This is a genomic window from Paraburkholderia fungorum (genome assembly GCF_046027215.1).
GTDB classification, from domain to species: Bacteria; Pseudomonadota; Gammaproteobacteria; order Burkholderiales; family Burkholderiaceae; genus Paraburkholderia; species Paraburkholderia fungorum_D.
Genome location: NZ_JAQQEN010000001.1, coordinates 2,009,801 through 2,240,486, shown reverse-complemented (window position 1 = coordinate 2,240,486; position 230,686 = coordinate 2,009,801). Strand labels below are relative to the sequence as shown.

Below are 230,686 nucleotides of genomic sequence, written 5' to 3'. Positions count from 1 at the left end.
ACGCCGTGACGGATCGCCGCCGGCAGCACCGCGTTTATCCGCGCTGCGAGCAACGGGTCGTAGCCCAGTTGCGGATCCTTGCGTCGCGCCTGCTGCGCGATGGCAATCGTCCGTTCAGCGAGGCATTCGAAGACGAGAAAGTCGAGCGCGCCATGTTCCGCGAGTTCGACAGCGGGTTCGATGCGATCGCCGGAATAACCGGCGCCCGCGCCGATCCGCACACGGCGATTGTCTTGAGTGGCAGTCATGCTGACCTCATCCGTTCAGTGAATCTCACAAGGAGAAAATGCCGAGCGCGACGCACGCGATCGTCATGACGATCGACGCGCCGAACAGCAGTGGAAACGTGAATTTCTGATGATCGGCCAGATCGATGCCGCACAGGCCGACCACCAGGAACGTAGCGGGCGTGAGCGGGCTGACGGGAAAGCCGGTCGTCATCTGGCCAAGCAACGCTGCCTGCCCCACGTGCACCGCAGGCACGCCGAGTTGCCCGGCCACTTCGGCGATCACCGGCAACACGCCAAAGTAGAACGAGTCCGGATCGAACAGCATGCTGAGCGGCATCGACAACAGGCCGAGTGCGACCGGAATGTGACCGGCCATCGCCGGCGGCACAAAGCCGACGGCCGCCTGCGCCATCGCCTTCAGCATGCCGCTGCCTTGCAGCACGCCGGTGAACACGCCCGCAGCGAGCAGAATGCCGGCCATCATCAATGCCGCACGTGCATGCGCGTCGATACGCTTGCGCTGCATGTCGACGTTCGGATAGTTGACCATTAGCGCAATGCACAGGCCGACCATGAACATGATGGCCGGCGGCACCTTCTCGCCCATCACGACCATCGTTCCGAGCACGACTACGGTCAGCACGATGTTGAACCAGAAATTCTTCGGCCGCCGCAACGCCTGCTCGTCGGGCGTCAGTTCGCGTTTGGGCATCGGCACATGGCCGTCCATACCCGTGAGGCCGAGGCGCTTTTCCTCGCGCCGGCCAAGCCAGTACGCGACGCTGAAGACAAACACGAAACCGATTGCCTGCACCGGAATCAGCGGATTGAAGAGCGCTGAGATCGGCAGATGAAGCGACGCAGACGCGCGGATCATCGGCCCGGTCCAGGGTAGAAAATTAATGCCGGCGGCCATCGACACAGCAGCCGCCAGCACGCGTCGATCCATTTTCAGGCGGTCGTACAGCGGCAGCATCGCCGGAATCGTGACAAGAAAGCACACGGCGCCCGAGCCGTCCAGGTGAATCAGCAACGCAAGCAGTGTCGTGCCCATCACGATTCGCGTGGGCCGCGTGCCGACCGCGCGCAGGATGCGGTCGATGATCGGGTCGAGCGTGCCGGCATCCGTAATCGTGCCGAAGTAGAGAATCGCAAACACGAACATGCCGACGACTGGCGCCAGGCTTTTGAGTCCGTCGATCACGAACTTGCTCGTCTGAAAGCCGAATCCGCCGATCAGCGACGCTGCAATCGGCACGATGATGAGCGCCACCAGCGGCGACATCCGTTTTGACAGGATCGCGCCCAGCAGCACGGCGATGGTCGCCAGCCCCAGTAATGGCAGCATGTGCTTGTCTCCAATGTTGTCTTTTGATGGAGTCCAGCGTAAGTTCGAAGCTGCGATAAAACAATTGAAATGATTTGATTGCAGCAATTACAAAACATCATGGATCTGAATCTAAGGGATATCCGTGCTTTCATCGCCGTCGCGCAGACAGGCAGTTTCACGCGGGCGGCAACGCGGCTGCATCTGTCGCAACCGGCGTTGACCGTACAGATCCGGCGGCTGGAAGAGACGGTCGGCGTACGGCTCTTCGATCGCAACAGCCGCAACGTTGCGCTGACGCCAACCGGGCGTGAGTTGCTGCCGCTGTTGCAGAAGTCGCTGCATGACATGGAGCATGTGCTGATCGATGCACGTGCGCTCGGCGACGGGTCGAGCGGCGTGGTGCGCATCGCCTGTCTGCCTACGTTCGCGGCGAGCGTGTTGCCGGAACTGATACAGCAGGTCAGGAAAGCGGTGCCGCGCGCCGGCTTTCATGTGCGCGACGTCGTCGCCAGCATGGTGGACACGCTGGTGCGCAATGAGGAAGTTGACATCGGTCTTACCGGCGGCGAATTCACGGATACGGCGTTTGAGGTTCTGCACACCGGCGTTGATCGCCTTGTCGCCGTTTTCCCGGAGCGTCACGCGCTCGCGCGGCGCAAGCGCATCGCGCTCGCGGACCTCGCCAGCGTGCCGCTTGTCCTGACCGCTCCGGGTACGAGCGTGCGAGCAGTTGTCGATGATGCGTTCGCCAACGCTGGTTGCACGCCCGAGATCGCCTGCGAGCCGACCTACATGATGACGGCCGTCGCGATGGTGCGTGCAGGACTGGGTGTGACGATCTTGCCGGCTTCGGCTCGCGAGGTCCGGGCGGAGCCGGAGTTGAAGGTCCGTCCTGTCGACGATCCTGCGTTTTTGCGCCCGATCGCGCTGATCAAAAAGCGTGGCAGGACGTTGCCGCCTGTCACCGAAACGTTCGTTGCGATGCTGGTCGACAGGCTCGCGGCGCGTTCACCGTCTTGATCAATCTCCCTCTGTTCTTCATTTACGTCGGTATAGGCGCGGCAATTCAATTGTTCCCTTCACTCAACCATGCGTCAGTCCCAAGCTGATTCGTGCAGGCCTGATTGGCAAGGTCGTCTATCGCCGAACGCACTACTCCATGCCTTGCACACGCGCACTGTCAGGGCACTCCGTGCTCGCTGTCCAACTTGAAAACGCCACAGTTTGGCGCTAGTGTGAGCCCTTCAGCCAGACAGTGGTCCCACACGGCCCCGATCGCGAATTCGCCACCGCCGAAGTGCGCCGGGAGTACAAAATGTGACGGGTTGACGTCGGGCGAACGTGTAGTTGGCCCCGGAGGCGAAACATGGCTCGACTGCTATCGGTGAACGTCGGACTTCCGCGCGACATAGCGTGGAAGGGCCGCACTGTGCACACCGGGATCTGGAAGACGCCCGTGCAAGGCCGTTGTCAGGCGAGGCGACTGAATCTGGAAGGCGACGGGCAAGGCGATCTGACCGGACACGGAGGCGAGCATCGAGCTGTCTTCGTCTACCAGATAGAATCGTATCGCTATTGGCAGGAGCGGTTGAGCAGGACCGACTTCGCCTACGGACAGTTCGGCGAGAACTTCACGATCGAGGGCATGCCTGACCTGGAGGTCTGCATAGGCGACCGCTATCGGATCGGAAGCGCAGTGTTCGAGGTCACTCAACCTCGTGTCACCTGCTATCGTGTCGGCATCCGGATGAATGAGCCCCGTATGCCGGCATTCCTGACGGGCAGCGGCCGGCCAGGGTTCTACTTTCGCGTCTTGCAGGAAGGCGAAGTGGGCGCTGGCGACGAGATCGTGAAGGTAGCAGAGGTCGAAGAGCCAATGACTATCGCCGAAATCAACGCCCTGTTGTATTCACCCGATCATTCGCGCTACCGGCTGGAGCGCGCGTTGCGAATAGACGCGCTTTCCCCCGGATGGCGCGGGTCGTTCGAAGCCTTGCTGCAGAGCTCCGTGAAAGGTGCGACGACGGGAAATGCCGGGCTTGCACCTGCAGCGGCTTCGCATCCTGTTACACCAGGCTTTCGACCGCTTAAGGTGACGGCGATCGAGCAGGAAGCCGTAGACGTCCTCTCACTGACATTCAGGAGCACAGACGCACAACCGCTGCAGAAGGCCCTACCCGGCCAATTCGTAGTGTTACGCCTCCAACCGGTCGATGGAGGGCCATCGCTTTTCCGCAGCTACTCGCTTTCGGGTTCGCTCTCGACTGAAAGCTATCGGATCAGCGTGAAGATCGAGCCGCATGGTGCGGCGGGAACCTACCTGCGGCAGCATGTCCGGCCAGGCGACGTGCTCGACGTCAGCGCTCCGCGCGGAAGTTTCGTTCTCAAGCCGGGAGACGGGCCCGTGGTGCTCCTTAGCGCGGGAATCGGCGCGACGCCCGTTCTGGCAATGCTGCACTCGCTGTCCGCGGCTCGGTCAACACGACAGGTCTTGTGGATGCATACGGCGCGCGACGGGCAACATCACCCGTTTGCCGCCGAAGCTCACCGTCTCATGCTCGCGCTGTGCCATGGCCGCAGCTATATCTGCTATAGCGCGCCAGACGCGCATGACCAGGTGGGTGAGAATTTCGACGCGACCGGTCATCTGTCGCACGCGGTGCTCAATGAGGCGGGCGTCTCCCGGGAGGCCGACATCTATCTCTGCGGACCGCCAAGCTTCATGGCGGATATGAAAGATGCGCTTGCGAACCTGGGTGTGGCACCGCAACAGGTTCACGCCGAAATCTTCAACGGGGGCGAGTCCTTGAATCCCGGCATCGTCAGCAGATCGACACGCGCTCCGCATCCGCCCAAAGACGAGGCGAATAGTGGGCCGCTGATATCTTTTTCCCGCAGTGGCATCGCCGCACGCTGGAATGCGTCAGCCTACGGGAGCATCCTGGAGTTGGCCGAGGCATGTGACGTTCCGGTCCGCTGGGCCTGCCGCACCGGTGTGTGTCACACATGCGAGAGCGGACTGATTTGCGGGCCCGTCGCGTACCAGCCTGATCCACTCGACCCACCTCTTAAGGGAAATGTCCTGATCTGCTGCGCCTCGCCGCGGGGTGACGTGGTAATCGACCTCTGAGCGGCGTCGCGAGTACGGGCAGAGGAGGCGCGGTCAGGATGCGGTCCATGCTCTCTTTGGACGCGCGTACTAAACTTGATCGTACTATCGACAAGCTCGTCGCGGTATTTCGCGGCCCAGGCAAGGAATGAGGCTCAATCGATGAGCCAAACGAAAATGTCCTTTTCCTCGCATCAGGCGACGTCACCGTTATTGCCATTTACACTAACTAGCGTTGTTCCCGACGGGGCCCGGTGCGCAATGGCGATCTGACAATGCACGTCTGCCTGCACTGCGATGGTTTTTTCGATGCGCTGTAGCGCTTTTGAGGAGAATCCGCATGCCCAAGGCACAGACCACCGAGGCCCTTAAAGCGTTCCTCGACACTTCGCGTTCCGGTTATGAATTGCTGGCCGATCCGTTGCTGAACAAGGGAACCGCGTTCACGGAAACCGAGCGCGACAGCTTCGATCTGCATGGACTCCTGCCTCCCAGCATCGGTACCCTTGAAGAGCAGGTGTCGCGGCGCCTGCAGGCTTTGCGCAGCTTCACGACCGATCTCGAGCGTTACGCCTTTCTGCGGGATCTGCAGGATACCAATGAGACGCTATTTTTCGCCCTGCTCGTACAGAACGTCGAAGAGTTGCTGCCCATTGTCTACACGCCCACGGTCGGGGCCGGCTGCCAGCAGTTCAGCCGCCTGTTCCGCAAGCCGCGCGGCCTGTTCCTGAGCTTGCCGCACAAGAAGCGGCTCCAGTCGATCCTCGCGCATCCCCGTTTCGACAAGGTCGAGGCCATCGTGGTGACGGATGGCGAACGGATTCTTGGCCTCGGAGACCAGGGCGCGGGCGGCATGGGCATTCCGATCGGCAAGCTAGCGCTCTACACGGGCTGCGGCGGACTCCACCCTGCAACGACCCTGCCGGTCATGCTCGATGTCGGAACCGACAACCCGGATTGCCTGAGCGATCCGCTATACATCGGTTGGCGTCACGAGCGTGTGCGTGGCGAGGAATACGATGACTTTATCGAGGCGTTCGTTAAAGCCGTCGTGAAGCGCTGGCCGCACGTTTTGCTGCAGTGGGAAGATTTCGCCAAGAACAACGCCACGCGCATGCTCGAACGCTATCGCGACCAGCTATGTACATTCAATGACGACGTGCAGGGCACCGCCGCGGTTGCGACCGGCACGCTGTTGTCGGCCATCAACGTCACCGGCGTGCCGCTCACCGAACAGCGCGTTGCCGTGATGGGCGCGGGCTCGGCCGGCTGCGGCATTGCGAGTCTCATCCGCAAGGCGATGACCGACGCCGGACTGCCGGACAGCGAAGCCGCCAGACGCTTTTTTATGGTCGATCGCGACGGGCTGCTGCTTGAAGGAATGGAGGGTATCGCGACGTTCCAGCAACCCTTCCTGCAGGAGAAGTCGCTCATCGGCAACTGGACGCTCGATCATCCGGACAGGGTCGCGCTGCTGGATGTCGTGCGCAATGCAAAGCCTACGATTCTGATCGGCGTTTCCGGACAGGCAGGCGCGTTCTCCGAGCCGGTGGTTCGTGCCATGACGCAGTACAACCCACGTCCCGTGATTTTCCCGCTGTCCAATCCCACCTCGCGCGCCGAGGCGACGCCTGCGGATCTGGAAACATGGAGCGAAGGCCGCGCCGTCATCGGCACAGGTAGTCCGTTTCCGCCACTTGAACGCAATGGCGCCAGGTTCAAAGTCGACCAGACCAACAACTCCTATATTTTCCCTGGCGTCGGGCTCGGCGCCCTTGCGGTCAAAGCCACGCGCGTGACCGACGCGATGTTCATGGCAGCCGCTCAAGCGCTAGCCTCGGCGTCGCCGGCGCGTGGCAACGCCGGCAAGAATCTGCTGCCGCCCGTGACAGCCCTGCGTGAAGTCGCCGTGTCGGTCGCCCTCGCTGTGGCACTCCAGGCGCACAGGGACGGTTTGACCGCCGGTGTGAGCACCGAACAGATAGAAGGTCTGATTCGCGGCAAAGTCTGGACACCGCATTATGTGCCCTATCAGCGAATCAAAAGTAGCGCGATATAAGCCGGTTAAAAAAAGTGGAGTACTTCCTTGCTCGACACCATTCTCAATGGGCTGTTGCCGGTTGCATTCGTCATCATGCTCGGCTGGCTCTCGGCGCGCATAGGCTTGTTGAAACACGATGATGCCGACGTACTCGCGACCCTGGTGGTCCGGTTTGCGCTCCCTTTTGCACTGTTTGAAGGCGCGGTCAAGACCTCGCCGGACAAGCTGCACAACGTAGGATTTGCGCTGTGCCTGACACTCGGTCTGATGGGCACCTATGTGATTGCGCTGGGCGTCGGGCGCTTTGTGTTCAGGCATGACCTGCGCACCGCCACCATGCAGGCACTCGTGTGCGCTTTCCCCGACATGGCTTATTTCGGCGCCCCGATCCTTGCGGCTGTGTTCGGGCCGGAGGGATTTCTGGCCGTCCTCGTGGGTAACCTCATCACCAGCATCTTTATGCTGCCGCTGACCATCGTCCTGACCGGACCGGGTGAGAAAAATGAGCCGGGAAAGGGTCGGCCGGATGTGTTGCGGGTGTTTGGACAAAGTATTGCGCGGGCGGTCATCCATCCCATTGTCTGGCTGCCGATCGGCGGCATGGTGCTGAGCTTCTGCCACGTCACGCTGCCCGGACCGGTGCTGACCTCCGTCGACCTGATCGCAAAGGCCGCCGGCGGTACATCGCTGTTCGCGCTCGGACTGATACTGTATGGCGAGCACCTTCTGATCAACGCCAACGTCCTGGTGAATCTGGGTCTGAAGAATTTCCTGCAACCGGCTTTGATGGCACTCGGCGCTGTACTGTTCGGCGTAGTGGGCGCACCCGCGCACCAGGCCGTCATCACGGGGGCCGTGCCGACTGCGACCGCCGCCGCCATGTTCGCGCTGAAGAGCAATACGTATACGCGCGATGCCACGGCGACCATTCTGGTCAGTACGATACTCGGCGTTATCACCGAAGGACTGCTGATCGCGTACTTCTTCTGATGATCCTGACGTTGCCGATGTCTCACCCTATTCGTTCGCGACGTCTGGCATGACCTGTCCCATCTCCATCGCCTGACTGGCTGGCACGTCCTGAATGCCGATGACAATCTGGTCATCGGGCGCTCCCGTCGCGGTCTGAAACAGTTTCCAAAGACGCTGTATCAATTCCCGCTTATATTCAGGTGGCCGCCCGGCCCGCATCAAAAGTGTGAGCGCGGCGGTTGCCGCGGGTTCTCCGGCGGTGAACCCGCTGCCCGGCGCATAGTCCTGAAACACGACATGTACCCAATTTTTCGGCACGCCCGCATATTCGGAATGCAGGGTCGTCAGTTCCATCGCGAGCCTGAACTTAGCCTCGCTGCCAAGTACGCCATCCTGAGTGACCAAGGTGTAGAGCGGCATTGAAGCGACTCCTGTACGGACGTTTCGAGGGCATTCGCGTTGACGGTAGCCCACATAAGCTGGCCCCTTGCCAGGTCAAGGGGCGGCCAGGCGATCATCCAACGTAGTTCTTCAGAATGCGCAGATCCGTCACGGAGTACGCCATGCCAAGCCGATAACCGCGGCCGACGCGCACTGGCGCAATCAGGTGCATATCCTCACCGTCGACCTCGGGAATCTTCAGTTCCGCCGATCCGGTCCAGACATCCACGATCGCGAGATTGTCCGTGAGCGACATGGTGAGTTCATCGACCGGCGGCTTCTCCTGAAGGCCTGCCGCGAGTTGAGGAAAGTAACGGCGCATCGTAGTAGGCCGATTGAAAACCGTCGTCGGGTCGACGACAGATTCCTCGAGCTGGATCCGGGCGGTTGCCAGCCGCTCGCCGTGCGCGGACACGCTCGCACCGAAACGGCTTCCTTTGGCAAGCGGCGCAGCGGCCAGACTGGGTGCGGAAAAACTGCGGGTCTGATAGACACTGGCGAGTTTCTTCGGAAATCCCTGCGCCCATCCGCGGGCGATGGCGGCATCGTTGTCGACGAAGATGTATGGGCAGTAGTTGACCGGCATACCCTCGAAGATCGCCTCCACCAGAACGAAGGCCTCGCGATATTGATATCGGGCGGGGTCGGTCAATTCGTCATTGGAACCCGTGAACTGCCAGTCCAGAAACCAGAAGAAGGCGCGCCCTCCTGATTTCTCATCCACCGTGAGGCCTGGCGGGAGGAGCGCCGCGATCGCCTTCTGGTCGGCCCAGTACTCTATGGCGAGACAGTCGCTGGAATAGTGCCACGGCGGAAGCGTCGCCAGTGCGGACTTTCCTTGCGGCGTAACGGGAACTGAAAATGCTTTCGACATTTCGTTTCGTCCTCGATTGAGGCGACCAGAAGTCGCTGTTCATGGGGCCCTGGCGTTTGGGGGAACCGCCACACGCATCATCTGACGCCGACCTCTCAAGGGCACATGTTGGCCGGATGCCCTGCGCCTTCAGTGCGTCGCCATGATCAATTATTGTCGAACGTGTTGTTACGTCCTATCCCCCGATCGGGGGTTGAATGTGTCTGTTCGACTACGCGAAATAACTGATCCCCGAGGCGATCATTAGCAGGTTCACCGCGCGAGCGAAATGACTGTCTGACAGCCGCCTGTAAAGCGTCATGCCAACAGCAGTTCCAAGTAGCGCTGCAGGTATGCAGAGCAAGTCTGCCGGCTCGAACCCAACCTTGCCGGCGGAATGTCGCAACAGACTGATCGTTGCGAGGGCGGCTACCTGCATGATCAGAATGAACGGCCGGAACATGGCGCGCTGGCGCTCCTTGCTCCATCCCTTGAAGCCGCACCAGATGGTGACAAATGCGCCGGGAAACCCGGCGGCACCGCCGGTGATTCCCCCAAGAAGTCCGGCGAGGATATCGAAGGCCACGTGCTTACGACGGGTAACCAACGGCTTACGGACAAGCATGTAACAGCCATAAGCGACAAGAAACACGCCAGGCACATGGGTGTAAACATGGCGATCCAGCTTCAACAATATGGTGATGCCAACCGGCAGGCCGAATGCGCCGCCAATCAGGAACGGAGCAAGTTCTCGCCAGCGGATTTCTCGTCGCAGTGAGCACACCATCTCAGGCGGCTGTTTGCACTCGCAAATCAATCATTGAATTCGCCGCCTACGACCTCGCGACGCTGATGTGAGCGCACGTAGGCGCCACGAGCCGGCTGTTTTTTAAGTCTTGCGAACTGGGGTGTCATCGTCAGGAACGATCTGCATGCGCTCGATCGCGGTGTCGACAAGTTGTTCGGCGTCGCTGACTCCTTCGGCCAACTTGGCCAGCCCACCGAGGCGTCCGTCGATCAGCAACAGCGCAAGCCCATGAACGTATGCCCACGCGGCAGTCATCGCGACTGCCAGCGCCGCGTCCGGCCGCGCTGGCGCCGCCGCGTCTTCTTGCGTTTGCGCCGGATTGTCGTCGAACACGCCGGCCAGCGCGCGCATCGCAACCTGCCGCGCCTCGAGCAGCGACGGCCGTGTCTGATCGAGCAGCTCGTTGCGCGACATCAGCCGGAACAGATCGGAGTGGTCGACCGCGAAGCTCACGTAGCCACGCGCGACCGCCTTGCGCTGCGCCCTGCCCGGTTCGCTGCCAGCTGCATGCCGGGCCATCGTTGCGGCAAGCCGCCGATGGCCGGTCGCGGCCAGTTCGCTCAGCACGCCGGCCATGTCGCCGAAGTGGTGCTGCGGCGCCGTGTGCGACACGCCGGCCTCGCGCGCAATCGCCCTCAACGTCAGACCGCGTAGTCCGTCTCGCCGCAATACCGACTCCGCGGCCTGCAGCAGCGCCTCGGGTAACGCGCCGTGGTGGTACGGCTTGTCCCGTGCCGGAGCATTCGCGTGATCATGCGCCTTTGATGCTGCCGCGCTCCTGCGGCGTGCTGACACTTCGGTCATAACGGTTACTCTGCTCCGATAGATTTTTACAATGAAAAGATATGTTGACCGAATTGGTCAACGAAGTCAAAATCTTTCCATTGGAAACATATCAGGACGACGACGCCATGGACCTGCTTGCCCGGCCACTTTCATACCACTCGAATCATCCCCCGCTCGATTTCGAGGCGGACTACGGGCCGTTGCCCGTGCGAGGCGCGATACCCGCTGGGCTGGAAGGCGCGCTGGTGCGCAATGGCCCCAATCCTCTCCATCCCGATGCTGCGCAGCACTGGTTTGCCGGGCACGGGATGGTGCATCGCTTCGAATTCGCGAATGGCGACGTGACGTACCGCAACCGCTGGGTGCGCACGCAACGATGGCGCGCGGAGCAGGCAGGCGCCGCCGCGCCGGTCCGCGGGCTGGGCGCTAAAGCGCCGGCAGGCCTCGCGTTCGACGACGGTGTCGCCAACACGAATGTGCTGATGCACGGCGGGCGGCTGCTCGCGCTGGAAGAAGCTCATCCTCCAGTCGAGCTCGATGCGGCGACGCTGGATACGCGCGGTCAGGTCGATTTCGGTGGTGTCTCGCAGGGCGCGTTCACCGCGCATCCAAAGCTCGATCCGCGTACCGGGGAGCTGCTGTTTTTCAGCTACGGCGGACCGCATGGACTCGGCACGGAAATCACCGCCGGCAGCATCGACGCGAACGGCCAGATGACGCGCATGTGCCGCTTCGATGCGCCTTACGCAAGCATGATCCACGACTTCGCGTTCACATCGCGTCATCTGCTGTTTCCGGTGACACCGCTGACCGCGAGCGAAGCGCGCGCGCAGGCGGGCGGTCCCGCCTACGCGTGGGAACCGGAGTTCGGCACGTTCGTCGGCCTGATGCGTCGCGACGAAAGCGGCGAGATCGAATGGTGGCAAGGTCCTGTGTGCTTCGTCTTTCACGTGATGAACGCATGGGAGCATGACGATTGCATTCACATGGACGTAATGCAGTTCGATGCGCCGCCGAATTTCCCGTGTGCGGATGGCCGCACAATCGGGAACGTCGGTCATGCGCGTCTATGCCGCTGGACGTTCGATCTGCGCCGGCCGGAGCGCATCGTGACAAGCGAGGTGATCGGCGATGCGACGGGCGAGTTTCCCCGCATCGACGAGCGCTTTGCCGGCGCGCCGTACCGTCATGCCTGGCTTGCCGGCCACGCTGAAGAAGGCGACGGTCTCTTCACGCGGATCGTGCATATCGACCACGATCGCCGCACAGAAAAGGACGTCTACGCGCTCGGCGATCACGACGCGACATCGGAGCCGGTATTCGTGCAGCGAGCGGCCGGGTCGGAAGAAGGTGACGGCTGGATTCTCGCGGTGGTATTTCGCGGTGCGCAGATGCGCAGCGATCTACTGGTTTTCGATGCGCTGCATGTTTCGGCAGGGCCGCTCGCAACGGTCGAGATTCCTCACCGCGTGCCGAACGGTTTTCATGGTAACTGGATCGCGGCGCGTGAACTCGCGCTCGCGCGTGGATGACTGGACACACTGGAGCTCAAGATGAATCTTCTTCTGGCGTTTGCCCCTTTTTTTGCGTTCGTTGTGATCGAACGCCTGGCTGGTGTACCGGCGGGACTGGCAGCCGGCGCGATCGTCGCGGCCGCGCTTCAGGTGCGCGATCTGCTGACGCCCGGGCGCCGCATCAAGCTGCTCGAGACCGGCACTTTCCTGCTGTTCGGCGTGCTGACGGTCTATGCGCTCACGAACGATGTGCAATGGTCAATCGCCGCGGTGCGACTGCGCGTCGATGCGGGGCTGATGCTGATCGTGCTGGCGTCGATCGCTTTGCGCCAGCCGTTCACGCTGCAGTACGCTCGCGAGACCGTCAGCCGCGAGCATTGGGACAGCCCGGACTTCGTGCATATCAACTATGTGATCAGCGCAGCGTGGGCCGTCGCCTTCGGTGTGCTCGTGCTGGCCGATATCGTGATGGCTTATGTGCCGGCCCTGCCGCATTCCACGGGCGTCATCGCGACGGTCGCGGCACTGATCGCGGCGGTGAAGTTTACGTCGTGGTATCCGGAGCAGCGGGTGGCAAAGCGACTTTGACAACGAGCTCGATTTCCACCGCCACACCGGCCGGCAGTTCGGCAACCCCAACTGTCGTTCTGGCATGGCGGCCGCGTTCACCCCATAGGTCACGCAGCAATGTCGATGCCCCGTCGGTCACGCGTGGCAGAAGCGGAAAATATGGGCCGCATTTGACGTAGCCATTCATTTTCACTATGTCGGTCACGCGGTCCAGCGAACCAAGATGATGCCTGAGTGAAGAAAGACAGCCGAGTAGCGCTTCTCTCGCGGCGAGACGCGCCTGTTCGAGATCGTGATCATCACCCACACTGCCCACAAACCGGAACATGCCTTTATCGAAAGGCGCATGTCCGGAAACAAAAGCGATATCGCCCAGCAGCTTAACCGCAACGAATTCGTGGGTGGGCGCCAGATCCGGGAGTGTAAGCCCGTGTTCGCGCAAACGCGCGTCGATGCTGTCCATCGCTACCTCCTTAAGAATGAGCAGAATGCAAGGCCGTGACAAGATCGGCGATAAGATCCGCCGGATGCTCAAGGCCGATCGATAGCCGTAACAGGTCGTCGAAAATCCCTGTGTCCGTTCCGTGGGTCAGCGAGGTGGCCTGGTGTTGAATCAGACTTTCGGTTTCGCCAAAGCTCGTTGCGTTCGTAAAGACCTTCACCGCACCGGCAATCTTCAGTGCGGCGATGCGGCCGCCCTTAGGCCGGATTGATACGATTCCGCCATAGCCCCCGGATAGCTGGCTTGTCGCAAGATCATGCCCGGGGTGACCAGGAAGCCCGGGGTAGTAAACCTTTTCGACGAGCTCGTGTTCGCTGAAGAATTTCGCGATCTGCATCGCGTTACTCGCGTGAGTCTGGACACGGCAACTCAGGGTTTTCAACCCCCTGTGAATCAGCCAGCAATCGAACGGTGCCGGGACCGCGCCCTCTAGCGACTGGATCTGCCGCAACTGTTCGATCAACCCTTCGCTCCGGGCATTTCCTATGACAATGCCTCCCAGAACATCTCCATGTCCGCCGATGTATTTCGTGGACGCGTGCAACACAAGATCCACGCCCTGCGAAAGCGGCTGCTGTAATACCGGCGTGACGAACGTGTTATCGACTACGCAGAGCGCAGCGGCGTCGCGCGCGAGATTGGCAACCGCGTTGATATCGGTCACTTTCAGCAAAGGATTGGACAGTGTCTCCACCCAGATCAATCGGGTGTTGGTCGTGATCGCCTCTGCGACAGATCGGAGATCGGTCATGTCAACCGTGCCGTACGAGATTCCCCACCTGGGCATCAGGTCGCGCAGAATCCGGATGCTTCCCTGGAACGCATCGTCAGGGACAAGAACATGGTCACCGGGTTTCAACAGGCGCAACACCGCCGTGATTGCCGCACAACCCGATGCGAACGCCACGGCTTGCGTGCCTCCTTCCAGACTCGCGAAGCACGCTTCGAGGGTGTCCCGGTTCGGATTGCCCTTGCTCGAATAGTAATTGCCACTGGGATAGCGCCCGTCGGGTTCGCGTTGATACGTGACAGAAAGTGTGATCGGCTTTGCGACCGCACCCGATGCGGCGTCCGGGACGTGTCCGCCGTGCACCGCTAACGTTTCAAATCGCATCTTCTCTCCTGGTTTAAAAGGTAGCGATGTTTTCGATAAGACTGGCTATATCGAGGCAGCGCGCGTCATTCGACCTGGCTGCAATCACCTGAACGTTGACAGGCAACCCATCAACGATCGCGAACGGAAGACTCACGACCGGTACACCAGCCAGACTGAATGGGGCCAGCAATGGCAACAGCGCGTCGCGCAGCAGGACCGTGCCAGCTTCGATCTCGACAGTGGTCGTGCCGCGTTTCGGAGCGGCAACCGGCGAGGCCGGCACGAGCAGAACGTCGAGCCCTGACATGAAGCCCCGGTGAATAGCGCTCGCGCTCGCACGCCGCTCCTCGCGCGCAGCGAGGAATTGATGGGCACGCACGTCTCGTCCATATTCGAGCGCCGTTCGCACCTTTGCGGAAAAATTCTGAGGTTCGCGAGCTAAAGCTTCTTCATGAATACGGTAAGCCTCGGGCCAACAAGCGTTGGCCTGCATACCCGCGATATTTTCCGGCATGCGCAAGCTCACACGGCGGACCTCTGCCCCACGCTCCTCAAGTCGCCTCTGCAGCGACTCAAAGGCCAGTCTCACGTCACGACACAACCGGCCGTCCAGGAAATCGACGGGAATGCCAATTCGAACGTCGGTCAGTGAGCGCAGGCCATCACGCGCGAATTTACTGTCAGCCAGGACTTCGTACAAACGACGCGCGTTGTGGACGTTCCGGGCAATCGGACCGCCATGGTCGCAACTCGGGGACAGCGCAAGCGCGCCATCCAGCGGCACCCATCCGAAGGATGGCTTGAAGCCAACCACACCGCAGAAACTTGCTGGCAGCCGGATCGAACCCGCCGTATCCGTGGCAAGCGAAGCCACTCCTATCCCGGTGGCAACCGCCACCGCCGAACCGCTGGAAGATCCTCCCGCCATACGGGTCGGGTCATGAGGATTGAGTACGTCACCGGTCCACTCGTTTTCCCCGGTGAGGCCGAGCGCTACCTCGTGCATGTTGGTTTTGCCCAGCAGCACTGCGCCGGCTGCACGAAGACGTTTTACGGCCGTGGCTTCCGGTCCGCACTGCAGGCCGATCGTCGCTTTGGTGCCCGCTTTCGTCGGCATACCGGAGACCGCATAGAGGTCTTTGATCGTGACTGGAATGCCATGTAGTGGACCTCGCCGACTTCCTTGACGAGCTTCCCTGTCACATGCCTCTGCCTCCCTGTACGCGCCCTCCAGATCCAGGTACGCCATAGAATTCAGTTCAGCGTACGTCGAGGCATTGGCGATCGCTTCCTCAAGCATCGCTGTAGCCAGGGGCGCAGGTGCGCCATCCCCGGATATCAACAGTTCGTCATGGTCTGTATTGTGCTCATCGACGAGCGTGGATCTGGATATTTTCATAAGTCTCCTGGTCTGAATTCTGCCCTGTCCGACGCGAGACATCGATCCCGCTCCTCCGAACCTCACAATCCGTAAAACCGGACAGGTCTGGCGCTTTGCCACACAAGATATTTACGTCAGATTGTGGCTCGACTCGCCATATTCAGATATGCGCTTGATAGCTGGCGCCCTGTACGTATGGCGCACAGCACGCTCCCCGGCGCTGTGGAGGCGATAACCGCGCTGGAGTCATGGCGCCCGCGAGTACAGGGCCGCATTCGGCCCCATGCCAGCACGTTTCTACTCATTGACGCGCCTCCCAGCATTTGGTTAAGTAGAGCTTACGAGAGCAATATATCGGTGCCCCTGGCATCGAATCGCATTGCTTACCAAAGCGTCTTTTTTGTTGAGTCGAAGAACATCGGCTACGCATGGATGCCGATGTTCTTCGAGGAGAAGTGTGGCATGACAACAGTACTAACTGACGGCGACAAGCCCGTCTGGATCCTGCAGGGAAGTTTCGGCCGGGCAACGGTGAATTTCATTAGCCGTCCGCTTGTGGCTCACGCGCATTCTCAATACCAGTTTCTCTTCAAACTCGGCGGAAGCGATTGCGCGTTCCGGATCGGCGCGCAGGACTGCACGCTGAGTTCCGAACGTGCGATCTGCCTGAACCCATGGGTCGAACACGCGAAAGGCGGCAGCGACGACCAGCCGTCGCTGATACTCTCGCTGGTCATCGAGGCGCCATGGCTGCGCACAAGGTTGCAGCTTGGCGAAAACGGCACGGCGAACATCTTTCCGGAGCCGCTGGTCGTGGTAACACCCGACGTCCATCACCACGTCGAACGCATTGCCGCTGCGATCACCAATCACCTGGTGGCTCAGGACGACGGCTGCATGAGCATTCTCGAAGACCTGGTCACCGCGCTCGGGCGTGACTTCGCGGACCCGGCGCTGACAGCAGCCATCACACCGTCGGGCCGACCTGTGGACTTCCGGATTCACAAAGCACTCAGTTTCATTAAACACACTTCGCTCGCCAATCCAACGGTGGCTCATGTTGCGGCTCAGGTTGGACTCTCCCGTTCGCGCTTCTTCGAGCAGTTCAGGCGCTGCATGGGCGTGTCTCCGCAACACTACATTGACTGGGTTCGCATGTCGCACGCAATCCAGTTGCTGGGCACGAGCGACAAACCGCTGTCTGACATTGCGGCGCAACTCGGCTTTGAAGAGCATAGCCACTTCACACGCTTCTTCTCGCAGCATATGGGCGTTCCGCCCAGTGAGTTCCGTAGACATTCGGTCGTGCTTAACAAGCACGCCGGCTAATCATTCAGATCAACGTGTCGCCACCGCGATTCGACGCGGCATAGCCTGCAACCGCGTCGGTCGTAACATATCGAGGCGTGCGGCGCCCCTCCAGCCACAGCCCGAATAGCGTAACGATCGCCGCGGCGGCGGGCACAATGGCGGTGAGCAGGATCTCGCGAGCCGGCCAACCCAACGACAGCAAAGCGCCGCCGATAGCGGGTCCGATGAACGATCCGATACGCCCGATCGCAAGCCCCCAGCCAACCCCTGTCGCCCGCATTTCGGGTGGATAGAACGTGACCGCCAGCGCCGTCTGACCCATGATGCCGTTGACGAGACCGCCGCCGATCACCCCAATGAACAGCAGTACGAGGCCTTGCGACACGGCGATCTGACTGAGACCGGCCGTGCAGGCAATCACCAGCACGGCGCCCACCGTCAGCGCCGATTTCACGCGAACCTTGCCGGCGAGCGTCATCGCGGTGACGGCCACGGTCATCAGGATATTGCCACTCAGACCGCCGACGCTGAAAGCCGCCATCCCGACCGGTGCGCGGTCCGCTGAAAAGCCGAACGACGGTAGCAGTGTGGGAACCCAGAACAGCAGCGCATACACGTCCATGAAGATCAGGAACGAGAATAGCCAGAGCAGGCATGTGTATCTGGCAATCCCATTTTGGAACAGCGCCTTCAGTGACTGCGCCTGCCGTTTCTCCTCGTTTTCCAGATGGATGGCCGAAGCGCCCGGCAGAACACGGAAAAATAGCGAAACCAGCATGAACGGGAGTGCCCCGCCCACGACGAAAATGGCTTGCCAGCCGAAGTGGCGCATGAGCGGGCCACCGATAGTCCCGCCGATCACTGCGCCCACTGACATGCCGGTTGTGACGAGCAGCGAGGCGGCGACCTTGTGCCTGGCCCCAATCAGGTTCGCCGATGCCGTGATTGCAATGGGCAGTGCCGCTCCGAGTCCGATCGCCGCAACGAGGCGCATGAGCGAAAGGCTTACGATGTCCGGCGCGAACGCTGTCAGCAGCGTGCCGCCGCCGAACAGCACAACGCTCGCCACGCCGATCGCGCGATGCCCAAAGCGGCGGGCGAGCGGCCCGACAATCACGAAACCCACTGCCGCGCCGACATTCGTCGATACGAAAACAGGCGTGAACAACGCCGGCGCCTGCCGCCACTCGAGCGCGAGCCGGGGAACCACAAAAGAAATCGACGTGGTGTTGAAGCCGTCGAGCACGATCACCAGAAAACATATGAGCAGCACAAACAGATGGCTACGCGGGATGACCCCGTGCAGCGCCCTTGCCGAGGACAGCGCGTGGTCATACGTCTTCATCAACTTCTCCTTGCCACTCAGGCACGTGCCAACCGTACGCATACGACGCGTGCGATCCGCACGTGCAATTACGTGACGTCGTAGCTTAGGTCTAACTGCGCGTGAATGTCGCGATACGCTGCTGCATTGCCGTGGTGAAGATGTTCTTGGGCAACATGCAGTGAATGCCCTTCGGCGGGACGGTCGCGTAGACCGTTCCGGTCTGGTTCGCGTATTGCGTGACGCGGAAACTCCCCGCGACGCTGAAGATGCCGTAGCAGTCTTCGGGCGCAATGCCGGTTGCCGCGGAGAGCCACCCGATCATCTGCCGCAGACATGCCACCAGCGAGTTATCGAGCGTGTCGGCAAAGCCGAAGCCAATCCAGTGGTCCGGCGTTTCCGCCATCGGAACATTCAGTGCCGCGCGCTTGTGCAACACATATTGAATGCGCATTTCCTCGAAGGCCGTCTCGATCGAGGTCTGATCGACATTGCCTTCGCCTGACGCACCCATCGAGCCGCCCGTCCAGACGCGCCCACCGGCAACCTGCACCGGCAGGAAGATCGACGTGCCGATCCCGAGCACGGCGCAATCCAGATTGCCGCCGTAATTGCCGGCCAGATTCGCGCTGACCGGCTTGTCGCCCGGCGGCTGCGTGCCGATATACGCCTGAAATGGCTTCAATGGAATGTTGACGCCCGGCACATACGCGGCCGCGGTGCGCTCACTGTCGAACTTCAGATAACGCAGATAGGGCTTGAAATCATGCGGCAACGCGCCGACCCCAGGGGGCGCCGAATTCCAGCCCCAGTCGATCGGGCGCATGCTCAGCATCCGGCATTCGATCAGGTCGCCCGCCTCGGCGCCCTCCACCACGACCGGGCCAATCAGCGAGAACGCGCCATTCGGATACTTCTTGCGGATCGGCTCGCGCTCCTTGAACGTCATGCCGTACTTCGCTTCATTGCCCCAGTTGGTCCACGTACCGTCGTACCACACCGTGTCGCCTGATCTGACGGCAGCGGCGACCGGCGTATCGGGCTCCATCTGACCTACACGCACGGTTTCTTCCGAAGGCACGAGCCGCACGAGCGCGCCGTCCGGCGATGCCAGCCCGCCGGCCTGTCCGCGCGCTGCCGTGCCTTGCGCGCGCACTGCGAGCGGCAAGCCGAGCGTGCCGGCGGCCAGCGCGCCGAAGCCGAGCTTGAGCATCGTGCGACGGCAATGAGCGGTGGCGTCCAGCGTCGCCGCGCCACTTTCCTGCGCGGCGCCCTCCCTGATGATGGATTGCATATTGTGCTGTGTCTCGTGTTTCATCTGTATTCCTGATTTATCGTGGATGCGCCGACCCGGTTCATCGGGTGGTCGATGCGCCAATCGCTTCGATCGCGCCCCTGACCATCTGTTCGTCTATGTCCGAAGGCGCCCCGCTCGCGCCCAGCGCGCCGAGCAGGTGCCCACCGGAAAAGATCGGCAGCACGCCGCGCCCGGGCAGGAACGGCGCGTAATAACCGGCGCCCGACACATTGCTGTACTCCGAAGGGTCGTCCTTGAAGCGCTGCTCCAGCGTCGCCCCTGACTGGCCGCCGAGCGCGACCGATGCGAAGGCCTTGCCGCGGGCGAAGTCGACGCTTGCGAACGGCGCACCGTCCATGCGGGCCGCCGCGATCAGATGACCGCCAGGATCGACTATCGCGAAGCTCAACGCGAGATGGTGCGACTTCGCATTCGTGGTCGCGATGTCGAGCAGTCTCGTCGCCGCAGCGAAACTCAACGAGTAAGTCTCAACCGTCGGAGAAACAGATAGCGTCGACGCTGCTACGTCGGCCACGCTTGCGGCATGCACGGCGTATCCGGCACACAACATCGCGATGGCAAGGCACCTTGCCAATCGATGTGGAAAGAGTGATTTCAGAGCAGTCTCCAAGCTATTTTTGCGCGCCACGCGGCCCGCGCTTGAGCTGCGTTGAGCGCCGCACTTAATTCAGACGGCGGCCACCGTCGACGACAATGGTCACGCCCGTGCTGAACGTCAGATGCGTTGCGCACGCCTCGATTGCCGAAGCCACCTCGTCTGGGGTGCCGATCCGGCGTAGCGGCGTCGTCGTCGCCACTTTGTCATTGAAGTCGGCGCCGCGCCCAGGCACAAAAGTGGTATCGACCACACCCGGAGAAACGTTCAATACCCGAATGTGCGGCGCCAGCGCCCGGCCCAACGAAGCGGCCATCACGTCAAGCCCCGCTTTGGCGGCGCAATAGGCAATATTGCTGCCCTGGCCCGTGCTCCCCGCGATAGACGAGACGTTGATCACCAGTCCGTCGCCGCTCGCGTCGAGCAGCGCACGAAAAGCACGGATCGCCGCAAACTGTGCCCGCCAGTTCACGGCAAATATCTGATCGATCAGCTCGTCTGTCAGTGCATCGAGATTCGCATGCGGCACCGGCTGCGTGATGCCGGCCGTATTCACGAGCACGTCCGCGCGCCCGTATTCGGCCTGTACTTTCAAGGCAAGATTGTTAAGCGCGCCGCTGTCGGTGATCGAAACCGCCGCGGCGAGATGGCCGTCCCCTGGCAGCGAGTCGACAACCCGTTGCGCCTTCTGCAAATCAGCGTGGCTGGTCACGACAATGCGCGCGCCCAGGTCCGCCAGCCGCTTGGCCGTCGCGCTGCCGATACCGCCGGAACCACCAAGGATGACGCAAACCTTCCCTTCCAGAGACTGTGCCATGTCAACGCCTACGCAAGAATGGAATACCGACGGTCGCGCCGTCTGGGCGAAGCCGTAACAGCAGGGGTAGTTGAATCCTCAAGAATGTTATCGTTTCCCTGACAGTACGCCAGACAATCACTTTCGAAATTCGGACAAAATCGGGAAGCATCCGTCTCCAAAGCTTGCGCCACGAGCGTCGCAGAGCTCGCGCCCGCCCGATCGCGGCGCGCGTTTGATTACTGGGCGCCCTCTTCTTCCAGCACGATTCGGTTATCGACCGACTGCACCTGCGGCACCCGCTTCGCGGCATCTCCCGCAAGCTGGATCTGTGAGCTATCCGGCACCGTTCCCACCAACGAAACCACACCGCCTTTAACCAGTACGGCAATATTGCTGGAAGACAAACCCTTTGTCGCGTAAAGCGCGTGGCGAACTGCTTTCGACAATTGCCGGTTCTGCGCGCGGATCGCAGATTTGCTGGTGCTGCCGGTAGGTTCTGGCGTATTGGCGTCGCTGGCGCTCTGAGCGAAAACCAGATTCGTGCTGAGTAATACTACGAGGCCGCATGTCACGGTAAAGGTGGAAAGTCGCATCATATTTCCCCGAAGGCGTTGATCGCTAAACAGTGGTTCGCAGTAAACCTGCGCAAGACAACGGCACAGGCTGCGCATGAAATAGTGATAGAGATTCTGATCTCACACCACTTGAATCTTGTTAAAGAAATGTGATCTTTTTCATTGATCCACCTGGTTCTACAAGGCTCACATCTTCACACTTCGCCTGCTCAAAAGAAGTGAATCATGCCGGTCACGATCGAGCGTTGATTGATGCCTGGGCTGGCTGGCGACGTGCTTGAGATACCGAGCGTACCTAGCGCGTTGTTTCTGGACAGCCCCGCCTCCGTGTACAGATCCGTCGACTTCGACAGCAAGTAGTGAACGCCCAGTTTGAAGAATGCACCGTTGCGCTCGCTGTTCACCCGGTCGGCCAGATACGTATAGTCCGAAACAAGCCGGAACGCTGGAGTGATATCGTACCGGCCACCGACCGAATAGTAGTCCTGGCTGCTGCCGGTGGCAGGATCCTGGAAGTTCTGGAAATTCAGACTCACCTTGAACTGGCTGCCCGTATAGGCGAGGAATAGAGTGTAGGCTCTCGCCACCGTGTGATCGGTCACGCCGGTCGGGTCATTGCCGGAGATATAACCGGCGCTCGCCGATACCGGCCCCAGCGCGTAGTACAGCGCTGCCGACACCTCCCGCTGGTTCTGGAAGTCGCCCGCGGTCCCGCCAAAGCTGTTCAACACGCTAGCGCTCAGGCCGTAGATGGTCGGTGTCTGATACTTGACCGAATTGTTGGCCCACGTATATTGAAAGCCGTTGAAGCCAGTGCGAGTCTGAAAGACCGTGTTTGCCACTGAGCCGAAGTTCTCAAAGCCGCTTGCATCCGTGCGGTAGAGTACTTCGACAAATGGGGTGTAGTGGCGGCCAAACGAGAGCGTTCCGAATTTATCCTGTTTCAATCCCACCCATGCGCCACGGTCGAACAGGAAACTGCCCGCCGTGATTGGCTGGCCCGAGTTGGTACTCTTCCCGGCACCCGGCAGGAAACCCGACTCAAGTCTGAACAGTGTCTGCATCCCGCCGCCCAGATCCTCTGCCCCCGAGAAAATTAACCGGCTGACAACCAGATTCGCCTGGCCGTATGCCCACTGATTTTTGTCACTGGGCCCCGCGCCATTTGTGAAGCTGATGCCGCCGTCGATGATACCGCTCAAGGTAACACTCGATTGCGCATGAGCCTCGCCCATCACGAGAGAAGCGGCTAAAACAGCAATAATTCTCTTGTTCATTCATGGTCTCCATTGTTCTGCCAATCTCACAGTCGCACGACTGCTTCGATTCGCAATGCTAATCATCATGATTCGGATATCGGCCGTTGTGATTTTTTCACCGGGTCGACCGTGGACCTATGACACGCGCTGAATCCCGACCTAAGAACTCGATAGCTGCATCGGAGAACGCCGCTAACGCGCGTAGCGCATCAGGAAATCCCGCAGCGCTGGATTGACCAGCTCGGCGTGTGTCAGGTTGGGGGTATGCCCCGCTTTGTCGACGAGGACGAAGCCCTTGCAGTTTGGCAAACTGGCGGCGATCGATTCTCCGCATTGCGGACTGATGGCGATATCGTCGCTGCCGTGAAAGACGATGCTCGAATGCGTGATTTCGTGAAGTCGGGACGTAATATCATCCCTTGAAATCAGGGCATTCACTGGATGCTCGAAATGCTCGGAACCCAGCCGCATCCATTTTTCGATCCATACGGGCGTCGCCTCATAGCCATCGCCGAGCAGGAACGCTGATAGATCCTGAGCCACATGAGTGGCACCGTTGCGGGCCCACTCCCCTCTAAGATTCTCGAACGATTGCTGAACGGCCTCGGAGTCGATATCGCTTCGCGTCGATATCAGCGCGAGTGCCCGAAAGCGATCGGGGTCGAGCAGCGCGGCCCGCATCGACAGAAAGCCGCCTTGCGACATGCCGACAAGCGATGCCGAGCCGATCTCCAGGTGGTCGAGCAGCGCAATCAGATCCCTTGCCGAGTCCCAATAGCTAAACGCACTGGTAGTCGGACCTGTTGCGCCAAACCCTCGTTGATCCCAGACAATGCACCGGAACGTATTGCTGAGGTCGGCGATGTTCGGCTCAAACATCGCCCCGTCCATCAGAAAGCCATGGCTGAACACCACCACTGGCGCTTCCGCTGGACCCGACTCGTCGTATGCAAAGCGGATGCCTTCGCGCTCAAAATACCGCATGTGTCTCCTCCTGATGTAGCTGACCGGTTGCCGCATGGCCGCCGCCGATTCCGGCGTGACCTCCTACTGCGCGTGCTCTTATCGTGTAACTCACTATACGGACGATGTCGGAAGGAGACCTGACCAAAATGAGCACCGACTTGTCAGATCGTCCGAATATTTATGGCTTAAGCGCTGCCACGTACGCGGAAACGGCAGCAATCTCGTCGTCGCTCAGCAGTGGAACGATCAGACTCATCAGCTTCCCTTTGCCGCCACGCTCTCCGCTCTTCCATGCGTGGAGCTGCGTGTTGACATACTCCTGATGCTGGCCGGTGATGCGCGGGAAGTCAGGCTCGATACCGCCTCCCGTCGCCCGATGACATGAAATGCACGCTGGCGCACCGCTCGCTCCGCCGTGCGTATAGACAAGCTTGCCCGCATCGACGAGCGCCGCGTTTGAAGCCGCACCTTGCGCAGGCTTTTGCGCTGCATAGAAAGCCGCGAGTGCCTTCATCTCGTCCGGCGAGAGGTCTTTCACCATCGCCTGCATGATTTCGTTGTGCCGCAACGGCGGCACACCTGGGCCGCCCTTGAACTGCGTGAGTTGCTTGTACAGGTACTCCGGATACTGGCCTGCCAGGCGCGGATAGGTGCCGACCGTGCTGTTTCCGTCGACGCCGTGACAGGCCGCGCAGCGCTGTGTCGTGAGTTCTCCGACCCGAGCCGTCAGATCGGCGGCGCGGGCGCTCACCAGGGCGCACAGAAGGGCCCCGGCGACCAGCACGGCCCGTGCTGCCGGGCCTGCCACGCCTCGTTCGAATGCGGTTGTAGCCATGGGCGTGTCTCCTCGCACTGGGTGATGTGAAGCCGGTTCGCGTCCTCGCCGCCGCACCGCGTGACTGGGCGAAACCTGAACTGAACGGCAACAGCGTCGTATTGTTAAAGCGCGCCGACGGTGTAGGTCGTGTCGGTAGCCACCGGGTTGCGTAGCACGCCGAGTCCATCGATCTCGACCTCGACACAGTCGCCAGGTCGCATGTGAACGAGGCCGGGCGTCGGAAACGGTCCATATTGACGGCTGAGATCTTGGCCTTCCTTGTCGGCGGGTTGCGGCTTCAGCGCGCCGGGCGTGCCCATTGCGATGAAATCGCCCGGCCGCAAGCGGTAACCCTGGCTCAGATAGCTGACCACTTTCGCCACATCCAGCAGCATGTCGTCCAGCGGTGCACGCTGGCGCACGACACCGTTGACGCGCGTGAGGACCGAGTGCGCCGCGGGGTCGCCAAACTCATCGGTCGTCATCAACCATGGCCCATAGGAGCCGGACGCCTCAAAATTCTTGCCGAGACCGAACTGGCGATTGTGCATCTGATACTCACGCACCGATCCTTCATTAATGCACGTGTAACCCGCCACATGCTCCATCGCCCGCGCCTCAGGGATAAAGCGGCCAGGCTTGCCGATCACGACGCCCAGTTCGCCTTCATAGTCGAACGCACGCGCAATCGCTTCCGGCGGCGCGACGATCGGCTCGTCCGCGCCCACATACGAGGCGGCCGTGCGCATGAACAGGTGGGGATACACCATCGAGGTTTGTAGCCCCGTCTCCGCGATATGGCTCTTGAAGTTCAGCGCAAGTGCCCACATCGCATTCGGCCGGTCGAGGAACGGTTTGAGCGTGACGTCGGCCAACAGACGGTCTCCCTCGCGGCCTCTGACTGCTTGCTGGAGGCGTGCCATGCCATCCTCATGCTCGAGAATCGCAATCAGGCTACCGGGCAGGTCCGGAGCGATGTCGGCGACGGCGAGAAAGTGCGTTGGGCTCGTGACAACGCCCAGCGCGATACGGCCAGCTTCGGCGTAAGCGATGATTTTCATGATCTAGGTCTATCCGTGAAGTAAAAACAAGGCATTGAAGTTTGAGTGGGCGAGCCTGTGTGCAGATGGGCGCATCAGGGCCACGCCTGCAGTGCCCGCCCTGCTCCCGCTGGCAGCAAGCCAACAGGCATCGCACGGCGGCAGATGGCTTAGTGCTCTGCCACCGCGTGACTGCCAAAATCTCGTGTGCGTCTGCGACCGGCCACCGCCAGCGCACCGAGCACAAGAAGCGCGGCCGCTGCGGGCAGCACCGCGATGAGGACGATCTCGCGCGCGGGCCACCCGATCGACAGCAGCGCACCGCCAATCGCCGGCCCCACGAAAGATCCAACGCGTCCGACCGCATGCCCCCAGCCCACACCAGTCGCGCGTATTTCAGTGGGATAGAAGGTAACCGCCAGTGCCGTCTGGCCCATGATGCCGTTGACGAGCCCCGCCCCGATCACGGCGATGAGCAGCAGCGCAACGCCAGGCGCCACGGCAATCTGGCTCAGCACGCCGATGCTCAGGATCATGAGCACACCCCCAAACGTCAGCGCCGATTTCAGTCGAAGCTTGCCGGCCATCGTCATCATCGCCACTGCTACCGTCATCAGGATGTTGCCGCCCAGTCCACCGATGCTGAATGCGGCCATGCCAACCGACGCATGATCCGGCGCAAAGCCGAAGGTGGGCAGAAGCGTCGGCAGCCAGAACAGCAGCGCGTAGACATCCGTAAAGATCAGGAATGAAAATGTCCATAGCAGACAGGTATGGAGGCCGAGCCCGTCCTTGAACAGCACCTTGAACGGGTTGGCTGTCCGCACGGCCGTGCCGCCGGCGGCCGCGTCGGTCCCAGCCGGCAGAGCCCTGAAAAACGCCGGCACCAGGGCAAACGGCAGCACGCCGCCCACGACGAAGATGGACTGCCAGCCGAACCCGCTCATGAGCGAGCCGCCCGTGACTCCACCAATCACCGCGCCCACCGACATGCCGGTCGTCACCAACAGGGACGCCGCCACTTTGTGCTTCGAACCGATGATGCTGGCCGATGCGGTAATCGCGATCGGCAGCGCACCGCCCAGGCCAATCGCGGCGATCAGGCGCAGCGCGGACAGGCTGGCGATGTCAGCCGCGAACATCGTCGCCAGGGTGCTCCCGCCGAACAGGACGACGCTCGCGAGCCCGATGAGGCGGTTGCCGAACCGCTGCGCAAGCGGCCCACTGATCATGAAGCCGATTGCCGCACCGATATTCGTCGCCACGAACACCGGTGTGAAGCGGGCGGGCGCGAGGCCCCAATCACCCGCGAGCTTCGGCACGACAAACGAAATCGACGTAGTGTTGAAGCCGTCAAGCACAATCACCAGAAAACACACCAGCAGGGCCCACAACCAGCGGGAACCTTGCTGCGGCCCGGGGTCGCCAGCGGTCACGGCTTGCCTGTCTTTCGCATCCATCAAATCATCTCCTTGCAACACGCTTGCGCAGCACACGTCCCGCGCTGCGCTATCGGCAGCGCGCCAGAATCTACCGCTCTGAGGTTGGAATGAACCGGTCTAACTGCGGGTGAATGTCGCGATACGCTGCTGCATTGCCGTGGTGAAGATGTTCTTAGGCAACATGCAGTGAATGCCCTTCGGCGGGACGGTCGCGTAGACCGTTCCGGTCTGGTTCGCGTATTGCGTGACGCGGAAACTCCCCGCGACGCTGAAGATGCCGTAGCAGTCTTCGGGCGCAATGCCGGTTGCCGCGGAGAGCCACCCGATCATCTGCCGCAGACATGCCACCAGCGAGTTATCGAGCGTGTCGGCAAAGCCGAAGCCGATCCAGTGGTCCGGTGTCTCCGCCATCGGAACATTCAGTGCCGCGCGCTTGTGCAACACATATTGAATGCGCATTTCCTCGAAGGCCGTCTCGATCGAGGTCTGATCGACATTGCCTTCGCCTGACGCACCCATCGAGCCGCCCGTCCAGACGCGCCCACCGGCAACCTGCACCGGCAGGAAGATCGACGTGCCGATCCCGAGCACGGCGCAATCCAGATTGCCGCCGTAATTGCCGGCCAGATTCGCGCTGACCGGCTTGTCGCCCGGCGGCTGCGTGCCGATATACGCCTGAAATGGCTTCAATGGAATGTTGACGCCCGGCACATACGCGGCCGCGGTGCGCTCACTGTCGAACTTCAGATAACGCAGATAGGGCTTGAAATCATGCGGCAGCGCGCCGACCCCAGGCGGCGCCGAATTCCAGCCCCAGTCGATCGGGCGCATGCTCAGCATCCGGCATTCGATCAGGTCGCCCGCCTCGGCGCCCTCCACCACGACCGGACCAATCAGCGAGAACGCGCCATTCGGATACTTCTTGCGGATCGGCTCGCGCTCCTTGAACGTCATGCCGTACTTCGCTTCATTGCCCCAGTTGGTCCACGTGCCGTCGTACCACACCGTGTCGCCTGATCTGACGGCAGCGGCGACCGGCGTATCGGGCTCCATCTGACCTACACGCACGGTTTCTTCCGAAGGTACGAGCCGCACGAGCGCGCCGTCCGGCGATGCCAGCCCGCCGGCCTGTCCGCGCGCTGCCGTGCCTTGCGCGCGCACTGCGAGCGGCAAGCCGAGCGTGCCGGCGGCCAGCGCGCCGAAGCCGAGCTTGAGCATCGTGCGACGGCAATGAGCGGTGGCGTCCAGCGTCGTCGCGCCACTTTCCTGCGCGGCGCCCTCCCTGATGACGGATTGCATATTGTGCTGTGTCTCGTGTTTCATCTGTATTCCTGATTTATCGTGGATGCGCCGACCCGGTTCATCGGGTGGTCGATGCGCCAATCGCTTCGATCGCGCCCCTGACCATCTGTTCGTCTATGTCCGAAGGCGCCCCGCTTGCGCCCAGCGCGCCGAGCAGGTGCCCACCGGAAAAGATCGGCAGCACGCCGCGCCCGGGCAGGAACGGCGCGTAATAACCGGCGCCCGACACATTGCTGTACTCCGAAGGGTCGTCCTTGAAGCGCTGCTCCAGCGTCACCCCTGACTGGCCGCCGAGCGCGACCGATGCGAAGGCCTTGCCGCGGGCGAAGTCGACGCTTGCGAACGGCGCACCGTCCATGCGGGCCGCCGCGATCAGATGACCGCCAGGATCGACCACGGAGAAGCTCAACGCGAGATGGTGAGCACGGGCTTCAGCGGTGCCCGTTTCGATAAGCTTCATCGCCTGCGCCAGGCTCACCGAATACGTCACGACTGGCGCGAGCGACTCCGGTGCGGATGCGAGGTCGGCTGCGCCGGCGCTCCGTGCGCCGACTACGCACAGCGAGCAAAGCGACGCGATCGCTGCTCCCCTCATCAACCGAAATGGAATATTCAGCTTCACTCCTGTCTCCTCTCTATTACTTCGCGGCACTACTGTGCGACTCGTCTCAAACTGAAGCGTACGTCTGTATCGTTCGAACGCTATAGTCGGAAAGCCCGCGCATTTACCACTGAGTCCGATTAATTCCACCATGTTTGAACGCGGGTCATCGGCGCGCCGATCGTCAATCGATCAGCCTACCCGGCGGTGAAAGCGATGAATTCTGACTTCGTGCCAGACCCCGGCTGCGAAGAGCGGGTCATTGCGATTGAACGCCTCGACCTCGCCGCGTGTTTGCGCTTCCACGAGAAAGAAGCTGCCGATCTTGTTCTCGCCAGCATCGTCCACCAACGGACCGGATGTGACGAGTGTGATCGGCCCGCTCTCCAGATAGGCGCGGTGGTGCGGGGTGTTGGTTTCACGAAGGGACACGGCACCCGGCTTATCGGTGCAGAAGACGATCCAATGCATGATTTTCAGTTCCTATCAAAGTCAGGCAGGGCAAACGTAAGGCAGAGGGCTGCGACGACCTTCCGGGACGCAAAGCGGAGCTGAACCAGCGGCGATTCTTCCGAATAATGTGGACACAGAAGTGAGCTCTACGGCGGAAAATCCTGACGCAGTATCAGTCCCTCGCGTTGCAAGCGGATGCGCCGCACGTCCTGTGACTTACCGAATGATCCGATTTTTTTGAGGTCGCGAACGTGCGCGGACTGCGGACGTTACGCAGATAGAGCGGGGGCTAAGGGCGGGATACCGGGGAGATACCCGATATGAAGATGGCAATCGCGGGCGATTCGATGTCGGGCCTTGCAACAGCCCTCACGCTAATTGCACGGGACACGACGTCCATCACACGCGCGCCGTGCAAACCTCGCCGGCAGCATAGACGCGCACGAGCGCGTGTGAAAACACCTACGCTTTCTGGAACCGTGTCGACAACGCCGTCGCCAGCAGATGTTGCGCAAAGCCGCTGACTGCCGTGTCCGGCATCTGCGGTGCGAGTTGCAGGAATTGCTTGACCGCGCGCAGCGTCACGGCACTGTTCTTCAGCAGCATCTCGCTGAGCAGATCCGCCTGCGCGTCGAGTTGATCCGCGCTCACCACCACACTCACGAGCCCCGCCTGCATCGCCTCTTGCGCGCCGATGCAACAGCGGCTCAGCACCATATACGCCAGCGTCTTGTGCGGTATGCGCCCAAGCAGCGCCGACATCACCAGTGCCGGAGGAATATCGCGGTCCATCTCCGGGATCTGGAACACTGCGTCAGCGGCGGCCAGCGTCACATCGCACACACCCGCGAGCGCACACCCGACCCCGATCGCACGACCCCGCACCACACCTAAAACCGGCACGCGCACGGCCTTGATGGCGTCGTATAGCGCGAGCGGCGGCGCGGCGACCACCCGGCGCAGCATTTCAGCCGACGGTTGGCTGTCAGCGCCCGGCATCGGCGACTCCCGGCCTGTGCAAAAATCGGCGCCGTGGCTGCGCAGACGCACCAGTTTCGTCGTGTCGTCGAGCTTATCGAGCGCATCGATCATCGCATCGCTCATCGCCGCGCTGAGCACGTTGCCGTGCTCGGGCCGGTTCAGCACGATATCGAGCACGTCGCCCGTGCGTTCGATCAGCACCGCGTCAGTTCGCGTCATCGCCATGTTCTCCTCTGTGCAGGTATTCCCATATGACGCGCGGCGTCGCCGGCATCTCCAGTTCCGCATCGTGCTGGCCCGGCGCGCGCAACGCGTCGGCGAGAGCATTGAATATCGTCGCCGTTGCGGGCGTGATGCCACTCTCGCCACCGCCTTTCACACGCAGCGGATTGCCGGCGGTCGGGTCTTCGGTGAATTCGAGCTGCAGCGGCGGCATGTTCGCCGCGCGTGGCACGCCGTAATCCATATACGAGCCGGTCATCAGCTGGCCGGTGACGCGATCGACGTAGCAGGTCTCCGACAACGCCTGACCGAGCCCCTGCGCGAGACCACCGTGCACCTGTCCTTCGACGATCAGCGGATTGATCGGTTGGCCGACATCGTCGATCGATGTGTAGTTGACGACCGTCGCCACACCGGTATCCGGATCGACTTCGATTTCGCAGACCGCCGAGCCGGTGGGGTGCGCCGGAATGCGCCCGGTAAACTCGGCACGCGCGAACAGGCGCCGGGGCTCATCGTCCAGCAGCGCCGGCAATGGCGCGCCGTGCGGCATGCACGCCGCGGTGCGCTCTTCGCACAGATTCCGCGCGATGTCGAACAGCGTCGCGCGACGCACGCCATCCGCGGTAAAAGCCGCATCGGCAAACTGCAAGGCCGCAGCGTCACAATCGAACATTCGCGCTGCGACGTCGCGCGCCTGCGCGACGATCTGTGTACACGCGTCGACGAGCAGCATGCCGCCGAGCCGCATGGTCCGATCCGAATGCGTGCCACCGCCAACCGCCACGAAGTCCGTGTCGCCCGTGCGCAAACGTATCGCCCCAGGCGGCACGCCCAGATACGTCGCGACGACCTGTGCAAACGTCGTTTCATGGCCTTGTCCGGTCGACTGCGTGCCCGACACGATGTCGATCACGCCTTCCGGCAATACCGCCATGTCGATCCGCTCGCGCGGCGCGCCAACCGGCGACTCGACATAGTTCGCGAGGCCGATGCCACGCAGCCGGCCACGCGAGCGCGCTTCGTCGCGGCGTGCTTCAAAACCGGCCCAGCCGGACAGCTCGGCCGCACGCATCATGTTCTCGAGAAACCTGCCGCTGTCATAGGTGAGACCCATGGCCGTGCGATACGGCAGCGCCTCGTGGGCGATCAGGTTGCGGCGGCGGATCTCGAGGCGATCGAGCCCGAGTTCATGTGCCGCAATGTCCAGCATGCGTTCCATCACGTGAGTCGCTTCCGGTCTGCCCGCGCCGCGATACGGCACGGTCGGCACCGTGTTGGTCAGCACCGCGCTCACCTGCACCGCCGCAACCGGCACGTGATAGACGCTCGTCATCACGCGCGTGCCGTTGGACATTGGCACGTATGACACGGTGTGCGAGCCGACATTGCCGAACCATTCGTTGTCGATTGCGAGAATGCGGCCGTCTCCGTCGAAACCGATGGCCGCGCGAATAATCGCATCGCGGCCCTGGTAGTCGGCGAGAAACGCTTCACTGCGATCGCCGGTCCATTTGACCGGGCGTCCGACTTCTCGCGCGGCCCATACCACCGCGAGCTGCTCCACATAGAGGAACGTGCGCGGGCCAAAGCCGCCGCCCGTGTCCGGACACACCACGCGGACCTGTTCCGGTGGCACCTGCAGCGCGTGAGCCAGCGCGACCTTCAGACGCACGGCCCCCTGGCTGCCGGAGATCAGCGTATAGACACCGCTCGCCGCATCGTAAGTGCCCAGCGCGGCGCGTGGCTCCATCTGGCAGTTGACCACACGGCTGTGACGAAACTCACGGCGCACCACCAGTCGCGCCGTCGTGAGAATTTGCCGCGCCGCGTCGCGCTCGCCGATCTGAGTCTGAAAGCACAGGTTGCCCGGCGCGTCGTCCCACAGACCCGGCGCGTCTGGCTGCATCGCATCGAGCGCGTCGACCACCGCGTCGTGCACGTCGTAGTCGATCTCGATCAACTCGGCCGCGTTGCGCGCTTCGAGCAAGGTCCGCGCGATCACCATCGCGATCGCTTCGCCGACATAGCGGACCTTGTCGACGGGGAGCGGCAGGTGTCCGATATTGAGCACGCCACCGGTGCTCGACTGCGTGAATGCGGGACGTGCATGCTCGATCGCATCGGCCGGGTTCGGAACATGATTGATCGCGCGATACCCCGCCTTCAGATAATCCTGTCCGGTCAGGATGGCGACCACGCCAGGCGCCGCGGAGGCCGCTTCTGTAGCGATCGAGACGAGCGTCGCATGCGCGTGTGGCGAGCGCAGGAACGCCGCATACAGTTGTCCATCGAGCCGGATGTCGTCGGTATAGCGGCCACGGCCCGTCACGAAGCGCTGGTCTTCCAGGCGCGGCAACGGCTGTCCAATCAGCGGCGCCCGGCTCACGGGTGTTCTTCCCTGGCTGCCGCGTCGTCCGGATACAGCGCCCGGGATGCATGACGCACCGCTTCGATAATGTTGATATAGCCGGTGCAGCGGCAGATGTTGCCTTCGAGCGCATGACAGATGCTGTCGTGATCGAGCGCGGCCGGTTCGCGCAGATAGAAGTCGATCGCCATGATCATGCCCGGCGTGCAGAAGCCGCACTGAAGTCCGTGGCACTGGACGAACGCCTGCTGCACCGGATGCAGTGTGTCGCCGTTCGCGAGCCCTTCGACTGTCGTCACCTCGCCACCACTCGCCTGCGCCGCGAGTATCGTGCACGACTTGACCGCCAATCCATCGAGACGGACCGTGCATGCGCCACACTGGCTCGTATCACAACCGACATGCGTGCCGGTCAGGCCGAGCGTCTGGCGCAGGAATTCGACCAGCAACGTCTGGTCGGCAACGGTTTCGCACACGTCGCGGCCGTTCACCCGAAGTTCGACATCGATCATCTGCGTCCCTGTTTCATTCTGCGAGCGTCCCGGTGACCGCGACCGTGAAACGCGTGAAGAACTCGGCAGCCATCCTGTTCGCCACGCCACTCACGAGTCGCGCGCCAATCTGGGCGAGTTTGCCGCCCACCTGTGCCTGCGCGGTGTAGCGCAGCAGCGTGCCACCGTCGTCGTCCGAGAGCGTGACGGCAGCACTCATCTTGCCGAAGCCCGCCACGCCACCTTCCCCTTGGCCGGTAATGCGATAGCCGTTCGGTTCGTCGCGATCCGACAATACGAGGTTGCCTTTGAAGCGCGCCTTGACCGGGCCAACCGCGGCGACGACCACCGCGTCGAAGCGTTCGCCGCCATCGCCCGCGAACGATTCGCAGCCGGGAATACACGCTTGCAGAATCGCCGCGTCGTTCAGGCATTGCCAGACCTGTTCACGCGGTGCGGCGATCGTGTGCGTTCCGCTGAAATCCATGTGTGTCTCCAGATCGCGCTGCTGGGCGGCGCGCAACAGGTAAATGACGAGGGTGATGTGCGTTCACGCGGCGTACCCATGCAGCGCACGCCGAGTGAACGTCGCAATCAGATGCGCGCGATAGCGGGCCGACGCGTGGGCATCGTCGGGCAAACTGTGCGGGTCGGGCGTCATGCCGTCGAGCGCGTGCAACGAGAAATCGCTTTCGAGCGCCCGCTCCGCATCGCGCCAGCGGAACACCGAAGCACCCGCGCCGGTCACGGCCACCCGCACATGTGACGCATAACGCGCCACGAACACGCCGACCACAGCGTAGCCCGACGCGGGATGCCGGAATTTCTCGTAGTTTGCCCAGCGTGGCGTCTGGAATTCGATCGCGGTAATCAGTTCGCCTGGGTCGAGCGCAGTCTGAAAGGTGTCGATAAAGAAATCGTCGGCGGCAATGCGGCGCGACGATGTCACGACGATCGCATCGAGCGCCAGCACAGCAGCCGGGTAGTCCGCAGCGGGATCGTCGTTCGCGACCGAACCGCCCAGCGTGCCACGATTACGCACCTGGGGATCGGCAATCGTCCCGGCCAACTTTGCGAGCGCCGGAATCGCGCCCGCTACGACCGGCGACGCGGCAACCTGCGCATGCGTCGTCACCCCGCCGACCCGCAGCATCGACGGCTCGCTGATCATGCCGCGCAGTGCGTCGAGACGCGTCAGATCGATCAGATGCGTCGGCGCGGCGAGTCGCTGTTTAAGTGTCGGAATCAAGGTCATGCCGCCAGACAGCGGGCGTGCCTCTTCGTGTTGCGCGAGCCAACGCAACGCGTCATCGAGCGAGGCGGGCCGGATATAGCGAGTCGCGTACATCGCATCCTCCGGTTATTCGACCGCGACGCTGTCGGCGTCGTACTCGAATAGCCAGTCGTAGCGTTCGTGGATTTTCGCTTCGGTCCACTCGCGCTCGACATAGGCAGCCGCACCGGCCGCGTGCGCGAGCTCGGGATTGTGAAAGCGCTTCGCATTGGCGGCCGAGCCGCGCACCACGCGTTCGGTGCGCTCCGTGCGCAGCGATTGATACCGCGCAAGCGCCGTGCTGAGGTTGGAGGCGTGATGCGCAAGGCAGCGGGCCAGCACATAGCCGTCTTCGATCGCCATGCATGCGCCTTGAGCGAGAAAAGGCAAAGTTGGATGGCAGGCGTCGCCAAGCAGCGCGACGCGACCGTCGACCCAGCGGGGCATCGGCTCGCGTACCATCAGCGCCCACTTGTACGGAGTCTCAATGGCGCGAATCAACATCTGCACGTCGTTATGCCAGCCGTCGAAGTCGCGCAGGCAATCGTCCAGCCGGCCGCGCTCGGACCAGGACTCGACCGTCCATCCGTCACGCTCCACCACGCCGACGAAGTTCACCAGACGTCCCGCGCGCAGCGGATAGTGAATCACGTGCGCCCCGGGTCCGACCCAGTTGACGCCATAAGGTGTTCGCAGATGTTCCGGCAACCGCGCGGCGTCGATCACGCCGCGCCACGCCATGATCCCGGAGTATTGCGGCTCGTCCGGTCCGAAGAACGCACTGCGCACGACAGAATGCACGCCGTCGGCTCCGATCACGAGATCAGCCTCGTACTCCACGCCGCGTGCAGTGCGCACCCTCACGCCGTTGTCATGCTGCTCGATCCCGACGACTTTTTCGCCAAGATGGATTGCGTTGGCATCGATCGCGCGCACACCCTCGACCAGCACCTGATGCAGATCCGCACGATGCAACGTGAAATAGGGGAAACCAAAGTGTTCGCGCGAATGCGCACCGAGATCGAAGAGCGGCCACGTCTGCCCGGTGCTCCATAACCGTACGCGTTTGCCGAGCGGTTCGCACGCAAGCGGCTCGATGCGCTCGCCGACGCCGACGTTATACAACACGCGTGTCGCGTTCGAACTCAGTTGCACGCCCGCGCCGATCTCGCCCAGCATTACCGCCTGTTCGAGGACCGTCACGTCGAAGCCGTGCTTGTACAGCGCCAGCGCAGCGGTCAGACCGCCGAGTCCGGCACCCACGATAACTATTTTCATTGTCCTGTTTGACCGGTTCGGCCGGCGATCGACGTCTCCCAAACAATCGCCCGATGGATTTCACTCTACTGGAATGTTTCGCAGTCCAGAAACGAAAAGTTTCAATGTGACGATGAAGTTATGTTGATGATCGAACGCGTTTAGCACATCGATCTGTTTCTTCTCACGAAGTGCATTGGCACGTCGTAATCGATTGACTATACTTTTCCGACAGTTCGAACACCGCCCTTCAATCGACAACAAAAAGCTGACAACGGAAGGCGCAAAACGTATCCATGCAAGCCGTGCCTCATACACGCACGACACTGCACTGCACTACACCGCACTACACCACACCGCTCTGTTCACGCAGGAGACCTCTTTTGACTACGCAGGACAACAACAGCTCCACGCCCGATCTGCAGCGTTTCGATTTGCGCCGCTTCATCGAGTCGCTCGACAACACGCAATTCGAACGGCACACCGCAGACGTGCCGCTATCGCGGATCGCGCACGCACTCGAAGGCAATCCGAAAGCCGTACTATTCGAGCGGCCCGGTGGCGAAGCGATCGCGCTGTGCGGTAACGTCGCGGGGAGCCGCGAACGGCTTGCGCACGCATTCGGCACCACCCACGACCAATTGCTGGGCGAGATCGTGGCGCGGCTGCGCAAGCCGGGAGTACTCGTCGACGTGCCACGCGACGCGGCGCCCGTGCAGGAAGTGGTACTCGAAGGCGACGCGTGCGATCTGACTGCATTACCCGTGCATCTTCAGCACGGGCTGGACGGGGCGCCGTACATTTCGGCATCGATCGACTATGCATTCGATGCGCAAAGCGGCTGGACCAACGTCGGCATGCGCCGGCTGATGCTGCGCGGGCGGCGCCGTGCCGGTGTCGACCTGGTGGCGCCCTCCGATCTGCGCGCGATCTATCTGGCCAATGCGAAACGTGGCGAGCGTACGCCGGTTGCATTCGCCGTCGGCTCGCATCCGATCGACCAGCTGGCCGCCACGCTGCGTCTGCCGAACGACGAACTCGCACTTGCCGCCGCGTTGCGCGGCGAGCCGATGGGTGTGGTCAAGTGCGTCACCAGCGACTTGCGCGTGCCGGCCGACGCCCAGTTCATCCTCGAGGGCTATCTCGACGAGCGCGGCCATGTCGAGCCGGAAGGGCCGTATGGCGAATTCCTCGGCTATTACGGCGGCGTCAAGCGTAATCCGATGTTCCATCTCACGGCGATCACGCATCGCCGCAACCCGCTATTCCAGACCGCGACTATTAGCGGCCCTTCGATGGCGCAGACCGATACGGCCCAATTGTGCGCATTACGCACTGAGGTTATGGTGTGGCGCGGGCTCGAAACCGCCGTGCGCGAAGTACGCGGCGTTTATGTCACGCCGAGTTGCGGCGGCACTTTCAATGTCCGCATCGCGATCCAGCAGCGCGTGCCGGGCGAGGCGCGCAATGCGATCGCGGCCGTGTTCGCCTCACAGGCGAATCTGAAGCACGTGTTCGTAGTCGATCCGGACATCGACATCTTTTCCGACGCGCAGATGGACTGGGCGCTCGCCACGCGCTTCCAGGCCGACCGGGATCTGGTGATCCAGGCCGGCATGCGCGCGATGCCACTCGATCCCTCGCTGCATGGCGCGGCCACCACCGCGAAAGCCGGCTTCGACCTGACTTTGCCACTGCTCGCACCGGGCGCGACGCGCTCGTTCGAGCATCGCGTCCCTGCCCCGCCCACGTTTGACGCACCGCGTTTCGATTCGCTCGACGCCGCATTGCAGGCCGGGCCGAAACTGTTTGCCGATCTGATGGCCGCAAGCGATTCGAGCGACGGTCGCGAGATCGTGCGCTGGCTCGAAGACAACGAGGCCGCGCAAGGCATTACGCGCGATGACGAGGGGCGCTACCGGCTCGCCTAAGCCACCGGTTCCACCCGTTCCAGCTGTTGCGCGCGCAACCGTATCAAGGCGGCGAGCGCGCGCAGCATCGGCACCGGCACCCCCGCCCGCTCGCCGATCTGCACGACCACCGCGCACAGCGCTTCGTATTCGAGCGGTCTGCCGTGCCTGACGTCCTGCAACATCGACACTTCCACCGCGCCCAGCGAGCGGCCCATCTCCAGCCGTTCGCGTGACGACTGCCGGATCTGCAGGCCAAGCGCGGCGCCGACCGCAATCACTTCGTCCATCGCGGTGAGCAGCAGGGTCCGCACACCGGGGTCGTCGAGGATACGGTCGAGCGTCGCGTGGGTCAGCGCCGCGACGGGGTTCAGACCGGCGTTGCCGATCAGCTTGTTCCAGATCGCGCTACGGATATCGGCGCTCGTGCGGCACGCAAAACCGGCGGAGCCAAGGCACGCGCGCAGTCGCTCGGCGCGAGCCGATAGCGTGCCATCCGGCTCGCCCAGCTCGATATCCTCGCGCCCCATGTGTTCGACGACACCAGGCTCCGGTACCCGCGCGCTCAGATAGATCACGCAACCCACCACCCGCGCGATATCGATCCGCGCACCAAGGCGTGCCTGCGGATCGACGTCATCGAGCTGCATTCCGGCAAGCGTGCCGCCGAAGCCGTTGAAGAACCACCATGGCACGCCGTTCATCGCCGGCACCAGGACCGTGTGCTCGCCCAGCAGCGGTTCCAGCGCTGGCAGTGCGCCGGGCAGCGCGTTGCTCTTCAGCGCGACGATCACATAGTCTTGCGGACCGAACGCCTGCCCATCGGCACTCGCTTCGACCTGGACGACCCGTTCGTGGCCGCGCTCGCGCCACATCAGTCCGCGCTGCTGGATCGCCTGCAGATGCGCGCCGCGTGCGATCACCGAGACCGGCGTGCCGCTCGCCGCGAGCCGCGCCGCAATCAGGCCGCCGATCGCACCGGCACCGAACACGCAGATCTTCATCGCGCCCCGCCAGTCATGGCCGCCGCCGTCACGTCATTCGACATTCGCACCGTCATGCTCAGTCGTACAGATCGGCTTGTTCGGCGAGCACCTTGTCGAGCAGCGGCTGCAAACCGAACCAGCCGGCGCGCGGTGAGCCGATCTGCTTGACCGTATAGGCGGCCATTTCCGGATCGATCTGCTTCGGCGTACCGGCGGCGCGTGCGAGCAAGACCTGTTCGCAGGCACGCTCGGCGCGCAGATACCAGAAGACTGCTTCCTCCAGCGTCGCACCGACCGTGAAGACACCATGATGCCGGCAGATGACGGCCTTGTTCGGCCCAAGCGCCTGGGCGATCAGGTCCCCTTCGGAGACACTGGCCGCGATGCCGTTGTAGCCGTCGAACAGCGAATGGGAGTTGTAAAAACCGACCGCTTCCTGCGTGATCGGCGGAATCAGCTCACCGAATGACGCATACGTCGTGCAGTAACGCGAGTGCGAATGCGCGGCCGCCACGACATCGGGCCGGGCCTGATGAATGCGCGAATGGATCGCGTAGGCCGCCGCGTTGATCGGATGTTTGCCTTCGACAATCCGTCCCGTGTGATCGACCAGCACGAGATCGGAGACGCAGATGCGGCTGAAATGCACACCAAGCGGATTGACCCAGAAGTGATCGGTAAGGATGGGATCGCGGCATGAGATGTGTCCGGCGATGCCGGCGTCGAAGCCGTGCATCGAGAAAATCCGGTAACACGCGGCGAGCCGCACCTTGCGGTCGCGGCGCTCGTCCTCCTTGCTCCCGAACACCGGCGGTTCTGGCCATTTGAGGCCGTTCTCCGCGATAGTGAGTTGCTGCTCCACCTTGCGTGACGAGGTTGTCGACATGTGTGTGCTCCGCAACGGCCACGCGCGGCAAGCCCGTGGCGCGGTTCAGTTAGAGGCTATAGAAATCGATCCTGGCCGGCAGATAGTCGTTCAGCAGCACGATCCGCTTGCGCGCGATACGCCACGTAGCGCCGTCGCGCACCAGGGTCTGGCGGTAACGGCCAAAAAAAATCTCGACCGAATGGTCTTTCGGCTGATATTGGTGCGTGGTCCATTCGCATGCCACGTGTAGCGTCTGCACGCCGGGGTCGCCCGTTTCACCCTCAACCGTGCCATCCGCTTCGACAATGCGCGGATTCGCGATCAGGTGCTGCGTGCGCGGCAGTACTGCGCTCGCGACCGAGCGGCCCGATTTCACGCGCCACACCCGGTCTTCGAGCCCCGCGCGATGCGCGTAATAGATCAGCGACAACTCGCGCCGCGGGTTGCTGGTCTGCTCGTCTTCCGACTTCCACGCGGGCACCCAGTACTCGCAGTCTTCGCGGTACAGCGCGAGCCAGTCGTCCCAGCGACGCTCGTCGAGCGCGAGTGCTTCGGCATAGAGGAATTGTGTGATCTCCGGCAACAGGTGCTGGCTCACGACGCCTCCTTGCGAAAGACCACCGGCTGCACTGACGGATGCGCCGAATGGGTGGCACGTTCGGCACGCTCGGCACGTTCGGCACGTTCGTGGGCAAAACCAGCTTTCATCATCTCCGCCCATGCCCGATAGCCGGCATGAAACAGGGTCTCGTCCTGCACTTTGACTTCGCCCATCTGGCTCGTGCGCGCCTGAATGCCGATGCGCTCGCCGATCTCATTGGTGCCGGCCTGTACCGACGTCATCCCGCGTGAGTAGCCCTGTTGCCATTGCACGATCTGCGCGCGATAGCCGGCCTGGCAATCTTCGTAGCAGGTTGTATCGTCGGGTGTCGCCATGCCGGTGCTGTTGAAGAAATCCTCGAACTGGCGTAGACGGAAATTACGCGCCGCGTCCGCTTCGCCAACTGGAGCGAGACAGTAGATGGTCATCTCAGTCAGATCGGGCGCGAGCGGACGGATCACACGCAATTGCAGCGATGCATTCTCCGCCACCTGCACGTTCGGAAACAGAACGAGGTTGCGGGTGGTCAGCATCCACGCGGCGCGGTCTTTGCCGACCCGCTGCTGCAATTCGTCGATCGAGGCATAGAGCGGCCGGATCTGCGGATTCGGGTTCGGTGTGAAGAGCGCCGCGTGGCCGTTCTCGAACGTGAAACCGCCGCGTTCGGTGAAACTCGCGAAATCGACGGACTTCAACTGATAGCGCGATTCGCTCGAATTGCGCCGCTCAACCAGCTTCATGAAGCTGGGATGGGTCGACGTCAGATGATAGGCGTCGAGTCCGTTTTCCATCTGCAACTTCCAGTTGCCGCGAAACGTATACGTCGAGCTTCCCGGCACCGCTTCAATACCGTCGGGACTCTGGTCCACAACGAGATCGAGGAAAAAGCGTGCATCGTTGAGATGGTCGTCGAGTGACTGAACGTTCGCATCGAGGCAGCCGAACAGGAAGCCGCGATATTGCTCGAAACGCGGCACCGGCACGAGATCGTGATTCTCGGCATGAAACGCTTCGCTGTAGCAGCCTGACTGCACATCCTTGATCGTCTTCGACTTGCCGCTGCTGTCGTAGGACCAGCCGTGATACGGGCACACGTGATAGCGCGCGTTGCCCTGGCGTTTCTGGCAGATCTGCGCACCGCGATGCCGGCAGGTGTTCATGAATGCGCCGAGTTCACCCTCCGCGCTGCGCATCACGATCACCGGCTGGCGTCCGAGCCAGGTCGTGAAGTAGTCGTTCGGTTGCGGCGCCTGCGATGCGAGACCGAGGAACACCCAGCCCCGTTCGAAAATAAAGCGCATCTCGAGTTCGAAGATCTCAGGATCGCGAAAGATATCGCGGTTGACCGTGAAGATGCCTTCGTCCGTCCTGTCGACCACGAGCCGCGCGATGTCATCGGCGTTCATGTCGGTTTCTCCGTCTTGTCCGGCGTTGTATGCATGTCGTGACAACTGTGGCGCCCCCTCACACGGACGGCCGCGACGACAACGGATGCGGCCCCGCGTCCGGCACCTTGACGCCCGGCATCGGCTGCAGACGCATCAGATGCCATGGGCTCGGCATCTCACCCACTGGCGCCTCGATCAGTACCGGACCATTCTCGCCAAGCGACTGGGTGATTGCCGCCTGCAACGCGGCGGGCGATGTCGCGCGCACGCCAGGTACGCCGAACGCCTCTGCAAGCGCAACGAAATCGGGGTTCTGCAACGCGACGGCAACCTGATTGTCCGGGCCGAATACGCGTTTCTGGATCGCGCGCACATTGCCGAAATGACCGTCGTTGAAGACCACCAGCGTAACGGGCAGGTTGTACTTGCGCGCCGTGGCGAGTTCCTGCAGATTCCAGCCGAAGCCGCCGTCACCGGTGATCGACAGCACGCGCCGCCCCCCTGCGCCGACAGCCGCACCCAGCGCTGTCGGGAAGCCGTAGCCGAGCGTGCCCTGATAGCCGGGGCCGATATAGGTACGCGGCGTGTAGATCGGAAATGCGATCCGCGACAGATAGCCGACCTGCGTCAGCTCGTTCACAAAGATGCCATCCTCCGGCAACGCCGCCCGCATCGCGCGAATGTAGTCGACCTGCGGCGTCACCTGATCGATCTGCGCCTGAGCCCACTCTTTCAGTCCACGTGCTTCCGCCTGCGTCAGCACTTCACGCGGCTTGACGGCATCGGCCAGCGCCTCGAGCGCGTCGCGGGCGTCGGCCTGCAAGGCGATGGCCGCGCGGCGCGGCGCACGCAGATCGTCTGCATCGATGTTGATATGGATAAAGCGTGTCCCTGCGGCGCTCCATGACGGCGACGGATGCAGCGCGTTCATGAAACGGCTGCCGATCACGACCACCAGATCCGCGTGCTCGAACACGGCGCGGCCGGCGAGCGTATTCATCGACAACGGATCGCGGTCGGACAGTGCACCGAGCCCGTTGTCGCTCAGCACGACCGGCATGCCGACCTTGTGTGCGAGCCGGGCCAGCGCTTCGCTCGCGTTCGCCGCGAGCACGCCGCCGCCGACGTACAGCACCGGCAGCCGCGCTTCGTCGATGGCTCGCGCAATGCGGCCGACCACGTCCATATCGAGTGGCGCGGCAGCGGCCGGCGCAGCCTCACGCCAGCGCGCGGTATCGGCGGGCGTGGTGCCGGCGCGCGCCTCGAGCACGTCGTGCGGCACCTCGATGCCAACCGGACGCGGCCGGCCCGAATTCATCTGCGCAAACGCGGCATTCATCGCCGCGCCGATCTGCGCGGGATCGTCGACGTTCGCGTTCCATTTCGTCAGCCCGGCGATCAGCCCGGTCTGGTCCTTGATCTCGTGCAGCAGCCCATATCCGGCGGCGATACCGTGCGAATGCACGTTACCGGCGATCAGCATCACCTTCGAATTGGCCGCATAAGCCGTGGCCAGTCCCGCCCCCGCATTCAGCACGCCCGGACCCGGCACGACCATCGCCACCCCGGGTCTGCCGCTCACGCGGTAGTAGCCGTCGGCCATATAGGTTGTGGTCTGTTCGTGGCGCGGCACCACCAGCCTGATCTGATCCTGCCGTTCGCGTAGCGCATCGACGGCCCAGTCGAGCTGCACGCCCGGGATCATGAACAGCGTATCGACGTTTTGCTCGATCAGCGACGCCGCGAGCATTTGACCACCGGTATAAGGCATGTTCGAACCCTTCAGGTTGAGGTTATTGGTATCGTGCGGCGCCGCGCACCCGATCGATCAGCGCGAGCGGATCTGCCGGCAGCGCATCGCCGCGCCAGCCGACGTGCTGGTCGGGCCGCGCCAGCAGCAATGCATGGCGATATGGTGCGCGCTGTTCATGCGGTGCGATATCGAGTACGCGCAGCGGCACGCCGCGCAGCCGTGCGGCGTCGATCAGCGGCGCGATATCGATGGAGGCGTCAAAGCGCAGCAACGCGTAATCCGCACCCATGTCGTCGTACAGCGACGTGCCGTCCGCGCGCACGATATGCGGCACGCGACAGCCCGGCGCGGTCGATTCGGTGAACTCGCCCATGCTGTACACGGGTGCCGCTTCACCGTCGTACGCGATCAGCGGCGACTGGTCGTAAAAGTAGCCAAAGTTCAGGCCGGCTGCACTGTACTGCTGCACGTTCAGTTCGTACGCACGGCGTCCAAGCTCAGCGCGCAACGCATCGCCCTCGGCGCCGGGCGCCTCGATATTCAGGGGTACGCTGCCACGTTGCTTCGCCATCGCATGCGCGTGATTCATCGCGAAGTGCGAGACCTGTTCGGTGATCGGCATGCGTTCGGCTTCGTACGCATCGAGGATGTGCTCGCCGCCCCAGCCGTTCAGCTGCGCGGCCAGCAGCCACGCAAGATTTGCTGCATCGGCAATGCCGGCGTTCATCCCATAGCCCGCGTACGGCACCCATAGATGCGCGGCATCGCCGCACAGAAACACGCGTCGATCGCGGAACCGGTCGGCCACGAGCCGTCGGCCAAACCAGTCTTCCTTGCTGATAACCTCGTATTCGAAGGCTTCGTCGACCCCGAGAATGTCGCGAATCGACCGGTCGCGATCGACCGATTCGAAGTCGGCCTCGCTATCGCGCAGGTAGTTGTGCACCAGCCAGCGTTCGCGACCGTCGATCGCGTAGACGTTGCCGCTGCGGCGCGGATTCAGCGAGAAAGTGCTCCATGCCGGCGCGTATCTGAACAGCTCGATCAGACGCGGTGCGCGGATATAGGTGGACTGCACGCGCTGCACCACGGCGTCGCCAACCAGCTGCGCGCCGATGCCCTTGCGCACCAGCGAGCGGCCGCCGTCGCAACCGATCAGATAGCGTGCGTCGAAGGTCAGCGTTGCACCATCGTCGAGACGGCGCGCGGTGACCTGCACGCCTTCGGCATGCTGGCTGAAATCGGTCACTTCGATCCGGTTGATGATCGTCACGCGCGGCATCGCCGCAGCGTGTTCGAACAGGATCGGTTCGAGATAGATCTGGTTGATGCGATGCGGCGGCTCGGCGGTCGGCCAGCGCGTATCCGGGCCCGGATCGCCACGCAAGCGTCCGGCGCGGCTCGGAATGGGGATACGGGTGAGTTCGATACCGGTGGCCGTGGTGCGATAGGCGACGTCGTGCGCATAGTCGTCGGGCAGTCCCGCCGCGCGCACTGCTGCCGCGACGCCCAGGCGCCGGAAAATTTCCATTGAACGCGCCGCAACGTGATTGCATTTGACGCTAGGCGGCTCCCCGGGTCGACGCATTTCGAGCACCGTCACGTCGATGCCGCGCGCGGCCAGGTCGAGTGCCATCGTCAGTCCGATCGGACCGGCGCCGACGATCAGCACTTGTGCGTTTCTTATGGTCATGAGGGGCGCACCCGTTGTCTCCTTGTGAGAGTTGAATTTACGGTGCATCATTCATAAAGACCAACGAAATATAAACATGCCCGCATAAAGTGGACTCATGAATCCGACCCTACGCCAACTGCAGGCATTCGTTCTCGCCTACCGACTCGGCGTCCTGACGCGCGCCGCCGACCAGATGTTCATCACGCAATCTGCGGCCAGCGTGCTGATCAAGCAACTCGAGGACGGACTCGGCATCAAGCTGTTCGACCGCACGTCGCGCACGTTGCGCCCCACGGCCGCCGCGCACGAAATCCTGCCGACCGCGGAGCGCATGCTGCGCGATCTCGATGCATTGAAAGCGGGCGCGCGCGGCGTCACCGAACGCAGCCGCGGCCGGCTCAGTTTCGCGTCAACGCCGTCAGTGGCGGCCGCCGTGCTACCCACCTTGCTCGCCGACTACAGAATCCGCTATCCCGAGGTCGAGATCGCGATGCAGGACGTCGCGCCCGACAGGCTCATCGCGCCGGTGCTCAGTGAGGAAGTCGAGTTCAGCATCGGCACGCTCGGCAGCAAACCGGAAGGCATCGAACTGCAATGTCTGACGCGCGACCATATCAGCGCGATCTGTCTCACCGATTCGCCGCTCGCGCGGCAACATCGCGTCACATGGGACGACGTGCTGGGTTTGCCCTGCATCACCGTCAAACAGGGCAACGGCATTCGCGACCTGATCGATGCGGCGCTGCGCGAACGCGGCGAGAAGCTGACGCCGGCTTACGAAGTGTCCTATCTGTCGACGGCGCTCTCGTTCGCGTCGGCCAATCTCGGCGTGGCCGTCCTGCCCGCTGTGCTGCTCGATTCGCTCGCCTATCACAAGCTGATTGCGCGGCGCATCGAACAACCCGAGGTACCGCGCGATATCCAGTTGATCACGCACGCCGAGCACTCGCTGTCGCCGGCCGCGATCGGTTTTGTCGAACTGTGGTACGAACGCATGGGCAAGCCGGGTGACCTGACGGTGCGCACGGTGCCGCGGGCGACGTCCGCGCAGCTGGAACACTAGCTACTCCGCCTGCCGCCGCGGCCTCGTGCCTTTCATCGCCCTTGCGGTTAGCGGACCGGCACGTCGAACGTGTGACACAGCGCTTCGAGCGCGCTTGCGTCGCGGCATGCCTTCATTGCGGTTTGCACGAGATCGCGCCCCCGTCGACCGCCAATCACTCGCGTCGCCTTGTCGATCAATGCTACGACATCGAATGGCAATGCCGGGTCGCCAGGACTGTCCACAACCAGAATCTGTTCGCGACGCTGCCCGGCGATCACCGTGACACGCGCGGGCCATTGCCGCGGATACAGCGCATCGAGCGCCGGCTCCGCGCATACGGTGATGTTCGCGGCGAAAGCGCCGAGCGGTCCACGCCAGTCGAGCGCGTCGCGCGATACGTCGTCTAGCGACTCGGGCTGCAGCGCGGCCAGCGCCAACTGTCCCGGCGCACTGACGATACTCGCGAGGCGGCTCACCCCCGGCGCTTCACGCGCAATCATGCCGGCGTAAGCGCCCGGCACCTGAACCTCGATCGCGTCGATACTCGCCGCAGCAAGTCCCTGTGCCAGCAGTTCGCGCAAGCCGTGTAGCGCGGCGAGGGTCTGTTTCGCGCTGCAATGCGGCTTGATGCTGGTCTCTGCAATCAGCGGCGAAGCGAAATCGAGCCCGCGCAGCGGCGTCGTGTCGGCCGCAGCGCCACCGATGCCAGCGAGCCACGCATCGTTCAGCAAACCCGTGTCGCCATCGATGCCGTCCGCCGCGGCCAGCGCGGCAAAGCAGCCCGCGCGCACCGCATTGCCGAACAACGCCCAGCGTGCAGGGCACGGCGTGCGCGGTGTGCGGCCCGGCGCGCGCGGCGTCTGTGCGAGCGCCATCGCGAGGGCTTCGGCGGTGCGTGCCGCGTTCAGTCCGAGCAATCGGGCGGTCGTAGCCGCCGCGCCGAACGGTGCGACGAGATAGGTCGGCCACAGCCCCTGCGCGAGCAACGCTGCACCGCCCATCGCGAGTGCAAGCCGCACTGCCATTTCCTGTCCGACGAAAATCGCCTCGATGAAACGCGCGGGACTGGCGTCGGTTGCGAGCGCACGCATCGCGAGCGCGCACGGCACCGCGATGGCGCTGGCGGTGACGGCGCTTTGCCGGTGGATGTCGTCGATCTCGGACAGTCGCATGACCGCGGCGAGGCGCGAACTATGCGCAAGCGGCGAGACTTCGGTGCGATGAATCAGCGCCGCGATTGCATGTCCTTCCGTGCTACGCATGCCGGCCATCAGTGCGATCGATGCGTCGGCCAGATGCAGCGCAAGCCGCTCGAGGCCGGCGCCGGCGCCGATCGATGCGCCAGCCGTGAATTCGGCAAGCTCGTCAATCAGGTGTGAGGTTTTCATCACGCGCGGTTAAAGGTGGAGGACTCAGCGTCGAGCAACCGGCTCGGCGCACCCTCGTGCCCCAGCACCAGCGGCACGCTCGCACGCCAAGGTCCATCGTCGAGCTGCAACTCGGCCGACAGCATCGCGAGCGCACCGGGCGGCAGTGCGTGCAGGCGGCCGGTCTGTCGCGACGCAACCCGTTCGAGCGAATGCGGTCCGATACTGGCCTCGAGTGTCCAGTCGAGCACCTCGCCAGGCGCGTCGCCGAGATTCGGGCCTTCACTATCAGCGTGCAGCGCAGCGGCCGTTGCCGCGAACCAGCGCTGTGCGCGTTGCCATGACACTGGTAACGATAACGGCAACGACAGCGGCTCGCGCGCAACGCAGCGCGCGGCACGCACCCACACGCCCTTGTAAGCAAGCGACAGATCGATTGCATAGCGCGTGCCGAGCGGCACATGACCCTCGATGCGTCGCGGCGTCGGATCCGCCGCGAGATCCGGCGCGATTCGTTGCAGCACCTCTTCGGCGCCCGCGAGCCGCGCTGCGGCTTCGATCGCGGCAAGCACGGCAGAGGTGCATTGTGCGTCGGCGGGAACGGCGCGAAACGCGCCGCGTGCAATCGAAGCCGCCTGCACCGCGAGGTCGATTTCGGCCTGATCCGCCGGCTGTCGCACCGTCGCGTACAGTTCGCTCGCGTCGACGAGCGACTCGCCGCGTCCTGCGTCGCTCAGTTGCTTCGCGATGGGCCACGGCAGCCTGTCGAGCGCGATCACGCCGATATGCCGGCCGAGCGGCACGCGCTCGTCGAGCAGCGCCTGAATATTGGCCGCGAGGCGCGGCGCGGTCATCACGCCGCCTGTATGGGACACCGCGTGAATCCATGGATGCACACGGCGTGTGAGCGCCGTAAGCAGGATCGGCCGACCTTCTGGAAACACGGCCAGCATCGCATCGCCCCAATAGGGCAGGAAATTCGACAACCACTGTACGGCGGCCGGCTGCGCGAACGACCCATAGACCAGCACGGCGGCCAGCTGCTGCGCGCGCATGGCCTGCTGAAGCCGGCCCACGCGGGCGTCCAGGGCCGCTTCCGAAAGCTCCTCGCGCGACCAGCTGACGAGTCCACGACGCATGATTTCACTCCTCGATAGCGATGCGCGCCTGACTGTCCGCGCGGTCGACAAGATCAACGTTGTTCAGATGGGGACGGAAAACAGTTCGCGAGGAGTCGCCGTCAGCACTTCGCAGCCGGTCTCGGTGACGCGCACCGTGTCGCCGAGCACGATATAGCCGGCGTCCGGATGGTAAGTATTCGGATGCACGATCAGTGTCATGTTCGGCGCGAGCATCTGGTCGACGCCTTCGAGCACATGCGGACCGTCGACATAGAGGCCGATGCCATGGCCGCGCACGCGCGTGTATTCGGCGCTCACGTAGTCGCCGAGTCCGTGGCGGCGGAACACGTTGTTCTGCGCGACCGCAATCTCGCCGTGCGTCACGCCGGGACGCACGAGTGCAATGCCCGCCTCCAGCGCCTCGATGTAGACCGCAAATGCGCGCCGCTGGATCTCGGTGGGTTCGCCGATCGTCAACGTGCGGCAGATCTGCGAGTAGTACCCGTCGACACACGGCGTGAGTTCGGTCGTCACCAGATCGCCGGGAGCGAGGCGCCGCTCGCCGGGCGGATGCATGCTGCGCACTTCCTGCTGGCCCGAGCCCATGATGATGAAGTTCTCGGGACAACCCTGGGCGCGAAGCCACGCCTCGACGTCGGCGATGACCTCGTACTCGCGGCGCCCCACTCGCGCCGCGCGCTGAAACACCTTGTAGCCTTCGTCGGCAAGCGCTGCGGCGCGCGCGACCGCGGCAGCCTCGGCGGCGGACTTCGCGACCATCAGCTGGTCGAGCAGCGCGGTCGCCGCAGTGATGCCCGCAGTGATGCCCGCAGTGATGCCCGCAGTGATGCCGGCAGTGATACCCGAAGCGAACGCCCCGCGCGCGAGACACCAGGGTGTCGCATGCGCGGGAACCACCGCCGTGCGCGACGGATCCGCCGTGCCCAGTAGCGACGCTGCGTAAGCAGCCGCATTCGGCGCGCACAGCACGTCGTAGGACGGTTGCTCGGCGGCGATCCGCGCCGCCTCGAACGGATGCTCGACCACCAGCCGCGTACGCGCATCGCGGGCGAACAGTGCGACCGCCTCGCCCTCCATCGGCGTGACATCGAGGGCAAAGCGCAGATAGTCGCTGCGCCAGGCGTTGCCGGAAATGACCAGCAGATCGAGTCCGGCATCGCTCATCGACGCACGCAAACGCGCGCGCCGCTCGTCCTGCAACGCCGTGCTCACGAAATGTTCTCCCGTGGTTCTGGCTCTGTTTCGTAGCCGTAATCGCGCGCGGCACCTTCGACGCTCACGTAGCCGAGCCGCACGTCCTCCGCCAACACCTCTTTTGGGCGTTCGAACGGATCCCCGTAGCCGCCGCCACCGGCGGTCCAGAAGGTGACCGTGTCGCCCTTGGCGAGCACCACGTTGCTCTCCTTCGTGACCGAGCGCTCGCTGCCGTCGCCGCGCCGGATCAACGACGCATTGCTGCGCCCCGGCTGGCCGCCGTCGACGCCCCACGGCGGATCGATGATCCGTTCGAGGTTGATGTTGACCGTGCTGTTCTGCAGACAGCGGTAGCGCAGTTCGACGCCGAGTCCGCCGCGCTGCCGGCCCGGTCCGCCACTATCCGCGCGCAGCTGATGGCATTCGATGAGGAACGGATAGCGGATCTCCTGCAACTCGACCGGCGTATTGCGTACATCACCCTGGCAAATCGACACCGAGGCGGATTCCCCGTCCGCCGTGTCGCGGCCGCCCCACCCTCCGCCGAAGATGTTCATCAGCACGTAACGCTCACCGTTTTCTTCGCGCTGGCCGTAGAACGAACAGCCGCCCATGTCGCCTTTGTGCGCGGCCGGGATGAACTCGGGCAACGCCGGCGTCAGCGCGCGTAAGAGCGTATCGATCACCGTCGGCAGCGCGACGCTCCACAACCCGAGTGCCGCCGGCGGCCGTGCGTTGAGCATGGTGCCGAGCGGCGAGATCAGCGTAAGCGGCCGGAAGCAGCCTTCGTTGACAGGCGCATGGGGCGCCGTGAGGCACTTGAACGCGACCCGCGCCGCCGACAGGCCGCCTGAATAACCAGAGTTAAGGGGCCCAGGCACCTGCTCGTTCATCTCCGAGTAATCGATCGTCAGGTTCGAGCCTTCTACCTTGACCGTCACCTTCACGCGCAACGGCACGTTCAGGCGGCGGCCGTCGCTGTCCAGATGCGATTCGGCGGTGTACACGCCGTCCGGAATGCGCTCGACCACCGCGCGCGCCTCCGCCTCGGCCTGATCCCACGAGGCGGCGATGCAGTCGCGCACCGTCGCCATCGAATAGCGCCGGAACAGTTCCGCGAGCCGGCGTCCGCCGAGCTGGCAAGCCGCGATCTGCGCGCGCAGATCGCCGAGCGACGCCTCCGGAAAGCGGATGTTGTCGGAGATCATCTGCCAGACGCCTTCGTTGCGCTTGCCGGCGTCGTACAGTTTGATCGAGCGCATCTGGATGCCCTCGTGAAAGATCTCGTAGGTCTGCACGTTGCCAAAACCGGTGCGCAATCCGCCGACGTCGACCCAGTGCGCGCGGTTGGCCGCGAACGCCACGACCTTGCCTTCGTAGAAGCACGGCGTGTAGACCACGACGTTATTCAGATGCTGTCCGCACACACCGGCGTGATTCATGATCACGACGTCGCCCGGTGCGAAACCGTCAAGGCCGTAGCGCTCGATACCATCGCGCACGGCGATGTCCAGATCGGCCAGAAAGATAGGCAAACCGCCGGAATTCTGGCAGATCATCCGGCCGTCCGTGTCGATCAGCCCGCAACAGAAGTCGCGCACCTCGTAGATCATCATGTTGTAAGCGGACTTGCAGAGCGCGAGCGCCATTTCTTCCGCGTAGGCGATCAGCGAATTCGTCACGACTTCGAGCGTGATCGGATTCACCTTGCGAGGGATCGACGGCTCCTGCGTCGAGTCGTGCGTGAGCGGTACGGCAAGGGTGGAGTCGGCTGTCATGGCGTTTGCTCTTCCGGAAGTTTGATGGCGACCACGATGTGGCCGTGTTCGGTGACGCGCGCGACGTCGCCCGGAAACAGCACCGTGGTCGAATGCGGTTCCTCAATGATCGCCGGGCCCTCGACCGTGAAGCCGGGTGCGAGACTCGGGCGCCACAGGATGCGGGTGGGAAGCGGCCGAGCCGGATCGTCGAAGACCACGTCTCGCGTCTGCTCCGCACGTGGCGCTTCGACTTCGGGTGCGGCCCCGAGCAGGTTGTCGACCGAGCCGCCCGCGCGCTCGACGGTGACCGTCAGACGCAGATTGACGACCTCGATGATTTCGCCCACCGCCGAATGGCCATACCGCTTGTCGTGCAGTTCGTCGAAGCGGCGGCGCATGTCGGTGTTGGTGTGCGATAGCGCGTCGGGCGCGGCGAGCGGCACGGTGATGCTGTGCTCCTGGCCCCGGTAGCGCAGATCGACGCCGAACTCGAATTGCGCGGCCGCCTCGTCGAGCTCGTCGTCGGCGAGCTGCTGGCGCGCGGCCGTGCGCAGGTCCTCGAACGCCCCGGCGACGCCTTGCGAATCGAGCAGTCCAAGCGTGCCGACCAGCGTGCGCACGAGGTCATGACGCCACGGTGCGAGCAGCATGCCGAGCGCCGAGAAGTTACCTGGCAGCTTCGGAATCACCAGCGTGGGAATGTAGATCTCCTTGCATAGCGACGCCGCGTGCACCGGCCCCGCACCGCCGAACGCGATCATCGCGGCTTCGCGGGGATCCACGCCCTTGCGTACCGACACGGCGCGTACCGCAAGCGCCATCGCGGAATCGGCAATCCGGACGATGCCGATCGCGGCTTCGGCCGTCGTGAGCCCCATCGGTTCGCCGACCCGCGACGCGATCGCACGGTCGGCGCCGGGCGCATCGAGCGCCATGCCGCCGTCAAGGAAGCGGCCTGCGTTCAGGCGGCCGAGCACCAGGTTGGCGTCGGTAATGGTCGGCTCCTCGCCGCCACGCCCGTAGCACACCGGCCCCGGTGCGGAGCCGGCGCTTTGCGGACCGACGTGCAGACCGCCCGCACCGTCACGCCATGCAATGCTGCCGCCGCCGGTCCCCACCTCGACGATCGCGACGACCGGCAACTGCATCGGCTGGCCCGTCGCGTAGCCGCCAATGTAATAGCCCTCCTCGATCGACATCTCGCCATCCGTGATCAGCGTCGCCTTCGCGGTGGTGCCGCCCATGTCGAAGCCGATCGCCTGACGCAGGCCGAGCAGCCTCGCAATATGGCCGGCGCCAATCATGCCGGCGACTGGTCCGGATTCCATCATCGATACCGGCTCGACGCACGCATGCGCGAGCGACATGCTGCCGCCGCTCGAACGCATCATATGGATCGCACCGCTGAAGTCGCGTTCGCGCAGATGCGCTTCGAGCGTGCGCAGATAGCGCTGCACGCGTGGCCCGACGTAGGCGTTGAGCACGGTCGTCGAGGTGCGTTCGTACTCACGGCATTCGCGCAGGATTTCATGCGACAGCGTGACGAACAGCTTCGGAAACGCTTCACGCAGCACGCGCCCGGCCGCCCGTTCATGCACCGGGTTCGAGTATGAATGCAGGAAACAGACCGCAACCGATTCGACGCCGGCGGCAACGAGCCGCTCGCCAAGCGCGAGCACTTCGGCTTCGTTAAGCGGCGTCAGCACCTCGCCGCGCGCGTTGAGCCGCTCGCGCACTTCGAAGCGCAACTCGCGCGATACCAGGGGCCGCGGCCGCCTGAAGTGGATATCGAACGCGTCGGGCCGGTTGCCGCGGCCGATTTCGTAGACGTCGCGAAAGCCTTCTGTCGTGATCAGTGCGGTAGCCACGCCACTGCGCTCGAGTACCGTATTGATCGCGATGGTCGAGCCATGCAGGAACTCGTCGATTTCACCTAGCCGGGTGCCTGCCAGTTCGAGTGCGTGCGCTACGCCCTCGGTGGGGTTCGCGGGTGTCGTGAGGGTTTTGGAGAGCACGAGTTCGCCCCGTCGATAGCCAACGAGGTCAGTGAAGGTACCGCCGATGTCTACGCCTGTCAGGTTCATGTCCAGTTCCACGTTAATGTTTGCCGGGTTTGCCGCTGACCGCCTGTCCGCTGTTCGCATGACAGACGACCTGCTGCCGGTCTGACGTCCTCTGCTGTTTGTCAAACAAGACTAAATGAGGGGTGCCAGGCCGGGCAATCCGCTATCGGGCTATGAGTTCATAGTAAGATGGCTATGAGCTAACGAGCTTCACAACGGGCTTCATAAAGGGGGACGCAGATGCGACCGGTCACGATGCGGGGCCTCGAAGTTTTCGTCGCGGTCGTCGACACGGGCGGCTTCGGTTCAGCCGCGAGCGCCCTCGATATCACGCAGCCTTCGGTGAGCGTTCATATGCGCGAGCTGGAGAGCAAGGTGGGCGGTCCGCTGTTCGAACGTCATCCTGGTGTTTCCCCGCAGCTCACCCCGGTCGGGCGTAACTTCTATGCCTATGCGGTAGACACGCTGGCGCGCACGCGGGCGATCTCATCCGACGCCGGACATGCCAAACGCAAACTTCATTTCGCTGCGCAACGTTTCGTCGCGAATGCGCTGCTGCGCCGGCCACTCGAAGAATTCACGTCGTTGCGCACCCAGGTCGAACTGATCGTGCGCACCGGCACGTTCGAGGAAGTCCACGCACTGTTCCTGAAAGGCGCGGTCGACCTCGTGTTCATGCTCAGCAACGGCGAAGTGCCGGGATTGCAAACCGAGCAGATGGGCCGCTACCGGCTCGCGTTCGTCGCGCCGCCAACTCATCCACTTGCCAAGGCGCAGAACATTTCGATCGATATGCTGGCGGCCCATCCGTTCGTCGCTGCCTATGAGCAGTCGTATTTCGGCCGGATGATTACGGACAAGCTGCGCGCGGTGGGACTGACTGATCCGATCATTGCGTCGCAGGCTCAGGAAATGGGCACCGTGCGCGACATGGTGGTGGCCGGCATGGGCATCGCCTGTGCCTTGCGGCGTGCGTTGCAGGCGGACATCGCGGCGGGCTCGCTGGTCGAGCTGGATGTCGACGTCGAGCCGATGTACCTCACGCTCAACTATGCGCGGCGCGTGCGCCCCGAGTTGCCGGAAATCGACAACCTGATCGACATGATGCGGCGTTCTGAGGGATTGCACGCGTAACGCGTCATGCCGGCGCCGGTATCCTGGTGCCGGAATGACACATTACGTCGACGAAATATTACGGCGCGTTACGCCCGCGTTTTACACCCGCGTTTTACACATTAGCCGGCTCACGCAGGTTCAGAATGCGCCGCGCGTTTTCACCCAGCACCTTGTTCTGATCCGCTTCCGACAGCCCCGCTTCGCGCAGCACCTTCAGCGCGGCGTCCGGGTCCCAGCACGGATAATCGCTGCCGTACATCACATGATCGGCGCCATAGAACTCGACCGCAAAGCGCACCCCCATCTCATGCGGCGACACCGTGTCCGTGTACATGCGCTTGATATAGATGCTCGGCAGCTGCGGCAGCTTCGCCTTCTTCGAGTTCTTGTCCATGCGGCCGGCCTGATACGGTAACGCGCCGCCGGTGTGCGACATGACGATCTTCAGCCCCGGATGGCGCTCCATCAGCCCCGACAGGATCAGCCGGCAAGCGGACACGCTGACGTCGATCACGCGCCCGAGACTCAGATAGAGCGCGCCATCGTAGCCGTCGAGAATATCGTTGAAAACGGCGTCGGTTGGGTGCAGAAATAATGGAATGCCGAGTTCTTCGACACGCGCATAAAACGGTTCGAGCCGCTCGGCGTCGATACGCGGGTCGGCGCCAATGCTGCCCGGCAGATTCACCCCCATTAGCCCGAGGCGGTTGATCGCGTGGTCGAGCACCTCCAGGGCGACCTGCGTGTCGACCAATGGCACCGCTGCGCTCGCCCACACGCGACCCGGATAGCTGCGCTGTGCGCCGGCCATTTCTTCATTCCACTGCATGGCAGCCGCCCTGCCTTCTTCAACAGGCAGATCGGAGAAGTGGACCGAGAACGGGCCGATCGAACAGACCACGTCGATCTCATAGCCGGTTGCATCCATACGCGCCAGTTGCTTTTCGATGTCGAACCAGTCGGCGCCGAGATCAAATCCCGGCACGCCATTGTCGGCGCGCCAGTACTTATAGCCGCCACGACCGTTAGGCTCGGCGCGCGGAAAACCTTCCCGCTTGCACAGTGCCTCGAAAATGGATCGTGGCCACCAATGAAAGTGCGAATCGACAATGCGCATCGACATTCTCCTGAATGCAAGGAACCCGGCCGCGAAGCCATTTTGTAAGCCTCACGCCGACGCTTCAATTCTACGATCCCGCGTTCGCCGGCAGCCACTCGTTAATAGCTATGAGTGGGTAGAAGGAAGGTTATGGGTGCCGTCGCCATCCGGGACAACACGGAAAACAGATAAGAAATCTTTATGCAAGCATTAACCCATAGCCTTCTTTCTATCCACTCATAGCCCAAGTGTAGATTGCCTGAACAATATGGCCTAGTTAGCTTACGTCACAATCCGCCGTGCAGGACAAGGGCGCGGATCTGAGATTAGGACTCCCTTCCACTAAGCATATCAATCGGGATGTCAGTGCTACGAGAGCTGTCTTTTCAACCCGCTCGCCATGCCTTGCATCGGACGCGGGCGCATCGATGCCGATCTGTTCAAACGAAAAAAATTGGGGAAATCGCGATGAAGAAGCAAGTAAGGGAATACACGCGGCAGCTCGCAGGCGCGTTTGCAGCACTATGCCTCGCCGGAACGGTCCATGCGCAGTCGAGTGTCACCCTGTACGGCGTAGCCGATGCCAGCCTGCGATACCTGACAGGTGCCAACAAAGCCGACGATTCCCAATTCTCGCTGGCCAACGGCGCGATCTCCCAAAGCCGTTGGGGGATGCGCGGCCGCGAGGATCTCGGTGGAAGCACCTATGCAATGTTCGACCTGCAGAGCGGCTTCAACCTGCCGAACGGCTCGATGTCCAGCTCGGGCGTGATCTTCAACCGTAATGCTTATGTCGGCATCGCTAACCCGACCTTCGGTTCTATCAAGCTCGGTATCATGGACAACCCGACCTATCAGTTGCTCACCGACGGTTGGGACCCGCTGACGGTCGGCAACTACCTGCAGAACGAATGGCTGCCGGTTGCATTCTCCGGTGCGCTTCGCGGCGGCAGCAACATGGCGCTGTACACACTCGATCGCGGACCATTGACCATGCGGGGCTCGTTCAGCCTCGGCGGCGTGGCGGGCAATTTCAATTCGGGCACGCTGAAGGTGCTGGCGATTGCGTACGATCCGACTCCCTTCGGCGCCGAAGCCGGCTTCGTGCAGGGCTACAACGCAAACAACTTCTCGCAGCGCGCATTCAACGTCCAGCTCCGCTTCAAGGGTCTGCAGGCGTGGGAGTTCTGGCTCGGTTATTACAACGACGACGATCACACCGGCTCGGTCGACGCGTTCCTGACTGGCAATGCGGCAGTGGGCACGGCGATCGGGCGCAAGGACAATGCTTTCGTCGCGGGCGCCGCGTATTACGTCACACCGACCTTCAGACTGACCGGCGCGGCCTATTACGACAACGCCCAGAATGTCTCGGCAGTGAACGGTGCGGACGGCAAGCGCTATACCTATGTCGCCCTTGCCGAATACTTCCTGTCCAAGCAGGTGACCTTGTACGGCACCGTCGACTATAACCGCGTGACCGGCGCGACCACCAATGAAGAGCCGAACGGCAAGGATCAGTTTGGCGTGGGCACGGGCATCCGCTATCGGTTCTGAGCCACGGGCGCGGCCCGGTGCCGCGCAGTTTGACTCATGCAGTCACTTTATGTCCGCATTTCTTTATTTCGTTTGTCGCTGAGGACAGCCGCCAGTACAGTAAATTGCCGACCGCTCATCACACCGCGCATGCCGGATATGAACCCAATATCTGGGTGCGCAGTTGTCGGTCCCGCGTCAGGAGACGATGCGACGCAGCAAATCAACATTCAAAACAAAGGATGAGGTAGGCATGTCAGAGTTTTTAACGCAGTGCGCGCCGCACATTCTCGACATTCCGCCGTATGTGGCGGGGCGGCCGGTTTCCGATGTGATGCGCGAGTTCGGGCTCGAGCGCTCGACTATCGTCAAGCTGGCGTCGAATGAAAATCCGTTGGGAATGTCCCCTCACGCGCGCGCCGCCATCGTCGATGCGCTCGCCGATGCGAGCCGCTATCCCGACGCGAACGGTTATGACCTGAAGCAGGCGCTTGCCAAAGCCTATTCGGTCGACGCCGCCTGTATCACGCTCGGCAACGGCAGTCACGATCTGCTCGAAATGGCGGCCCACGCGGTGTTGCATCCGGGACAGTCGGCGGTGTATTCCCAGTATGCGTTCGTGGTCTACGGCAATGCGACCCAGGCATGCGGCGCAGAACATATCGTGGTACCGGTCGATGCCTCGATGGGCCACGATCTCGACGCCATGCTGGCCGCCATCAAGCCGAATACGCGGCTGATATTCATCGCCAATCCGAACAATCCGACCGGTACATTCATCGCCGGCAGCAGGATCGAAGCATTTCTCGAGCGCGTGCCGGCGAATATCGTCGTCGTGCTGGACGAGGCCTACACCGAGTATCTGGACGACGATGACCGCTACGACTCGCTGCACTGGATCGAGCGCTTTCCCAACCTCTGCGTCACCCGCACCTTTTCGAAAGCATTCGGACTGGCCGGACTGCGCGTCGGCTTCGGCGTAGCCGGCCCCGTGCTGACGGGTCTGCTCAACCGGCTGCGGCCCGCGTTCAACGTCAATTCGCTGGCTCAGTGCGCGGCCATCGCCGCGCTCGACGACAGCGTGTTTCTCGAACACTCACGCAAGATCAATCGGCAGGGCCAGCAGCGGCTCACTGCGGCCTTCGACGCGCTCGGCCTCACGTACGTGCCGTCATTCGGCAACTTCGTGATGGTCAAGGTCGGCGCTGAAAAAGACGCCGGTCAACGTGTCAACACCGCGCTCATGCGCCGCGGCGTGATCGTGCGTCCGCTCGCGAGCTACGGGTTGCCGCAGTGGTTGCGCGTGACGATCGGCACGCCTCACGAAAACGAGCGCTTCATCGCTGAGCTGAGCACGATAGCCGGTTCGGCGCGTGCGGCATAAGCGCGTGTCCACGCGATACCGCGCGATACCCATGCGCCGGGGCGCACCGACGTGCCCCGCCGCTCACACGGACATGCCACGTGTTTCGTTTATCGCTCGTCCTTTCCTACCCGCGAGGTCGCGTACATGAATACCTATCGCCACTTCCATGTCGACGGTCAGTTACGGCCGAGCACCGGCACGAACTCGATCACGCTGGTCAGCCCGGTCACTGAACAACCGGTCGGCGAACTGTTGTCGTGCAGCAAGGCCGATGTCGATGCTGCGATCGCCTCGGCGCATCGTTGCTTGCCGCGCTGGGCGTCGAGCAGCATCGAACAGCGCGAGCGCGCGCTCCGCGCGCTGCAGGCAGCCATCGTCAAACGCACCGACCGGATCGTCGAGAGCCTTGTCGTCGAAGTGGGTGTCCCTGTGTGGGTCGGCCGCTCGATGCAGGTGCCGATGCCGCTCGCCAATCTCGACGCCATCATCGAAGGTCTGCACCAGGTGACCTGGGAAGAGCAGATCCGCACCTCGCGCGTGGTGCGCGAACCCGTTGGCGTGGTGGCCGCGATCACACCGTGGAACTACCCGCTGCATCAGATCGTCGCGAAGGTCGCCGGGGCCATCGGCGCCGGCTGCCCCACGGTGCTCAAGGCGAGCGAAATCGCACCGGGCGCCGCCCAGCTCTTCATGGAAGCCGTCGCAGAGGCCGATCTGCCGCCGGGACTCGTCAACATGGTATGGGGTGGCGCGGATGTCGGCGAATGGCTGGTCGCCGATCCACGCATCGACATCGTCAGCTTCACCGGCTCGGGTACGGTCGCGAGACGCATCCTGGCGAGCGCCGCGGGTTCGCTGAAGCGCGTCGCCCTGGAACTCGGCGGCAAATCGGCCGCGCTGATTCTCGACGACGCCGATCTCGACGCCGCCGTGCCCGCGATCGTGCGCCGCTGCATGAACAACTCGGGCCAGGCGTGCGTCGCGCAATCGCGTCTGCTCACGCCGCGCCATCTGCAACAGGAAGTCGCGGATCGCATCACGGCAGCGCTGCAGGAATGGACCTTGGGCGATCCCGCGGACGACAACACCCGGCTGGGACCCGTCGCGAGCCTCCGGCAATTCGACGGCATCAACCACCATATCGGCGCGGCGCTCGACGCCGGTGCAACACTGCTCGCGGGCGGCGTGGGACGCGCTTACGGTTTCGAACGCGGCTATTTCATCGCGCCAACGGTGTTCACCGATGTCGACCGGACGATGGCGCTCGGCTGCGAAGAAGTATTCGGCCCGGTACTGGCCGTGATGCCGTACGACGGCGACGAAGACGGCATCGATCTCGCGAATGCGACGCCGTACGGCCTGTCTGGCGCGGTGTGGTCAGCGAACGGGACGCGTGCGATGAACGCCGCCCGGCGGATGCGCACGGGTCAGGTCATTCTCAACGGTGCACCGCCCAATCCCGCCTCGCCGTTCGGTGGCGTCGGGCAATCCGGATTCGGCCGCGAAAACGGCCGCTTCAGTATCGAAGCGTTTCTGGAGTTCAAATCCATTCAGCAATAACGGCAACGGCACCGCGCGTATTGATTCGGCGCGTATCAGCGAACAACCACATGGGGAGCGGCAATGGAAGCTGCAGGCAAAGCTGGAAACTGGCGGGGCGCAGTCGCTTCGACCATTGGCAACGTACTCGAATGGTACGACTTCGTGCTGTTCGGCTTTCTCACCCTGGTCATCGCCAAGCAGTTCTTCCCATCGAGCAGCCCGTATGGCGGGCTGCTGATGACCACGGCGACGTTTGGTGCGGGCTTCGTGGTGCGGCCCATCGGCGGGGTGCTGCTCGGCATTTATTCGGACCGCCACGGACGTAAGGCCGGTTTGACGATGGTCATCATGATGATGACCATCGCCTCCGCGATTGTCGCGTTCACCCCGGGCTTCCACCAGATCGGCATCGTCGCGCCGCTGCTGGTGGTGTTTGCGCGCTTGCTGCAGGGCGTGTCGGCCGGCGGGGAATTCGGTACCGCCACGGCCATGCTGGTCGAGTACGCGCCGAAGGGCCGCCGCAGCTTCTACGGCAGCTGGCAGATGTTTGCGCAGGCCCTCGGCGCATTGATCGCCATTGCAATGGGCGCGCTATTGACCGGCTTTTTCTCGCCGGCCACGGTCGAGTCGTGGGCATGGCGCCTGCCGTTCGCATTCGGCCTGCTGATCGGTCCGGTCGGTATCTACATTCGAAACCGGATGCCTGAAACCGAGGCGTTCCGGCAACTCACCAAGCCCGCGCGCGCACCGCTAGGCAAGGTACTCACTGACTATCCGAAAGAGGTGTTCATTTCGACCTCGATGAGCGCGGCACTCAACGTGATGTCGTATGTCATCTTCACGTTCCTGCCGATCTTCGCGGTGCAAACGCTCGGCATGCCGATCAAGCTGCCGTTCACCGTGCTGCTCCTGTCGGTGACGCTGCGCATCTCGACCATTCCGCTATTCGGCTGGCTTGGCGATCGCGTCGGTCAGAAACGCGTGATGAGCCTTGCACTCGTCGCGTTCCTGATAACGCTTTATCCGTCCTACTACTGGATGATTCACGCGCCTTCGATGACGTCGATTCTTGCGGTGGAAAGCGTCTTCGCGATCCTCACCAGCGCCGCCACCAGCTCCGTGCCAAGCGCGTCGGCGCAACTGTTCCCGACCTCGGTTCGTTCAACCGGCCTCGCGATCTCCTACAACATCGGCGCATCGCTGTTCGGCGGCTTCTCGCCGTTCATCCTGACGTGGCTGCTGCACGTGACCGGCGACAAGTTCATGCCGGCGCACTATGCCACGCTGTTCTTCGCGCTCGGCCTGATCGGCGTACTGATGCTGCGCAGCGACAAGGACGACAAGCCGGTCGCGGAGCCGGGCCCCGAAGCGGACGATCAATCCCCCGCGCTGAAGCAGGCGCACTGAGGACGATGAATGCGGCGCGCAGGGCGCGCCGCACACAAGCGCAAACGCATACGCAACCGCAACCAACCCAGCCGCAACAAAAAGGCCCCGGCAGCGATGCCGGGGCCTGTGTTCAGGATGAATGGATTGCGGGACCTGATTCTGCAGGACAACTGGGGCGAAGCGCCCCAGTTCGCAACGCGAGGACCTTACAGCTTGAAGATCCGCTCAGCATTGTTGCCGCGCACCTTGTGACGCACCGTGCCGGGCAGTTCGTTCACGCGCGCGAGAATGCCGCCCATGTCGCTGATGTTGTGCGGAAAATCCGAACCGTACAACACATTGTCCTCGCCCACGCAGTTGATCGCCATTTGCAGCGCTTCACGCGAATACACCACCGAGTCGAGGAAGAGACGCCCCATATAGGTGGACGGCCGCTTGCTGATGGTCGCGCGGGCGCTGTCGATTTTCTCGTGGCAACGGTCGAAGCGCGAGATCAGGAACGGCAGTGCGCCGCCACCGTGAGCGCCGATGATCTTGAGCTTCGTATAGCGATCGAAGAAGCCGTCGTAGATCATCCGGCCGAGCGCCAGCGTGGTATCGAACATGAAACCGATGGGCACGATCAGCATGTACTTCTGCATATCGAGGCCGTGCACCGCTGGCGGCGCAGTCGGATGAATCAGGACCGGCAACGCGTGGTCGTCGATCGCTTTCCAGGTTGGCGCGAAGAGTGGATCGGTCAGCGATTTCTCGCCGACGTTGGCAAGCACCAGCACACCGCTCGCACCCAGCTTCAACGCGCGTTCGAGTTCGGGCTTCGCCAGTTCCGGATGCTGCCAGGGCAGCGTCGCGAACCAGCGGATGCGATCGGGGTGCGCGGTCTGTGCAGCGGCAAAGTCGTTGTTCATCGCCTGGGCTGCCTTCAGGCTGATCTCCGGCGTGCCCCAGTACACGCTCGGCGCGGCCAGCGAGACGACACAGATATCGACGCCGTATTCGTTCATCGCCTTGACGCGCGCATCGAAATCGAAGAAGGCCGGGAAGATCGTATTGAATGCCGCGCCGTCGTGATGGATCGCTTCCCGGCCACCTGCCACCTCTTTCACTTCGTAGCGCGGCTTGCCGTGTTCGCGCAACAGGTTAAGCCAGTTCTCGCTGTAGTTATGCGTATGTACGTCGACAACAATACTGTCCATGACGGAGTCTCCAGGATTCAGGTTTTTCAATGCCAGTGCGCGTCCTCGCGGGGCGACTGACGCCTGCCAGTCTAGGGACTGCCTGGAAGCACGGCCAACGAGTAAAAGTTGTTCCCGTATAAGGTGGATTTATGACCACGGAAACGTTTCAGATCGGCAATGTTTCGCTCAAGCAGCTGCGCGCCTTTGTGGTGGTCGCGCAGGAAAAGAGCTTCACGAATGCAGCCGCCCTGCTGCACGTCACGCAGGCCGCTGTCAGCCTGTTGTTGCATGAACTGGAAAAGGAACTGGGCGTGAGGTTGCTCGATCGCACGTCGCGCGCCGCCCAACTGACCGACGCAGGCGCGCAGTTTCTGCCGACCGCGTTGCGCCTGCTGCACGAGTTGAGCTCGGCGATTGCCGACACGAAAGAGTTGTCGAACAAGCGCCGCGGCCGCGTCAGCATCGCGGCGTCGCCCTTGCTGTGTTCGTTGATGCTGCCGTCGGTCATCGCCGCGTACAAACGCGACTATCCGGAGATTTCGGTGGTGTTGCGCGATGTCCCCTCCGGCGACGTCAGGCACCTGGTCGAGGATGGCGCGGTGGAACTCGGTCTGAGCAATCCGGGCAGCGCCGCCGATCTCGTGACCGGCGATACCGTCCTGCTCGACGAAGTGCTGTTGGTCGTGCCGGCGGATCATCCGCTTGCGCAACACGCTCAGGTGTCATGGCAGGAGATCGGGCGCTATCCGCTGATCGCGCTCACCGCACGCAACGTGACGCGGCAACTGATCGACCGCAGCGCCCTCGAGGCAGGCGTGCGGCTGATGCCGCAATACGAGGTGTCACAGGTGTGGACCGTGATCGGCATGGTCGCCGCGGGACTCGGCATCGCGTTTGTGCCCGGCTATGCCTCGGTTGTGCTGGATTCCCGCCAGGTGGTGACGCGAAGGCTATCCTGCCAACCCATCACCCGGCCGATCGCGCTCTTGCATCGACGCGGCCGCAGCCTGAGTCCGGCCGCGCAGACGTTCCGCGATTTTCTGTTCCATCAGGTACGCAATCCGGGCGACAGCGGCTGGGGTGCGCTGCCGTGGAGATTCCAGCCAGGCCACCTGCTATTCGAAACCTAGCCGATGACTGAGAATCGGTGCGCAGAAAAGTGCGATCGCGCATCCCGCCGCCCTGCCCTCGAGCTGCGCCGCACTTTCGCCGTACGTGCCGTAAAACTGCGTGAGCACCTCGAATAGCGGCGGCACGCAATAAAGCGCCGCGGCGGCGATGAAGCATTTGTCCACGAGCGGAATGCGCCAGCCTTTTTTGAGGGCAACCGCGCCGCCAATCACGCGCAGCACGCCGAACACCACGAGGGCGCCCACTGCCTCCTGCTCTCGAATCACATAGTCTGGAACAAATACGCCCATACCGGTCGTCCATTGCAGCGTTGGGGGATCAATATCGACTACGCGCGTGTAGCCAGCACAGGACTATGCCGCAAGTTCGCGCCGGGCGCGAGGATTCGTGATGTCGCCGGCGCGGAAACGGGCTTACCGGTTTGGGGGTTTACGACGCGATGTTCTTCAGCAGTACCGGCGCGTTGAGGTACAGATCGGGAAACACCTTTTTCAGGTTGGCGACTTTCGGCAAGTCGTTAATGGCGATGTACGGGTCGTTCGGATGAAGCGCGAGGTAGTTCTGATGATAGGCCTCGGCCGGATAGAAACCCTTGAACTGTTCCACCCGGGTGACGACCGGCGCCGGGAAAGCATGGGCCTGACCCAGCTGCGCGATATACGCCTCGGCCACATTGCGCTGATCCTGATTGACCGGGAACACGGCCGAGCGATATTGCGTGCCGTGGTCGGGTCCCTGGTAATTCAATTCGGTTGGATCATGCGCGACCGAGAAAAAGATCTGCAGCAGACGTCCATAGGTAATCTGCGTCGGGTCGTAGGTGATCTGCACCGATTCCGCGTGACCGGTATTGCCGTCTTCAACGGAACCGTAGTGCGCCGTGCTGGCCGCCCCGCCCGTATAACCTGACGCCACCTGTTCAACGCCGCGCACGTGCTCGAACACGCCCTGCACGCCCCAGAAACAGCCGCCGGAAAACACGGCGGTTTCGCTATGCGTTGCGACGACTTTTTCGTCCTGGGCGGGCGCGGGAATCCTCGTTGCCGTTTCGGCGGAATGCGCGAAACGCTGCAATGCGAGTGCACCCACGCCGAGCGCGACGATGCCCGCAAGTCTGGCAATGGACGGTCGGCTTCGCCGGGATCCGCTGCCTGTCGATATCTTGTTCACGATTGTCAATCCTTTCAGTGATCAGTGTAGGGTGGCCGGTCCGCGTGTCATCAGCCGAACGTGAATGAATACGCTTCGACACCCGGGTCCAGAAACTCGATCGAGAACGTGTGATCCTTGACCTCGCCGGTCTGCCGCACCAGTTGATAGAGCCGCTGGCTGGTCACGGTCCCGCTACCGTCGGCGGCGACATCCGTGCCGTGCGCGTTGCCGGGCGCGGCGCCGTCGATGGTGACGCGAAACCGGACCGGTTTGCCATCGCTGCCGGGTCCAAGCACCAGATGCAGATCCCGCGCATGGAAGCGATAGACGATGGTCCCGGACGCTGCCGCCAGCGTCGCGTTCTCGGCGCCGACATTCCACCTGCCGGCGAGCCCCCATTCATTCAGGTCTGGCTGCGAGGGCGCGATGTACGTATGCGGCTGGTCCTGCGCTTCGCCGCCGGGTGAAACGAAATTCTCCGCGTGCTCGTAACCGATATAGGTTTCCGGCGACTGCAGATCGACGGAATCGGCCGCGGCTTGCACGCCCTGGGCACTGGCGTCGAGCAGACCCGTCGCCATCTTTGCCGCGCCCGGGTGGCCCGCTTCGGCGAGCAACTGCTGGATGACCTTTTCCGACTGCGCGTAGTCGCCCTCGCCGAAATGGTGGTAGCGGATCTGCCCTTTGGCGTCGACGAAATAGTGCGCCGGCCAGTACTGGTTGTTCAGCGCGCGCCAGATCGCGTAGTTGTTGTCGATCGCGACCGGGTAATCGATGCCGAGGTCGTGGGTCGCCTTCGTCACGTTGCCGATATTGCGTTCAAAGGCGAACTCGGGCGCATGCACACCGATCACGACCAGCCCCTGATCCTTGTACTTCTGCGCCCACGCTTTCACGTACGGCAGCGAGCGCAGGCAGTTGATGCACGAGTAAGTCCAGAAATCGACCAGCACCACCTTGCCGCGCAACGCCTGCGTGGTCAGCGGCGGCGAGTTCAGCCACTGAACCGCGCCGTCCAGCGTGGGCAGCACGCCCTCGACGGGCAGCGGCGCCACGTTTGTCGCGGCAACCTGCATCGCCTCGCCCACGCCAGCCGAGCCCCGATTGACTGCCGGCGTGACGACTGCCGGCGTAACAACCGGCTCGGCCACCGGGGCCGCATCGACGTGAGCCGGGTTATTCGCCGAGACCACACTGGCGGGTGTCGTGCGGGGCGACAGCCGGTTAATCAGCTTCTCTTCAAGGCCGCTAGTGGCAATCGTCGATACGCGTGTCAATACGCCGGTGTCGGCGCCAAGCGCAATGGCCGCCACGCCGCACAGCATCGCCGCGCCGATCCCACGGCGGATCCATTCACCGGCACCCAGCGAGCGTTTCATGGCGGCAAACACCCGGCCGCCGATCAGCAGCGCGACGGCGAGCGAAGTCGCCGCCCCGGCCGCATAGGCGACCAGCAACAAGGTGGTGCCGACGCTGGCGCCGCGCAAGGCCGCCCCGGTCAGCACCAGACCGAGGATCGGCCCGGCGCACGGCGCCCACAGCAGGCCGGTGGCGATGCCCAACAGGAACGAGGACCCGGCGCGAACCTGCTGGCCGTTGCCCTGGGCGAACGTCGACAGACGGTTGCCGGCGCTCACCAGCGGACGCATCAGATAGTCGGCGAAGCGCGGCAGCAGCAGCGTCAGGCCAAATATGGCGAGCAGCGCGATCGCGAGCCAGCGGCCGTACTGGTTGGCCTCGGCGACCCACCCGCCGCCGACGGCCGCGAGCGTCGCCACGAGGGCGAACGTGAGCGCCATGCCGGCGAGCAGCGGCAGGCCGCTACGAACGAAAGGCTGGTCGGCGCGCGCGAAAACGAACGGCAGCACCGGCAGGATGCAAGGGCTTAGGATCGTGAGAGCGCCGCCCAGATAGGCGAGAACGATGAGTAACATGGTTGTTTGAGCCGGTTGTGTTCGTAGGACGGCTGCCGCTTCCAATGCGGCAGCCCGCGCGCGCCAACAGTCTTATTGGCCGAAGTAGACCGGCTTCATGCCGTCATGCGTGGCGAAGCCGGCACCGGCCGCGGCACCTGATGCCGACGAACCCGCGGCAGTGCCGCCCACGCCGCTTGTCGTGGCGTTTACCGTGGCGCTTGCCGCGCCGCTGGCGCCATTTTGCGCGGCCACGCGGGCTTCGGCGGCCAGGATGTTGTTCGGGTAATACGCGTCTGAGCTATTGCCCGGGTTATAGCCGGCCTTTTCGAGCTGGACCAGTTCGGCACGAACCTGCGCGCGGGTCACGGGCTGGCTCGATTGAGCGAAAGAAGCGAACGGCGTGGCGAGGACAGCGGCAACGACAACGGCTTGAATGAGCGATTTCATGATGACCTATCTCCAGAAAGTGAGTCTTGAGTTGCAAGAAAGACGTCCGGAAATCAGGGGCCACGAGGCGCAGTGTAGTGAGGCTCTGCGGGGTGGAGTACATCTGGGTTCCGGCGTTGATGTATTGGAACGCGCGGAGGTATCTGGCTTGTGTCGGAAAAGCCGGTCAACTGCAATGTTGTGTATCACCCTGACCGGTAGATACATTGGGACACAAATATCGCCCTGGCTGGCGATCGTGTCTCAAGACAGGGTCGGATACCGGTGGGCCGGGCACGTTATGGCCGCCGCGCACGGCTCACCGCTCACCGCTCACGCATAGCGCGCGAGAAACATGTCGGCGGCGGTTTCCGCTACACGCTGCTGTTCGGCGTCGGCAAGGCGCGGCTGGCCCATCGTCACTTGCGGCCAGAAAGCGAACGCTTTGACGAGGCCCTGCAGCTGTTGTGAGGCGAACACCGGGTCCGGCGTCCTGAGGCGGCCATCGGCGGCGGCCGCGCGTATCCATACCGTCAGATCCTCTTCGCGCTCCCCCATGCGGGCCACCATGTCGCGTGCGCGCTCCGGCGAATGGATGCCTGCCGCGATCGCCACGCGCGCGAGCGCCAGGAACGACTCGTCGTTCAACAGGGACAGCTTTTTCAGCAGCAACTGGAGCAACTGCTCCCGCAAAGGACGCTGGCTCGAATACGCAGGCGCTTCCCCGGTGTCGCTCGCCTCCCACAACTGCCGCAGGATGGCCGCGAACAGTGCTTCCTTGCTCGGAAAATGGTTATAGACCGTGCGCTTCGAGACGCTGGCGCGCGCGGCAATGCGATCCATGCTGGTGGCGTCATAGCCCGCGGCGAGAAATTCTTCGATGGCCGCGCTGATCACGGCGGCGCGCTTGCGATCGGTCAGGCGTAGGGGGGCATCACTGGTGTTCATGCGGAAATTTTACACCGGGGAGTTTACTTTTCTCAATAATAAACTACACTGGACAGTCTACTTTCTGCCTCGGAACGTCTCACATGACCTCGTTCACCGGTTCTATCCGTCGCGCGTTGGGCCTGAGCGCGGCACAACGCGGCCGCGCATCGTTCGACTCGTCGGCCCAGCATGACGGCGGGCGCTTTCGCAACGTCAAGCCGCGCCCTGCCGAAGGCATCGGCAAGACCTTGAGCATCGCGTGGAATGTGCTGTTCAACAAACCGGAGGGCACGGCGCCGGCCGGCCCCCTGCCCGTCGATACGCTGTCACGCGAACAGCTCGACGCGGCGCCCGACCGGAGCCTGTATCGCCTCGGGCATTCGACCCTGCTGCTCAAGCTGCGCGGCCAGTTCTGGTTGACCGACCCGGTTTTCGCCGAGCGCGCCTCGCCGTTCCGGCGCGTCGGTCCGAAGCGCTTTCATGCGCCGCCCATCGCACTCGCCGATCTGCCGCCGCTGCGCGGCGTGATCCTGTCGCACGATCACTACGACCATCTGGACCGCGAGACCGTGCTTGCACTCGCGCGCACAACCGGCGTTTTTCTGACGCCGCTGGGCGTCGGCGACCGGCTGATCGAATGGGGTATCGAGGCGTCGAAGGTACGCCAGTTCGACTGGTGGCAAGGTACTGAAATCGACGGCGTGTCGTTCACGGCCACTCCCGCGCAGCATTTTTCCGGTCGCAGCCTGTTCGACGGCAACAGCACCTTGTGGGCCTCGTGGGTCATCGTCGACGACGACCTGCGGGTGTTCTTCAGCGGCGACACCGGCTATTTCGACGGCTTTCGGACCATCGGCGAACGGCTCGGATCCTTCGACGCGACGCTGCTGGAAACCGGCGCTTACGACGCCCAATGGCCGTACGTTCACATGCAGCCCGACGAAACCGTGCAGGCCCACCTCGATCTGCGCGGCCGCTGGCTGGTGCCGGTCCACAACGGCACCTTCGATCTGGCGATGCACCGCTGGCAAGAACCGTTCGAGCGCGTCGTCGGGCTCACCGCCGCGCGCGGCATTCCGCTCGCGACGCCACGCGTGGGCGAGCGGCTCGATCTGAAGGCGCCGCACCGTGGCGAAAAATGGTGGCGCGAGGTTTCAGAGGCCGTGCCGGCGCCCGCGACGCGGCGACGCTGGTTCGCCTGCCGCAATGCGGGACAGGCTCATTCGTCGACCTGACGCACGACGCTCAGCGACTCAGCGACTCGCCCGCGCTGTCCTCAAGCGCGAGCGCGGTAAATGCCCGCACCGCCGCCGTCCGATAGGCGCCCTTGCGCAGTAGCAACGCAGCGGTTCGCTGCGGCAGTGCGGGCTCCAGGTTCACCAGACGCAACTCCCTGTGCTCACGTGCGATCGCGGCCGGCAGGATCGTTGCGAGCGTGCTTCGCTGCACCAGTTCGATCACCGCGCTGATCGAATTGACCTCCATGGAGATGCGCGGCGCGACGCCGTGCTGCCGGCAATATCGATCGATATAGTGGCGCGTCGCAAACTCCTCGTTGAGCAATACGAGCGCTTCCTTCTCGAACTCGCGCAGCGTCAACGCGGCGCGCTTCTTTGCGCACGGATGCGCTTTGCCGACCACCATCGCAAGCGCTTCGACGAACAGCACCTGCGTCTCGATGTCAGGGGAATGCGTATCGTCGAACGCGATGCCGAGATCCAGCGCGTCCTCGTTCAATAACGCTTCCATCCGATCCTGCGGCATTTCAAGGATGTTCAGCGCGATATTCGGATACAGGCGGTTGTACTTCTCCAGCAACGGACCGATCAGGTAGGCGGTGAAGGTCGGCGTCATCGCGAGCCGCAACGAGCCACGGCTCAGTTCCTGCACATCGTGAATCGCCCGCTTGCCCGCCTCCAGGTCCTGCAGCGCGCGCTGCGCGTAGCGCACATAGGCCGCGCCGGCGTCGGTCAGCTGGATCGCGCGGCCCGAGCGGTCGAGCAATTGCACGCGCAGCGTGTCCTCGAGCTGTTTGATCTGTTGCGACAGCGTGGGCTGCGACACGTGCAGCGCCTCGGCCGCGCGCGTGAAATTACGGTGTTCCGCAACCGCCAGAAAGTACCGGATATGCCGGAGCAGCATGAGTTCCCCAAAGTATTGGTGTTACCTATAGAGGAAATAATAAACCAGTCTTGGACGCTATAGTTTGATCGGCGCATTCTTCGTCCATCGGTTCTCAACGAACCCCCAAACGGAGCGAAACATGCAAGACATCATCGACGGCTTCCTGAAGTTCCAGCGCGACGCGTTTCCGCAGCGCTCCGAACTTTTCAGGCAACTGGCCACGAGCCAGAACCCGCGCACGTTATTCATTTCCTGCTCGGACAGCCGGCTCGTGCCGGAACTCGTCACGCAGCGCGAGCCCGGTGATCTGTTCGTGATCCGCAACGCCGGCAATATCGTGCCGTCGTACGGCCCGGAACCGGGCGGCGTGACCGCCACGGTCGAATACGCAGTCGCCGCGCTTGGCGTCACCGATGTGGTGATTTGCGGTCACTCCGATTGCGGCGCGATGACGGCCATCGCCACCTGCAAGTGCATGGACCACATGCCGGCCGTGCGCAACTGGTTGCACTACGCGGATTCCGCGAAAGTCGTCAACGAGGCGCGTGAGCACAAGAGCGAACGCGACCGGGTCGATTCGATGGTCCGCGAAAACGTGATCGCCCAGCTCGCGAACATCAAAACCCACCCTTCCGTGCGGCTTGCGCTCGAACAAGGCCATCTGGCCCTGCACGGCTGGGTGTATGACATCGAAACCGGCTCGATTGACGCACTCGACGGCGCGACCAACCGGTTCGTTTCTCTCGCTGAACATCCGCATGCCTGTGCAACGCCGGCTCGACTCAGCCTCGCTGCCTGATCAACTGCTTTTCCATTTCATTCCATCTCAAGGAGCATCATCATGACGCAATCGCAACATAGCCAAGCCCGCCGCGAAGCCCTGACCGACGCGATCATCGACTCGAAGGTTCGCAAGAATCTAACGTTCGAGCAGATCAATGAAGGCACCGGCCTCAGCCTCGCATTCGTCACCGCTGCGCTGCTCGGCCAGCACCCGCTGCCGGCCAACGCCGCGCAGGTCGTGGCCGACAAGCTCGAACTCGGCGAAGACGCGGTTCGCCTGCTGCAAACCATTCCGCTACGCGGCAGTATTCCCGGCGGCGTGCCGACCGACCCGACGATCTATCGTTTCTACGAAATGGTGCAGATCTACGGTTCGACGCTGAAGGCGCTGGTTCACGAGAAGTTTGGCGACGGCATCATCAGCGCCATCAACTTCAAGCTGGACATCAAGAAAGTCGACGATCCGGAAGGCGGCTCGCGTGCAGTGATCACGCTCGACGGAAAGTATCTGCCGACCAAGCCGTTCTGAGTCGACGGGAGAGTCGCTCCGACGTGAGCGGCTCTCCGGTATGGGTTCACATCTTGTGCGTCGATAGAAAGATGCCGTAGTTCAGCCTCGTCGCCGACGCTGCCCGCCTGTCAAAGCGCCACCCGCAAGGCCTCGTCTGCCACGGTCAACCGTGACGCCATGACCTTGACCACAAACCGGTGCATCTGCTGCGCCGTCGCGGGATCATCGCGCTCGAGCGCGCGCAACGACTCGAGCGTCAATCTCCGGACACGCGTGGGTCCCTCGGCCAGCACGTCCGCACTCCGCGCCCGCTGCGTGTACACCGCCATTTCACCGATGATCGTACCGGGCCCGAACGAGCGCAATCTGAGCAATCTTCCGCCCGCCAGCGGCAGCAGGACAGCAACCCGGCCCCGTTCGACAAAGTACATGGCGTCACCCGGCTCGCCGTGACGGAAGACGGCTTGGCCCGCATCAAGCTCGCGCAGGTCCATCAGGGCCAACAGCTTCTCCAGCGCGAGTGATGTGAAATGCGGCGCGAGCATCGCCTCGAAGTCCTCTGCGGCGCAAAACGGTGCGCGTGGATCCGACGCGAGAAGCGTATCTTCGACCCATTCCAGCCCGGCATCGAGTGTGGCGAACTCGTGAATCCGCAGGTTCAGCGTGCCGGTCTTCATGAGCAGCGCGCGCGAGCTTGCAGGCAGGCCTGTCAACACCAGATCCGCATCGATCGTCGCGCACAATTGCCTGAGTTTGACGAAGCTGATCGATACCGACGCGTCCATGCCGTTGGTCGAAGCGAAATCGAGCACGACAAAACGGACCGGTAGCGGCCCACGCATGGCCAGCCGTTCGCGCACGCGTTGCAGGATCGAATTGGCCGTACCAAAGAACAGGAACCCCTGCAGACAGGTTCCGCATACCTGTGCGCCGAGTTCGCGCAGCCGTTGAGTTGCCTCGATATTGCGTTCGACATTCGATGTGCGGGTGCTGCCATCGAACTCCATCCGAATGCAGCTGACGCGGCCGTACAGCAGCGCGAACATCACACAGGCGGCAACCACTCCGGCCACCACGCCCGGAACGACGCCGTAGAACGCGATAGCGCCGAGAATAAACGGTACGAGTAGATACTCATGCCAGTTGAGCTTGCTATACGCGCCGACCAGCCACTGAATCAACAGACGCAGCCCCATGAAGAGCTGCAGCCCAACCAGCACCGGCACCGGAAATAACGCCACCAGGTCCGGCGAGACAGCCAGCGCGACCAGGCATGCAAGGGCGGCGAATACGCCCGCCAAACGACTCGTGGCACCGGCGCGGGCGTTGAGCATCGACCGATTGAACGACTGGTAGCCGACCATCCCACCTAACATCCCGCTCGCGATATTGGCGATGCCCGCGGCCCGCATCTCGCGGTTCAGATCGATGTCTTCGCCCGTGGCTGCGCCCAGTGCAGTCGAATTCATCAGGATCGTGATGGCTGAAATCGACGTGACGACGAGCGTCTCCGGCAAATGCGCAGCGATGGCCGACCAGTCGACGCTCCCGTGCGCCAGCGGCGCCGGCAAATGCAGCGCGGGAATCCGCATCGGATGCAGCGCGACATGCGGAAGCAGGAGTCCTGTACTGCGAGCGTCGTCGATGGAGAGGCCTGTCGCCATGAGCAGCAGGTAGAACAGCACGACACCGAGTGCGAGAGTGGCCGGCAGTGCCGCTGCGTGTTTCCACGTGCGTGACAGGAGCGTGGCGAACGCGCACACCAGCACAGCGGGTGTCCACATCAGCCAGTTCAGGTGCGTCATCAGCGCCACCGTGTGGCCATTCAAGGGCGCGCCGGTCACGACGCGTAGCGCACCCACCAGCAGCAGATAGCCCGTGCCAGCAAGGAAGCCTCCTACCACTGGATAAGGCAGGAATTGCAGCGAACGGCTGCGCTTTGACGACCCCACCGCATAGAGAATGACGCCCGTCACCACCGAACACAGCGCGATGGCGATCAGGACCGTCAGCAGGATGGTCTGCGGCGTACCGCCGTCGGCCCGCACACTGCTCGCGACGCCGGCTGCCACACCGGCAAGAAACGCCGTCGCGTTGCCGTCCGGTCCGGCGATATTCATCCGCATCGAACTCGTCAAGGCGATCACGAGTGCCGTCACGACGCAACTGATGAAGGCGGTGGGCACGCCCAGCGCGGCGTAACGGGCGAGATCCGCGCTGAAGATCATGGTGCCCAGGCTCATTGCGTAGCAGAGCATGACCAGGGTCGAGACCATGCCCGCCGTCAGGTCTCCGATCACGCCCGTGAGGCGCGGCCCGGAGCGGACGTCGGGTGAGGAACCTGTCGTAGCTGGCTTCACAGTGGCTCCCGGTGAGGGCGGATGAAATCATGCCTCGGCCGTGCGGTTCGCCAATCAGTATCCGTCGCGGCCGTCGGCAGTGTCAAACGCATGGCGGGCCTGACGGTGCACGATGGCACGGCGTCATGCGCGTGGCCAAATCCGCAGCCACCTCGTCGCTCGTGTCCGGTACCCGTCTCCTTCATGCCGGACGTACACTGTATTTTCGTCAGGAGTGCGTTGAACCGGAATGCCGTGCGCCAATTACGGCCGGCAACCGGCAACCGGCGGCGCAGGCGATTCGTATGATCTGTAGTGACGCGCGGTCCGCGTCGGTCATAGGGTTCGACAACCTGTACGGAAAAATGAGCGGCAACGAGCGGCAACAGAAACGCGCGTTCGAACGCATCGGACTGGGCGGCGGCGATGGATATCGATCAGTGGCTGCGGGCATTGGGGCTTGAGCAATACGCACCCGCGTTTGCCGGGAACGACATCGATCTCGCGATGCTGGCTCAACTCGACGACGCCGATCTGAAAGAGCTCGGCGTCCTCTCCCTCGGCCACCGCAAACGGCTGCTGGCGGCCATAGCCGATCAGCGCGACGCCGCGCCGCACACTGCGTCGCCTGTGGTGAATGCACCCGCGAGCGAGCGCCGGCAAGTCACCATTCTCTTCGCCGATCTGTGCGGTTTTACCGCACTCTCGCAAACGCTGGATCCCGAAGAGTTGCGCGAGCTGACCGGTCGTTACACCGCGCTCGTCGATGGGATCGTTCTCGGCTACGGCGGCACGATCGACAAGCATATCGGCGATGCCGTGATGGCGATCTTCGGCGCACCGCGCGCGCACGACACCGATCCGCTGCGCGCGGCACGTGCCGCACTGGAAATTCACGAGGCGCTTAACGGACTGGGCGGGCTGGGCGAGCCAGGCTCACCGCCGCTGCGGGCGCACGTGGGTATCGCCAGCGGCGAGGTGGTCGCGGGCCCGCTCGAACGTGCCGACGTTCAGGACTACACGGTGCTCGGGGACTCCGTGAACCTCGCCGCCCGGCTGGTTGCCGCCGCCGGCCCAGGGGAAACGCTGCTCTCCGATAGCGTGCATCGCACGCTCGGCAACTGCGTGACGAGCGACGCGGTCGGCACGATGCGTTTCAAGGGAATCGACTCGCCGGTACGCGTGTGGCGACTGCGCGGTCTCGCGTTTGAACCCGTTTTGGCAAGCCGCAGTGTTTTTGTCGGTCGCAAGGCAGAGCTCGAACAGTTCAAGGGCCTCGCCCGCGCCTGCCTCGAACAGCGAGCCGGCCACGTCGTCTATGTGCGCGGCGAGGCGGGCATCGGCAAGACGCGGCTCGTCGACGAAATGCGCCGCTTCGTCGAAACGTTGGGCTTTGCCAGCCATCGCGGCCTCGTGCTGGATTTCGGCGTCGGCAAAGGCCAGGACCCCGTTCGCACGATTGTCGGCAGCCTGCTCGGCCTGCCGCCCGCAGCCGGCCCCGATGAACGGCGCGCGGCTGCCGAACGGATTGCCGCATCCGGTGCCGTCGGCGCTGACCAGTTGATGTTTCTCCATGACATCCTCGACCTCGCGCAAACCGGCGAATGGCGCACGCTTTACAACGCGATGGACAACACCGCGCGCACACGCGGCAAGCGCGCGGTCGCGGCGGTGATTGCAGAGGATGTTTGCCGACGCGGGCCCACCATGATCGCCGTGGAAGATCTGCACTGGGCGGACCCCCAGGTGCTCGGTTACCTGGCCGCGTTCGCCGTGGCGATCGCGAACGGTCCGGGCCTGCTCGTCATGACTTCGCGGGTGGACGGCGATCCCCTCGACGCGGCATGGCGGGCGGGTTGCCGCGGCACCCCCTTCGCGACAATCGACCTCGGCCCATTACGCCGCGACGAAGCGTTGAACCTTGCCGGCAGCTTTATCGATGCGACCGAACGGGTCGCGCGCGCCTGCATCGAGCGGGCCGGCGGCAATCCGCTGTTCCTCGAACAGCTCCTGCATAACGCCGGGGAAGGCAGCGCGGAGGCGGTCCCCGCGACGATCCAGAGCCTCGTGCTGGCGCGCATGGACCGGCTCACTTCGCGCGACCGCGAGGCTTTCCAGGCCGCCGCGGTGATCGGACAGCGCTTTAGCCTCCCCCTGCTGCGGCGGCTGATCGATGCACCGGAATATGCGTGTCACGGGCTCGTCGCCAACGCACTCGTCTTGCCGGAAGGCGAAGATTTCCTGTTTGCCCACGCGCTCATCCAGGAGAGCGCCTACTCGACGCTGCTGCGGGCACGCCGGCGCGAGTTGCACCGGCTCGCCGCCGACTGGTTTGCCGCGACGGACCCCGTGCTGCGCGCGCAGCATTTCGATCGCGCCGAGGACGAGCGCGCGCCGCGGGCCTACCTCGACGCCGCGCTGGCCCAACGCGCGGCCTACTTTACCGAGGCGGCGTTGCGGCTCGTCGAGCGAGGCCTGCACATCGCGCAGACGGATCAGGATCGCCACGCGCTGACCTGCTTCAAAGGAGAACTCCAGCGCGATCTCGGCGACATCGCCGCATCGATCGCGACGTACCGTATCGCCGTTGCCGCCACGCCGGACGAAACGAATCTTTGTCAGGCCCATCTCGGCCTCGCCGAAGGTCTGCGGGTGAACGAAGGTCTCGCCGAGGCCCTCACCCTCCTCGACGCGGCCCAGCAAGTGGCGCAACGTCTGGATAGCGTGCCCGACCTTGCGCGTCTGCATCATCTGCGGGGCAACATCCTGTTCCCGCTTGGCCGGATCGACGACTGCCGCGCCGAACACGAGCGCGGGCTGACCTATGCACGGCGCCTCGGCTCGCCGGAACCGGAGGCGCGTGCGCTTGGCGGCCTGGCTGATGCGGCCTACGCCCAGGGGCGCATGCGCACCGCTTTCGAGCACTTTAGCCGCTGCGTTGCGCTAAGCCGCGAACACGGCTTCGGCCGCATCGAGGTCGCCAATCGTTCGATGGCGGGCTTCAGCCGGATCTACCTCAACGAGGCACGTCCAGCGCACGACGATGTCGACGCCGCCGCGCATGCCGCCGCGCTGGTCGGCCAGCCGCGTGCGCAGATGCTGTGCGAAACCCTCGGTGTGTTCGCCAGCTACGAATTGGGCGATATACCGGCCACGCTCGCCCATCTCGAGCGTGAAATGCAGATCATCCGTCAACTGGGCGCGCGCCGTTTCGAAGCACAGAATATGGAAATGCGGGCGCGCGTGCTGCTTGCCGGAAGCGATCGCCAGGAGGCGACCCAACTGTTGCGTAAGGCGCTGGCGATTTGCCGTAAGGTGGGCACGCAGTTCAGCGCACCCAAGGCCGTGGGAGCTCTCAGCCGCATCGTCGAGGACGACGGCGAACGCCTGCGTCTGCTCGCCGAAGGCGCCGACATGTTGCAGCGCGGCGCGGTTGGCCACAATCACCTCTGGTTCTACCGCGACGCGATCGAAGCGATGTTGTCCGCCGGCGACCCGGCCGGCGCATTGCGCTATGTCACCGCGCTCGAAGAATACACGCGTGCCGAACCGCTGCCGTGGGCGGACCTGTTCGCGGCGCGCGGCCGCGCCCTCGCTCACGCCCAGCAAAACCATGCCGCAGAAGCAACGCGGCGCGAGCTAGAGCATGCGAGAGCGGCCCTCGAACAGGCAGGCTTCAACAGCTATTTACCCGCGGTGGATGCGGCGCTCGCCGCGTAGGTATCGCGACCTTGCGGACGCACGATTCAGATGCGGACCTGACCGTCCCCGGTGGGCGATTCGAGTCCTTGCGCTCCTTTGTTCGACTGCGAAATCTCCCAGTCGATCAGCCATGCCTCGAGTTTCACCGGCGGCAGCGGACGGGTCAGGTGATAGCCTTGCACGAGATCGCAGCGTAGCTCGCGCAGGCGCTCCAGAACTTCTTCGCTCTCGACCCCTTCCGCGACCACCTTCAGACCCATGTTGTGCGCGAGATCGATGGTCGAGCGCACGATGGTTTCATCGTCCTTGTGCTGTGTCATGCCCATCACGAACGACTTGTCGATCTTCAGTTCGTCGACGGGCATCCGCTTCAGATACGACAGTGACGAATAGCCGGTGCCAAAGTCGTCCACCGCCAGACGAATGCCGAGCGCGTGCAGGCGATCGAGCGTTTCGATCGCGTGATTCGGATCATCCATGATCGCGCTTTCGGTAATCTCGATCCACAGCATCTCCGGCGCAACCGCGTACTTCGCCAACAGCGAGCTGAACGTATCGGGCAGCGTGGACTGAATCAGTTCGCGCGCGGACACGTTGACCGACACGGCGAGATCGATGCCCGCCGCGTGCCACGCGGCGCACTGGCCGATCGCCTTATCGGCGACCCATTGCGAGATCACCTTGATATAGCCCGTCTGTTCGGCGAACGGAATGAACTGGTCAGGGGCGACAAATCCGCGCGTCGGATGGTCCCAGCGCACCAGCGCCTCGACATACTTCACGGTGCCCGTCGTCAGATCCAGCTTCGGCTGGTAATAGAGCGTCAGCTGATCGTGCTCGACGGCCTGGCGCAACTCGCTCATCAGCGACAGCCGTTCCGCGCCGTTCTCATCGTGCTTTTCGTCGTACAGCGCGTAGCCCGTGTTCGAACGCTTGGCGACGTACATCGCAATATCGGCGCGGCGCATCAGCACGTTCATGTCGGTGCCGTGCTGCGGGAACGCGACGATGCCCATGCTCGCGCCCACATCCACGAGCTGCCCTTCGATCATGATCGGTTGTTCGAGCGTCTTTAGCAGATGGGTGGCAACACACTGCGCACCCTCGCTCGCGTCGCCCGGCAACAGCACCGCGAACTCGTCACCGCCCAGCCGCGCGACGACATCCGTTTCGCGCAACGCGGCGCGCAAACGTATCGCGACTTCGCATAGCAGCAGATCGCCGATGGGATGGCCGAGCGTGTCGTTCACCAGCTTGAACCGGTCGAGGTCCATTACCATCACGCTGAAGTCGCCCGCCGCTCCGCGGCGATCCAGTTGCGCCTCGACGATGGCCGCCTGCAGCCGGTCGTTGAACATCGCGCGATTCGCCAGCCCGGTGAGCCGGTCCATGTAGGCGAGTTCGGTAATGCGACGTTCGCGCTCGAAGATCGCCGCCTGCATGTGATTGAACGCCTTCGCCAGCTCGCCGAGCTCGTCCTGACGCGAAATTTCGATCGGCTCGTCGTATTCGCCCTGTTCGATACGACGCGAGAAACGCGTGAGCGCAGCCACGGGGCGCGTCACGCTACGGGCGGTCAACACGCTGCCGACAATCGAGAGAAGCACGCCGAACGCCGTGATCACGAGTAGCGCGGTCTGAAGCCGGTGGAACGGCGCCATGGCCTCGAGCAGAGACCGTTGCAGCATGACGGCCGTCGGTTCGCCGCCGGACTGCAAAAGCACGACGCGAGTCGCGTAGTTTTCGTCGGCCACATCGGCAATGCTCGCGCGCGCGTGGGCGGCGTCGTGCAGCGAACTGGCGAGCACGCTCCAGCGGCCGTCGGCGCGGCGATCGAGAAACGACACATTGAGCGAGGTGAGACTCGCCATGTCTCTAGCCGTGTTGTCGTCGATCTGAAAGCCCATTGCGACCCACGCAATCGTGACGGGGGCTTTGACGGGCACGGCGACGACCTGATACAGCTTGCCGTCAACGGCGACAATCGAAGAGGTATCGCCTTGCCGCTGCGCCGCCGCATGAATCAGACTGCGCAACGGAAAGGGGGCGCGCGCAGGCGAAGCGCCACGGCTGTCCGCAATCAGCTTGCCGTCCAGATCGGCGAGCATCACGACATCGGCAGCGACGCGCTCCCCATGGTTGCTGAGCGCCGACACGACAGTGTTTTCATCGTGTGTCGCAACGGCCTCGCGAAAGCCGAAGTCCGCTGCCACGACACCGGCCGCCTGGGTCAGCTTTTCGCCGTTCGAGCGCAGCACCTGGTGAAACACACGTTCCGCCACCACCAGCTGCTGCTCCACATTGCTGCGCGCGTTCGAACGGATGACCGTGCTGATCACCGCATAGACGGCCAGCTGCGCGGCCAGCATCAGCAGCACGACAACGATCGTAATCCGGGCGCGCAAGCTATGGAATCGCATCATCCGCCTATTGCGCCGACAGTTTCAACGTGAACGTCCCATTCGCGGTGAAGCCGGGGGTCATTTTCTGGCTCGGCTGCGCGTTCGCGTCGGCGAGACGGTAATGCCACGCGGTGACGTTGTAAATGTCGGCGGGTACGTTATCGATCGACGCGCGGCCGCTCGCGTCGGTCCTCGCGAACCAGGGAGTGTCGACCACCATCACATACGCGACCATCGAATCGTGAATATTGCAGCCCAACACGACGAGTCCCGCTTTGTCGAACACGACAGGACTCGCCGGCACGCCGTGATACAGATGGAGTTCGAACTTCTTCGCGGGCGAAAACGAGTACACGTCGTGTTCGAAATTGTCCTTGTTCGGAAACGTGATTGCGGTACCCGACTGGACAACCGATACGAGCGGCACGAACTGCCGCTTCACCTGGTCGACGACGGCGCCCGCGGGTTTGGCGGGCGGCAGCTTGCCGTTGACGGGCGTCGCGTAGACGACCGCGTCGGCGACGGGCGCCCCATTCTGATCGACGACGGCCACCTGGAGACTGGCGGCGCTGGCCGCCACGACGTGCAGGCCAATCGCGAGAGCCGCGACGCTCAACCACCTCCGCATGGCGAGAGCCGGCTTACCTGAATGCATTGGCGTGAAATCCTGTGAAGGTCGATAGAGTGTGCGATTGTGCCGGCCAGGCGCTCCAGAATCCCGACCGGCGATAGACGGCTCGTTCATTCGCGATCCTGCACATCGCGGTACATTGGCGCGAGCTTTGCGAGCAGCTTGTTCTGGGCGCGAAACGGCACACCGTTCCTGTCCATTGCTGTTTGCAGATCTTCGACGAGCGCATTGAACGCGGCGCGGTCGATGTTCTGACCTTCGTGCGCGCGCTTCATCGTGCGGCCGGTGTACACGCAGGGGCCGTCCAGCAGCACGCAGAACTGCTCGGCGAGCTTCTGCTTGATGCGCTTGACCGGCGCACCGTCGAAATAGGGTTTTGTGCGCGGATCGACCAGCAGCAGATCATAGAAGTCGTCGATGATCCTGACGAGGCCCGGCTGTTCGCCGAACTCGCGATAGAGCGAATTGTCGGCGTGCGCGGCCGTCGACAGCAATGCACAGAACGCGAGCGCGGCACACGCGGCGTGACGCAGAGATCCTCGGGCGTTGAGCATCAGAAGCCCACCTGTAAAGAAGCGTAAGCACCGCGCTGATTGCGGATCGTGGCGATGTCGCCGAGCGCGACATAGGCGAGCGTCAGCGAGACGTGTTTGGTCGGCGCCCACGCGACGAATACATCGTACGCATCCTGCTCGCGCGCGAAGCTGAGGTTGTCGGGCTTGCTGCGATACTCGGCGCCCATTGCGACATAACGCGAAAGCAGATACGCAACCGAGGCTTCGAACTCCGGGTGATAACTATTGGACTTGTCGCCCCCGAACCCGAGCAGGCCGAACTGGTTGGCTTTCGTGAACCGCAGCGTGCCATTGAGCAGCAGGCTCTGCGAGAGCAGCAGCTTCGTCGCGGACAAATAGAAGTCCGTGCCGGAATTGCTTGTCGCGCCCACGGCTCGCACGATATCGCCCTGTTCGTTATGCTTGAACTGGATGCCGGCGGCGACCTGCGGCACCCACGTATCCTGATCGAGCACGGCGTCGCCGAACAGGCGCACCTTCACGCCGATCGTGTCCATGTTGAACCTGAAGCCCGAACCAAGGCCGAGTTGCGCGCCGGCATCGCGCGTATCGAAACTCTGCCGCGCGACCGAAAACTCGACTCGATTGGCAACGCCCGCGGTCGCGCCATAAGTCGTCAGGGCGAAGTCCTGCGTGTGCACATAGGTGCCGTGCGCGTTGGCGCCGAGTTGCGAGGCAGTCCCGTAGCCACCGATCACGGCCCACGGTGTGAGGCCGCCACCGGCCGCGCCTTCGATTTCGGACACGCCGCCCGTCAGCAAAAGCTTGCCGGACGTGGCCGGCACGACGGGCGCGGCGGGCTCCTCGGCGAGGACCGCTGGCGCGTGCAGCAGGAGTGCCGCGAAGGCCGCTGATGCCAGCGGGTTTGCCGTATTTCTGCGAAGCATGTCGTGCCGTCGAAGGTAAGCCAGGACGAGTTCGCGAGGCGGCACCGGATACATCACACAACGCGCCGCCCGGATGACTCATGGAGGTCGGCTGCGGGTCGTTGATCTGATGATTGACTCAGCGGATCGCCAGCCGACATCTGGCATAACGGCATTCAAAACAGATACTTGAGTGGCCGAACCGATAAAAACGCCCGATCGGCTCTCGCCGCGCGCACAACCGCTTGTTATAATTCTCTCAGGAACTCGAACGAAACATAACGCGCTACCCACGCCAATCCACGCTACGCGCCAGGACCTCCATGCTGAAACCCGACCGCCTCCGCGCCCTCGCCGATGCGCTGGCCAGGCAGAACGTGATGCGTCTGCGCGACGCCGCCAGCCTTCTGGGTGTCTCGGAGATGACCGTGCGGCGCGACATCGCAGGCAGTCCGCAACGGTTCACCTATCTCGGCGGCTACATCGTCAACGCCACGGACGTCCCCAACAACGCCGGCTATTCGCTCGAACACGAAAAAGATCATTTCGCACTGGCCAAGGCGGAAGCGTCGGCGGTCGCGGCCGGTCTGATTGGCGACAACGAAACACTGTTCATCGATTGCGGCACCACGCTCACCACGCTGGCGCGCCTCATTCCGCCCGAGCGCCACGTCACCGTCGTGTGCTATTCGCTGAACGTGGCGGAGATTCTGCGGCGCAAGCCGAACGTGCGCATGATTCTGCTCGGCGGCGTGTATGTGCCGTCGTCGGATTCGTTCGCGGGCGAAGAGAGTCTCGAGATGCTGCGCAGAATGGGCATCAACAAGGCCTTCATTTCAGCGGGCGGCGTGGATACCGCGCGTGGCGTCACCTGCTGGAATTTTCATGAAGTCGCGCTGAAGCAGGCGGCCATGGCAAGCGCCGTCGAGCGGCATCTGGTGGTGGACATGAGCAAGTTCGGCGTGGTCAAAGCCGTGCGTTTCTCGCAGATCGACGACTTCGACTCCATCATCACCGAGAAAGGCCAGGACCACCGCAAGCGCAAATGAAGCGGCCCGCCGCGCGCTTGCAAAACCGCGCGGCGCCACTGTAGCCAGGCGCTCAGCTCTTTCGTTGCAGCGCGAACAGCGTGCCGGCAATCAGAATAAAGGCGCCAATGATCACCTTCTGCCAGGTGCTCGGCACGCCGACCAGAATCAGCACGCTATTGATCAGCGTCACCAGCACGACGCCAAGCAGCGTGCCCGCCACCGTCCCCGTGCCGCCGGTGATGCGCGCGCCACCCAGAATCACTGCGGCGATGACATCGAGTTCCGAGCCGACCAGGTCGAACGGATTGGCGAGCCGGTTATTCGACACGTGCAGGATGCCGGCGATTCCGGCGAGCATGCCCGTATAACCGAAGACGAACAGATGGATCGCGCGCAGGTTGTAGCCGAGCCGCTCCGCAATCGCCAGACTGCCGCCCATCGCGTAGACGCCCCGCCCCATCATCGTCCGGTTCAGCAGCCACCACGTGACCAGCGCGGCGGCCACGAGCGCCAGCACCGACACTGGCAGCACCGCGCGCAGGCCGTCACTCGTGTGATAGAAAACCAGCGGAATGCGGCCAAACCGGTCCATGCTGTGCGGGATGTTCATGAAGAACGTCGTGCCGATAAACGTCAGCAGCAGCCCGCGATACAGATACTGTGTGCCGATCGTCACAATCAGCGAAGGCGCTTTCAGCCGGTGCACCAGCACGCCGTTGATGATGCCGAGCAGCACGCCGCCGAGCGCGCCGGTGATCAGGATCAGCGCGAATGGCGCATCCGGCCACCAGACGAAGACGGCCTTGGTGATGCCGTACATCGTGAGCGCGGCGATCGCGGTAAACGATACGTCGATGCCGCCGGAGGCCAGCACGACGAGCGTGCCCAGCGCGAACAGCGACATCGTGGTGGCCGAATGCAGCAGATCGAACAGCGTCGCCAACTGGAAAAAGCGCGGGTTGATCGCACCGACGATCAGACACGTCACCGCGATCAGCGCGACGGTAAACCACTCGGGGTTGCGCGCGAGTTTCGCCCGCAAGCCCGGCGGCTTGACGCGAGGCGCAACTTTGGCGACGGTGGGCGGGGTCATGGTCTGGTTCATACGCGAATGGATCCGCGAGTTCATGGGTAGGACGTCCTCTATGCCGCGTCGGAGAGCAGTGCGTGGTACAGATCGGCTTCGCTCAACGCGTCGGCACGATATTCACTTGCGACACGCCCTTTCTTCATCATCAGGATGCGGTCGCAGTTCTGCAGCAGTTCCGGCAGGTCGTCGCTGATCAGAATGATGCCGATGCCGCGTTGCGAGAGCCGCTGCATGATGCGGTAAATGATGTCCTTCGAACCGACGTCGACGCCGACGGTCGGTCCATGCAGGATCAGCACGCGTGGATCGATGGCGAGCCAGCGGCCGATCAGCACGCGCTGCTGGTTGCCGCCGGAAAGCGACTGCACCGGCTTGTCGACGCCCGGCGTCGCGATCTGCAGATCTTTCACGGTCTGTTCCGCCAGCGCCTGCGCACGGACGCGGTCGATCTGGCCGAAACGGTCGCGCAGGCTCGAGATCATCGCCGTAATGACGTTGTCGCGGATCGGCTTGTCGAGGAATAGTCCTTCGTTCAGGCGGTCTTCCGGCACGTAGCCGATGCGATTGTCTTTCGCGTCCGAGGGCGTGCGCAACGCGATCGGCTTGCCATCGAGCAGCACCTCGCCCGCTTGCGCCGGCGCAACACCCGCCAACGCGCGCGCAAGTTCGTTGCGCCCCGAATCGAGCAGGCCCGTCACGCCGAGAATCTCGCCGCCATGCAGTGCAAATGACACATCGCTGAACTGGCCGGCGCGCGTCAAGCCGCGCAATTCGAGCACGACGTCCTGCGCATGCGCGTCTTCACGATACCGTTCGTTCGACAGATGACGGCCCGTCATCAGTTCGCTGATCTGCGCTTTCGTGAACTGCGCGATCGGCCCCTGCGCCATTTTCTGACCGTCGCGCAACACGATCACTTCGCCACCGATCGCATAACACTCGTCGAGCTTGTGGCTCACAAACAGCACGGTCACGCCTTCGGCGCGCAGGTTCGCGAGCACCGCGATCAGGTTGTCGACTTCCTTTTGCGTGAGCGAGGTGGTCGGTTCGTCCATGATCACGAACTTCGCTTCGCTCGCAATGGCACGCGCAATCGCCACGAGCTGGCGCGTGGCGAGCGGCAACTGTTCGATCAGTGTCGCCTGAAAATCGGCGTTGCCAGGCAGACCGACGGCTTCGAGCGCGCGGGCGGCCGTGCGCGCCAGCGCGCGCCGGTCGAAGGTGCGGGCGAGCTTGCCTGCGTGTGTGGCCAGCTCGGCCGTGAGCGCGACATTTTCAGCCACGCTCATGTTCGGCAGCAGCGACAGGTCCTGATACACCGTTTCAATGCCCGCCGCGAGCGATTCGAGCGCGGAGAGCCGCGCATGGCGCACGCCTTCGATAACGAGTTCGCCTTCGTCAGGCGGCTGCGCGCCGGAAATGATCTTGATGAGGGTGCTCTTGCCGCAGCCGTTCTCGCCGAGCAGATGATAGATCTGGCCACGTTCGAACGAGAGGCTCACGCCGCGCAACGCATGCACGCCGGTGAAACGCTTGTGCACGCCGACCACCTGCAAAAATGGCTGCGCATGGCCGGACGACAACGGGGACGGCTGCGGCAACGATGACGATACGTCTTGATTCATGATGGCGAGTCGCAAGGTAAGGCGTGCCCGCGCGGGCACGCCGTGACGCACGAAACAACGACGGATCAGAACGGATACTGCTTGTAGTTCGACTTGTCGACGTTCACCCAGCCCTGGCCGCGCACGATGATGCCCTTGCCCGGCCCCTTCGCGACCGTCACCTTGGTGTAGCCGGGAATGCCGAGATCGGCGCCGTTCTCGACCGTCTTGCCGTCTACCAGCATCTGCGCGACCTTGTTCATGGCGATACCGGCCAGCTTCGGATCCCAGAACGCGATGCCGTTGATGGCGCCGCTGTCGAGGAACTTGCCGGCTTCGGTCGGCAAACCGGTGCCGTACACACAGATCTTGCCCTGCATGCCGGCTTCTTCGACCGCCCGGCCAATGCCGATCACGTCGAGCGAGGAGGAACCCTGGAAGCCCTTGAGGTCCGGATGCTTGCGCAACACTTCCTTCGCGACTTCGTACGCACGTTCGCCGTCGTTATTGGTTTCGAGCTTTGGCTCGACCAGGTTCATCTTCGGATATCTGGCCTTGGCATTGCCGATGCCGCCGTCCGCCCACTGCACCTGCGAGCGGCTGCCGAGCGAGCCGACCAGCACGGCCCACTTGCCGTCGTCATGCATGCACGAGGCGAGCCGTTCGTTCAGGCCGGCACCGTAGGCGGTATTGTCGAACGCCTCGATGTCGACCATCGTGTTCTTCTCGTTGTCCGCCTCATGCGTGACCACCTTGATGCCGCGATCCATCGCCTTCTTCAGCGCCGGTTCGAGCGTCGGCGGATCGTAGGGCACCACCGCGATCGCGGTGACCTTCTTCGCGATCAGGTCTTCGATGATCTTCAGTTGTTGCGCGGCGTCCGCACGGCCCGGTCCGGTCTGATACGCGGTCACGCCCGGGTTGTCCTTCGCGAACTCCTTGACGCCTTCGTCCATCCGGTTGAACCAGTTGATGCCCGTCACCTTGACGACCGTCACGATCGTCTCATTCGTCGCCGCGTGCGCCGCAACCATGACGCCTACCGTCAGGGCGCCGGCTGCCAGTGCGGCCCCCAGTCGAGTCAATTTCATTGCCTTGTCTCCATTGTCGTTCGATATCGGCCCACTTCGCTTTCGCGGACCACCCGGGCCCAAGGTCCGCCGCGTACTGAAACCATTTGCTCAAAACGTCTTGCGTCCACTTGCGCGCTAACGCCGGGGCGCGGTCCCTGCCCCGGTCCCCGCCCCGCCACCCAGGCCGAAAATCGCCCGCACCCGCTCGCCACCCGCAAACGCGAGCGACAGCAGCAACAGGAAGCCCCACGCGCAATCGCCGAAAAACTGCGATACGCCCAGCAGATTGAACAGGCTCGACAGGAATTGCAGCACGGTCGCGGCAAAAAACACGCAGATGATGCGGCCATATCCGCCTGCCGGATTCACGCCGCCCATCACGGCGATCAGGATCGCGATCAGCAGATAGGAGTTGCCGTAATCCCATTTCGCGCTGGACGTATGCGTCGCGCTGATCAGTCCCGCGAGCGAAGCGAGCACACCGCACATCGCGTAGGTGGTGATCAGCATCCGCGCGCGCGGAATACCGGCGTAGAACGCCGCTTTGGGGTTGGTGCCCATCAGATAGAGGCGCAGGCCGAACGGGCTACGCCTGAGCAGCCAGCCCAGCACGATCACCGCGGCAATGAAGATGCAGAATGCGATCGGTACCTGAAATACCGTGCCGTTACCGATATTCGACAATGGGTCGACATAATCGACATGCACCGAAGCGCCATTGCTAAGCACCACCGCAAAGCCCGTGAACAGCAGCTGGGTGCCGAGCGTGCAAAGAATCGGCGTGAGCCTGAGCCGCGCGATCACCACGCCGTTCAGCAAGCCGCCGAGCAGGCCCATGGTCACCGCGATCAGGCAGAAAAGCGCGGTGTAGAGCGCCGGCGAATCATCGCCATTGACGAAGCGCGGCACGACCATTGCGGCGACCATGCCCGACAGATTGGCCAGCCCGACGCCGGACAGGTCGATCCCGCCATTGCCCGACACCATCGACAGCATGATGCCGAGTGCCAGCAGCCCGAGTTCGGGCAACTGGCCGCCCATCGACTGCAGGTTGTCGATATCGACGAACTGGCCGTGCGACAGCCACGTCGCGACCAGCACGACGAGTACGTTGACGATCAGCAGAAAATTCAGTTGGCGGTCGGCAAACAGCTTTCCAGCGGCAAACGAAGACTTCATGATGCGGACGATCTCCTTCGAACTGCAGCGACAGTCAGGATGCCTGTGCCGGTTGGCCCGGCTCGCTCAGGACGCGGTTCACTTCGGCAAGGGTCGGCATCGAGGGCGCGGTGCCCGGGCGCGTCACGGAGATGCCGGCAAGCGCGCAACCGAAGCGCAGCGCCGGGATCGCGTCGTCGCCGCGTGCGAGTGCCGCCGCGAAGCCGCCCGTAAAGCCGTCACCGGCGCCGGCCGTTTCGACCACCCGACCGCAGTGGTAAGCGGGCACCAGCACCGACTGGCTTGCCGAATGCAGCAGCGCACCGTTCTCGCCGAGCGTGACGATGACCGTGCCGACACCCTTGGCCAGCAGCACGTCGGCGGCACGACGCGCATCGTCGGCGTTCGCGATCGGCACGCCGGTGAGCGCGGTGGCTTCGGTTTCGTTCGGCGTGATGTAATCGCACAGCGGGAAGATGCCGTCGTCGAGCGGCAGCGCGGGTGCCGGATTGAATACGGTGATCACGCCGTGCTTGCGCGCCACTTCGAGTCCGCGGCGCGCAGCGGCGAGCGGCTGTTCGAGCTGGGTGACGAACACGCGCGCCGCGGCGATGTCGGCTTCGATCGCATCGACGTCGGCCGCGCTCAAGGTGCCGGCCGCGCCGGATGCGACGATGATCGCGTTCATGCCGGTGGTGTCGTCGACGAAGATATGCGCCGCGCCGGTGGAGAGGCCTTCGGCAACCGAGGCACGCGCCGTGATGCCTTCCGCGGCCCATGTCGCGCGGGCGATCTCACCGAATGCATCGTTGCCGATGCGCGTGCAGAACACCACCTCGGCGCCGGCGCGCGCCGCCGCGACCGCCTGATTCGAGCCCTTGCCGCCCGGCCCCATCGCGAAAGCCGAGCCCGCGATCGTCTCGCCGAGCAGCGGCATACGCTGGGCGCGGAACGTCAGATCGGTGACATAGATGCCGAGAATGACGACGCGCCCGTTAGCTTGCGAAGACGCGTTCATGACCGTTCTCCCTGGGCGACTTCCTTTGGCGCGTCTGGTGCATGCAGCACGTCGGCGTTCAACAGCGGATCCAGATTCTTCAGCACGTTGTCTCCTCCATATCCTGGTTGGCGTGCAGTGTGTCCAATACTCGTCTGACCAACTAGCGCTCAGTCTCCATACGGCACCCAGATATTCTTGACCTGTACCGCCTGGCGCAGAAACGGCAGGCCTTCGCTCGAACGGTCGAACCAGTCGAACTGGCGGCCGTAATCGGTGAAAGTACGTTTCAGGTTACCAATCGACTCGCGCTCGACCAGCGTCGAATCGCTCGCGCTGCCGAAGCACCACAGTGCATCGACGTCGTTATGGCGAGCGAGCGCCGGCAGAAGCGCGCCGCGCTCGCCGGTGACAATGTTCAGCGCGCCGCCGGGCACGTCCGACGTTTCGGCTACCTGATAAAAATCGGTGATCGTGAGTGGACACGCCTCGCCTGGCAGCACCACGACGCGATTGCCCATCGCCAACGCCGGCGCCACCAGCGATACGAAACCGAGCAGCGGCGCCTCGTCCGGACAGGCAATGCCGATCACGCCCAGCGGCTCATGCATCGCCAGCGCGACGCCGCGCAGCGGCGGCGTATGCACGGCGCCGTCGAACTTGTCGGCCCAGGCTGCGTACGTGAACAGCCGCGCCACCGAGGCCTCGACCTCCGCGTGCGCCGCCGCTTCCGTCACACCGGTTCTTGCCACCAGTTGCCGGGCGAATTCGTCCGCTCGCACGGCGAGGTTTTCCGCGATGTAGAAGAGCACCTGGGCGCGGTTATGCGTGCTCGCCTGCGACCATTTATGCGCCGCGCGCGCCGCTTCCACCGCGTTGCGAATGTCCTTGCGATTGCCCTCGCCCACTTCGCCCACCGGCGTGCCGTCCGGCGCGTAGACCGGCCGCGAATAGCCGCTGTCCGGGCGCACCTGCTTGCCGCCGATGAAGAGCTTGGCCGTCCGGTCGATCGCCGTGAGGTTCGGCGCCGGGTCATGCCTGCCGGCGCCCGCCGCAGCCTGCGCCGGCTGACGGGCGGCAAGCTTGAGCCAGGCGCGCGGCTTCAGATACTCGTAGATGCCCTCACGTCCGCCTTCGCGTCCGTAGCCCGATTCACGGTAGCCGCCAAAGCCGACCGCGGCATCGAACAGGTTCGTCGCATTGATCCATACGACCCCGCATGCGAGGCGCGGCGCGATATCGAGCGCGCGGCCGATGGTCTCGCTCCAGACGCTGGCGGCGAGCCCGTAGCGCGAATTGTTGGCGAGCGCGATGGCTTCGTCCGGCGTGCGAAAGCTCATGGCGACCAGCACCGGGCCGAAGATCTCTTCCTGCGCGAGCGTGGAAGCCGGCGCCACGCCGGTCACCAGCGTCGGCGGATAGAAGCAGCCCTGCGTGGGCACGGCGGCGTCCGGCGCCTGCCAGATCGCGCAGCCCTCACGCCGCCCTGCTTCGACCAGCGACTGGATGCGCTCGAGCTGCACCGGATCGACAATCGCGCCGAGATCGATGCTCTTGTCGAGCGACGAGCCGATCCGCAGCGTCTCCATACGCCGCTTCAGCTTGGCAATGAAGCGTGCTTCGATGCCTTCCTGCACGAGCAGGCGCGAACCCGCGCAGCAGACCTGCCCCTGGTTGAACCAGATCGCGTCGACCACGCCTTCCACGGCGCCGTCCAGATCCGCATCGTCGAACACGATGAACGGCGACTTGCCGCCGAGTTCGAGCGTGAGCGATTTACCCGAGCCGGCGGTGGCCGCGCGGATCGCTTTACCTACTTCGGTGGAGCCCGTGAAGGCGATCTTGTCCACCTGCGGGTGATCGACCAGCGCGGCGCCGGTGCGGCCGTCGCCGGTGACGACGTTCAGCACGCCCGCAGGCAGCCCTGCCCGATGCGCGAGTTCGGCGAACAACAGCGACGTCAGCGGCGTGTATTCAGCCGGCTTCAGCACGACGCAGTTACCCATTGCGAGCGCCGGCGCAATCTTCCACGACAGCATCAGCAACGGGAAATTCCACGGCACGATCTGGCCGATCACGCCGAGCGGCGCGTAAGCGGCAAACTCGCTGTCCTGCAACTGTGCCCAGCCCGCGTGATGCAGGAAGTGCCGCGCGACCAGCGGCACGTCGATGTCGCGGGTTTCGCGGATCGGCTTGCCGTTATCCAGTGCTTCGAGCACGGCGAACAGCCGGCTGTGACGCTGCACCATGCGCGACAGCGCATACAGATGACGCGCACGCCCAGCGCCGCCCAGCGCGAGCCAGCCAGGTTGCGCGGCGCGCGCCGCGGCGACAGCCGCATCGACATCGGCGGCATCGCCCTGGGCGATCTCGGCCAGCGCCTCGCCGCTGGCGGGCGCGTTCGACGCAAAGCGCTCACCCGCTGACGGCTCGTGCCACGCACCGCCGATGAAATGCCCGAAGCGCGCCTCATGCTGCGCGAGCCAGGCACGCGCGGGCTGATCGTCCTCGGGTGCGGGACCGTACTCCATCGAAGAAAAATACTCGGCTACGCTCATGGGATCGATCTTGTGTTCAGGCTACAGGGTGACGGTTGAAAGCGGAGTACTGGCCGCTCACGTGATGTTCGAGCTGGCGTTCGATGTCGGCCAGCAGGCTCGATGCGCCGATGCGGAACAGCTCCGGCTCGAGCCAGGGGCGGCCGAGCTCCTCCTTCATCAGGATCTGATACGACAGCACGGACTTCGCGCTCGAGACGCCGCCTGCCGGTTTGAAGCCGATCGGCACGCCGGTTCGGTCCTGGTATTCGCGGATCATCCGCACCATCACGAGCGACACGTCGAGCGTCGCGTTGACACCCTCCTTGCCGGTCGACGTCTTGATGAAATCGGCGCCGGCCATCATGCAGACCATCGAGGCGCGCGCCACGTTGGAGAGCGTGCGGATGTCGCCGGTCGCGAGAATCGCCTTCAGATGCGCGGGACCGCATGCGGCGCGAAACTCGCGCACTTCGTCGTAAAGCGCCTGCCAGTTGCCGGTGAGCACATATTCGCGGGTCACCACGATATCGATTTCCATCGCACCGTCCGCCACCGACGCCTCGATCTCCTTCAGCTTCAGCGGATGCGGAATCAGGCCAGCGGGAAAACCCGTCGACACCGCCGCGACCGGAATGCCGCTGCCGTGCAGCGCGTCGACCGCCGCCGCGACGAAACGGTGGTAGACGCACACCGCGCCCGTGGTGATTCCGTGCGACGCGATCCCGAGTGCTTCGAGAATGTCCGCACGCACCGGCTGGCGCGCTTTCGCGCACAGGCGGCGCACGCGGCCTTCGGTGTCGTCGCCGTTCAGGGTGGTGAGGTCGATGCAGGTCACGGCCTTCAGCAACCAGGCCGCCTGCGCGTCTTTCTTGACCGTGCGCCGCGTGGCAAGCGTTGCCGTGCGCCGCTCGACCGCGGACTGATTGACGCGCAGGCCATCCAGCCATGACGCGTCGAACGGGACGCCCGGATTGCGCACCGGATGGATGAGCGGTGCGCCGCGCAATGCGACGACCGAAGAAGACAGAGAAGGGGCTTCAGGCATGAGACATCCGTAAATTTGATGCAAAGCACAACGACAACGGACAGGCTGTTCTCAGCTATGCTACAACGATTGATAGAATCATAACAAGCCTTGCGACCGAATCTTCACATTCGCGTATCCCCAGGCCTTGTTATGGGCCCAAATGTTATTGACGCACCATAACCGTGGTGCGAAGATCACAATACGGTCGACACTGGCCGCATCAAACCAAGAAGAGAATTTCGTCACATCGACGGAAGGAGACATGCCAGATGAGTGAGCCGGTTGCGGTCGCGGCCGCATCGTCGCCTCAGGTTCCATTGATCCGTGTTGCGGGCGTCGCCAAACGATTTGGCGGCGTACAGGCGCTGCGCGGCGTCAACCTCGAAGTGTTGCCTGGTGAAGTTCACGCCTTGCTCGGCGAGAACGGCGCCGGCAAATCCACCCTGATCAAGATACTGAGCGGCGTCCACGCTTATGACGAAGGCGTCATCGAAATCGCCGGCCAGCGCGTGGCATTCGATTCGCCGGCGCAATCGCGCGACGCGGGCGTGGCAGTCGTCTATCAGGACCTGAGTCTGGTCGAGTCGCTCTCAGTCGGCGCCAACCTGATGCTGGGACGCGAGCCTCGCACGCGTTTCGGCTTTGTGAAGAACCGCCAGTTGATGGCATCCGTCAGCGACTTTCTTCGTTCGCATGGCATTCCACTCGATCCGCGTGTGCCGGTCGGCTCCCTGCCCTTTGCATACCGGCAAATGACCGAGATCTGCAAGGCCTTGATGGGCGACGTGCGCGTGTTGATTCTCGACGAGCCGACCTCGGCGCTGACCGGTGGCGAGGAACAGATTCTGTTCGACGCGATTCGCGCGGTGACGGATCGCGGCGTGGGCGTGATCTATGTGACGCACCGGCTGAACGAGGTATTTCGTATTTCACAGCGCGTCACGGTATTACGTGACGGTGCCAACGCCGGCATGTTCTCGACTGCGGATACCGACATGAAGCAACTGGTCGCGGCCATCGTCGGTCCTGGCCACGCGGCGCTTCATGCGCGGGAGCAAACCGCGGTGGGTGGCGCAAGCAGCGTGGCGGCGAACGCCCGGCAAGCAACTGCCGTGACCGGGTCGGCCTCTACGCCGGTCCTCGCAATGTCCAGCGTCAGTAACGACCGTCTCCACGCAGTCGATCTCACGGTTCGCCGTGGCGAGATTCACGGGCTGGCCGGCTTGATCGGCAGTGGACGCACCGAAATTCTGCAAACCATTTTTGGACTGCGAGCGGTCGAAAGCGGCGCAGTCATGGTCGACGGCCAATTGCACACGCGCGTGACGCCTGCCGCGGCCATCAAGCTCGGTATTGCACTGGTGCCGGAAGATCGCCATCTGGAAGGACTGGTTCTCGATCATTCGATCGAGCGCAACCTGACCTTGCCGCGACTGCCGCATTTTTCGCGGTGGGGCTGGCTGCGCAGCCAGGCGGCTGTCCAGCAGGCGAAACGCGCCATGAAGGAACTGGCCGTCAAGGCACCGGGCTCGTCCACGTCAGTCAAGTTTCTCTCAGGCGGCAATCAGCAGAAAGTCGTGTTCGCCAAATGGAATCATCCACGGCCCCGGCTCCTGCTGCTCGACGAACCGACCGTTGGCGTCGACGTCGGCGCGCGCGAAGAAATCTATGGCGTGGTTCATGACGCGGCCCAGGCCGGCACCGGCGTGCTGGTCGTGTCATCGGATCTCGACGAACTCCTGCGGCTGTGCGACCGGATTTCGATCGTCGCCGATGGCCGCGTCATCAAGACAGTCGAGCGTGCCGATCTCGGCAATGCCGAATCGCTTCATCACCTGATTCAACTTTCCCGCGCTTCCACTGAGCCCGTAACATGAACGACTCCGTCTCGCCGCTCGCGACCGAACGCCAGGGCAGCGCTCCCCAGCGCAGCCGCGCGCGGCGCCTCGCACAACTTCTGCTGCAAGGCGACCGGCCGTATGCGCTCTACGTTGCCTTCGCGATCCTGCTGGTGGTGTTCAGCTTCGCGACGCCGTGGTTCCTCTCGATCGACAACTTCCTGAATATCGGCCGGCAGACCGCGCTCGTCTCCATCGTCGCGATCGGCATGACCTTTGTGATCATCGCGCGGCAGATCGATCTCTCGGTGGGATCGACACTGGCCTTGTCCGGCATGTCCGCGGCGCTCGCCATGACTTACGTCGGCGATAACTGGCTGATCGGCGCGCTTGCCGGGATCGGCACCGGCGCGATCGTCGGCGCGATCAACGGCGTGGTGACCACGCGGCTGAACATTCCGTCGTTTCTGGTCACGCTCGGCACGCTGAGCGCCGCGCGCGGGCTGGCCCTGCTCGTCACCACCACGCGGCCCGAGATCATCACCAACGACAGCTTTATCTCCATCTTCGGCGAAGGCGATATTTTTGGCGTGCCGGTGCCGATCATCTGGACGGTGCTGGTCGTGATCGGCGGCATTCTGCTGCTGCACTACAGCGTGTTTGGCCGGCAGATCTACGCGGCCGGCGGCAATCCGACCGCCGCGCTCTATTCCGGCATCAACATTCGCCGCGTGACCACCCTGGCCTTCATCCTGACCGGCGCGCTGGCGGGCCTCGCCGCGCTGGTGCTCGCCGCGCGCTCGCATGCGGCGCGACCCGACGTCGTGCAGGGGCTCGAGCTCGATGTGATCGCTTCCGTGACGCTTGGCGGCTGCAGTCTGTTCGGCGGCCGCGGCTTCGTGCTCGGCACGCTGCTCGGCAGCCTGATCATCGGCACGCTCAACAACGGGCTGGTGCTGCTCGGGGTGAGCTCATCGCTGCAGCTTGTCATCAAGGGCGCCATCATCGTCGCCGCAGTCGCGTTTACGAAGAAATGACGGAGCACGTCGATCACGCGTGAAATCCGGAACCCGCGCAACGTGCCCGCGCGGTTCCATCGCCAGCAGCAGACGTAACACAGACATGAAGACCAACGGAGGAGACTCATGAAACATCGTCGTGGCTCAAGCAGGGTTCTGGCCGGCGTCATGGCGGCCGCGGCCGTCGCAGCGCTGGCATCGTCGGGCGCCGGCGCGCAATGCGTGACCAGTCTGCCGGCCGGCTCGATCGGACCGAAAAACATTGTCGGCCAGGGACCGAACGGGGAAAAAGCCGCCTCGGTCGAAGCCGTACAACTGAGCGCCGCCGACGCGGCCAAGGTCAAGGCGGGCAAATTCAAGGTCGGCATTTCGATGCAGACGATGAATCTCGACTGGTCGCAACTTCAGGTGCAGGGCATTACCGACACGCTGAAGAAGTACGGCGTGGAAGTGATCGGCACGGCTTCCGCCGAATACCAGGTCGACAAGCAGATCGCGGACATCGAAAACACGATCCAGCGCCATCCTGACGGGATTATCTCGATCCCGGTCGACGGCACGGCGACGGCCGCGACCTACAAGAAAGTGTCCGCCGCGGGTATCAAGCTCGTGTTCATGGACAATGTGCCGACTGGACTCAAGCATCCGGAACAATACGCGTCGATGATTTCAGCCGACAGTGAAGGCAACGGCCAGATCGCCGCGAAGGTGCTCGCCTCGTGCGTGCCGCAGGGCGCGACCATCGGCCTCGTCAACTTCGGCGTCGATTACTTCAGCACCAAGGAGCGCACCAAGGCGGTCAACGACTGGATGAAGAAAAACCGCCCCGATCTGAAGATCAAGCAGGTCGATTTCACCGATCCGTCGAAGGTCGGGCAGATTGCCGGTGACTTCCTCACCGGCAATCCTGACGTGAAGGGCCTCTTCGCGGTATGGGATCAACCGGCGCTCGACACGCTGACCTCGATGCGCGCGCAAGGCGTGAATATCCCGGTTACGACCGTCGATCTGGGCCTGCAGTCCGCAATCGAAATTGCCAAAGGCGGGCCACTGAAGGCCACCGGTTCACAACGCCCGTACGATCAGGGTGTGGCCGAGGCGATGGCGATGATGAAGGCGCTGATTGGCCAGACGCCGCCGGCGTGGATTGGCGTGCAGTCGTTGCCGGTGACCCAGGCCACCGTGCTCGAAGCCTACAAGACCGTGTTCAAGAAAGACCCGCCGCCGCAACTCGCGGATGCGTGCAAGAAAGCCAAGCCAGCCTGCGGCTGAGCCTCAGGCTGAGGCAAACCCCGGAGATCCGGACGAGGTGCCCGCATTCCCGCGGTGCTTCGTCCGCGACACTCAGGCCCACTCCTTCTTCCTCAATCGCGGCCGCTCCCGCGCGGCTCGCACGCCATCCCGCCGGACGCGCGCATAGCGTCGCCGGCCGCCTTTTCACCCCCCATTTACCGCGAGAATGTCCGGCTTTGTCCGCTTCGGGCGCGGCACAAGGCAAAATACGGGTTTTGCGCGGCGCAACCGCGCCGCAAGCCCGGATGATTCAGACCTCGGCGGCATGCCTGCCGCCGACCCTCGCAAAGACGCATGGCGACGGCCCGCAGGGCCCGTTGCGTGCGGCGCAGCCAGGACAGCTCGTCCTTTAACAGAGCCCTCAGGAGCATTTATGACCGATTCAAACCCGTCCTTCCTCGGCAGGATTTCCCTTGCCGTCGGCACCTTTTTCAGGATTCTCGGCGACGGCGAGTTCGCCGCCGGGGTGCTGCGTCTGCGTAACGGCAGCGGTGCCGTCAATGTGGCGCCCGCACCGGCCCCGGCACCGGCCCCGGCACCGGCTCCAAAGCCGCCCGCCCCGACGCTCAAGGAAGCCAGCCCCGACGCCGCGCTGCAGTTGCTCGGCCTGCTGCAACGCGACGCGCGCTTCATCGATTTCGTCGAAGAAGACATCAAGGCTTATAGCGACGCCGACATCGGCGCGGCCGCCCGCCTCGTGCACGACGGCTGCCGCGCGACGCTGCGCGAGCATTTCACGATCCGTCCGGTGCGCGACGAGGCCGAAGGCAGCCGCGTGACGCTCGCCGAGGGTTTCGACGCCACCGCCGTTCGCCTGACCGGCAACGTGGTCGGCAAGGCGCCGTTTAACGGCAGCATCAGCCATCGCGGCTGGCGCGTCGACGAGGTCCGGCTGCCCCGGCTGACGGACAGCCATAACGCCAAGGTCATCGCCCCGGCGGAGGTGGAACTATGAGCGACGCACGCGAATCACGCTATTCGATCGGTATCGATCTGGGCACGACGCATTGCGCGCTGTCCTACGTGGACTGCACGGCCAGCGACGGCGAGAAAACCGCCCAGGGCGTGCTGCCGGTCGCGCAACTCACCGGCCCCGGCGCGATCGACAACCTCGATCTGCTGCCCTCGTTTCTCTACCTGCCGCATCCGGACGAACTCGCTTCCGGCGACCTGTACCTGCCGTGGACCGGCCAGCGTGAATTCGCGGTGGGCGAATTCGCGCGCAGCCGCGGCGCGGCCACGCCGATCCGGCTCGTCTCCAGCGCCAAGAGCTGGCTGTGTCATCCGGGTGTCGACCGGCGCGCGGCGATTCTGCCCAACGACGCGCCGCCTGAAGTCGCGCGCGTCTCGCCGCTCGAAAGCTCGGTGCGCTATCTGACGCATCTGCGCGAAGCGTGGGACCACGCCCATCCGGATGCGCCGTTCAGCCAGCAGGACATCACGGTCACGATTCCGGCCTCGTTCGATCCGGCCGCGCGCGAGCTGACCGCCGAAGCCGCCGAGGCGGCCGGCTATGGCCGCATGACGCTGCTCGAAGAACCGCAGGCCGCACTGTATAGCTGGATCCAGAAGAGCACCGGCAACTGGCGCAAGCAGGTCAAGGTCGGCGACATCATCCTCGTGGTCGATGTCGGCGGCGGCACGACCGACCTCTCGCTGATCGCCGTGATCGAACGCGAAGGCAACCTCGAACTGCATCGGGTTGCGGTGGGCGAACACATTCTGCTCGGCGGCGACAACATGGACCTGGCGCTCGCCCACGTGGTGGCGCGCAAGCTCGCCGCGCAGGGTACCCAGGCCGACGCGTGGCAACTGCGCGCCCTCACCTACGCCTGCCGCTCGGCCAAGGAAACGCTCCTCAGCGACCCCGCAACCGACACCGTGCCGCTCGTCGTGCCGAGCCGCGGTTCGAAGCTGATCGGCGGGTCGATCCGCACCGAACTGACGCGCGCCGAGTTGACCCAGACGATCCTTGAAGGCTTCTTCCCGCAAGTGGAAAGCGCGGCGCGTCCGGTGAGCCGCGCGCGGGTCGGTCTGACGCAACTCGGCCTGCCGTATGCGCAGGACGCCGGCATCACGCGGCATCTGGCGGCTTTTCTCGGCCGTCAGGTGGGCGCGCTCGCCGAACTGGAAGGTCTGCGGGACATGGTCAAGGAAGGCGCGAGCTTCCTGCATCCCACCGCGGTGCTCTTTAACGGCGGCGTATTCAAGTCGCCGCTGCTGGTGGAGCGCATCATGGGCACGCTCAATGGCTGGCTGTCAGCTGAAGGCGCGGCTGCGGCACGCCTGCTCGAAGGCGCCGACCTCGATCTCGCCGTCGCGCGTGGCGCGGCTTATTACGGCTACGTGCGGCGCGGCAAGGGCGTGCGCATTCGCGGCGGTACCGCGCGTGCGTACTACATCGCCATCGAATCGGCGATGCCCGCCGTGCCAGGCCTCGAGCCGCCGGTGAGCGCGCTGTGCGTCGCGCCGTTCGGCATGGAGGAAGGCACCGATGCGGCGTTGCCCGCGCAGGAGTTCGGCCTCGTGGTCGGCGAGCCGGTGCACTTCCGCTTCTTCGGTTCGTCGGTGCGCCGCCAGGACCAGGTCGGCACGCTGCTCGATTTCTGGGGTCCCGAGGAATTGCAGGAACTCGACGAAATCCAGGCGACGCTGCCGGCCGCCGGCCGAACCGCCGGTGAAGTCGTGCCGGTGAAACTGCATGCACGCGTGACCGAAGCCGGCACGCTCGAACTGGAAGCTATCCCGCGCGGGTCCGATGAGCGCTGGAAGGTCGAGTTCGACGTGCGCGGCAACGCCAATGCATGACTGAGATGAAGCGGTATAGCGTCGGTATCGATCTCGGCACCAGCAACACGGTGCTGGCTTATGCCGCGGCGGGCGGTCCCGCGGCGGCCCATGCCGCGGCGGGATCGCAGGAGATTCGCGTCTTCGAGATCGATCAGTTGGTGAGTCCCGGCGAAGTCGCGGCGCGCCCGCTGCTGCCGTCGGTGCGCTATCACGCGGCACCGGGCGAGTTGAGCGCGGGCGATCTCCAACTGCCGTGGCAGGCGACGGACCACGCTGCCGACGATCCCCTGGCGCCGCCGGTCGTAATCGGCCGGCTCGCGCGCGCGCTCGGCGGCCAGGTGCCCGGACGGCTGATAGCGAGCGCGAAGAGCTGGCTGTCGCACGCCTCAGTCGACCGGGGCGCGCCGATCCTGCCGTGGGGCGCCGCCGACGATGTTCGCAAGGTCTCGCCGGTCGAAGCCAGCGCGAGCTATCTTGCGCATGTGCGAGCGGCGTGGAACCAGCGCTTTCCGCAAGCGCTGCTCGAAGACCAGGACGTCGTGCTGACGGTGCCCGCGTCCTTCGATGAAGGCGCACGCGCGTTGACCGTGCAGGCGGCGCGTCTGGCCGGCTTGCCCGCATTGCGGCTGCTGGAAGAGCCGCAGGCCGCGTTCTATGACTGGCTGTTTCATCATCGCGAGCGTCTGCCCGCCGAACTGGCCGACACGCGGCTCGTGCTGATCTGCGACGTGGGCGGCGGCACGACCGACCTCACGCTGATCGAAGTGCGCATGCGTGACGGCGAGCCTGAACTGACGCGCATCGGCGTGGGCAATCATCTGATGCTCGGTGGCGACAACATGGACCTCGCGCTCGCCCATCTGGCCGAAGCGCGCCTGAGCGGCGGCGGCACCGAGCGGACGCGTCTGTCGGCCGCGAGCCTGTCGCAACTGGTCGAGCGCTGCCGTGGCGTGAAGGAACAACTGCTCGGCCCGCAAGCGCCGGACTCCGCGTCGATCACACTGCTCGGCGCCGGTTCGAAGCTGATCGGCGGCGCGCGCACGGCGCAGGTGACGCGCGACGAAGTCGAGCAGGTGATCGTGGATGGTTTTTTCCCGGCGGTGGCGTCGAACGAGCGGCCCGGAAGGCCGCGCGGCGCGATTGTCGAGTTCGGCCTGCCCTACGCCACCGATGCGGCCGTCACACGCCATATCGCCGCATTCCTGAGCCGTTTCGCGGCACAGTCGCGCAAGGCGTTGGGAGCATCCGCCGGTGACGATGAGGACAACGATGAAGCGGCCTTGCCGGTACCCGACACGCTGTTGCTGAACGGCGGCGTATTCCGTGCCGAGGCGTTGACGAAGCGCCTCGCCGGCACGTTGGGCACGTGGCGCGGCGCACCGCTGAAGGTGCTGCATAACGACAACCCCGACGTGGCCGTAGCCCGCGGCGCGGTTGCCTATGCGCTCGCGCGCAGTGGCCGGGCGCCGAAAATCGGCGGCGGCTCGCCGCGCAGCTACTTTCTCGTGGTGGACGATCCCGCTGCTGCCACCGGTAATGGCGGGCCGAGTCCCCGCGGTATCTGTCTGCTGCCGCGCGGCACGGAAGAAGGCCACGAAATTCTCATCAAGGACCGCACGTTCGCGCTGCGCCTTGGGCATCCGGTGCGCTTCCACCTGGTCTCGTCGAGCGCGGACACGGTCTATCAACCCGGCGAACTGGCCGACCTCGCGGGCGGCGACTTTATCCGCCTGCCGCCGATCGCGACGATCGTGGAACCGCGTGGCGCGAGCAGCGCGCGCGATACGCCGGTGCAGATCGCCACGTCGCTCACGGAAGTCGGCACGCTCGACGTGCATTGCATCGAGCTCGACAATCCGGCCCAGCGCTGGCTGCTCGAATTCCAGTTGCGTGGTGAAAGCGCGCAGGTGAACCTGTCGGCCGATCCGGCGCAGACCCGCCATCCCGCGCTTGACGAAGCGATCGAGCAGATCGATCGCAGCTTCGGTTCGCGCGCGCAAAACGTCGGTCCGAAGGAAGTCAAACGGCTGCGCTCGCAACTCGAACAACTTCTGGGGCCACGCGAGAGCTGGAACAGCGCGTTGCTGCGCGAGCTGTTCGGTGCGCTCTGGGAGCGCGCCCGCCGCCGGCGCCGCTCGGCGGATCACGAGCGGCTCTGGCTGAATCTCGCGGGCTATTGCGTGCGGCCCGGCTTTGGTTATCCGCTCGACGAATGGCGCGTCGAACAACTTTGGTCGCTGTTCGACGACGGCATCCAGTATGTCAACGAAGGCCAGGTCTGGTCGGAATGGTGGACGCTCTGGCGCCGCGCCGCGGGCGGCCTCGACGAAAGCGCGCAGCTGCGTGTGCTCGATGCGATGGCGTATCTGCAGACGGCCGCTCAATCGCGCCATAAATTGCCGTTCGACGTGTCGAAGACTGGCTTCACCGACATGGTCCGCCTGAGCGCATCGCTCGAACGCATTCCTGTCGAGCGCAAGATCGAGCTGGGTGAATCGGTGCTCACGCGTCTGCAGAAGCCGGCAGAAAACCATCAAAGCTGGTGGGCGGTGGGGCGTATTGGCGCACGGCGGCCGTTCTACGGCAGCGCACATGGTGTGGTGCCGGCTGAGGTCGCCGGGCAGTGGTTGAAGACGATTCTTGCGCTCGACTGGAAGAAGGTCGATCCCGCTGCTTTCGCTGCTGTGCAGATTGCCCGCATGACGGGCGACCGGTCGCGGGATCTGGCTCACGATGTTCGCCACGCGGTCGTGCGGAGGCTTGAGGCGGCTGGGTCGCCGCGGGCATGGGTTGCTATGGTGAGTGAGGTTGTTGAGCTTGATAATGCCGATGAAGGACGGGTGTTTGGGGAGTCGCTGCCCGCGGGGTTGAAGCTTATCAGTGGGTGAATTGCCTGTGGCGCTGGGGTTTTCCTGGTTCTGGCTTTTTGGGCCTTTCCTTGCTTTGTTATTGGTCTATTAGCGTCGCCCCTGTGCGGGGCAGCACCTACTTTTCTTTGCCGCCGCAAAGAAAAGTAGGCAAAAGAAAGCGGCTCAAACCGCTAACTTTTAAGTGGGTCCCCTGGCTTGGAGGGGCTGGTGGTCCGACTAACGGATCACACCTCGGTCGGTAACCGTCAGTGACACAGCCGTCATTCGCTCCCACTCCGCACTGCGTGCGTCGCGGACGGGTCTGCCAGGGAAACCGGGTGCTTCGTTTGCGCGTAGCGGGGGCCATCGGCTTCGCCTCGGCGAGGCGCCGGAAATATCGAGTGTTTTTGAAGTGCCGGTGCACTGGCACCGCGTTGCGGGTCACGCCACTGGTTTGATGAAGCACCGCCCCGGCGCGCGCAGCGCCGCCGGTAGCATGACGGCCTGGTCACTCAGGCCAGAAGGTGCGCAGGCCCAATCTCTACGGAGCCACGATCCCCTCCAAGCCAGGGGACCCGCTTAAGAACTAGCGGTGTAAAGCCGCTTTCTTTTGCCTACTTTTCTTTGCGGCCGGCAAAGAAAAGTAGGTGCCCCCCCGCACAGGGGGAACGCTAATAAACCAGCAAGAAAACAAGGAAAGGCCAAAAAAGCCAGAACCAAATAATGCCGCCGCCAAAGGCAAAAAAACTATATCAAGGCCTCTCCCCTCGCGCCAAGCGAGCCTCAATCTCATACACCACGGGCATCAGGTCCGCCACACTATCAATCACATAATGCGCTCCGGCGTCCCGCAGCTTCTGCACAGCGACCTTGCGCCGCCAGGCAAACTCATCCGGCGCTAGCGCCTTAACCTCATCTTCGGCCATGCCAAAAGCATTCCCGCTCACGGCAACGCCCACCGCCCACGTCCCACCGTTAATCCCTTCCTCGATCCCGACTTCCGTATCGTCGACCTTGATCGCATCCTTCGCGCGCCACACGCCCAGTTCGGGCAAGGTCTTGTAGATCATATAAGGCGACGGCCGCCCTTCCACCGTGTCACCCGTACACACGATACTGTCCGGCGAAAACCCCTGCGCCGCCGCCCCCGGCACAATCTCGGCCATGATCTCGCGCGTGTAGCCGGTCGTCGTGCCGATCCGGATATCATCGCCGCGCAGCGCACTCGCCACCTCGGCCACGCCAGGAATCACGGAGCTATAGCTCGCCGCCACCGCAATGTTCTTCGGCACGAATACGTCATACACCGCGTCGATATCCGCTTCGCCGGGCACGTGCCCGTACTTGTCCGCCCATGCCTGCGATACGCGCGGCAAAGCCATCAGCGCGGCAATGTGCGGACGCTTGGCCATGCCCATCGGGCCACGCGCTTCGTCGATCGTGATCGATACGCCAAACTGCTCGAACGTCTCCACAAACGCGCCCATCGGCGCCAGCGAACCATAATCGACCACCGTGCCGGCCCAGTCGAAAATCACTGCTTTTACGTGTTTCATTTACTTCGATCCTCAGGAACTTCCACAGCACGCGCGACATGCCGCGCGTTCGTATGACTGCTACTCGACCCACTCATCATCCATGCGCCGGCCCGCGCGCGAGGCGCCCGGGCTGCCTGCTTTACGCGGCTTCTGCCAACGCCTTGCGTTCTTCGATCGCGCGTTGCGGCGGCGCGGCGTGTTCGACGCCCAGCGCCTGCAGCGAGCGCGCGCATGCCTCAACCACGCGGCGCATCACGTGGGCATCCACCTGCCCGATGCAACCGATGCGGAAACTGTCCACCACCGTCAACTTGCCCGGATAGATGATGAATCCCTGCTGTTTCATCAGCTCATAGAAACGCTCGAATTTGAATGACGGGTGCGCCGGCGCGAAAAACGTCACGATGATCGGCGAGCGCCAGCGCTCGTTCAGCAATGGCTCGAAACCGAGTTCGTGCATGCCGGCAACCAGCACATCGCGATTGTTTGCATAACGCGCGAGCCGCCCGGCCTGTCCGCCTTCGAGTTTATGCAGACGCAACGCCTCGATAAACGCGGCAACCGTATGCGTCGGCGGCGTAAAGCGCCACTGGCCGGTGCGGTTCATCACGTCCCATTGGTCGTACACGTCGAGACTCAGCGAATGGCTGCGCCCCTTGGCGTCCTGAAGCGCGCTCTTGCGCGCGATCACAAAGCCGAAACCCGGCACGCCCTCGATGCACTTGTTCGCCGACGACACGAAGGCCTCGCACGGCACCTCGCTCACGTCGAGCGGCACCGCACCGAACGCGCTCATCGAGTCGATCAGCAGCTTGCGGCCCTTCTTCGCGGTGGCCGCGGCAATTTCTTCAATCGGATTGAGAATCCCCGAACTGGTCTCGCAATGCACCGCAACCACGTGCGTGATGCGCGGATCGGCGTCCAGCATGCGCTCGACTTCCGCGCCACGCGGCGGCAGGTAGTCGCCCTTGTCGAGCACGGTGCAGGCCCGCCCGAGATAGCCCAGCGTGGTGGCAATGCGTTTGCCATAGGCGCCGTTGGCCAGCACCAACGCGTGGCCGTCGCGCGGAATCAGACTGCCGAGCATCGCCTCGACGCAGTAGCTGCCGCTGCCCTGCAGCGGCACGCAGTCGTATTCGCCCGCGGTGTCGCCGGCAATGTCCAGCAGACTGCGGCGCAACTGCGCGGTCATCGCGCGGAAATCGCCGTCCCACGACCCCCAGTCGCGCAGCATCGCTTCCTTGGTCGAGAACGCGGTGGTGAGCGGGCCAGGCGTCAGCAGATACGGCTCGCCCCTGGCTGGCGCGGCGCACGTGACGGCGCCAGGCACTGTGGAGACTGCTGAAGAACTGTCGATCGCGCTTTCCATTTCGGAATCTCCGATATCGCTGTTTCGGTGCTTCACACAGTACCGAAACGCGGGGCATCGGTAAAATCGATATAATCGATGCAGGTATCGTAAAAACTTATCACCCGGTGAGGCACACGTGCAATACGCGCAATTGCGGGCGTTTCATGCGGTCGCGGAACATGGCGGTTTTTCGAGAGCCGCGCAGGCGCTGTCGCTCACGCAGCCGGCCATCTCCGACCACGTGCGGCGGCTCGAACAGGATTACGGCGTGAAGCTGTTCGAGCGCGGGCCGCGCGGCGTCGAAACTACCGAGCTGGGCTTGCGCCTCTTCAGTGTGACGCGGCAGATGCTCAGTTGCGAGCGCGACGCGCGGCAGTTGCTCGAATCGGCGGGTGGGCTGGAGTCCGGCTCGCTCTCGCTGGTCGCGGATGCGCCCGATCTCGCGGTCGCGCTGATCGGCGCATTTCGCAAGCTGCATCCGGGCATCGTGGTGACGCTGTCGATCGCCAATGCCGCGGACTGCATGCAGCGTGTGCTGTCGAGCGCGGTCGACGCCGCGATTACAGCGGCGCCGCAAGTGCACAGCCGGCTGGAAGCGCGGGTGCTGCGCCGCGATCCGCTGGTGGCGATGGTGCCGGTGAGCTATCCGGTCGCCAAAAAACGCAAGCTGACCTACGCGGAACTCGTGCAGCAGCCAATGATTTTCCGCGAGCCGCAGTCGGTCACCCAGCAGTTGCTGGAAATCGAACTGGTACGCGAGTCGTTGCAGGTCGAACCGGTCATGTACGTGGATGGCCGCGAGGCGCTGGAAGAAGCCGTCGCGCAAGGCATGGGGGTGGGCGTGATCGCGCGCGCCGAATTCAATGAATCGCGCCGGATCAGAATGATTCCGTTGCAAGATTGCCAGGTGCAGATGATCGAATCGCTGACGCGGCTCGCCGAACGGCCGGGTTCGAATCTGCTCGATGCGTTGTTTGCCGTTCAGCTGGCTGGCGCAACGGCTGTTACTGCTGAATAAACTGAAAGCCGCCACACAGGTTTCGCGTGGCGGCTTTCAGGTGGTCTTTATACGGCGCGTACGCGCTTAACGCGATCCGCCGCTCGCGATCAGGCTTTCGCCGGTCATCCAGCGCGAGTCGTCGGAGGCGAGGAATACCGCGACGTCGGCGATATCGTCGGGCTGGCCGATGCGGCCGAGCGGCGTCGTGCTGACGGCCCACGTTTCGAAATCGGAGCCCATAATCCCGGCGCTATGCGTGCCTTCGGTTGCGACCATACCAGGATTGACCGAGTTGACGCGAATCTTGCGCGGTCCCAGTTCACGTGCGAGCACGCCCGTAATGCCATCCACCGCGCCTTTGGTGGCGGTATAGACCGCGCTGCCCGGCGGCGTGATGCGGCTGACAACCGAGCTGACATTGACGATGCTGCCGCCCTCGCCCAGATGCTTCACGGCCGCCTGCGTGACCAGTAGCAGACCGAGTACATTCACATTGAAGTGCTTATGGAAATGCTCCTCGGTGATCTCTTCGATCGGCGCGAATTCATACACGCCCGAATTGTTGACGAGGATGTCGAGGCGGCCATATGTTTCGACCGCCGTATCGATGATGCCCTGCGCGTCCGCTGCTTTCGACACGTCGCCCGCAACGGCGACAGCCTTGCCGCCCGCCGCGGTGATGGCGGCGACCACGTCTTCCGCGCCAGCCTTGCTGGATGCGTAGTTCACCACCACCGAGGCGCCCTGCGCGGCCAGCGCTCTCGCGATCGCCGCGCCGATGCCTTTCGATGCGCCTGTTACAACAGCAACTTTACCTGTGAGCTTGCTCATGATCGTATCCTTTGGATTGGGTTAGCGCCGATGAAGCCGGAGATGCAGTAGCGCTGTCACAGGACACAATGTAGGCAGGTACGCCCCACGAATAAAGCGGCTGCGGACGAATAGATACGTCGGATGAGCCGAACAATCGGGAAGCGCCGCGCTACTGCCGGCGCACATAGCGGTGAATCGCGCGGCTGCGCCCCTTACTGCGACTCCCGACTGTACTCCCGACAGGCAACGCCGATCATCTCAGGTCGCGCATATCATCGCGCCGACGCAAACCCGCCGAAGAACGATTGCGCGTTCGCATCGAGCGTTTCAAGGTGGTAGCCCCCTTCCTGCACGATCAGCGTCGGCAGTGTCAGCGCGCCGATCTGACTGCCGAGTTTGCCGAAACCTTCGGTCGTGACGGCCACCATCGATTGCGGATCGTCCTTGTAGATGTCGAAGCCGAGTGCCACGACCAGTGCGTCCGGCTGAAAGCGCTTGACGACGCGCAGTGCTGCGTCGAGTTGCTCGAAGAACACCGCTTCCGACGAGCCGTGCGGCATCGGCAGATTGACGTTGTAACCCGCGCCGTTCGCGACACCGCGCTCGTCTTCGAAGCCGGCCACCACCGGATAGAAGTTCGTCGGATCGCCGTGAATCGACACGTACAGCACATCGTCGCGACCGTAAAAAATCTCCTGAATGCCCTGGCCGTGATGCATGTCGGTATCGAGAATCGCGACGCGTCCATATTTTTTGCGCAGCGCCTGCGCCGCGACCGCCGCGTTATTCAGGTAACAGAAGCCGCCCGCCGCCTCGGCGCGTGCATGATGGCCTGGCGGGCGGCACAGCGCGTAGGCCTCGCCCACGCCGCCGAGAATCGCATGCGCGCCGGCAAGCGCGCTTTGCGCGGACCAATAGGCCGATTCGTATGTGTGGGCGCCGACCGGACAGCTTCCGTCGGCGAGGTAACGCGCGGCTTGTGCGAGCACACCACGCAACGGATTGTTTTCGCGGATGTACACATTCGACATCACCTCGTCGCCCCATTCCGCGGGCATCTTCTTCCACTCGCGATGCGCTTCTTCCAGGAAGCGAAGATAGTTCATGCCATGCACTTCGGCGAGCGGCGCGGCGCCGAAGTCAGCGGGTTCCCGCAAGTCGAAACCCAGCTTCTTCGCGGCTTCGACAAGGCGCATTGCGCGTTCCGGGACTTCCTGCGGCGAGCGCATCTGGCCACGCGACAGATAGCTGCGCGGGTGGTGTTTCAACTGTGCGGGATGGAAAAATGTCTGCATGTTCGGGTTCCTCAACTTCAGGCGTAGACCGGCGCGGCCACCTTGGCGCGTGCCAGCACCGCATTGATCAACACGTTCGCACCGGCGGTCACGTCGCCGGGCAGCGCGTCTTCGGCTTCGTTGTGCGACAGGCCGTCGACGCAGGGGATAAATACCATCGCGGTCGGCACGTGCCTTGCCAGATGAATCGCGTCATGTCCCGCGCCGCTGACGATCCGCTCGTAGGCATAGCCGAGCTGCTGCGTGGCCTGCTCGACGAGCGCCACACAACTGGCATCGAATGGCGTGGCGGGGCTCTTCCAGCAGGTCGAGATCGCTGTGTTCAGACCACGCTGCGCGGCGACGCGCTCGAATGCCACGCGCACATCCTGCTCCATCGCGTCGATCTGTGCGTCGTCGGGATGGCGCAGATCGACGGTGAACGCCACCTTCGCGGCGATCGTATTGCGCGACGAATTCGGCACCTCGACCTGACCGATCGTGACCAGACCCAACGGCGCATACCGCTGCGAGATCGCTTCGAGTTCGAGCGCCATCGCCGAGGCGCCGAAAAACGCGTCTTTCCGATAAGGCATCGGCGTGGTGCCCGCATGCGCCGCGACGCCGTTCACTTCGACATCGAGCCAGCGGATCGCCTGACCGCCGGTGACGACGCCAATCGGATGTCCGTGGCTTTCGAGAATCGGCCCCTGTTCGATATGTGCTTCGAAATAGGCCTCGACCTCGTTCACGTCGAGATGACGGACCCTTTCATAACCGCAGGTTGCAAGTGCCTCAGCGAGTGTCACGCCCTGCGCGTCTTGCGTAGCCAACGCGGCTTGTAAAGGCGTCGCGCCGACGAACACGGCGGAGCCGAGCATCGCCGGTGTGAAACGTGCGCCCTCTTCGTTGGTCCACGAGACGATTTCGATTGGGTGATGCGTCTGGATGTTCTGATCGTTCAGACTCCGAATCACTTCCAGCGCGGCCAGCACACCGTAGACGCCGTCAAAACGGCCGCCTTCCGGTTGCGTGTCGAGGTGGCTGCCGATCAGAACCGGCTTCGCGTCCGCACTCGTTCCCTCACGGCGCGCAAACAGATTGCCGACTTCATCGGTATGCACCGTCATGCCAGCCTGCATGCACCAGCTGGAAAACAGCTCACGCCCGCGGCGATCGTCTTCACTCAGCGCCAGGCGCCGTACGCCACCACGCGCGGTCGCGCCCACTTGCGCCATCTCCATCAAACTCGCCCACAGGCGCTTTCCGTCCACTTTCAACATCTTGATTCCCTTTTCGATTCAGCGTGCGGGCAGCGCTTCGGGCGCATCGGCGCGACGATGTTTCAACGCGTCCAAAGCGACGATGCACGACAGCGAAATACCCGCGAGACAGGTGTAGAACACGGCGAGCGGCCACCATTGCCCGGCGAATTTGTGCGCGAGCCACGTGCCCGCGAGCGGCGTCAGACCGCCGGCAATCGCGCCGCACACCTGATACGACAGCGAGATCGCGGAATAGCGCACGCGCACCGGAAACACCCCGCTGACAAAGCCGGCGATCACCGAATAGAAGCTCGCCATGCACACCACGGCAAGCGCGATGCCGATGATCATCGACAGCCGGTTGCCGCTTTGTACAAGCGTAAACATCGGATAAGGCGAAAGCATCGCGGCAAACGCAGCCAGCTTCAGGAAGCGCGCCCCGCCGAACTTTTCGGCGAGCCACGCGGCCAACGGCTGCGACAGGAACTGGATGATGGCGACCGCGAACAGGCAATCCAGAATGAGCGATTTCGATACGCCGACGTTTTGCGTCGTGTACGAAATCATGAACGTGTTGGTGAAATACACGCCCGCGATGCCGATGGTGTTCGCGCCAATGCACAGCGCCACCAGCGCGCCGGACGAGCGAAACACTTCGGCAATCGGCAATTCGACGGTGCGCTTCGCTTCTTTCTCACGTTGAAACTCCGGCGATTCGTTCACGCCGAGGCGAATGAAGATGCCCACCGCGAGCAACACCGCGCTCGCCAGAAACGGCAGGCGCCAGCCATAGGCAATGAAGTCGTCATGCGGCATCGACGTGACCGCGCGAAACGCGATCAGCGAGAGGATCAGGCCAGCCGGGCTGCCGAGTTGCGCGAACGAGGCGAAGAACGTGCGCCGCCCTTGCGGCGCATGCTCGCCGGCCATCAGCACCGCACCGCCCCATTCGCCGCCCACCGCCACGCCCTGCACGACGCGCAGCAACACCAGCAGCACCGGCGCCAGCATGCCGACCTTCGTATAAGCCGGCAGCAGACCGACGCACACGGTCGCCACCCCCATCATCATCAGCGTGGTCATCAGCGCTTTCTTGCGGCCGATGCGATCGCCCAGGTGGCCGAAGATCACGCCACCGAGCGGACGCGCGAAAAAGCCGACCGCGAAGGTCGCGAACGAGGCCATCGTGCTGACAAACGGATCGTGCGACGGAAAGTACAACTCACCGAACACCAGCGCCGCGGCGGTTGCATAGATGTAGAAGTCATACCACTCGATCATCGTGCCGATGAAAGCGGCGCTTGCCGCTCGTACAGGCTGACGGGTGGTCGGGGTTGAAGCATTCATGGTGGCTCCTCGCTTGCCGTTCCGGATATCGGGGCATCTTGTGAGGTGTTTTATCGCCAGCCATAAAACATTAGTCAAATTTCGGTTTATTATCTCCACTATAAATCTGGCTAATACCTAACACGCACTACTCACACTACTGCCCCCCCAATGACCCAACTGCGCGCGGACGTAACGCGTTTTCTGAACGACCGGCTCGACTGGAACCTGCTGCGCACCTTCCTTGTGATCATGCAGGAGCGCAGCGTCAGCCGTGCCGCGGCCCGTCTGCATCTCACGCAGCCCGCGGTCAGCCAGGCGCTCAAGCGCCTCGAAGACACGCTCGGGCGCACGCTGATCCAGCGGCGCGGGCCACATTTCGAGCCGACCCGCGCGGGCGAAGAGGTGTACCGGATCGCCAGCGATATTTACGGCCACATGTCGCGGCTGGAGACCGAACTCGACGACCGCAGCGACGACATTACCGGCTCGATCCGTCTGCTGACGGTGAGTCGCATCGATTCCGGCGTCTACGATGAATTCCTTGCGGAATTCCACAAGACCTATCCGCGTGTCGATCTGCATATCGAAGTGATGCGCTCGTCGGACATCATTTCGTCGTTGCTGCAGAAAACGGCCACCGCCGGTCTGGGCCTATGCCGCACACCCGTCGACAAACTCGAGCAGCGCTGTTTTCTGCGCCAACGGTATGCGCTGTTTTGCGGGCGGCATCACCGGCTGTTCGGACGGCATGCACTGTCGATCGAGCAACTGCTCGCGGAGAATTTCGTGTCGTTCACCAGCGACCAGATCGGCGACAGCCTCTCGCCGCTCACCGTGTTTCGCGATCAGCGCGGCTTCACCGGGCGGATTGTCGCGGCCTCACCGAGCCTCGACGAAGTGCGGCGCCTGATTTTCGCCGGGTATGGCATTGGCTGCCTGCCGGAGCACATCGTGCGCGACGATCTCGCGCAGCAGCGCCTGTGGCGTTTGCCGCCCGAAGAGGGTCTGGTCGATGTCGATATCGATCTGCTGTGGCTGCGCGCGCGCAAAATGAACGCCGCGGAACAGGCCTTTCTGGACGGCATGGAGCGCACGATGCAACGCTACGCACTGCCCGAACGGCTTGCGCCCCGCTGAAAACAGTCAATCTGTAGCGCCGTTTTCAGCGTTTGCGCATCAGCGCAATCTGCATCGCCACGCTCGCCAGCACCGCCAGCGCCCCCAATGTATCCAGAATAGCCGACCACACGATACAGCCCTCCTTCGTTCGCCTCTTTGTCAAACGAATGCGCGTGCCATTAACTGAATGCCCAGGCAAAGCAAACAGACAAAAAACCAGCGGCGGAAAGTCGCCGGACCGATGCGTCCACGCACCGACTGCCCAATCCACATGCCGAGCAACGCGGGCACCACGGCCAACAGCGAATCGCCCAGATCGTGGACGGCGAACGCATGCTCACGCGCCAGTCCGATCGCGAGCGCGATGGTGGAGACGGTGAAAGAGAGCCCGAGCGCCTGAACCAGGTCCTCTTTTTTCAGCGCCAGCCCCTGCAGATACGGTACCGCCGGCACGACGAACACGCCGGTGCCGCCCGTGATCAGGCCGGTCAGTGCGCCGATTGTCGGCGACAGCCAGGGTTCGTGGCGCGACGGCACCGCGATGCGCCACGCCAGCAGCCCGGCCGCGGCGTAGAGCGACAACGCCGCGCCCAGCCCGACCACCGCCCAGACGCCGCCTCCACCGACGATAAACGAGGCGGCCGCCACCGTGCCGGCCACGATACCCACCATCATCGGCCACAACCGCCTGAGCAGCGGACCGACGCTGGCCCCCGCGAATAATTGCCAGACATTCGTGACGAACGACGGCACCAGCAGCATCGCGGCGGCCTGCGCGGGCAGCATCAGCGTGCCGAGCACGCCCATCGCGACGGTCGGCAAACCCATGCCCGTCATGCCCTTGACGAAGCCGGCCAGGACGAAGGTCGACGCGATAATGGTGACGTGCAGTGCAAAAGAAGAAATCATCGACAGATCGCGGTAAGGGTGATGTCTGCGATTTTCAATCGCCGCAACGCCACTCACAATGCGTAAGATGCGTACCGTGCCTTAGGCTGTCCCTAAGGCTGCCGACCTCAATCCACGCTCTCCGCCCATGCGCTTCGACCTGATCGACCTCCGGCTTTTCCTGTTCATCCTCGAGACCGGCAGCATCACGCACGGCGCGGCACGCGCGAACATGTCACTGCCGTCAGCCAGCGCGCGGCTGCGCGGCATGGAGGAGACGCTGGGTGAACCGCTGCTGGAGCGCGGCCGGCGTGGGGTCGAATCGACCCCGGCCGGCGACACCCTCGCACATCACGCGCGGCTCGTGCTCGGCCAGATCGAACGGATGCAGGGTGAGCTGGGAGAACATCAGGAAGGACGCAAGGCATGGATTCGTCTATGGACCAACACCGTTGCCATCACCGAATTTTTGCCGGCGCCGATCGGGCTGTTTTTACGCGACCACCCGAACGTGCAGATCGATCTGAAGGAGCGCCAGAGTAGCGAAACAGTGAAAGCGGTGCTGACCGGCGCAGCGGAGATCGGCATCATCTCGGATGCCGTCGAACATGGTGCATTGCAGACGCTGCCCTTCGCGGTGGATACGCTCGTGCTGGTCACGAGCCGTGAGGATCCGCTCGCCGCGCGCCGTCGCGTCACGCTGGCGGAAGTGGCTGAGCGCCAGTTTATCGGCCTGAGCACCGGCAGCGCGTTGCATGCCTACCTGGGCGAACGCGCACTGTTATCCGGTCAGCCGCTCAGCATCCGTGCGCACATGCGGACCTTCGACGGCATCTGCTGCATGGTCGAACAGGGCGCGGGAATTGCCATCGTGCCGGCCACGGCGGCGAAGCGCTATCGCGGCACTGCCGGTATTCGCACGATCGAACTGACGGACAGTTGGGCCACGCGTGCGCTACTCGTCTGCATGCGCGATCTGAACGCGCTCAGACGACCGGAAAAAGCGCTGGCCCGGCATCTGGCGGGCATCGATTGACGGTGGGAGGCGCGCAGCGAAGCTGCCGCCTGTTATCAGCTCTTAGCGATCGTCGTCGCGAATCGACGATGCATGCCGGCACAGCGCGCGGACTTCGAGCGTCATATACGGAAACAGCGGCAACTGGCTCAGCACGTCGTGCAAATGCGCGGGGCTTTCCACGTCGAACACGCTGATATTGGCGTAGTGCCCGGCGATCCGCCACAGGTGCCGCCATACACCTTCTTTCTGCAGCCTCTGCGACAACGCCTTTTCATCGGCCTTCAGGCGCGCGGCGTGTTCGGCATCCATATCGAGCGGCAGATTGACGCTCATCTCAACGTGAAACAGCATGCTGGGTTCTCCTTTCCTCAAACAATCTTCCATGACGAAGACCCTGGCTGCGCGGTAGATAGCGCCACGCGATCAGGGTCGAACGTGTCCTGCTACACAACCAGATAACGATGCGACTCCGCCATTCAGGCTTCGGCGCGCACGCGCTCGACTTCCGCGTCCGGCAGGCTGTCGCGATCCTTGAACAGCGTGAAGTCGAAATCGATCAGCGCGAACTGGCCTTCCACGCCATACGGCTTACCTTCCGCGCCTTCGGCCTGCTTGACCGCCGGCACCAGCCCGTCACGCGTGGCAAACGCGAAGTCGTCCCACAGATACGGATCGCCATCGATATTGATCTGCGTGGTCAGCTTGCGGAAACCGGGCGCCGAAACGAAGAAGTGGATATGCGCCGGACGATGGCCGTGGCGGCCCAACTGATCGAGCAGCAACTGCGTCTGACCTTGCGGCGGCACGCTATAGCCGACCGGCACCACGCTGCGGAAGCTGTAGTTGCCGTTCGCGTCCGTGCGAATCGAACGGCGCAGATTGAAGGCCGGCTGCGATTTGTCGAAGTACGAATAATTTCCGAGGTGGTTCGCGTGCCACACTTCAACCAGCGCATGAGCCAGCGGCTTGCCGTCTTCGCCAAGCACACGGCCGCGCATCACCAGCGTCTGGCCGGGGTCCTTGCCGTCGTCCAGACGCGCATGCCCATCGGACAGCGGTGCGCCCGCCACATACAACGGCCCTTCGATCGTGCGCGGCGTGCCGCCTTCAACGCCGGCCTTCGCTTCCGCTTCGTCCAGACGCAGATCGAGGAAATGCTCGAAGCCGAGGCCGGCGGCCAGCAGGCCCAGTTCGCCGCTCTGGCCCGCCTGGCCAAGATAGTTCAGCGCGGTCCAGAATTCGGCCGGTTGCACGTCGAGGTCTTCGATCGTATAGAACAGATCCTGGACGATGCGGTTGACGATCTGCTTGGTACGCGGATTGCCTTCACTGATGGCGCTGTCGTTGATCTTTTGCAGCAACGCGTCGATGGTTTGCTTGTTCATGGGTATCTCCTTCGTTTAATGTCCGTGACGGCTAACGGGTGAACCGTCAGTTCATGGTGACGCTTGCGCCCTGCCGCGTATCGCGCCGCAAGCGGTCAATCTTGTTCCAGTCGAGCGTGATGCCGAGGCCCGGCCCGTGTGGAAGGTGCAACGCGAAATTCTCGTAACGCAGCGGCTCGGTGAGAATTTCGTCGGTCAGCAGCAAGGGACCGAATAGTTCAGTGCCCCACTTCAGCTCGCCGAATGTGCTGAACAGGTGCGCCGAAGCGATCGTGCCCACCGCGCCTTCGAGCATCGTGCCGCCATACAGATCGATATTCGCGGCAGAAGCGATCGCGGCCACCTGCGCGGCGCCGGTCAGGCCGCCCGATTGCGCGATCTTGACGGCGAATACGTCGGCGGCACGGGCGCTCGCGACCGCGAAAGCATCCGCCGGACCGTGCAGCGCCTCGTCGGCCATGATCGGCACCTGGGCGAGATCCGTCAGACGTTTGAGGCCCGCGCGATTGTCCGCGGCGATCGGCTGCTCGATGAGCGCGACGCCGGCATCCGCCAGACGCGCCGCGGCCCAGATCGTTTCCGATTCGGTCCATGCCTGATTCACGTCGACCCGGACTTCGCCGCGCCCTTGCAGCGCTTTGCTGATGGCCACGACATGCGCGACGTCGTCGGCAACGGCGCGCGAGCCGATCTTCAGCTTGAAGACGCGGTGCCGCTTCGCTTCGAACACGCGCTCGGCTTCCTCGATGTCGCGTTGGGTATCGCCGCTCGCGAGCGTCCATGCAACGTCCACGGAATCGCGCACACGGCCGCCGAACAGTTCGGACAAGGGCACGCCGAGGCGCTGCGCCTGTGCATCGAACAGGGCGGTTTCGACCGCGGATTTGGCAAAGCGGTTGCCCTGGAACAGCGCGCGCAGTTTCGCCATCGCGGCGCCCGGACGGGTTGCGTCCATGTTTTTGAGCAGCGGCGCGAAATAGGTATCGAGGTTGACCTTGATACTTTCCGGGCTTTCCTCGCCGTACGCGAGACCGCCGATGGTCGTGCCTTCGCCCACGCCAACCACGCCGTCGGCGCAGCGAATGCGTACCAGCACGAGCGTCTGGCAGTTCATTGTTGCGACCGACAGCCGATGGGGACGAATCGTCGGGACGTCGACGAGAATCGTTTCCACGCTCTCGATCTTCACGGGTGTTGCTATCATTCGTTGCGCTCCTGAACTGCTTTCCTGAGGGCCCCATATTAGAAACAAACCTGCGAAGCAGTCCAACACCGATTCCGACTACTTCCATACCGTAGGGGTATGCATGGAACTTCGCCAACTCCGCTATTTCGTCGCGGTCGCGGAAGAAATGAACATCACGCGCGCGGCCAATCGTCTGCATATGACGCAGCCGCCGCTCAGCCGCCAGATCCAGCAGATCGAGGAGAGCATCGGCCTGCCGTTATTCGAGCGCGGCTCGCGGCCATTGCGGCTGACCGAGGCGGGCCGCATTTTCTATACGCAGGCCAAGCGGCTGATCGACGAAGCCGACGAACTCGCCCCGCTCACGCGGCGCCTCGCGCAACTGGCCGAGCGGATCGTGATCGGCTTCGTGCCGTCCACCCTGTACGGTGCGCTGCCCGCGGTGATCCGTGCCTTTCGCGAGGCTGCGCCGCATATCGAGTTGTCGCTGATAGAAATGTTCACGATCGAGCAGTTGGGTGCGCTCAAGGGCGGCCGGATCGACGTCGGCTTTGGCCGCCTGCGGTTCGACGACGCGCAACTGTCGCGCGAAGTGCTGGTTGAGGAACGGATGATTGCGGCATTGCCGCAGGATCATCCGCTCGCGCGGCAAAAGAAGCCGCTGACGCTCGCGGCGCTTGCTGAGGAAACGCTGATCGTGTATCCGAGCACGCCGCGGCCGAGCTATGCGGACCAGCAGTTGTCGGCGATGCACGACCATGCGCTGGAGCCGAAGGCGATTCATGAAGTGCGGGAATTGCAAACGGCGCTTGGGTTGGTGGCCGCGCAAGTTGGGGTGTGTCTCGTGCCGGAGAGCGTGGAGGGTTTGCGCGCGCATGGCGTGGTGTATAGGACCATTCCGGCGGCGAATGTGGCCTCGCCGATTATTATGAGCCGCCGGTTGCAGGATGAGTCGCCCACTACGGGGCTGTTGTGTTCGATCGCCAGGGAGTTGTTCAAGAGGGCTTGACCTCTCCTGGTGGGGGGTTTTTGCCTTTGGCGGTGGCATTTCCTGGTTCTTGTATCTTTGGCCTTTCCTTGCTTTCTTATTGGTCTATTAGCGTTCCCCCTGTGCGGGGGGGCACCTACTTTTCTTTGCCGCCGCAAAGAAAAGTAGGCAAAAGAAAGCGGCTCACACCGCCAATTTTTAAGCGGGTCCCCTGGCTTGGAGGGGATCGTGGCCCCGTAGAGATTGGCTCTCCGCACCCTCTGGCGTGAGTGACCAGGCCGTCATGCCTCCGGCGGCGCTGCGCGCGCCGAGGCGGTACTTCATCAAACCACTCCCTTTGTTTCCCTTTGGCCAAGCGGCGTTCTTTCAAGGGCCGATCCTGTCGAGCGCGCCAATTTTCATCATTCCGGCCTCGATTTGACCGGGTCCGTCGTTGCTACCAGTTCCCGGTCGACCAGTTCGAGCTTCAAGGGTGCATCGGCCGACAGCTTCTTCTTCGCGACCACGCGACGCCAGGTTCCGTTCGCATCAGGGGCCCGGTAGAACGCGACGACACCCACGTATTCCGTATCCGGCTGCATCGGCTGCGACACGCTTGCAGAGGCACCGGGATTGACTACCGTCGCAATGCTGTCCTGCAGATCCTGCGCGAGCACCGTCCTGTCGTTCTTCAGCAGATCGTCATATGACGCCTTGTCGAAGAGCTTGCGATCCTTGAGCTGGTACACGCGCACGGCGACCGACGTCGAGCGCATCGCTTCGTCCGGATTGACCGAGGCGCGCGCGGTCAGGTCGACGTTCAGCACCTTGACCTGTTTGTAAAAGACGGCGTGATACGCGCTCGAGGTCGAGTCCGACACGGTCTGCCACGCGCCACATGCGCTGAGCAGCAGACTGGTGGCAAGAAGCGTCGCGGTTAGCGTAATCGGGCGGAAAAGCATAAGTACTCCAGATTCAGGCAGGCGACGCAAGGAACGGGTTCGGTCCCGGCGCCGGAAACGCTTCGTAGGAGCCGAGCGCAATGGTGATCAGACGTTCGTCGTCTGAAGGCAGCACGGTGGTCCAGGCAAGACGTGGCGCCGGAGCTTCGTGCGTCGCGCCAATTTTCGGTACGGGTGCGATTCGCGACGAGACTTCCATCCGCAGGAACACGTCGGCTTTCGTCCCGACGTACAGACGGATAAAAGCCATCAGTTCGCGGTGCAGCCACGCGCCTGGCAGCAGATCGTGCGCCTGTTCCGCGGTCGCGGGCCGCAATGTCACGCGAGCGGCCCGGCTGCGACAGGTAAGCCGCGTGCCCAGCACATAGCCCCCACCGGGACCGCGCCGACTGCCCTCGACCGGTGAGCCGTCAGCACTGCCCGCGCATGTGAGCGGTTGAGGCTTGCCCGCGCCCTTGACGGTCGGGAAGAACTCGTCGACACGAACATCGACACCCGGCACGGCGAGAGCAACGACACCGGCAAGACCTTCAGGCGTGCGCGTACGCTGGATCAGCAACCCTGGCAGCGCCAGCACCCGCGAGTCCGGCAGCCCGGCGCGCGCGGGCTTCTCGCCCCAGCCAAAACCAGCCAGAGAGAGCAGCTTGCGCGAATGCCCATCCGTGCCACCCGGGCGGAAACCGATCGGGTAGCGGTACTTCTTCCACGCGCGATATAGCAGCGTGACGATGCGGTGATTGAACTGGTCGAGAAACGCTTCGAGCGCTTCATGTCCTTCGGTTCGCAGCACGATCTCGTCGATCATGTGCGAGGGCATGGCTGCATCCACGCCGTACAGGCCCATGAACGTCGTGCGCACGGTCGGCGGAGCGTTGGGGCCGCGGGTGACGCCCTCCTCGTCAAACTCGACTGAGGCGATTTCACCGGCCGGAAAGCCAACGCGCGCTCGCGGGCGAAATCTCACGGGTTCATGTTCGGGCGTGTCACGCGTACCGAAACCGGGACGCTCCGGCACCCGCACTTCGAGCAGCTGGCACAGCTGCATGAAGTTCATCATCGGCGCACGGGCGAGCAGCGACGCGACCAGCGGTTCCAGGTTGGGCGGCTCTCCCGGCTTCATAGTGCGGAGCGCTGCGCCTTGCTGCGCGGCCATTCAGTGCGTTGCTGTGACGGCAGGCTGATGATCGCGAGCTTCGTGAACAGATTGATTTCCGCGTACAGCGCGAAGAACCGGTGCAGCAGTTCACCAAACAGCATCACGTCGCCAACGCCTGCGAATGCGTGACTGTCGAGCGTGACCTCGATCAGCACACCTCGTTCGACCGAACCACCCGACACCTCTTCGAGCAGTTCCTCCGACACGTGCAGGATGCCCGCGAGGCGCCGGCGATTCAGCTCGTCGCTGGTCCAGTCGTAGAGCGCTAGTGCACCACGTAGCACTTCCGCGTCCATCATCGACAGGAAGTTCGGCGCAAGGTGCGACAGCACCCGCCACTGGAAGCGGTCGCCGGTCGGCGGATAGAGCGGCAACGTCGGCGCCACCAGATTGCGCACGGCCGACACGTTCGGCGTGCTCTCGCCCAGTTCGTTGATGCTCGCCTCGCGCAGTCCCTTTCTCGGCAGCATGCCATTGGTACCGGTCACGCGTAGCGACAGGTTTTCTGCCGGCAGATCTTCCATCGACTCCCATGCGTGGCCGCCGAGAATGACCCACGTGTCGTGCAGGCCCGTCACGCCCTGTCTCACGCGCGTATGGAAGTAGCGCTCCGGCGCCTCATGGCGCAACATCCCGCCACGGTGCCGGAACGTCGCGAACGGCACATATTCGTAACGCTGCGCGTTGGCATGATCGAACGATTCGATCGCGTCGACCGAGTAGGTTTCGACATGGGCCCCCTGGTGGCCGGCGGCCACGACCCGGTATTCCGTCGCGTGATGGTTCACGTCGATCGGCTCGGCGTCGAGCGGAAAGAGGTTGATGACCGGCGTACAGAAAAGCCGCACGTTCTCTGCGGTGAAACGCTGGTCGGACGGATAGGCTTGTTTGAGCACGATTTCCAGTTCGAAGCTGAACGCGTTGGTGGGCAGCTTCGCGATATCCAGACCGCACAGATCGACGAACAGGAACTTCTCGCGGAACGTGAAGTATTCGAGCAGCAACTGGTATCTGTACAAGGCAGTGACGAGCGGCCAGACGCTGAAGTCGATCGAGATCAAGTGGTACAGGATCGATGATGCGGGCAAGGAGAAGGAATACTTCAACACCAGGCTCGACAACGTGAAGGTCGTCGCGGTCAAGCCGAAGATGCTCGACATCAAGAACCCGGCTTTCGAGAAGCACAACCACCTCGAAGACGTCGAACTGCGCTACGAGAAGATCACGTGGTCATACAAGGACGGCAACATCATCCACGCCGACAGCTGGAACGAACGCTCGTAAGGTTCTCCGGGAGGCTGGCACAAACCTCCTGATCCCCCGGTCAGGTGCACGGCAGCCTCCTTCCGTCAGCCCGCCCTCTGCGGGCTGACGCTTCTATTCATGCACTGCAGAGCCGGCACGGCTGCAGGCTCTACTTTTTTCGTGACGATCATGACGCCGCGGGATTCCACGCATCTGCTTCGCAAGCTCAATCCGCACTGCGCGAGCGCGCTGGCCGATGCTGCCAGTCTGTGCAACGCCCGCCTGCATGGCGAGATCACGCCCGAGCACTGGCTGCTGAAACTGATCGATTCGGGCGCCGGTGATATCCCGGCGATCCTCCGGCACTATGAGATCGACATCGACGCGGTGTGGGATGCGTTGCTTGCCTCGATCGATCGTCTGCCGCAAGAGTTGCGCGGCAAGCCTGCCCTGTCGCGAACGCTCGCCGAGATCCTGGAAGGCGCATGGCTTCACGCATCCGCCGCCGGCGATATGCCGACGATACGCTCGAGTCATGTATTGCAGGCGCTAGTCGACGCCCCACATTGCCTGCGCGCCACCGACGCGTGGCCGCTGCTGTCCATCAGTGCGGCACAGATCCAGCGACTCGCCGCGGTGATCGACAGGCATTCGGTCGAAGCCGGTGACGACACAACCAGCCGGATAGCCGACAACGATCCATCCGTGCGAACGACCGTTACGGCAGACGGCACACGTCCTGACGCATCGACGAAACCGCAACCCCACACGCGTGCGCGACAACCGGAGGGCGTGGCTCTCGCCCGCTTCGCCATCGACCTGACGGCAAAGGCGCAACGCGGTGAAATCGATCCGGTGTTCGGGCGTGATCGCGAAATCCAGCAGGTTGTCGACGTGCTCGCACGGCGTCGCAAGAACAACCCGATCCTCGTTGGCGAGCCCGGCGTGGGCAAAACCGCCCTCGTTGAAGGCCTGGCGCTTCGCGTCGCGGAAGGATCCGTGCCGAACGTGATCCGCGACGTACGCATCCTGACGCTCGACCTGGGGCTGTTGCAGGCCGGTGCCGGTGTGAAGGGCGAATTCGAGCAGCGCCTGAAAAACGTGATCGATGAAGTGCAGCAATCAGAAGTGCCGGTGCTGCTGTTTATCGACGAGGCGCACACGCTGATCGGCGCCGGTAACGCAACCGGCGGCGCCGATGCGGCGAACCTGCTGAAACCGGCCCTTGCCCGCGGCGACGCGACCACCTGGTCCGAGTACAAGGCGTATTTCGAGCGCGACGCGGCACTTGAGCGGCGCTTCCAGGTGATCAAGGTCGACGAGCCGGACGATGATGCCGCCTGCCTGATGTTGCGCGGCCTGGCAAGCCGCTATGCAAGGCACCACGGCGTACACATCCTTGATGAGGCCATCACGGCGGCAGTCAAACTGTCACGCCGCTATATCCCGGCCCGCCAGCTACCGGACAAGGCGGTCGATCTGATCGACACGGCGGCAGCACGGGTGCGCATGGGGCTGGAGTCTCCTCCATCTGAACTCCAGCGGGCGGCTGCTGCGGTCGCGGCGCTTGAGCTGGAAATCAGCGCACTCGCCGCCGATCAGAATGCGGGCGCGCAAAACCTGCAGAAGCGGCATGACGCCCTAAACGCCTCGCTTACCAACGCGCGTGCGGAAAGAGACGCCCTACAGGCGCGCTACGCGCGCGAGCTTGAACTGGTCAGTGCCGTACTCGCGCAGCGTAGTGCTGATCGGGAGGTATCGGACCGCGGCAATGAAGCGCTCACGGTCGCCAGGAAAGCCGTGATCGACGCGCAGGGAAAGACACCCCTCGTCTTTGTCGACGTGGACGCGCAGGCCATCGCCCGCGTGGTCGCCGAGTGGACCGGCGTGCCGGTTGGCAATCTGCTCGAGGACGAACTGGCCGGACTGCTCACGCTCGAACAGCAGCTCGCCATCCGTGTGGTGGCCCAGGACGACGCACTGTCGGCACTCGCGGAGAGCCTGCGCACAGCGAAAGCGGGCCTGAAAAACGAGCATTCGCCGCTGGGCGCGTTTCTGCTGGCGGGACCATCGGGGGTAGGCAAGACTGAAACGGCACTTGCGCTTGCCGACCTGCTCTTTGGTGGCGAAGCCGCGCTGACGACCATTAACATGTCGGAGTATCAGGAAGCGCATACCGTTTCGCAGCTGAAGGGCTCACCGCCTGGCTATGTCGGTTACGGGCGCGGCGGGATTCTCACCGAGGCCGTGCGGCAGCGGCCCTACAGCGTCGTGCTGCTCGATGAAGTGGAGAAAGCGCATCGGGACGTGCTCGACATGTTCTATCAGGTGTTCGATCGCGGCACGATGCGCGATGGCGAAGGCCGTGAGATCGACTTTCGCAACTGCGTGATCCTGATGACGTCCAATCTCGGCAGCGCGCAGATCGACGAGGCTACAGCAGAGAACTGCGCTATTCCGCAGGCCGAACTGCTCGACGCCATTCATCCCCAGCTCGTCGCTTATTTCCAGCCCGCGCTGCTTGCCCGCTTCCAGACGCTGGTCTACCGGCCGCTCGACGCCACGGCACTCGCGTCAATCGTACGGTTGAAGGTGGCGAAGGTCGCCGAACGTCTGCACCGTCTCTACGACGTCGCACTCACCTGCGACGACGCACTGACCGGGTCGCTCGCGCAGCTTTGCCTTGCACGCGAATCCGGCGCGCGCAACGTCGACGCGTTCCTCAACCAGCGCATCCTCCCTGCCGTGTCGCGCGAGCTTCTGGCACGGATGGCCGGAGGTTTGCTGCCCGCTAAAATTCGCCTGTCAATCTCGCAGGACGAAAGTCTCGTGATCGACTTATGGATCGCCACGACACGTCGTCTCCTGTCAACGCGAGCGCTGATGATCTGGCTATAGCCAGTACGTGAAGGAGTGCGTGATGCCAGTTGGCCCTTCGCTGTATGACAAGCTGCTTGGACAGATTGGTGGTGAATCTCTGGATGCCTACGACGACAGGACTCTCGAGATCCTGAGCGTCCAGCAGAACATCCGTCACATTCTCAACACGCGGGCGGGCGCGCTCAAGCACCTGCCCGATTATGGACTGCCGGATCTCACGAACATCTACAAGGCGCTGCCCGCTTCGGCGCATCTGCTCAGGCAACAGATGGAGGCGACACTGCTGGTGTACGAGCCGCGTATCCGCTCGATCGATGTGGAGTACATCGACAATTTTGATCCGGGTGTTCTGGTGAGCTACGAAATGACATGCCATCTGAAGAAGGCGGGGCTGGTGCGCTTTGGCACGTACTTCGAGCCGCCGGGCCGGATGCGGGTGCAGCGTATTGACCGTGAGCGTTGAGTCGAGCGGGGCAGCCTTCGGCTAGTCGGTACCAGGGAAAACAGGTCCACTGCCCGTCTCATTAAAATGCCGTTGCTAAAAACATGGAGGCACACCATTGGAGAATGCTGCGCGCCTGGAAGTGCACTATTACCTGAAGAGTAGCTCGCATGCAATGAATGCGTTCCTGCGGCCCGCTGCGAAGCGGAATTCCTGGCTACCGTTTCTTACATCGCGCAGTCGCTGGGCGCCGATCTGCAATTCGAAGCAAGCATCCCCATTGAAGGCGGCTTTCGTGACATCTGGAAGGTGCTGTTCAGCAGGAACAACCGAACGCTGACAGTGCCCACAGGGACGACGCTAATAAACCGGCGGTTTCAAATACCAGTAACAAAACAAGGAAAGGCCAAAGAAGCCAGAACCAGAAAATGCCGCCGCCAAAGGCAAAAAAACTACTTCTCCATTCGAGCGTGAAGCCATTCATACCACAACCCCATCCCCTCCCCACTCAGCGCCGACACCTGCAAAACCTCCATAGCGGGATTAACCTTGCGAGCCAATGCAATACACATCTCCATGTCAAACTGCAAATACGGCAACAGATCAATCTTGTTCAACAAGAGTAAAGAACAAGCCCGAAACATATGCGGATACTTAACCGGCTTATCCTCCCCTTCAGTCACGGAAAGAATCAAAACCTTGGCCCGCTCGCCAAGATCAAACAGCGCTGGACACACCAGATTCCCAACATTCTCGATCATCACAACCGACCCCACCGGTGGATCAAGTTGCGTCAGCGCCCGCGACGCCATCTCCGCGTCCAGATGACACCCAGTCCCAGTATTGATCTGCACCACGCGCGCCCCAGTCGCGCGAATCCGCTCAGCATCGTTGAGCGTGGCCTGATCGCCCTCGATCACCGTCAGCGGCATCGTCCCGCCAAGATCGCGAATCGTCCGCTCAAGCAGCGTCGTCTTGCCGGCCCCCGGTGAACTCATCAGGTTCAGCGCAAGAATGGAACGTCCCGCCAACCACCCACGATTGCGTTCCGCCAACAACTGATTCTTCGCCAGAATGTCTCGCTCCAACGTAATCGAAGTCCCATGTTCCTGTGCATGCTGATGCGCGTGCTCATGTCCGTGCGCGTGCTCATGTCCGTGCTCGTGCTCATGTCCGTGCTCGTGCTCATGTCCGTGCTCGTGCTCGTGTCCATGCGCGTGCTCATGTCCATGTTCGTGCCCATCTCCATGCTCATGCGAATGCTCATGACTATGCATGTGTGCATGATCGTGCGAAAGCTCATGGCTATGCAGGTGCGCATGCTCGCGCGAAAGCTCATGGCCATGCGAGTGAGGATACGACTGCCCATACTGCTGCTCATGCATCTGTCGATAGACCGCCTCTCGCGCCCCCCCTTCCTCCCACACCTCGGCTTTCGCGCGCGTCTTCGCCGCTTCCTCTGCGTCCAGATCGGTCACCGCCGCGCCCTGCGTGTTCGAACATCCGCATGTCGTACACATCACACCACCTCCATCTGCCGGATCGTCAACTGCTGGCCGGAAATCAGTTCGAGATCGTCACTGCCGCAACCGCATTGCCCGAACGGTACGTCGACTTCAAGCGTCGCGCCGCATGCAAGGCAGCGTGCCTGCCCCGGCATCTCGACAATTTCGAGCGTCGCGCCCTCCACGGCCGTATCCCTCGCACAGACGTCGAAGCAGAACCGGATCGCGTCCGGCATCACCGCCGACAACCGCCCGATCTCCAGCGTCACCCGCCGCACGCGCGCGCCATGAGCCTGCTCGGCGCAGATCTCGACGACGCTGCTGGCAATGCTCAACTCGTGCATGTTGCGTTCCCCGTCAACACGGTCAGCAGATGCGCGGCAGTTGCTCGCCCACCAGCATATCGACAATACGTTGCCCGCCAAACGAGGTCTGCATGACCACCAGACCGCCCTCGTCCGCATAGCCCGAGGTGCCCGGCTCGACCGTGCCGACCGTGCCGATCGCCGCCGCCTCGCGCCCGGCCGGATGCGCCCGCATGACCGCCAGCACCCGTTCGGCCGCATCGGCGGGCACGACGGCCACCAGTTTGCCTTCGTTGGCCAGATACAGCGGATCGAGGCCGAGGATCTCGCAGGCGCCCTGCACCTGCTCGCGCAACGGCAGGTCAGCTTCGCGAATCCGTATCGTCACGTTCGAACTCTGCGCGAATTCGTTCAGCACGGTCGCAACGCCACCGCGCGTCGCATCGCGCAAACAGTGAATCCGCGGACACGCATCGAGCATCGCAGCGATCAGTCCGTTGAGCGGACAACAGTCGCTTTCGACATCGGCTTCGAGTGCAAGCTGCTGACGCGCCACCAGAATCGCCGCGCCGTGATCCCCGAGATAGCCGTTGACGATCACCACGTCGCCAGCACACGCGTTGCGCGCCGAAATCGACACGTCGCGTCGCACCACGCCAATGCCGGCGGTATTGATAAAGAGCTTGTCGGCGCAACCGCGCTCGACCACCTTGGTGTCGCCCGTTACGATCGCGACGCCCGCTGCGCGCGCAACCCGCTGCATGCTCGCGGCGACCCGTCGCAAGACATCAACGGCAAGGCCCTCTTCGATCACCACCGCGCATGACAGATACAACGGCGTCGCGCCGCATACGGCGAGATCGTTCACCGTGCCGCTCACCGCCAGCGTGCCGATGTCGCCGCCCGGAAAGAACAGCGGATCGACTACGTAGCTATCGGTCGTGAACGCGAGGCGATCGCCATGCGCGGCGAGATCGGCGAGCGTGAATACGGCCTGATCTTCGAGCGCCGCCAGGGTGGGATTGTCGAAGGTCGAAACGAACACGTCCTCGATCAGATCGCGCATCGCGCGGCCGCCGCTGCCATGCGCCAGATTGACGGACGCATCGCGCACGCGCGCAACACGGCGCGGCGTCGGTGGCTCGATCGGGGCGGGCGCGCGGTCGTTCATGACTGGCCTCGCGCGGTCGCCGTGGAAAAGGCATCGTCAGCGAAGCTTGGCTGAAGCACCGGCGCGCCTGAACATGCTGCTGCGCCAACATCGGCTGCCGGCGCCGATTGCCGCGCACCGCGCCGCTGTTCGAGCCTCGACGTATCGATGCGTCCATAGTTGTAGTACGCGGCGCATGCGCCTTCGCTCGATACCATCAGCGAGCCGAGCGGTGACTCCGGCGTGCAGGCCGTGCCGAACACCTTGCATTGGTGCGGCTTGATCACGCCCTTCAACACCTCGCCGCATTGGCATGCTTTCGGGTCGGCAATCTTCAGATTCGGCACGGAGAACTTGCGCTCCGCATCAAAGCCTGCGAACGCCTCCCGCATTCTCACGCCAGAATGATCGATCGAGCCAAGCCCACGCCATTCGAAAAACTCGCGCGGTTCGAACACGCGCATCACCGCCGACAACGCCTGCGCGTTGCCATCTTCCGGCACGATCCGGCCATACTGGTTCTCCACCTCGCAGCGGCCCTCAGCGATCTGCCGCAACACCATCCACATCGATTGCAGTACGTCGAGCGGTTCGAAACCCGCCACCGTGATCGGCTTGCGATAATGCCGCGCGATGAATTCATAGGGCCGTGTGCCGATCACCATGCTGACGTGCCCCGGGCCGAGAAAGCCGTCGAGGTGCAGGTCGGGTGAGTCGAGAATCGCCTTGATGGTCGGGATGATCGTGATGTGATTGCAGAACAGCGAGAAATTCGTGATCTTCTTTGCGTGCGCCTGCAGCACTGTCATCGCGGTGCCAGGCATGGTCGTCTCGAAGCCGAGGCCGAAGAAGATCACTTCGCGCGCCGGATTGAGCTGCGCGATCTTCAATGCGTCCAGTGGCGAGTAGACCATCCTCACATCGGCGCCATCGGCTTTGGCTTTCAACAGGCTTTTCTTCGAACCCGGCACTCGCATCGCGTCGCCGAAAGTCGTGAAAATCACCTCGGGGCGTTCGGCCAATGCCACGCAATCGTCTACGCGACCCATCGGCAGCACGCAAACCGGGCAGCCCGGACCATGCACGAATTCCACCGCGTCAGGCAGCAGTTGCTGGATGCCATAGCGGAAAATCGTATGGGTATGGCCGCCGCACACTTCCATGATCTGCAGGGGCCGTTGCTTCGCGCGCTCGATGCGCGACACCAGCGCGCGAATCTCCCTCTCCAGCGTTTTCGCTTTGTGCGGGTCGCGAAACTCGTCGACGTATTTCATCGCGCGGCTCCCTGCGTCATACCCGCGAGGCCGCCGCGATCGTCGGCGAGCAGCGTATGCACGAGGTCCCACAGAATGTGATAGATCGCGACGTGGGTCTCCTGCACGCGATGAATGCTGTCGCTTCGCACCACAAGGCAATGATCGACATCGGCGCTCGTCGCCATGCGTCCACCATCGTGGCCTGACAGACCAACCGTCAGCAAGCCCATTTCCCTGGCCTTCGCGAAGGCGGCAAGCAGGTTCTCGGAATTGCCGCTGGTCGACACACCGATCAGCGCGTCGCCGCGCCGCGCCTGCGCAACCAGTTGGCGGACGAAGATATGGTTGAAGCCGACATCGTTGCCGACCGCCGTCAACATGGCCATGTCGGCCACCAGATTGATCGCGGTCAGTGCCGGACGGCCGGTGGTCACCGGGTGCAGGAATTCGACGGCGATATGGGCCGCGTCGCAACTCGACCCGCCATTGCCCATCGCAAACAGCCGCCCGTCGTGTCGATACACGCCGGCGATCGCATGAGCGACCCGCACCACTTGCGGACCGTATTCATCGAAAAAGCGCCGTTTGGTATCGACGCTATCCTGCGCCTTGAGCCGCACCGATTCGAGCAGCGCTGCATCGAGCTTGTCCGCATCCTGACGGCCGCCGTGCAGGAACGGATAGAGCGTCTGGAGCGATTCATGTTCGGGCATGCTGGCCTCTCCGTCCTTTATCGCGCGCTCAGGGCGCGCTGCGCAGTTCGTCGAATTCGGCCTGCGCGACACCCAGCTCGTGCAGTAACGCGAGTGTGCGCGCCGCTTCCTGTTCGTCGAGCCGGCTCATCGCAAAGCCGACATGCACGAGCACCCATTCACCGATGCACGCGCTCGCCGGCCGATCCTCATCGATCACGAAGGCGATGTTGATCACGCGCCGCACGCCGCCTATGTTGACGAGCGCAAGGCTGTTCTCCGCGTCGGTCACTTCGACGATCTGCCCCGGGATGCCCAGGCACATGGTGTTCTCTCCCCTAGCCCGCTTTGGACCCGCCGCTTCTGTCAATGCACGCCATTGCGCCGCTGAGCGGCGGCCACGACCGCCTGCCCGAGCGACAACCCGCCGTCGTTGGCCGGCACCTGCCGGTGCGTCAGCACGCGAAAACCCGCCGCGCCGAGCCGGCCGGCCACCTGTTCGAACAGGATGTGATTCTGGAAAACCCCGCCGGACAGCGCCACACTTCGTGCGTCGACCGGTCCCGTCAGCAGGTCGGCGAGACATTCGACCATGCGCACGACCGCCATCGCCAGACCCTTGTGAAAACGCGCCGCGATGACCGGCACGGGCGTTCCCCGCAGCAGATCGTCGAGCAAGGCTTCCCACATCGGCCGCGGCTCAATACAGCGCAAACCGTCGGGCACGATGCTGTTGATTTCGAACGGATACGCATGCGCGTCGCTATCGTCGTGCAGCACATAGGGATCGACCAGCGCCTCCAGTTCGATCGCGGCTTGTCCTTCGTACAGCACGCGCTCGCGGCACAGACCCAAGGTTGCCGCCACCGCGTCGAACAGGCGGCCCACGGAACTGGCGAGCGGGCTGTTCACGCCTTGCGCGATCATCGCGTCGAGCGCGGGGCGCGGACGGCTGCTGAGAAACCGTTGTATGTCGAGCCCGCCATACTGCCGCGTCAAGCCGCGCCAATCGAATGCCGCCAACAGATGTGCGTATGCATTGCGCCACGGTTCCTCGATCGCGCGCGTGCCGCCGGGCATCGCCACCGGTTTGAAGGTGCCGAGCCGCGTGAAACCGCGGTAGTCCGCGAGCATGAATTCGCCGCCCCACAGTACGCCGTCGTCGCCATAGCCAAGACCGTCGAGCGCCACGCCGAGCATCGACGGCGCATCTAGCGCGATGCCGTTTTCGGCCATGCAGGCGGCGAGATGAGCGTGATGATGCTGCACCTCGACCACCGGGACTTGCCACGTTCGCGCGAGGTCGTAGCCGATCTTGCGCGACAGATACTCGGGATGAAAGTCGAGCGCGACGATCTCCGGTTCATGTTCGAAAAGCCGCAGATAGTGCGTCACCGAACGGCGATAGTCCGCGTAAGTCAACGCGTCTTCCAGATCGCCGATGTGATGCGACACAACGGCCTGAGCATCGCGCGCCAGGCAGAAGGTGTTTTTGAGTTCGCCGCCCATCGCGAGCACGGCGGGCGTATCGGCAAAGCCCTCGGCCAGCAGCAGCGGCGCCGGCGCGTAGCCGCGCGCGCGCCGCAGCATGCGTGGCTCGCCGTGCACCACGCGCGCCACCGAATCGTCGACCCGTCGCACGATATCGCGGTCGTGCATCAGGAACACATCGGCGATGCGGCCAAGGCGCGCACGGGCGTCGGCGTTGTCGATACAGGGCGGCTCGCCGCTGGTATTGCCGCTCGTGACCACGAGCGCCGTGTCGATCGACTCCATCAGCAGCCGATGCAGCGGTGTGGACGGCAGCATGAAGCCGAGCGTGCCCACGCCCGGCGCCACGCTCGCGGCAACGCATTGCGCGCCATCCGCGCGCAAGATCACGATCGGCCCGCCCGCGCTGCGCAGCAACGACAGTTCTGTTTCGTCAGGCGTGCAGTAACGGCGCACGGCCTGCAGATCGCGCGCCATCAGCGCGAATGGCTTGCGCTCGCGGCGCTTGAGCCGCCGCAGACGCGCTACCGCGGTTTCATCGGCCGCATCGCAGGCAAGTTGAAACCCGCCTATCCCCTTGATCGCGATGATCGCGCCATGCCGCAGCAACAGACTCGCCGAGCGGCACGGATCGTCGGCCGCCACGCGCGCGCCGTCCCGGCTCTCCAGCCAGGCACGCGGCCCGCATACGGGGCACGCAAGCGGCTGCGCGTGAAAGCGGCGATCGGCCGGATCGTCGTATTCGGCACGGCACGCGTCGCACATGGCGAACTCGGCCATGGTCGTATTCTCGCGGTCGTAGGGAATCGCCTGAATGATCGACAGACGCGGGCCGCAATGCGTGCAGTTCGTAAACGGATAGCGGTAGCGGCGGTTGGCCGGATCGGCAATATCCGTGGCACAGTCCGCGCAGATCATCGCGTCGGGCGTGACACCGGTCTGCACAGGCCCGGCCACGCTCGCCACGATCCGGAAATCGCTGGCCGCGGCCGCCTCGGTCAATTCGTGCCGCTCGATCGCGTCGATACGCGCAAGCGGCGGACACTCGGCGCTCAGGCTGTCGATAAAACGCTGCAGCGCCCACGCTTGCGCCCACGCATGAATCAGCACGCCGTCGCTGTCATTGCATACGTCGCCCACCACGCCGCAGGCATGGGCGAGGCGCCATACGGTCGGCCGGAAACCGACGCCCTGCACCTGTCCGCGTACGCGGATTTCCTCGCCCACCGGGTGGGAAACGCCCGCGAGTGGCGGCAACCCCTGGCCGCCTGGTTGTGCTTGAGTGCTCATCGCCACCTCGATCGTCGATATCGCATTTACATGTTGCGGATGCGGATATACCGCTTGATGTCCTTCATATTCGCCAGCACGCCGAGCACCAGCGCCGGCAACAGGAGATATTTCAGAAAGCCTTTCATCACGCCTCCCACTTCAGACTCATTCACGCCGCTTATTCACACCCTGCCTGCGGCCGTTCACTGCCCGCCCGTTCACGCGGCGCGCGCGGACATCCGCTCCAGCCTCGCCGTCACGAGCTTCACGGTCAGTTCGGTGGCCGGTTCGACCGCCGCCGCCACCGGTCCGCTCAACCCCATCCGGCCTTCCTCGCCGTGTTCGAAACCGAAGTCTTGCGGCTCGCAGCCGAGCACGACAATGTCTTCACAACCGCCGCCCAGCATCCGCACCGTTTGCAGTACCCGGGCCGGGTCCATCTCGTGAGGCGACATCGCAACCGGCAGCGCGTAGGGCTCAGTGGCTTCATCGCCAGCGGATTCGCCGGCCGACGGCTCGATCACATACAGCGTGCCGGGCGCGTCACCGCGTTGCATCGCGTCGACCAGAATCGCGCTAGCCACGCCGTCGAGCAGCGCGTAGCAAAGATCGATACCGCAAATGCCGAAATCCGCCACCTCCACGCAATCGGCTAGCGCGGGCCATTCGCCCGCCGCCAGCCGTTCCCGCAGACGACGCACGACTTCGACGCCGAAGCCGTCGTCGCCGAGAAATACGTTGCCGATGCCGGCGACCAGAATTGCGCTCATGCGTGGCTCCGCTTGCCGTTGCCGCGCTGCTTCGAGGGAACCACGAGCGGCTCGATCTCATCCGGGCCGAAGAAGAACCGGTGACCGGGCATACGCTGCATGCCGAAATCCTTGCCGGGGTCGTCGTCGATCGTCACGGCCACATGCACGTGGTCGTCGAAATCGCGTTCGATCGATTCGATCGTCGCCACCATGCCGCTCAGCGCAATGTCGAAGATGTCGGCGCGCCCGCGTGGGTGCAGCCGCACCTGATCGCCGACGCGAATCTCGACGCCCGCCACCCGCACACACGCGAGATGCGGCCGCGCGTCGAGCTCCGCCCACGGCGACACCGGCATGGCGGGCGCGTCGTCCAGTGGCGTCGATGCGCCTACACCGGCCACATCGACCGCGCGCACCCGCCGCAAGGTGCCGTGCAGTTTCTGCATCTGCTCGGCGCCGAGTCCTTCAGTGCGCGCGAGCAATGCGCGGGCGCGCTCGTCGGTGGCGATCATTTCGCGCTTTTCGTCTTCCGTCATGGTGAGAATGCGTAGCGTGAGGATCTCGTCGATCTCGGTCGCATCGAACAGATCACCGGCGCTTTCCGGCGCGATCTGGGGGAAGTCATAGAGAATGATCGGCGACGCGAGCATGGTGTCGGGCTGTCGTTCATCGCCGACCAGCACCGGCCACACGCCGATGTTGCGGCATCCGGCAGCCGCCGCCGCGAGTTCACCGGGCGGATCGATTGACGAGATCCACTCGCCGTCCTCGACGGTCAGCACCGTATGACAGGACACCAGCGCATACAGCGACGCCGCATCGCGCGTCAGGGTGCGGGCATGTTCAAGCGGCGTCTGGTTGACAATGCGCGTCTTCAAGCGGAAAACGCCGACCGCCACGCTCGTCGCGCTCACTTCAACGCGCCCTTGCAGCGACGCGCGGATGCGGCGCAGCGCGCCACGTAGCGTGCCGTGGCGGTCGGCAAGCGGCTCGAGATCGCACGCGGCATCGAATGAAAATGCGATCTCCCGCGCCTCTTTCAACAAGTGGCCGAGGCTCAAGGGCGGGATCGCGATGTGGCGCTCGGCGGCTTCCTGCCACGGCACGTAGCGCCGCTGATCGATATCGAGCGCGGCCACCGTGCGCCACACAGGCTCGCCCGATTCGGGGTGCACGACGGCTGGGTTCGGCGTGTCCAGCACCATGCGCTCGATGACCTGCAGAAATCCGGGCCGTATGGCCACGCAGGTGTGTTCATCGCCGCGCAGCAGACATTCGCTTTGCGTCACCCAGGGATCGCTGCCGGACGCCTCTGCATAAGCACGCGGATAGACACCGCCAAAGGTCCACCGTTGCCGGTTTTTTACCGAGGTCGGCCGGTACGGATACAACATGTAGCCTTCGTACAGCACCGCCTGAACCACGCTTTCGACCGCGTTCACGATATGTTCTCCTCGGCACCGTCGAGCAGGCTCGTCACCGCCTGCTCCCAACTCGTCAGACCCCGCCGGCTCCTGTGACGCGCAAGACGATCGAATACGTCCCGCTGCAGACATAGCCAGGCGCCGTTCGGGTAATAGCGGGTCATCATCTCGCGCCATAACGCCACCGGCAGACGGTATGCCGCTTCCTTGTGCCACGGAATCGGTACGGCCTGCAGCGCACCGTCGGCGTCGCGATAAAACACCGTGCCGCTGAATTGCAGCATCAGGGGAATCTCGCCTTCTTCGAGGCCATGAAAATATTTGGTCGCGGCGAGGTTGAAGTCGTAGCTGCACGGCACCGGCAAATTCAGCATGCATTCACCGGTGAACGGCGGTGCGATCACCGTCGCATGCGTCCACAGCAGCGTGCGCAACGTGTCGCCCCAGCGTGGCGGCACACCGAACAGGTCTTCGAGTCCGTACTGTTCCGCGGGCGTATAGCGGCGCCGCGTCGCTTCGATCTGGATCTGGCATTGCAGGGTGATGCTGGCGATCTCTTCGCTTGCGACGGTGCCGGCCGGATTGTTCACCGGGTTGTCGACGACACGCAGCCTGAACGACAACAGCGGCGCTGCGGCGAACGGCACGACTTCCACCTGCTCGACAGTGAACTGGAGATCAGGCATGGAGCAGGCCCTCCGGCACCCGGCCGTGGGTTTTCAGCGCGGCAAAGAAGCGATGAATCGCGTCCCACGCCTCTACGCCGCCCGCGATGCCGCGCCAGCGCGCGCGAATCACGCCGGTGAGCGCATAACATTGATCGATCGGTACGCGGTAGTAGTCGCGTGCGCCTTCGCTGCGATTCACGAGCAGCGCTTCCACATCCGGTTCCAGTTGCGCGAGCAACGGGTTGTCGGCAACCAGTTGATCCCACGCGTTCAACCCGAGCAGCGACTGCGTGCCGCCGGCGGGGCCGGGATAAAGTGCCACGACGCGTTGCGCCTGACTGTCATGAAAGAAGAACGCGATGTCGATGGGAATCGCCAATGCGTCCCACTGCGTGTCGCTCATCCGGAAGCCGTCGAGATAATGCGCGTCGCGCGGCACCGGCCGGTAGTGCGTGTTCTGCTGATTGCCGAACAGCAGCGCACACGCGCGGCAACAGCAGTACAGCTGCCGTTTGGCGGTTTCGAACAGATGAGGATGGTCCAACAGAAGCGGCGCGCCACACAACTCGCACTGGATGTCGTCCGCCTTGCGCACGAACTGGCGCAAGCGCGCAACCCAGCCGCGTTGCGGAGTGGCCGCGGATGTCATTGCGCGCCGGCCTCGGTCCGGCTCGCTACCTCGGTACGATGCGGCACGAAGCGCAGTTCATGCACGTTGACATCCGCCAGCCCGGCAATGTCGACACGCAGGGTTTCCGGCGCCGCTTCGAAGATCGCGCGCTCGATTTCCTGCTGCAACTCGCTGACCGAATTGTGCTTGCCTTGCAAGCGCCCCGCTACCCGCACCCGCACCGCTTCCTGCGCGGCATCGAGCAGTTCGATCTGGATGCCCTGCACGCCGAGCAGTGGACGCAATTTCTCCACCGCACGCGAGACGCGCGTGGACAAATCGCGCGGGTGCAGCCCATGCAGAAGCAGCAGCGCTGACACACTCGCATCGCGTTCCAGCGCTTCGAGCATTGCGTCATCCATCGCGCCCGCTGCCGCTACGATTTCCATCAGGCGCGCGAGACCGTCGGTGTGCAGATCGAGCACGACCTGCAGCAACTCTTTGGCGGGTTCGCTTGCGCGTGGATCGTCGAGCGCCTCCAGCGCCGCAATCAGTTCGTCGATGCGGCGCTGCTGCGCGAGCACGGCGCGCTCGTCGCTCACTTGTGCGCTCCCTGCATCACGCCGAAGGTCGGCGAGTGCGACGTATCGATGGTCTTGCCGTTGCCGACATACATATGCACGCCGCACGGCAGGCACGGATCGAAGCTGCGCACCGCGCGCATGATGTCGATACCCTTGAACTTCTCCGGTCCGTTCTCTTCGAAGATCGGCGTGTTCTGCACCGCGTCTTCATACGGTCCAGGCGTGCCGTAGATATCGCGTGGATTGGCATTCCATGGCGTAGGCGGATAGGGGTGATAGTTGGCAATCTTGCCGTCGCGAATCACCAGGTGATGCGAGAGCACACCGCGCACCGCTTCGTGGAAACCGCAGCCGAGCCCCTCTTGCGGCACCGTGAAATCGCTGAAAGTGCGGGTACGTCCCGCGTGCAATTCGGCGAGCGCCTGCTCCGCGAAATACAACGCGGCCGCTGCGGAATACGCCTGAAAATACGTGCGGGCGCGATCGCGTTCCAGCGCATTGCTCCACTTCGGAATCTTCCACTCGAATTCGACTTCGGGTTTGAGCGCGGTCTTCGGCAAATAGATCTTCACGCTGTGGCCGGTCGCCTTGATATAGCCGATATCCACCAGACCCGCCAGGGCCGTCGCCCACAGACGCGCAATCGGACCGCCGCCGGTATCGAGCGCGAGATGGTCGCCGGTGCGTTTGTCGAGCCAGCGCGGCGACATCACCCACGTGTAGTTGCCGTCGAACTTGCGTTTCTGCGGACGCGGCAGCGTGGTCTGATTCCATGGATGCTTGCGGTCGACCGGATTGCCGAGCGGATCGTTCTTGACGAAGGTTTCCTCGTGATCCCAGTCGTCGTAAAAGGAACTGCCGAGCAGAATGCGAATGTTCAGGTTGATCTCGACCAGATCGGTCGTCACCAGCTCGCCGTCCACCACCACGCCCGGCGTGACGAACATGCCGCGGCCCCATTGCGTCATCGTGTTGTAGCTGTAGTCGCACACGTTCGGGTCCTGAAACGAACCCCAGCAACCCAGCAGAACGCGTCGCCGCCCGACTTCCTCATAACCCGGCAAGGCCTCGTAGAAGAAGTCGAACAGATCGTCGTGCAAGGGCACGACTTTCTTCATGAACTCGACGTACTTCATCAGGCGTGTGATGTAATCCGTGAACAGCTGAATGGTCGGCACCGTGCCCACGCCGCCGGGATACAGTGTCGACGGATGCACGTGGCGTCCCTCCATCAGGCAGAACATTTCGCGCGTATAACGGCTCACCATCAGCGTCTCGCGATAGAACTCGCCCGTGAACGGATTGAGCGCTGTCATGATGTCGGCGATGGTTCGATAGCCGTGTTTATCCGCATGCGGCGCGGGCGTTTTTTGCGCTCTCGCCCACACGCCAGGGTTGGTCTCCTTGACCATCGTCTCGCAGAAGTCCACGCCGACCAGGTTGTCCTGGAAGATGTTGTGGTCGAACATGTACTCGGCCGCTTCACCGAGATTGACGATCCATTCGGCGATCGGCGGCGGTTTCACGCCATAGGCCATGTTCTGCGCGTAGACCGAACAGGTTGCGTGATTGTCGCCGCAAATGCCGCAGATGCGGCTCGTGATGAAGTGCGCGTCGCGCGGGTCCTTGCCCTTCATGAAAATACTGTAGCCACGAAAGATCGACGACGTGCTGTAGCACTCCGCCACGCGGCGGTTGGCAAAATCGATCTTGGTGTAAATCCCCAGACTGCCGACGATCCGCGTGATCGGATCCCAGTTCATTTCGACCAGCTTGCCCGGCGTGGCCTGGGTGCTGGCGCTCGCTTCAGGTGCGGTACTAATGGCCATGACCTTCTCCCTGCTGACTAGTCGAATTACGCCCAATACGCCGCTTGATGCGTCGCCCAATACGCCGCTCTATCAGCGGCGATAACCGGTGGTGAGTTCCGGCCGGTTGTGACGCCATTTCGGCTCGTCGTTCAGCGTGTTTCTGGTCAGCTTGCGCAAACTGCGGATCAGCGGCCCGTAGCTCCTGATCAGATTCGACGAGAGCACCGCTCCGGGCGGCTCGTCCATGAACGGCATGAACTTGTCCGGGAAACCCGGCATCGTGCAGCCGATGCAGATGCCGCCCACATTCGGACAGCCGCCTATGCCCGCCATCCAGCCGCGCTTGGGCACGTTGCATTGCACGACCGGTCCCCAGCAGCCGAGCTTGACGATGCAATTCGGGCTGCCGTACTCGGTGGCGAAGATGGCCTGCTCGTAGGAACCGGCGCGGTCGCAGCCGTCGTGCACGGTGCGGGTGAAGAGCCACTTCGGCCGCAGCGCGTCGTCGAGTGGAATCATCGGCGCAAGACCCGCGAGTTGATACAGCAGATAGAGCAGCGTCTCCATGAAGTTATCCGGCTGCACCGGACACCCCGGCACGTTGACGATCGGCAAACCCGCTTTCGACTTCCAGTCCCAGCCGAGGTAATCGGCGAGGCCCATGCAGCCGGTCGGATTGCCTTGCATCGCGTGAATGCCGCCATAGGTCGCGCAAGTGCCCGCGCCGACCACCGCCAATGCGCGTGGCGCGAGCCGGTCGAGCCATTGCGGAATCGTGATCGGCTCGTGCGTATCGGGGTCGGTGCCTAATGCGGCCCAATAGCCCTCGCGATTAATACGCTCGTTGGGAATCGAGCCTTCCATGACCAGCACGAAGTTTTCCAGCTCGCCACGCGCGGCCTGATGAAACGGTTTGAGAAACTCGTCGCCGTTTTCATACGCCAGTACGGGATTGTGTAAATGCACCTTCGGCAAACCCGGGATCGCGCCGAGAATCACGTCTTCGATGCTCGGTTGAGTGGCCGCGGTAATCGATACCGAATCGCCGTCGCAGCCGAGGCCCGCGGTGATCCAGATGATGTGCACTTCCTTGAGAGCCGGGGCGTGCTGAGTCTTGCGCCCATAGGGGACAGTGTCTGCTTCTGCCATGATGTGTCTCCACTGCGAACCACGTTCTTTTTAATCAGGCAAAGATACGTGGCGAGTGCCGCACGGCAGTCACGTGTCCAGCAATCGATCTCTACTCGCTCCGCGAAATGCGGTTAAAAGGATCGGATTGGCTGCATGTATTGTTTGGGATGGTGCCCACCGTGATGAGCCCGAAAAACTTTTTTGAGTATAGGTCAGCGCTACCAAATAACCCAGTTTCCGTCATGTATTCATCAGACTGAAACGCGACGGCCGAGCCGCGCGCAGGCCGTCGATTGGGCTGACAATAGGCCTAAGGGTTGAGGGCTCGCCCGTGCGCCACTCATGTGCCATTCAAGTGTCGCGGCGAATCCGGGTGCGCTTACGCGTCATCCACGCATGATTCACGGATCAAAGCGATTCGGAGTGAATCTCCAGTTCTTCGAATCGCTTCCATTTGTACACCGCGGCCGACAATAACCAGCTGAGCAGAAATACCCCGATGATTGCGTAGCCGATCATGCCGAAGTTCTCGTTCAGCGCGCCCACCATCTGCCAGAATCCGCCGCTCAGATGCAGCTTGTCCGCGAGCAAGCCCAGTCCTTCGATGCAGCCGACCAGCAGCGCCACCAGCACCGAAATCGTGGTGATCGTGATGTTGTAGTAGAGCTTGCGCACGGGCTTCACGAAGGCCCAGCCATACGCGCCCAGCATCAGGATACTGTCGGTGGTATCGATCAGCGTCATGCCCGCGGTGAACAATACGGGAAACACCAGGATCGACCAGATCGACATGCCTTGCGCCGCGCCGGCGGCCGAGATGCCGAGCAAGCCGACTTCGGTTGCGGTATCGAAACCCAGCCCGAACAGGAAGCCGAGAGGATACATGTGCCCGCTTCGCGTGATGAGGCCGAACAGCGGCCGGAAGATGCGCGCCAGAAACCCCCGGTTGGCGAGCAGCATGTCGAGATCTTCATCGACGTAAGGCTCGCCGCTGCGCACGCGGCGAAACGCGCGCAGCACCGAGCGCAGCACGATCAGATTCAGCAGTGCGATGGCAAACAGGAAGAACGTCGACACCAGCGTGCCGATCATCCCGCCGATTTCCCTGAAGCCGCTCATCCTGCTTTGCAATGCCATCGCGGTTGCGGCAATGCCGATCGTGGCCAGCACGACGATGGTGGAGTGGCCGAGCGAGAACATCAGCCCGACCGTGACGGGGCGCTGACCGGACTGCATCAGCTTGCGCGTGACGTTGTCGATGGCCGCGATATGGTCCGCGTCCACTGCATGCCTCAACCCGAACGACCAGGCGAGCAGGCAGGAACCCATCAGCAGCGGGTAGCCGCGAAACGCCACGAATGCCGCCACCCATGCCGCGAGATTGAAACCCAGCAGTAACGCGTAGAGCCCCGCGATCCGATTGCGCCTGGGGCCACGTTCGTCTGCGAGGAGCGCCTTCACATACTCCGTCATGCCTGTTCTCCCCGGCTGTGAAGGGCTGCTGCGGCACGCTGTGAAGCGCTTGCCGGTGCTGACGAACACTCGATGCGTGTTACCGATAATAGACCCTTTCGCACGCATCCGGCCCCGGGGAATCGGCTGCGCCGCACCATCGCGCGGGCGATGACGCAGCGCACCACGCGCGCCGCTTACTTCACATTGAATGCATAGTCGCCATGCGTACGGTGCCCGTCGGATGCCACCGCCACCCAATGCACGATGTAGTGCCCGGCCGGCAACGGCGGCAGCGGCACGGCAATCTCCGCTGGCTGATGCGCATCGACCGTCGCCTTTTCCGTGCTGACCTGCTTGCCGCTTGCGTCGGAGACTGTCAGCGAACTGAATGCCGGCTCGAGCGGCCCGTCGAACAGCACCCTGACCTGCGCGGGCGAAGCGACCGTCGCGCCCGCGCCCGGCTCCTGCTTCTGCGGGAACACATGCGCCACGGCAGCGCCGGCGAATGCGAGTCCGGCGAGCAGCACCGGCAGTCTCGCCGTCGCGCTCAACCCATTAGGTCGGTTGTTTTTCATCGCGTGCTCCTGCGTTACTGGAAGAGAGGTTTGCCGATGGTGGTCGGCGCAACGTCGTCGAAGAAGATGTGCGCCTGGACCAGAATACCCACGTGCGAGCCGCTCGCGTGGTTGATCGGAATCTGCGCTTCGACACCGAACTGGCCATAGCGATTGATCCAGATAAAGCCCGGATTAACGGTGCCGGTCGTCTGCCCCTGACTTCTGGACAGCGGAATTTCCACTAGCGGAATGAGGTTCGACAAGGGCTGCGGCAAGCCGAGGTCGTGTACGTGCTGCTGCAGATACGGCAGGCTGTATTGCACCGTGAAGCCATAGTTGAATGCGTTCGGCTGGCCCGCGCCGGTGGTCAGCGCAGGTCCGGCTTCAGCCGTGACGGCGATCGGGCGCAGATACGCGAGCGAATCGGGAAGATCGCCCATGCCCTTGCCCGCATAGATCGTCGGCGAGATCGTCGAGAAGTTGTCGGCGATCGCGCGGCTGCCTGTGCCGCCCAGTTCGGCATCCACGCCGATCGACGTCATGAACTCGTGAGCTTCGTTGACGTACAGCAGGTACTTCAGGCCCACGCCGAAATTGTCGAAGCCACGCGCGCGAGGATTGTTCTGCATCGCGTAGGTGCCGCCGACGGACACCGCCAGCCTCGACGTGATCAGCTTGTCGTATTCGAAATCGAAGGTGTTGATGCTTTGATCGCCATCGTCGCCGGGCACGCGCTGATGCCCGTACTGGAGGTTGGCTTCGTCGCCGACGCCGGGGTCGTCGACAGACATCGTCGCCGGAAAGATGCGGTTGCCGGCAATCGCGTGAGCGTGGGCCAGTGAAGAAACGAATAGCAATGCGCTGGCGGCGGCCGCGACGAGCGGCGCCGCGCGCAGCGGTGTGCCGCTGCGCGTCGAATGGGTCTGCATGGTCGATCCTGTTCATGGGTCGTGACAATGCCGGGGCGCGTCATGACGACGTGCGGCGACATCGCGATGCACTCACGGCATCGCGCCGGTGTGACTCGAATCAGGAAACGAACGGAGGGGCGCGAGGTTGCGCGAAGGTGAGCGGCTCGACGCGGCGAACGCTCTCGAACCGCGTGGCGATGGGATGCTGGATGACCCGGACGGTGATGGCGAACAGCGCCTCCACACTCGGCACCGCGGGCATGTGGGCGAGCAGGCTGCAATAGCCGCAGGCGTCGCCGTCGGACATGGTCGAATGCTGCGTGTGCCTGCGATCGTCCTGGTCTGATGCGTTGCCCTGCATCGCGGGCATGTCGTCCATCGACGACATCTCACCCATCGACGGCATGTCGCAATGCTCGCCGGACACGGTGCTCGCGCTGCCGCGCGCGGCCAGCGACTGCGAGACTGTCGGCGCGAGCGTTGCCATCAGGATCGCGAACAATCCCAGCCAACTGCCTATCTTCCGATGGAAACGGCCCAAGGTACGCCCGGCGACATGATGAAAAACTGGGGCCGATTATGCCATGGCACGTGGCGTGTTTTTGTGGCCTTGGCCACCGTTCTGGCAAGACATCTGCACCAATGTGCCGCGGGGCAGACGCTATTGGCTCACAGATACCCAGGCATAACCCGGGGTCAATAGAGCAAACTGCCGACGGCAAACCGGCGGCGGACAGTGGAGAATGCGTCATCCCGGTTACCGGCACGGAGTGTCCATGAAAGCGCCTCGCCCGCGTACCCCGCACTTCCCAGGCGATCATTCGCATGCCGAGTGGCGCGATCACACGGTGCCCTACGCCATCGTGGCCGCGCTGTTCGTGCTGCTGGTTACGCTAATCGTCTGGCTGGTCGATCCGGCGCCGCCGAGAACCATCACGATGAGCGCCGGCCCGCGTGACAGTTCATTCATGGTCGCCGCCGAGCAGTACAGGAAGATCCTCGCGCGCAACGGCATCAAGCTGAACGTGCTGGAGTCCGACGGCTCCGTGCAGAATCTGCATCGTCTGCTGGACCCGAAACAGCATGTCGATATCGCGTTCGTGCAGGGTGGCGTGGCGGATGGCCTCGATACGTCCTCGCTAATGTCGATCGGCAGCGTTTTCTATATTCCCGTGGTGGTGTTCTATCGCGGCACGGGCGTGACGCAACTGTCGGAACTGGAAGGCAAACGGATTGCCATTGGCCGTGAAGGCAGCGGCACGCGCCTGCTCGCGCTCACACTGCTGGAGGCCAATGGTATCGAACCGGGCGACGACACGACGCTGGTGCCCACCGATGGCCTGCAGGCCGCCACCCAACTGGTGGCGGGCGAAGTCGACGCGGCGATCCTGAATGGCGACTCGGCGACCCGGGCGCTGATGCTCAGGCTGCTCAAGGTGCCCGGCATCTCCGTGATGAACTTCGACGAAGCGAGCGCGTATACGCGGCGCTTTCCCTATCTCGACGAGATCGATCTGCCGACCGGCGTACTGGATCTGAAGTACCGGATTCCGCCGGAGACGGTGCATCTCATCAGCCCGACGGTTGAGCTGGTGGCTCGCACCAATCTGCATCCGGCTATCTCCGACCTGCTGATCGAGACCGCGCAGGAGGTGCACGGCACGGCTGGGCTGTTGCAGCGCGCGGGCCAGTTTCCGAGTCCGGTCGCCCGCGAATATCAGATGAGTGAAGACGCGCTGCGCTACTACAAGACCGGCAAGAGTTTCCTGTACCGTACGCTGCCGTTCTGGCTGGCGAGCGTCGCTGACCGCACGCTGGTTCTGCTGCTGCCGCTGGCGGTGCTGCTGTTTCCGGCCATGCGGCTGATTCCCGCGCTGTACGGCTGGCGGGTACGCTCGCGCATTTATCGTTATTACGGTTCGCTGATCGCGATCGAACGCCGCGCGCTGGCCGATTCGACCGAAGAAGAGCGCAAAACGCTCTTCGCGGAGCTCGACCACATCGAGGAATCGCTGAACCGGTTACGTATGCCGCTCGCTTATGCCGACGCGTTTTATGTGCTGCGCGAGCATGTGGGCTTTGTGCGCAGCCGGCTAACGGCTGCACACTAGCGCGGCAGTGAATCACCGCCTGATCGGGCGGTTTTTATGCCTGCGGCCCAGCCGGTTCGACGGCGGCCGGGGTGGCCGCTTCGGCTGAAGTGTCCGCCGGCGCTTGCGCCGGGGTGGCTGGCTCGCCGCCCTCGGTGCTGGCTGACGGGTTGACTGCGGGGTTGACTGCGGGGCTGACTGCGGTGTCGGCGCCCGGGTTGGTTGCCGGATCCGCTGACGGGTTTGCCGCCTTGGCCGCCGCCTTGCCGGCGCGATGCGCCTGCAGACGTTGCGCGCCGGCCGCTTCCTGGGCTGTGACCTGACCTGCTTCTCCGCCGGTCAGATCGACGCGCGCTGCGCCTTCGACGAGGCTTTTCCAGTAACGGCTGCCGCGGCACCAGGTTTTGATTGCGTCGCGCAATTCCGCTTCGCTCAGCGACAGTTCCTTGGCGTGCACCACCAGGTCCTCGAAAATACCGACCTTCAGCGGCAGTTTGGGGGCCGGATTCTTCGGGAACGCATTCGGAAAGCGCTTTTGCAGTCTGCCGATTGACTTCACCACCGGGTCCACCGGTTTCGCGTCTGCGGGTTTCGCGTTGGTGGATTTCGCGTGGGCCGGTTTCGCGTCGGCCGGTTTCGCGTCGGCCACGGGGCGGCGGGCTGGCGCCGGCTTGCGGGCAGGCCTCGCGCCCGGCTTGTTGCCCGGCTTGACGGCTGGCTTGGCGGCCGGCGCAGCTTCGGCCCGTGCCGCGGCAAGTTGCTTCTTCAGTTCAGCGAGTTGTTCGAAACCCATGGCGCAAAGTCAATCGAGAAAGAAGCAGATTGTAACAGCGTGGGGAGGGGTTTTTTTGCCTACGGCATTTGGGGGGTTTGGTGCTCTGGCTTTTTGGGCATTTCCTTGCGGTGGATGCCTGCGGCGTTTTGTGTTTCGTTGGTCCGGCTTTTTGGCCTTTCCTTGTTTTGTTTCTGGTTTTATTAGCGTTCCCCCTGTGCGGGGGGCACCTACTTTTCTTTGCCGCCGCAAAGAAAAGTAGGCAAAAGAAAGCGGCTCACACCGCTAGTTCTTAAGCGAGTCCCCTGGCTTGGAGGGGATCGTGGCTCCGTAGAGATTGGCCCTCCGCACCTTCCGGCGTGAGTGACCAGGCCGTCATGCTTCCGGCGGCGCTGCGCGCGCCGAGGCGGTACTTCATCAAACCGCCCCCCGGGTTTTACGTATGCGGCTTGCCCAATGCGCTGGCTCGCTTACTTTGGTGCTGACACCAGCACTTCCAAAACCATCCGTGTTTTTCAGCGGCTCGCCGAGGCGAAGCCGATGGCCCCCACCGCGCCCAAACGAAGCACCAGGTTTCCCTGGCAGACCCGTCCGCGACGCACGCAGTGCGGAGTGGGAGCGGATGACGGCTGTGTCACCGGCGCTTATGGACCGAGGTGTGATCCGTTTATCGCACCACCAGCCCCTCCAAGCCAGGAGACCCACTTAAATGTTGGCGGTTTGAGCCGCTTTCTTTTGCCTACTTTTCTTTGCGGCCGGCAAAGAAAAGTAGGTGCCCCCCCGCACAGGGGCGACGCTAATAAACCATTAAGAATGCAAGGAAAGGCCCAAGAAGCCAGACCACCAAAACACCAAACGCCGTAGGCATACAGACCAACGAAATGCCGCCGCCAAAGGCAAAAACCCATCCCCGGACATCGATGCAAATATAATATCGCCAATTCCGACAAGAGGTCCTTCATGATCATCAAACCACGCGTGCGAGGCTTCATCTGCGTAACGACCCACCCTGTTGGCTGCGAAGCCAACGTCAAGGAGCAGGTCGAGTACGTCAAAGCCCAAGGCCCCATCACCACCGGACCGAAAAAAGTCCTCGTGATCGGCGCATCCACAGGCTACGGCCTCGCCGCCCGCATCAGCGCCGCATTCGGCTCGGATGCCGCCACCCTCGGCGTGTTTTTCGAACGCGCAGGTACCGAGACCAAACCGGGCACCGCCGGCTGGTACAACACCGCCGCCTTCGAGAAACTCGCCACGGCCAAGGGCCTCTACGCCACCAGCATCAACGGCGACGCCTTCTCCGACGAAGTCAAACAGCGCACCATCGAAGTCATCAAACGCGATCTCGGTCAGGTCGACCTGGTGGTCTACAGCCTCGCCGCACCAAAACGCACCCACCCGAAAACCGGCGAAGTCTTCAGCTCGACGCTCAAGCCGGTCGGTCAGGCCGTCAACCTGCGCGGCCTCGATACCGATAAGGAAGTCGTCAAGGAATCCATCCTCGAACCCGCCACGCAAAGCGAAATCGACAACACGGTCGCCGTGATGGGCGGCGAAGACTGGCAGATGTGGATCGACGCCCTGTTCGACGCCGGCGTACTCGCCGACGGCGCGAAAACCACCGCCTTCACCTACCTCGGTGAAAAAATCACGCACGATATCTACTGGAACGGCTCCATCGGCGCGGCCAAAAAAGATCTCGACCGCAAAGTGCTCAGCATCCGCGAAAAACTCGCGGCAAAAGGCGGCGACGCTCGCGTCTCGGTGCTGAAAGCCGTCGTCACCCAGGCCAGTTCGGCGATTCCGATGATGCCGCTCTATCTGTCGCTGCTCTTCAAGGTCATGAAGGAAAAAGGCACGCACGAAGGCTGCATCGAACAGGTCTACGGCCTCTACAAAGACAGCCTGTACGGCAGTACGCCGCACGTGGATGAGGAAGGCCGTCTGCGCGCGGACTACAAGGAACTCGACCCTGAAGTGCAAGGCCGCGTCCAGCAACTCTGGAATCAGGTGACCAACGACAACATCTACGAACTCACGGACTTCAGCGGCTACAAGACCGACTTCCTGCGTCTGTTCGGATTCGAGATCGCCGGTGTGGACTATGACGCCGACGTGAACCCCGACGTGCAGATTCCGCACCTCGTGCAGGTCTGAGTCCCGGCGGGGCCGTCGCGCAGTCGTGACAGCCCCGCCCACCGTCCCGTAGCAGAGGTCCGTCGCCCGGATGACGACACCCCGTTCGTGTCGCAGTCGTTTGACGGATCGAACATGCCCGGCATCACGCTGACGCCGCTAGCCGAGTGGCTTACGCGCACGGACCCGCGCATCCTCGCCGGCGAAGTGTGGGCCGTCGACGCGTTCCGGCTGGCCTCATCGCCAGGCTGATCAAAGACGACGGGTTTTCGACGCACGCCCCTGGCGAAGCGTCACGCCCTCGCCCATCGGCACGGCCTCGCCGTCCAGTCGCCTCGACTGCGCCACATAGCCATCGACCGCACGCATCACGCGCACTTCGAGCGCGGCGGCATCACGTTCGTCACGCTCGCCTGCGTCGTCGATCATGCCGCGCACGATCGCCAGCAGATCGTGGGCGACGAGGCTCGCGTCGTCCAGATCGGGCGCGCCAGGCTTGTTGGTCAATGCCTCCAGAAGCGCTGCGTGAATCGTGTCGGCAACCCGCAGATTGCGCTCGCCGAGCGGCAGCCGGCGCTCCTCGAAGTCGATGATCCGCGCAAGCACCGGCCGCCGCATCTGATGCGCGACCGCCGCGCGCACCATCGCCAGCACACAGCCTCGCGAATGCTCCAGCATCGATGCCGAGGTGACATCCGCCATCAGTTGCGCGGTTTCGCGCTCGATCAACGCAACCGTCAACGCGTCACGATTCGGAAAGTATTGATACAGCGAACCGATGCTGACGCCAGCCCGTTCCGCGACGGCGTTGGTCGTACATGCCGCGAGTCCGCGCGTCTCCAGAATGCGAGCCGCCGCTTCGAGTACGGCTTCGACCGTTTGCGCGGAGCGCCGCTGAACCGGCGATTTACGGGGCTTCAGACGCTGCGCGGCGGTGGATTTTGGCATGACCGAAATGCGAGTTTTTAATGTGAGCGATCGCTCGTATTCTAGACCTGTTTCGCGAAACCCAATTAATCCGATGTCGCTTGGCTGCGTCGCTTAGCTACGTCACTTAGCTACGTCGCTTAGCTACGTCACTTAGCTACGTCACTCAACTGGAATTGCACATCATGACTTCAACTGTGAAAAAACCCGTCCTGACCGTCTTCATGCTCGTGAAGACCCTGCCCGAATGGCTCGGCTTTTCCGTCGACGAACGCTTTCGCCTGCTGCGGGAACACGTCGAGCCGATTCTCAAGCAGCACGCCGATAAGGTGAGCATGCGTTTCTACGACGTCGAATTTTATTCGGCGCGCGTGACCGATATCTGGGTATGGGACGCCACGAGCCATCACGCGTACGAACTCGTCGTGGAAGCCTTGCGCGAAACGCCGTTCTGGGACCGCTTCTTCGAGGTGGTCGAGATTCTTCCGGGCGTGGAGAACGCTTACGCCAGCAACTACAACCAGGCAGCGCTCAGCGTGTCCTGAACCTCGCGGCACAGATTCGGACGCGCCGCGAGGCGCGCCCGGATCAGCAGGGGAACGCCGCCTGGAGCGAGCGCAGAATGGCGAGGCCGACCGGGAAGTCGTCTGAAATGCCGGGATGATTGGTGAAGAACTCGTCAAGCAGCGGATAGACGTTCTGGTTGCCGATCGCCAGATCTTTGGGCGGACAGAAAAGCGGCGGACGTTTTTTCGACACCAGATCTCCGTTGGCCCATCCCAGCGCGTTGATCGTGCCGGTAATGTAGGCCGCGTAGACCGAGTTGTTATCGGCATGTGCCCATTGCCGGTATTGCGCGGCCGTCATCTCGGCGCTCGCATTCAGCGTAAAACAGGCTGTCAGCAACGCCAGCGCAAATTTCGATACCCGCATCATTCAACCTTCAATCTGTGTTGCAAAAGCGCTCATTGTAGGTGAGTCAGGTGCGGCGCGCAGAAGCTAGCGATCGAGATGAATCCGTAAGGATGGCGCATGGATATTTGTAAGCGGAATCCGGCGCATACCGCGCCGCGCCTTGCTTCACGGCGCGCGACAGAGGCAGCCGCAACATCTGCCTCAGGGCGTGCCGTTGCGGCAGTACGCGAGACAGCCCGCGCGATTGCTCAGCCGCGCCATGTAAGCCGTCACGGCCGGAAAATGGGCGTGCGGCAGCGGCGTTTCGAGCCAGCGATTGATCGACAGCCCGAGCGGAATATCGGCAAGTGAAAACGACTGGCCGGCGATGAACGCGCCGGTCTTCTCCAGTTGCCTCTCGACGATCCCGATGTGCCGCGTCCAGTTAGCACACGACTGCTCGATCTGCTGGCGGTCCTGGTGATCCGGAGAATGCCGCACCAGTGCAAGAAACGCGTAGCTCCAGGCCCGGTTCAGCTCGCTCGCCTGCCAATCTATCCATTGGTCGCATCTTGCCCGTTCGCAAGGGTCGCGAGGATAAAGCGCGTCGCCGTCATAGCGGCCGGCTAGATAACGGATGATCGAGTTGGATTCCCACAGCACGAACTCGCCATCCCTGAGCACGGGCACCATGCCGTTGGGATTGAGCGCGAGAAACTCCGGAACGCCGGTCGGCCTGAAACCCGAGCCCCAGTCTTCCCGCTCGAACGGCAGGTCGAGTTCAGCGCAGGTCCACAGCACTTTGCGAACGTTGATGGATGAGGCCTTGCCTAGTATCTGCAGCATGAGAGCCTGACGGGACAGAGTGTTTGCCGAGGTGTCGCGCATCGCGACAACGCCTTCGGGAGATTAAACACCGACCGGATCCGAACGCCCGACCGCGTGTCACAGACCCGTAGCTTATCCAAGCCCGCATCAAACGGACATATACACCTGGTGTCTTGCGCGCCAAAACAGCTCACGGCGAAGCCTGCGACACGACTCGTCAAAAAATGGGGACGGGGAAGCGGCCGAGGTGGCGGAGCGCGATCTGAGCGCGATCTGAGCGCGATCTGAGCGCGATCTGAGCCACGCGGCGACGTGTTTGCGCGCTCAGTGTCTCCAGGCCGGACTCACGGCTTGAGCGTGGCCTGCTCGAGGATCATGTCGTAGAGCGCCTGCGCCGCCGGCGACAGATGCGCGGTCTTGCGCGCGACGAGAACAAGCGTGCGCGAGACAGCCGGATGCGTCAGTTCGACGGTGCGAACCGTCGGATACGCGCCCTTCTGAAGCGCGAGCGCCGGCACCACCGCCGCGCCCACGCCCTGGGCGACCAGCCCCACCGCAGTCGAACTGCGCTGGACCTCATAAAACGAGCGCAGGGCGAGATCGCTTGTTTCGAGCGCCACGTCGAGCAGCGCGCGGTTGCCGCTCACCTCGCCGGCAAAAATCAGCGGATAGGATTGCAACTGTTGCCAAGCGATGCGCCGCCGCTTTGCCAGCGGATGATCCTGATGGCAGATCAGCACGTAACGGTCTTCCGTCAGCGGCAGACTGACCAGGTCCGGATGATGGTCCCCGGCGATGTTGATGCCGAATTCGACTTCGCGGCGCAGCACCGCCGCTTCCACGGCGGACGACGCGTGATCGAGAATCTTGATACGGTTGTGCGGATACTGCGCGGCATACGCCTGCAGAATACGCGGCAGATACTGCACGCCAACCGTTGGCACGCAGGCGATCGACACATCGCCGCGACGCGCGACACCCGTCTCGCGGATTTCCACCAGTGCGTCGGCCAGTTCGCCCAGCAAGCGGCGCGCTTGCGGCAGGAACGTGCGGCCGATTTCAGTGAGCGCCATGGAGCGCGTGGTCCGTTCGATCAGCGTGACGCCCAGGTAGGTTTCGAGCTTGCGCAGACGCTGCGTAATGGCCGTTTGCGTGACGTGCAACGCGTCGGCCGCGCCCTGAAAGCTGCCTCGATCCGCGATGGCGACGAACGCCTGTACGCCAAGAGTGTCGATTTTCATTAGAAAAATGAAGGAATCGGAATGATAAATTCATTTTACTCCGCCCTTCGTGGCGCACAGAATCGGCAGACCGATTGAACGGCGGGCACCGGCCCTCGACGAGAAAGGAGAGTGAGATGGCTTCAGCGACGGATCAGTATGCGAAGCAATACGTGAAGTTCGAAAACGAGCGCACGCGGCCGGTGAGGGATTTGCTGGCGGCTGTCCCGCCGGGCGACGTGCGGGTCGCTGTGGACATCGGCTGCGGTCCCGGAAACTCCACTGAGGCGCTGGCGGCGCGCTTGCCGGGCGCAGCCGTGAGCGGCATTGACAGTTCCGCTGACATGATCGCGGCGGCACGCACGCGCCTGCCGCATCTGCGGTTCGATCTGACCGACATTTCGAAGTGGGATGCCGCGGGTCCTTACGACCTGATTCTTGCCAATGCCGTGTTGCAATGGGTGCCTCACCACGAGCGGCTATTTCCATCGCTCGTGAAGAAACTTGCGCCGGGCGGCAACCTCGCCGTGCAGATGCCGGACAACCTGGACGAACCCGCGCACCGTCTGCTGCGCGAAATCGCTGCGGACGGCCCGTGGGCGAGCAAGCTCAAGGGCGTGGAGCGCACCATGCGCTACGGCGCCGACTGGTACTACCCATTGCTCAAGCCGCTGTGCGCAAGGGTCGACGTATGGCGCACCGTCTACTACCACCCGCTTGCTGGCGGCGCGGACGCGGTTGTCGAGTGGTTCAAGGGGAGCGCGCTGAGGCCCTTTCTGGCTGAGCTCGACGACGGCGAGCGCGCCGGCTTCCTCGTGCGTTACCGGGACGAGATTGCGCGGGCTTATCCGGCACTGGAAGACGGCACGGTGCTGTTGCCATTTCCGCGGCTCTTTATGGTCGCCACACGCTAGGGCGGGGGCGCGCGTTGTTTTCCTGGTGGAAAAGCGGGCTGGAACGGCTATTGCAAGAGAGGAATTGCTGTTCCCGAATTCTGCGTGATATTGTGTAACTCAGGGAGGACGGCGACCAGTCGTCCGGAGCGGAACGCAATTTACAGCAGCGAGCGTCGCCATGAGTGATGTACGCCATCATCTGAGTCCACGTGACCGTTTGGAGCTGTTGTGCTGGCTCACATGCGGGAGTCTTGGCGCTTATTACCTGAATGAGGACTGGCCTGACGCGCAGTTCCACGTACAGGCCGCGCATAAGTGGCTGGATCGCCGGATGCGGGAGGCCGACTGGCTGAGCATCGCGAGGTTGTCGGCGCTGGCGTTGGAGATCGCGCGGCGGCACGCGACGTTTGTCGATACCGAGTGGGCGCGGGATGCTGTTGAGGAGATCCTCGATACTGAGGAGCTTGATCTTCAAGCTCGATTGGTGAGGCAGGTGCTGGCGGATTGCCAGAATGCGTTGGCTGATAAGCGGATTGCTGATTAAGGGTTTGGGTTTGGTCGCGGAGCGATGGCGGGTTTTTTTGCCTTTGGCGGCGGCATTTCGTTGTGCCTGCGGCGTTGGCCTTTTCTTGTTTTCTTGCTGGTCTATTAGCGTTCCCCCTGTGCGGGGGGGCACCTACTTTTCTTTGCCGGCCGCAAAGAAAAGTAGGCAAAAGAAAGCGGCTCACACCGCCAATTCTTAAGCGGGCCCCTTGGCTTGGAGGGGATCGTGGCCCCGTAGAGACCGAGCCTGCGCACTTCCCCACCTGAGTGACCAGGCCGTCATGCTTCCGGCGGCGCTGCGCGCGCCGGGGCGGTACTTCATCAAACCAGTTGGTGTTTTCGGCGCCTCGCCGAGGCGAAGCCGATGGCCCCCGCTACGCACAAACGAAGCACCCGGTTTCCTTGGTGGACCCGTCCGCGACGCACGCAGTGCGGAGCGGGAGCGGATGACGGCTGTGTCACTGGCGCTTATGGACCGAGGTGTGATCCGTTTATCGCACCACCAGCCCCTCCAAGCCAGGAGACCCACTTAAATGTTGGCGGTTTGAGCCGCTTTCTTTTGCCTACTTTTCTTTGCGGCCGGCAAAGAAAAGTAGGTGCCGCCCCGCACAGGGGCGACGCTAATAAACCATTAAGAATGCAAGGAAAGGCCCAGGAAGCCAGACCGCCAAAACACCAAACGCCGTAGGCATAGAGAGCAAGGAAATGCCGCCGCCGCAGGCAAAGTAAAATACCCCACCGCGCCAGCGCCCAACCTTATCCAGGCCCCACCCCTTGAAACGCAAAATGCCCGCGCTCAACGCGCTAAAAGCCTTCGAAGTCGCTGGCCGAACGGGCAGCTTCACCCGCGCAGCGGAGCTACTCAACGTCACCCAGAGTGCCGTCAGCCGACAAGTCCGCCAACTCGAAGCGCAACTCGGCGAAACCCTCCTGCTCCGTCATCACCACCACCTGGAACTCTCCGCCGCCGGCCGCATCCTGCTCCAGGCCCTGCAGCAATCCTTCGACCGGATCGAACTCACCGTCCGCAGCCTGCAGGAAAAAACCCACCGCAATCGCCTGCGCATCAACGCGCCACCCACCTTCACGAGCCGCTGGCTGATGCCGCGCCTCGGCCGGCTGCGCGAGGCCCATCCGCATCTCGAGTTGAGCCTGTCGACCCGCACCGACGACAACCTCGCCGAATCCGGTGTGCTCGATTGCGCAATCCGTTTCGGCAACGGCGAGTGGGAAGGGGTCGACCCCCGTCTGCTGATGAACGAACGCCATATCGCCGTCTGTGCGCCCGCGTTGCTCGCGCGCCAGACCGGCCGAGCGGCAATCGATCTGAATCAGTTCACGCTGCTGCACGTGCTCGCAAGCGCCGATCAGCGCTATCTGACCTGGCAACACTGGCTCAAAGCCGCCGGCATCGAAAACGTCGATACGCGCGGTGGCTATGAATTCGATCTGCTCGATCACGCGATTCGCGCCGCGATCGACGGCCTCGGTGTCACCATCGCGGACCGTCACATGATCGGCCGCGAACTGGCGGAAGGCCAACTCGTGCAAGTGCTGAACGTACACGTGGATGGGCATCAGTCGTACTGGCTCGTCACTCGCGCGGAACAGGAAGAGCCGCCGCACGTCGCGCTGTTTCGCGACTGGCTTCAGCAGGAAATCTGGCTAACGGAGCGTACGCTGGATTCGTCAGAATCGGCGCAGCTGGACGCATCCGATTAACCCTTACCCGCCATGCAACACAGCGTCGTGACATGAAAAAACCGTGCCGACGCATATTGCATCGGCACGGTCTTCTGAACCGCTCAAGCCAACGGTAACGCGTTAGCGCGCGAGGCCTCAGGCAGCGGCAGCCAGCTCCGCCGCTTGCGGCCTGAAAGCGGCTTCGGAGGCCGCGTCCTCGAGAATCATCTCGGCGCCCTTCTCCGCCACCATCATGGTCGGCGCATTGATATTGCCGGACGTAATGTTCGGGAAAATCGACGCATCGACTACCCGCAGCCCACCCATACCGTGCACCCGCAAACGCACATCCACCACCGAAGTGTCCGGGTCGTCACCCATCGCGCACGAACCGCACAGGTGATAGATCGATCCCGACTGCTCACGGAAATACTGCAGAAAGCCTTCGCGGGTGTTCACCTGCGGCCCCGGCGAGATTTCCTCGACCGTGATTCCATTGAGCGCCGGTGCCGCCATCACCTTGCGCACCAGCTCACAACCCTGGATTACCTCGTCGATGTCCTTCTCGGTGGTCAGCGCGTTGAGGCGAATCTTTGCGGCATCCTCAGCGCGATTTGAAGCGATCTCGATCGAACCACGGCTCGTCGGCCGGCACGGATTGAATGCCAGCAGAAAACCCGAATACGGCTCAGGTTCGAGACTCGCCTTGTTGCTCTTCGGAATCCGGTATGACAGCGGATTGAAGTACAACTGCAGATTCGGCTGCGCCTCGCGCTCGCTGCCCTTGAAGAAGCCGCCCGCCTGGTTCACGCTCATGGCGAGCGGCCCCTTGCGCGTCAGCAGGTACTGCAGACCGAGTTTGAGCTTGCCGAGCAGCGGACGCATTTCGTCATTCAGCGTCTTCATGTTCGCGCGATAGTAGAAACTCACGCACAGATGGTCCTGCAGATTCTGGCCAACCGCGGGCAGCTCCTTGACCAGCGCAATGCGATGCTTCGCCAGCAACGCACTATCGCCCACGCCGGAAAGCTGCAGCAGTTTTGGCGTATCTACCGCGCCCGCCGACAGGATCACTTCGCGCGTCGCCATGAACTGCCGCGTGGCGCCGTTCTGCGTCACGCTGACGCCAATCGCACGCTGCTTGCTGTCGAATAGCACGCGGCTCACCAGCACCTCGCGCTCGACCGTCAGGTTCTTGCGCGTCAGCACCGGATGCAGATACTCGAAGCTGCTCGACGAGCGCTGCCCGTTGCGCGTATTCACATCATAGATGCCGGCGCCTTCGAAATGCGCACCGTTGAAGTCGTCACTACGCTTGTAGCCAGCCTGGTCGCAGCCCTTCAGGAATACGTGGCAGATCGGATGCACCGCATCTTTCATCGGCGAGATGCGGATCGGACCGTCTGCGCCGTGATAGTGGGTGTTGCCAAGCGGATGCGACTCGAGCTTGCGGAAATACGGCAATACGTCGCAAAACGCCCAGCCCTTGTTGCCAGCGGCAGCCCAGTCGTCGAAATCATGCGGCTGGCCGCGCACGTAAATCATGGCGTTGATCGAACCCGAACCGCCCTGCACCTTGCCACGCGGGCAATAGATCGGCCGGTTGTCGAGTTCCTTCTCGGGCTCGCTGTAGTACATCCAGTTGTAGGTTTCGTTGTAATACGTCTTGGTGAAACCGACCGGAATCCTGAACCAGAACGAACTGTCCTTGCCGCCCGCTTCGAGCAGCAGCACCGAATACTGGCCCGACGCGGACAGCCGGTTGGCGAGAATGCAACCCGCCGAACCCGCACCGACGATGATGTAATCGTAATTCATGCTTTATGTCGCCAGACGGCGCTCAATCCATTGAATGCGAATAACCGCTTAAACCCGGGCTCACCCGGTTCAACCCTTGGCCGGCGCGAGATCTTTCACGTCGGCGGGGAGCGCTGCCATTTGCAGATGCAGGCGCTCGCCGGTGTACGGCGTGTGCTGCCTGACGACTTCCATGTTCAACTCGACACCCAGGCCGGGCTCCCGCGACGGAATGATGTAGCCGTCTTCCCATTGAATCGGCTTCTTCAACACGGCTGCATGGAAACCGTCCCATGTGCCGATGCTTTCCTGAATCAGGAAGTTCGGCGTGCACGTGGCGAGCTGGATACTGGCAGCCGCGCCGATCGGGCCGTTGTACAAATGCGGCGCGATCTGCGCGTAATACACCTCGGCAAGCGTCGCGACTTTCTTCGCTTCGAGCAGGCCGCCCACGCGCGCCACATTCAGTTGCAGGATCGACGCGGCACCCGCTTCGAGCAGCTTGAAGAACTCATATTTGGTAGTCAGGCGCTCACCGGCGGCAATCGGGATGCTGGTGTGCTGCGCGACCTGCGCCATTGCGCCTTCCTGGCCCGGCGGCACCGGCTCTTCAAACCACAAGGGATCGTATTTTTCGAGGCGTTTGGCAAGCCGGATCGCCGAGGACGGCACCATCTGGCCATGCGTGCCGAACAGCAGATCGGCCTTGTTGCCCACCGCTTCGCGTACCTTGCGGCAGAAGGTCTCGCAACGGTCGAGCACTTCCATCGACAGTTGATGACCCGAATAAGCCGTATACGGCCCCGCGGGATCGAACTTCACTGCCGTGAAGCCGCGCTTCACGTTTTCCGCGGCACACTCGGCGGCGAGATCGGGATCGTCGTAATCGTATTCACCGCGGCTGTTCTTCGGATACAGGTAGGTGTAGGAGCGCAGACGCTGATTCACCATGCCGCCCAGCAGTTCATACACGGGCTTGTTTGCCGCTTTGCCGATGATGTCCCAGCAAGCCATTTCCAGACCGCTGACCACGCCCATCATCGTCAGATCGGGGCGTTGCGTGAAACCGCTCGAATACGCTTCGCGCCAGAACCGCTCGATATGATGCGGGTCCTTATCGAGCAGATAGCGGCCGAATACGTCGTCGATGATGTGGGTCATCGCCTTCGGATGGAACGTGGCCGAATAGATTTCGCCGACGCCCTCGATACCGCAGTCGGTCTTCAGCTTGACGAAAATCCAGTACATGCCGCCTACATGCGGCGGCGGTACGGCGACGATATGCGTTTCGAGCGAGACGACTTTCATTTACGCAACCTCTTTTCCATTAAGCATGTTTCTCAGCGCGAGGCCGGCGAAGCCGCCGAGCGCCGCCATTCCGGCCACATAGCCGAAGTAAAGCTGGTAACCGAAGACACCCGGGAAATTCTGCGTCAGATAACCGTTGATGAGCGGCAGAAACACGTCCGGCGAATAACCGAGCACGGAAATCAGGCCGATGGCGAGTCCCATCGTTTGAACCGGGATGTTGCAGCGATCCAGCAGCGACCAGTACAGACCGCGAATCGCGTAGGTCAGAATCCCGATGAACAGCACGAGGAACACCAGCAGCACGTGGCTGGAAATACGCGGCGCCGCCATCAGGCCGAGCAGCGACAGCGCGGCGAGAAAGAGCGCGATCACCAGCACCGAGACCTTCGAATAACGGTCGCCGAGAAAGCCGCCACCAATGCCGCCGATCGGCCGCATCCACAGCTTGAGCGTCGTGATCGTGCCGGCCATCACCACCGTCAAGCCGATTTCGCCTTCATGCAGATACGCGGAAAAACTGTAAGTGGCCCAGAACACCTGATAACCGCAGAACACGATCGCCGCGACCAGCCACAACTCGGGAATCGCCGCGAGCGTTTTCAGATCGACCAGTACGTTGCTGCGTTTCTTCGCGGCGCGATTGGCGGCTGCGTCTTCACTGCCTTGCGGGTCTTTAACCAGCGCGAGCACGACGCCGAGCGCAATGCACAGACATGCGTACATGTAGACCACAAGCTTGAAACCGGCCGCCACCGGCTCGCCTTTGGTCTGCGTGAACCACGCGAACAGCGTGATCGCGATCGTCGCGAGCATCGCCTCGATCAGGCCGCGTCCGCCATCGAGCAAGCCGAAGAAGCGGCCCTGTTCGTGCGAGCCGGCGATCATCGTCACGCGCTTGATGACGGCGGCCCAGAACGTCAAGCCGGTCGACAAACCCCAGCCACCGAAAATCAGCATCAGCACCTGGAACGACGGCGCGGTCGAATACCACAGACCGAGCACGCCGGTGGCGATCAGCGAAAAGCAGATCAACAGACGCGGTGCGATCCGGTCGGCGAGCCAACCGCTCGGCAGATAACTCAACAGAAAGATCGTGCCCAGCGACGAATACAGATAGCCGAGCTGGCTATCGGTGATGTGGAACACTTCGAGCATGGTCGGCTGGTAGACCTGCCGAAGATACAGAATCGGGTAAATCGCGCCGGCTGCCACCACCAGCAGCATGAGCTGGATGTAGCGTTGCGTCTTGCTGTTTTGCAGCGCGGCTTCGGCATCGCCTGAAACGAGCGAAGCGTTGGTTTGAACGGGTTGAGATGACACTTGAGTGCTCCTGGGAGACACGGCACCGGTGCACCGGTCAGCCGCGTCTCCAATATGGTTTTGTTATCGGGCAGCGTGTGGGCTGCGTTTCTGCGGGTTTCAAGGAAGGCACGTACCGTTGCAACGAACACGCGCGGCACGTGCCGTTCAGCTTCAGTACTTCATCACCACGAGACGGGTTTGCGTGAATTCGAGCATGCCGTGCTTGCCGTCGTCGCCGCCGAGGCCCGAGCGCTTCCAGCCGGCGTGGAAACCCTGATACGGATCGGCCGGCGTGCGGTTCACATAGAGCTCGCCCGCCTCGATGCCGTTGGCGATCTTCATCGCGCCGCGATAGCTCTCGGTATAGAGCACCGACGACAAACCGAACTGGTGGTCATTGGCCATCTCCAGCGCTTCGTCCAGCGTGCTGTATTTGACGACCGGCATGATCGGGCCGAAGGTTTCTTCCTGGATGATCTCCATGTGCTGCGAGCAGTTCGTCAGCAACGTGGGCGGATAGAAGAAGCCCTGGCCTTGCGGCAGCTTGCCGCCGGTTTCGAGCGTGGCGCCCTCGGCAACCGCACGTTCGACCATTGCGTGAATCGATTGACGCGATGCTTCGTTCACCAGCGGACCCATCAATGCCGGCTGCTCGCTGCGATCGCCGAATTCCACGGCGCTCATGTGTTTCTTCAGCAGCGCAACGAAACGGTCATGCACGCTTTCCTGCACGTAGACCCGCTCGATTGCCGTGCAAAGCTGGCCGCAATGCGTGGTCCTGGAGGCAACCAGATCGCGTGCCGCCTTCTCCAGATCGGCATCCGCCTCGATGATCGCCGGCGTCTTGCCGCCGAGTTCCAGCGACGGCTTCGCGATATTCGCCTTGCAGTATTCGAGTACCTTGCGACCCGCGCCGACGCTGCCCGTCAGCGTGATCATGCCGACCTTGGGATGCGTGCAGAGGGCTTCGGCGGTGGCGTGGTTCATCGCCAGAATGTTCACGACGCCGGCCGGCAGCCCCGCTTTTTCGACCGCTCGCGCGATTTCGAACGCGGATGTGGGCGTGTTGTTGCTCGGGCGCACCACCACAGTGTTGCCAGCGATCAGCGCGGGCGCCACCTTGCGCATGAACGTATAGACCGGGTAGTTGAACGGAATCAGGCAAGCCACCACGCCGATCGGCTCGCGATGCAGCACGAGATTTTCGTCGGGGGTGTCGCTCGGAATCACTTCGCCTTCGATACGACGTGCCCATTCGGCGTGATAGCGGGTGATCTGGCCCGCGTAGATGGCTTCGTTGGTGGCGTCAGCGACGCTCTTGCCCGATTCCAACGCCAGCGCCGCGCCAATGGCGGGTGCGCATTCGGTCAGGGCGTCAGCGAGCTTGTGCAGGTACGCTGCGCGCTCGGCGGAGGGCAGCTTGCGCCAGCCCTTTTGCGCGACCGCGGCGGCATCGACCGCGGCGATCGCTTCAGATTCGCTCGCCCCCGTGACGTGGCCAATTACGGCCTCGGTGGCCGGGTTATAGACGGCAATCAGTTCGTCGCTCGCGGGTTCAATGAACCGGCCGTTGGCAAAATTCCGCTCGAGTCGCATGGTCGTCTCCAGAAAAGCGTGGTGCAGAAGCGCATTGCCCCCGGCTATGGATTTCATGCCGATGGTGCATGAACGGAATTTTTCTCCTCGATAGACCGCGCCACAAGCGAATAATCCGCGGGACAAACATTCGAAAAAGTCACGTTTATCCAGGGATGTGCCTCATACGCGATTCCGATCTCGAATAGCAGAATCCGGGCTTTGCCAAAAAGCAGTGGTCTTCGGAAGCCGCAGGCCGCTCGTTACCAACGTCTGGAGCTGTGAATGAAAAGAAATGTCATCGCCACCGCCGCTTTCACCGCGCTCGCGTCACTGGCCGCGTCGGCCGCCTTCGCTCAAAGCAGCGTCACGCTGTACGGCGTGCTCGACGAGGGCATCGACTACACCAATAACGCCGGGCGCGGCGCGGTCTGGGAAATGGCGAGCGGCTATGCGCAAGGCAGCCGCTGGGGCCTGAAAGGGTCAGAGGATCTGGGCGGCGGCATGAAGGCGGTGTTCCAGCTGGAAAACGGCTTCGATGTGAGCTCGGGACGGCTTGCCCAGGGCGGCCGCATGTTCGGCCGGCAGGCCTATGTGGGCTTGAGCGACAGCCGGTTCGGCACGGTCACGCTCGGCCGCCAGTACGATTCGGTGGTCGATTACCTCGCGCAGACCACGGCCAACGGCAACTGGGCCGGCTACCTGTTTGCCCACCCGTACGATAACGACAACACCGACAACTCGTTTCGCCTCGGCAACAGCGTGAAGTACGCGAGCCCGGAGTTCGCGGGCTTCCAGTTCGGCGGCGTGTACAGCTTCAGCAACGACACGAACTTCGCCAACAATCGCGCCTACAGCTTCGGCGGCCAGTACGCGAACGGCGGCCTGCTGGTCGCGGCCGCCTACATGCAGGCCGACAACCCGGGCGTGGGGTCGACCGGCGCAATCACCGCGAACGACGCCAGCTTTATCGCCGGGCGCATGCGGGTGTTCGGCGGCGGCATCAACTACACGTTCGGCTCGGCCACCGCTGGCTTCGCCTACACCAACTCGAACTATAAGAACCCGACTGGCAACGGCTATATCGGCATTCCGCTGGCGGCGGCGGGCGTCACGCTGAATACGCTGAAGTATCAGAACTTCGAAGTGAACGGCAAATACCAGTTCACACCGGCATTCTTCGTCGGCGCGCAGTATGTCTATACGATGGAGAACTACGATGCGTCGACGGGCAACGTGAAGCCGAAGATTCACTCGTTCGGCCTGATGGCCGACTACAACCTGTCGAATCGCACCGACATCTACGTGCAGGGCGAATATCAGAAGGTCGCCGGCGACTCGACCAATTCGATTCTCGACAACGCGTTCATTCCGGGTGTGCAGGCGCCGTCGTCGACGGGCAATCAGGTGGCCGTGCGGGTTGCGTTGCGCCACAAGTTCTAAGGCAGGGGAATCGGCGTTGGCGTGGGCGGCCCTGGAAGGTCGCACCCGCTGCGACTGTTCAATTTTCTCCGATGTTCACGTTCCGTATACGGCGGGATTTTCTGAACGATGTCGTGCCACGCCCAACCCGCATCACTCCTCCACGGCCGCCTTCAGCCGCAGCAACGCCCGATCCCACTGCTGCGAGATCGCTTCGAGCGCGCGGCGCGCTTCTTCAAGGTGCGCCGGCGTGAACGCCCATAAGCGTTCACGCCCGACCTTCACGTCGCGCACGAGGCCCGCATTCGCCAGCACCTGCAAATGCTGCGTGACGGACTGCCGCGTCATCGCCGTTCCAGCGGTGAGTTGCGCGATCGACATCGCACTGCCCGCGCACAACACGGCGATCAGACGCAGACGCGTCTCGTCGCCGAGCGCCGCGAAAATCCGCGCGGAGCTTTGCAGCACCGCCGTCTTCAGACGCCCGGCGCCGGATGCAGGCTTACTCCTTGGCGACATGCTTCTCGATGTTGACCAGTTGTTGCTCCCAGCCGCCGCTATTCATGCGGAACGCCTCTTCCCGGCGAGCGGCGGGAATCTGATCGAAGCCGGATTCGACCACGCGCAGCAAGGTGCCCGAGTCGACTTCGGTGAGTTCGAACACGACCAGGGTGGTCGGCTCCGGCGAATAGTCGACCGTGATATCGACCGCGGCCGGATGCCAGCGCCACGACAGATGATGCTCCGGCTCGATCCGCTCGACCACCACGTCCATGACCAGATGCTCGTAACCCGGATAGGTGATGTGGCCTTGCACGGACTCGCCGGCAACGAACTGCTTGCCGCGAAAATTCACGCCGAACCAGTTGCCGAATTCCTCGGCATTGGACAATGCGCGCCAGACCCGCGAGCGCGGCGCCTTCAACAGAATCTGTTTTTCGATGCGATCAGTGGATGAGTTCATATGCAGCCTCCCGACTGCATATTAGGCAGCCGAAGGCAAACATGCAAGCATTTGGCTGCATTATTCCGGCGTGAATTTTTGAACCGCCCTGTACCCAGAAAGCCGTCGAGCCTCAGCCACCAACCTTGACTACCACTTTACCGAACGCGCCACGCTCGACATGAGCCAGCGCGGCGGGCAGTTCATCGAATGGATAGACCGTATCGACAACGGGCTTGAGCCCGAGTGCGTCGACTGCGCGCACCAGGTCTTCGACCGCGCGCCGGTGTCCGACACCGATGCCCTGGATGGTCGGCCGGCCGATGAACGACGGAATGCTCGGCAACGACATGCTGTAGCCGTCGAGTGTGCCGATCAGCGAGATGCGCCCGCCCTGCCGCAGCGCGCGCAACGAGGCGCCGAGGTTGTCGCCACCCGCCAGTTCGAACACGTGATCGACGCCGCGTCCGCCAGTCATCTCACGCGCCACGCGGTCCCAGTCGGGCGTGGCAGACCGATCGATGCCATGCGTCGCGCCGAGTTCGCTCACGCGCCGCAGTTTGGCCGCGCCGCTTGATGTGACGATGACCTGCGCGCCATGCGCGCGCGCGAGCTGCAGACCGAACAGGGCGACGCCTCCTGTGCCCTGCATCACGACTGTCTGTCCCGCATGCACGGCGCCCTTCTCGACCAGCGCGAACCACGCCGTAAGCCCCGCGCATGGCAGTGTGCTGGCTTCGGCCAGGCTCAGCGTGCGCGGCGCGCGCACGGCCCACGCCTCGTTCAGCACGACGTACTGCGCCAGCACGCCGGGCAGCGATCCACCGAGTACGCCGGCCTCGGGTGGACATTCGCCGTCGATCCAGCCGGCCCAGAAGGTACCGAGCACCTCGTCGCCTTCGCTAAAACGCGTCACGCCCGCACCGGCGGCGACCACGATGCCCGCCAGATCCGAACCCGGCGTGACCGGCAGTGAGGCTTGTGCGCCCGACTCGCCGCCGGCAATGAAACCCAGGTCGCGGTAGTTCAACGAAACAGCCGCGACGCGCACCACGATTTCGCCGATGCCCGGCGCCGGCACAGCCGTCTCTTCCAGCTTCAGATGCTGCACGCCGTGATCCCGTAACACCCATTTACTCATCGTTCGCATGTCGGCTCCCGCCTGCTAGTTATCGATGACAAAAAGTCTACGGCCTCTCAAAGCGCTACAGTGGCGGATAATATTCGCCATTTTGTAGAGTTTTTGGCACCAATAAGCCCGCATCGGGCTCACATGGAGGGCCTCGATGAGAGATCGCCTGAGCGGCATCGCCGCCTTCGTCAATGCCGCGGAAGCCGGCAGTTTCGCGCTCGCCGCCGAGCGGATGCATCTATCGCGCTCGGCGGTCGGCAAAACCATTGCCCGTCTCGAAGACCAACTCGGCACGCGGCTGTTTCACCGCACCACGCGCAGCCAGAGCCTCACCGAAGACGGTCATGCGTTCTACGAACGCTGCGTGCGCGCCCTGGCTGAACTGGAAGCCGGCGAAGCGACCCTGCACGCGGGGCGCCGCGATCCGCAGGGCCGTTTGCACGTCAGCGTGCCGGTATTGTTCGGGCGCCGCTGTGTCGCGCCCATCCTGCTTGAACTCGCGCAGCGCTATCCGCAGCTTGAATTGCAGATCAGTTTCACCGACCGGGTGACCGATCTGGTCGAAGAAGGGATCGATCTGGTGGTGCGCAGCGGACACCTGCATGGCGCGCCGGCGGGACTCGTCGCGCGCAAGCTCGGCGAACAGACCATGACGCTGTGCGCGGCGCCCGCCTATCTGGCGAAGCACGGCACGCCGCGCACGGTCGCCGAACTCGCCGGGCACCAAGGCATTTTCTACGCGACTGGCCGGCAGGAGGCGGCGTGGCCGCTGCCCGATGAGAACGGCGTGTGGCACGGTGTGGTGGTGCCGCACCGGCTGCGACTGGACGACCTCGAGACCATTCTCGCGGCCACGATAGCCGGCGCGGGCATCGCTCGTCTGCCGTGCTGGTTGCTCGCTGACGCGCTGGAAAACGGCACGCTGGTGAAGGTCCTGCCCGAGTTGCCCGGGCCGTGTATCGAGCTTCATCTGGCATGGCAGCAGACCCGGCATCTGCCATCCAGAATGCGGGTCGCGATCGACGAACTCGCAGCGAGAATGCCCGCGATTCTCGCCGTGGACGGCGCCACCGAGGCGAACTGAAGAGGGCGGCGCCCGGCTGGCTTACTCGGTTGCGTGCGCGTGCATCACGCCGGTCTGCATCGACCACGCCATCCACGGACGACGCAGCGCGACGATCGAGAGGAACGCGCAAGCCGCCAGCGCGCCGAAGGTCGCAAAGCCCATCTGATAACTGCCGGTGCTCTCTTTCGCCATACCCATGACGACCGGCAGATAGAAGCCGCCGATCCCGCCCGCGGCCCCCACGATGCCCGACATCAACCCGGTGCGGCCCGCCCAGCGATGCGGCACCAGCTGGAACGTCGCGCCATTGCCCAGACCAAAGGCCACATACAGCAACAGCAGCAAGGTAATCCCACCGGCGAGCGTCGGCATCGCCGCGGCAAACACGAAGTCGCCCAGCGAAATGGCGGCGAGAAGGAAGGTCAGCGCGCGAACACCGGACACCTTATCGGCAATCAGCCCGCCGAGCGGCCGCACCATTGCGCCGGTCGCGGCAAGGAGCGCCATGAACAGACCCGCATCGATCTTCGAGAGTTGATACAGGTTAGTGAGCAGCAGCGTCACATAGGAGGACATGCCCACAAAGCCGCCGAACGTGATGCTGTACACCAGCATGATGACCCACGTATCGCGCTCGGCCAGCACCGCGCGATAGCGCTTGGGCAGCACCGCGATCGCCATCAGCGCGCCGATCACCGGCAACAGCAGCACGCCGGTTTTGCCTGCGCCGAACAGGCCTGCTTCGACAAATAGCACCAGCACGACCAGACCGGCCAGCGTGATCGCGAAGCTGCCGAACGCGCGCAGCACGCTACCCGATTTCACGCCCGAATCGTTGGCCCAGAAGTACAGCGTGATGGCTGCAATGGCGAGCAGCGGCAGCGCGCCACCGGCCGCCATCTGCCAGCCGTAGTGCGTCGCCAGTTGCGGGAACAGAAAGCCGTCGAGCACCGCGCCGATATTGCCAGCCGCGGCCAGACCCAACACCAGGCCCTGCACCTTCGGCGGATAGTTGCTGCCGGCCATCGGCAGCGCCACCGCGAAGCTCGCCCCACCCACGCCGAGGAACACGCCGAGCACCAGCAACAAGGTGTATGACGGGACGAACGGCAGGAGCGGCAGGACGATGGTCGGCACCGCCGACAGCAGCACGCCCATCAACGCAATCCGTTTGCCATGCGCCGATTGATAGAGGTTGCCAAGCGTCACGCGCAGAATCGCGGCCGAGAGCACCGGCACGGCAACCAGCAAGCCTTGCTGCGCAGGCGTCATCGAAATGCTCCTGCTGATGAACGGCGCGAGCGGCCCATACAACACCCAGACGGTGAAGCCGGTGTCGAAATAGAGGAAGCACGCCACCAGCGCGCGCCAGTCTCCACTTTTCAGGGAGCTCATCACGTTTTTCATTTAGATATCCTCAAATATACTGATTGTTCGCTTACCTGACGCACGGCGCTGACGCACCACGCACCGGAATGGTCACGATGATGAAAACCGGTCTGTACATGCAACCTCCATGCCATCCCGGACCCGTCTCCTGACACGCTTTCTGTCTGCTTTTTTAGAATCCTGAAGCCGCGTTGTCGCGCTCGCGCCGACGCTCAATAATCATTCAATAAACATCGCGTACGTAGCGCTTTTCCTGCGTCAGCCGGCTGACATATTCACCGGCTTTTTCCTCGCTCATGCCGCCATGCTGTGCGACCACTTCCTTGAGCGCCGCGTCGACGTCTCTCGCCATCCGGCTCGCGTCACCGCATACGTAGAAATGCGCACCGTCTTCGAGCCACCGCCACAATTGCGCGCCTTGCTGACGCATGCGGTCCTGCACATAAATCTTCTCGACCTGGTCGCGCGAGAAAGCGACATCGAGCCGGGTCAGTACGCCGCTCTCACGCAGCGCTTCCAGTTCGTCGCGATAGTAAAAATCGCTGTCAGCATGTTGTTCGCCGAAGAAGAGCCAGTTGCGTCCCTTGTCGCCACGCGCACGACGTTCGTGCAGAAAGCCGCGAAACGGTGCAACGCCGGTGCCCGGGCCGACCATGATGATCGGCGTATCGGAACGATGAGGAGGCCGAAAATGTGCGGACTTCTGCACGAATACCGGCACGTTCACATCGCCGGCGCGGTCGGCGAGAAACGTCGACGACACGCCTTTGCGAAGGCGGCGGCCATTGCTGTAGCGAACTGCGGAAACCGTCAGATGCACTTCGCCCGGATGTGCCTTCGGGCTCGATGCAATCGAATACAGACGCGGTTGCAGGCGCTTGAGCACGCCTGTCAATTCGGCTGCGCTCAGCTCCACTGGAAATTCGTGCAGCACGTCGGCGAGTTGTTGCCCCCACAACCATTGCTTCAGATCCGCCTTGCGCTCCGGCGTGAGCAGATCGCGCAGCGCGCCGTTGCGGCTGCGCGCGGCGATGAAAGCAAGCGCGTCCGGATTCGGACGTGCGATCTCGTAGTGCTTGCCGAGCGCATCGGCGAGACGCATTTCGCCCGCGCCGGAAACGTTCACCGGCGCATCCGCCTTCAGCCCGCTCAGGCTGATCAATTCGTCGACCAGTTCGGGGCAATTGCTCGGCCACACGCCGAGCGCGTCGCCGGCTTCGTATTCGAGGCCCGAGTCGCCCGTATTCAGCGAGAAATAGCGCGTATCTTTGGCCGCGCCGTGCTTGTTCAATTGCAGGTTCTTCACCAGCCGCGATGCGGCGGGACGCGTTTTGGTGGGCACCGTGCCCGGCACCACGGCGTTGATCATGCCGTCTGGCGGCACCGCATGCAGCGCCGCGTCTTCTTCCTTGATGCGCACGATGATCCGTTCGAGCCACGCGTCGGCGCTCTGCTGATATTCGCTGTCGCAATCCGTGCGCTCGAGCAGCCGCAATGCGCCTTGCGCGGCAAGACGCTCGTCGAGCCGGCGGCCGTGGCCGCAGAACTGGTCGTAGTTGCGATCGCCCAGTGCAAGCACGGCATAGCGCACGCCTTCGAGACGCGGCGCCGTTTCGCTCGCGAGATGGGTCCAGAAACTTTGCGCGTTGTCGGGCGGATCGCCATCGCCGAACGTGCTGGTCATGAGCAGCACGTATTGCGCTTTGGCGAGCGCCGTAAACTGATAATCCGCCATACAGGTCGTGCGGATGTCGAAGCCCGACTCCATCAGACGCGTGGCGTAATGCTCGGTGAGCGATTCGGTGTTGCCGGTTTGCGAGGCCCACAGCAGCGTGACCTTGGGCCGCGCACGCACGATACGCACGCCGGACGCCTGCGCGGCGTCGGGCTGCGGCGCCGCGAGCGAGCTCGCTGGTGTGTCGGCATGCCTTGCGCCACGGCTGTAGAGCCCGGCCAGCAAACCATCCACATAAAGGCGGTTCGTCGAAGCGAGCGGCGCATTGGGCGGCAGAACCGGCACGCTATCGATTCCCTGGGCTTCCGCCGAGCGTAGGCCGCCAACGAAGCCGGACAGATAGACGCGCTCGGTATCGGTGAAAGATGGCGTGGAAGTCTGCGCAAGCTGCAGCAGACTGGTGAGTGCGGTGATACGGGGCATATCCAGATCCTCGGCACGCGCCAGCGCAGCGCTTGCTGCAACGGCAGGCGTATCGGCAAGCGTCTCGTCATCCGCATTCAGAATCGGAGCGACTACGTCGAGCGCGACCGGACTCAACGCCACCGCGCAGAACTTCAGTTCGGGCTGCTGGGAGACCGGATCGATCGCATCGCTGGTGACGGCGTTGATGCACAGGTCGTCGCCGAATACGTCGTTCCAGTGCATCGGCGCAAAGCAGTTGCCTGCCTGCACGCGCTCGGTGACCACCGCGGGCAATACCGCGCGGCCGCGGCGCGAACGAATCTCCACGGGGTCTTTCGGCTTGATGCCGAGCGTGGCGGCATCTTCGGGATGGATCTCGACGAACGGGCCCGGGTTCAGCTTGTTGAGCATCGCGACCTTGCCGGTCTTGGTCATCGTGTGCCACTGATGCTGCAGGCGACCCGTGTTCAACACGATCGGAAATTCACGGTCGGGCAGCTCAGCCGGAGCCGCATAAGCACGCGCAAAGAACATCGCCTTGCCGCTTGCGGTCGGAAACACCAGGCGCGGACGACTGCCGTCGGCCCGTTCCGTCAGCGTCTGGCTGACGCCGTCGTTGAGGTAGCGAACCGGATTGCGATCCGCCGCGTCATCAGAAGCAAGCGGCCATTGCAACGGCGTGTCCCTCAGCCGCCGATGGCTCGCGCCACGCAGGTCGTAGCCCGTCTTCGGATTCGAGGTGCGGGTGATTTCCGCGAACACCTCTGCGGCGCTCGCGTAGCTGAACGCGTCGGCGAAACCCATTTCACAGGCGACGCGCGCGATGATCTGCCAGTCCGGCAGCGCGGCGCCCGGCGGCTCGATGCCTTTTTGCATCAGCGTGAGGTTGCGCTCGGAGTTGATCATCACGCCTTCGGCTTCGGCCCATAGCGCGCCGGGCAACAGCACGTCGGCGTAGCGGTTGGTCTCGGTGTCGAGGAAGGCGTCCTGCGAAATCACGAGTTCCGCGGCCCCTAAACCGGCGATCGCATTCTGGCGATTCGCGACACTCGCCACCGGATTGGTGCAGATGATCCAGCATGCCTTGATCTCACCCGCCGCCATGCGCGTGAACATGTCGATCGTGCCGTTGCCGACCTCGGTGCGCAGCGTGCCTTCAGGGATGCCCCACAAGTCTTCGATAAACGCGCGGTCTGCTTCGACCAGCACCGAACGCTGCCCAGGCAATCCCGGGCCCATGTATCCCATTTCGCGGCCGCCCATCGCGTTGGGCTGACCCGTCAATGAGAACGGCCCGCTGCCGCGGCGACAGATCTTGCCGGTTGCCAGATGCAGATTGCAGAGCGCGTTGGTGTGCCACGTGCCGTGCGTGCTCTGATTCAGGCCCATGGTCCAGCAGCTGATCCACTCGGGCGCCGCGCCGATCAAGTGCGCGGCTTGCCGGATATCGTCGACCGCGAGGCCCGTGATTTGCGCGACTTTCTCCGGCGTGTAGTCGGCGAGAAACGCGGGCATGTCGTCCCAGCCTTCCGTGAAGGCGGCGATAAATTCCGCATCCGTATGGCCGTTCTGATGCAGCAGATGCAGCAGCCCGTTGAGCAACGCGAGATCGGTGCCGGGTTTGATCGACAGGAACAGATCGGCCTTCTCCGCCGTCGCATTGCGGCGCGGATCGACCACGATCAGCTTCGCTCCCGCCTTCACGCGATCCATCATGCGCAGGAACAGAATCGGGTGACAGTCGGCCATATTCGCGCCGATCACGAAGAACAGATCGGCGTGGTCGATGTCTTCGTACGATCCCGGTGGGCCGTCCGCGCCGAGCGAGAGCTTGTAGCCACTGCCCGCGCTCGCCATGCACAGCCGCGAATTCGATTCGATGTTGTTGGTGCCGATGAACCCCTTGGCGAGCTTGTTGACGAGGTACTGCGCCTCGATCGACATCTGCCCCGACACATAGAACGACAGCGCGTCCGGTCCGTGTGTGTCGAGCAGACCTCGCAGGCGCGCCGCCGTGCTGCTGATCGCCTGCGCCATCGGCAGCGGCGCCGGATCCTCGTTGCGAGCGTGGCGCACGAACGCGCCCTCCAGACGGCCCGACTTGCGCAAAGCCACATGCGCCGACTGGCCCTTCGTGCAGAGCCGGCCGAAGTTGGCCGGATGTTCCTTGTCGCCGGCAATCTTGACGACCTGGCCGTCCTCGACGTGCAGCACCATGCCGCAGCCGACGCCGCAGTAGGGACACACGGTTTTTACGCTAGTGGAGGACATGGCGGCCGGGATCGTACGAGGGAGTGATAGAAGAATCAGCGGCTCAGACCGCCACCCACACCTGACCGTTTTCCACGCGCGTGGCAAACGCGCTGACGGAATACGCCGGCGTTTCCAGGCATTCGCCCGTGCGCAGATCGAAGTGGTGCTTGTAGATCGGCGAGGCGACCACGACGCGCTCGCCGAGGCTGCCGATCAGCCCGCGCGAGAGCACCGCCGCGTGCGAGCCCGGATCGAAGTTTTCGATCGCGTAGACGGCGCCGTTCGGCTCGCCGCTGTCCACATGAAAGACGGCCACCTGTTCGCCGTTGACGAGCGCACAGACACCCGTGTTGGGAACAATGTCGTCGAGCGGGCAAATCGGCATCCAGGCGGGCGGCAGGCGGTCGTTGTTCATGATCGAACTCCTCAGTGAATGGGATAAAAAATCAGACGGTCTCGGCGACCACGGGAATCGCGACGAGCTTCAACTGACGCTCGGCCGGCGTCGCGGGCCGGATCTGGCCGCGTTCTTCGACAAAGCGCACGGTGCTGTCGGCCTCGCCGCTGTTGACGAAGTGACGGAAGCGCTTGCGCGTGTCGGGATCGGTCACGGCCTTCTTCCACTCGCACTCGTAGGTGTCGACCACGAGTTGCATTTCGGCTTCGAGTTCGGCGGCTACGTCGAGCCTGTCGTTGATGACCACGTCGATCAGATAAGCGAGGCCGCCTTCCAGGTTGTCGCGCCACACGCTGGTGCGTTGCAGGCGGTCGGCGGTGCGCACGTAGAACATCAGGAAGCGGTCGATGTAGCGCACGAGGGTTTCTTTATCGAGGTCGGACGCAAGCAGTTCGGCATGGCGCGGCTTCATCCCGCCGTTGCCGCACACGTAGAGATTCCAGCCCTTTTCGGTGGCGATGATGCCGACGTCCTTGCCTTGTGCTTCCGCGCATTCGCGGGTGCAGCCGGACACGCCGAACTTGATCTTGTGCGGCGTGCGCAGGCCCTTGTAACGGTTCTCGAGCTCAACCGCGAGGCCCACCGAATCGCCCACGCCATAACGGCACCACGTCGAGCCGACGCACGACTTCACCGTGCGCAGCGACTTGCCGTACGCATGGCCCGACTCGAAACCGGCCGCGATCAGCTCTTCCCAGATCAACGGCAATTGCTCGACGCGCGCGCCGAACAGATCGACCCGCTGACCCCCGGTGATCTTCGTGTAGAGCCCGTATTTCTTCGCCACCAGGCCAACCGCGATCAAACCGTCGGGCGTCACTTCGCCGCCCGCCATGCGCGGCACCACCGAATAGGTGCCGTCGCGCTGGATATTGGCGAGGTAGTAATCGTTAGTGTCCTGCAGCGATGCATGTTCCTTCTTCAGCACGAACTCGTTCCAGCACGAAGCGAGAATGCTGGCCACTACCGGCTTGCAGATATCGCAACCCAGCCCGTGGCCATGTTTCGCGATCAACGCGCCAAAGCTGCGTACCCCCTCCACTCGCACGATGTGATACAGCTCCTGCCGTGAATACGGGAAGTGCTCGCACACATGGTTGTTGACGGCGAGGCCCTGCTTCTTCATCTCCGCTTTCATCACCTGCGTGACGAGCGGCACGCAGCCGCCGCACGAGGTCCCGGCGCCAGTCGCGCTTTTGAGGGTGCCGATGTCGGTCGCGCCCGCGCACACGGCGGCGCACAACTCGCCTTTCGAGACGTTGTTGCACGAGCAGATCTGCGCGCCGGCCGGCAAGGCCTCGACGCCGAGCGCGGGCTTCGCCTGGCCGTCGGACTGCGGCAGAATCAGGAACTCGGGCGCTGCGGGCAACTCGATCTGGTTGAGCATCATCTGCAGCAACGTGCCGTATTCGCTTGCGTCGCCCACCATCACGCCGCCCAGCAGATACTTGCCGCACTCGGACACCACGAGTTTCTTGTAGACCTGCTTGCGCTCGTCGCTGAACTGATAGGCGCGGCTGCCGGGCGTATTGCCGTGCGCGTCGCCGATGCTCGCGACGTCCACGCCCATCAGCTTGAGCTTGGTGCTCATGTCGGCGCCCGCGAATTCCGCCGGCTCGCCGAGCAGTTGCTTCGCCACCGCACGCGCCATCTCGTAACCCGGCGCCACGAGGCCGAACAGTTGACCGTTCCACAGCGCGCACTCGCCAATCGCATAGATATGCTCATCGCTGGTGCGGCACGCGTTATCGATCACGATGCCGCCGCGTGCGCCGAGCGTCAGGCCGCACTCACGAGCCAGGTCGTCGCGCGGACGAATGCCGGCCGAGAACACGATCATGTCGGTGTCGAGATGACTGCCGTCGGCGAACTGCATGCGATGCGTGCCATCCTCGCCATCGACGATCGCCGTGGTGCTCTTCTGCGTATGCACGGTCACGCCGAGCTCTTCGATCCTGGTGCGCAGCGCGCGGCCGCCGCCGTCGTCGACCTGCACCGCCATCAGGCGCGGCGCGAATTCGACCACGTGCGTTTCGAGGCCCATGTCGCGCAACGCCTTCGCGCATTCGAGACCAAGCAGACCGCCGCCGACCACGGTGCCGGTCTTCGAGCGGGCACCGCACTCCTGCATGGCTTCGAGGTCGTCGATGGTGCGGTAGACGAAGCAGTCGGCGCGCTCGCGGCCCTGCACGGGCGGCACGAACGGAAATGAGCCAGTGGCGAATACCAGCTTGTCGTACGGCAGCGTTTCGCCGGTCGATACCGTTACGGTGCGTGCGTCGCGGTCTACGGCCACCGCCTTCGCGTTCAGCAGGAGCCGCACGTTCTGACGCTCGAAGAAACCCGGCGCGACCAATGAGAGATCGTCCGCCGTCCTGCCCGCGAAGAACTCGGACAGGTGCACGCGGTCGTAGGCCGGCCGCGATTCTTCGCACAGCACGGTGATATCGAGGCCATGCGCGGCGTCCTGTGCCAGGCACTCGACGAGTTTGTGGCCGACCATCCCGTGACCGATAACGATGATTTTCATGACCGCGGTTTCCTCTTGCTGAAATAAAAACGGCGTCCCGTGAACACAGTCGATGACTGAATCCAGGGGACGCCGTTGTCCTGATCTGTCCTGCAGCGCGCGCTTTGTTTGTTGCACTCGCAACGGATCCACGTTGATCCGATGGCAAGGCTTAACGCAAAGGCCGTGCCATCGTGCGAAAAAGTCCACCGGATGGCGCTGTGACGGGGTTTTTCAAGGATAACGACCAGCCCTCGCCCGTGCGGCACGCGAGACGTTTTGATGCAGGCAGGCACGTTCGTGGTGCGACGCAGCACTGTGCGCGTGCGAAGCGCAAGGTCGAAACAGGTGCGGATTTTCGCGGCGAGTCGAGATGCGATAAGGGCCGGCGACGTGCGCGACGGCATTGGCGCGGGACTTGCGTAACGGTTTCGGGGAGCCGGCAACGTAGCCGGCTTCGAGCCATGCAGGTGCGCTCGCGCGTGCTGCTGCTCCTCAAAGACAAAGCAAAAGACAACGCAAAGACAATGCATTACCCGGACAACGGCGTCCCCTCGTGACTCTCACGAGCGGACGCCGTTTTTATTGGGTACCGACGATACGACGAGCGTCGCCCCGAAAGTCGCCCCACAAGAAAGCCAAGGACACCGCGATGAACCCAATCACAGGCAAGGTCACCTTACTGAGCGCCGGCCCAGGCGATCTCGACCTGCTCACGCTGCGTTGCTGGCGAGCCTGCCCGCGGATACGCCGGCGGCTGTGGTGCAGTGGGCAGGCGGCGCGAACGAGCGGCGTCTGGTGACGCGCCTCGATCGACTCGCCGCCGATGCCACGAATGCGGATTTCGGCAGTCCGGCGGTGATTCTGGTGGGCAGCGCGATCGGCGAGAGCGCCGAATGCGGAGCACAGTGGCACGCGCGAGATGAAGATCAGGACACCGGCACAGCGGTCGCCCAGGCTGCCTGATCCTGCTGCGTCATGAATGCCATGCAGCACAACCGCGCTCACATGCCGACCGGCCACCGCGCGACGAAGCACGTCCCGTCTTCCTCGGACGAACTCACGTCCAGCGTGCCGCCGTGCCCGGCGACGATCTGCTTGCAGATATAGAGACCTAGCCCGAGCCCGCCGCCCGGCTTGCTGGTGGGCGGCCGCCAGTATGGCTCGAACACGCGGCTCAAGGCGTCCGGCGCAATGGCGTTGCCGCCGTTCGAGACGGTCAGCACCACCTCGTCGTTTTCCACGCGCCCTTGCACCGTCACGGGAAACCCCGCGGCGCCATGCGTCAGGGCGTTGCCCAGCAGGTTGGAGAGCAACTGCTGCGCCCGCGTGCGATCGCAGCGCACCCGGACCGGGATAGCGAGATCGTCGACCACCATGCGCTCCGGATTGGCCTCGCGCAATTCAGCCACCACTGCCCGCAGCGCCGCTGCAAGATCGTCGACGTCGTCGATCGACACGCCGATTCCCGAGCCGAGCCGGCCGCGCGCGAAATCCATCACGTCGTCGATCAGACGAGCCATGCGCAACGTGGTGCTTTTCAGCCGCTGGCCAATCTTGACGATATCGGGCTCGCTCTTGCGCAGCGTCAGCAGTTCCGCCGTCGCGCTGACGGCCGAAAGCGGATTGCGTAGATCGTGCCCAAGCACGGCGATGAACTGTTCGCGCAGACTGGAAATCTCCCGTTCGCGCGACAACGCCGCTTCCGCCTCCTGCTGGCGGCCCTCGGTGACGAGCTGGATCGCGATCAGGTCGGCGAACACCTCGAACATGCCCACCGTGCGCGCATCCGACAGCGCTGCCGGCTTCGGGTCGATCGCGCAAAGATTACCGAAGTAACTGCCGTCGGGCAAAACGATCGGTACGGAAACATAACTGCCGAGGTTGTAGATCCGCGCAGTGTGATGTCCGCGATAAACCGGGTCTTCGCCGAAGTTGTCGATGACGATCGACGCACGCGCGGCACGCGACTCGAAACACAGCGTGGTGTGGAGATCGAGCTGGCCGCCGGGCACCAGACCGAAGTTGACCTCGTCCCGCACCGCGCATGCCGTCCAGCTGCGGTCCGTGACACGCGCGACGGCGGCAAAGCCCATTCCGGTGTTCCGGCAGATCATCCGCAGGATCGTGGGCACGGCGCCGATCCGGCTAACCGCGGCAATATCCCGCGCAATCTGTGCGCTCTCGTCATCCCCGACCGGTAAATTATTCATAAGAAAGTGGTGCCCGATACGTTGGCTTAGCGGCCGAAAAACGAAATTTCACCCTGATTCTATCGGGACTTCAAATTGCTCACTACAAGGGTATGCAACCTGGGGAATCCGGATGTCCACTTACGCCACCGCACGTCTGCTGATCGCGGATGACGATCCGAATCTGCTGGCGGCCTACGTGCTCTATTTCAGCGCGAACGGTTTTGAAATCCGCACCGCCGGCAACGGCGTCGACGCGTTTGCGCACTACTGCGCATGGCACCCGGTGGCGGCGCTGCTCGACATTGAAATGCCCCACCTCGATGGCCGCGCCCTCGCGAAGCGCATCCGTTCCGTAGCCTACACGCCCGCGCCAATGCTGATCGCGGTCACAGGCCTCACACGCGCCGAGGAAAAAATCGAATCGCTGCGCTGCGGGTTCGACCATCATTTCGTCAAACCGGTATCGATGCCGGTGATTCTTGCAGCGTTGACCGCGCGCGATTCGCCGTAGCCGACGGCACTGCCTGCTCGCCGCCCGCATCCGCTGCCGGATCGATCTAGTCGGCGAAGCCCAATTCCGCTTCGACCGCCTGGCCGACGCGCAGCCATGCCCCGTCTCCGCGCGCAACAATCGCATTGTTGCCGAAGGTCAGCGCGCCGCCGCGCTGCGCATTCGCCCGGTACACGCTCATCGTGTCGGTGGGCTCGTTCGGCCAGTCGGGATTGGGTGCGCCTTTCGCCTGGTCGATGGTCGGCATGGGACAGCGCGTGCACAGCTTGACCAGTTGCAGCTGCACGCCCGGCTCTTCCCCGCTCTCCACGCTCAGGCTCTCCAGATAGTCTTCTTCGTACGCGTCAAGACCCGTCAACACGACGTTCGGACGAAACCGGTCGATCGGAATCGACGGCGCGCCCTTGTGGTTCAACCGCACGTTCAGATCGTCGAGCGAGGCCTGGCCGATCACGAGCAGCGGGAAGCCGTCGGCGAAATGCGTGGTGGCGCCGATGCTGCCCGTGTAATCCGGATCGACGATCCGTTCGCGCTCCGGATCGAAACGCAACAGCCGCGCCGGCACGCCGAGAAATGCGGAAAACCACATTGCGCATGCTTCGCCGGTATCGAGCCCATACGCCGCGTCACGCCAGACCATGGTTTGCACGCGCTGCGGCGCGCTCAGTTCGACCAGTTCAGCCGGGTCGAGCGGCGTGCGCAGCTCGCTCATGCCCGGCGCGCGAATCACCAGATCGCGCTCGCCCAGTTCGACCTTGATCAGCGCCATGCGCGGATACGCGCGTTGCGTGAGCATTGCACCGCCCGGATCGGTGACCATCCAGCAGCGGTCGTATTCGAGGCCGGTGGCGAAGAGGCGTGCCGCATTCAGCGCAATGCCGGCGCACGATTTGATCGGATAAACAAAGAGTTCGCTGATGGAAGGCATGATGGGTAAACCGCGATATTTTTTGTCGTAGGCTCGATTGTACGAGGTCGATGCGACGCGCGCCCATCACTCCCAGCCTTCGAGCCGCAGCGTGGCGCGCACGAGGCGCTGCTCTTCCTGTTCGATTTCCCGCAGATTCGCGCACACGCTTGCAATGTGCTCGGCCGCCGCCTTGCGCGCCTGTTCCGGCAACTTGCCGGTGACAGCGTTGTAGAGCCGCGCATGCTGACGATCGATCACCCGTTTCTGTGGCTCGCGGTGATACAGATTGTTCACCGAGGCGAACACCGAACTCAGCAGCAGATCGGTGAGCGAGCTCAAGGTGTGCACCAGCACCGGGTTATGCGACGCCTCGCAGATCGCGAGATGGAACGCGTGATCGAGCCGTGCGTGGGTGGACGCACTCGTCTCCTTGCCGTGCGCCGCGACCATCTCTTCGTAGCGGCGCGTGATCAGCACGAAATCGGCGGGCGTGCCACGCAGCGCCGCGAGCCGCGCCGATTCCGCTTCGAGCAGCGCCCGCACCTCGAACAGATCGTAAAGCGTGCGCGGCTGCGAGCCGAGCAGATGCATCAACGGCGTGAGCGCGGGCTGCGCGGTGAGGCTCGCGACGAACGAGCCCCTGCCGTGCGAGGTCTCGATGATGCCGCGTGCCCTCAGCAGCTTGAGCCCCTCGCGCAGCGCCGTGCGCGACACGCCGAGCTTGTCGGTGAGTCGCCGCTCGGACGGCAACGCCTGCCCCGTTTTCAGCACGCCGTCGACGATCAGCCGCTCGATCCGCTCGGCGACTACGTCCGCGACCTGTCTGCCGCTGTCCTGATCCGCTATCTGCATTGCTATTCCAACTGGTATGACCACTTTAAAATGCTATCACGCGGTGAATGACTATACCTTGTACAAGGCTTACATGACGGCGTTTCAGGCGTATCGACCCGTAATACGTCGAATTAAAAACTGGTACGACCACCTTCCTTGACCGTCGACAGGCGCGCCCACAGCCGTGACAATCCGGCCAGAGACACCCTCGCGCGCCCGCGCCAACGGGCACTGCCGCCCGCTCAGCGCGGCGCAAGGAGACCCCCATGAGTTATCTATACGACGAACGTGTCGACGGCGCACTCGCGATGCACGACAAATCCGCAATTGTCGCGCAGCTGCAAGCGCTGCTCCCCGACCTGCAACTGCTGCACGAGCAGGAAGACCTCCGCCCGTTCGAATGCGACGGTCTCGCCGCGTACCGCGCGACGCCAATGCTGGTCGCACTACCCGACAAGGTCGAACAGGTCGAGGCGCTGCTGAAATTCGCCCATGCGCGGAAGATCCCCGTGGTCGCGCGCGGCGCCGGCACCGGTTTGTCCGGCGGCGCATTGCCGCTGGACAAAGGCATTCTGCTGGTGATGGCGCGCTTTAACCGGATTCTCGACATCGATCCCGAAGCCGGTCTTGCCCGCGTGCAACCCGGCGTACGCAACCTCGCGATCTCGCAGGCGGCGGCGCCACATGGGCTTTACTATGCGCCGGACCCGTCGTCGCAGATTGCCTGCTCGATCGGCGGCAACGTCGCGGAAAACGCGGGCGGCGTGCACTGCCTGAAATACGGGCTGACCGTCAACAATATCCTGAAGCTGGAGATTCTCACCATCGACGGCGAGCGCATCACGCTCGGCTCGGACGCGCTCGATGCACCGGGCTTCGACTACCTCGCGCTCTTCACCGGCTCGGAAGGCATGCTCGGCATCGTCACCGAAGTCACGGTGAAACTGCTGACCAGGCCGCAAAGCGCGAAAGTGCTGCTCGCCAGTTTCGATGACGTCGAGAAAGCCGGTGCCGCGGTCGCGCAGATCATCGGCGCGGGCGTGATTCCGGGCGGGCTCGAAATGATGGACAACCTGGCGATTCGCGCCGCGGAAGACTTCATCCATGCGGGCTATCCGGTCGATGCCGAAGCGATCCTGCTATGCGAGGTCGACGGCGTGGAAAGCGACGTGCAGGAAGACGTGGCGTGCGTCGAGGCGCTGCTGCGCGCGGCGGGCGCGACCGAGATCCGCGTGGCCAGAGACGAAGCCGAACGCCAGCGTTTCTGGGCCGGCCGCAAGAATGCGTTTCCCGCCGTGGGCCGCATCTCACCCGATTACTACTGCATGGACGGCACGATCCCGCGCCGCGAATTGCCACACGTGCTCAGGCGCATCGAAGACCTGTCCAAAGAATACGGTCTGCGGGTAGCCAACGTGTTCCATGCCGGCGACGGCAACATGCACCCGCTGATCCTGTTCGACGCCAACGCGCCCGGCGAGACCGAGCGCGCCGAGGCGCTCGGCGCGCGCATCCTCGAGCTGTGCGTCGCGGTGGGCGGCAGCATCACCGGCGAGCACGGCGTGGGCCGCGAAAAAATCAATCAGATGTGCGCGCAGTTCAACAGCGACGAACTCACTTTCTTCCATGCGCTGAAGGCCGCCTTCGACCCGAGCGGCCTCTTGAACCCCGGCAAGAACGTGCCGACCCTGCACCGCTGCGCCGAATTCGGCTCGATGCACGTGCACCACGGCAAGCTGCCCTTTCCAGAACTGGAGCGTTTCTGATGCTGATCGAACCGGTATCGATGGACGATAGCGAACGGCTCATCGCCGAAGTTGCGCGGGCGCACGCGAGCAGCGCCCCACTCAGGATTCGCGGCGGCAACAGCAAGGCCTTTCTTGGCCGGCCAGTGCAAGGCACGCCGATCGACACGCGCTCGCATCGCGGCGTGCTCAGCTACGACCCGACCGAACTCGTCATCACCGCGCGCGCCGGCACGCCGCTCGCCGAACTGAATGCCGCGCTCGACGCCGCCGGCCAGATGCTGCCGTGCGAGCCGCCGGCCTTTGACGGCGCGGCCACCGTGGGCGGCATGGTCGCAACCGGACTCGCCGGTCCGCGCCGGCCATGGTCCGGCTCGGTGCGCGATTTCGTGCTGGGTTGCCGCGTAATAACGGGCGAAGCAAAGCATCTGCGCTTTGGCGGCGAGGTGATGAAAAACGTCGCGGGCTATGACGTCTCGCGGCTGCTGGCCGGCAGCTTCGGCTGCCTTGGGCTGATCACCGAAGTATCGCTCAAGGTGCTGCCCAGGCCGCGCGCGTTCGGCAGTCTGACGCTCGATCTCGCGGCGGACGAAGCGCTGCGTGAACTGTCGGCGTGGCGCAAGGCCGCGTTGCCCGTGAGTGGTGCATGTCACGTCGACGGTCGGTTGCATGTGCGGCTCGAAGGGGGCGTGGGATCGGTGGCGTCGGCAATGGACCGCATCGGCGGCGCCCAACTCGATCTGTCCTTCTGGGACGCCTTGCGCGAACACCGCCTGGCATTTTTCGACGACCCACGGCCGCTGTGGCGCCTGTCCCTGCCGAATGCGGCGCCGCTGCTCGAATTGCCCGGCGACACCCTGCTCGACTGGGCCGGCGCGCAACGCTGGCTGAAAAGCGATGCCCCGGCCGCGACGATTCGCCAGATCGCACTTGCCGCCGGCGGGCATGCCACCTGTTTTACCCCAGCCGTGGCCACCGAGCCGTTCACGCCGCTGCCTGCCGCGCTGCTGCGTTTTCATCAGCAACTGAAGCGGCAACTCGACCCGCGCGCCCTCTTCAACCCTGGCCGCCTCTACGCCGGCCTCTGAAGACCGGCAGGCGAACCTCCGAAGGGAACCTCAGCATGCAAACCAATCTCAGCGACGCCGCCAAAAGCCTGTCGCGCGCCGACGAAGCCGAGCAGATCCTGCGCTCGTGCGTGCACTGCGGCTTTTGCAACGCCACCTGCCCGACCTATCAACTGCTCGGCAACGAACTGGATGGGCCGCGCGGACGCATTTATCTGATCAAGCAGATGCTCGAAGGCGAGCCGGTCACGCAGAAAACCCAGTTGCACCTCGACCGCTGCCTCACCTGCCGCAATTGCGAAACCACCTGTCCATCCGGCGTCACGTATCACGCGCTGCTGGATATCGGCCGGGCGGAACTGGAGCGGCGCATCGAGCGGCCCGCGTCGGAACGCTTGCTGCGCGAGGGTTTGCGCCGCGTGATCCCGCATCCGGCGGTGTTCGACGCGCTCGTCAAAACCGGCCGGGTGATGCGGCCGTTTCTTCCGGCCGCGCTTGGACGTAAAATCCCCAAGCGTAGCGCCAGCCCGAAGCCTCGGCCGGCGCCGCGGCATCCGCGCAAAATGCTGATGCTGGAAGGCTGCGTGCAACCCACGCTGTCGCCGAACACCAATGCGGCCGCCGCCCGCGTGCTCGACCGGCTCGGCATCAGTATCGTGAATGCCGAACGGGCCGGGTGTTGCGGGGCGACCGATTATCATCTGAACGCGCAGGAAGCAGGTCTCGCGCGGGCACGGCGCAATATCGACGCGTGGTGGCCCGCCATCGAGGCTGGCGCCGAAGCGATCGTGCAAACCGCGAGCGGCTGCGGCGCATTCGTCAAGGAGTACGGGCATTTGCTGCGCAACGATCCGCGCTATGCGTCAAAAGCGCAGCGGGTCAGCGAACTGGCACGCGATCTCGTCGAAGTTCTGGCTGACGAGCCGCTCGACGCGTTGCAAGCAACGCTGCAAGCAACGTTGCCAGGCCAGACGCAGCGAAAGATCGCGTTTCATTGCCCATGCACGTTGCAGCATGCGCAAAAGCTGGGCGGTGCCGTCGAGTCGATCCTGCAACGGCTCGGCTTCGATCTCACCGCGGTGCCCGACACCCATTTATGCTGCGGATCGGCGGGCACGTATTCGATCACCCAGCCAGAGCTTGCGGAAAGATTACGCAATAATAGGCTCGACGCGCTGGAAAGCGGCAAGCCGGAGCTGATCGTCACGGCCAACATCGGTTGCCAGACACATCTGGACGGCGCCGGGCGCACCGCGGTGCGCCACTGGATTGAACTTGTAGAAGCATCCCTACCATAAACGAAACAGGAATTTCACCATGCTGAGCAAACCCGTGTTGACCGTTGCCGAAACGACCCGAATTCTCGAAACCGCGCGTGCGGAAGCCGAGAAGAACCTGTGGGCCGTCGCGATCGTCGTGGTCGACGACGGCGGCCATCCGCTCGGAATGCTGCGGCTCGATGGCAGTGCACCGGCGAGCGCCTACATTGCGACGGAAAAAGCCCGCACTTCGGCGATCGGCCGCCGCGAAACCAAGGTATACGAAGACATGATCAACAACGGCCGCACCGCATTCCTGAGCGCACCGTTGCAAGGCACGCTCGAAGGCGGCGTGCCGGTGATCGTCGACGGCCAGGTGGTCGGCGCGGTCGGCGTGTCGGGCGTCAAGTCGGATCAGGACGCCCAGATCGCTCGCGCCGGTATTCAAAGCATCGTCGCTTAAGCTTCACGCAAGCGGCACCGAAAAACGTAACCCTCCGGGCCGATGCCCCCTCATCGGCCCGATTCAGATGGAGCAGTCGATGACTCAGATGAACCCGCGCGGCGGACTGCAAGTCGCCGCCAACCTCGACCAGTTCGTCGAAACCGAAGCCCTGCCCGGCACCGGAATCGACAGCGCCGCTTTCTGGTCAGGTTTCGACGCCCTCGTGCACGAGCTGGCGCCCAAAAACCGTGCGCTGCTCGCCGAGCGCGACCGCCTGCAAACCGAGCTCGACACATGGCATCGCGCCCATCCGGGTCCGGTGCGCGATCTGCGCGCGTATCGTGCATTTCTCGAAAGCATCGGCTATATCGTGCCGGTGCCCGCCAGTGTCAAAGCCACGACCGACCAGGTGGACACCGAAATCGCCGAACAGGCCGGCCCGCAACTCGTCGTGCCGCTGTCGAACCAGCGCTATGCGCTGAACGCGGCGAATGCACGCTGGGGCAGCCTGTACGACGCACTGTACGGCACCGATGCAATTCCCGAGGCTGACGGCGCAGAAAGGCAGAAGGCCTTCAACCCGGTGCGCGGCGCCGCGGTGATCGCTTATGCGCGCAAGTTTCTCGATCAGGCCGCGCCGCTCGCCAACGGCTCGCATGCCGATGCGACAGGTTATAGCGTGGACGGCGGCAAGCTCGTCGTCACGCTCAAAAACGGCACGACCGCACTGCAAACGCCGGCGCAATTCATCGGCTATCAGGGCGATGCGGGCGCACCGTCGGCCGTACTGCTGAAGCACAACGGCCTGCACTTCGAAATCCAGATCGACGCCAACGATTCGATCGGCAAGACCGCTTCGGCCCACGTGAAAGACGTGCTGGTCGAAGCGGCGGTGAGCACGATCATCGATTGCGAAGACTCGGTCGCCGCGGTCGACGCCGACGACAAGGTGCTGCTCTATCGCAACTGGCTCGGCCTGATGAACGGCGATCTGACCGAAGAGGTCACGAAGAACGGCAAGACCTTCACGCGCCGCCTGAACGCCGATCGTGAGTACACGGGTGCGGACGGCTCGTCAAACGTCAGGCTGCATGGCCGCTCGCTGCTGTTCATCCGCAACGTCGGTCATTTGATGACGAATCCGGCCGTGCTGACCCAGGACGGCCACGAGATTCCGGAAGGCATTCTCGACGCGGTGATCACCTCGCTGTGCGCCTTGCACGACCGTCAGCACAAGCTGAACTCGCGCACCGGCTCGATCTATATCGTGAAGCCGAAGATGCACGGCCCGGCGGAAGTCGCGTTCGCGAGCGAACTGTTCGCACGCGTCGAAGACCTGCTGAAGCTGCCGCGCAACACGATCAAGATGGGCATCATGGACGAGGAGCGCCGCACCAGCGTCAACCTGCTCGCGTGCATCGGCGAAGCGTCGGAGCGTGTCGCGTTCATCAACACCGGTTTCCTCGACCGCACCGGCGACGAAATGCACTCGGCGATGGAAGCCGGCCCGATGATGCGCAAGGGCGACATGAAGTCGAGCGTATGGATTGCCGCCTACGAGCGCAGCAACGTGCTGGTCGGTCTGAACGCGGGCCTGCGTGGCCGCTCGCAGATCGGCAAGGGCATGTGGGCCATGCCCGACCTGATGCACGCGATGCTCGAACAGAAAATCGCTCATCCGAAGGCTGGCGCGAATACCGCATGGGTGCCCTCGCCTACCGCCGCGACGCTGCACGCGCTGCACTATCATCAAATCGACGTGCAGGCGGTTCAGCAGGAACTGGAGCGCACGGACTATGCGAAAGTGCGTGACGAGTTGCTCGACGGCCTCCTGACGATTCCGGTGGTCGAATCGGCGCAATGGAACGCGGACGAAATCCGCAGCGAAGTCGAGAACAACGCGCAAGGCATTCTCGGCTACGTGGTGCGTTGGGTCGATCAGGGTGTGGGGTGCTCGAAGGTGCCCGACATTCACAACGTCGGCCTGATGGAAGATCGCGCGACGCTGCGCATTTCCAGTCAGCACATCGCCAACTGGCTGTATCACGGCGTGGTGACGCGCGAGCTGGTTGAAGAAACCTTCCGTCGTATGGCGAAGGTGGTCGACGAACAGAACGCGGGCGATCCGCACTACCAGCCGATGGCGCCTGGCTTCGACACGCTGGCGTTCAAGGCAGCGCAAGCACTGGTATTCGAAGGACGCGCCCAGCCGAGCGGCTACACGGAACCGTTGCTGCACAAGTTCCGTCTGGAAGTGAAGAAGCACTGAGGCTGTTCTGGCCGGCGCTCGGATCGCAGGTTCCGGCGCGGCTGAAAAAGACGGGCGCCGCGTGGTTTGCGGCGCCCGTTTTAACGTGCGCGATCGTGCTGCGCGTTGCTTCTGCGTGATGTTTTCAGTGCCGTGGGCATGGCCCTGGTGCGGCGCTTGCGCTTATGCTTACGCCGCTTCCGCGGTCAATTGCGTGGACATGTTGGCCTGCATATAGGTTTGCAGATACGCCTCGAATTCCGCCTTCACTTCCGGATGGCGCAGCGCGAATTCCACCGTCGCCTTCAGGTAGCCAAGCTTGCTGCCGCAATCGAAGCGCGTGCCGAAATAGCGATACGCGAGCACCTGCTCTTCCGTCAGCAGCGACTGCACCGCGTCGGTCAATTGCAATTCGCCGCCCGCACCCGGCTTGAGCGCGCGGATATGCTTGAAGATGGTCGGCATCAGCACGTAGCGGCCCACCACGCCGAGGTTCGACGGCGCCTTGTCCGGCGCCGGCTTCTCGACAATGCCCGACAGCTTGATCACGTTGTCTTCCCACTCGCGGCCATCCACCACGCCGTACGAGCGGCTGTCTTCGCGCGCGATGGTTTCGACGCCGATCACCGAGCTGTGATAGTGGTTGAACGTGTCCACGAGCTGGCTCATTACCGGCTTCGTGCTGTGCAGCAGGTCGTCCGCGAGAATCACGGCAAACGGGCTCTCGCCCACCAGTTTTTCGGCGCATAGCACCGCGTGCCCGAGACCGAGCGCTTCGGCCTGGCGCACATAGAAACAGTCGACGTTGGCCGGTTTGATGCTGCGCACGAGGTCGAGCAGCTTCTGCTTGTTGCGTGCCTCGAGTTCGGCTTCGATCTCATAGGACTTGTCGAAATGATCTTCAATAGCGCGCTTGCTGCGGCCGGTCACGAAGATCATTTCGGTGATGCCGGCCGCAATCGCTTCTTCAACCGCGTACTGGATCAGCGGCTTGTCGACGATAGGCAGCATTTCTTTCGGACTTGCCTTGGTGGCCGGCAGGAATCGTGTCCCGAGGCCCGCTACGGGAAACACGGCTTTGGTGACTTTCAGCATGGTAGGCATTCCCACATCGGTTAGAGATTAGTGTGTTCGCGGACCTGACGGCCAATCGATGTCGCCCGGAAGGCTAGCAAAAAAATCAATTCATTTCACGCGTGAATTTTTTCTATTCGAATAAATAAATCAATTCGCTTTCGATATCCCAAATCGTGATAAAAATCAGGCAACAATTACGTATCGAAACTGAATTATTTTCGTCGAAGCCGAAAATTTTACGTACTGGGCGAGCCGGGCCCAACCCGGCGCGCGCGGGTTGCTCGCAGGCTGCTCGCGCTCACTCTTTCTCGTCGACCTGTGGCAGCTTGCCCGGATTGATACGAAAACGGCGGATCGGTTCGTTGCGCAAGGCTTCCCGGTAGGCGGAAGCGGCGACAAGGATCAGCAGCACGGCGATGCCGGCGAGTAAATGCAGGTTCATGACTACACCCCTGGTCAAGAGAATCCGTGTCTTAAATTAGCACAACAAAAGCGGTAAATAATTCCCTGTCGCAGCCCGTTATGCTCAATTACAATTCGTCACAAAATCGCCATTTAATTCAATTCATCAGCCAATTTTTTATCCATTTTTTGCCTGCGCTGTGCACTAGGATGTGATGCACCGCAGGCGCGCATGGCGTGCCCGGGAATAAGCATTTTCCTCCTCAGAACAAGGACCGCGCATGAGCGACCCAGCCCTGGATGCCGCCGGCTCATCCCTGCCCCTTTCCACGCCGCGTCAGGCCGCCGTGCCGCGCGCCCAGAGCGAAGCGCGCGCCGATAGCGCCGGCAAGGAACATGTGATCGACGCAATGCGAGGCTTTGCCGCGCTGCTGGTTGCGTATTTCCATTGCCGCCAGGTGGAATGGGTGGGCATTCAGGCCTTTCATCAAAACGTCGGCCATTCATTCAGCCTGAACACGATCGCCGGCTATCTGACTTTCCCGATTGCGTGGGGCTCGGCTGGCGTGCCGATTTTCTTCGTGATCAGCGGCTACTGCATCCATCGCAGCGGCGCGCTGCGGCTGGCAAAAAATCCCGACTACGCGCTCGATGCCGGCAATTTCTGGGTACGCCGCTTTGCGCGCATTTATCCGGTGCTGTTCGCCGCGCTGTTACTCACCCTTGCGCTCGACTGGGTCAGCTTGCAGTTGCCGCCGGTCAATCACAAGATCCTCGGGATCGGCTGGCAGCCGTTTCTGATCAACCTGTTGTCGCTGCAAGGCGTGGCCGGCAAGACGTATGGATCGAACGGCGCGCTGTGGACGCTCTCGCTCGAAGTGCAGTTCTACGCGATTTACCCGTTACTATTCGCGCTGCGCCGGCGCCTCGGCATGAACGCCGTGCTGGCGATGGTCGCGGTGATCAATGTGGTGTCGGCCTGCGTACTCGAGCGCCACGACATCCAGTTCTTCACGTCTTACTGGTTCTCGTGGATGCTGGGCGCGTGGATCGCCGATGCAAAAGCCCGCACCGCGCCGGATGCGCGTTCATCGGTCTGGCTCTACGTGCTCGCTGCGGGGTTCATCGCGCTGGGCTGCGTGGCATTTCATTTCGGCCAATACGGCGCATTCCAGTTGTGGGCAATTGGTTTCGCGTTCTATCTGTACAAGGCGCTGGAGCGGCGCAATGCGGATACGCCTGGCTTGCGCCTGCTGTCGCGCGTCGGCGATTTCAGCTTCTCGCTGTATCTGATCCATTTGCCGATCTTTGTGCTGCTGTCGTCGCTGTTATTCCGCTCGTCGCTGCAGATGTCGATCTGGCCGTCGTTTGGCTACATGCTGGTGGCAGTGACGGTTGCCTACGTGTTCTACCGTCTCGTCGAACTGCCGGCGATGAAGTGGTCGGCGAGTTTCAAGCCGAAGGCGGCGTTGAAGCGGCGTTGATGCGGCGTTGATGCGGGGTTGACGGCGAGGCGATGAAAGCGGCGCGCCGGCGCGGCTTCATCAAATCGCGGTCTTCAAATCCAGACCGCGCCCCTCAATAAAAAAACGGAGCGAAGGTCTGCAAGACTTTCGCTCCGCTGCGCCAACAGCGAGGGCTGGCCACGCCCCCCACTTACTCCGCCTACCCCGCCAGAACCGCTTTAGCGCCCCACCACGCCCTTCAGAATCCGCTCGACACCTTCCACATAGGTTGCGGTGCCGAACCGGCTCAGCGCCGTCTGATACCCATTTCTGACCAGCCTGTTACGCAAGTCGTCATTCGAGCGCAGTTCGGCCAGCGTATCGGCCAGACCGTGCGCGTCGCCCGGCGTGCAGAGCACGCCGTTCTCGTAGTCGTCGATAATCTCCAGTACACCGCCGGCACGGGCGGCCACCACGGGCCGCTGCGCGAGCATCCCTTCGACGATCACGCGGCCGAACGGCTCCGGCGTAATCGATGTATGGACCACGGCGTCGACCGCGCACATGCAGGCCGCAATGTCGTGCTGGAAGCCGAGAAAATGCACCCGGTCGCCGAGATCGTGCGCGGCGACGAACGCATGCAGTTCGATCTCGTACGCGTCCTCGCCGAATAGCGGCGCGCCTACCAGCACGGCATGCATGTGCGGATTGAGCACCATCGCTTCGAGCAGCACGTGCTGCCCCTTCCAGCGCGCGAGGCGACTGAACGAGCCTGCCAGAAACACGTCCTGCGGGAGATTCAGGCGCTGGCGCAGCGTCGCCTGCGGGACACTGCGCAACGCGTCGAAAGGCGCCGCGGAAATGCCGTTGAAGACGACGTCGATCCGCTTTTTATCAAAGCGTGTGAGTTCGGCGAAAGCCCGCGCCGACGCCGCTGAATTCGCGATCACGTGCGTGAGACCGAAGCGCGCGCACCACTTGATGATCGCCAGTTGCTTGCCGCCGAAATGCTCGGGGCTGACGATATCGCGCAGATGCCACACCACCGGTCGGCGTGCGAGCTTGCCGGCAATCGCGCCGATCACCATCGCGCGCTGGGTGTTCGCATAGATCACGTCGACGTTGCGCGCGCGTTGAGCGGTGGCGCGCACCAGCGAGATCAAGCCCTTGAGCGCCTGCCCCTTCGGCAACGAACCGCCCTGCTTGCGAACATTGCGCAACGCGCCCGCGTCGAGCACGTTGACGGTCACGCCGGCCTTCGCGAGCGCGGTACGGAACGGGCCGTCGTCGAACAGCACCACCTCGATGCGCTCGCGCAGCGCTTTCACGATTTCCAGCAGCGACAACTCGGCGCCGCCGAGCACACCGCTTTGATCGACGGCCAGCACGCGCGGCGCGTTGGCGGTTGCCGCGCTCGCTGTGTACGGCACGTACGGCGGCAAAGTCGCCGAGCGCAACGCCGGCACCGAAGCCCGCACGTGCGCGAAGAACCGCTCGCGGAAATGCGCCGCGGAAAACTGCTCGGCGTTGGCGCGGCAATCCACCGGCGAGAAACGCTTGCCATGCTCATCGAAACGCTCGACCGCAGCGATGATCGACTCGGCGCTCTGCTCGTCGAAGAACATGCCGGTCGGCCGCGCCTCCGACAGATCGCGCACCGTTTCGAGCGCCCCGCCCTTGCCGTAGGCAATCACCGGCGTGCCGCACGCCTGCGCTTCCACCACGGAAATGCCGAAGTCCTCCTCTGCAGCGAACACGAAGGCCTTCGCGCGGCTCATGCGATCCTTGAGCACCTTGAACGGCTGATAACCCATGATCTCGACATTCGGCCCCGCCTTCGCACGGATCTTCTGCATGTCGGGGCCGTCGCCGATCACCACCAGCTTGCGCTCCGGCATCCGCGCGAACGCTTCCACGATCAGATCGATCTTCTTGTACGGCACCATCCGCGAGGCGGTCAGATAGAAATCGTCCTTGTCCGTACACAGCGCGAATGCTTCGACATCCACCGGCGGAAAGATCACCCGCGCGTCGCGCTGGTACACCTTCCTGATACGCCGCGCAATGAAGTCGGAATTCGCCACGAAGCCATCCACCGAATTCGACGTGCGGATATCCCAGTTGCGGATGTAATGCAGAATCAGCCGCGCGAGCGCGGACTTCGGACCGTTGGTCAGTTTCGACTGTTGCAGATACTGGTGCTGCAGATCCCACGCATAGCGGATCGGCGAATGCACGTAGCTGATATGCACCTGGTCGGGGCCGGTCAGAATGCCTTTGGCCACCGCGTGGCTGCTGGAGATCACCACGTCGTAGGCGGACACGTCGAGTTGTTCGATCGCCAGCGGCATCAGCGGCAGATACGTCCGGTATTTCGTGCGCGCGAGCGGCAGCTTCTGGATGAACGAGGTCGTCACCGGCTTGCCCCGCAGGAAACTGCGATCGTCGAGAAAATCGACAAGGCTGAACAGATCCGCGTCCGGAAAACACGCGACGATCTGTTCCAGCACCTTCTCCGCGCCCGCATAGGTGACGAGCCAGTCGTGCACGATGGCGACGCGCACCGCTTTGTCGGCCCGGTACACGGGGCGCGGCGGCGCCTCCCTGGCCGGCACCGTGGTGAGTTCGGCCAGTGCGCTGCGCGTCGTGGGTTGCAGCACGGCTTCTTCAAGGACTTCGTGGTTCATGCGCTTTTCCTCGGATTCAGTCGCAACAGCAGTAAGCGCGCAAGATCGCGCAAGGCGGGCGTCATCGTGATCGACCAGGCGACATTCGCGCCCACCATCAATGCACCGGCGACGATCGCCACAGCGAAACCCGGCAGAAAGCTGGCGAGCCACAGGCTGGCCAGCAGGAAGGCAAGGTGCGCGAGCATGTCGAGCGCGATCTGCCGGGCGCGAATCGCCGACAGGCGCAGCAGCACCGCGTAATCGAACAGCGCGCGGCCGGCCACGGCGATCGCCGCGCCGGTCAAACCGAAATGCGTGATGCCGAACCACAACGCCGCTGCATAGAGCGGCAATTCGAACATTCCGACGCGCGCGGCGGTGGCCGGATTGACCTGCGACTGGATCAGGATGCGCGTGACGTTGGCCTGCCCGACGAGCCACACGGCCACGATCATGATCCGGCCCACAGGCGCCGCCACCGTGGCGATTTCGTTGCCGACCCACAGATGCAGGAACGGTTCGAGCACCAGCATCGCGACCAGCGCGACAGGCGTGAACACGCCGTTGAGAAATTCGAGCGACTGCTGCGTGATGGTGTCCGCGTCAGCGCGGCCCACTGCGGACAGGCGTGGAAACAGCGTGCGCACCAGCGCGGTCGGCACGATGTTCAAACGCGTCACGAGATTCTGCGGCACCGTGTAGTACGTGACGAAACGCGCGCCAAGGCGCGTGCCGAGCATCACGCGGTCGAGCGAATCGGCGACCATGGTGGTGACGCTCGCGATCAGCATCCAGCCGCCAAAATTGAACAGTCCTTTAGCCACACCGAGTTGCGGTGCGCGCACGCTGCGAATTTCCAGCACCTGCAGCGCCGAGCGGCCGAGCAACACGGCCGCGATGATCCGCGCAAGCACCGCTGCGGCCAGCACGTTCTGCAAGGTCGCGCCCATCCACCATGCCGCGCCGAGCGGCAGCAACTGGAACAGGAACGTGCCGATCGTCTGGTTGGTGTTGTAGACGCCAAAGCGTTCCGCGCCGTTGATCGCGCCGGCGAACACCCACGAGACGTTCGCGATCGGAATCGCCACCGCGAGCCACGGCAGCGCCATATACACCTCATGCTGAAGCTCGGGCGAGACCTTGGTGAAGTACGCGGTGTACAGAAACGCGCCGAAATAGATGATCAGTCCGCCAATCACGCCGGTCGCGAGATTGAGCCACGTCGCGCTCCAGAACACGCGCGCGCTCTCGTCCTTGTCGCCCGAGGCGCGCGCCTTGGAGATGTGATTCTGCGCGGCCATGCTCATGCCGAGATCGAGAATCCCGAAGTAGCCGATCAGGGTCCACACGAGGCTGATCACGCCGTAGCGCTCCACGCCGAGCAGCTTGATATACGACGGCACGGTCACGAGCGAGACGAAGGTCGGCAGCACCAGCCCGAAAAAATTGATCGCTACGTTCTTGAGAATGCCTTTATCCATCGGATGCCTTGGGTTTGACTGCGTTTTTGCTTGTCCTGCTTTGCCTGAGTTGCCTGGTATTGCGAATGAAGCGGTCACGACGCACGCTTCGTCACGGTTTCCAGCGGTACATCATCACTTTGCCGCGCGCGTCCTCTTCGACGAACACGAGGTATTCGCCATTGCTGCGTTTCGCGGCGCTGATGCCGTTGGGCACGTCGACCCAGCCCGAGGCGCGCCCCACTTCAGGGCCCGGGCGGATCACGCCGAGTTCCTTGCCGCTGTCCTTGTCCCATACGTGCACAGCGCCGACCGGCTCCACGCCGAAGAGGTATTGCCCTTCGACGGTGAGGCCGATAATCGTCGCGATGGGTTTGCCCTGCGTCTGCCAGGGCAGCGTGATCGCATAGCGCTGCACCGGATTACCGCTCGACCATTTGTCGTAGCGCACCAGCACGCGGCCCACCTCTTTCCAGAAGCCGCGATCCACCGGCGTATCGGCCGTATAGCCCGCCACGTACATCGTGTCGGTGTCCGGGTCGTAGATCGCGCGGTGCAGTTCGGTGAACGGTTGCGGCACCGGGTACTGCGTCATGTTTGAATACGAGTAGACGGGGTTGCCCTTAGCGTCGAGGCCGCCGAAACGGAAGCGGTAAATGCCCTTCGAATCGCGCGTGCGCCAGATGTCGCCCGCGCTATCGACCCACCAGCCCCAGCCGCCCGCGAGTTTCGTGCCGCTCGTATTGAGCGTGAATTCGTCGCTGTTGAACTTGCCGTCGCCGTTCGCATCGCGCCAGATCCAGTCGCCGCCCGGCGGTGCATTCGGCACTTTGGCGACCGCGCGTTCGCGCCCGGCGATGAAGCCCGAAGGAATCGCGGTTTCGCCGTCGTGCTGCGGATCGAAGCGATAGATCTTCAGATGGTCCGCGTACATGTCCGTCAGATAGAGGAACGTGTGGCCCTTGAGCTTGCGGGCGATCGGCAGACCTGGATATTGATCGGTGTGAAACACCGGATCGTCCGGGTATTTGAAGCGGTTCGACAGAAAGCCCGCGTATTTCCAGTCCTGCCCGGCGGGCTTCGTGAGATCGAGTTCGAAGCGCTTGTTGCCGGTATAGACGCTATCGGGCCGCGCGGGATCGATCCATGCGCCGTCCACGAACAGCAGACCCTGTACCTGCCAGTTCTGCCCGCCGTCCGGCGCATAGCTTTCGAGCGTCGCACCGAGCCCGGCGCCGATCGGGTCGTAGCGCGGGCCGATGCCGTTGGTCGACACATAGACATTGCCGCGCGCATCCACGCCCACGCCGGTCAGGCCGTTGAAACGCTGCGGACCGGGTTTGCCGGCAACGCCGCTGAAAATCCCGCCACGTTCGCCGAGCGTGCCTGATTCCGCATAGCGTCCATTGCTTTTGCTGAAGAACAGCACCTGCTGGCGCGGTCCGTTATCGGCGATCAGTACGCGCCCTTGTGCGTCGACTGCCATATCGACAGCCACCGTGTCGGCGGGCAGCGCGAAGGTTTCGTCGATCCGTTTGCCGGTGTTGGTGTAATGCTCGACGTGCGGCGCCCGGTCGGTGCGCGTGCCGCTCAGCACCCACAACGTGCCGTCGGGTGCCAACGCGATCCGGCCCGGCTCGTGCACGGTCCATGTGGTTTTCTGCTGCATCGATTCCGCGTCGTAGACCTCGATGCGATCGCGCGCGGTGTTGGCCGCGTAGAGCGTCGTATCGTTTGCCGCGAGACCGCCGATCTCGGCGTTGGTGCCCGTCGGCACCTCGTTCATCATCAGGAAGCCCGCCGCCAGTTGCGCGTGCGGATCGGCGCTTTTCGCGGCCGGCTGGAACGGCGCGGCGCGTTTCGGATCAACGATCTGCCGACGCGAAATCCCGAACCATTGCTTGCCCTTCTCCGGCCACACGCCCGTTTCGACGAGCCGCCCCTTTTCATTGCCGACGGCAACCGCCACGAACGCGTACTTGCGATTCACCGCGATCGCGCTGCCGCCGCTATTGCCCCAGCCATGCGTGCCGCCTGCGAAGCCGAGCATCTTGCCGTTCTGGTACACGCTCGCTTCCGCGCCGCTTTCGTCCCACGGCGCATTGGTGTAGACCTTGCCGTCAGGCGCCACCGCAATTGCGGTGATATTGATCTGTGCCCAGCTGCCGTCACCGAAACCGAAGGTGTTGCCGATCCATGATGTCTTCGCGTTCAATGCGGTTTCAGCATGCGCCGTGAAACCGACCGATCCCGCAGCCAGTCCGGCCGTAGAGGCAAGCACAGCGAACCAGTTTTTGAACGTGAAACGGGACAAGGTATTCCTCCAGTCAGGGCCGTGCCGCGCTCAAGGCAACGGCCCGCGCGGGTTGAACAGATCCGCCCAATCCGCACAGCTCACATTACGCGGAAAAAACACCGCAACGAAAATCGAAAATAATTCAAAAATATTCAATGCTTTAAGCGGCGCGAAAGAAATCAATTTAAAAATCGATTAACGCAAAATTGACACGGGCAAGCACCCCCGGCAGCGCCGCGGGATCCATCCTTACCGACCTGGCATGTTTCGCAGCGCACTTCTTACGGATTCCGCGGGCGTCGTCATACAAGCATAAAAATTGATTGGGAATGGATAACGAAACACCCTGTTGCAATCTGATTCACTTATCCATTTCATTCCCGTTTTTTCATCAATTTCTTTTCCCTAGAATCGATTGCACTTCCGTTGCGACGCGAAGCGACCGCGCGTGTTCGTTTTTTCCCGTGGTTCCGAATCCGCGCCCGGTGCTTCGCCCGGCCTACCCGCTTCACACCATGGACGGTTCATGACTGCTAGTGCACTGCCCTTAGCGCCTTCCCATTCACGCCGCATCGTGCAGCTCGACGGCTTGCGCGCCATCGCCGTACTCGCGGTATTCGCGCAGCACGCGTTGAAAGCGCCGCTGTGGATGGGCGTCGATCTGTTTTTCGTGCTGAGCGGTTTTCTGATCACCGGCATCCTGCTCGAGCGCAAGGCGCGTCAGCAGTCGTACTTCGGCTATTTCTACGCGCGCCGGGCACGCCGCATCCTGCCGCCATATCTGTTGCTGATGGCGGTGTCATCGGTTCTGTTCGGTTTTGGCTGGGCGCAGCACTGGCAGTGGTATGCATTCTTCGCGACCAATATCGGCGACGCGCTCAATCAGAGCGGTCATGACAGCCTGAATGTGCTGTGGTCGCTGGCGGTCGAAGAGCAGTTTTATATTGTCTGGCCGTTCGTCATTCTGCTGTTGCCGGAGCGCGTGCTCGGCTATGTGGCCGCTGCGCTGATCCTGCTGGTGCCGGTGTTGCGCGCGATCGCCACGCCCTGGTTCGATTCGTTCTGGCCCATCTACTATCTGACGCCGTTCCGCATGGACCTGCTCGCAGCCGGCGCGCTGCTCGCGGTTGCCGTGCGCCGCGACCGCAACGCGCTGGAGCCGTTCAAGGGTCTCGCCGTGCTCGGCCTGTTCGCCGCGCTCGCCGTGCTCGCATGGCTGCATCTGCACTACCCGCGTTTTCGCGCGGCGAATACACCGCTGTCGAATGCCGGGCTCTACAGCGTTTCGTTGGTGCTTTGCACTTCAGTCGTGGTCATCGCCCTGCAAAGCAAGGGCATCGTCAAACGGCTGTTGTGCAATCCCGTGCTGGTCTATATCGGCACCATCAGCTACACGATCTACCTGATTCACCTGAGCGTGCTGTACACGCTGTGGCCACTGCATCTGAACCGTTATCTGACTGCGGCGCTGGCGCTCGCGATCACGCTCGCCTACGCGAGCATCACGTGGTTCGGCTTCGAGCGGCGTCTGATTTTCGGCTCGGCGGGCAAGGCTCACGCACCGGCCGGTGTGACGAGGGCCGCGTCGCAAGCGCCGCAAAGCCGCGCATGAGGCGCCGCGCATGGCTCGCCGCGGGCATGCTGGCCACTGCGTCGGCGCTGGCGGCGTTCGCGTTGAACGCGTCTGCCGGCAGTACTCGCGCGACGCAGGTGCTGATCGAAGCCTATGGCGATTCGACCACGCTCGGCATTTCATGCAGCGAGGGGCGCTGCGCCCCGCAGGCACAGAACGCCGTCGCCTGGCTGCAAAACGCATTAGAGGCTGCGCACGGCGAACGGGTGCAGGTCATGAACGAAGGCATAGGCGGCACGATGGCGACCCAGTTGCGCGACGGCACCGGCCCGCGCCGCCGCGGTGACGCAAGTGCCGGCCTGTCCTGGCAGAAGCGGCTCGCGGCGTCGCCTGCGCGGATCGTGTTGATCAACTACGGCATCAACGAAGTGATGCAGAACCAGACACCCGAACAGTTCTACGAGGCCGAAACGACGCTGGTGAAAACCGCCCGCGCGCTTGGCAAGGAGCCGGTTCTGCAAACCTCGAATCCGCTGCCCGACACCCGGCTGAACACGCGGCTCGCCGCGATGGTCGCGATGACACGGCGCGTTGCCGCCGAACAGCGGGTGCCGTTGGTCGATCAGTTCGCGTATGTCAGCAATCTGGCGGACTGGAAAAGCCTGATGTCCGACGGCGCGCACCCGAAGCCGGAGTTGTACAGGCTCAAGGCCGAACAGGATTTTCGTGTCGTCGATCCGTTAGTGCGACGGCTGCTGGACGGCACGTCGTGAAGCACTTTTTCTCTTTTACCCATCTCGAAGGCAAGCTATGAGCCAACCACGCAAAGCGATCATCACCGGCGTATCCGGACAGGACGGCGCCTATCTGACCAAGCTGCTGCTCGACAAGGGCTACCACGTGACGGGTACGTACCGCCGCACCAGCTCGGTCAATTTCTGGCGCATTCGCGAGCTCGGTGTGCTCGATCATCCGAATCTGCGCCTCGTCGAACACGACCTCACCGACCTGGGCTCGACCCTGCGTCTGCTCGAAGGCGCGCAGGCCGACGAGCTGTATAACCTCGCCGCGCAAAGCTTCGTGGGCGTCTCCTTTGACCAGCCCGTGACGACCGCGGAAGTGACCGGCATCGGCGCGCTGAATCTGCTTGAGGGCATCCGCATTCTGAATCCGAAGACCCGTTTCTACCAGGCGTCGACCTCGGAAATGTTCGGCCTCGTGCAAGCGGTGCCGCAGCGTGAAGACACGCCCTTCTATCCGCGCAGCCCGTATGGCGTGGCCAAGCTGTTCGCGCACTGGTCAACCATCAACTATCGCGAGTCGTATGGCCTGTTCGCGAGCAGCGGGATTCTCTTCAATCACGAATCGCCGCTGCGTGGCCGCGAGTTCGTCACCCGCAAGATCACCGACACCGTCGCGAAGATCAAGCTCGGCAAGCAGGACGTGCTGGAGCTCGGCAACCTGGGTGCGAAGCGCGACTGGGGTTTCGCGCTCGAGTACGTGGAAGGCATGTGGCGCATGCTGCAAGCCGATGAACCCGACACCTTCGTGCTCGCCACCGGCCGCACCGAAACAGTCCGCGACTTCGTGCGCATGGCATTCGCCGCGGCGGGCTACCAGCTCGAATGGTCGGGCAAGGAAGAACGCGAAACCGGCATCGACGTCGCCACCGGCAAGACCCTGGTGCGCGTGAATCCGAAGTTCTACCGGCCGGCGGAAGTGGACCTGCTGATCGGCTGTGCGGACAAGGCACACGAAAAGCTCGGCTGGAAGCCGGAAACCACGCTCGAACAGCTGTGCCACATGATGGTTCACGCGGACCTTGGGCGCAATGAGCATCACGAGACGTTCTGAGCCGAGGGCGGTGGCCGCGCGAGCGGCCGTTGCCTACTTTGGCATCAAGGTGTCATCGGCGGCATAAAAACAAACGGCATGGAAACAAACAAGGCCTGATCGTCATGATTCAGGCCTTGCTTGCATTTGACGGCTTAACGGTCCATCTGTTTGGCAGGCAGGGCCTCAGTGTTCAATGCACCCCACCCGCCGCAATCGCCTCGCCATACACCGACGCCACCCGCTTCGCGATCACCGCATTGTCGAAGTTCTCGCGTGCATAGCGGCGGCACGCATCAGCATCCGGCAACTTCAGCGAGCCGTTCAATGCACCCGCAAGGCCGTCGGCAATCGCCTTCGCTCCCGTCTGCGGCAGCACCAGATTCGGCGACAGGCCCGCCACCGCCTCCGGCAAGCCGCCCACCGGCGTCACCAGCACCGGCGTACCCGAGGCCAGCGATTCAACCGTGATCAACCCGAAACCTTCGAGCGCGACCGTCGGCACCACGCTGATATTCGCCGCGCGATACAGCGCCGCAAGATGCTGATCCGGCACGAAGCCCAGCAGCTTGACGTTGTCTTCGAGGCCCGCTTCGCTGATGCGTGCCTGCAGTTCGCCTTCCAGACGCCCCTTCCCCGCGATCAGCAACAGCACGTCGGGTTGGCTGCGCTTGAGCAGTTTCACCGCATCAATCAGATCTTCAAGCCCCATGCGGCGCACCAGACGCCGGACCGCCAGCACGATCGGCCGGTCCTGCGGCAATTGCAGCTTCAGGCGCGCCTCGGCGGGCGTGATCGGCAGATTGAACTGCTCGACGTCGACGCAGCCCGGCACCACGCGCACGCGCTCGGGTGAGATGCGATAGCGCGAGGTCAGAATCTTGCCGAAGGCCTCCGACAGGACGATCAGCCGCGACGAGCGCGCATACACCGATTGCTCCAGATAATGCTTGGCGCGCTGGCCGAGCGAATCGGCGCCTTCCACATGGCTTTCGTCGGCCCACGGTCCCTGAAAATGCGAGACCTGCGGAATGCCGCGCGTCACGTCGAGCCCCGGAAACGTGTACAGCGCGAAGTGCGACGAAATCACGTCCGGGCGCGCGGTGCTGATCTCGTGACGCAGCGCGCGGCGGGCCGCCATCAGTCGCAACGGCAGCGATTGCGCGGCCGGCCCGAAACCGTTGATCGCACCGCCGGTGTCTTCGGCGACTTTAGGCGAGCCTGCCACCACGCCGCGCACCGCGACGCCCGCGCCCGGCAATGCGCCGACCAGCGAGTAGTACATGCGGTCGAGGCCGCCCGCGCGCTCGGGAAACCAGTGCATCCCGATTTGCAGCGATTTGATTGAGCTCGTCGTCATGGTTGTGACCCCTGTGCGTTCTGAGAGTGGTAATGAGTTGCCTGGCGGGTTGTCTGGTGATTGGCCGCACGGATCGCTGACGGGCAGATAATCATTCCGCCGCCTTCTGCCCAGCCAGCGTGTTCAGCGTCAGCGCATCGGTTTTGGCGACCACGGCGGCTTCCGCTTCGCTGCGCCGGCGGTTCTTCTGCTGCCCCGCCAGTTGCCGGTACAGCGCGATGTACTGCTCGGCCATCCGCGCCCAGCCAAAGCCGGTCGCGAGTTCGTTGGCGGCGACGCCCATCGCGCGACGCGCGTCGTCGTTGTCGGCGAGGCGCGCGACCGCGCCGGCCAGCGCCTTGGGATCGTCCGGGTCGTCGAGCACGATGCCGCAATCCGGCGTGATGATTTCCGCGCCACCCGCCGTGCGCGCCGTGACCACCGGCAAACCGGCCGCCATCGCTTCGAGCAGCGACAGGCTCATCGCCTCATAGCGCGACGGAAACACGAACGCGTCCACCGAATGCATCAGCACCGGCATCTCCTTGACCAGCCCGAGAAAATGCACGCGATGCGCGATGCCAAGCGCCTTCGCCTGTTCCGGATACGGGCTGCCGGGCAGAAATCCGGCCACGGCGATCTGCACGTGCTCGGGCAGATGCTTCAACGCCGCCAGCACCGTGCCGAGATTCTTGCGCGGCGTGCGCAGGTCACCCACGAACAACAGCAGGAACGCGTCGGCGGGCAAGCCGAATTTCGCGCGGTCGCCCGTGGCGGCAGCGAAGCCAGCGGTGTCCACGCCGTTGTAAATCACGTCGACACGGTTATCCGGCGTCAGCCCGATCGCCCGAATCTCGTCGGCGACCTTTTGCGACACCGCCGTGATCACTTTCGAACGCCGATAAGCCCAGCGTTCGAGCAGCGCATTGCAGCGCGTATAGACCGACTGATACGCGGACCACACACCCTTGGTGAGGCCGAACGGGTAGTACTTGCTGCCGAACCAGCCGCTATGCACGAAGTGCGAGGTGTTGACGTCCGCGCGCATCCAGGTGATGAAGCCGTTCACGTGCAGCACGTCGTATTCGCGGCGATGCGCGCGCAGCCACATCGCGCTCCTGAACGCGAACACCTGCTGGCGCAACAGATTGGTGGGCCACCAGCGGCCGATTTTCACCGGCACCCAGCGGACATTCGGATGCGCGAGCAGATCGGGCGCGACGTGCGACGCGACCAGCGTCACCGCAATGTCCTCGTCGAGGGCCGCGCGCGCGATCTCGTGGTTGACGCGGCCCTGGCCGTCGTTATGGCGCACGACGTGCGTGACAATGGCGACTCTCAATCAGTGCCTCCGTGGAGAAATTGCGTGCGAAATGACTTACTTGCGCGGTTCATTTTTTCGTAATGCACCGCGGAAAGAATCGAAAAAACACTCATGAAAAGCAGCAGGCCGCCGGTGCCGACCAGCGAATTGGTGAACACCAGCATCGCGAAGGTCGCGAGACTGAGGCTCAGGCAGGCTGAAACGAATTTGTCGTCAGGCAGCCTGAACGACGCGAGCACCGCGCGCACCAGCAGCCAGACAATGCCGGACATGTACAGCAGCGTGCCGGGCCAGCCGAGCACGAACGGGATGTTCATCACGCCGCTGTCGAAGTTGCCGTACTGGCCGAGTTGGCCGCCGTCGTTCGAGAGCTTGGTGGAGGTGCCGGTCGCGCCCATCCCTTCGCCGGAGACGTCGGTGAAGGCGGTCTTCGCGAAGCTCGCGTAGAACTCGTTGCGCGCGGCGTAGCTCTGGTCGTCGTTCAGGTTGACGATGGTGCTCAGCCGCGCCTGCATCCGCTCGGCCACTGGCCCGACTGCCAGCAGCGGCACGCACAGGCCCGCCAGCAGCACCGCGCTGGCGACAATGCGCACCCGCACCTTGTTGTTCGACTTGACCAACTGGATCAGCAGGGCGATCACCCAGCCGCCCCATGTGGAGCGCACGAGGCTCAGCGCGAACGAGAAGAAACCCAGCGCCGCGGCTATCCAGCGCACGCGATGCGTCGCCGCCATCACGAAGACCATCGCGCCCATCATCGCGAAGGCGAACGGTCCCGACGAATTCATCGTGCTGAACACGCGCACGCCCATCGGCACCGGATCGCCTTGCGAGTTCATCTGGGAGCCGAGCATCCACAGCGCGTCCCACTGCGGCATGATGAAGAACTGGATCAGGCCGTAGCCGCCCATCACCAGCATGCCCCAGATAAACGTGTTGACGATCGTGTCGCGATACTGCGGGTACTCGCGCGTGTGCGCCATGATGTGAAAGCCGATCAGGATCGGATAGAGCCAGTTCGCGAGGTCATAGGTCGCGGCGAGCGGGCCGCTCGACATCACGCCGACCATGAACGCGTAGGCGAGACCGAGCAGAATCAGCAGCACCGGCAAGCCGCGCCGCTGGGCGAGCAGCCGGTAGTAGCGCAACAGCGAGAGCGCGCTGATCATCGTGACCGCAAGCGGCGCGACCTGAATCAGACTGGTGGGCGTGAACGCCCCTTTGGACCAGTCGGCCAGACGCCGCACTTCCGGGCTCAGGAACCACAGCCACCACATGAAACCGATGTAGCGCGCCGGACTCTTGAAGTAGAGCCACAGGCCCGTCAGGATCGCGAGCACCGGAAATGCGAGCGTGAGCACCGTGCCCTGATGCGCGACGATCAGCACCGCCGTGATCAGCCACAACAGGGTCGGCGGCAGCCATTCCTGCGGGCCGCCGGTGAACATCCCCCCGGCACCCTTCGCCCGGTGGGCACCGGCTCGCGTGATGGTCGACATCGTTCAGAGACCTCCGCGTGATTCACGCGCCGGCCGCTTGGCCTCGGAGACCCCCGCTGCACCGGCCGCACCGGCCGCTGCCCGGACGCGCGACGCCGCCCGCGCCCGCATCATGTCCTGCGTGATGCGCACGTGCTGCATGGCGTAGTGTTCCGTGGTCAGATCGCGCGAGCGCAAACCGGCCGCGGCCGCCTGCGCCTGGTGCAAGCCCTCCAGCGGCGACCCGGCGAGCCGGTCCACCGCCTCGCGCAAGGCCTCTGGGCTGAACGGCGGCACGTAAGACGCTTCGCCCGCCGGAAAATAATCCTGCAGCGCGCCGACATCGGTCGCCACCATCGGCTTGCCGACCGCCGCTGCTTCGAGCATCACGGTGATGCCCGACGCGTGCGAATTCGGCCGCAACGGCACGACGATCAGGTCGGCCCAATCATAAAGTTCGCGCTGTTTTTTGATGCCCGAAAACAGTGCGATTTCGACATTCGCCGCGCGCAGCGACGCGGGAATCCGGCGGCGTGTCGCGAGCTTCACGGTGTAGCGCGCGTCGTTGCCGAACGCCTTGATGAGCGTCTCCCAGTCACGGTCGCGGTCGTTGCCGATCGCGGCGATGCGGATCGGCGTGTGCGGCGTCCATGCGGTCGGCGTTGCCACGGGAAAGTCGCGCGTGTTCAGACCGTAGTAGAGAGGCTTCGCGTCGCGATTGAAGTAACGCTGGCACAGTTCGGCGTTTTCGCTGGCGAGCGTGGTCAGCTGATCGGCGCGGCTCATCAGCTTGCGATACAGCCAGCTGCGCAGAATCCCATACGAAGGCCATTTATCGAGCAGCCACACGCTTTGCGCGAGCAACAGGGGTGACGCATCGGCGCCCGCCTTGCGGCCGCTCAGCAGCAGCATCAGGGCGGCCGAGAGCCATTCCTGCTCGGTATGTGTCCAGATCACGTCCGAGCGCAGCATCTCGGCGCGGTTGCGCCACGTGTGGATGAAGTCGAAACCGAACGCCGCCTTCAGTGCGCGGCGCAGCAGTCGAACCGGCTTGCTTTCGCGCGCGTCCTGCGAATAGGTCAGCCTGAACGCGTCCGAGTCGGCGTGGTGATAGCCATACAGACAACCGATGTTGTCGCCCGGTCGGTAAAAGCGCGGGTCGGCGCCGTAAAACAGATGAACGTGAACTTTCGTACTCATGCAGACACTCCGCTCTGCCGGTGGAAAGGAGCAGCGGCGCGCGCAGGCTGCGGCGCGCACCGGTGCAGGAACGTGCTGGGCGTTGGACTCACGCGGGCCGGGAGAGCGCGCGCCGCGCTTCATGCGCGCCGCCGCGCACCGCACGCCAGCGCGTGAGCTTCAGACGCGCCTGCTTCGAGAGCAGTGCGAGTGCGGCGTGCGTGAGCCCCGGATAAGCCCGCGTGCCGACCAGCGTCCACCACCACCAGGCGGTTTCACGGCGCAATGGCGGCAACTGGTCGCGCAGGATCAGATGGAAGTTGAAGGCGGCGTTGCGCAATGCCGCCATGGTTTGCGCGTCGCGCCGGTCGTCGTCGAAACGCTCGGCGGGGAAATGATCGACCGCCACGCGCGGGTCGTACATCAGCTTCCACCCGGCATTCTTCACGCTCAGGCTGAAGGCCATGTCGTTGTGGACCTGCGCGCCCGCGCCGCGCAGGCGCTGATCGAAGCGGATCGTGCGCACCGCGTCGCGCCGGTAGCTCATGTTGGCGCCCTTCAGGATGTCCACTTCACGCGCACCACCCACGCCAAGATGATGATTGCCGATGATCTTGCCGTGCGCGGTCACCTTGCCGACCAGCGCCCGCTCGCCGTCCAGGACACGGCCTTTCTCATGCACCCAGTCGCGCCCGCCCAGCGCACCGAGGCGCGCATCGCCCTCGAACGCGGCCGCGATGCGCTCGACCCAGTCGACGTGCGGCGCGGCGTCGTCGTCGGTGATTGCGATCACCTCGCCGCTGGCCGCGTCGAGTCCGCGATTCAGGGCCGCGACCTGGCCGGGCACCTCGACGAGCGCCACCGAGAGCCGCAGCGAGCCCGGCACCGCCGGATCGCGCAGGCAGGCGTGGGTCGCTTCGTCGTCGGCACGCGCGACCACCACCACTTCGTCCGGCGCGCGCGACTGCCGTTGCAGCGCCGCGAGGCAGCGCGCCAAGTCGGCCGGGCGGCGGTAAGTCGGCACCAGTACCGTCACTTTCATCGTGATGTCCTTTTTATCGTTGCGCGGGAATCGGTTCATGTCGCACGGCGCCTCAGGTGCTCAGATATTCCTGGGCCGCTGCGTAGCTGCGGTCGTAGCCGCCGCGCGCGCGCGCCGGCATGCCGTTGAAGATCCCGCCCTGCACGTGCACGCCCGCCGCCCGCAGACGCTTCAGGGCGTCGGCGATCTCGCCTTCGCTGTGCACGCCCGAGCGCATCACGAAGAAGGTCGAGCCGGCATAGGCGCCGATGATCGACGCGTCGGTCACGGCCAGCACCGGCGGCGTATCGATCAGGATCACGTCGTAGCGTTTGGCGAGCCCCTCGAGGTATTGCGGCAGACGCGGCGACATCAGCAGTTCGGACGGATTGGGCGGGCGGCGGCCGCACGAAATGAAGCTCAGGCCGTCGACGGCCGACGCACGGATCGCCTCTTCCAGCGAGATCTGACCGCTCAGCAGTTCCGACAGGCCATTGTCCTGGGCGCCGCCCAGATAGCGCTCGAGCACGCCGCGGCGCATGTCGCCGTCGATCATCAGCACGCGCTTGCCCGAATGCGCGAGCAGCACGGCCAGATTGACCGTCAGGAAGCTTTTGCCGACCCCGGCCATCGGGCCGGTCAGCATGACGATGCGGTTCCTCGCGTCCATCATCGTGAACTGCATCGAGGTACGCAGGCTGCGCAGGCTCTCGATCGTCACGTCCTTGGGCCGCGCAGTGGCCAGCACCGAGCGCAGGCGTTCGCCGCCGCGCTGGAAGCTGCTTTCGAGCAAGGCCTGTTCGGCGCTCAACGGCACGAGGCCGAACACCGGCAGGTGGAACGCGCGCTCGATATGATCGGGATCGTCGATCCCCTTGAACATATTGCGGCGCAGGAACACAAAACCGGTGCCGGCGATCAGCCCGAGAATCACGGCCGCCGACAGGATCAGCGCCTTCTTCGGCTTGACCGGCGCACCCGGGCGCAGCGCGGCGTCGACGATATGCACATTGCCGCCGGTGCCGGCCTTCTGCACTGACAGTTCTTGCACGCGGTTGAGCAGCAGCACGTAGATGTCTTCCGCCACCTTGGCGTCGCGCTGCAACTGCACGGCCTTAACTTCGGTGGCCGGCAGATCGCGGAAGCGGTCCGCGTATTTGGCGCGTTGCGCCTCCAGCTCGGCCATCTGCTGACGCGCGGCGACCAGCATCGGGTGGTCGTCGCCATAACGCTCGGTCAACTGCGCCATCTGCAGACGCAAGCCGGCAATCTGCTGCTCGTACTGCACGCTGCCTTCGAGGTACACCTTGGCCTCGTCGCTCGCATTGATCGAGCCGGACTGGCGCTGATAGGCGGTCAACGCGGCTTCCGCGCGTTCGAGATCGGCCTTCAGGCGCGGCTCTTCGCTCTTCAGGAAGTCGAGCATCCTGCTCGCGTCGGCCTGCTTGTTCGACACGTGCTGACGAACATACGACTGCGCCAGCGCATTGGCGACTTCTGCGGCATGCTCGGGGCTCTTGTCTTCCAGCGAGATCTGGATCACGCCGGTCTGCTTGCCCTGCTCCTGCACCGTGATCGCCGACTGAAACGCGCTGATCGCGTCGAGGTCGTTGGAACGGGTCACGGTGAACTGCTCGCCCGGGCGGGCCACCAGTTTGTTGACCAGGATCGTCACGCCGCCGCCCTGCTCCTGCTGGCCCACGAGGCCGCGCAGCAGCAATGCGCCGTTCTCCGCATACAGTTCGTAGTGCTGGTCGTCCAGCACCTTCATGGTCAGCTTCTGGCCTTCCAGCGCCGGCACCACGTCGATCGAATCGACATCGGCGATTTCACCGCCCCATGCATAGGACGACAAGCCGAGCCACGCACGCGCCGGCTGACCCGGCGTGGCCATGCGCGCGGCAATGCTGCCCAGCAGCGGAATCGTCTTCGGCACGACGCTGAAGTTCAGCTTGAGCTGCTGCACGACCGGTGCGACCACGCCGCGGCTCTTGATGATTTCGATTTCGGCGTCGGTCGGCAGCGAAGTCGAACCGGTGGTGATCGCCGCGCCGGTTTGCGTCTGCGTGAGCGCCTGCGAGGTGTTGTCGGACTGCTCGACCCGCACGTGCGCATCGGCCGAATAGATCGGTTTGGCGAGGAAACAGTACGCGGCGGCGATCGCGACGATCACCGCCGCGATGGCGATCAGCCACCAGATGTCGTCGAGGATCACCTGCACCAGTTGGCCGAGGACGACGTCCTCTTCTTCGGTCCTGGCCGGTGCGGCCATGTGTGGAGAGATTTGAGTGCTCACAATTCGATCCCGTAACGGTTGCGTCAGGCTTGGCTTCGGCGTTTTTGCTTCGGTCCCGCGCCCTGTGAGAGCGGCGCGGGCCTGTCGACGGCTCAGATGTTCAGCGCGTCAGCTGCTTCAGGTAGAACAGCGTCTGCACGCTCGGCAGGACCTGCTGCAGCACACGGTTGAACGTGGTCGAAGCAGCGGTGCCGACATACACGACGTCCATCGGTTGCAACTGGAACTGGGACGACAGCATGATCGCGTCCGGCTGGGTCATGTCGAGGCGATACACGTCCGGCGTGGTGGGATGCTCGCGCATGCCGCGCATCACGTAGATCTGGCGCGGGTTGGCGTCGGTGTCGAGAATGCCGCCCGCCTGCGTGAGCGCATCGGCAATCGTCAGACGGCCCTTGAGCATCGGCATCTGGATCGGCGTCTTGACCTCGCCCATGATGAACACGCGGCTGTCGCTGCGGTCCGGCACGTTGATCACGTCGCCGTTCTGCAGCATCACGTTCTGCGTGGTGTCGCCCTGATCGAGCATGCGGTTGGCGTCGAGCACATACAGCTTGTTGTTGCGCGTGAGGCGCACACGCTGGATGTCGGCGTCGGCATTCGTGCCGCCCGAGCGCGTGATCGCGTCGACCAGCGTGAGCGGCACGTCGCTGACGGCGAGCGGGCCTGGCGTCTTCACGTCGCCGGTTACCTGCACCTTCTGGCCGCGATAGGACAGCACGCGCACGTCGACCTGCGGATTGCGGATATAGCGCACGAGGCCCGAGGAAAGCTGTTCGCGCAATTCACCGACGGTCTTGCCCGCGGCCCTGATGCGGCCGACGAACGGGAAAAAGATCGTGCCGTCGGCCGCGATGGTCTGGCCGTACGGATCGGCCTGGCCCGGCAGCGCAGCCGTATACGGCTGCTGCAAGGCGCCGCCAATGCTCTGCGTGGTGTTGCCGCCCGCGGACAATGTGCTGCCCTGCGGCGTGGTCAACTCAGGGTGATCCCACACGGTGATGCCGAGAATGTCCTGCGGCGAGAGCCGGTACACGTACTGCGACGGATCGCTGCCGTGTGAGGCCGGCAGCGCCTGAAGTGTGGCGGCCTGGGCCTGGGCTTGCGCCTCAGCCTGGGTGGCCACCAGCGGGCCGTCGATCAGATGGACCGGATAGGTTTCGTTGGCAGTCTGACTTTGATGCTGGCCGTCGTCTTGCAGACGGGACGTGTCGAGATAATTTCCGGGCGCGGTGGCGCAGGCCGACAGAAAAGACGTCAGCAAAAGCGTGGCGGCAAATTTCGTTCTGAAATTCGCGAGTGAGTGTGCAGTGAGTTTTTTCATCAGCATATTTTTTCAAGCCATCCCATGACCAGATGTTCGATGAGCACGAGACTCTCGCGGTAGCCGGCTTCCTCGCCGCCGTGCGGATCGGCGACATCGGAATCGGCTTCCCACTTGCCGAGCGGATAGACCTTGCCGCGCGAAGCCGGATCGAGTGCTTCGACCGCGCTCACCTGGGCGCGCTCGGAGACCAGCACGAGATCGGCCGCGCGCACGAGGTGCCGGTCGAGGCGCCGCGAATAGTGAATCCCGGAGTCGACGCCCTGCTCGGCGAGCAGGCGCCGCATCACCGGGTCCATGCCGTGGCCGTTCGCGGCACGGATGCCCGCCGAATGAAACGCGATCGGCGCTGAAGACGGCCCCGCAGCGGTGCGCTGGCGTGCCTTGAACAGCATTTCGGCGGCAGGCGAACGGCATACGTTGGCGTGGCAGACGATCAGTACGTTGGCGAACATAGGTGGGCTCCCTAACGTGGCGTAGTAATGCGGCGATCCGGTGGCTTACAGGCTGGCCGCGGCGGCGGCCTGCCGCCCGAGCGGCTCGCCGGGTGCGCCATGCTCGCCGTGTGCGCCGACCCGTGCCGGCGCATTGCGCAGCGCGTGCTGACGGCCAATCGCGTGATACTCGATACCGAGTTCGAGCAGCGCGTCCGGCTCGTACAGATTGCGGCCGTCGAAAATCAGCGGCGACTTGAGGATCTGCTTGAGCGAGTCGAAATCGGGGCTCTTGAAGACCTTCCATTCGGTGAGGATCACCAGCGCGTCGGCGCCCTCGGCCGCTTCCATCTCTTCCTTCACGAAGCTCAGGCGCGCGTGGTGCTGCGGCACGTCCTGCAGATCGAGCGCGAATACGCGCTTCGATTCGTCGATTGCGACCGGGTCGTAGGCTTTCACCCGCGCGCCGCGCCGCAGCAGCTCGGCGATCAGCGGACGGCTCGGCGCTTCGCGCATGTCGTCGGTATTCGGCTTGAACGCGAGGCCCCACACGCCAAAGGTGCGGTCCGACAGGTCTTCGCCCAGACGCGCGACGATCTTGTGCGCGAGGATCTTCTTCTGCGTGTCGTTGACGGCTTCCACCGCCTCCAGAATGCGCAGGTTCGCCTGATGCTCCGCAGCGGTGCGGATGAGCGCCTGCACGTCCTTCGGGAAACACGAGCCGCCGTAGCCGCAACCGGCGTACAGGAAGTCGTAGCCGATGCGCGGATCGGAACCGATGCCGCGGCGCACCGCTTCGATATCCGCGCCGACTCTGTCGGCCAGATTCGCGAGTTCGTTCATGTACGAGATGCGCGTGGCGAGCATCGCATTGGCCGCGTACTTGGTGAACTCGGCCGAGCGCACGTCCATGTACAGCGTGCGTTCGCGATTGCGGTTAAACGGCGCGTAGAGGCGTTTCATCAGTTCGCGTGCTTTTTCGCCCGGCACGTCTTCGTCGCAACCGAGCACGATGCGGTCGGGGCGCGTGCAGTCTTCGACAGCCGCGCCTTCCTTCAGGAACTCCGGGTTCGACACCACCGAGAACATGTGCTGCGCGTTGCGCGCGGCCAGTTCCGCGGCGATCACTTCACGCACGCGCGAAGCCGTGCCGACCGGCACCGTCGATTTGTCGACGATGACCTTGAAGCCCGTCATATGACGGCCGATGTTGCGCGCGGCGGCCAGCACGTATTGCAGGTCGGCGGAACCGTCCTCGTCGGAGGGCGTGCCCACGGCGATGAACTGGATATCGCCGTGCGCGACGGCGGCTTCGATGTCAGTCGAGAATTTCAGGCGGCCGGCCTTGCGATTGCGCGCGATGATTTCCTGCAGACCCGGTTCATGGATCGGCACGCCGCCGTTGTTGAGCACGTCGATCTTGCGCTGATCGACGTCGAGACAGAACACGTCGTGGCCGATGTCAGCCAGACATGCGCCCGTCACGAGGCCTACGTAGCCACTACCGATGATCGTCAGGTTCATGTATTACACCTCGGAAAATGGAGTTGATTCAAAGCACCAGGCACGCGTTGCGTTGCTCTGCGCTGCATTGCGCGCCTGCTGTTCAGTAAGCGTTGCTGCCCACAAAGCCCTTCCACAGCGTCAGCACGACGATCTTGATGTCGAGCCAGAAGGTCCAGTGCTGCATGTAGTACAGATCGAGCTTGACGCGGCCCATCATCTTTTCGATGCGGTCGGTTTCGCCGCGATAGCCATTGATCTGCGCCCACCCGGTGATGCCAGGTTTGATCCGGTAACGGTGCATGTAGCCCTTCACCAGATCCTTGTAGATGTCGTCGTGTTCGAGCGCGTGCGGACGCGGGCCGACCACCGACATCTCGCCGCGCAGCACGTTGATGAACTGCGGCAATTCGTCGAGGCTGGTGCGCCGCAGGAACGCGCCGACCGCGGTGATACGTGGATCGCGCCGCGTGGCCTGGGTGATCCTGCCGTGCTCTTCCTTGTGCAGCTTCATCGAGCGGAACTTGTAGATCTCGAACTGGTGACCGTCGATGCCCTTTCTCTTCTGACGGAAGAACACGGGGCCTGGCGAGCTCGCTTTCACCAGCAGCGCGATCACCAGCATCACCGGCGCCAGCGCGGTCAACGCGCCGAGCGCGAACAGGCGGTCGAAGATCCGCTTGGGCAGCACGCGCAGATCGGTGATCGGCGAGGCGGCCAGATTGATCGCCGGCACGCCGAGCAGATCGACCATCGGCTGATTGAACAGCGTCAGGCTGCGCACATCCGGAATGAAGCGGATGTTCACGAAGTCGTTGCGCAGGTCCATCACAAAGCGATGAATCGCTTTCTCCTTCGAGATCGGCAACGCGAGCCACAGTTCACGGATCGCGCGTTGACGCACCAGTTGCAGCATCCGCGCGTAGTCACGCTCGACCGGCACGCCGTCGATCGCGTCGCTTGCGTCCGGGTCTTCATAGGGATTGATCGTGCCGTCTTCATCAAACACGACAACCGGGCTGAAGCCCGCTTCCGGCCGGCTGCGCATCTGCTCGATCAGGAAGCGCCCATACGGCGCGCCGCCGACGATCGCCACCGCACGCTGATTGAAACCCTCGCGGCGCAATCCCTTGAGGATCGAATAGACGATCACCTTGGTGACGATCAGCAGCGCGATCGTGGCGACCGCCCAGTACACCAGCCACAACCGCGACAGGCTGTCCGAGCGGTGCAGGCTGAAGCTGATCAGAACGCCGGTGACTTCCACCATCAGCCAGCCGCCCGCCACACGGCACAGCAGGTCATAGAGCGGCTTGCCGCGCCATGACTGATAGATGCCCAGCGCCGGGAAAAACACCACCACCAGCAGGCAGTCGAACGCGAGCGAGACGCTCTGCATGTCGTCCAGCCACACCAGTTTTCCGCTGTGCACGGCCGTCGCGATCGCCGCGCCGAGCGCGACCATGGCGATGTCGATGATTCTCGATAGAACGCTCAGCATGCGCTGCACCCCAGTTCGTCAGTCAAGTGCCATCCGTTAGTTGGTTGAAATTCCGTCATGCACATCAGTCCGCCCAGCGGCTGCACAACGCCGCTATTCGCGCTCGGCAACTGAATGCGCGACGCGAAACAAATTGGCCTGATGCTAATTGCCCTGGCGTCGTTCGCCCAAAAACAATTCTGAATGGACGAACTGGGAAATGCGTGTCGGAATGAGTGAATACCCGTGTTCATGTATAGATAAAGCGGTATTAAAATTCGCAGAGCAAGTCAGCAAAATATCTCAAATTGTATCAGTCAAAATTTCGCTATTTTTTTCGCATTTTGTTCGGCAATTGTTACCGAAATTGGCGTTCGAAGGGCGGTTTGATCGCCTTTTTTCAGGCCTTTCTCGCCCTTCATCCCTGTTTTCCTACGAAGCTTACGCCCTGCCCGTCACCTCTATTCTGCAGCGTGACGCCGCGTAAAAAAATGCGCGCCGGTTTTTTTCTGGTAATTTTTCTTTTTTATAAATCATCCGGACATTTTTTCTTCACGAATCGGCCAATTTTATTCCCCGTTTTATATGGATTCTATTTAACGCGCTTTTATTGATTGATTAGTTCGTGATAAAACTCGGGGCATTCACCCAGCCTCGAGGAGTCCACCATGACAGCTCCGGTTACGGCCACGCCGGCCGACACCCGGTCCACGCAAGCTATGCCCCTGAACGTCAAGCTCAAGGTTCATCCCGTGATTCTTGCGGGCGGCTCCGGCACACGGCTGTGGCCGATGTCGCGCGAGCAATATCCGAAACAGCTGATCGGTCTGCTGGGCGCAGATTCGCTGCTGCAATCGACCACGCGCCGGCTCGATGCGCTGGAAGCGGGCCATCCGCTTGCCGAGCAACTCGTGGTGGTAGCCAATGAAGAACATCGCTTCACGACCGCGGAGCAATTGCGCACGAGCGGCAAGCCGAGCCGGCTGATTCTCGAACCGGTTGGGCGCGACACGGCGCCGGCGCTGACAGTGGCCGCGCTTTCGATTGCCGCGGAGAACCAGGACGGCATCATGGTCGTGATGCCGGCCGACCATGCGGTAACCGACATTGACGGCTTTCAGGCAGCCGTCGCTGCGGGCGTGCAGCACGCCGCAGCGGGCCATATCGTGACGATGGGTATCGTGCCGACCCGCGCGGAAACGGGCTACGGTTATATCCGTATCGGCGCAGCGCTTGCCACGCTGCCTGGCATACCTGACGATATCGCCGGCGCGATCGGCGCGCATAAGCTCGACCGTTTTGTCGAGAAGCCGCATCTGGAGCTCGCGCAGCACTACATCGAATCGCAGGAGTACTGGTGGAATAGCGGCATCTTCATCATGCGCGCGTCGACCTGGTTGAAGGCGATTCGCCACTTTCAGCCGGCGATCGTCGATGCCTGTGAAGCGGCGTTCGCGGGCGGCAAGGCGGACGGCGACTTCTTCCGCCTGCAACGCGACGCGTTCAGCGCGTCACCGTCGAATTCCATCGACTACGCAGTGATGGAGCAACTGGGCAACGACCAGAGCGCCGCGTCCGGCGTGGTCGTACCGCTGCAGGCGGGTTGGTCGGATGTGGGTTCGTGGGACGCCATCTGGGACATCTCGGAGAAAGACGCCGATCAGAACGTGGGGCGCGGCCGGGTGATGTTCGAAGGCTCGTCGTCGACCTTCGCGCATTCGGAAGGACGACTGATTGCCTGCGTGGGCACGCAGGATCTGGTGGTGGTCGAAACGGCTGATGCGATTCTGGTCGCCGACAAGTCGCGCGTGCAGGACGTGAAGAAGATCGTTGGCCGGATTCGTAGCGACGGCGGCCTCGAAGCGGCCAACCATCGCAAGGTGCATCGCCCGTGGGGCGACTACGACTCGGTCGATAACGGCGAGCGCTTCCAGGTCAAACGCATCGTCGTGAAACCGGGTGCGCGGCTCTCGCTGCAAATGCATCATCACCGCGCGGAACATTGGATCGTCGTGCGCGGCACGGCACTCGTCACGCGCGGCGAAGAGCGCTTCATCGTCTCCGAGAACGAGTCGGCCTATATTCCGCTGGGGGTGACCCATCGCCTCGAAAACCCGGGCAAGATGCCGCTCGAAATGATCGAGGTGCAGTCCGGCTCGTATCTCGGCGAGGACGATATCGTGCGTTTCGACGACACGTATGGACGTCAATGAGGGACGCCGATGAAGGACGCCAGCGAGGCAACGCTGGTGACTCGTAACAGATGAAGCGGGAACCTGCGGCGGTTGCTCCTACCGGCCGCGGGGGACTGCAGCGCTAGCCGCCAGGCCGGCAGCCACGCTGGCCGCCGCCCTCACCCCGCGTGGGAGATAAGTTCCGGGTACGCCGAAAAGCGATCTGATGCACTGCTCTCTGTGGCTGCGGCCGGTTCGCTGGGATAACGGCGCAGCGGTCCGCGAAACGCATTGATCGGACCATGCAAAGGCGCGCCGTGATTCACCGCGACCGGCTCCGGCACCTGGCGCATCGCCGGCAACGGGCGGGCGACCGGCGCAGCCGCGCTGACCGCTGGCGCCGTACTTGCAGCTGCTAGCGTGCGGGATTCACGATCGATCCACTGCCGCGCCCAATCGAGCGCGTACTGCTGCGCTGACTCCGCATCCGCGAAGCGCGGCCCGACCAGGCCGGAACGTTCGACGCGCCGCCCGTCCTTCATGATCTCCGCCCACGCGCGAAACATGGCGTCAGGCACCCGTTCCGCGGCGACGTAAATCAGAAAGCCGCGCCGGTCGGCGACCTGCGTGCCGCGTGGCGCGAGGCTCATCGACAGGGGGTTGCGACGTTCCTCCGGCTGCTGCGTGCGGCGTGCCGCGGCAATAGCGGAATCCAGACTGGCCATGGCCGCCCCCACCGCGCCCGCCTCGTCCCTATCCGGCACGTCGGCGCGCGTGACGGCTCGCGCCGCGGGTGCTCGTGACACCGGCGGCACGTGGCCCGCTCCCGACAACTGGCGCGTGATATCGGCGATCGGATCGGCCGAGCGCCATTGGCTCAGACTGCTCGACACGCCGGGCGCCTGCCACGATTCGGGACTCTTCCAGGACACGCCACGCAGGGTCTCGTCGCGCGCGCTGGATGTTTCGGCGACCGGCGCCGCAGGTTTGGCCGCAACGGGCGGCGCCGGTTGCGGGACGTACGCGAAGGTGCGCCCGGTTTGCGACAGCAGCCGAACCATCTCGATCAGCGTACCGTTCAACTGCCACTCTTCGAAACGGCGCCGGCAGGTAGGACCCGACGGATAACGGCCTGGCAGCTTCGACCAGGGCTCGCCGGTTGTCAGAATCCACAGGACGGCATTCGCCACGATGCGCGGTTCGGCGCGGGGCCGTCCGCGTCGGTTCAGACGGACGGCCGGCTCATCAGAGACAAGCACTGCCAGCAGCGCCCATTCGTCATTGCTTAGCTCATCGAAAAACATTGGGTTCTCCACGCGGCCTGGCCTGGCCGCGGCTTTGGACTAGCCACGGATTCAATTTTCCCGATCCGTGTGCAGCCCTCGGTTGCACAAATATGTCTTGTACGTTCTGTTTGTTGGTCACAGCCGCACTGCGTTAGTGCGGTTTATCCCTATTGCGAAGCACAAAACGTGGTCTCACTCGTGCATGGGAGAATTTGTGCACGAAGCATACCACCACCAGGGTTTGCGTGAATATGCTTGAGACAAGTGTTACGGATGGAAACAATCTTGTCCTTTTTGCTGCGTCATTTCTCTAATTGCCGTCACAGAACTCATGTCGGTTTCGGCAGCGAAAGTCGCTATTGAGCGGCGAAGCAGGAAAAGATGATCTGTGATATGCCGTTTAAAACAGGCCTGAAGCGCGGATATGAATTTCGATGCATTTTTCACGGTGTTTCGAACATTTGGGCATGCGCCCGGAATCAATGCGCCGTGCATCTTCATGGCGACGCGCGGGCGACTTGCACGCCTCTCTCAAGTCGACCGACACGCCGCGCCTACATACGTGACGGCTACGGCTCAGCGCAACGGTTTCGACGCGTGTTCGCCGACCACGGTGGCCCATTCGCGCACGCGCCAGCTTGTCACGAGACCTGCGTTCACGTACGGATCAGCCTCGGCAAAGGCTTTGGCTGCAGCGGGCGAGTCGCCCTCGAACAGCAATACCGCGCAGTCGACGGGCTCGGTCAACGCCCCGGCGAGTTGCAACTCGCCCCGTTCGACTGCTGCCCACGCCAGTTTGAGGTGGGCGTCGCGATACGCGCCGCGGCGCTCCACGTAGTCAGGCACAAGGTCGTACATCAACAGATAGTGCATCGCGAACCTCCTTGACTTGCTCGATGGACAGGAAATAGTTCAAACAGTCTGGTCAATATTACCCGCACGATTTCTGGAAGAATTTCATGCCGATTTTTTATTCAATTGCATTACAGAACAGCGTAAATTTTGGTGATGAATTTTTAAGCATATCAGGCGATTCACAATGTGATCCCGGACCGAATGAACCTGCTCAATTAGTCTGGAATACATAACATAATTTTGCACCGCTACGATTCATTGGTTCCATTCGTTAGCGCGTCGCTTTGCCCGTCTGCTAAGGGAAAACCAGCGTGAACGGCTGTCAACCGGAATGTCCTGTTGTCCGTTCTGGCAGACAGCATTTGCCATAATGGGTATGCCGGGGGGCCCTGGTGCCGTTGACTCCCGCGCGCATAAACGACCAAAAACGTTTTCACCACCGATGGAGTGCCACATGAAAATCCAATCCACGATCGCTACGCTGCTGCTGGGTGCCGTCCTTGTTTCGCCGGTGTTCGCACAGAACAGCCAGCAAACCAAAATGACCGACTGTAACAAGCAGGCCGCCGACAAGAAAGGCGCAGACCGCCAGGCTTTCATGAAGACCTGCCTGTCTGCGAAACCGGCTGCCGCTGCGCCAATGAGCCAGCAGGACAAGATGAAGGCATGCAACACGCAAGCCGCCGACAAGAAAGGCGCCGATCGCCAGGCCTTCATGAAAACGTGCCTGTCATCCAAACCGGCTAACTAAAAGCTGCTTGCGCGAACAGGGCCGCGCCGCTCTCCGGCGCGGCCGTTTCATTTGCGCTTCTCTTTTCTGCTTCATTCTCTGCTTCCCCTTCCGGTTTTTCCCTTTCCGCAGCCCGCCGGTTTTGCCGCTTAGGCAGGCCATCCGCCCGAACGCGCCGTTTTTCTTCTATGATGGCTGCGGAGACGGCCCACCCCACACAACATTAGACGGGCCGCCATCTTGTCGTTGGTGCTCCAGAGCATCGATCGGAGGCAAGGATGGTATCGAAGCATAAAAACCGCTGGTTGAGGCGGTGGCTGGTCGTCATCGTATTCTGGGCAGTACCGGTGGCGATCGTCGCGGTCAGCGAGATCCGGGAGGAAATGGCGTACAACGCCGTCGACCTCGACCGTGCGCTGACCAGCTGGAATTTCACCGACGCACAACGCGCGGCAGGGGCGCCCGCGCGCTGCCACGGCACGCCCGATGAAGCGCAGGCAGCCGGTTGTCCGGCGGACGTGCTGGCCGCCAATGCGCCGCGTCAACAGGACGCCCGCACTGAATACAGCGTGCGCCGTTCCACCCTCATGGCTTACCTCTGGCGCGCGTTCGTCGGCTACTGGATCGTGCCGGCTGTCACGCTGTTCCTGATTGGCGTGTTGATCGGCATGCTGCGGCGCGCGCTGCGGCGGCCGCCCATCAAGAGCCCCGCGAACCACGGCTGAAGGCGCGGAAAAACAGCAGGCTGCCGGCGCGCCGAGATGCGGCGTTCTCGCAACACGTTTTGTCCGATTGCCGCCGAAATCATGCGCCAGGGAATCGGTAAAAACGGGGTTTGAACCAGCAGGCGTGCCGCTTGCGTCGAACCATCCGAGCCCTGGCACGATTCTGCGGGAAGCCGCGCGATTGCGCCACGAACAGCCTTTTGCGAGTGTCCTGAGGCCGGTCAAAATTACCTCACCGAGCCTTCGCAATTCGCGCAAAGCCCCGCCGCACAAGGCTTCTCGCCAAACCAGGAAATGCGTCTATTTGGCGTGCGTGTGATATAACTCAAAGGCAACCCCGGCATCATCATTCGAGGTTGCGCCCAGGAACCACGATGGAGAAAAACGATGCAAAGACGAAACTTCATGCTGAAAACTACGGCTGCGCTCGCTCTCGGAGGCCTTGCACTCACTGGTTGTACGACCAACTCGGGCAACCCCAACACCCCCGCCACTGATTCCTCCAAACGCCAGTCGATCGACGCCAGCGTAGAGGGCACCATGTCGCGCCTGTTCACCACGGTGAAGGGGTCGCGCGAACTGGTATCCAAGGCGCGTGGCGTGCTCGTGTTTCCGTCAGTACTGCAAGCGGGCCTCGTGGTGGGCGGCCAGTATGGCGAAGGTTCGCTGCGCGTAGGCGGCGGCACGGTCGGCTATTACAGCACGATCTCCGGCTCGCTCGGGCTGCAGGCGGGCGCACAGTCGAAGGCCATCATTTTCCTGTTCATGACGCAGGACGCGCTAGACAGATTCCGCAATGCCGACGGCTGGTCGGTAGGCGGCGACGCTTCCGTGGCGCTGGTAAAGATGGGCGCAAATGGCGCGATCGACTCGAACACGGCAACGGCTCCGGTCGAAGTATTCGTCTTGACCAATGCAGGCCTGATGGCCGATATATCCCTCCAGGGCACCAAGGTATCGCGCCTGAAGATTTAGCAGCTTTGCCGGTCTGCGTTTGATCCGCCGGTTCCGTGAGCGGCGGTGGCCGGATCAGACGCAGTCCGCTGTTCCATCGGCCGGTATCGGGGCCGCGGGCCTCGTGCGGCTATCTGGTCACGAACATCCGGTACTCAGCACCAAAGAAAACGGCGATGCGCATGGCACATCGCCGTTCTTTTTTAAACGCCTGGCCGAGCCAGTTCAGCTGCCCGACGTGTCGATGACCTTGAAACGCGAACGTTTCTGCGCGCGAATCACCGACTGATACGCATCCACGTACTGCTGCGCCATCCGGTGCGAAGTGAAGCGCTCTTCGAAGCGTTGGCGCACGCGCGCGCGCGGCATGTTATGCAGGCGATTTACCGCTGCCACCGCGCCGATCTCGTCTTCAACGATAAAGCCGGTCAGGCCGTCTTCCAGCACCTCTGGCACCGAGCCGCGATTGAACGCGATCACCGGCGTGCCGCACGCCATCGCCTCGATCATGACGAGGCCAAACGGTTCCGGCCAGTCGATCGGGAACAGCAAGGCATGCGCGCCTGAGAGAAACTCGGCCTTCTGGTCATCCGCGATTTCGCCGATGAACTCGACATACGGCAAGTCAAGCAACGGCCGGATATCGCGCTCGAAGTATTCGCGGTCGGCGGCATCCACTTTCGCGGCGATGCGAATCGGCATGCCGCAGCGCCCGGCAATCCGGATCGCGGTATCCACGCGCTTTTCCGGCGAAATACGACCGAGAAACGCGAGGTACTTCTGCTGGACCGGCTGCGGCGTGTAAAGCATCTCCGGCAGCCCGTGGTAGACGGTGGCCAACCATTTGGCCTGCGGCAACGGATGACGCTGCGCATTCGAAATCGAGATCACCGGTGCCGTGTTGAAGGTGTCGAACACCGGCTGCTGCTCGGGCAGGTCGAGCCGGCCATGCATGGTCGTGACAAACGGGGTGTCCTGACGTTTGAAGACCGAAAACGAGTAGTAATCGAGGTGGAAATGCAGGACGTCGAAGTCCTCGGCCTGACGCCGCACCAGTTCCATCAACAGCATATGCGGCGCGATGCGGTCGCGGATGCCCGGGTCCAGACGTAGCGCGCGGGGCCACACGGCCTCGAGCTTTGCGCTGGTAACGGAGTCGCCGCTTGCGAACAACGTCACGTCATGGCCCAGCTCGACGAGCGCCTCGGTGATGTACGACACGACGCGCTCCGTGCCGCCATACAGCTTGGGCGGCACCGATTCCGTCAAGGGGGCGATCTGCGCAATCTTCATATTTTGTCTCCGTGAACTGACGGCTTGCGCCCGTGGCGGTGCGCGTCAGCGGCGCTGAGTATGACAGCGCCGATACCTCCGATCAATGCAGCGGACGCAAACGACCCGCCTGCACCTTCCGCATCTGACCATTATTCATCACGGCGCAACAAAAAGCCCTACGCCTTGCAATTGCTGCCCGCTGTTACATTCAGCTTACATCCGCTGTTCGCGGTCACCGTGCGGGCCACTTCCAGGCCGGCAGATCGCGATCGTCCGCGTCGGCGATGCGGGTGGCGCCGAAATGCTTTTCGAGCACGATCGACTGACTGCCGTCCTCGCGTTCGAGCGCCTCGATCAGACGCGCGGCGTGCGACACGACCAGTACCTGCGAATGCACGGCCGCCCGCGCGATCAGGCGTGCGAGCGCCGGCAACAGGTCCGGATGGAGGCTCGTCTCCGGTTCGTTGAGCACCATCAGCGCGGGCGGCCGCGCCGTCAGGAGCGCCGCCACCAGCAGCAGATAGCGCAAGGTACCGTCCGACAGCTCCGCGCCCTTGAGCGGGCGCAGCAGGCCGTGCTGCTGCATCGTCACTTCGAAGCGGCCGTCCTGCGTCGCGACGTCGAGGCGCGAACCGGGAAAGGCGTCCTCGATGGCGGCATCGAGCGCGGCCGGGTCGCCGATCTCGCGAATGGTTTGCAGCGCGGCAGCGAGGTCCGCGCCGTCGTTGGACAACACCGGTGTGTGCGTGCCGATCTGCGGCAGGCGCACGGCCGCCTCGGCGTCCGTACGGAAGTGGTCGTAGAAACGCCACGAGCGGATCTGCTCGCGCACCGTGATCATCTCGGGCGCCGTGCGGGGGTCGGAGAACTCCGTCATCATGCTGTCGAAGCTGGCGACCGGTTGCGAGATGGTTTGCCAGTCGCCTTGCCCGTCACGCGTCTGCAAGGCCGCGCCGCGCCGGTCGACCAGCAACGCGGAAGGCCGCAAGACCGACCCGCTCCAGATGCATTCGCGCTTGATCGTCGGGTCGAGCGGGAAGCGCGTGGTCCGATCGAGCAGCGGCAGGCCGAGATCGATCGCGTAACCGAATTCGTCGCCGGCAAAACCGAGGCGCAAACTCACCGGTTCCTTGCGACACGTGCCCTCGACTGGCAACTCGCCCGCCAGCACCGCACGCGAGAATCGCTCAGGCCCGGCCCACAGCGTGGACGGCAAACCGCCCTCGCGCGCCAGCGACGTGATCACTCCGCCGCGCGCCGTCTCCGCCAGCAAACGCAGCGCCCGATACACACTCGACTTGCCGCTGCCATTGGCGCCGGTAATCACGTTCAACCGCCCAAGCGGCACGATAAGTTCGCGTAGCGACCGATACCCCGCGATAGCCAGGGTAGTCAGCATGCGGCCAGCCCAGGCTCAAACGCACGACGCGCTGTCTCACGTCGCGCCACCCCGTTCACACACACCATCACTTATGCCCGCCTCCCTGACCCGGCTTCTGCACCGGCACACTGCGCAAATCGTTCAGGAACGTATCGCGCCACACGCCGAGGTCGTTCTTGCGCAGCGCCGCCATATTAATCTCGTGACGCCGCTGACGCGCATCGAGCGGCATCTGCAACGCGCGCTGCAAGGCCTCGCACATGCCGATTGCATCGTGCGGATTGACCAGCAGCGCGCCGCTCAGCTCCGCCGCCGCACCCGCGAAAATCGACAACACTAACACGCCTGGATCGTCGGGATTTTGCGCGGCGACATACTCTTTCGCGACCAGGTTCATGCCGTCGTGCAACGGCGTGACAAAACCGATCTGCGACTCGCGAAACAGCGACATCAGCTTCCAGCGGTCGTACTGCTGGTTCATATAGCGGATTGGCGTGTAGTCGAGACCCGAGTAGCGGCCATTGATGCGCCCTGCTTCGTACTCCAGATCCTGACGGATCTTCTGATAGGTGGCGACATCCGAGCGCGTGGGCGGCGCGATCTGCACCAGCGTGACATTGCCGCGCCATTCGGGCGAGCGCTCGAGCAACTGCTCGAACGCGCGGAACCGCTCGACCAGCCCTTTCGAATAATCGAGCCGGTCGACGCTCATGATCAGCTTGCGGCCTTCCAGACTCTGCTTCAGGTCGAGCACATGCTGACGGCTTTCATAGCGCTTGGCCTGCTCGGCGATCTCGTCCGGGAACACACCGATCCGATAGACGCCCGTGCGCAGTTTGCGGCCGAATGCTTCGACGTGACCGTCCGCGCTCACCGTGCCGCGCGCGTGGCGCGTCACGTAATCGTGGAACGCGAGTTCGTCGGTCGCGGTCTGGAATCCCAGCAGGTCATAGCACGAGAGCGACTTCGCCAGCTCTTCGTGCGGTGGAATGCTGAACAGAATCTGCGGCGCGGGAAACGGAATGTGCAGGAAGAAACCGATGCGGTTCGTGATGCCTTCGGAGCGCAGCGCTTCGGCGAACGGAATCAGATGGTAGTCGTGAACCCAGATCACGTCGTCGGGTTCGAGGAGTTTGATCAGCTTGTGCGCGAGCCAGGCGTTCACGCGCCGGTAGCCCGCATACTCTTCGCGCTCGTAGCGCGCGAGGTCGTTGCGGTAGTGGAACACCGGCCACAGCGTGGCGTTCGAAAAGCCGCGGTAGTACTGGTCGTAATCCTTGCGCGTGAGGCCGACGGTCGCGAAGGTCACCGCGCCGTCCTGCTCCAGCGTCGGCCCGGCATTGGCAACGGTCTCGCTCACCACGTCGCCGCTCCAGCCGAACCACACGCCTCCGGCGTCCTTCAGCGCGCCGAACACGCCGACGGCCAGGCCGCCCGCTGATCCTTTGGTTTCCGTCGGCGTTGCGACGCGATTCGACACAACGATCAGTCGGCCCATGTTGCATGTCCTCCTTGGTTCGCACGGCGCGGCGACGGCCCTTCAGATGCTTCGGACGCCCCCACCGCCGCGATCTATCGATGACGCCAGGCGGACACGAAGCATGCAAAGCCGCACCCGTTCAGCGGCAAGTCAGATCAACTGCCGCTCCTGCAAGGAAACGCCTTGCCGAGCCCCAGCGAGATCGCCGTGCTGGCGTTGTAGCCCGCGACGATCGGATTTTCCGCAATGTACTTGCGCACCGCGTCGGTGAGCTGCGCCGAGCGCGCGTCTTGCGGCAAACAGAAATACTGGCCGACGCGCGGCCCGGTGGTACCACCGATCGCGTCGATCGTGTTGAAGATGCCGTCCGCGGCGCCTTCGATATAGGCCGCGCAGGCGCTACGCGATGCCACATCGGTTTTCGTGCACAGCTTGTTGAGGTCGCCTCCCGTAAACGCGGCTGCCGATAATGGGACGGCAAACGCGCTGGCGAAAATCAAAGCCCGCAGCATGGTGTTCCTTTCCAGGGTCGTTTATCAGGCGGTCTTGCGCCGCATCGAACCGGCTCGCCACAGCGCGCGCCAAAGTCGTCATTCTGCACTGTTTTACGAAGCGGCACGCGTGCCAACGCCCGCTATCTTCAGGCAAATTTTTCGAGGCCAGCGGTCCGGGGGCCGGCGAACCGAGCCTGCTATGCGGCGGCCAGCGAACCGGTAAACCAGCGGCCGGTTCGCCCGTTTGCCGCGTGCGTCACTTCTGCTGCATCTGCTGCAGACGCGCCGTCAGCCCTTCCACCACATCCGGCTCCTTGTAGGTCTTGGCGAAATCGAGCGCGGTCAGGCCGATCTGGTTCTTCACCGTGAGGTCCGCGCCGTTGTCGAGCAGCAGCTTGACGGTCGACACATGACCGCCGCGCGCGGCCATCATCAGCGGCGTCGTGCCGTTCGGCGAGCCGGCGTCGACGTAGGCTGAATGGTCGAGCAGCAGCTTGACGATGTCGTCGTTGCCGTTCGCGGCCGCATAGTGCAGCGGCGCCCAGCCCTTCTTGTTGACTTCGGCGTCCTTGGCGATGAGCAGCTTGACGAAGTCGATATCGCCATTCAGCGACGCCATCATCATGGCGTTTTCGCCGGCCTTGTCCTGGATCTCGATGTCGGTCTTCGGATTGGCGATCAGCGCGGCGCCAACCTTGTCCGATTTTTCACGCGCGGCCAGCACCAGCAGCGGGATGCCCTGGTTGTCGACGCTGTTCGGATCCATGCCCTTGGCGAGCAGTTTGTTCACGCCGTCGACATCGTCGAACTTGACGGATTTGATCAGCGAGTCGATCGGTGCAGCATGGGCCGGTACGGCCACCAGCGAAGCCAGCGCGGCGCAGGCAAGCGTCGCGGCGAACGCGAGCCGGGAAGCGGCACGGCGCGCCGCACCCAGAACGGTTGGGGCGGCTGTCAGCGGGTCAAACGCCGCGATCGACATCAGATTATTTCTCATGTTTAGCTTTAGGAAACGTTCCTATCCTATTGATATTTTACGACTTTCAAAATCACACACCGGCCGGCGCGGGAATCTTGAAGAGCCGGAAAAAGTTTTCTGTCGTGGCGGCGGCCAGCGCCGTCTCCGGCATCTCGCGTTGTTGCGCGATGAACCGTCCGACATAACTGACGTACGCAGGTTCATTAGGCTTGCCGCGGTACGGCACCGGCGCGAGGTACGGCGAGTCGGTTTCGATCAGCAGACGCGCGAGCGGCACGCGGCGCGCGACATCCTGCACGTCGGTCGCGCTCTTGAACGTGACGATGCCTGACAGCGAAATGTAAAAATTTTGCGCGAGCGCCTGCTCCGCGATCGCCCACGGTTCGGTAAAGCAGTGCATCACGCCGCCCGGCTCACTCGCGCGCTCCTCGGCCATGATGCGCAGCGTGTCTTCCGCCGACGAACGCGTGTGGATGATCAGGGGCTTGCCGGTGGCATGCGCGGCGCGGATATGGGTGCGGAAGCGCTCGCGCTGCCACTCCATATCCGCGATCGTGCGGCCTTCCAGACGATAGTAGTCGAGGCCGGTTTCGCCGATCGCCACCGCCTTGGGGTGATCGGCCAGCTCGATCAGTTCGGCGAGGCTCGGCTCGCGCATGTCCTCGTGATCCGGATGCACGCCGACCGACGCGTAGACGTTCTCGTACCGGCTGGCGATGTCCAGCACGGACGGCAGCGTTTCGAGGTCGACCGACACGCACAGCGCGTGGCTGACCGAATGGCTGCGCATGTTCTCGAGCACCTGCGGCAGGCGGTCGGCGAGTCCTTCGAAGTTGATATGACAGTGCGAGTCGACAAACATGATGATGTCCTGCTAATGGATAATCCGGCGAGCCCCGGCGTGAATCAGGCGGCGGCCGTGCCGAGACGCTTGCCGAGGATCACCAGATCGCGCTCCACGCCGTCCAGCACCGCGACGCGCGGCAGCGACCCCCACGTGTCGAAGCCGAAGCTGCGAAACAGGCGCAGGCTCGCTTCATTGTGGCCGAAGATGAAACCCAGCACCGAGTCGATGCCGAGCGCGGGCGCGGCAGCCAGCGAGGCCGCCAGCAATTGCTTGCCGAGCCCCTTGCCACGCGCGCTTTCGTCGAGATAGATGCTGACTTCCGCGGTGCGCTGGTAGGCCGGGCGGCCGTAGAAATCCGAGAAGCTCAGCCATGCGATGACGCGCCCGGCTTGCTCCGGGTCTTCCACCACCCACAACGGGCGCTTTTGCGGGCCGTGCGCGTGAAACCACCCGAGACGGCTTTCGACACTCACCGGCTCCAGATCCGCGGTGACCTGGCGCGACGGCACGGTCGAATTGTAGATGGCGACGATCGCGGGCAGATCGTCGAGCGTGGCATCGCGGTACGGAAGATTCATGGCGCCTGGAACGTGAGAGGGAAGACGAAACGGCCGCCGGCCGAAGCGCGCATCAAGCGCCGCGCACTTCTGAAGGCAGGCCTGCAATATCAATGACTTACGCGAACAATTCGCGGTAGCCGAAAAACAGTTCTTCGAATACCAGCCGCGCGTTCAGCGGATGGTTTTCGACGGCGCGCTGGCGCGTCACGGTGCGCATGAAGCGGGCGAACGCGCTGGCGTCGGCCTGGGAAGCGCAGCGCGCGAGCGCCGCTGCCGCCTGCGGAAAATAACGCGGCGCGCCGGCCGTGCGCTGCGCCAGCAGGTCGTACATCCAGCGTTGCAGCCAGCCTAGCACCAGCGGCACGGGCAGCTTCTGCAGCGCCTCGCCGCAGGCAAAGGCGTCGCACTCCGGACCGGCGGCCAGTTGCTTCAAGGTCCAGTCGCGTAGCGCGCGGTTATCGTCGCTGGCGAGCGCGAGTGCGGTGAGCGGCGCGCCGCCGGCTTCGGCGAGCAGCGCGGGCGCGTCGGCCACGCCTTGCGCGGCGAGCCATTTTGTCGCCACGTCCGGCGCGGGCGTGGTCATCGGCCATTGGCGGCAACGGCTGATGATGGTAGGCAGCAGACGATCGATGCGCGCCGACACCATCAGGAACACGACGCCCGCCGGCGGTTCTTCGAGCGTTTTCAGCAGCGCATTGGCGGCGGCGACGTTCAGCCCTTCAGCGGGATACAGCACGACCACGCGCGCGCCGCCGCGATGCGACCCGACGCCGACAAAATCGAGCAGGCCACGAACCTGCTCGATCTTGATTTCCTTGCTGGGCGCACGGGTCTTCTTGCCTTCGTCGGCGTCGGCCTTGTCGGCTTTTTCGTCCGCGCCGCTGGCGAGGCCGGCTTCGGCCGCCAGCGCCTCGGGCACGACGATCCGGTAGTCCGGATGGTTGCCTTGCGTGAACCAGTTGCACGCCACACAGGCGCCGCACGGTTCGCCGTTGGCCTGCTGCGCCTCGCACAACAGGCCCTGCGCCAGATGCTGCGCAAAGCGCAGTTTGCCGATGCCCGCCTGCCCGTGCAGCAACAACGCGTGAGGCCAGTGCCCGCGCAACTGCTGCAGGCGATTCCAGTCATCGGCTTGCCACGGATAAATCATCGTTTCTCTTTTGAATTCAATCGGTGAGCGCTGCTTGATGAGACATCAGGCGAACTTTGCGCACCTTCTTAAAGCGGGATTATATTCTTTTAAAATCAAAGAACTGCGATCAATTCCTCAAGCTTTTTCTGAATACGCGCGATGCTCTGTGAAGAGTCAATGATAGCGAACCGGTACGGCGCTTCTTCCGCACGGCGAAGATATTCGGCGCGGGTGCGGTTGAAAAACGCTTGCGATTCGCTCTCGAAACGATCCGGGTCGCGCGCTGCGCTGCGCCGTTCGTTGGCGATTTCGGGCGCGAGATCGAACAGCACCGTCAGCTCCGGCTGAAAACCGCCCTGCACCCAGCGCTCCAGCGTTTCGAGCTTGTCGCGCGGCAGGCCACGGCCGCCGCCCTGATAGGCGAAGGTCGCGTCGGTGAAACGGTCCGACAGCACCCAGTCGCCCCGCGCGAGCGCCGGTTCGATCACTTCGGCCAGATGCTGGCGGCGCAGCGCGAACATCAGCAAGGCCTCGGTTTCGAGGTCCATTTTCTGATGCAGCACGATCTCGCGGATCTGCTCGCCAAGCGGCGTGCCACCCGGCTCGCGGGTCATGACGACCGTCCGGCCAGTGCTCGTCGCGACCTTCTCTTCGAGACGCTCGCGAAACCACGCAAGATGGGTCGTCTTGCCGGCCCCGTCGATGCCCTCAAACGTAATGAATTTGCCGCGCGCCATCATTGCCCTCGAATATATTTGTCCACGGCCTTGTTGTGATCGCCGAGGGTGTCAGAAAAGATACTGCTGCCGTCGCCGCGCGATACGAAATACAACGCGGTGCTTTGCGCCGGGTTCATCGCCGCCTGCAGCGATGCGACACCAGGCAGCGAAATGGGCGTTGGCGGCAGGCCCATCCGGGTGTAGGTATTGTAGGGAGTGTCGGTCTGCAGGTCTTTTTTCCTGATGCGGCCGCTATAGCTCTCGCCCATCCCGTAGATCACGGTCGGGTCGGTCTGCAGCGGCATGCCGACCCGCAGACGGTTGGCGAAGACCGCCGCCACCATCGGCCGGTCGGACTTCTTGCCGGTTTCCTTTTCGATGATCGACGCCATCGTCAATGCGTCGTACGGCGTCCTGTACGGCAGGTTCGGCGCGCGCGCGAGCCACGCTTCGTCCAGACGCACGCGCATCAGCCGGTACGCACGGCGGTATACGTCGAGGTCGCTGGTGTTCTTGTCGAACAGGTACGTGTCCGGGAAAAACAGCCCTTCGCCGTTGCCGATCGACGCTTCCGGCGCGCCGATCGCGGTCATCAGATCGCTGTCGCTCATGCCGATGCTGTCATGCTTGAGCGCCGGATTGGCGTCCAGCTCGGCACGCATGCGCCTGAAGGTCCACCCTTCGATGATCGTGGCCACATATTCGTTGACGTCGCCGCGGGCAATTTTTTGCAGCACTTCGTATGGCGTCACGCCCGTCTTGAACTCGTAGTTGCCTGATTTCAGCTCGCTTTGCAGCCCGAGCAGCCGCGTCATGATGACGAACAGTTCGGGCTCGACCGGCACGCCGCCGCGGTTCAGTTGCAGCGTCACGCTGCGCAGGCTGCTGTGCGGTTTGACGGTGACATCGAGTTGCGCAGGGGTCAAATCGAGCGGGCTATTGGCCCAATGATATCCGCCGGCAATGGCGGCCGCGGCCAGCACAACGACAATCGAGCCGGCGACGAGACATTTCTTCAAAAGGGACATGCGGAACATGGCTGGGTAGGACCTCATATAATACTTGTTTGCCTTAGCTAAAGTCAGAATTGACTGTTCTCGGAATCCATGAACACACCGCTCGCTACCGCTTCAGGCACTCCCTCAGGCACCACTGCCACGACCCCGGCCGCTCCTTCAGCCGGACTTTCCGTTCTGCCACGCCCGGCCGCGGATGAATTCGACGCCGTGGTCGCACACGGCGCCTACATGCCGCTCATGCAATTCGGCGTGATCGACGCATCCGGCGACGACGCAGCGAGCTTCCTGCACGGCCAGTTGACCAACGACACCCAGCATCTGGACGCCGCCAACGCGCGCCTCGCCGGCTACTGCTCGGCCAAAGGCCGCCTGCTGGCGTCGTTCCTGACGTGGCGCTGCGGCGAAACGATCCATCTGCTGGTGTCGAAAGACGTGCAGGCCGCGGTGCAGAAACGCTTGTCGATGTTCGTCCTGCGCGCGAAGGCCAAACTCGTGGATGCCACGGGTGAACTGGCGGTGGTGGGCCTCGCGGGCGACGTGCGCAAGGCCCTCTCCGGTGTCTTCGACGCGCTGCCCGACGGCGTCCATGTGAAGGTGGACGGCGCCGCGGGTTCGCTGATTCGCGTGCCGGACGCGCTGGATCGCCTGCGTTATCTGTGGATCGGACCGAAGGCCGAGGTCGAGGCACGCCTGCCCTTGCTCGACGGGAAGCTCAAGCGCGTATCGCCGGCCGTATGGGACTGGCTCGACATTCGCGCGGGCGAACCGCGCATCACGCAACCGGTGGTCGAACAGTTCGTCCCGCAGATGGTCAATTTCGACGTGCTCGGCGCGGTCAATTTCCGCAAAGGCTGCTACCCAGGTCAGGAAGTGGTGGCGCGCAGCCAGTATCGCGGCACGATCAAGCGGCGCACGTCGCTCGCGAACGTGGCTGGCGAACTGGACACCGTCAAGGCCGGCGCGGAGCTGTTCCATTCGGACGATCCGGGTCAGCCGTGCGGGATGGTGGTGAACGCGGCGTCGGCGCCGCAGGGGGGCGTCGATCTGCTGGTCGAAACCAAGCTCGCGGCGCTCGAGAAAGGCTCAGTGCATCTGGGCGCAGCAGACGGCCCGGCGCTGCAGTTCCTCGCGTTGCCGTACGGCTTGCCGACTGAAGCCTGATCGATCGACTGAACCTGAGCGGCGTGTTCTAGCGCCGCTTTCTTCTTGCGTTCACGCGCGCTTTCCATCTCCACTGGGAGATTTCACCTGATGTGTCTGATCGTCTTCGACTGGCGCCCCGACGCGGCCGATGGTCCGCTCTTCACACTCGCCGCGAATCGCGACGAATTTTTTCGCCGCACGGCCGAGCCGATCAGTTGGTGGCACGACGCGCCGACCGTGCTGGCGGGCCGCGACCTGGTGGGTGGCGGCACGTGGCTGGGCATGTCGCGCGATGGCCGTTTCGCCGCCCTGACCAATTACCGCGCGCCGCATGAAATGCGTGCCGACGCACCGACCCGTGGCACGCTCGTGAGCGACTGGCTCAGCGGCGCCATGAACGGCTCGGGCAATGGATCGCACGGATCGCCGCTCGGCTACCTTCAGCACGTCGCGCAAACCGGCGACATCTACAACGGCTTCAATCTGCTGGTTGGCGACTGGACGCGTCGCGAGCTCGGCTGGTACTGCAACCGCTCGAATGCCGCACCCATGCTGCTCGCGCCCGGCACGCACGGCATTTCAAATGCGGTGCTCGACACCGCGTGGCCGAAGCTGGTCAAAAAACGCGCGGAACTGGGCGCTCTGCTCGCGCGCAACACGATGCCGCCGCTCGAACGCCTGATCGAGCTGATGCGCGATCCGCGCCTCGCCCGCGACGACGAATTGCCGGCCACCGGCATTCCGCTCGAACGCGAACGCGCGCTGTCGGCGGCTTTTATCGAAACACCGGAATATGGCACGCGCGGCACGACCGCGGTGCGCGTGGTCGCGCATGGCGACGTGATCAGCGTGGCGGCCGCCGAGCGCAGCGACGATAACGGTTCGCACCGGATCGCGCGGCCCGGCGACTTCGAGCGCAGCTTCGCGTTCAATGTAGAACGCGAGATCGCCTGAGGATCAACGCAGGATCAGCTGAGGCTCGCCCACGCATTCGACTCATTCAGTCGAATCATTCAGTCGACTCATTCATTCGAATCATTCAGCGCCGAACGCGGCACGCAAGGCCGCCGCGGCTTCCGCATGGGCCTCGGCGACATTGGGTACGAAGCCGCCCATCTTGAAGAACTCGTGGATCATGCCCGGGTAGCGTTTGAGCGTGACCTCGTTGCCCGCCGCGCGCAGTTTCTCTGCGTATGCATCGCCTTCATCGCTGAGCGGGTCGTATTCGGCGGTCGCGATCCATGCCGGCGCGAGGCCGCTGAAAGCGGGCGCGCCGCGCTTGCCGTCGAGCGGCGCGAAACGCCAGTCGTCACGATCGCTGGCATCGCGAACGTATTGCTCGAAGAACCACTGAATCGTCTCACCGGACAGCAGGAAGCCGTCGGCGAGCCGCGTGTGCGAATCGGTTTGCTGATAACCGGTCGTGCCCGGATAGATCAGCAATTGCAGCGCGAGCCGGATGCGCGCGTCACGCGCCAGTACCGCGCAAACGGTCGCGAGTGTGCCGCCCGCGCTATCGCCGCCGACTGCGAGCCGCCCGGCGTCCACGCCGTACTCGGCGGCATGTGTGTGCAGCCAGGTCAGCGCATCGAAAGCGTCTTCAACGGCGGTGGGAAATTTGTACTCGGGCGCGAGCCGGTAATCGACCGACAACACCGCGCAACGGCCATCACGCGCGAACATCCGGCACAGTGCATCGTGCGTATCGACACTGCCGACCGTGAAGCCGCCGCCGTGGTAATACACCAGCGCGGGCGCAGGCTCGGCCCAGCTCGGTTCGACCGGCTGATAAAGACGCGCGCGTATCGCCGCGCCGTCGCGCGCCGGCAGCTGCAGGTCTTCGATCGCGAACATCGGCGCGCTCGCGATCTCCAGAATCGGCGCGCTTTTTTCGTACGAGGCGCGCGCCTGTTGCGCAGTCAGTTCGTGGTACGACGGGCGCTTGGCGCGCGCGATCATGTCGAGCACCTGCTCGAGCTTCGGATTCAGCGGCATGGTGCGTCAGGTGGCGCGTGGGCGCCGAAGGTTAGCGGAAAGAACAGCAGAACACGCGCCGTATGATGCCATGAGCGCCTAGTCCGCGTTCTTGACCTCGGGCTTGAGC

The 230,686-nt window shown here is 63.3% G+C and carries 197 protein-coding genes and 3 pseudogenes (2 of these 200 cut by a window edge); 60 read left to right on the top strand and 140 right to left on the bottom strand.

Going from position 1 to position 230,686, the window contains the following annotated elements:
* Together PQR27_RS09905 and PQR27_RS09900 are read right to left on the bottom strand one after the other, a co-directional pair.
* On the bottom strand, positions 1-248 hold the start of the coding sequence (locus tag PQR27_RS09905; RefSeq protein WP_408523482.1) for an acyclic terpene utilization AtuA family protein. It extends 1,111 nt beyond the left edge of the window; the window shows 248 of its 1,359 coding nt (coding positions 1-248); the start codon lies at positions 246-248; its stop codon lies beyond the left edge, outside the window.
* Between the two features lie 25 nt (positions 249-273).
* Entirely contained in the window at positions 274-1,578 is a 1,305-nt protein-coding gene (locus tag PQR27_RS09900; RefSeq protein WP_408523481.1) for a CitMHS family transporter, read from the bottom strand.
* 99 nt (positions 1,579-1,677) lie between these two features.
* On the opposite strand from PQR27_RS09900, the gene PQR27_RS09895 reads away from it, so the two are divergent.
* The 4 genes from PQR27_RS09895 to PQR27_RS09880 all read left to right on the top strand — a co-directional run bounded on the left by PQR27_RS09895 (position 1,678) and on the right by PQR27_RS09880 (position 7,700).
* The gene (locus PQR27_RS09895; protein WP_408523480.1) at positions 1,678-2,580 is read left to right on the top strand and encodes a LysR family transcriptional regulator; all 903 of its coding nucleotides are present in this window, start codon (positions 1,678-1,680) and stop codon (positions 2,578-2,580) included.
* Positions 2,581-2,926: 346 nt separating this feature from the next.
* Positions 2,927-4,690, top strand: a complete 1,764-nt coding sequence (locus PQR27_RS09890; protein ID WP_408523479.1) for an MOSC domain-containing protein — start codon at positions 2,927-2,929, stop codon at positions 4,688-4,690.
* A 319-nt stretch (positions 4,691-5,009) separates the two neighbouring features.
* A complete protein-coding gene (locus PQR27_RS09885) occupies positions 5,010-6,728 on the top strand; it encodes an NAD-dependent malic enzyme (protein ID WP_408523478.1) in 1,719 nt (572 codons plus the stop codon).
* 27 nt (positions 6,729-6,755) lie between these two features.
* Positions 6,756-7,700 carry an AEC family transporter gene (locus PQR27_RS09880; RefSeq protein ID WP_408523477.1) on the top strand — a complete coding sequence of 315 codons (945 nt, stop codon included), beginning with the start codon at positions 6,756-6,758 and terminating at the stop codon, positions 7,698-7,700.
* Positions 7,701-7,727: 27 nt separating this feature from the next.
* Here the strand turns inward: PQR27_RS09880 and PQR27_RS09875 are convergent, their stop codons facing one another.
* The 4 genes from PQR27_RS09875 to PQR27_RS09860 form a co-directional block, all read right to left on the bottom strand.
* Positions 7,728-8,102, bottom strand: a complete 375-nt coding sequence (locus tag PQR27_RS09875) for a tautomerase family protein (protein ID WP_408523476.1) — start codon at positions 8,100-8,102, stop codon at positions 7,728-7,730.
* Between the two features lie 94 nt (positions 8,103-8,196).
* Entirely contained in the window at positions 8,197-8,997 is an 801-nt protein-coding gene (locus tag PQR27_RS09870; RefSeq protein WP_408523475.1) for an acetoacetate decarboxylase family protein, read from the bottom strand.
* A 211-nt stretch (positions 8,998-9,208) separates the two neighbouring features.
* Complete coding sequence (locus PQR27_RS09865) at positions 9,209-9,763, bottom strand: sulfite exporter TauE/SafE family protein (protein ID WP_408523474.1); 555 nt, start codon at positions 9,761-9,763, stop codon at positions 9,209-9,211.
* Positions 9,764-9,865: 102 nt separating this feature from the next.
* Positions 9,866-10,588: a TetR/AcrR family transcriptional regulator gene (locus tag PQR27_RS09860; RefSeq protein ID WP_408523473.1), complete on the bottom strand. Its 723-nt coding sequence runs from the start codon at positions 10,586-10,588 to the stop codon at positions 9,866-9,868.
* Positions 10,589-10,629: 41 nt separating this feature from the next.
* Between PQR27_RS09860 and PQR27_RS09855 the strand changes: the two genes are divergently transcribed.
* Complete coding sequence (locus PQR27_RS09855; protein ID WP_408523472.1) at positions 10,630-12,102, top strand: carotenoid oxygenase family protein; 1,473 nt, start codon at positions 10,630-10,632, stop codon at positions 12,100-12,102.
* 21 nt (positions 12,103-12,123) lie between these two features.
* Complete coding sequence (locus PQR27_RS09850; protein ID WP_408523471.1) at positions 12,124-12,672, top strand: DUF3159 domain-containing protein; 549 nt, start codon at positions 12,124-12,126, stop codon at positions 12,670-12,672.
* On the opposite strand, the gene PQR27_RS09845 is transcribed toward PQR27_RS09850, so the two are convergent.
* Genes PQR27_RS09845 through PQR27_RS09835 form a run of 3 tightly spaced genes read right to left on the bottom strand, consistent with a single transcriptional unit; the run spans position 12,629 to position 15,651 of the window.
* Positions 12,629-13,117, bottom strand: coding sequence for a RidA family protein (locus tag PQR27_RS09845; protein ID WP_408523470.1), 489 nt, complete (start codon positions 13,115-13,117; stop codon positions 12,629-12,631). The two genes, PQR27_RS09850 and PQR27_RS09845, sit on opposite strands and share 44 nt — an antisense overlap.
* Before the next feature lie 10 nt (positions 13,118-13,127).
* Positions 13,128-14,270, bottom strand: coding sequence for a trans-sulfuration enzyme family protein (locus tag PQR27_RS09840; RefSeq protein ID WP_408523469.1), 1,143 nt, complete (start codon positions 14,268-14,270; stop codon positions 13,128-13,130).
* A 13-nt stretch (positions 14,271-14,283) separates the two neighbouring features.
* Positions 14,284-15,651 carry an amidase gene (locus PQR27_RS09835; RefSeq protein WP_408523468.1) on the bottom strand — a complete coding sequence of 456 codons (1,368 nt, stop codon included), beginning with the start codon at positions 15,649-15,651 and terminating at the stop codon, positions 14,284-14,286.
* 444 nt (positions 15,652-16,095) lie between these two features.
* Between PQR27_RS09835 and PQR27_RS09830 the strand changes: the two genes are divergently transcribed.
* Entirely contained in the window at positions 16,096-16,962 is an 867-nt protein-coding gene (locus tag PQR27_RS09830; protein WP_408523467.1) for a helix-turn-helix domain-containing protein, read from the top strand.
* 4 nt (positions 16,963-16,966) lie between these two features.
* Here the strand turns inward: PQR27_RS09830 and PQR27_RS09825 are convergent, their stop codons facing one another.
* The 19 genes from PQR27_RS09825 to PQR27_RS09735 form a co-directional block, all read right to left on the bottom strand.
* Positions 16,967-18,289, bottom strand: coding sequence for an MFS transporter (locus tag PQR27_RS09825; RefSeq protein ID WP_408523466.1), 1,323 nt, complete (start codon positions 18,287-18,289; stop codon positions 16,967-16,969).
* 91 nt (positions 18,290-18,380) lie between these two features.
* Entirely contained in the window at positions 18,381-19,586 is a 1,206-nt protein-coding gene (locus PQR27_RS09820; protein WP_408523465.1) for an acetamidase/formamidase family protein, read from the bottom strand.
* Positions 19,587-19,623: 37 nt separating this feature from the next.
* Positions 19,624-20,115 carry a GlcG/HbpS family heme-binding protein gene (locus tag PQR27_RS09815; RefSeq protein ID WP_408523464.1) on the bottom strand — a complete coding sequence of 164 codons (492 nt, stop codon included), beginning with the start codon at positions 20,113-20,115 and terminating at the stop codon, positions 19,624-19,626.
* A 133-nt stretch (positions 20,116-20,248) separates the two neighbouring features.
* A complete protein-coding gene (locus tag PQR27_RS09810) occupies positions 20,249-20,998 on the bottom strand; it encodes an SDR family NAD(P)-dependent oxidoreductase (RefSeq protein WP_408523463.1) in 750 nt (249 codons plus the stop codon).
* Positions 20,999-21,216: 218 nt separating this feature from the next.
* Complete coding sequence (locus tag PQR27_RS09805) at positions 21,217-21,651, bottom strand: BON domain-containing protein (protein ID WP_408523462.1); 435 nt, start codon at positions 21,649-21,651, stop codon at positions 21,217-21,219.
* 113 nt (positions 21,652-21,764) lie between these two features.
* Positions 21,765-22,832, bottom strand: a complete 1,068-nt coding sequence (locus PQR27_RS09800; protein WP_408523461.1) for a porin — start codon at positions 22,830-22,832, stop codon at positions 21,765-21,767.
* A gap of 174 nt (positions 22,833-23,006) precedes the next feature.
* Positions 23,007-23,798, bottom strand: coding sequence for an alpha/beta fold hydrolase (locus PQR27_RS09795; RefSeq protein WP_408523460.1), 792 nt, complete (start codon positions 23,796-23,798; stop codon positions 23,007-23,009).
* A gap of 160 nt (positions 23,799-23,958) precedes the next feature.
* On the bottom strand, positions 23,959-24,615 hold the full coding sequence (locus PQR27_RS09790; RefSeq protein WP_408523459.1) for a c-type cytochrome: 657 nt from the start codon (positions 24,613-24,615) through the stop codon (positions 23,959-23,961).
* Positions 24,616-24,719: 104 nt separating this feature from the next.
* On the bottom strand, positions 24,720-25,658 hold the full coding sequence (locus tag PQR27_RS09785; protein WP_408523458.1) for a fumarylacetoacetate hydrolase family protein: 939 nt from the start codon (positions 25,656-25,658) through the stop codon (positions 24,720-24,722).
* A gap of 149 nt (positions 25,659-25,807) precedes the next feature.
* A complete protein-coding gene (locus PQR27_RS09780) occupies positions 25,808-27,097 on the bottom strand; it encodes an MFS transporter (protein ID WP_408523457.1) in 1,290 nt (429 codons plus the stop codon).
* Between the two features lie 99 nt (positions 27,098-27,196).
* Positions 27,197-28,402, bottom strand: coding sequence for an acetamidase/formamidase family protein (locus tag PQR27_RS09775; RefSeq protein ID WP_408523456.1), 1,206 nt, complete (start codon positions 28,400-28,402; stop codon positions 27,197-27,199).
* Between the two features lie 37 nt (positions 28,403-28,439).
* The gene (locus PQR27_RS09770) at positions 28,440-29,003 is read right to left on the bottom strand and encodes a GlcG/HbpS family heme-binding protein (protein ID WP_408523455.1); all 564 of its coding nucleotides are present in this window, start codon (positions 29,001-29,003) and stop codon (positions 28,440-28,442) included.
* A gap of 171 nt (positions 29,004-29,174) precedes the next feature.
* Entirely contained in the window at positions 29,175-29,453 is a 279-nt protein-coding gene (locus PQR27_RS09765) for a YciI family protein (RefSeq protein ID WP_408523454.1), read from the bottom strand.
* A gap of 444 nt (positions 29,454-29,897) precedes the next feature.
* Positions 29,898-30,635: an enoyl-CoA hydratase/isomerase family protein gene (locus PQR27_RS09760; protein ID WP_408523453.1), complete on the bottom strand. Its 738-nt coding sequence runs from the start codon at positions 30,633-30,635 to the stop codon at positions 29,898-29,900.
* On the bottom strand, positions 30,622-33,012 hold the full coding sequence (locus tag PQR27_RS09755; RefSeq protein WP_408525449.1) for a xanthine dehydrogenase family protein molybdopterin-binding subunit: 2,391 nt from the start codon (positions 33,010-33,012) through the stop codon (positions 30,622-30,624). The genes PQR27_RS09760 and PQR27_RS09755 overlap by 14 nt, the downstream gene beginning before the upstream one ends.
* Positions 33,013-33,023: 11 nt before the next feature.
* A complete protein-coding gene (locus PQR27_RS09750; protein WP_408523452.1) occupies positions 33,024-33,521 on the bottom strand; it encodes a (2Fe-2S)-binding protein in 498 nt (165 codons plus the stop codon).
* Positions 33,522-33,534: 13 nt separating this feature from the next.
* Positions 33,535-33,987, bottom strand: a complete 453-nt coding sequence (locus tag PQR27_RS09745) for an SRPBCC family protein (protein ID WP_408523451.1) — start codon at positions 33,985-33,987, stop codon at positions 33,535-33,537.
* Between the two features lie 63 nt (positions 33,988-34,050).
* Positions 34,051-34,848, bottom strand: a complete 798-nt coding sequence (locus PQR27_RS09740; protein ID WP_408523450.1) for an FAD binding domain-containing protein — start codon at positions 34,846-34,848, stop codon at positions 34,051-34,053.
* 12 nt (positions 34,849-34,860) lie between these two features.
* Positions 34,861-36,051, bottom strand: a complete 1,191-nt coding sequence (locus tag PQR27_RS09735) for an FAD-dependent monooxygenase (protein WP_408523449.1) — start codon at positions 36,049-36,051, stop codon at positions 34,861-34,863.
* A gap of 362 nt (positions 36,052-36,413) precedes the next feature.
* On the opposite strand from PQR27_RS09735, the gene PQR27_RS09730 reads away from it, so the two are divergent.
* Positions 36,414-37,961 carry a UbiD family decarboxylase gene (locus tag PQR27_RS09730; protein WP_408523448.1) on the top strand — a complete coding sequence of 516 codons (1,548 nt, stop codon included), beginning with the start codon at positions 36,414-36,416 and terminating at the stop codon, positions 37,959-37,961.
* On the opposite strand, the gene PQR27_RS09725 is transcribed toward PQR27_RS09730, so the two are convergent.
* The 6 genes from PQR27_RS09725 to PQR27_RS09700 are packed head-to-tail and all read right to left on the bottom strand — an operon-like array spanning position 37,958 to position 45,229.
* Positions 37,958-38,944, bottom strand: coding sequence for a ketopantoate reductase family protein (locus PQR27_RS09725; protein ID WP_408523447.1), 987 nt, complete (start codon positions 38,942-38,944; stop codon positions 37,958-37,960). The genes PQR27_RS09730 and PQR27_RS09725 overlap by 4 nt on opposite strands.
* A gap of 58 nt (positions 38,945-39,002) precedes the next feature.
* Positions 39,003-39,812, bottom strand: a complete 810-nt coding sequence (locus PQR27_RS09720) for a class II aldolase/adducin family protein (RefSeq protein WP_408523446.1) — start codon at positions 39,810-39,812, stop codon at positions 39,003-39,005.
* Between the two features lie 49 nt (positions 39,813-39,861).
* Positions 39,862-40,392 (bottom strand): aromatic-ring-hydroxylating dioxygenase subunit beta, encoded by a 531-nt coding sequence (locus PQR27_RS09715; RefSeq protein ID WP_408523445.1) that lies wholly within the window; start codon positions 40,390-40,392, stop codon positions 39,862-39,864.
* Entirely contained in the window at positions 40,389-41,801 is a 1,413-nt protein-coding gene (locus PQR27_RS09710) for an aromatic ring-hydroxylating oxygenase subunit alpha (RefSeq protein WP_408523444.1), read from the bottom strand. The genes PQR27_RS09715 and PQR27_RS09710 overlap by 4 nt, the downstream gene beginning before the upstream one ends.
* Positions 41,802-41,859: 58 nt before the next feature.
* Positions 41,860-43,554: a thiamine pyrophosphate-dependent enzyme gene (locus PQR27_RS09705; RefSeq protein WP_408523443.1), complete on the bottom strand. Its 1,695-nt coding sequence runs from the start codon at positions 43,552-43,554 to the stop codon at positions 41,860-41,862.
* Between the two features lie 22 nt (positions 43,555-43,576).
* Positions 43,577-45,229: an FAD-dependent oxidoreductase gene (locus tag PQR27_RS09700; RefSeq protein ID WP_408523442.1), complete on the bottom strand. Its 1,653-nt coding sequence runs from the start codon at positions 45,227-45,229 to the stop codon at positions 43,577-43,579.
* Positions 45,230-45,326: 97 nt separating this feature from the next.
* On the opposite strand from PQR27_RS09700, the gene PQR27_RS09695 reads away from it, so the two are divergent.
* Positions 45,327-46,274 carry a LysR family transcriptional regulator gene (locus PQR27_RS09695; protein ID WP_408523441.1) on the top strand — a complete coding sequence of 316 codons (948 nt, stop codon included), beginning with the start codon at positions 45,327-45,329 and terminating at the stop codon, positions 46,272-46,274.
* A 47-nt stretch (positions 46,275-46,321) separates the two neighbouring features.
* Here the strand turns inward: PQR27_RS09695 and PQR27_RS09690 are convergent, their stop codons facing one another.
* The 5 genes from PQR27_RS09690 to PQR27_RS09670 all read right to left on the bottom strand — a co-directional run bounded on the left by PQR27_RS09690 (position 46,322) and on the right by PQR27_RS09670 (position 53,803).
* The gene (locus PQR27_RS09690) at positions 46,322-47,644 is read right to left on the bottom strand and encodes an MmgE/PrpD family protein (protein ID WP_408523440.1); all 1,323 of its coding nucleotides are present in this window, start codon (positions 47,642-47,644) and stop codon (positions 46,322-46,324) included.
* The gene (locus tag PQR27_RS09685) at positions 47,644-48,762 is read right to left on the bottom strand and encodes an aminopeptidase P family N-terminal domain-containing protein (protein ID WP_408523439.1); all 1,119 of its coding nucleotides are present in this window, start codon (positions 48,760-48,762) and stop codon (positions 47,644-47,646) included. The genes PQR27_RS09690 and PQR27_RS09685 overlap by 1 nt, the downstream gene beginning before the upstream one ends.
* 63 nt (positions 48,763-48,825) lie before the next feature.
* Positions 48,826-49,977 carry a M24 family metallopeptidase gene (locus PQR27_RS09680; RefSeq protein WP_408523438.1) on the bottom strand — a complete coding sequence of 384 codons (1,152 nt, stop codon included), beginning with the start codon at positions 49,975-49,977 and terminating at the stop codon, positions 48,826-48,828.
* Positions 49,974-51,737, bottom strand: coding sequence for a hydantoinase B/oxoprolinase family protein (locus PQR27_RS09675; RefSeq protein WP_408523437.1), 1,764 nt, complete (start codon positions 51,735-51,737; stop codon positions 49,974-49,976). Before PQR27_RS09675 ends, PQR27_RS09680 begins: the two co-directional genes overlap by 4 nt.
* Positions 51,734-53,803, bottom strand: coding sequence for a hydantoinase/oxoprolinase family protein (locus tag PQR27_RS09670; RefSeq protein ID WP_408523436.1), 2,070 nt, complete (start codon positions 53,801-53,803; stop codon positions 51,734-51,736). Before PQR27_RS09670 ends, PQR27_RS09675 begins: the two co-directional genes overlap by 4 nt.
* Positions 53,804-54,022: 219 nt before the next feature.
* Here PQR27_RS09670 and PQR27_RS09665 point away from each other — a divergent pair, with 219 nt between their 5' ends.
* Positions 54,023-54,916, top strand: a complete 894-nt coding sequence (locus PQR27_RS09665) for a LysR family transcriptional regulator (RefSeq protein ID WP_408523435.1) — start codon at positions 54,023-54,025, stop codon at positions 54,914-54,916.
* A gap of 94 nt (positions 54,917-55,010) precedes the next feature.
* Here PQR27_RS09665 and PQR27_RS09660 read toward each other — a convergent pair whose 3' ends face one another.
* Positions 55,011-56,015, bottom strand: coding sequence for an amidohydrolase family protein (locus PQR27_RS09660; protein WP_408523434.1), 1,005 nt, complete (start codon positions 56,013-56,015; stop codon positions 55,011-55,013).
* Between the two features lie 450 nt (positions 56,016-56,465).
* On the opposite strand from PQR27_RS09660, the gene PQR27_RS09655 reads away from it, so the two are divergent.
* The 4 genes from PQR27_RS09655 to PQR27_RS09640 all read left to right on the top strand — a co-directional run bounded on the left by PQR27_RS09655 (position 56,466) and on the right by PQR27_RS09640 (position 61,848).
* Positions 56,466-57,554, top strand: a complete 1,089-nt coding sequence (locus tag PQR27_RS09655) for a porin (RefSeq protein WP_408523433.1) — start codon at positions 56,466-56,468, stop codon at positions 57,552-57,554.
* A 232-nt stretch (positions 57,555-57,786) separates the two neighbouring features.
* Positions 57,787-58,917 (top strand): histidinol-phosphate transaminase, encoded by a 1,131-nt coding sequence (gene hisC, locus PQR27_RS09650; protein WP_408523432.1) that lies wholly within the window; start codon positions 57,787-57,789, stop codon positions 58,915-58,917.
* A 126-nt stretch (positions 58,918-59,043) separates the two neighbouring features.
* Entirely contained in the window at positions 59,044-60,459 is a 1,416-nt protein-coding gene (locus PQR27_RS09645; protein ID WP_408523431.1) for an aldehyde dehydrogenase family protein, read from the top strand.
* Between the two features lie 63 nt (positions 60,460-60,522).
* Positions 60,523-61,848, top strand: coding sequence for an MFS transporter (locus PQR27_RS09640; RefSeq protein WP_408523430.1), 1,326 nt, complete (start codon positions 60,523-60,525; stop codon positions 61,846-61,848).
* A 188-nt stretch (positions 61,849-62,036) separates the two neighbouring features.
* On the opposite strand, the gene PQR27_RS09635 is transcribed toward PQR27_RS09640, so the two are convergent.
* Entirely contained in the window at positions 62,037-63,026 is a 990-nt protein-coding gene (locus PQR27_RS09635) for an amidohydrolase family protein (protein WP_408523429.1), read from the bottom strand.
* Positions 63,027-63,157: 131 nt separating this feature from the next.
* On the opposite strand from PQR27_RS09635, the gene PQR27_RS09630 reads away from it, so the two are divergent.
* Entirely contained in the window at positions 63,158-64,138 is a 981-nt protein-coding gene (locus tag PQR27_RS09630) for a LysR family transcriptional regulator (RefSeq protein ID WP_408523428.1), read from the top strand.
* Here the strand turns inward: PQR27_RS09630 and PQR27_RS09625 are convergent.
* The 5 genes from PQR27_RS09625 to PQR27_RS09605 form a co-directional block, all read right to left on the bottom strand.
* Positions 64,124-64,429 carry a hypothetical protein gene (locus PQR27_RS09625; protein WP_408523427.1) on the bottom strand — a complete coding sequence of 102 codons (306 nt, stop codon included), beginning with the start codon at positions 64,427-64,429 and terminating at the stop codon, positions 64,124-64,126. The genes PQR27_RS09630 and PQR27_RS09625 overlap by 15 nt on opposite strands.
* A 139-nt stretch (positions 64,430-64,568) precedes the next feature.
* The gene (msrA, locus tag PQR27_RS09620) at positions 64,569-65,309 is read right to left on the bottom strand and encodes a peptide-methionine (S)-S-oxide reductase MsrA (RefSeq protein ID WP_408523426.1); all 741 of its coding nucleotides are present in this window, start codon (positions 65,307-65,309) and stop codon (positions 64,569-64,571) included.
* A 50-nt stretch (positions 65,310-65,359) separates the two neighbouring features.
* Positions 65,360-67,225, bottom strand: a complete 1,866-nt coding sequence (locus PQR27_RS09615) for a cytochrome c biogenesis protein DipZ (RefSeq protein WP_408523425.1) — start codon at positions 67,223-67,225, stop codon at positions 65,360-65,362.
* A 72-nt stretch (positions 67,226-67,297) separates the two neighbouring features.
* A complete protein-coding gene (locus PQR27_RS09610) occupies positions 67,298-67,654 on the bottom strand; it encodes a DUF4148 domain-containing protein (protein ID WP_408523424.1) in 357 nt (118 codons plus the stop codon).
* A gap of 312 nt (positions 67,655-67,966) precedes the next feature.
* Positions 67,967-68,581, bottom strand: a complete 615-nt coding sequence (locus PQR27_RS09605) for a TetR/AcrR family transcriptional regulator (protein ID WP_408523423.1) — start codon at positions 68,579-68,581, stop codon at positions 67,967-67,969.
* Positions 68,582-68,664: 83 nt separating this feature from the next.
* On the opposite strand from PQR27_RS09605, the gene PQR27_RS09600 reads away from it, so the two are divergent.
* Positions 68,665-69,798 carry an MBL fold metallo-hydrolase gene (locus PQR27_RS09600; protein ID WP_408523422.1) on the top strand — a complete coding sequence of 378 codons (1,134 nt, stop codon included), beginning with the start codon at positions 68,665-68,667 and terminating at the stop codon, positions 69,796-69,798.
* 10 nt (positions 69,799-69,808) lie between these two features.
* Here PQR27_RS09600 and cynR read toward each other — a convergent pair whose 3' ends face one another.
* Entirely contained in the window at positions 69,809-70,705 is an 897-nt protein-coding gene (gene cynR / locus PQR27_RS09595) for a transcriptional regulator CynR (RefSeq protein ID WP_408523421.1), read from the bottom strand.
* Between the two features lie 121 nt (positions 70,706-70,826).
* On the opposite strand from cynR, the gene PQR27_RS09590 reads away from it, so the two are divergent.
* Together PQR27_RS09590 and cynS are read left to right on the top strand one after the other, a co-directional pair.
* A complete protein-coding gene (locus PQR27_RS09590; protein ID WP_408523420.1) occupies positions 70,827-71,486 on the top strand; it encodes a carbonic anhydrase in 660 nt (219 codons plus the stop codon).
* A 42-nt stretch (positions 71,487-71,528) separates the two neighbouring features.
* Entirely contained in the window at positions 71,529-71,999 is a 471-nt protein-coding gene (cynS, locus tag PQR27_RS09585) for a cyanase (protein ID WP_408522250.1), read from the top strand.
* A 110-nt stretch (positions 72,000-72,109) separates the two neighbouring features.
* Here the strand turns inward: cynS and PQR27_RS09580 are convergent, their stop codons facing one another.
* Positions 72,110-74,341: a SulP family inorganic anion transporter gene (locus PQR27_RS09580; protein ID WP_408523419.1), complete on the bottom strand. Its 2,232-nt coding sequence runs from the start codon at positions 74,339-74,341 to the stop codon at positions 72,110-72,112.
* A 125-nt stretch (positions 74,342-74,466) separates the two neighbouring features.
* Here PQR27_RS09580 and PQR27_RS09575 point away from each other — a divergent pair, with 125 nt between their 5' ends.
* Positions 74,467-74,784: a hypothetical protein gene (locus PQR27_RS09575; RefSeq protein ID WP_408523418.1), complete on the top strand. Its 318-nt coding sequence runs from the start codon at positions 74,467-74,469 to the stop codon at positions 74,782-74,784.
* Positions 74,747-78,040, top strand: coding sequence for an adenylate/guanylate cyclase domain-containing protein (locus PQR27_RS09570; protein WP_408523417.1), 3,294 nt, complete (start codon positions 74,747-74,749; stop codon positions 78,038-78,040). The genes PQR27_RS09575 and PQR27_RS09570 overlap by 38 nt, the downstream gene beginning before the upstream one ends.
* 26 nt (positions 78,041-78,066) lie before the next feature.
* On the opposite strand, the gene PQR27_RS09565 is transcribed toward PQR27_RS09570, so the two are convergent.
* The 4 genes from PQR27_RS09565 to PQR27_RS09550 all read right to left on the bottom strand — a co-directional run bounded on the left by PQR27_RS09565 (position 78,067) and on the right by PQR27_RS09550 (position 82,517).
* Complete coding sequence (locus PQR27_RS09565; RefSeq protein ID WP_408523416.1) at positions 78,067-80,445, bottom strand: putative bifunctional diguanylate cyclase/phosphodiesterase; 2,379 nt, start codon at positions 80,443-80,445, stop codon at positions 78,067-78,069.
* A gap of 4 nt (positions 80,446-80,449) precedes the next feature.
* Positions 80,450-81,040, bottom strand: coding sequence for a methylamine utilization protein (locus PQR27_RS09560; RefSeq protein WP_408523415.1), 591 nt, complete (start codon positions 81,038-81,040; stop codon positions 80,450-80,452).
* Between the two features lie 125 nt (positions 81,041-81,165).
* Entirely contained in the window at positions 81,166-81,609 is a 444-nt protein-coding gene (locus PQR27_RS09555; protein ID WP_408523414.1) for a group I truncated hemoglobin, read from the bottom strand.
* Complete coding sequence (locus PQR27_RS09550; protein ID WP_408523413.1) at positions 81,609-82,517, bottom strand: DUF3034 family protein; 909 nt, start codon at positions 82,515-82,517, stop codon at positions 81,609-81,611. The genes PQR27_RS09555 and PQR27_RS09550 overlap by 1 nt, the downstream gene beginning before the upstream one ends.
* A gap of 302 nt (positions 82,518-82,819) precedes the next feature.
* On the opposite strand from PQR27_RS09550, the gene PQR27_RS09545 reads away from it, so the two are divergent.
* Positions 82,820-83,545, top strand: coding sequence for a DeoR/GlpR family DNA-binding transcription regulator (locus PQR27_RS09545; RefSeq protein ID WP_408523412.1), 726 nt, complete (start codon positions 82,820-82,822; stop codon positions 83,543-83,545).
* Between the two features lie 52 nt (positions 83,546-83,597).
* Here the strand turns inward: PQR27_RS09545 and PQR27_RS09540 are convergent, their stop codons facing one another.
* The 7 genes from PQR27_RS09540 to deoC all read right to left on the bottom strand — a co-directional run bounded on the left by PQR27_RS09540 (position 83,598) and on the right by deoC (position 93,034).
* A complete protein-coding gene (locus tag PQR27_RS09540; protein ID WP_408523411.1) occupies positions 83,598-84,656 on the bottom strand; it encodes an ABC transporter permease in 1,059 nt (352 codons plus the stop codon).
* 14 nt (positions 84,657-84,670) lie between these two features.
* Positions 84,671-86,242, bottom strand: a complete 1,572-nt coding sequence (locus PQR27_RS09535; protein WP_408523410.1) for a sugar ABC transporter ATP-binding protein — start codon at positions 86,240-86,242, stop codon at positions 84,671-84,673.
* A gap of 65 nt (positions 86,243-86,307) precedes the next feature.
* The gene (locus tag PQR27_RS09530) at positions 86,308-87,312 is read right to left on the bottom strand and encodes an autoinducer 2 ABC transporter substrate-binding protein (protein WP_408523409.1); all 1,005 of its coding nucleotides are present in this window, start codon (positions 87,310-87,312) and stop codon (positions 86,308-86,310) included.
* 117 nt (positions 87,313-87,429) lie between these two features.
* Positions 87,430-88,473, bottom strand: a complete 1,044-nt coding sequence (locus PQR27_RS09525; protein WP_408523408.1) for an ABC transporter permease — start codon at positions 88,471-88,473, stop codon at positions 87,430-87,432.
* 34 nt (positions 88,474-88,507) lie between these two features.
* Complete coding sequence (gene rbsK / locus PQR27_RS09520; protein WP_408523407.1) at positions 88,508-89,470, bottom strand: ribokinase; 963 nt, start codon at positions 89,468-89,470, stop codon at positions 88,508-88,510.
* A 149-nt stretch (positions 89,471-89,619) separates the two neighbouring features.
* A complete protein-coding gene (locus tag PQR27_RS09515; protein ID WP_408523406.1) occupies positions 89,620-92,007 on the bottom strand; it encodes an aldehyde dehydrogenase family protein in 2,388 nt (795 codons plus the stop codon).
* A gap of 16 nt (positions 92,008-92,023) precedes the next feature.
* Entirely contained in the window at positions 92,024-93,034 is a 1,011-nt protein-coding gene (deoC, locus tag PQR27_RS09510) for a deoxyribose-phosphate aldolase (RefSeq protein WP_408523405.1), read from the bottom strand.
* Positions 93,035-93,285: 251 nt separating this feature from the next.
* Between deoC and PQR27_RS09505 the strand changes: the two genes are divergently transcribed.
* The 6 genes from PQR27_RS09505 to PQR27_RS09480 all read left to right on the top strand — a co-directional run bounded on the left by PQR27_RS09505 (position 93,286) and on the right by PQR27_RS09480 (position 102,844).
* Positions 93,286-94,893 (top strand): sugar ABC transporter ATP-binding protein, encoded by a 1,608-nt coding sequence (locus PQR27_RS09505; RefSeq protein ID WP_408523404.1) that lies wholly within the window; start codon positions 93,286-93,288, stop codon positions 94,891-94,893.
* On the top strand, positions 94,890-95,891 hold the full coding sequence (locus PQR27_RS09500; protein WP_408523403.1) for an ABC transporter permease: 1,002 nt from the start codon (positions 94,890-94,892) through the stop codon (positions 95,889-95,891). The genes PQR27_RS09505 and PQR27_RS09500 overlap by 4 nt, the downstream gene beginning before the upstream one ends.
* 108 nt (positions 95,892-95,999) lie before the next feature.
* Positions 96,000-97,145: a substrate-binding domain-containing protein gene (locus PQR27_RS09495; protein ID WP_408523402.1), complete on the top strand. Its 1,146-nt coding sequence runs from the start codon at positions 96,000-96,002 to the stop codon at positions 97,143-97,145.
* A gap of 394 nt (positions 97,146-97,539) precedes the next feature.
* The gene (locus PQR27_RS09490; RefSeq protein WP_408523401.1) at positions 97,540-98,121 is read left to right on the top strand and encodes a DUF2760 domain-containing protein; all 582 of its coding nucleotides are present in this window, start codon (positions 97,540-97,542) and stop codon (positions 98,119-98,121) included.
* Positions 98,118-99,974 (top strand): Hsp70 family protein, encoded by a 1,857-nt coding sequence (locus PQR27_RS09485; RefSeq protein ID WP_408523400.1) that lies wholly within the window; start codon positions 98,118-98,120, stop codon positions 99,972-99,974. Before PQR27_RS09490 ends, PQR27_RS09485 begins: the two co-directional genes overlap by 4 nt.
* Positions 99,971-102,844 (top strand): Hsp70 family protein, encoded by a 2,874-nt coding sequence (locus tag PQR27_RS09480; protein ID WP_408523399.1) that lies wholly within the window; start codon positions 99,971-99,973, stop codon positions 102,842-102,844. Before PQR27_RS09485 ends, PQR27_RS09480 begins: the two co-directional genes overlap by 4 nt.
* Before the next feature lie 713 nt (positions 102,845-103,557).
* On the opposite strand, the gene phnX is transcribed toward PQR27_RS09480, so the two are convergent.
* Positions 103,558-104,361 carry a phosphonoacetaldehyde hydrolase gene (gene phnX, locus PQR27_RS09475; protein WP_408523398.1) on the bottom strand — a complete coding sequence of 268 codons (804 nt, stop codon included), beginning with the start codon at positions 104,359-104,361 and terminating at the stop codon, positions 103,558-103,560.
* A 121-nt stretch (positions 104,362-104,482) separates the two neighbouring features.
* Complete coding sequence (locus PQR27_RS09470) at positions 104,483-105,712, bottom strand: 2-aminoethylphosphonate--pyruvate transaminase (RefSeq protein ID WP_408523397.1); 1,230 nt, start codon at positions 105,710-105,712, stop codon at positions 104,483-104,485.
* Between the two features lie 118 nt (positions 105,713-105,830).
* Between PQR27_RS09470 and PQR27_RS09465 the strand changes: the two genes are divergently transcribed.
* On the top strand, positions 105,831-106,712 hold the full coding sequence (locus PQR27_RS09465; RefSeq protein ID WP_408523396.1) for a LysR substrate-binding domain-containing protein: 882 nt from the start codon (positions 105,831-105,833) through the stop codon (positions 106,710-106,712).
* Between the two features lie 66 nt (positions 106,713-106,778).
* On the opposite strand, the gene PQR27_RS09460 is transcribed toward PQR27_RS09465, so the two are convergent.
* The 4 genes from PQR27_RS09460 to PQR27_RS09445 form a co-directional block, all read right to left on the bottom strand.
* Entirely contained in the window at positions 106,779-107,525 is a 747-nt protein-coding gene (locus PQR27_RS09460; RefSeq protein ID WP_408523395.1) for a glucose 1-dehydrogenase, read from the bottom strand.
* 254 nt (positions 107,526-107,779) lie between these two features.
* Positions 107,780-108,802, bottom strand: a complete 1,023-nt coding sequence (locus tag PQR27_RS09455) for a histone deacetylase family protein (RefSeq protein ID WP_408523394.1) — start codon at positions 108,800-108,802, stop codon at positions 107,780-107,782.
* A 17-nt stretch (positions 108,803-108,819) separates the two neighbouring features.
* A complete protein-coding gene (locus PQR27_RS09450; protein ID WP_408523393.1) occupies positions 108,820-110,064 on the bottom strand; it encodes a Zn-dependent hydrolase in 1,245 nt (414 codons plus the stop codon).
* Positions 110,065-110,082: 18 nt separating this feature from the next.
* The gene (locus tag PQR27_RS09445; RefSeq protein WP_408523392.1) at positions 110,083-111,393 is read right to left on the bottom strand and encodes an MFS transporter; all 1,311 of its coding nucleotides are present in this window, start codon (positions 111,391-111,393) and stop codon (positions 110,083-110,085) included.
* Positions 111,394-111,552: 159 nt separating this feature from the next.
* Between PQR27_RS09445 and PQR27_RS09440 the strand changes: the two genes are divergently transcribed.
* Entirely contained in the window at positions 111,553-112,512 is a 960-nt protein-coding gene (locus PQR27_RS09440) for a LysR family transcriptional regulator (protein ID WP_408525448.1), read from the top strand.
* Between the two features lie 141 nt (positions 112,513-112,653).
* Here PQR27_RS09440 and PQR27_RS09435 read toward each other — a convergent pair whose 3' ends face one another.
* Complete coding sequence (locus PQR27_RS09435; protein WP_408523391.1) at positions 112,654-113,403, bottom strand: sulfite exporter TauE/SafE family protein; 750 nt, start codon at positions 113,401-113,403, stop codon at positions 112,654-112,656.
* 127 nt (positions 113,404-113,530) lie between these two features.
* Between PQR27_RS09435 and PQR27_RS09430 the strand changes: the two genes are divergently transcribed.
* Positions 113,531-114,418, top strand: coding sequence for a LysR family transcriptional regulator (locus PQR27_RS09430; RefSeq protein ID WP_408523390.1), 888 nt, complete (start codon positions 113,531-113,533; stop codon positions 114,416-114,418).
* A 42-nt stretch (positions 114,419-114,460) separates the two neighbouring features.
* Here the strand turns inward: PQR27_RS09430 and catC are convergent, their stop codons facing one another.
* From catC to PQR27_RS09415, 3 genes are all read right to left on the bottom strand, one after another.
* On the bottom strand, positions 114,461-114,751 hold the full coding sequence (gene catC, locus PQR27_RS09425) for a muconolactone Delta-isomerase (protein ID WP_408523389.1): 291 nt from the start codon (positions 114,749-114,751) through the stop codon (positions 114,461-114,463).
* 125 nt (positions 114,752-114,876) lie between these two features.
* Entirely contained in the window at positions 114,877-115,785 is a 909-nt protein-coding gene (catA, locus tag PQR27_RS09420; protein ID WP_408523388.1) for a catechol 1,2-dioxygenase, read from the bottom strand.
* A 46-nt stretch (positions 115,786-115,831) separates the two neighbouring features.
* A complete protein-coding gene (locus PQR27_RS09415; protein WP_408523387.1) occupies positions 115,832-116,989 on the bottom strand; it encodes a muconate/chloromuconate family cycloisomerase in 1,158 nt (385 codons plus the stop codon).
* A gap of 103 nt (positions 116,990-117,092) precedes the next feature.
* Here PQR27_RS09415 and PQR27_RS09410 point away from each other — a divergent pair, with 103 nt between their 5' ends.
* Positions 117,093-117,980 carry a LysR family transcriptional regulator gene (locus PQR27_RS09410; protein WP_408523386.1) on the top strand — a complete coding sequence of 296 codons (888 nt, stop codon included), beginning with the start codon at positions 117,093-117,095 and terminating at the stop codon, positions 117,978-117,980.
* A 380-nt stretch (positions 117,981-118,360) separates the two neighbouring features.
* Here the strand turns inward: PQR27_RS09410 and tssJ are convergent, their stop codons facing one another.
* The 3 genes and pseudogenes from tssJ to tssF all read right to left on the bottom strand — a co-directional run.
* Positions 118,361-118,900: a type VI secretion system lipoprotein TssJ gene (gene tssJ, locus PQR27_RS09405; RefSeq protein WP_408523385.1), complete on the bottom strand. Its 540-nt coding sequence runs from the start codon at positions 118,898-118,900 to the stop codon at positions 118,361-118,363.
* A gap of 13 nt (positions 118,901-118,913) precedes the next feature.
* Positions 118,914-120,020, bottom strand: coding sequence for a type VI secretion system baseplate subunit TssG (gene tssG, locus PQR27_RS09400; RefSeq protein WP_408523384.1), 1,107 nt, complete (start codon positions 120,018-120,020; stop codon positions 118,914-118,916).
* Positions 120,017-121,069, bottom strand: a pseudogene (tssF, locus tag PQR27_RS09395) (type VI secretion system baseplate subunit TssF); the annotation flags it as partial. The pseudogene tssF and the gene tssG, both read right to left, overlap by 4 nt.
* On the opposite strand from tssF, the pseudogene tssD reads away from it, so the two are divergent.
* The 3 genes and pseudogenes from tssD to tssE form a co-directional block, all read left to right on the top strand.
* Positions 121,053-121,340 (top strand): annotated as a pseudogene (tssD, locus tag PQR27_RS09390) (type VI secretion system tube protein TssD); the annotation flags it as partial. The pseudogenes tssF and tssD sit on opposite strands and share 17 nt — an antisense overlap.
* A 150-nt stretch (positions 121,341-121,490) precedes the next feature.
* Positions 121,491-124,199: a type VI secretion system ATPase TssH gene (tssH, locus tag PQR27_RS09385; RefSeq protein ID WP_408523383.1), complete on the top strand. Its 2,709-nt coding sequence runs from the start codon at positions 121,491-121,493 to the stop codon at positions 124,197-124,199.
* Positions 124,200-124,221: 22 nt separating this feature from the next.
* A complete protein-coding gene (gene tssE, locus PQR27_RS09380) occupies positions 124,222-124,644 on the top strand; it encodes a type VI secretion system baseplate subunit TssE (protein ID WP_408523382.1) in 423 nt (140 codons plus the stop codon).
* A 431-nt stretch (positions 124,645-125,075) separates the two neighbouring features.
* Here tssE and hypB read toward each other — a convergent pair whose 3' ends face one another.
* The 19 genes from hypB to PQR27_RS09285 all read right to left on the bottom strand — a co-directional run bounded on the left by hypB (position 125,076) and on the right by PQR27_RS09285 (position 142,684).
* Entirely contained in the window at positions 125,076-126,101 is a 1,026-nt protein-coding gene (gene hypB, locus PQR27_RS09375) for a hydrogenase nickel incorporation protein HypB (RefSeq protein ID WP_408523381.1), read from the bottom strand.
* 41 nt (positions 126,102-126,142) lie between these two features.
* A complete protein-coding gene (hypA, locus tag PQR27_RS09370) occupies positions 126,143-126,472 on the bottom strand; it encodes a hydrogenase maturation nickel metallochaperone HypA (RefSeq protein ID WP_408523380.1) in 330 nt (109 codons plus the stop codon).
* Positions 126,473-126,494: 22 nt separating this feature from the next.
* A complete protein-coding gene (gene hypE, locus PQR27_RS09365; RefSeq protein ID WP_408523379.1) occupies positions 126,495-127,604 on the bottom strand; it encodes a hydrogenase expression/formation protein HypE in 1,110 nt (369 codons plus the stop codon).
* Positions 127,601-128,857 carry a hydrogenase formation protein HypD gene (gene hypD / locus PQR27_RS09360; RefSeq protein WP_408523378.1) on the bottom strand — a complete coding sequence of 419 codons (1,257 nt, stop codon included), beginning with the start codon at positions 128,855-128,857 and terminating at the stop codon, positions 127,601-127,603. Before hypD ends, hypE begins: the two co-directional genes overlap by 4 nt.
* Complete coding sequence (locus PQR27_RS09355; protein ID WP_408523377.1) at positions 128,854-129,552, bottom strand: D-sedoheptulose-7-phosphate isomerase; 699 nt, start codon at positions 129,550-129,552, stop codon at positions 128,854-128,856. The genes hypD and PQR27_RS09355 overlap by 4 nt, the downstream gene beginning before the upstream one ends.
* A gap of 28 nt (positions 129,553-129,580) precedes the next feature.
* Positions 129,581-129,856 (bottom strand): HypC/HybG/HupF family hydrogenase formation chaperone, encoded by a 276-nt coding sequence (locus tag PQR27_RS09350; RefSeq protein ID WP_408523376.1) that lies wholly within the window; start codon positions 129,854-129,856, stop codon positions 129,581-129,583.
* Between the two features lie 41 nt (positions 129,857-129,897).
* Positions 129,898-132,312, bottom strand: coding sequence for a carbamoyltransferase HypF (hypF, locus tag PQR27_RS09345; RefSeq protein WP_408523375.1), 2,415 nt, complete (start codon positions 132,310-132,312; stop codon positions 129,898-129,900).
* A gap of 26 nt (positions 132,313-132,338) precedes the next feature.
* Positions 132,339-132,467 carry a DUF6893 family small protein gene (locus PQR27_RS09340; RefSeq protein WP_408523374.1) on the bottom strand — a complete coding sequence of 43 codons (129 nt, stop codon included), beginning with the start codon at positions 132,465-132,467 and terminating at the stop codon, positions 132,339-132,341.
* Between the two features lie 45 nt (positions 132,468-132,512).
* Positions 132,513-133,064 carry a hydrogenase maturation protease gene (locus PQR27_RS09335; RefSeq protein ID WP_408523373.1) on the bottom strand — a complete coding sequence of 184 codons (552 nt, stop codon included), beginning with the start codon at positions 133,062-133,064 and terminating at the stop codon, positions 132,513-132,515.
* Positions 133,061-134,488 carry a hypothetical protein gene (locus PQR27_RS09330; RefSeq protein WP_408523372.1) on the bottom strand — a complete coding sequence of 476 codons (1,428 nt, stop codon included), beginning with the start codon at positions 134,486-134,488 and terminating at the stop codon, positions 133,061-133,063. The genes PQR27_RS09335 and PQR27_RS09330 overlap by 4 nt, the downstream gene beginning before the upstream one ends.
* A complete protein-coding gene (locus PQR27_RS09325) occupies positions 134,485-135,156 on the bottom strand; it encodes a DUF6084 family protein (protein ID WP_408523371.1) in 672 nt (223 codons plus the stop codon). The genes PQR27_RS09330 and PQR27_RS09325 overlap by 4 nt, the downstream gene beginning before the upstream one ends.
* Positions 135,149-135,787, bottom strand: coding sequence for a DUF5947 family protein (locus PQR27_RS09320; RefSeq protein ID WP_408523370.1), 639 nt, complete (start codon positions 135,785-135,787; stop codon positions 135,149-135,151). The genes PQR27_RS09325 and PQR27_RS09320 overlap by 8 nt, the downstream gene beginning before the upstream one ends.
* On the bottom strand, positions 135,784-136,350 hold the full coding sequence (locus tag PQR27_RS09315) for a NifU-related iron-sulfur-binding protein (RefSeq protein ID WP_408523369.1): 567 nt from the start codon (positions 136,348-136,350) through the stop codon (positions 135,784-135,786). Before PQR27_RS09315 ends, PQR27_RS09320 begins: the two co-directional genes overlap by 4 nt.
* Complete coding sequence (locus PQR27_RS09310) at positions 136,347-138,161, bottom strand: nickel-dependent hydrogenase large subunit (RefSeq protein ID WP_408523368.1); 1,815 nt, start codon at positions 138,159-138,161, stop codon at positions 136,347-136,349. Before PQR27_RS09310 ends, PQR27_RS09315 begins: the two co-directional genes overlap by 4 nt.
* A 72-nt stretch (positions 138,162-138,233) precedes the next feature.
* Positions 138,234-139,292 (bottom strand): NADH-quinone oxidoreductase subunit B family protein, encoded by a 1,059-nt coding sequence (locus tag PQR27_RS09305; RefSeq protein ID WP_408523367.1) that lies wholly within the window; start codon positions 139,290-139,292, stop codon positions 138,234-138,236.
* A gap of 390 nt (positions 139,293-139,682) precedes the next feature.
* Positions 139,683-140,747, bottom strand: coding sequence for a HoxN/HupN/NixA family nickel/cobalt transporter (locus PQR27_RS09300; protein WP_408523366.1), 1,065 nt, complete (start codon positions 140,745-140,747; stop codon positions 139,683-139,685).
* 176 nt (positions 140,748-140,923) lie between these two features.
* Positions 140,924-141,304, bottom strand: coding sequence for a copper resistance CopC family protein (locus tag PQR27_RS09295; protein WP_408523365.1), 381 nt, complete (start codon positions 141,302-141,304; stop codon positions 140,924-140,926).
* Between the two features lie 14 nt (positions 141,305-141,318).
* A complete protein-coding gene (locus tag PQR27_RS09290) occupies positions 141,319-142,215 on the bottom strand; it encodes a hypothetical protein (RefSeq protein ID WP_408523364.1) in 897 nt (298 codons plus the stop codon).
* Positions 142,216-142,315: 100 nt separating this feature from the next.
* Positions 142,316-142,684 (bottom strand): DUF2946 domain-containing protein, encoded by a 369-nt coding sequence (locus tag PQR27_RS09285; RefSeq protein ID WP_408525447.1) that lies wholly within the window; start codon positions 142,682-142,684, stop codon positions 142,316-142,318.
* Positions 142,685-142,973: 289 nt separating this feature from the next.
* Here PQR27_RS09285 and PQR27_RS09280 point away from each other — a divergent pair, with 289 nt between their 5' ends.
* Complete coding sequence (locus PQR27_RS09280) at positions 142,974-144,308, top strand: TAXI family TRAP transporter solute-binding subunit (RefSeq protein ID WP_408523363.1); 1,335 nt, start codon at positions 142,974-142,976, stop codon at positions 144,306-144,308.
* A 34-nt stretch (positions 144,309-144,342) separates the two neighbouring features.
* On the opposite strand, the gene PQR27_RS09275 is transcribed toward PQR27_RS09280, so the two are convergent.
* A complete protein-coding gene (locus tag PQR27_RS09275) occupies positions 144,343-145,080 on the bottom strand; it encodes a ProQ/FINO family protein (protein WP_408523362.1) in 738 nt (245 codons plus the stop codon).
* A gap of 939 nt (positions 145,081-146,019) precedes the next feature.
* On the opposite strand from PQR27_RS09275, the gene fabV reads away from it, so the two are divergent.
* Positions 146,020-147,216 carry an enoyl-ACP reductase FabV gene (gene fabV / locus PQR27_RS09270; protein ID WP_408523361.1) on the top strand — a complete coding sequence of 399 codons (1,197 nt, stop codon included), beginning with the start codon at positions 146,020-146,022 and terminating at the stop codon, positions 147,214-147,216.
* Between the two features lie 87 nt (positions 147,217-147,303).
* On the top strand, positions 147,304-147,447 hold the full coding sequence (locus tag PQR27_RS09265; protein WP_408523360.1) for a hypothetical protein: 144 nt from the start codon (positions 147,304-147,306) through the stop codon (positions 147,445-147,447).
* On the opposite strand, the gene PQR27_RS09260 is transcribed toward PQR27_RS09265, so the two are convergent.
* Entirely contained in the window at positions 147,448-148,143 is a 696-nt protein-coding gene (locus PQR27_RS09260; RefSeq protein ID WP_408523359.1) for a TetR/AcrR family transcriptional regulator, read from the bottom strand.
* Positions 148,144-148,307: 164 nt separating this feature from the next.
* On the opposite strand from PQR27_RS09260, the gene PQR27_RS09255 reads away from it, so the two are divergent.
* Positions 148,308-148,667, top strand: a complete 360-nt coding sequence (locus PQR27_RS09255; protein ID WP_408523358.1) for a darcynin family protein — start codon at positions 148,308-148,310, stop codon at positions 148,665-148,667.
* A 43-nt stretch (positions 148,668-148,710) separates the two neighbouring features.
* On the opposite strand, the gene PQR27_RS09250 is transcribed toward PQR27_RS09255, so the two are convergent.
* From PQR27_RS09250 to PQR27_RS09240, 3 genes are all read right to left on the bottom strand, one after another.
* Positions 148,711-149,058 carry a hypothetical protein gene (locus PQR27_RS09250; protein WP_408523357.1) on the bottom strand — a complete coding sequence of 116 codons (348 nt, stop codon included), beginning with the start codon at positions 149,056-149,058 and terminating at the stop codon, positions 148,711-148,713.
* Positions 149,059-149,238: 180 nt separating this feature from the next.
* Positions 149,239-149,862 carry a glutathione S-transferase family protein gene (locus PQR27_RS09245; protein ID WP_408523356.1) on the bottom strand — a complete coding sequence of 208 codons (624 nt, stop codon included), beginning with the start codon at positions 149,860-149,862 and terminating at the stop codon, positions 149,239-149,241.
* A gap of 326 nt (positions 149,863-150,188) precedes the next feature.
* The gene (locus PQR27_RS09240; protein WP_408523355.1) at positions 150,189-151,085 is read right to left on the bottom strand and encodes a LysR family transcriptional regulator; all 897 of its coding nucleotides are present in this window, start codon (positions 151,083-151,085) and stop codon (positions 150,189-150,191) included.
* Between the two features lie 116 nt (positions 151,086-151,201).
* Here PQR27_RS09240 and tam point away from each other — a divergent pair, with 116 nt between their 5' ends.
* From tam to PQR27_RS09225, 3 genes are all read left to right on the top strand, one after another.
* A complete protein-coding gene (gene tam / locus PQR27_RS09235) occupies positions 151,202-151,978 on the top strand; it encodes a trans-aconitate 2-methyltransferase (RefSeq protein ID WP_408523354.1) in 777 nt (258 codons plus the stop codon).
* A gap of 160 nt (positions 151,979-152,138) precedes the next feature.
* Complete coding sequence (locus tag PQR27_RS09230; protein WP_408523353.1) at positions 152,139-152,504, top strand: hypothetical protein; 366 nt, start codon at positions 152,139-152,141, stop codon at positions 152,502-152,504.
* A gap of 785 nt (positions 152,505-153,289) precedes the next feature.
* On the top strand, positions 153,290-154,225 hold the full coding sequence (locus PQR27_RS09225; protein ID WP_408523352.1) for a LysR substrate-binding domain-containing protein: 936 nt from the start codon (positions 153,290-153,292) through the stop codon (positions 154,223-154,225).
* A 117-nt stretch (positions 154,226-154,342) separates the two neighbouring features.
* Here the strand turns inward: PQR27_RS09225 and PQR27_RS09220 are convergent, their stop codons facing one another.
* From PQR27_RS09220 to aldA, 4 genes are all read right to left on the bottom strand, one after another.
* The gene (locus tag PQR27_RS09220) at positions 154,343-156,004 is read right to left on the bottom strand and encodes a GMC family oxidoreductase (RefSeq protein ID WP_408523351.1); all 1,662 of its coding nucleotides are present in this window, start codon (positions 156,002-156,004) and stop codon (positions 154,343-154,345) included.
* A gap of 69 nt (positions 156,005-156,073) precedes the next feature.
* Complete coding sequence (locus PQR27_RS09215; RefSeq protein ID WP_408523350.1) at positions 156,074-157,291, bottom strand: mandelate racemase/muconate lactonizing enzyme family protein; 1,218 nt, start codon at positions 157,289-157,291, stop codon at positions 156,074-156,076.
* Positions 157,292-158,614: an MFS transporter gene (locus PQR27_RS09210; protein WP_408523349.1), complete on the bottom strand. Its 1,323-nt coding sequence runs from the start codon at positions 158,612-158,614 to the stop codon at positions 157,292-157,294.
* Between the two features lie 153 nt (positions 158,615-158,767).
* Positions 158,768-160,192: an aldehyde dehydrogenase gene (gene aldA, locus PQR27_RS09205; RefSeq protein WP_408523348.1), complete on the bottom strand. Its 1,425-nt coding sequence runs from the start codon at positions 160,190-160,192 to the stop codon at positions 158,768-158,770.
* 264 nt (positions 160,193-160,456) lie between these two features.
* Here aldA and PQR27_RS09200 point away from each other — a divergent pair, with 264 nt between their 5' ends.
* Positions 160,457-161,614 carry a porin gene (locus PQR27_RS09200; protein ID WP_408523347.1) on the top strand — a complete coding sequence of 386 codons (1,158 nt, stop codon included), beginning with the start codon at positions 160,457-160,459 and terminating at the stop codon, positions 161,612-161,614.
* A gap of 132 nt (positions 161,615-161,746) precedes the next feature.
* Here the strand turns inward: PQR27_RS09200 and PQR27_RS09195 are convergent, their stop codons facing one another.
* The 3 genes from PQR27_RS09195 to PQR27_RS09185 form a co-directional block, all read right to left on the bottom strand.
* Positions 161,747-162,112, bottom strand: a complete 366-nt coding sequence (locus PQR27_RS09195; protein WP_408523346.1) for an ArsR/SmtB family transcription factor — start codon at positions 162,110-162,112, stop codon at positions 161,747-161,749.
* Positions 162,096-162,557, bottom strand: coding sequence for an SRPBCC family protein (locus PQR27_RS09190; protein ID WP_408523345.1), 462 nt, complete (start codon positions 162,555-162,557; stop codon positions 162,096-162,098). Before PQR27_RS09190 ends, PQR27_RS09195 begins: the two co-directional genes overlap by 17 nt.
* Before the next feature lie 112 nt (positions 162,558-162,669).
* Positions 162,670-163,686, bottom strand: a complete 1,017-nt coding sequence (locus tag PQR27_RS09185; protein WP_408523344.1) for a zinc-dependent alcohol dehydrogenase family protein — start codon at positions 163,684-163,686, stop codon at positions 162,670-162,672.
* 136 nt (positions 163,687-163,822) lie between these two features.
* On the opposite strand from PQR27_RS09185, the gene PQR27_RS09180 reads away from it, so the two are divergent.
* Positions 163,823-164,752 carry a LysR family transcriptional regulator gene (locus PQR27_RS09180; protein WP_408523343.1) on the top strand — a complete coding sequence of 310 codons (930 nt, stop codon included), beginning with the start codon at positions 163,823-163,825 and terminating at the stop codon, positions 164,750-164,752.
* A gap of 21 nt (positions 164,753-164,773) precedes the next feature.
* Here the strand turns inward: PQR27_RS09180 and PQR27_RS09175 are convergent, their stop codons facing one another.
* The 4 genes from PQR27_RS09175 to nirB all read right to left on the bottom strand — a co-directional run bounded on the left by PQR27_RS09175 (position 164,774) and on the right by nirB (position 173,503).
* Positions 164,774-166,141, bottom strand: a complete 1,368-nt coding sequence (locus PQR27_RS09175) for an MFS transporter (protein ID WP_408523342.1) — start codon at positions 166,139-166,141, stop codon at positions 164,774-164,776.
* Positions 166,142-166,346: 205 nt separating this feature from the next.
* Positions 166,347-170,534, bottom strand: a complete 4,188-nt coding sequence (locus PQR27_RS09170) for a bifunctional nitrate reductase/sulfite reductase flavoprotein subunit alpha (RefSeq protein WP_408523341.1) — start codon at positions 170,532-170,534, stop codon at positions 166,347-166,349.
* A 43-nt stretch (positions 170,535-170,577) separates the two neighbouring features.
* Positions 170,578-170,931, bottom strand: coding sequence for a nitrite reductase small subunit NirD (gene nirD / locus PQR27_RS09165; protein WP_408523340.1), 354 nt, complete (start codon positions 170,929-170,931; stop codon positions 170,578-170,580).
* A gap of 31 nt (positions 170,932-170,962) precedes the next feature.
* Positions 170,963-173,503: a nitrite reductase large subunit NirB gene (gene nirB, locus PQR27_RS09160; RefSeq protein WP_408523339.1), complete on the bottom strand. Its 2,541-nt coding sequence runs from the start codon at positions 173,501-173,503 to the stop codon at positions 170,963-170,965.
* Positions 173,504-174,178: 675 nt separating this feature from the next.
* Between nirB and PQR27_RS09155 the strand changes: the two are divergent.
* Positions 174,179-174,448: pseudogene (locus tag PQR27_RS09155) on the top strand (uroporphyrinogen-III C-methyltransferase); the annotation flags it as partial.
* Between the two features lie 38 nt (positions 174,449-174,486).
* Here the strand turns inward: PQR27_RS09155 and PQR27_RS09150 are convergent.
* A complete protein-coding gene (locus PQR27_RS09150) occupies positions 174,487-175,695 on the bottom strand; it encodes a GAF domain-containing sensor histidine kinase (RefSeq protein ID WP_408523338.1) in 1,209 nt (402 codons plus the stop codon).
* A gap of 112 nt (positions 175,696-175,807) precedes the next feature.
* Here PQR27_RS09150 and PQR27_RS09145 point away from each other — a divergent pair, with 112 nt between their 5' ends.
* Complete coding sequence (locus PQR27_RS09145) at positions 175,808-176,188, top strand: response regulator (protein ID WP_408523337.1); 381 nt, start codon at positions 175,808-175,810, stop codon at positions 176,186-176,188.
* A gap of 46 nt (positions 176,189-176,234) precedes the next feature.
* On the opposite strand, the gene PQR27_RS09140 is transcribed toward PQR27_RS09145, so the two are convergent.
* A complete protein-coding gene (locus PQR27_RS09140) occupies positions 176,235-177,116 on the bottom strand; it encodes an MOSC domain-containing protein (protein WP_408523336.1) in 882 nt (293 codons plus the stop codon).
* Positions 177,117-177,182: 66 nt separating this feature from the next.
* Positions 177,183-177,950 carry a transcriptional regulator GlcC gene (gene glcC, locus PQR27_RS09135; protein ID WP_408523335.1) on the bottom strand — a complete coding sequence of 256 codons (768 nt, stop codon included), beginning with the start codon at positions 177,948-177,950 and terminating at the stop codon, positions 177,183-177,185.
* 248 nt (positions 177,951-178,198) lie between these two features.
* Between glcC and glcD the strand changes: the two genes are divergently transcribed.
* The 5 genes from glcD to PQR27_RS09110 all read left to right on the top strand — a co-directional run bounded on the left by glcD (position 178,199) and on the right by PQR27_RS09110 (position 184,717).
* Positions 178,199-179,698 carry a glycolate oxidase subunit GlcD gene (glcD, locus tag PQR27_RS09130; RefSeq protein WP_408523334.1) on the top strand — a complete coding sequence of 500 codons (1,500 nt, stop codon included), beginning with the start codon at positions 178,199-178,201 and terminating at the stop codon, positions 179,696-179,698.
* On the top strand, positions 179,698-180,765 hold the full coding sequence (gene glcE, locus PQR27_RS09125) for a glycolate oxidase subunit GlcE (RefSeq protein ID WP_408523333.1): 1,068 nt from the start codon (positions 179,698-179,700) through the stop codon (positions 180,763-180,765). The genes glcD and glcE overlap by 1 nt, the downstream gene beginning before the upstream one ends.
* A gap of 35 nt (positions 180,766-180,800) precedes the next feature.
* Positions 180,801-182,042 carry a glycolate oxidase subunit GlcF gene (glcF, locus tag PQR27_RS09120; protein ID WP_408523332.1) on the top strand — a complete coding sequence of 414 codons (1,242 nt, stop codon included), beginning with the start codon at positions 180,801-180,803 and terminating at the stop codon, positions 182,040-182,042.
* Between the two features lie 19 nt (positions 182,043-182,061).
* A complete protein-coding gene (locus PQR27_RS09115; RefSeq protein WP_408523331.1) occupies positions 182,062-182,466 on the top strand; it encodes a heme-binding protein in 405 nt (134 codons plus the stop codon).
* 79 nt (positions 182,467-182,545) lie between these two features.
* The gene (locus PQR27_RS09110; RefSeq protein ID WP_408523330.1) at positions 182,546-184,717 is read left to right on the top strand and encodes a malate synthase G; all 2,172 of its coding nucleotides are present in this window, start codon (positions 182,546-182,548) and stop codon (positions 184,715-184,717) included.
* Between the two features lie 168 nt (positions 184,718-184,885).
* Here the strand turns inward: PQR27_RS09110 and galU are convergent, their stop codons facing one another.
* Both galU and PQR27_RS09100 read right to left on the bottom strand, forming a co-directional pair.
* Complete coding sequence (gene galU / locus PQR27_RS09105; RefSeq protein WP_408523329.1) at positions 184,886-185,791, bottom strand: UTP--glucose-1-phosphate uridylyltransferase GalU; 906 nt, start codon at positions 185,789-185,791, stop codon at positions 184,886-184,888.
* Between the two features lie 280 nt (positions 185,792-186,071).
* Positions 186,072-186,215: a hypothetical protein gene (locus PQR27_RS09100; protein WP_408523328.1), complete on the bottom strand. Its 144-nt coding sequence runs from the start codon at positions 186,213-186,215 to the stop codon at positions 186,072-186,074.
* A 241-nt stretch (positions 186,216-186,456) separates the two neighbouring features.
* Between PQR27_RS09100 and PQR27_RS09095 the strand changes: the two genes are divergently transcribed.
* A complete protein-coding gene (locus PQR27_RS09095) occupies positions 186,457-187,659 on the top strand; it encodes an acyltransferase family protein (RefSeq protein ID WP_408523327.1) in 1,203 nt (400 codons plus the stop codon).
* Between the two features lie 200 nt (positions 187,660-187,859).
* On the opposite strand, the gene PQR27_RS09090 is transcribed toward PQR27_RS09095, so the two are convergent.
* From PQR27_RS09090 to PQR27_RS09080, 3 genes are all read right to left on the bottom strand, one after another.
* On the bottom strand, positions 187,860-190,307 hold the full coding sequence (locus tag PQR27_RS09090; RefSeq protein ID WP_408523326.1) for a glycosyltransferase family 4 protein: 2,448 nt from the start codon (positions 190,305-190,307) through the stop codon (positions 187,860-187,862).
* Complete coding sequence (locus tag PQR27_RS09085; protein ID WP_408523325.1) at positions 190,304-191,770, bottom strand: flippase; 1,467 nt, start codon at positions 191,768-191,770, stop codon at positions 190,304-190,306. Before PQR27_RS09085 ends, PQR27_RS09090 begins: the two co-directional genes overlap by 4 nt.
* 91 nt (positions 191,771-191,861) lie before the next feature.
* Positions 191,862-194,063 (bottom strand): NHL repeat-containing protein, encoded by a 2,202-nt coding sequence (locus PQR27_RS09080; RefSeq protein WP_408523324.1) that lies wholly within the window; start codon positions 194,061-194,063, stop codon positions 191,862-191,864.
* Positions 194,064-194,571: 508 nt separating this feature from the next.
* Here PQR27_RS09080 and PQR27_RS09075 point away from each other — a divergent pair.
* The 3 genes from PQR27_RS09075 to gmd are packed head-to-tail and all read left to right on the top strand — an operon-like array spanning position 194,572 to position 197,472.
* A complete protein-coding gene (locus PQR27_RS09075; RefSeq protein ID WP_408523323.1) occupies positions 194,572-195,657 on the top strand; it encodes an acyltransferase family protein in 1,086 nt (361 codons plus the stop codon).
* Positions 195,654-196,391 carry an SGNH/GDSL hydrolase family protein gene (locus PQR27_RS09070; protein WP_408523322.1) on the top strand — a complete coding sequence of 246 codons (738 nt, stop codon included), beginning with the start codon at positions 195,654-195,656 and terminating at the stop codon, positions 196,389-196,391. Before PQR27_RS09075 ends, PQR27_RS09070 begins: the two co-directional genes overlap by 4 nt.
* A 37-nt stretch (positions 196,392-196,428) precedes the next feature.
* Positions 196,429-197,472, top strand: coding sequence for a GDP-mannose 4,6-dehydratase (gmd, locus tag PQR27_RS09065; protein ID WP_408523321.1), 1,044 nt, complete (start codon positions 196,429-196,431; stop codon positions 197,470-197,472).
* Between the two features lie 172 nt (positions 197,473-197,644).
* Here gmd and PQR27_RS09060 read toward each other — a convergent pair whose 3' ends face one another.
* The 10 genes from PQR27_RS09060 to PQR27_RS09015 all read right to left on the bottom strand — a co-directional run bounded on the left by PQR27_RS09060 (position 197,645) and on the right by PQR27_RS09015 (position 210,850).
* Complete coding sequence (locus PQR27_RS09060; RefSeq protein ID WP_408523320.1) at positions 197,645-198,811, bottom strand: glycosyltransferase family 4 protein; 1,167 nt, start codon at positions 198,809-198,811, stop codon at positions 197,645-197,647.
* 91 nt (positions 198,812-198,902) lie between these two features.
* Positions 198,903-200,132 (bottom strand): glycosyltransferase family 4 protein, encoded by a 1,230-nt coding sequence (locus PQR27_RS09055; RefSeq protein WP_408523319.1) that lies wholly within the window; start codon positions 200,130-200,132, stop codon positions 198,903-198,905.
* A complete protein-coding gene (locus tag PQR27_RS09050; protein ID WP_408523318.1) occupies positions 200,129-201,613 on the bottom strand; it encodes a glucose-6-phosphate isomerase in 1,485 nt (494 codons plus the stop codon). Before PQR27_RS09050 ends, PQR27_RS09055 begins: the two co-directional genes overlap by 4 nt.
* Before the next feature lie 3 nt (positions 201,614-201,616).
* Positions 201,617-202,792: a glycosyltransferase family 4 protein gene (locus tag PQR27_RS09045; protein ID WP_408523317.1), complete on the bottom strand. Its 1,176-nt coding sequence runs from the start codon at positions 202,790-202,792 to the stop codon at positions 201,617-201,619.
* A gap of 88 nt (positions 202,793-202,880) precedes the next feature.
* Positions 202,881-203,813 carry a glycosyltransferase family 2 protein gene (locus PQR27_RS09040; protein WP_408525446.1) on the bottom strand — a complete coding sequence of 311 codons (933 nt, stop codon included), beginning with the start codon at positions 203,811-203,813 and terminating at the stop codon, positions 202,881-202,883.
* A gap of 52 nt (positions 203,814-203,865) precedes the next feature.
* The gene (locus PQR27_RS09035) at positions 203,866-206,091 is read right to left on the bottom strand and encodes a polysaccharide biosynthesis tyrosine autokinase (RefSeq protein WP_408525445.1); all 2,226 of its coding nucleotides are present in this window, start codon (positions 206,089-206,091) and stop codon (positions 203,866-203,868) included.
* A gap of 97 nt (positions 206,092-206,188) precedes the next feature.
* Positions 206,189-207,418 carry a polysaccharide biosynthesis/export family protein gene (locus PQR27_RS09030; protein WP_408523316.1) on the bottom strand — a complete coding sequence of 410 codons (1,230 nt, stop codon included), beginning with the start codon at positions 207,416-207,418 and terminating at the stop codon, positions 206,189-206,191.
* Positions 207,412-207,867 carry an arsenate reductase/protein-tyrosine-phosphatase family protein gene (locus PQR27_RS09025; RefSeq protein WP_408523315.1) on the bottom strand — a complete coding sequence of 152 codons (456 nt, stop codon included), beginning with the start codon at positions 207,865-207,867 and terminating at the stop codon, positions 207,412-207,414. Before PQR27_RS09025 ends, PQR27_RS09030 begins: the two co-directional genes overlap by 7 nt.
* A 45-nt stretch (positions 207,868-207,912) precedes the next feature.
* Positions 207,913-209,370, bottom strand: a complete 1,458-nt coding sequence (locus PQR27_RS09020; RefSeq protein WP_408523314.1) for a UDP-glucose dehydrogenase family protein — start codon at positions 209,368-209,370, stop codon at positions 207,913-207,915.
* Positions 209,371-209,452: 82 nt separating this feature from the next.
* A complete protein-coding gene (locus PQR27_RS09015) occupies positions 209,453-210,850 on the bottom strand; it encodes an undecaprenyl-phosphate glucose phosphotransferase (protein WP_408523313.1) in 1,398 nt (465 codons plus the stop codon).
* 647 nt (positions 210,851-211,497) lie between these two features.
* Here PQR27_RS09015 and PQR27_RS09010 point away from each other — a divergent pair.
* A complete protein-coding gene (locus PQR27_RS09010) occupies positions 211,498-213,042 on the top strand; it encodes a mannose-1-phosphate guanylyltransferase/mannose-6-phosphate isomerase (RefSeq protein WP_408523312.1) in 1,545 nt (514 codons plus the stop codon).
* 140 nt (positions 213,043-213,182) lie between these two features.
* Here PQR27_RS09010 and PQR27_RS09005 read toward each other — a convergent pair whose 3' ends face one another.
* The 3 genes from PQR27_RS09005 to PQR27_RS08995 form a co-directional block, all read right to left on the bottom strand.
* Positions 213,183-214,307: a DUF6566 family protein gene (locus PQR27_RS09005; RefSeq protein ID WP_408523311.1), complete on the bottom strand. Its 1,125-nt coding sequence runs from the start codon at positions 214,305-214,307 to the stop codon at positions 213,183-213,185.
* Positions 214,308-214,556: 249 nt separating this feature from the next.
* Positions 214,557-214,790, bottom strand: a complete 234-nt coding sequence (locus PQR27_RS09000; protein ID WP_408523310.1) for a hypothetical protein — start codon at positions 214,788-214,790, stop codon at positions 214,557-214,559.
* A 75-nt stretch (positions 214,791-214,865) separates the two neighbouring features.
* On the bottom strand, positions 214,866-215,162 hold the full coding sequence (locus PQR27_RS08995; protein WP_408523309.1) for a YciI-like protein: 297 nt from the start codon (positions 215,160-215,162) through the stop codon (positions 214,866-214,868).
* Positions 215,163-215,598: 436 nt separating this feature from the next.
* On the opposite strand from PQR27_RS08995, the gene PQR27_RS08990 reads away from it, so the two are divergent.
* The 3 genes from PQR27_RS08990 to PQR27_RS08980 all read left to right on the top strand — a co-directional run bounded on the left by PQR27_RS08990 (position 215,599) and on the right by PQR27_RS08980 (position 217,574).
* The gene (locus PQR27_RS08990) at positions 215,599-215,895 is read left to right on the top strand and encodes a PsiF family protein (protein ID WP_408523308.1); all 297 of its coding nucleotides are present in this window, start codon (positions 215,599-215,601) and stop codon (positions 215,893-215,895) included.
* Between the two features lie 257 nt (positions 215,896-216,152).
* The gene (locus PQR27_RS08985) at positions 216,153-216,599 is read left to right on the top strand and encodes a hypothetical protein (RefSeq protein ID WP_408523307.1); all 447 of its coding nucleotides are present in this window, start codon (positions 216,153-216,155) and stop codon (positions 216,597-216,599) included.
* Between the two features lie 387 nt (positions 216,600-216,986).
* Positions 216,987-217,574, top strand: a complete 588-nt coding sequence (locus tag PQR27_RS08980; protein WP_408523306.1) for a BPSL1445 family SYLF domain-containing lipoprotein — start codon at positions 216,987-216,989, stop codon at positions 217,572-217,574.
* A 204-nt stretch (positions 217,575-217,778) separates the two neighbouring features.
* On the opposite strand, the gene PQR27_RS08975 is transcribed toward PQR27_RS08980, so the two are convergent.
* The 10 genes from PQR27_RS08975 to mltG all read right to left on the bottom strand — a co-directional run bounded on the left by PQR27_RS08975 (position 217,779) and on the right by mltG (position 227,448).
* Positions 217,779-218,846, bottom strand: a complete 1,068-nt coding sequence (locus tag PQR27_RS08975; RefSeq protein WP_408523305.1) for a glycosyltransferase family 4 protein — start codon at positions 218,844-218,846, stop codon at positions 217,779-217,781.
* A 214-nt stretch (positions 218,847-219,060) separates the two neighbouring features.
* Positions 219,061-220,227, bottom strand: coding sequence for an AAA family ATPase (locus PQR27_RS08970; RefSeq protein ID WP_408523303.1), 1,167 nt, complete (start codon positions 220,225-220,227; stop codon positions 219,061-219,063).
* Between the two features lie 67 nt (positions 220,228-220,294).
* Entirely contained in the window at positions 220,295-221,707 is a 1,413-nt protein-coding gene (gene otsA, locus PQR27_RS08965) for an alpha,alpha-trehalose-phosphate synthase (UDP-forming) (protein WP_408523301.1), read from the bottom strand.
* A gap of 137 nt (positions 221,708-221,844) precedes the next feature.
* Complete coding sequence (locus tag PQR27_RS08960; protein ID WP_408523299.1) at positions 221,845-222,201, bottom strand: Rap1a/Tai family immunity protein; 357 nt, start codon at positions 222,199-222,201, stop codon at positions 221,845-221,847.
* Between the two features lie 238 nt (positions 222,202-222,439).
* Positions 222,440-223,180, bottom strand: coding sequence for an ankyrin repeat domain-containing protein (locus tag PQR27_RS08955; RefSeq protein ID WP_408523297.1), 741 nt, complete (start codon positions 223,178-223,180; stop codon positions 222,440-222,442).
* Between the two features lie 52 nt (positions 223,181-223,232).
* Positions 223,233-224,024: a TatD family hydrolase gene (locus tag PQR27_RS08950; protein ID WP_408523295.1), complete on the bottom strand. Its 792-nt coding sequence runs from the start codon at positions 224,022-224,024 to the stop codon at positions 223,233-223,235.
* Between the two features lie 44 nt (positions 224,025-224,068).
* Complete coding sequence (locus tag PQR27_RS08945; RefSeq protein WP_408523293.1) at positions 224,069-224,587, bottom strand: GNAT family N-acetyltransferase; 519 nt, start codon at positions 224,585-224,587, stop codon at positions 224,069-224,071.
* A 97-nt stretch (positions 224,588-224,684) separates the two neighbouring features.
* Complete coding sequence (locus PQR27_RS08940; RefSeq protein WP_408523291.1) at positions 224,685-225,719, bottom strand: DNA polymerase III subunit delta'; 1,035 nt, start codon at positions 225,717-225,719, stop codon at positions 224,685-224,687.
* A gap of 95 nt (positions 225,720-225,814) precedes the next feature.
* Positions 225,815-226,438 (bottom strand): dTMP kinase, encoded by a 624-nt coding sequence (gene tmk / locus PQR27_RS08935; RefSeq protein ID WP_408523289.1) that lies wholly within the window; start codon positions 226,436-226,438, stop codon positions 225,815-225,817.
* Positions 226,438-227,448 carry an endolytic transglycosylase MltG gene (gene mltG / locus PQR27_RS08930; RefSeq protein WP_408525444.1) on the bottom strand — a complete coding sequence of 337 codons (1,011 nt, stop codon included), beginning with the start codon at positions 227,446-227,448 and terminating at the stop codon, positions 226,438-226,440. Before mltG ends, tmk begins: the two co-directional genes overlap by 1 nt.
* Positions 227,449-227,526: 78 nt before the next feature.
* Here mltG and ygfZ point away from each other — a divergent pair, with 78 nt between their 5' ends.
* Together ygfZ and PQR27_RS08920 are read left to right on the top strand one after the other, a co-directional pair.
* A complete protein-coding gene (gene ygfZ / locus PQR27_RS08925; protein ID WP_408523287.1) occupies positions 227,527-228,600 on the top strand; it encodes a CAF17-like 4Fe-4S cluster assembly/insertion protein YgfZ in 1,074 nt (357 codons plus the stop codon).
* Between the two features lie 90 nt (positions 228,601-228,690).
* A complete protein-coding gene (locus PQR27_RS08920) occupies positions 228,691-229,536 on the top strand; it encodes an NRDE family protein (protein ID WP_408523285.1) in 846 nt (281 codons plus the stop codon).
* Positions 229,537-229,617: 81 nt separating this feature from the next.
* On the opposite strand, the gene PQR27_RS08915 is transcribed toward PQR27_RS08920, so the two are convergent.
* Together PQR27_RS08915 and PQR27_RS08910 are read right to left on the bottom strand one after the other, a co-directional pair.
* Positions 229,618-230,577 carry an alpha/beta hydrolase gene (locus PQR27_RS08915; RefSeq protein ID WP_408523283.1) on the bottom strand — a complete coding sequence of 320 codons (960 nt, stop codon included), beginning with the start codon at positions 230,575-230,577 and terminating at the stop codon, positions 229,618-229,620.
* Positions 230,578-230,655: 78 nt separating this feature from the next.
* A protein-coding gene (locus PQR27_RS08910; RefSeq protein ID WP_408523281.1) for an SDR family oxidoreductase crosses the window boundary here: on the bottom strand, positions 230,656-230,686 show its end. Its footprint extends 857 nt past the window's final position; only the last 31 of its 888 coding nucleotides appear in the window; its start codon lies beyond the right edge, outside the window; the stop codon is at positions 230,656-230,658.

Bases quoted from the DNA above. Each gene is read 5' to 3' on its own strand.
- PQR27_RS09900 (WP_408523481.1), bottom strand. From the start codon at position 1,578: ATGCTGCCATTACTGGGGCTGGCGACCATCGCCGTGCTGCTGGGCGCG.
- PQR27_RS09895 (WP_408523480.1), top strand. From the start codon at position 1,678: ATGGATCTGAATCTAAGGGATATCCGTGCTTTCATCGCCGTCGCGCAG.
- PQR27_RS09890 (WP_408523479.1), top strand. From the start codon at position 2,927: ATGGCTCGACTGCTATCGGTGAACGTCGGACTTCCGCGCGACATAGCG.
- PQR27_RS09885 (WP_408523478.1), top strand. From the start codon at position 5,010: ATGCCCAAGGCACAGACCACCGAGGCCCTTAAAGCGTTCCTCGACACT.
- PQR27_RS09875 (WP_408523476.1), bottom strand. From the start codon at position 8,102: ATGCCGCTCTACACCTTGGTCACTCAGGATGGCGTACTTGGCAGCGAG.
- PQR27_RS09870 (WP_408523475.1), bottom strand. From the start codon at position 8,997: ATGTCGAAAGCATTTTCAGTTCCCGTTACGCCGCAAGGAAAGTCCGCA.
- PQR27_RS09865 (WP_408523474.1), bottom strand. From the start codon at position 9,763: ATGGTGTGCTCACTGCGACGAGAAATCCGCTGGCGAGAACTTGCTCCG.
- PQR27_RS09860 (WP_408523473.1), bottom strand. From the start codon at position 10,588: ATGACCGAAGTGTCAGCACGCCGCAGGAGCGCGGCAGCATCAAAGGCG.
- PQR27_RS09855 (WP_408523472.1), top strand. From the start codon at position 10,630: ATGTTGACCGAATTGGTCAACGAAGTCAAAATCTTTCCATTGGAAACA.
- PQR27_RS09850 (WP_408523471.1), top strand. From the start codon at position 12,124: ATGAATCTTCTTCTGGCGTTTGCCCCTTTTTTTGCGTTCGTTGTGATC.
- PQR27_RS09845 (WP_408523470.1), bottom strand. From the start codon at position 13,117: ATGGACAGCATCGACGCGCGTTTGCGCGAACACGGGCTTACACTCCCG.
- PQR27_RS09840 (WP_408523469.1), bottom strand. From the start codon at position 14,270: ATGCGATTTGAAACGTTAGCGGTGCACGGCGGACACGTCCCGGACGCC.
- PQR27_RS09835 (WP_408523468.1), bottom strand. From the start codon at position 15,651: ATGAAAATATCCAGATCCACGCTCGTCGATGAGCACAATACAGACCAT.
- PQR27_RS09830 (WP_408523467.1), top strand. From the start codon at position 16,096: ATGACAACAGTACTAACTGACGGCGACAAGCCCGTCTGGATCCTGCAG.
- PQR27_RS09825 (WP_408523466.1), bottom strand. From the start codon at position 18,289: ATGAAGACGTATGACCACGCGCTGTCCTCGGCAAGGGCGCTGCACGGG.
- PQR27_RS09820 (WP_408523465.1), bottom strand. From the start codon at position 19,586: ATGAAACACGAGACACAGCACAATATGCAATCCATCATCAGGGAGGGC.
- PQR27_RS09810 (WP_408523463.1), bottom strand. From the start codon at position 20,998: ATGGCACAGTCTCTGGAAGGGAAGGTTTGCGTCATCCTTGGTGGTTCC.
- PQR27_RS09805 (WP_408523462.1), bottom strand. From the start codon at position 21,651: ATGCGCAGCCTGTGCCGTTGTCTTGCGCAGGTTTACTGCGAACCACTG.
- PQR27_RS09800 (WP_408523461.1), bottom strand. From the start codon at position 22,832: ATGAACAAGAGAATTATTGCTGTTTTAGCCGCTTCTCTCGTGATGGGC.
- PQR27_RS09795 (WP_408523460.1), bottom strand. From the start codon at position 23,798: ATGCGGTATTTTGAGCGCGAAGGCATCCGCTTTGCATACGACGAGTCG.
- PQR27_RS09790 (WP_408523459.1), bottom strand. From the start codon at position 24,615: ATGGCTACAACCGCATTCGAACGAGGCGTGGCAGGCCCGGCAGCACGG.
- PQR27_RS09785 (WP_408523458.1), bottom strand. From the start codon at position 25,658: ATGAAAATCATCGCTTACGCCGAAGCTGGCCGTATCGCGCTGGGCGTT.
- PQR27_RS09780 (WP_408523457.1), bottom strand. From the start codon at position 27,097: ATGGATGCGAAAGACAGGCAAGCCGTGACCGCTGGCGACCCCGGGCCG.
- PQR27_RS09775 (WP_408523456.1), bottom strand. From the start codon at position 28,402: ATGAAACACGAGACACAGCACAATATGCAATCCGTCATCAGGGAGGGC.
- PQR27_RS09765 (WP_408523454.1), bottom strand. From the start codon at position 29,453: ATGCATTGGATCGTCTTCTGCACCGATAAGCCGGGTGCCGTGTCCCTT.
- PQR27_RS09760 (WP_408523453.1), bottom strand. From the start codon at position 30,635: ATGACGCGAACTGACGCGGTGCTGATCGAACGCACGGGCGACGTGCTC.
- PQR27_RS09750 (WP_408523452.1), bottom strand. From the start codon at position 33,521: ATGATCGATGTCGAACTTCGGGTGAACGGCCGCGACGTGTGCGAAACC.
- PQR27_RS09745 (WP_408523451.1), bottom strand. From the start codon at position 33,987: ATGGATTTCAGCGGAACGCACACGATCGCCGCACCGCGTGAACAGGTC.
- PQR27_RS09740 (WP_408523450.1), bottom strand. From the start codon at position 34,848: ATGTACGCGACTCGCTATATCCGGCCCGCCTCGCTCGATGACGCGTTG.
- PQR27_RS09735 (WP_408523449.1), bottom strand. From the start codon at position 36,051: ATGAAAATAGTTATCGTGGGTGCCGGACTCGGCGGTCTGACCGCTGCG.
- PQR27_RS09725 (WP_408523447.1), bottom strand. From the start codon at position 38,944: ATGAAGATCTGCGTGTTCGGTGCCGGTGCGATCGGCGGCCTGATTGCG.
- PQR27_RS09720 (WP_408523446.1), bottom strand. From the start codon at position 39,812: ATGTCGACAACCTCGTCACGCAAGGTGGAGCAGCAACTCACTATCGCG.
- PQR27_RS09710 (WP_408523444.1), bottom strand. From the start codon at position 41,801: ATGAACGCCGATGACATCGCGCGGCTCGTGGTCGACAGGACGGACGAA.
- PQR27_RS09705 (WP_408523443.1), bottom strand. From the start codon at position 43,554: ATGCCTTATACCGGTGGTCAAATGCTCGCGGCGTCGCTGATCGAGCAA.
- PQR27_RS09700 (WP_408523442.1), bottom strand. From the start codon at position 45,229: ATGACCATAAGAAACGCACAAGTGCTGATCGTCGGCGCCGGTCCGATC.
- PQR27_RS09695 (WP_408523441.1), top strand. From the start codon at position 45,327: ATGAATCCGACCCTACGCCAACTGCAGGCATTCGTTCTCGCCTACCGA.
- PQR27_RS09690 (WP_408523440.1), bottom strand. From the start codon at position 47,644: ATGAAAACCTCACACCTGATTGACGAGCTTGCCGAATTCACGGCTGGC.
- PQR27_RS09685 (WP_408523439.1), bottom strand. From the start codon at position 48,762: ATGCGTCGTGGACTCGTCAGCTGGTCGCGCGAGGAGCTTTCGGAAGCG.
- PQR27_RS09675 (WP_408523437.1), bottom strand. From the start codon at position 51,737: ATGACAGCCGACTCCACCCTTGCCGTACCGCTCACGCACGACTCGACG.
- PQR27_RS09670 (WP_408523436.1), bottom strand. From the start codon at position 53,803: ATGAACCTGACAGGCGTAGACATCGGCGGTACCTTCACTGACCTCGTT.
- PQR27_RS09665 (WP_408523435.1), top strand. From the start codon at position 54,023: ATGCGACCGGTCACGATGCGGGGCCTCGAAGTTTTCGTCGCGGTCGTC.
- PQR27_RS09660 (WP_408523434.1), bottom strand. From the start codon at position 56,015: ATGCGCATTGTCGATTCGCACTTTCATTGGTGGCCACGATCCATTTTC.
- PQR27_RS09655 (WP_408523433.1), top strand. From the start codon at position 56,466: ATGAAGAAGCAAGTAAGGGAATACACGCGGCAGCTCGCAGGCGCGTTT.
- hisC (WP_408523432.1), top strand. From the start codon at position 57,787: ATGTCAGAGTTTTTAACGCAGTGCGCGCCGCACATTCTCGACATTCCG.
- PQR27_RS09645 (WP_408523431.1), top strand. From the start codon at position 59,044: ATGAATACCTATCGCCACTTCCATGTCGACGGTCAGTTACGGCCGAGC.
- PQR27_RS09640 (WP_408523430.1), top strand. From the start codon at position 60,523: ATGGAAGCTGCAGGCAAAGCTGGAAACTGGCGGGGCGCAGTCGCTTCG.
- PQR27_RS09635 (WP_408523429.1), bottom strand. From the start codon at position 63,026: ATGGACAGTATTGTTGTCGACGTACATACGCATAACTACAGCGAGAAC.
- PQR27_RS09630 (WP_408523428.1), top strand. From the start codon at position 63,158: ATGACCACGGAAACGTTTCAGATCGGCAATGTTTCGCTCAAGCAGCTG.
- PQR27_RS09625 (WP_408523427.1), bottom strand. From the start codon at position 64,429: ATGGGCGTATTTGTTCCAGACTATGTGATTCGAGAGCAGGAGGCAGTG.
- PQR27_RS09615 (WP_408523425.1), bottom strand. From the start codon at position 67,225: ATGTTACTCATCGTTCTCGCCTATCTGGGCGGCGCTCTCACGATCCTA.
- PQR27_RS09610 (WP_408523424.1), bottom strand. From the start codon at position 67,654: ATGAAATCGCTCATTCAAGCCGTTGTCGTTGCCGCTGTCCTCGCCACG.
- PQR27_RS09605 (WP_408523423.1), bottom strand. From the start codon at position 68,581: ATGAACACCAGTGATGCCCCCCTACGCCTGACCGATCGCAAGCGCGCC.
- PQR27_RS09600 (WP_408523422.1), top strand. From the start codon at position 68,665: ATGACCTCGTTCACCGGTTCTATCCGTCGCGCGTTGGGCCTGAGCGCG.
- cynR (WP_408523421.1), bottom strand. From the start codon at position 70,705: ATGCTGCTCCGGCATATCCGGTACTTTCTGGCGGTTGCGGAACACCGT.
- PQR27_RS09590 (WP_408523420.1), top strand. From the start codon at position 70,827: ATGCAAGACATCATCGACGGCTTCCTGAAGTTCCAGCGCGACGCGTTT.
- cynS (WP_408522250.1), top strand. From the start codon at position 71,529: ATGACGCAATCGCAACATAGCCAAGCCCGCCGCGAAGCCCTGACCGAC.
- PQR27_RS09575 (WP_408523418.1), top strand. From the start codon at position 74,467: ATGCGCGTGGCCAAATCCGCAGCCACCTCGTCGCTCGTGTCCGGTACC.
- PQR27_RS09570 (WP_408523417.1), top strand. From the start codon at position 74,747: ATGGATATCGATCAGTGGCTGCGGGCATTGGGGCTTGAGCAATACGCA.
- PQR27_RS09565 (WP_408523416.1), bottom strand. From the start codon at position 80,445: ATGATGCGATTCCATAGCTTGCGCGCCCGGATTACGATCGTTGTCGTG.
- PQR27_RS09555 (WP_408523414.1), bottom strand. From the start codon at position 81,609: ATGCTCAACGCCCGAGGATCTCTGCGTCACGCCGCGTGTGCCGCGCTC.
- PQR27_RS09550 (WP_408523413.1), bottom strand. From the start codon at position 82,517: ATGCTTCGCAGAAATACGGCAAACCCGCTGGCATCAGCGGCCTTCGCG.
- PQR27_RS09545 (WP_408523412.1), top strand. From the start codon at position 82,820: ATGCTGAAACCCGACCGCCTCCGCGCCCTCGCCGATGCGCTGGCCAGG.
- PQR27_RS09540 (WP_408523411.1), bottom strand. From the start codon at position 84,656: ATGAACTCGCGGATCCATTCGCGTATGAACCAGACCATGACCCCGCCC.
- PQR27_RS09535 (WP_408523410.1), bottom strand. From the start codon at position 86,242: ATGAATCAAGACGTATCGTCATCGTTGCCGCAGCCGTCCCCGTTGTCG.
- PQR27_RS09530 (WP_408523409.1), bottom strand. From the start codon at position 87,312: ATGAAATTGACTCGACTGGGGGCCGCACTGGCAGCCGGCGCCCTGACG.
- PQR27_RS09525 (WP_408523408.1), bottom strand. From the start codon at position 88,473: ATGAAGTCTTCGTTTGCCGCTGGAAAGCTGTTTGCCGACCGCCAACTG.
- rbsK (WP_408523407.1), bottom strand. From the start codon at position 89,470: ATGAACGCGTCTTCGCAAGCTAACGGGCGCGTCGTCATTCTCGGCATC.
- PQR27_RS09515 (WP_408523406.1), bottom strand. From the start codon at position 92,007: ATGAGCGTAGCCGAGTATTTTTCTTCGATGGAGTACGGTCCCGCACCC.
- deoC (WP_408523405.1), bottom strand. From the start codon at position 93,034: ATGCCTGAAGCCCCTTCTCTGTCTTCTTCGGTCGTCGCATTGCGCGGC.
- PQR27_RS09505 (WP_408523404.1), top strand. From the start codon at position 93,286: ATGAGTGAGCCGGTTGCGGTCGCGGCCGCATCGTCGCCTCAGGTTCCA.
- PQR27_RS09500 (WP_408523403.1), top strand. From the start codon at position 94,890: ATGAACGACTCCGTCTCGCCGCTCGCGACCGAACGCCAGGGCAGCGCT.
- PQR27_RS09495 (WP_408523402.1), top strand. From the start codon at position 96,000: ATGAAACATCGTCGTGGCTCAAGCAGGGTTCTGGCCGGCGTCATGGCG.
- PQR27_RS09490 (WP_408523401.1), top strand. From the start codon at position 97,540: ATGACCGATTCAAACCCGTCCTTCCTCGGCAGGATTTCCCTTGCCGTC.
- PQR27_RS09485 (WP_408523400.1), top strand. From the start codon at position 98,118: ATGAGCGACGCACGCGAATCACGCTATTCGATCGGTATCGATCTGGGC.
- PQR27_RS09480 (WP_408523399.1), top strand. From the start codon at position 99,971: ATGACTGAGATGAAGCGGTATAGCGTCGGTATCGATCTCGGCACCAGC.
- phnX (WP_408523398.1), bottom strand. From the start codon at position 104,361: ATGAAACACGTAAAAGCAGTGATTTTCGACTGGGCCGGCACGGTGGTC.
- PQR27_RS09470 (WP_408523397.1), bottom strand. From the start codon at position 105,712: ATGGAAAGCGCGATCGACAGTTCTTCAGCAGTCTCCACAGTGCCTGGC.
- PQR27_RS09460 (WP_408523395.1), bottom strand. From the start codon at position 107,525: ATGAGCAAGCTCACAGGTAAAGTTGCTGTTGTAACAGGCGCATCGAAA.
- PQR27_RS09455 (WP_408523394.1), bottom strand. From the start codon at position 108,802: ATGCAGACATTTTTCCATCCCGCACAGTTGAAACACCACCCGCGCAGC.
- PQR27_RS09450 (WP_408523393.1), bottom strand. From the start codon at position 110,064: ATGTTGAAAGTGGACGGAAAGCGCCTGTGGGCGAGTTTGATGGAGATG.
- PQR27_RS09445 (WP_408523392.1), bottom strand. From the start codon at position 111,393: ATGAATGCTTCAACCCCGACCACCCGTCAGCCTGTACGAGCGGCAAGC.
- PQR27_RS09435 (WP_408523391.1), bottom strand. From the start codon at position 113,403: ATGATTTCTTCTTTTGCACTGCACGTCACCATTATCGCGTCGACCTTC.
- PQR27_RS09430 (WP_408523390.1), top strand. From the start codon at position 113,531: ATGCGCTTCGACCTGATCGACCTCCGGCTTTTCCTGTTCATCCTCGAG.
- catC (WP_408523389.1), bottom strand. From the start codon at position 114,751: ATGCTGTTTCACGTTGAGATGAGCGTCAATCTGCCGCTCGATATGGAT.
- catA (WP_408523388.1), bottom strand. From the start codon at position 115,785: ATGAACAAGCAAACCATCGACGCGTTGCTGCAAAAGATCAACGACAGC.
- PQR27_RS09415 (WP_408523387.1), bottom strand. From the start codon at position 116,989: ATGATAGCAACACCCGTGAAGATCGAGAGCGTGGAAACGATTCTCGTC.
- PQR27_RS09410 (WP_408523386.1), top strand. From the start codon at position 117,093: ATGGAACTTCGCCAACTCCGCTATTTCGTCGCGGTCGCGGAAGAAATG.
- tssJ (WP_408523385.1), bottom strand. From the start codon at position 118,900: ATGCTTTTCCGCCCGATTACGCTAACCGCGACGCTTCTTGCCACCAGT.
- tssG (WP_408523384.1), bottom strand. From the start codon at position 120,020: ATGAAGCCGGGAGAGCCGCCCAACCTGGAACCGCTGGTCGCGTCGCTG.
- tssH (WP_408523383.1), top strand. From the start codon at position 121,491: ATGACGCCGCGGGATTCCACGCATCTGCTTCGCAAGCTCAATCCGCAC.
- tssE (WP_408523382.1), top strand. From the start codon at position 124,222: ATGCCAGTTGGCCCTTCGCTGTATGACAAGCTGCTTGGACAGATTGGT.
- hypA (WP_408523380.1), bottom strand. From the start codon at position 126,472: ATGCACGAGTTGAGCATTGCCAGCAGCGTCGTCGAGATCTGCGCCGAG.
- hypE (WP_408523379.1), bottom strand. From the start codon at position 127,604: ATGAACGACCGCGCGCCCGCCCCGATCGAGCCACCGACGCCGCGCCGT.
- hypD (WP_408523378.1), bottom strand. From the start codon at position 128,857: ATGAAATACGTCGACGAGTTTCGCGACCCGCACAAAGCGAAAACGCTG.
- PQR27_RS09355 (WP_408523377.1), bottom strand. From the start codon at position 129,552: ATGCCCGAACATGAATCGCTCCAGACGCTCTATCCGTTCCTGCACGGC.
- PQR27_RS09350 (WP_408523376.1), bottom strand. From the start codon at position 129,856: ATGTGCCTGGGCATCCCGGGGCAGATCGTCGAAGTGACCGACGCGGAG.
- hypF (WP_408523375.1), bottom strand. From the start codon at position 132,312: ATGAGCACTCAAGCACAACCAGGCGGCCAGGGGTTGCCGCCACTCGCG.
- PQR27_RS09335 (WP_408523373.1), bottom strand. From the start codon at position 133,064: ATGAGCGCAATTCTGGTCGCCGGCATCGGCAACGTATTTCTCGGCGAC.
- PQR27_RS09325 (WP_408523371.1), bottom strand. From the start codon at position 135,156: ATGCCTGATCTCCAGTTCACTGTCGAGCAGGTGGAAGTCGTGCCGTTC.
- PQR27_RS09320 (WP_408523370.1), bottom strand. From the start codon at position 135,787: ATGACATCCGCGGCCACTCCGCAACGCGGCTGGGTTGCGCGCTTGCGC.
- PQR27_RS09310 (WP_408523368.1), bottom strand. From the start codon at position 138,161: ATGGCCATTAGTACCGCACCTGAAGCGAGCGCCAGCACCCAGGCCACG.
- PQR27_RS09305 (WP_408523367.1), bottom strand. From the start codon at position 139,292: ATGGCAGAAGCAGACACTGTCCCCTATGGGCGCAAGACTCAGCACGCC.
- PQR27_RS09300 (WP_408523366.1), bottom strand. From the start codon at position 140,747: ATGACGGAGTATGTGAAGGCGCTCCTCGCAGACGAACGTGGCCCCAGG.
- PQR27_RS09295 (WP_408523365.1), bottom strand. From the start codon at position 141,304: ATGAAAAACAACCGACCTAATGGGTTGAGCGCGACGGCGAGACTGCCG.
- PQR27_RS09290 (WP_408523364.1), bottom strand. From the start codon at position 142,215: ATGCAGACCCATTCGACGCGCAGCGGCACACCGCTGCGCGCGGCGCCG.
- PQR27_RS09285 (WP_408525447.1), bottom strand. From the start codon at position 142,684: ATGGCAACGCTCGCGCCGACAGTCTCGCAGTCGCTGGCCGCGCGCGGC.
- PQR27_RS09280 (WP_408523363.1), top strand. From the start codon at position 142,974: ATGAAAGCGCCTCGCCCGCGTACCCCGCACTTCCCAGGCGATCATTCG.
- PQR27_RS09275 (WP_408523362.1), bottom strand. From the start codon at position 145,080: ATGGGTTTCGAACAACTCGCTGAACTGAAGAAGCAACTTGCCGCGGCA.
- fabV (WP_408523361.1), top strand. From the start codon at position 146,020: ATGATCATCAAACCACGCGTGCGAGGCTTCATCTGCGTAACGACCCAC.
- PQR27_RS09260 (WP_408523359.1), bottom strand. From the start codon at position 148,143: ATGCCAAAATCCACCGCCGCGCAGCGTCTGAAGCCCCGTAAATCGCCG.
- PQR27_RS09255 (WP_408523358.1), top strand. From the start codon at position 148,308: ATGACTTCAACTGTGAAAAAACCCGTCCTGACCGTCTTCATGCTCGTG.
- PQR27_RS09250 (WP_408523357.1), bottom strand. From the start codon at position 149,058: ATGATGCGGGTATCGAAATTTGCGCTGGCGTTGCTGACAGCCTGTTTT.
- PQR27_RS09245 (WP_408523356.1), bottom strand. From the start codon at position 149,862: ATGCTGCAGATACTAGGCAAGGCCTCATCCATCAACGTTCGCAAAGTG.
- PQR27_RS09240 (WP_408523355.1), bottom strand. From the start codon at position 151,085: ATGAAAATCGACACTCTTGGCGTACAGGCGTTCGTCGCCATCGCGGAT.
- tam (WP_408523354.1), top strand. From the start codon at position 151,202: ATGGCTTCAGCGACGGATCAGTATGCGAAGCAATACGTGAAGTTCGAA.
- PQR27_RS09230 (WP_408523353.1), top strand. From the start codon at position 152,139: ATGAGTGATGTACGCCATCATCTGAGTCCACGTGACCGTTTGGAGCTG.
- PQR27_RS09225 (WP_408523352.1), top strand. From the start codon at position 153,290: ATGCCCGCGCTCAACGCGCTAAAAGCCTTCGAAGTCGCTGGCCGAACG.
- PQR27_RS09220 (WP_408523351.1), bottom strand. From the start codon at position 156,004: ATGAATTACGATTACATCATCGTCGGTGCGGGTTCGGCGGGTTGCATT.
- PQR27_RS09215 (WP_408523350.1), bottom strand. From the start codon at position 157,291: ATGAAAGTCGTCTCGCTCGAAACGCATATCGTCGCCGTACCGCCGCCG.
- aldA (WP_408523348.1), bottom strand. From the start codon at position 160,192: ATGCGACTCGAGCGGAATTTTGCCAACGGCCGGTTCATTGAACCCGCG.
- PQR27_RS09200 (WP_408523347.1), top strand. From the start codon at position 160,457: ATGAAAAGAAATGTCATCGCCACCGCCGCTTTCACCGCGCTCGCGTCA.
- PQR27_RS09195 (WP_408523346.1), bottom strand. From the start codon at position 162,112: ATGTCGCCAAGGAGTAAGCCTGCATCCGGCGCCGGGCGTCTGAAGACG.
- PQR27_RS09190 (WP_408523345.1), bottom strand. From the start codon at position 162,557: ATGAACTCATCCACTGATCGCATCGAAAAACAGATTCTGTTGAAGGCG.
- PQR27_RS09185 (WP_408523344.1), bottom strand. From the start codon at position 163,686: ATGCGAACGATGAGTAAATGGGTGTTACGGGATCACGGCGTGCAGCAT.
- PQR27_RS09180 (WP_408523343.1), top strand. From the start codon at position 163,823: ATGAGAGATCGCCTGAGCGGCATCGCCGCCTTCGTCAATGCCGCGGAA.
- PQR27_RS09175 (WP_408523342.1), bottom strand. From the start codon at position 166,141: ATGAAAAACGTGATGAGCTCCCTGAAAAGTGGAGACTGGCGCGCGCTG.
- PQR27_RS09170 (WP_408523341.1), bottom strand. From the start codon at position 170,534: ATGTCCTCCACTAGCGTAAAAACCGTGTGTCCCTACTGCGGCGTCGGC.
- nirD (WP_408523340.1), bottom strand. From the start codon at position 170,931: ATGAACAACGACCGCCTGCCGCCCGCCTGGATGCCGATTTGCCCGCTC.
- nirB (WP_408523339.1), bottom strand. From the start codon at position 173,503: ATGAAAATCATCGTTATCGGTCACGGGATGGTCGGCCACAAACTCGTC.
- PQR27_RS09150 (WP_408523338.1), bottom strand. From the start codon at position 175,695: ATGAATAATTTACCGGTCGGGGATGACGAGAGCGCACAGATTGCGCGG.
- PQR27_RS09145 (WP_408523337.1), top strand. From the start codon at position 175,808: ATGTCCACTTACGCCACCGCACGTCTGCTGATCGCGGATGACGATCCG.
- PQR27_RS09140 (WP_408523336.1), bottom strand. From the start codon at position 177,116: ATGCCTTCCATCAGCGAACTCTTTGTTTATCCGATCAAATCGTGCGCC.
- glcC (WP_408523335.1), bottom strand. From the start codon at position 177,950: ATGCAGATAGCGGATCAGGACAGCGGCAGACAGGTCGCGGACGTAGTC.
- glcD (WP_408523334.1), top strand. From the start codon at position 178,199: ATGAGTTATCTATACGACGAACGTGTCGACGGCGCACTCGCGATGCAC.
- glcE (WP_408523333.1), top strand. From the start codon at position 179,698: ATGCTGATCGAACCGGTATCGATGGACGATAGCGAACGGCTCATCGCC.
- glcF (WP_408523332.1), top strand. From the start codon at position 180,801: ATGCAAACCAATCTCAGCGACGCCGCCAAAAGCCTGTCGCGCGCCGAC.
- PQR27_RS09115 (WP_408523331.1), top strand. From the start codon at position 182,062: ATGCTGAGCAAACCCGTGTTGACCGTTGCCGAAACGACCCGAATTCTC.
- PQR27_RS09110 (WP_408523330.1), top strand. From the start codon at position 182,546: ATGACTCAGATGAACCCGCGCGGCGGACTGCAAGTCGCCGCCAACCTC.
- galU (WP_408523329.1), bottom strand. From the start codon at position 185,791: ATGCTGAAAGTCACCAAAGCCGTGTTTCCCGTAGCGGGCCTCGGGACA.
- PQR27_RS09100 (WP_408523328.1), bottom strand. From the start codon at position 186,215: ATGAACCTGCATTTACTCGCCGGCATCGCCGTGCTGCTGATCCTTGTC.
- PQR27_RS09095 (WP_408523327.1), top strand. From the start codon at position 186,457: ATGAGCGACCCAGCCCTGGATGCCGCCGGCTCATCCCTGCCCCTTTCC.
- PQR27_RS09090 (WP_408523326.1), bottom strand. From the start codon at position 190,307: ATGAACCACGAAGTCCTTGAAGAAGCCGTGCTGCAACCCACGACGCGC.
- PQR27_RS09085 (WP_408523325.1), bottom strand. From the start codon at position 191,770: ATGGATAAAGGCATTCTCAAGAACGTAGCGATCAATTTTTTCGGGCTG.
- PQR27_RS09075 (WP_408523323.1), top strand. From the start codon at position 194,572: ATGACTGCTAGTGCACTGCCCTTAGCGCCTTCCCATTCACGCCGCATC.
- PQR27_RS09070 (WP_408523322.1), top strand. From the start codon at position 195,654: ATGAGGCGCCGCGCATGGCTCGCCGCGGGCATGCTGGCCACTGCGTCG.
- gmd (WP_408523321.1), top strand. From the start codon at position 196,429: ATGAGCCAACCACGCAAAGCGATCATCACCGGCGTATCCGGACAGGAC.
- PQR27_RS09060 (WP_408523320.1), bottom strand. From the start codon at position 198,811: ATGACGACGAGCTCAATCAAATCGCTGCAAATCGGGATGCACTGGTTT.
- PQR27_RS09050 (WP_408523318.1), bottom strand. From the start codon at position 201,613: ATGTCGACCATCACGCGAGCCGGTGCCCACCGGGCGAAGGGTGCCGGG.
- PQR27_RS09045 (WP_408523317.1), bottom strand. From the start codon at position 202,792: ATGAGTACGAAAGTTCACGTTCATCTGTTTTACGGCGCCGACCCGCGC.
- PQR27_RS09040 (WP_408525446.1), bottom strand. From the start codon at position 203,813: ATGAAAGTGACGGTACTGGTGCCGACTTACCGCCGCCCGGCCGACTTG.
- PQR27_RS09030 (WP_408523316.1), bottom strand. From the start codon at position 207,418: ATGCTGATGAAAAAACTCACTGCACACTCACTCGCGAATTTCAGAACG.
- PQR27_RS09025 (WP_408523315.1), bottom strand. From the start codon at position 207,867: ATGTTCGCCAACGTACTGATCGTCTGCCACGCCAACGTATGCCGTTCG.
- PQR27_RS09020 (WP_408523314.1), bottom strand. From the start codon at position 209,370: ATGAACCTGACGATCATCGGTAGTGGCTACGTAGGCCTCGTGACGGGC.
- PQR27_RS09015 (WP_408523313.1), bottom strand. From the start codon at position 210,850: ATGCTGAGCGTTCTATCGAGAATCATCGACATCGCCATGGTCGCGCTC.
- PQR27_RS09010 (WP_408523312.1), top strand. From the start codon at position 211,498: ATGACAGCTCCGGTTACGGCCACGCCGGCCGACACCCGGTCCACGCAA.
- PQR27_RS09005 (WP_408523311.1), bottom strand. From the start codon at position 214,307: ATGTTTTTCGATGAGCTAAGCAATGACGAATGGGCGCTGCTGGCAGTG.
- PQR27_RS09000 (WP_408523310.1), bottom strand. From the start codon at position 214,790: ATGAAGATGCACGGCGCATTGATTCCGGGCGCATGCCCAAATGTTCGA.
- PQR27_RS08995 (WP_408523309.1), bottom strand. From the start codon at position 215,162: ATGCACTATCTGTTGATGTACGACCTTGTGCCTGACTACGTGGAGCGC.
- PQR27_RS08990 (WP_408523308.1), top strand. From the start codon at position 215,599: ATGAAAATCCAATCCACGATCGCTACGCTGCTGCTGGGTGCCGTCCTT.
- PQR27_RS08985 (WP_408523307.1), top strand. From the start codon at position 216,153: ATGGTATCGAAGCATAAAAACCGCTGGTTGAGGCGGTGGCTGGTCGTC.
- PQR27_RS08980 (WP_408523306.1), top strand. From the start codon at position 216,987: ATGCAAAGACGAAACTTCATGCTGAAAACTACGGCTGCGCTCGCTCTC.
- PQR27_RS08975 (WP_408523305.1), bottom strand. From the start codon at position 218,846: ATGAAGATTGCGCAGATCGCCCCCTTGACGGAATCGGTGCCGCCCAAG.
- PQR27_RS08970 (WP_408523303.1), bottom strand. From the start codon at position 220,227: ATGCTGACTACCCTGGCTATCGCGGGGTATCGGTCGCTACGCGAACTT.
- otsA (WP_408523301.1), bottom strand. From the start codon at position 221,707: ATGGGCCGACTGATCGTTGTGTCGAATCGCGTCGCAACGCCGACGGAA.
- PQR27_RS08960 (WP_408523299.1), bottom strand. From the start codon at position 222,201: ATGCTGCGGGCTTTGATTTTCGCCAGCGCGTTTGCCGTCCCATTATCG.
- PQR27_RS08955 (WP_408523297.1), bottom strand. From the start codon at position 223,180: ATGAGAAATAATCTGATGTCGATCGCGGCGTTTGACCCGCTGACAGCC.
- PQR27_RS08950 (WP_408523295.1), bottom strand. From the start codon at position 224,024: ATGTTTGTCGACTCGCACTGTCATATCAACTTCGAAGGACTCGCCGAC.
- PQR27_RS08945 (WP_408523293.1), bottom strand. From the start codon at position 224,587: ATGAATCTTCCGTACCGCGATGCCACGCTCGACGATCTGCCCGCGATC.
- PQR27_RS08940 (WP_408523291.1), bottom strand. From the start codon at position 225,719: ATGATTTATCCGTGGCAAGCCGATGACTGGAATCGCCTGCAGCAGTTG.
- tmk (WP_408523289.1), bottom strand. From the start codon at position 226,438: ATGGCGCGCGGCAAATTCATTACGTTTGAGGGCATCGACGGGGCCGGC.
- mltG (WP_408525444.1), bottom strand. From the start codon at position 227,448: ATGTCCCTTTTGAAGAAATGTCTCGTCGCCGGCTCGATTGTCGTTGTG.
- ygfZ (WP_408523287.1), top strand. From the start codon at position 227,527: ATGAACACACCGCTCGCTACCGCTTCAGGCACTCCCTCAGGCACCACT.
- PQR27_RS08920 (WP_408523285.1), top strand. From the start codon at position 228,691: ATGTGTCTGATCGTCTTCGACTGGCGCCCCGACGCGGCCGATGGTCCG.
- PQR27_RS08915 (WP_408523283.1), bottom strand. From the start codon at position 230,577: ATGCCGCTGAATCCGAAGCTCGAGCAGGTGCTCGACATGATCGCGCGC.